220 protein-coding genes, 2 tRNA genes, 2 rRNA genes and 6 pseudogenes (2 of these 230 cut by a window edge) are annotated in these 220,801 nt (G+C 63.6%); 118 read left to right on the forward strand and 112 right to left on the reverse strand.

The features are described from left to right. The 3 genes from ACWGS8_RS03270 to ACWGS8_RS03280 form a co-directional block, all read left to right on the forward strand. Positions 1-920: ribosomal RNA gene (locus ACWGS8_RS03270) — 23S ribosomal RNA — on the forward strand (it extends 1,878 nt beyond the left edge of the window). 204 nt (positions 921-1,124) lie between these two features. Continuing rightward, positions 1,125-1,239: ribosomal RNA gene (gene rrf / locus ACWGS8_RS03275) — 5S ribosomal RNA — on the forward strand. 250 nt (positions 1,240-1,489) lie between these two features. Further along, positions 1,490-1,566 (forward strand) — tRNA-Met (locus ACWGS8_RS03280). A 266-nt stretch (positions 1,567-1,832) separates the two neighbouring features. Here ACWGS8_RS03280 and ACWGS8_RS03285 read toward each other — a convergent pair. Further along, the gene (locus ACWGS8_RS03285) at positions 1,833-2,750 is read right to left on the reverse strand and encodes a LysR family transcriptional regulator (RefSeq protein ID WP_454579573.1); all 918 of its coding nucleotides are present in this window, start codon (positions 2,748-2,750) and stop codon (positions 1,833-1,835) included. Positions 2,751-2,889: 139 nt separating this feature from the next. Between ACWGS8_RS03285 and ACWGS8_RS03290 the strand changes: the two genes are divergently transcribed. Together ACWGS8_RS03290 and ACWGS8_RS03295 are read left to right on the forward strand one after the other, a co-directional pair. Beyond that, the gene (locus ACWGS8_RS03290; protein ID WP_454579574.1) at positions 2,890-3,528 is read left to right on the forward strand and encodes a DsbA family protein; all 639 of its coding nucleotides are present in this window, start codon (positions 2,890-2,892) and stop codon (positions 3,526-3,528) included. A gap of 37 nt (positions 3,529-3,565) precedes the next feature. Then, a complete protein-coding gene (locus ACWGS8_RS03295) occupies positions 3,566-4,177 on the forward strand; it encodes an NAD(P)-dependent oxidoreductase (RefSeq protein ID WP_454579575.1) in 612 nt (203 codons plus the stop codon). On the opposite strand, the gene ACWGS8_RS03300 is transcribed toward ACWGS8_RS03295, so the two are convergent. Beyond that, positions 4,178-4,360: a hypothetical protein gene (locus ACWGS8_RS03300; protein WP_454579576.1), complete on the reverse strand. Its 183-nt coding sequence runs from the start codon at positions 4,358-4,360 to the stop codon at positions 4,178-4,180. A 45-nt stretch (positions 4,361-4,405) separates the two neighbouring features. Here ACWGS8_RS03300 and ACWGS8_RS03305 point away from each other — a divergent pair, with 45 nt between their 5' ends. Further along, entirely contained in the window at positions 4,406-5,188 is a 783-nt protein-coding gene (locus ACWGS8_RS03305) for a DeoR/GlpR family DNA-binding transcription regulator (protein ID WP_454579577.1), read from the forward strand. Positions 5,189-5,205: 17 nt separating this feature from the next. Here the strand turns inward: ACWGS8_RS03305 and ACWGS8_RS03310 are convergent, their stop codons facing one another. Continuing rightward, positions 5,206-6,642 (reverse strand): ROK family protein, encoded by a 1,437-nt coding sequence (locus ACWGS8_RS03310; RefSeq protein ID WP_454579578.1) that lies wholly within the window; start codon positions 6,640-6,642, stop codon positions 5,206-5,208. Positions 6,643-6,726: 84 nt separating this feature from the next. After that, complete coding sequence (locus tag ACWGS8_RS03315; protein WP_454579579.1) at positions 6,727-7,635, reverse strand: tagatose-bisphosphate aldolase; 909 nt, start codon at positions 7,633-7,635, stop codon at positions 6,727-6,729. A 249-nt stretch (positions 7,636-7,884) separates the two neighbouring features. Between ACWGS8_RS03315 and ACWGS8_RS03320 the strand changes: the two genes are divergently transcribed. From ACWGS8_RS03320 to ACWGS8_RS03335, 4 genes are all read left to right on the forward strand, one after another. Continuing rightward, entirely contained in the window at positions 7,885-8,784 is a 900-nt protein-coding gene (locus ACWGS8_RS03320; protein WP_454579580.1) for a sugar-binding transcriptional regulator, read from the forward strand. 411 nt (positions 8,785-9,195) lie between these two features. Continuing rightward, positions 9,196-10,173: an ABC transporter substrate-binding protein gene (locus ACWGS8_RS03325; RefSeq protein WP_454579581.1), complete on the forward strand. Its 978-nt coding sequence runs from the start codon at positions 9,196-9,198 to the stop codon at positions 10,171-10,173. 96 nt (positions 10,174-10,269) lie between these two features. Next, entirely contained in the window at positions 10,270-11,331 is a 1,062-nt protein-coding gene (locus ACWGS8_RS03330; RefSeq protein WP_454579582.1) for an ABC transporter permease subunit, read from the forward strand. Beyond that, a complete protein-coding gene (locus ACWGS8_RS03335; RefSeq protein WP_454579583.1) occupies positions 11,324-12,079 on the forward strand; it encodes an ATP-binding cassette domain-containing protein in 756 nt (251 codons plus the stop codon). Before ACWGS8_RS03330 ends, ACWGS8_RS03335 begins: the two co-directional genes overlap by 8 nt. 74 nt (positions 12,080-12,153) lie before the next feature. On the opposite strand, the gene ACWGS8_RS03340 is transcribed toward ACWGS8_RS03335, so the two are convergent. From ACWGS8_RS03340 to ACWGS8_RS03365, 6 genes are all read right to left on the reverse strand, one after another. Continuing rightward, positions 12,154-12,660 (reverse strand): L-2-amino-thiazoline-4-carboxylic acid hydrolase, encoded by a 507-nt coding sequence (locus tag ACWGS8_RS03340; RefSeq protein WP_454579584.1) that lies wholly within the window; start codon positions 12,658-12,660, stop codon positions 12,154-12,156. After that, positions 12,657-13,442 carry an ABC transporter ATP-binding protein gene (locus tag ACWGS8_RS03345; protein WP_454579585.1) on the reverse strand — a complete coding sequence of 262 codons (786 nt, stop codon included), beginning with the start codon at positions 13,440-13,442 and terminating at the stop codon, positions 12,657-12,659. Before ACWGS8_RS03345 ends, ACWGS8_RS03340 begins: the two co-directional genes overlap by 4 nt. After that, positions 13,439-14,236 carry an ABC transporter ATP-binding protein gene (locus ACWGS8_RS03350; RefSeq protein ID WP_454579586.1) on the reverse strand — a complete coding sequence of 266 codons (798 nt, stop codon included), beginning with the start codon at positions 14,234-14,236 and terminating at the stop codon, positions 13,439-13,441. The genes ACWGS8_RS03345 and ACWGS8_RS03350 overlap by 4 nt, the downstream gene beginning before the upstream one ends. Beyond that, positions 14,233-15,063 (reverse strand): ABC transporter permease, encoded by an 831-nt coding sequence (locus ACWGS8_RS03355; protein ID WP_454579587.1) that lies wholly within the window; start codon positions 15,061-15,063, stop codon positions 14,233-14,235. The genes ACWGS8_RS03350 and ACWGS8_RS03355 overlap by 4 nt, the downstream gene beginning before the upstream one ends. Further along, the gene (locus ACWGS8_RS03360) at positions 15,060-16,046 is read right to left on the reverse strand and encodes an ABC transporter permease (RefSeq protein WP_454579588.1); all 987 of its coding nucleotides are present in this window, start codon (positions 16,044-16,046) and stop codon (positions 15,060-15,062) included. The genes ACWGS8_RS03355 and ACWGS8_RS03360 overlap by 4 nt, the downstream gene beginning before the upstream one ends. 267 nt (positions 16,047-16,313) lie before the next feature. Further along, the gene (locus tag ACWGS8_RS03365; RefSeq protein WP_454579589.1) at positions 16,314-17,924 is read right to left on the reverse strand and encodes an ABC transporter substrate-binding protein; all 1,611 of its coding nucleotides are present in this window, start codon (positions 17,922-17,924) and stop codon (positions 16,314-16,316) included. 370 nt (positions 17,925-18,294) lie between these two features. Between ACWGS8_RS03365 and ACWGS8_RS03370 the strand changes: the two genes are divergently transcribed. Further along, positions 18,295-19,485: a M24 family metallopeptidase gene (locus ACWGS8_RS03370; RefSeq protein ID WP_454579590.1), complete on the forward strand. Its 1,191-nt coding sequence runs from the start codon at positions 18,295-18,297 to the stop codon at positions 19,483-19,485. Between the two features lie 171 nt (positions 19,486-19,656). Here the strand turns inward: ACWGS8_RS03370 and ACWGS8_RS03375 are convergent, their stop codons facing one another. Genes ACWGS8_RS03375 through ACWGS8_RS03385 form a run of 3 tightly spaced genes read right to left on the reverse strand, consistent with a single transcriptional unit; the run spans position 19,657 to position 22,152 of the window. Next, positions 19,657-20,073 (reverse strand): cupin domain-containing protein, encoded by a 417-nt coding sequence (locus ACWGS8_RS03375; RefSeq protein ID WP_454579591.1) that lies wholly within the window; start codon positions 20,071-20,073, stop codon positions 19,657-19,659. 4 nt (positions 20,074-20,077) lie between these two features. Next, the gene (locus ACWGS8_RS03380; protein ID WP_454579592.1) at positions 20,078-20,944 is read right to left on the reverse strand and encodes a phosphoenolpyruvate hydrolase family protein; all 867 of its coding nucleotides are present in this window, start codon (positions 20,942-20,944) and stop codon (positions 20,078-20,080) included. An 11-nt stretch (positions 20,945-20,955) separates the two neighbouring features. Next, the gene (locus tag ACWGS8_RS03385) at positions 20,956-22,152 is read right to left on the reverse strand and encodes a Tm-1-like ATP-binding domain-containing protein (protein WP_454579593.1); all 1,197 of its coding nucleotides are present in this window, start codon (positions 22,150-22,152) and stop codon (positions 20,956-20,958) included. A 52-nt stretch (positions 22,153-22,204) separates the two neighbouring features. Between ACWGS8_RS03385 and ACWGS8_RS03390 the strand changes: the two genes are divergently transcribed. The 7 genes from ACWGS8_RS03390 (at position 22,205) to ACWGS8_RS03420 (ending at position 28,901) form a co-directional block, all read left to right on the forward strand. Continuing rightward, positions 22,205-22,891, forward strand: coding sequence for a TetR/AcrR family transcriptional regulator (locus tag ACWGS8_RS03390; protein WP_454579594.1), 687 nt, complete (start codon positions 22,205-22,207; stop codon positions 22,889-22,891). A gap of 358 nt (positions 22,892-23,249) precedes the next feature. Then, positions 23,250-24,566 carry an extracellular solute-binding protein gene (locus tag ACWGS8_RS03395; RefSeq protein ID WP_454579595.1) on the forward strand — a complete coding sequence of 439 codons (1,317 nt, stop codon included), beginning with the start codon at positions 23,250-23,252 and terminating at the stop codon, positions 24,564-24,566. Between the two features lie 65 nt (positions 24,567-24,631). Next, on the forward strand, positions 24,632-25,537 hold the full coding sequence (locus tag ACWGS8_RS03400) for a carbohydrate ABC transporter permease (RefSeq protein WP_454579596.1): 906 nt from the start codon (positions 24,632-24,634) through the stop codon (positions 25,535-25,537). A gap of 1 nt (position 25,538) precedes the next feature. After that, positions 25,539-26,495: a carbohydrate ABC transporter permease gene (locus tag ACWGS8_RS03405; protein WP_454579597.1), complete on the forward strand. Its 957-nt coding sequence runs from the start codon at positions 25,539-25,541 to the stop codon at positions 26,493-26,495. Continuing rightward, positions 26,492-26,713, forward strand: coding sequence for a hypothetical protein (locus ACWGS8_RS03410; RefSeq protein WP_454579598.1), 222 nt, complete (start codon positions 26,492-26,494; stop codon positions 26,711-26,713). Before ACWGS8_RS03405 ends, ACWGS8_RS03410 begins: the two co-directional genes overlap by 4 nt. Next, a complete protein-coding gene (locus tag ACWGS8_RS03415; protein ID WP_454579599.1) occupies positions 26,710-27,816 on the forward strand; it encodes an ABC transporter ATP-binding protein in 1,107 nt (368 codons plus the stop codon). Before ACWGS8_RS03410 ends, ACWGS8_RS03415 begins: the two co-directional genes overlap by 4 nt. Further along, positions 27,816-28,901, forward strand: a complete 1,086-nt coding sequence (locus ACWGS8_RS03420; protein WP_454579600.1) for an ABC transporter ATP-binding protein — start codon at positions 27,816-27,818, stop codon at positions 28,899-28,901. Before ACWGS8_RS03415 ends, ACWGS8_RS03420 begins: the two co-directional genes overlap by 1 nt. Before the next feature lie 95 nt (positions 28,902-28,996). On the opposite strand, the pseudogene ACWGS8_RS03425 reads toward ACWGS8_RS03420, so the two are convergent. After that, a pseudogene (locus tag ACWGS8_RS03425) lies at positions 28,997-29,289 on the reverse strand (cupin domain-containing protein); the annotation flags it as partial. Positions 29,290-29,291: 2 nt separating this feature from the next. Beyond that, the gene (locus ACWGS8_RS03430; protein ID WP_454579601.1) at positions 29,292-30,278 is read right to left on the reverse strand and encodes an AraC family transcriptional regulator; all 987 of its coding nucleotides are present in this window, start codon (positions 30,276-30,278) and stop codon (positions 29,292-29,294) included. A gap of 183 nt (positions 30,279-30,461) precedes the next feature. Between ACWGS8_RS03430 and ACWGS8_RS03435 the strand changes: the two genes are divergently transcribed. Continuing rightward, positions 30,462-31,676 carry an MFS transporter gene (locus ACWGS8_RS03435; RefSeq protein WP_454579602.1) on the forward strand — a complete coding sequence of 405 codons (1,215 nt, stop codon included), beginning with the start codon at positions 30,462-30,464 and terminating at the stop codon, positions 31,674-31,676. A gap of 34 nt (positions 31,677-31,710) precedes the next feature. Here the strand turns inward: ACWGS8_RS03435 and ACWGS8_RS03440 are convergent, their stop codons facing one another. Beyond that, on the reverse strand, positions 31,711-32,289 hold the full coding sequence (locus tag ACWGS8_RS03440; protein ID WP_454579603.1) for a TetR/AcrR family transcriptional regulator: 579 nt from the start codon (positions 32,287-32,289) through the stop codon (positions 31,711-31,713). 98 nt (positions 32,290-32,387) lie between these two features. Between ACWGS8_RS03440 and ACWGS8_RS03445 the strand changes: the two genes are divergently transcribed. Beyond that, positions 32,388-33,296 carry an SDR family oxidoreductase gene (locus ACWGS8_RS03445; RefSeq protein WP_454579604.1) on the forward strand — a complete coding sequence of 303 codons (909 nt, stop codon included), beginning with the start codon at positions 32,388-32,390 and terminating at the stop codon, positions 33,294-33,296. A 17-nt stretch (positions 33,297-33,313) separates the two neighbouring features. Here the strand turns inward: ACWGS8_RS03445 and ACWGS8_RS03450 are convergent, their stop codons facing one another. Beyond that, entirely contained in the window at positions 33,314-33,661 is a 348-nt protein-coding gene (locus tag ACWGS8_RS03450; RefSeq protein ID WP_454579605.1) for a GFA family protein, read from the reverse strand. Positions 33,662-33,776: 115 nt separating this feature from the next. Here ACWGS8_RS03450 and ACWGS8_RS03455 point away from each other — a divergent pair, with 115 nt between their 5' ends. Next, entirely contained in the window at positions 33,777-35,072 is a 1,296-nt protein-coding gene (locus ACWGS8_RS03455; protein WP_454579606.1) for an amidase, read from the forward strand. 15 nt (positions 35,073-35,087) lie between these two features. Here ACWGS8_RS03455 and ACWGS8_RS03460 read toward each other — a convergent pair whose 3' ends face one another. The 5 genes from ACWGS8_RS03460 to ACWGS8_RS03480 form a co-directional block, all read right to left on the reverse strand. After that, complete coding sequence (locus tag ACWGS8_RS03460) at positions 35,088-35,477, reverse strand: hypothetical protein (protein ID WP_454579607.1); 390 nt, start codon at positions 35,475-35,477, stop codon at positions 35,088-35,090. Between the two features lie 173 nt (positions 35,478-35,650). Continuing rightward, on the reverse strand, positions 35,651-36,637 hold the full coding sequence (locus ACWGS8_RS03465; RefSeq protein ID WP_454579608.1) for a hydroxyacid dehydrogenase: 987 nt from the start codon (positions 36,635-36,637) through the stop codon (positions 35,651-35,653). A gap of 2 nt (positions 36,638-36,639) precedes the next feature. Further along, positions 36,640-37,359, reverse strand: coding sequence for a FadR/GntR family transcriptional regulator (locus tag ACWGS8_RS03470; RefSeq protein ID WP_454579609.1), 720 nt, complete (start codon positions 37,357-37,359; stop codon positions 36,640-36,642). 2 nt (positions 37,360-37,361) lie between these two features. After that, entirely contained in the window at positions 37,362-38,531 is a 1,170-nt protein-coding gene (locus tag ACWGS8_RS03475; protein ID WP_454579610.1) for a mandelate racemase/muconate lactonizing enzyme family protein, read from the reverse strand. Between the two features lie 60 nt (positions 38,532-38,591). Then, positions 38,592-39,479: a sugar phosphate isomerase/epimerase family protein gene (locus tag ACWGS8_RS03480; RefSeq protein WP_454580111.1), complete on the reverse strand. Its 888-nt coding sequence runs from the start codon at positions 39,477-39,479 to the stop codon at positions 38,592-38,594. Positions 39,480-39,881: 402 nt separating this feature from the next. Here ACWGS8_RS03480 and ACWGS8_RS03485 point away from each other — a divergent pair, with 402 nt between their 5' ends. From ACWGS8_RS03485 to ACWGS8_RS03495, 3 genes are read left to right on the forward strand one after another with little or no spacing between them, the layout of a single operon-like run. Next, a complete protein-coding gene (locus ACWGS8_RS03485; RefSeq protein ID WP_044550918.1) occupies positions 39,882-40,937 on the forward strand; it encodes a sugar phosphate isomerase/epimerase family protein in 1,056 nt (351 codons plus the stop codon). A gap of 53 nt (positions 40,938-40,990) precedes the next feature. Continuing rightward, complete coding sequence (locus tag ACWGS8_RS03490) at positions 40,991-42,178, forward strand: Gfo/Idh/MocA family protein (protein ID WP_454579611.1); 1,188 nt, start codon at positions 40,991-40,993, stop codon at positions 42,176-42,178. 42 nt (positions 42,179-42,220) lie between these two features. Beyond that, positions 42,221-43,072 carry a sugar phosphate isomerase/epimerase family protein gene (locus tag ACWGS8_RS03495; RefSeq protein WP_454579612.1) on the forward strand — a complete coding sequence of 284 codons (852 nt, stop codon included), beginning with the start codon at positions 42,221-42,223 and terminating at the stop codon, positions 43,070-43,072. A gap of 102 nt (positions 43,073-43,174) precedes the next feature. On the opposite strand, the gene phnE (ACWGS8_RS03500) is transcribed toward ACWGS8_RS03495, so the two are convergent. The 13 genes from phnE (ACWGS8_RS03500) to phnG form a co-directional block, all read right to left on the reverse strand. Next, positions 43,175-44,542: a phosphonate ABC transporter, permease protein PhnE gene (phnE, locus tag ACWGS8_RS03500; protein ID WP_454579613.1), complete on the reverse strand. Its 1,368-nt coding sequence runs from the start codon at positions 44,540-44,542 to the stop codon at positions 43,175-43,177. Positions 44,543-44,545: 3 nt separating this feature from the next. Next, positions 44,546-45,517, reverse strand: coding sequence for a phosphonate ABC transporter, permease protein PhnE (gene phnE, locus ACWGS8_RS03505; protein WP_454579614.1), 972 nt, complete (start codon positions 45,515-45,517; stop codon positions 44,546-44,548). Between the two features lie 56 nt (positions 45,518-45,573). Continuing rightward, complete coding sequence (phnD, locus tag ACWGS8_RS03510) at positions 45,574-46,482, reverse strand: phosphonate ABC transporter substrate-binding protein (protein ID WP_454579615.1); 909 nt, start codon at positions 46,480-46,482, stop codon at positions 45,574-45,576. A gap of 90 nt (positions 46,483-46,572) precedes the next feature. Continuing rightward, a complete protein-coding gene (phnC, locus tag ACWGS8_RS03515) occupies positions 46,573-47,430 on the reverse strand; it encodes a phosphonate ABC transporter ATP-binding protein (protein WP_454579616.1) in 858 nt (285 codons plus the stop codon). Between the two features lie 124 nt (positions 47,431-47,554). Continuing rightward, positions 47,555-48,265, reverse strand: coding sequence for a DUF1868 domain-containing protein (locus tag ACWGS8_RS03520; protein WP_454579617.1), 711 nt, complete (start codon positions 48,263-48,265; stop codon positions 47,555-47,557). A 118-nt stretch (positions 48,266-48,383) separates the two neighbouring features. After that, entirely contained in the window at positions 48,384-48,998 is a 615-nt protein-coding gene (locus ACWGS8_RS03525; RefSeq protein WP_454579618.1) for a DapH/DapD/GlmU-related protein, read from the reverse strand. After that, positions 48,995-49,702: a phosphonate C-P lyase system protein PhnL gene (phnL, locus tag ACWGS8_RS03530; RefSeq protein WP_454579619.1), complete on the reverse strand. Its 708-nt coding sequence runs from the start codon at positions 49,700-49,702 to the stop codon at positions 48,995-48,997. Before phnL ends, ACWGS8_RS03525 begins: the two co-directional genes overlap by 4 nt. Before the next feature lie 68 nt (positions 49,703-49,770). Continuing rightward, the gene (phnK, locus tag ACWGS8_RS03535) at positions 49,771-50,547 is read right to left on the reverse strand and encodes a phosphonate C-P lyase system protein PhnK (protein WP_013892928.1); all 777 of its coding nucleotides are present in this window, start codon (positions 50,545-50,547) and stop codon (positions 49,771-49,773) included. Then, positions 50,544-51,437 carry an alpha-D-ribose 1-methylphosphonate 5-phosphate C-P-lyase PhnJ gene (locus tag ACWGS8_RS03540; RefSeq protein ID WP_454579620.1) on the reverse strand — a complete coding sequence of 298 codons (894 nt, stop codon included), beginning with the start codon at positions 51,435-51,437 and terminating at the stop codon, positions 50,544-50,546. Before ACWGS8_RS03540 ends, phnK begins: the two co-directional genes overlap by 4 nt. Beyond that, positions 51,434-51,853: a FosX/FosE/FosI family fosfomycin resistance hydrolase gene (gene fosX, locus ACWGS8_RS03545; RefSeq protein ID WP_454579621.1), complete on the reverse strand. Its 420-nt coding sequence runs from the start codon at positions 51,851-51,853 to the stop codon at positions 51,434-51,436. Before fosX ends, ACWGS8_RS03540 begins: the two co-directional genes overlap by 4 nt. Then, on the reverse strand, positions 51,850-52,962 hold the full coding sequence (locus ACWGS8_RS03550; RefSeq protein ID WP_454579622.1) for a carbon-phosphorus lyase complex subunit PhnI: 1,113 nt from the start codon (positions 52,960-52,962) through the stop codon (positions 51,850-51,852). Before ACWGS8_RS03550 ends, fosX begins: the two co-directional genes overlap by 4 nt. A gap of 1 nt (position 52,963) precedes the next feature. Continuing rightward, a complete protein-coding gene (gene phnH / locus ACWGS8_RS03555; protein WP_454579623.1) occupies positions 52,964-53,575 on the reverse strand; it encodes a phosphonate C-P lyase system protein PhnH in 612 nt (203 codons plus the stop codon). After that, the gene (gene phnG / locus ACWGS8_RS03560) at positions 53,575-54,036 is read right to left on the reverse strand and encodes a phosphonate C-P lyase system protein PhnG (RefSeq protein WP_454579624.1); all 462 of its coding nucleotides are present in this window, start codon (positions 54,034-54,036) and stop codon (positions 53,575-53,577) included. Before phnG ends, phnH begins: the two co-directional genes overlap by 1 nt. 121 nt (positions 54,037-54,157) lie before the next feature. On the opposite strand from phnG, the gene phnF reads away from it, so the two are divergent. Further along, on the forward strand, positions 54,158-54,907 hold the full coding sequence (gene phnF / locus ACWGS8_RS03565) for a phosphonate metabolism transcriptional regulator PhnF (RefSeq protein WP_454579625.1): 750 nt from the start codon (positions 54,158-54,160) through the stop codon (positions 54,905-54,907). A gap of 15 nt (positions 54,908-54,922) precedes the next feature. Here the strand turns inward: phnF and ACWGS8_RS03570 are convergent, their stop codons facing one another. From ACWGS8_RS03570 to ACWGS8_RS03595, 6 genes are all read right to left on the reverse strand, one after another. Continuing rightward, complete coding sequence (locus tag ACWGS8_RS03570) at positions 54,923-55,939, reverse strand: zinc-binding alcohol dehydrogenase family protein (RefSeq protein ID WP_454579626.1); 1,017 nt, start codon at positions 55,937-55,939, stop codon at positions 54,923-54,925. A 64-nt stretch (positions 55,940-56,003) separates the two neighbouring features. Then, positions 56,004-56,972, reverse strand: a complete 969-nt coding sequence (locus ACWGS8_RS03575; protein WP_019861267.1) for an ABC transporter permease — start codon at positions 56,970-56,972, stop codon at positions 56,004-56,006. Beyond that, the gene (locus ACWGS8_RS03580; RefSeq protein WP_454579627.1) at positions 56,969-58,522 is read right to left on the reverse strand and encodes a sugar ABC transporter ATP-binding protein; all 1,554 of its coding nucleotides are present in this window, start codon (positions 58,520-58,522) and stop codon (positions 56,969-56,971) included. The genes ACWGS8_RS03575 and ACWGS8_RS03580 overlap by 4 nt, the downstream gene beginning before the upstream one ends. Before the next feature lie 166 nt (positions 58,523-58,688). After that, positions 58,689-59,684: an ABC transporter substrate-binding protein gene (locus tag ACWGS8_RS03585; RefSeq protein ID WP_123170143.1), complete on the reverse strand. Its 996-nt coding sequence runs from the start codon at positions 59,682-59,684 to the stop codon at positions 58,689-58,691. A 330-nt stretch (positions 59,685-60,014) separates the two neighbouring features. Then, a complete protein-coding gene (locus ACWGS8_RS03590; RefSeq protein ID WP_454579628.1) occupies positions 60,015-61,013 on the reverse strand; it encodes an aldo/keto reductase in 999 nt (332 codons plus the stop codon). A gap of 62 nt (positions 61,014-61,075) precedes the next feature. Beyond that, positions 61,076-62,581 carry a UxaA family hydrolase gene (locus ACWGS8_RS03595; protein WP_454579629.1) on the reverse strand — a complete coding sequence of 502 codons (1,506 nt, stop codon included), beginning with the start codon at positions 62,579-62,581 and terminating at the stop codon, positions 61,076-61,078. A 252-nt stretch (positions 62,582-62,833) separates the two neighbouring features. Here ACWGS8_RS03595 and ACWGS8_RS03600 point away from each other — a divergent pair, with 252 nt between their 5' ends. The 6 genes from ACWGS8_RS03600 to gndA all read left to right on the forward strand — a co-directional run bounded on the left by ACWGS8_RS03600 (position 62,834) and on the right by gndA (position 68,681). Beyond that, entirely contained in the window at positions 62,834-63,736 is a 903-nt protein-coding gene (locus ACWGS8_RS03600; RefSeq protein ID WP_454579630.1) for a GntR family transcriptional regulator, read from the forward strand. 122 nt (positions 63,737-63,858) lie between these two features. After that, the gene (locus ACWGS8_RS03605; protein ID WP_454579631.1) at positions 63,859-64,215 is read left to right on the forward strand and encodes a DUF2946 family protein; all 357 of its coding nucleotides are present in this window, start codon (positions 63,859-63,861) and stop codon (positions 64,213-64,215) included. A 97-nt stretch (positions 64,216-64,312) separates the two neighbouring features. Beyond that, a complete protein-coding gene (locus ACWGS8_RS03610) occupies positions 64,313-64,852 on the forward strand; it encodes a copper chaperone PCu(A)C (protein WP_454579632.1) in 540 nt (179 codons plus the stop codon). Positions 64,853-64,878: 26 nt separating this feature from the next. Next, positions 64,879-65,397 (forward strand): YcnI family copper-binding membrane protein, encoded by a 519-nt coding sequence (locus ACWGS8_RS03615; protein WP_454579633.1) that lies wholly within the window; start codon positions 64,879-64,881, stop codon positions 65,395-65,397. 55 nt (positions 65,398-65,452) lie between these two features. Then, positions 65,453-67,087 carry a copper resistance CopC/CopD family protein gene (locus ACWGS8_RS03620; RefSeq protein ID WP_454579634.1) on the forward strand — a complete coding sequence of 545 codons (1,635 nt, stop codon included), beginning with the start codon at positions 65,453-65,455 and terminating at the stop codon, positions 67,085-67,087. 166 nt (positions 67,088-67,253) lie between these two features. After that, complete coding sequence (gene gndA / locus ACWGS8_RS03625; protein ID WP_454579635.1) at positions 67,254-68,681, forward strand: NADP-dependent phosphogluconate dehydrogenase; 1,428 nt, start codon at positions 67,254-67,256, stop codon at positions 68,679-68,681. Here the strand turns inward: gndA and ACWGS8_RS03630 are convergent. Further along, positions 68,678-69,730, reverse strand: a complete 1,053-nt coding sequence (locus ACWGS8_RS03630; protein WP_454579636.1) for a LacI family transcriptional regulator — start codon at positions 69,728-69,730, stop codon at positions 68,678-68,680. The genes gndA and ACWGS8_RS03630 overlap by 4 nt on opposite strands. Before the next feature lie 405 nt (positions 69,731-70,135). Here ACWGS8_RS03630 and ACWGS8_RS03635 point away from each other — a divergent pair, with 405 nt between their 5' ends. The 7 genes from ACWGS8_RS03635 (at position 70,136) to mgrA (ending at position 77,513) form a co-directional block, all read left to right on the forward strand. Further along, positions 70,136-71,374 (forward strand): ABC transporter substrate-binding protein, encoded by a 1,239-nt coding sequence (locus tag ACWGS8_RS03635; RefSeq protein WP_454579637.1) that lies wholly within the window; start codon positions 70,136-70,138, stop codon positions 71,372-71,374. Between the two features lie 86 nt (positions 71,375-71,460). Then, the gene (locus ACWGS8_RS03640; RefSeq protein ID WP_454579638.1) at positions 71,461-72,354 is read left to right on the forward strand and encodes a carbohydrate ABC transporter permease; all 894 of its coding nucleotides are present in this window, start codon (positions 71,461-71,463) and stop codon (positions 72,352-72,354) included. Next, positions 72,347-73,282: a carbohydrate ABC transporter permease gene (locus tag ACWGS8_RS03645; RefSeq protein ID WP_454579639.1), complete on the forward strand. Its 936-nt coding sequence runs from the start codon at positions 72,347-72,349 to the stop codon at positions 73,280-73,282. Before ACWGS8_RS03640 ends, ACWGS8_RS03645 begins: the two co-directional genes overlap by 8 nt. Positions 73,283-73,284: 2 nt before the next feature. Next, complete coding sequence (locus ACWGS8_RS03650) at positions 73,285-74,388, forward strand: ABC transporter ATP-binding protein (protein WP_454580112.1); 1,104 nt, start codon at positions 73,285-73,287, stop codon at positions 74,386-74,388. A 48-nt stretch (positions 74,389-74,436) separates the two neighbouring features. Beyond that, the gene (locus ACWGS8_RS03655; RefSeq protein ID WP_454579640.1) at positions 74,437-75,183 is read left to right on the forward strand and encodes a sugar phosphate isomerase/epimerase family protein; all 747 of its coding nucleotides are present in this window, start codon (positions 74,437-74,439) and stop codon (positions 75,181-75,183) included. Between the two features lie 11 nt (positions 75,184-75,194). Continuing rightward, the gene (locus ACWGS8_RS03660) at positions 75,195-76,334 is read left to right on the forward strand and encodes a Gfo/Idh/MocA family protein (protein ID WP_454579641.1); all 1,140 of its coding nucleotides are present in this window, start codon (positions 75,195-75,197) and stop codon (positions 76,332-76,334) included. Positions 76,335-76,466: 132 nt separating this feature from the next. Further along, on the forward strand, positions 76,467-77,513 hold the full coding sequence (gene mgrA / locus ACWGS8_RS03665) for an L-glyceraldehyde 3-phosphate reductase (RefSeq protein ID WP_454579642.1): 1,047 nt from the start codon (positions 76,467-76,469) through the stop codon (positions 77,511-77,513). Between the two features lie 88 nt (positions 77,514-77,601). On the opposite strand, the gene ACWGS8_RS03670 is transcribed toward mgrA, so the two are convergent. Further along, the gene (locus ACWGS8_RS03670) at positions 77,602-78,699 is read right to left on the reverse strand and encodes a S1 family serine peptidase (protein WP_454579643.1); all 1,098 of its coding nucleotides are present in this window, start codon (positions 78,697-78,699) and stop codon (positions 77,602-77,604) included. A gap of 400 nt (positions 78,700-79,099) precedes the next feature. Between ACWGS8_RS03670 and ACWGS8_RS03675 the strand changes: the two genes are divergently transcribed. Next, on the forward strand, positions 79,100-80,194 hold the full coding sequence (locus ACWGS8_RS03675) for a trypsin-like serine peptidase (RefSeq protein WP_454579644.1): 1,095 nt from the start codon (positions 79,100-79,102) through the stop codon (positions 80,192-80,194). Between the two features lie 170 nt (positions 80,195-80,364). Then, entirely contained in the window at positions 80,365-82,173 is a 1,809-nt protein-coding gene (locus tag ACWGS8_RS03680; protein WP_454579645.1) for an MORN repeat-containing protein, read from the forward strand. A 163-nt stretch (positions 82,174-82,336) separates the two neighbouring features. Here ACWGS8_RS03680 and amrB read toward each other — a convergent pair whose 3' ends face one another. The 5 genes from amrB to ACWGS8_RS03705 all read right to left on the reverse strand — a co-directional run bounded on the left by amrB (position 82,337) and on the right by ACWGS8_RS03705 (position 90,545). Beyond that, positions 82,337-83,998 (reverse strand): AmmeMemoRadiSam system protein B, encoded by a 1,662-nt coding sequence (amrB, locus tag ACWGS8_RS03685; RefSeq protein ID WP_454579646.1) that lies wholly within the window; start codon positions 83,996-83,998, stop codon positions 82,337-82,339. Positions 83,999-84,105: 107 nt separating this feature from the next. Further along, positions 84,106-87,138, reverse strand: coding sequence for a caspase family protein (locus tag ACWGS8_RS03690; RefSeq protein WP_454579647.1), 3,033 nt, complete (start codon positions 87,136-87,138; stop codon positions 84,106-84,108). Positions 87,139-87,140: 2 nt separating this feature from the next. After that, complete coding sequence (locus ACWGS8_RS03695; protein WP_454579648.1) at positions 87,141-87,848, reverse strand: DUF4760 domain-containing protein; 708 nt, start codon at positions 87,846-87,848, stop codon at positions 87,141-87,143. Next, entirely contained in the window at positions 87,845-88,303 is a 459-nt protein-coding gene (locus ACWGS8_RS03700; RefSeq protein ID WP_454579649.1) for a hypothetical protein, read from the reverse strand. Before ACWGS8_RS03700 ends, ACWGS8_RS03695 begins: the two co-directional genes overlap by 4 nt. Positions 88,304-88,343: 40 nt before the next feature. Next, the gene (locus ACWGS8_RS03705; protein WP_454579650.1) at positions 88,344-90,545 is read right to left on the reverse strand and encodes a caspase family protein; all 2,202 of its coding nucleotides are present in this window, start codon (positions 90,543-90,545) and stop codon (positions 88,344-88,346) included. A gap of 246 nt (positions 90,546-90,791) precedes the next feature. Here ACWGS8_RS03705 and ACWGS8_RS03710 point away from each other — a divergent pair, with 246 nt between their 5' ends. Continuing rightward, a complete protein-coding gene (locus ACWGS8_RS03710) occupies positions 90,792-91,196 on the forward strand; it encodes a Fur family transcriptional regulator (protein WP_143977297.1) in 405 nt (134 codons plus the stop codon). Here ACWGS8_RS03710 and ACWGS8_RS03715 read toward each other — a convergent pair. Beyond that, positions 91,193-91,819 (reverse strand): LysE family translocator, encoded by a 627-nt coding sequence (locus tag ACWGS8_RS03715; protein ID WP_454579651.1) that lies wholly within the window; start codon positions 91,817-91,819, stop codon positions 91,193-91,195. The genes ACWGS8_RS03710 and ACWGS8_RS03715 overlap by 4 nt on opposite strands. A 1-nt stretch (position 91,820) precedes the next feature. Beyond that, entirely contained in the window at positions 91,821-94,784 is a 2,964-nt protein-coding gene (gene polA, locus ACWGS8_RS03720) for a DNA polymerase I (protein ID WP_454580113.1), read from the reverse strand. Positions 94,785-95,205: 421 nt separating this feature from the next. Here polA and ACWGS8_RS03725 point away from each other — a divergent pair, with 421 nt between their 5' ends. The 8 genes from ACWGS8_RS03725 to ACWGS8_RS03760 all read left to right on the forward strand — a co-directional run bounded on the left by ACWGS8_RS03725 (position 95,206) and on the right by ACWGS8_RS03760 (position 102,266). Next, complete coding sequence (locus tag ACWGS8_RS03725; RefSeq protein ID WP_454579652.1) at positions 95,206-96,591, forward strand: M20/M25/M40 family metallo-hydrolase; 1,386 nt, start codon at positions 95,206-95,208, stop codon at positions 96,589-96,591. A gap of 77 nt (positions 96,592-96,668) precedes the next feature. After that, on the forward strand, positions 96,669-97,289 hold the full coding sequence (locus tag ACWGS8_RS03730) for a ribonuclease D (RefSeq protein ID WP_454579653.1): 621 nt from the start codon (positions 96,669-96,671) through the stop codon (positions 97,287-97,289). Positions 97,290-97,375: 86 nt separating this feature from the next. Then, entirely contained in the window at positions 97,376-97,579 is a 204-nt protein-coding gene (locus ACWGS8_RS03735; RefSeq protein WP_454579654.1) for a hypothetical protein, read from the forward strand. Between the two features lie 108 nt (positions 97,580-97,687). Further along, positions 97,688-97,942 carry a GlsB/YeaQ/YmgE family stress response membrane protein gene (locus ACWGS8_RS03740; protein WP_454579655.1) on the forward strand — a complete coding sequence of 85 codons (255 nt, stop codon included), beginning with the start codon at positions 97,688-97,690 and terminating at the stop codon, positions 97,940-97,942. Positions 97,943-97,967: 25 nt separating this feature from the next. After that, the gene (locus ACWGS8_RS03745) at positions 97,968-98,114 is read left to right on the forward strand and encodes a hypothetical protein (protein WP_454579656.1); all 147 of its coding nucleotides are present in this window, start codon (positions 97,968-97,970) and stop codon (positions 98,112-98,114) included. 300 nt (positions 98,115-98,414) lie between these two features. After that, a complete protein-coding gene (locus ACWGS8_RS03750) occupies positions 98,415-98,795 on the forward strand; it encodes a hypothetical protein (protein ID WP_010911561.1) in 381 nt (126 codons plus the stop codon). Between the two features lie 357 nt (positions 98,796-99,152). Then, positions 99,153-101,423 (forward strand): transglycosylase domain-containing protein, encoded by a 2,271-nt coding sequence (locus ACWGS8_RS03755; RefSeq protein WP_454579657.1) that lies wholly within the window; start codon positions 99,153-99,155, stop codon positions 101,421-101,423. Between the two features lie 90 nt (positions 101,424-101,513). Then, complete coding sequence (locus tag ACWGS8_RS03760; protein WP_019861229.1) at positions 101,514-102,266, forward strand: SDR family NAD(P)-dependent oxidoreductase; 753 nt, start codon at positions 101,514-101,516, stop codon at positions 102,264-102,266. A 25-nt stretch (positions 102,267-102,291) separates the two neighbouring features. Here ACWGS8_RS03760 and ACWGS8_RS03765 read toward each other — a convergent pair whose 3' ends face one another. After that, positions 102,292-103,212 carry a zinc-binding dehydrogenase gene (locus ACWGS8_RS03765; protein ID WP_454579658.1) on the reverse strand — a complete coding sequence of 307 codons (921 nt, stop codon included), beginning with the start codon at positions 103,210-103,212 and terminating at the stop codon, positions 102,292-102,294. Between the two features lie 101 nt (positions 103,213-103,313). On the opposite strand from ACWGS8_RS03765, the gene ACWGS8_RS03770 reads away from it, so the two are divergent. After that, positions 103,314-104,120, forward strand: coding sequence for an AraC family transcriptional regulator (locus ACWGS8_RS03770; protein ID WP_454579659.1), 807 nt, complete (start codon positions 103,314-103,316; stop codon positions 104,118-104,120). Here ACWGS8_RS03770 and ACWGS8_RS03775 read toward each other — a convergent pair whose 3' ends face one another. Then, a complete protein-coding gene (locus tag ACWGS8_RS03775) occupies positions 104,121-105,905 on the reverse strand; it encodes a cation:proton antiporter domain-containing protein (protein WP_454579660.1) in 1,785 nt (594 codons plus the stop codon). A gap of 214 nt (positions 105,906-106,119) precedes the next feature. Next, positions 106,120-106,569 carry a baeRF12 domain-containing protein gene (locus ACWGS8_RS03780; protein ID WP_454579661.1) on the reverse strand — a complete coding sequence of 150 codons (450 nt, stop codon included), beginning with the start codon at positions 106,567-106,569 and terminating at the stop codon, positions 106,120-106,122. A 381-nt stretch (positions 106,570-106,950) separates the two neighbouring features. On the opposite strand from ACWGS8_RS03780, the gene cysG reads away from it, so the two are divergent. From cysG to ACWGS8_RS03815, 7 genes are all read left to right on the forward strand, one after another. After that, positions 106,951-108,402 carry a siroheme synthase CysG gene (gene cysG, locus ACWGS8_RS03785; RefSeq protein WP_454579662.1) on the forward strand — a complete coding sequence of 484 codons (1,452 nt, stop codon included), beginning with the start codon at positions 106,951-106,953 and terminating at the stop codon, positions 108,400-108,402. Further along, positions 108,399-108,692, forward strand: a complete 294-nt coding sequence (locus ACWGS8_RS03790) for a DUF2849 domain-containing protein (protein WP_454579663.1) — start codon at positions 108,399-108,401, stop codon at positions 108,690-108,692. The genes cysG and ACWGS8_RS03790 overlap by 4 nt, the downstream gene beginning before the upstream one ends. Positions 108,693-108,737: 45 nt before the next feature. Continuing rightward, positions 108,738-110,408: a nitrite/sulfite reductase gene (locus ACWGS8_RS03795; protein WP_454579664.1), complete on the forward strand. Its 1,671-nt coding sequence runs from the start codon at positions 108,738-108,740 to the stop codon at positions 110,406-110,408. Next, positions 110,383-111,147 (forward strand): phosphoadenylyl-sulfate reductase, encoded by a 765-nt coding sequence (locus tag ACWGS8_RS03800; protein WP_454579665.1) that lies wholly within the window; start codon positions 110,383-110,385, stop codon positions 111,145-111,147. Before ACWGS8_RS03795 ends, ACWGS8_RS03800 begins: the two co-directional genes overlap by 26 nt. 170 nt (positions 111,148-111,317) lie before the next feature. Continuing rightward, positions 111,318-111,848 carry a DUF934 domain-containing protein gene (locus ACWGS8_RS03805; protein WP_454579666.1) on the forward strand — a complete coding sequence of 177 codons (531 nt, stop codon included), beginning with the start codon at positions 111,318-111,320 and terminating at the stop codon, positions 111,846-111,848. A gap of 96 nt (positions 111,849-111,944) precedes the next feature. After that, positions 111,945-113,552, forward strand: coding sequence for a GMC family oxidoreductase (locus ACWGS8_RS03810; RefSeq protein ID WP_454579667.1), 1,608 nt, complete (start codon positions 111,945-111,947; stop codon positions 113,550-113,552). A gap of 183 nt (positions 113,553-113,735) precedes the next feature. Beyond that, positions 113,736-114,356 carry a DJ-1/PfpI family protein gene (locus ACWGS8_RS03815; protein WP_454579668.1) on the forward strand — a complete coding sequence of 207 codons (621 nt, stop codon included), beginning with the start codon at positions 113,736-113,738 and terminating at the stop codon, positions 114,354-114,356. A 48-nt stretch (positions 114,357-114,404) separates the two neighbouring features. On the opposite strand, the gene ACWGS8_RS03820 is transcribed toward ACWGS8_RS03815, so the two are convergent. Together ACWGS8_RS03820 and ACWGS8_RS03825 are read right to left on the reverse strand one after the other, a co-directional pair. Beyond that, the gene (locus ACWGS8_RS03820) at positions 114,405-115,427 is read right to left on the reverse strand and encodes a fatty acid desaturase (RefSeq protein ID WP_454579669.1); all 1,023 of its coding nucleotides are present in this window, start codon (positions 115,425-115,427) and stop codon (positions 114,405-114,407) included. A 90-nt stretch (positions 115,428-115,517) separates the two neighbouring features. After that, the gene (locus ACWGS8_RS03825) at positions 115,518-115,721 is read right to left on the reverse strand and encodes a hypothetical protein (protein WP_454579670.1); all 204 of its coding nucleotides are present in this window, start codon (positions 115,719-115,721) and stop codon (positions 115,518-115,520) included. A gap of 237 nt (positions 115,722-115,958) precedes the next feature. Between ACWGS8_RS03825 and grpE the strand changes: the two genes are divergently transcribed. Together grpE and ACWGS8_RS03835 are read left to right on the forward strand one after the other, a co-directional pair. After that, entirely contained in the window at positions 115,959-116,591 is a 633-nt protein-coding gene (gene grpE / locus ACWGS8_RS03830) for a nucleotide exchange factor GrpE (protein ID WP_010911507.1), read from the forward strand. 146 nt (positions 116,592-116,737) lie between these two features. After that, positions 116,738-117,370 (forward strand): trimeric intracellular cation channel family protein, encoded by a 633-nt coding sequence (locus tag ACWGS8_RS03835; protein WP_019861210.1) that lies wholly within the window; start codon positions 116,738-116,740, stop codon positions 117,368-117,370. 112 nt (positions 117,371-117,482) lie between these two features. Here ACWGS8_RS03835 and ACWGS8_RS03840 read toward each other — a convergent pair whose 3' ends face one another. The 6 genes from ACWGS8_RS03840 to ACWGS8_RS03865 all read right to left on the reverse strand — a co-directional run bounded on the left by ACWGS8_RS03840 (position 117,483) and on the right by ACWGS8_RS03865 (position 124,582). Beyond that, positions 117,483-118,358, reverse strand: a complete 876-nt coding sequence (locus ACWGS8_RS03840; RefSeq protein WP_010911504.1) for a GNAT family N-acetyltransferase — start codon at positions 118,356-118,358, stop codon at positions 117,483-117,485. A 288-nt stretch (positions 118,359-118,646) separates the two neighbouring features. After that, positions 118,647-120,935 carry an ATP-binding protein gene (locus ACWGS8_RS03845; protein ID WP_454579671.1) on the reverse strand — a complete coding sequence of 763 codons (2,289 nt, stop codon included), beginning with the start codon at positions 120,933-120,935 and terminating at the stop codon, positions 118,647-118,649. A gap of 142 nt (positions 120,936-121,077) precedes the next feature. Continuing rightward, the gene (gene acuI / locus ACWGS8_RS03850) at positions 121,078-122,067 is read right to left on the reverse strand and encodes an acrylyl-CoA reductase (NADPH) (protein ID WP_454579672.1); all 990 of its coding nucleotides are present in this window, start codon (positions 122,065-122,067) and stop codon (positions 121,078-121,080) included. A gap of 57 nt (positions 122,068-122,124) precedes the next feature. Then, positions 122,125-122,631: a signal peptidase II gene (gene lspA / locus ACWGS8_RS03855; protein ID WP_454579673.1), complete on the reverse strand. Its 507-nt coding sequence runs from the start codon at positions 122,629-122,631 to the stop codon at positions 122,125-122,127. A gap of 13 nt (positions 122,632-122,644) precedes the next feature. Further along, on the reverse strand, positions 122,645-123,502 hold the full coding sequence (locus ACWGS8_RS03860; RefSeq protein WP_454579674.1) for a TrmH family RNA methyltransferase: 858 nt from the start codon (positions 123,500-123,502) through the stop codon (positions 122,645-122,647). Beyond that, positions 123,503-124,582: an RsmD family RNA methyltransferase gene (locus ACWGS8_RS03865; RefSeq protein WP_454579675.1), complete on the reverse strand. Its 1,080-nt coding sequence runs from the start codon at positions 124,580-124,582 to the stop codon at positions 123,503-123,505. It abuts the gene before it with no gap. Positions 124,583-124,717: 135 nt separating this feature from the next. Here ACWGS8_RS03865 and ACWGS8_RS03870 point away from each other — a divergent pair, with 135 nt between their 5' ends. From ACWGS8_RS03870 to ACWGS8_RS03880, 3 genes and pseudogenes are all read left to right on the forward strand, one after another. After that, entirely contained in the window at positions 124,718-125,407 is a 690-nt protein-coding gene (locus ACWGS8_RS03870; protein ID WP_454579676.1) for a helix-turn-helix transcriptional regulator, read from the forward strand. A 77-nt stretch (positions 125,408-125,484) separates the two neighbouring features. Next, positions 125,485-125,879: pseudogene (locus ACWGS8_RS03875) on the forward strand (VOC family protein). After that, positions 125,876-126,313, forward strand: a complete 438-nt coding sequence (locus ACWGS8_RS03880; protein WP_454579677.1) for an EVE domain-containing protein — start codon at positions 125,876-125,878, stop codon at positions 126,311-126,313. Before ACWGS8_RS03875 ends, ACWGS8_RS03880 begins: the two are co-directional and overlap by 4 nt. On the opposite strand, the gene ACWGS8_RS03885 is transcribed toward ACWGS8_RS03880, so the two are convergent. The 4 genes from ACWGS8_RS03885 to sppA form a co-directional block, all read right to left on the reverse strand. Further along, entirely contained in the window at positions 126,310-127,275 is a 966-nt protein-coding gene (locus ACWGS8_RS03885) for an ornithine cyclodeaminase family protein (RefSeq protein ID WP_454579678.1), read from the reverse strand. The two genes, ACWGS8_RS03880 and ACWGS8_RS03885, sit on opposite strands and share 4 nt — an antisense overlap. Before the next feature lie 37 nt (positions 127,276-127,312). Next, on the reverse strand, positions 127,313-127,669 hold the full coding sequence (locus tag ACWGS8_RS03890; protein ID WP_454579679.1) for a LapA family protein: 357 nt from the start codon (positions 127,667-127,669) through the stop codon (positions 127,313-127,315). A 36-nt stretch (positions 127,670-127,705) separates the two neighbouring features. Next, positions 127,706-127,990 (reverse strand): integration host factor subunit beta, encoded by a 285-nt coding sequence (locus tag ACWGS8_RS03895; RefSeq protein ID WP_006200394.1) that lies wholly within the window; start codon positions 127,988-127,990, stop codon positions 127,706-127,708. 80 nt (positions 127,991-128,070) lie between these two features. Then, positions 128,071-129,027 carry a signal peptide peptidase SppA gene (gene sppA / locus ACWGS8_RS03900; protein WP_454579680.1) on the reverse strand — a complete coding sequence of 319 codons (957 nt, stop codon included), beginning with the start codon at positions 129,025-129,027 and terminating at the stop codon, positions 128,071-128,073. Positions 129,028-129,386: 359 nt separating this feature from the next. On the opposite strand from sppA, the gene lptC reads away from it, so the two are divergent. From lptC to ptsN, 6 genes are all read left to right on the forward strand, one after another. Further along, positions 129,387-130,100, forward strand: a complete 714-nt coding sequence (gene lptC, locus ACWGS8_RS03905) for an LPS export ABC transporter periplasmic protein LptC (RefSeq protein WP_454579681.1) — start codon at positions 129,387-129,389, stop codon at positions 130,098-130,100. Next, positions 130,087-130,683, forward strand: coding sequence for an LptA/OstA family protein (locus tag ACWGS8_RS03910; protein ID WP_454579682.1), 597 nt, complete (start codon positions 130,087-130,089; stop codon positions 130,681-130,683). The genes lptC and ACWGS8_RS03910 overlap by 14 nt, the downstream gene beginning before the upstream one ends. Then, positions 130,683-131,501 carry an LPS export ABC transporter ATP-binding protein gene (lptB, locus tag ACWGS8_RS03915; RefSeq protein WP_010911489.1) on the forward strand — a complete coding sequence of 273 codons (819 nt, stop codon included), beginning with the start codon at positions 130,683-130,685 and terminating at the stop codon, positions 131,499-131,501. The genes ACWGS8_RS03910 and lptB overlap by 1 nt, the downstream gene beginning before the upstream one ends. Before the next feature lie 253 nt (positions 131,502-131,754). Next, positions 131,755-133,281 (forward strand): RNA polymerase factor sigma-54, encoded by a 1,527-nt coding sequence (gene rpoN / locus ACWGS8_RS03920; RefSeq protein ID WP_454579683.1) that lies wholly within the window; start codon positions 131,755-131,757, stop codon positions 133,279-133,281. 267 nt (positions 133,282-133,548) lie between these two features. Beyond that, positions 133,549-134,133: a ribosome hibernation-promoting factor, HPF/YfiA family gene (hpf, locus tag ACWGS8_RS03925; protein WP_454579684.1), complete on the forward strand. Its 585-nt coding sequence runs from the start codon at positions 133,549-133,551 to the stop codon at positions 134,131-134,133. Between the two features lie 59 nt (positions 134,134-134,192). Then, positions 134,193-134,657 carry a PTS IIA-like nitrogen regulatory protein PtsN gene (gene ptsN, locus ACWGS8_RS03930; protein WP_019861194.1) on the forward strand — a complete coding sequence of 155 codons (465 nt, stop codon included), beginning with the start codon at positions 134,193-134,195 and terminating at the stop codon, positions 134,655-134,657. 71 nt (positions 134,658-134,728) lie between these two features. Here ptsN and ACWGS8_RS03935 read toward each other — a convergent pair whose 3' ends face one another. Both ACWGS8_RS03935 and ACWGS8_RS03940 read right to left on the reverse strand, forming a co-directional pair. Next, a complete protein-coding gene (locus tag ACWGS8_RS03935) occupies positions 134,729-134,983 on the reverse strand; it encodes a BQ00720 family protein (protein WP_202357881.1) in 255 nt (84 codons plus the stop codon). A 64-nt stretch (positions 134,984-135,047) separates the two neighbouring features. Further along, a complete protein-coding gene (locus tag ACWGS8_RS03940) occupies positions 135,048-135,473 on the reverse strand; it encodes an Hsp20 family protein (protein WP_013893014.1) in 426 nt (141 codons plus the stop codon). 256 nt (positions 135,474-135,729) lie between these two features. Here ACWGS8_RS03940 and ACWGS8_RS03945 point away from each other — a divergent pair, with 256 nt between their 5' ends. Continuing rightward, positions 135,730-136,671, forward strand: a complete 942-nt coding sequence (locus ACWGS8_RS03945) for a nucleoside hydrolase (RefSeq protein ID WP_454579685.1) — start codon at positions 135,730-135,732, stop codon at positions 136,669-136,671. Positions 136,672-136,821: 150 nt separating this feature from the next. Here ACWGS8_RS03945 and ACWGS8_RS03950 read toward each other — a convergent pair whose 3' ends face one another. The 8 genes from ACWGS8_RS03950 to ACWGS8_RS03985 all read right to left on the reverse strand — a co-directional run bounded on the left by ACWGS8_RS03950 (position 136,822) and on the right by ACWGS8_RS03985 (position 143,014). Further along, the gene (locus ACWGS8_RS03950; RefSeq protein ID WP_454579686.1) at positions 136,822-137,436 is read right to left on the reverse strand and encodes a LysE family translocator; all 615 of its coding nucleotides are present in this window, start codon (positions 137,434-137,436) and stop codon (positions 136,822-136,824) included. Positions 137,437-137,541: 105 nt separating this feature from the next. Beyond that, positions 137,542-138,987 (reverse strand): amidase, encoded by a 1,446-nt coding sequence (locus ACWGS8_RS03955; protein ID WP_454579687.1) that lies wholly within the window; start codon positions 138,985-138,987, stop codon positions 137,542-137,544. A 1-nt stretch (position 138,988) separates the two neighbouring features. Further along, the gene (locus ACWGS8_RS03960) at positions 138,989-139,894 is read right to left on the reverse strand and encodes a ribokinase (RefSeq protein WP_454579688.1); all 906 of its coding nucleotides are present in this window, start codon (positions 139,892-139,894) and stop codon (positions 138,989-138,991) included. A 187-nt stretch (positions 139,895-140,081) separates the two neighbouring features. Further along, positions 140,082-140,564 carry a hypothetical protein gene (locus tag ACWGS8_RS03965; protein WP_454579689.1) on the reverse strand — a complete coding sequence of 161 codons (483 nt, stop codon included), beginning with the start codon at positions 140,562-140,564 and terminating at the stop codon, positions 140,082-140,084. After that, positions 140,539-141,066, reverse strand: coding sequence for a hypothetical protein (locus ACWGS8_RS03970; RefSeq protein ID WP_454579690.1), 528 nt, complete (start codon positions 141,064-141,066; stop codon positions 140,539-140,541). The genes ACWGS8_RS03965 and ACWGS8_RS03970 overlap by 26 nt, the downstream gene beginning before the upstream one ends. Then, positions 141,033-141,425, reverse strand: coding sequence for a hypothetical protein (locus ACWGS8_RS03975; protein WP_454579691.1), 393 nt, complete (start codon positions 141,423-141,425; stop codon positions 141,033-141,035). Before ACWGS8_RS03975 ends, ACWGS8_RS03970 begins: the two co-directional genes overlap by 34 nt. A gap of 20 nt (positions 141,426-141,445) precedes the next feature. Continuing rightward, positions 141,446-141,916, reverse strand: a complete 471-nt coding sequence (locus ACWGS8_RS03980) for a hypothetical protein (protein ID WP_454579692.1) — start codon at positions 141,914-141,916, stop codon at positions 141,446-141,448. A 219-nt stretch (positions 141,917-142,135) separates the two neighbouring features. Beyond that, the gene (locus ACWGS8_RS03985) at positions 142,136-143,014 is read right to left on the reverse strand and encodes a methylated-DNA--[protein]-cysteine S-methyltransferase (protein ID WP_454579693.1); all 879 of its coding nucleotides are present in this window, start codon (positions 143,012-143,014) and stop codon (positions 142,136-142,138) included. A 114-nt stretch (positions 143,015-143,128) separates the two neighbouring features. Here ACWGS8_RS03985 and ACWGS8_RS03990 point away from each other — a divergent pair, with 114 nt between their 5' ends. After that, positions 143,129-143,944: a class I SAM-dependent methyltransferase gene (locus tag ACWGS8_RS03990; protein WP_454579694.1), complete on the forward strand. Its 816-nt coding sequence runs from the start codon at positions 143,129-143,131 to the stop codon at positions 143,942-143,944. Positions 143,945-143,946: 2 nt separating this feature from the next. On the opposite strand, the gene ACWGS8_RS03995 is transcribed toward ACWGS8_RS03990, so the two are convergent. Further along, positions 143,947-144,441, reverse strand: coding sequence for a DUF2244 domain-containing protein (locus ACWGS8_RS03995; RefSeq protein ID WP_454579695.1), 495 nt, complete (start codon positions 144,439-144,441; stop codon positions 143,947-143,949). A 22-nt stretch (positions 144,442-144,463) separates the two neighbouring features. Here ACWGS8_RS03995 and nth point away from each other — a divergent pair, with 22 nt between their 5' ends. After that, a complete protein-coding gene (nth, locus tag ACWGS8_RS04000) occupies positions 144,464-145,276 on the forward strand; it encodes an endonuclease III (protein WP_454579696.1) in 813 nt (270 codons plus the stop codon). On the opposite strand, the pseudogene ACWGS8_RS04005 reads toward nth, so the two are convergent. Next, a pseudogene (locus ACWGS8_RS04005) lies at positions 145,276-145,611 on the reverse strand (tripartite tricarboxylate transporter substrate-binding protein); the annotation flags it as partial. The gene nth and the pseudogene ACWGS8_RS04005 overlap by 1 nt on opposite strands. 253 nt (positions 145,612-145,864) lie before the next feature. Then, entirely contained in the window at positions 145,865-146,323 is a 459-nt protein-coding gene (locus ACWGS8_RS04010; RefSeq protein WP_454579697.1) for a DUF2214 family protein, read from the reverse strand. Between the two features lie 295 nt (positions 146,324-146,618). Here ACWGS8_RS04010 and ACWGS8_RS04015 point away from each other — a divergent pair, with 295 nt between their 5' ends. From ACWGS8_RS04015 to ACWGS8_RS04025, 3 genes and pseudogenes are all read left to right on the forward strand, one after another. Further along, positions 146,619-146,723 (forward strand): hypothetical protein, encoded by a 105-nt coding sequence (locus tag ACWGS8_RS04015; RefSeq protein ID WP_454580114.1) that lies wholly within the window; start codon positions 146,619-146,621, stop codon positions 146,721-146,723. 104 nt (positions 146,724-146,827) lie between these two features. Continuing rightward, positions 146,828-147,367 (forward strand): GNAT family N-acetyltransferase, encoded by a 540-nt coding sequence (locus ACWGS8_RS04020; protein ID WP_454579698.1) that lies wholly within the window; start codon positions 146,828-146,830, stop codon positions 147,365-147,367. A gap of 167 nt (positions 147,368-147,534) precedes the next feature. Continuing rightward, positions 147,535-147,708 (forward strand): annotated as a pseudogene (locus ACWGS8_RS04025) (citryl-CoA lyase); the annotation flags it as partial. Between the two features lie 3 nt (positions 147,709-147,711). On the opposite strand, the gene ACWGS8_RS04030 reads toward ACWGS8_RS04025, so the two are convergent. Beyond that, positions 147,712-148,188, reverse strand: a complete 477-nt coding sequence (locus ACWGS8_RS04030) for an NUDIX hydrolase (protein ID WP_454579699.1) — start codon at positions 148,186-148,188, stop codon at positions 147,712-147,714. A gap of 124 nt (positions 148,189-148,312) precedes the next feature. Continuing rightward, the gene (locus ACWGS8_RS04035; protein ID WP_454579700.1) at positions 148,313-148,651 is read right to left on the reverse strand and encodes a hypothetical protein; all 339 of its coding nucleotides are present in this window, start codon (positions 148,649-148,651) and stop codon (positions 148,313-148,315) included. A 290-nt stretch (positions 148,652-148,941) separates the two neighbouring features. Between ACWGS8_RS04035 and ACWGS8_RS04040 the strand changes: the two genes are divergently transcribed. Further along, positions 148,942-149,520, forward strand: a complete 579-nt coding sequence (locus ACWGS8_RS04040; RefSeq protein WP_454579701.1) for an invasion associated locus B family protein — start codon at positions 148,942-148,944, stop codon at positions 149,518-149,520. A gap of 59 nt (positions 149,521-149,579) precedes the next feature. On the opposite strand, the gene coaBC is transcribed toward ACWGS8_RS04040, so the two are convergent. From coaBC to ubiE, 3 genes are all read right to left on the reverse strand, one after another. Further along, complete coding sequence (gene coaBC / locus ACWGS8_RS04045; protein ID WP_454579702.1) at positions 149,580-151,049, reverse strand: bifunctional phosphopantothenoylcysteine decarboxylase/phosphopantothenate--cysteine ligase CoaBC; 1,470 nt, start codon at positions 151,047-151,049, stop codon at positions 149,580-149,582. A gap of 90 nt (positions 151,050-151,139) precedes the next feature. Continuing rightward, positions 151,140-152,714: a 2-polyprenylphenol 6-hydroxylase gene (gene ubiB, locus ACWGS8_RS04050; RefSeq protein WP_454579703.1), complete on the reverse strand. Its 1,575-nt coding sequence runs from the start codon at positions 152,712-152,714 to the stop codon at positions 151,140-151,142. A 67-nt stretch (positions 152,715-152,781) separates the two neighbouring features. Next, positions 152,782-153,558, reverse strand: a complete 777-nt coding sequence (gene ubiE / locus ACWGS8_RS04055) for a bifunctional demethylmenaquinone methyltransferase/2-methoxy-6-polyprenyl-1,4-benzoquinol methylase UbiE (RefSeq protein WP_454579704.1) — start codon at positions 153,556-153,558, stop codon at positions 152,782-152,784. A 134-nt stretch (positions 153,559-153,692) separates the two neighbouring features. Between ubiE and ACWGS8_RS04060 the strand changes: the two genes are divergently transcribed. The 3 genes from ACWGS8_RS04060 to ACWGS8_RS04070 all read left to right on the forward strand — a co-directional run bounded on the left by ACWGS8_RS04060 (position 153,693) and on the right by ACWGS8_RS04070 (position 156,097). Next, positions 153,693-154,667: an adenosine deaminase gene (locus tag ACWGS8_RS04060; protein WP_454579705.1), complete on the forward strand. Its 975-nt coding sequence runs from the start codon at positions 153,693-153,695 to the stop codon at positions 154,665-154,667. A gap of 126 nt (positions 154,668-154,793) precedes the next feature. After that, on the forward strand, positions 154,794-155,423 hold the full coding sequence (upp, locus tag ACWGS8_RS04065; protein ID WP_010911460.1) for a uracil phosphoribosyltransferase: 630 nt from the start codon (positions 154,794-154,796) through the stop codon (positions 155,421-155,423). A 116-nt stretch (positions 155,424-155,539) separates the two neighbouring features. Beyond that, entirely contained in the window at positions 155,540-156,097 is a 558-nt protein-coding gene (locus tag ACWGS8_RS04070) for a TIGR02281 family clan AA aspartic protease (protein WP_454579706.1), read from the forward strand. Here the strand turns inward: ACWGS8_RS04070 and deoA are convergent, their stop codons facing one another. The 6 genes from deoA to ACWGS8_RS04100 form a co-directional block, all read right to left on the reverse strand. Further along, positions 156,098-157,417 (reverse strand): thymidine phosphorylase, encoded by a 1,320-nt coding sequence (gene deoA / locus ACWGS8_RS04075; protein ID WP_454579707.1) that lies wholly within the window; start codon positions 157,415-157,417, stop codon positions 156,098-156,100. Continuing rightward, on the reverse strand, positions 157,417-158,226 hold the full coding sequence (locus tag ACWGS8_RS04080) for a purine-nucleoside phosphorylase (protein WP_454579708.1): 810 nt from the start codon (positions 158,224-158,226) through the stop codon (positions 157,417-157,419). The genes deoA and ACWGS8_RS04080 overlap by 1 nt, the downstream gene beginning before the upstream one ends. A gap of 47 nt (positions 158,227-158,273) precedes the next feature. After that, positions 158,274-158,729 carry a cytidine deaminase gene (gene cdd / locus ACWGS8_RS04085; RefSeq protein WP_454579709.1) on the reverse strand — a complete coding sequence of 152 codons (456 nt, stop codon included), beginning with the start codon at positions 158,727-158,729 and terminating at the stop codon, positions 158,274-158,276. Positions 158,730-158,833: 104 nt separating this feature from the next. Then, entirely contained in the window at positions 158,834-159,805 is a 972-nt protein-coding gene (locus tag ACWGS8_RS04090) for an ABC transporter permease (protein ID WP_454579710.1), read from the reverse strand. A gap of 1 nt (position 159,806) precedes the next feature. Further along, positions 159,807-160,946 carry an ABC transporter permease gene (locus tag ACWGS8_RS04095; protein ID WP_454579711.1) on the reverse strand — a complete coding sequence of 380 codons (1,140 nt, stop codon included), beginning with the start codon at positions 160,944-160,946 and terminating at the stop codon, positions 159,807-159,809. Further along, the gene (locus ACWGS8_RS04100) at positions 160,943-162,475 is read right to left on the reverse strand and encodes an ABC transporter ATP-binding protein (protein ID WP_454579712.1); all 1,533 of its coding nucleotides are present in this window, start codon (positions 162,473-162,475) and stop codon (positions 160,943-160,945) included. The genes ACWGS8_RS04095 and ACWGS8_RS04100 overlap by 4 nt, the downstream gene beginning before the upstream one ends. A gap of 217 nt (positions 162,476-162,692) precedes the next feature. Between ACWGS8_RS04100 and ACWGS8_RS04105 the strand changes: the two genes are divergently transcribed. Together ACWGS8_RS04105 and ACWGS8_RS04110 are read left to right on the forward strand one after the other, a co-directional pair. Beyond that, positions 162,693-162,899 carry a SlyX family protein gene (locus tag ACWGS8_RS04105; protein ID WP_454580115.1) on the forward strand — a complete coding sequence of 69 codons (207 nt, stop codon included), beginning with the start codon at positions 162,693-162,695 and terminating at the stop codon, positions 162,897-162,899. Positions 162,900-162,910: 11 nt separating this feature from the next. Next, complete coding sequence (locus ACWGS8_RS04110; protein ID WP_454579713.1) at positions 162,911-163,312, forward strand: hypothetical protein; 402 nt, start codon at positions 162,911-162,913, stop codon at positions 163,310-163,312. Positions 163,313-163,376: 64 nt separating this feature from the next. Here the strand turns inward: ACWGS8_RS04110 and ACWGS8_RS04115 are convergent, their stop codons facing one another. From ACWGS8_RS04115 to ACWGS8_RS04125, 3 genes are all read right to left on the reverse strand, one after another. Beyond that, positions 163,377-164,366 carry a BMP family lipoprotein gene (locus ACWGS8_RS04115; protein WP_454579714.1) on the reverse strand — a complete coding sequence of 330 codons (990 nt, stop codon included), beginning with the start codon at positions 164,364-164,366 and terminating at the stop codon, positions 163,377-163,379. 219 nt (positions 164,367-164,585) lie between these two features. Next, a complete protein-coding gene (locus tag ACWGS8_RS04120; RefSeq protein WP_454579715.1) occupies positions 164,586-164,909 on the reverse strand; it encodes a hypothetical protein in 324 nt (107 codons plus the stop codon). Positions 164,910-165,041: 132 nt separating this feature from the next. Next, positions 165,042-165,761 carry a hypothetical protein gene (locus ACWGS8_RS04125; protein ID WP_454579716.1) on the reverse strand — a complete coding sequence of 240 codons (720 nt, stop codon included), beginning with the start codon at positions 165,759-165,761 and terminating at the stop codon, positions 165,042-165,044. A 366-nt stretch (positions 165,762-166,127) separates the two neighbouring features. Between ACWGS8_RS04125 and ACWGS8_RS04130 the strand changes: the two genes are divergently transcribed. The 5 genes from ACWGS8_RS04130 (at position 166,128) to ACWGS8_RS04150 (ending at position 168,844) form a co-directional block, all read left to right on the forward strand. Further along, positions 166,128-166,217: transfer RNA gene (locus ACWGS8_RS04130), tRNA-Ser, on the forward strand. A gap of 115 nt (positions 166,218-166,332) precedes the next feature. Next, positions 166,333-166,584 (forward strand): hypothetical protein, encoded by a 252-nt coding sequence (locus ACWGS8_RS04135; protein WP_454579717.1) that lies wholly within the window; start codon positions 166,333-166,335, stop codon positions 166,582-166,584. 27 nt (positions 166,585-166,611) lie between these two features. After that, on the forward strand, positions 166,612-166,788 hold the full coding sequence (locus tag ACWGS8_RS04140; protein WP_454579718.1) for a hypothetical protein: 177 nt from the start codon (positions 166,612-166,614) through the stop codon (positions 166,786-166,788). A gap of 289 nt (positions 166,789-167,077) precedes the next feature. Beyond that, the gene (locus ACWGS8_RS04145) at positions 167,078-168,337 is read left to right on the forward strand and encodes an acyltransferase family protein (RefSeq protein WP_454579719.1); all 1,260 of its coding nucleotides are present in this window, start codon (positions 167,078-167,080) and stop codon (positions 168,335-168,337) included. A 204-nt stretch (positions 168,338-168,541) separates the two neighbouring features. After that, positions 168,542-168,844 (forward strand): DUF982 domain-containing protein, encoded by a 303-nt coding sequence (locus tag ACWGS8_RS04150; RefSeq protein WP_454579720.1) that lies wholly within the window; start codon positions 168,542-168,544, stop codon positions 168,842-168,844. A 504-nt stretch (positions 168,845-169,348) separates the two neighbouring features. On the opposite strand, the gene ACWGS8_RS04155 is transcribed toward ACWGS8_RS04150, so the two are convergent. After that, positions 169,349-169,630, reverse strand: a complete 282-nt coding sequence (locus ACWGS8_RS04155) for a DUF6894 family protein (RefSeq protein WP_454579721.1) — start codon at positions 169,628-169,630, stop codon at positions 169,349-169,351. 169 nt (positions 169,631-169,799) lie between these two features. On the opposite strand from ACWGS8_RS04155, the gene ACWGS8_RS04160 reads away from it, so the two are divergent. Then, positions 169,800-170,519, forward strand: a complete 720-nt coding sequence (locus tag ACWGS8_RS04160) for a Crp/Fnr family transcriptional regulator (protein ID WP_454579722.1) — start codon at positions 169,800-169,802, stop codon at positions 170,517-170,519. 40 nt (positions 170,520-170,559) lie between these two features. Here the strand turns inward: ACWGS8_RS04160 and ACWGS8_RS04165 are convergent, their stop codons facing one another. After that, positions 170,560-171,057 (reverse strand): YciE/YciF ferroxidase family protein, encoded by a 498-nt coding sequence (locus tag ACWGS8_RS04165; RefSeq protein ID WP_454579723.1) that lies wholly within the window; start codon positions 171,055-171,057, stop codon positions 170,560-170,562. Between the two features lie 430 nt (positions 171,058-171,487). On the opposite strand from ACWGS8_RS04165, the gene kdpF reads away from it, so the two are divergent. From kdpF to ACWGS8_RS04200, 7 genes are read left to right on the forward strand one after another with little or no spacing between them, the layout of a single operon-like run. Next, positions 171,488-171,577, forward strand: coding sequence for a K(+)-transporting ATPase subunit F (kdpF, locus tag ACWGS8_RS04170; RefSeq protein ID WP_454579724.1), 90 nt, complete (start codon positions 171,488-171,490; stop codon positions 171,575-171,577). A gap of 20 nt (positions 171,578-171,597) precedes the next feature. Continuing rightward, a complete protein-coding gene (gene kdpA, locus ACWGS8_RS04175) occupies positions 171,598-173,301 on the forward strand; it encodes a potassium-transporting ATPase subunit KdpA (RefSeq protein WP_454579725.1) in 1,704 nt (567 codons plus the stop codon). Then, entirely contained in the window at positions 173,285-173,518 is a 234-nt protein-coding gene (locus tag ACWGS8_RS04180) for a hypothetical protein (RefSeq protein WP_454579726.1), read from the forward strand. Before kdpA ends, ACWGS8_RS04180 begins: the two co-directional genes overlap by 17 nt. After that, positions 173,515-175,608 (forward strand): potassium-transporting ATPase subunit KdpB, encoded by a 2,094-nt coding sequence (kdpB, locus tag ACWGS8_RS04185; protein ID WP_454579727.1) that lies wholly within the window; start codon positions 173,515-173,517, stop codon positions 175,606-175,608. The genes ACWGS8_RS04180 and kdpB overlap by 4 nt, the downstream gene beginning before the upstream one ends. Before the next feature lie 11 nt (positions 175,609-175,619). After that, positions 175,620-176,183 carry a potassium-transporting ATPase subunit KdpC gene (gene kdpC / locus ACWGS8_RS04190; RefSeq protein ID WP_454579728.1) on the forward strand — a complete coding sequence of 188 codons (564 nt, stop codon included), beginning with the start codon at positions 175,620-175,622 and terminating at the stop codon, positions 176,181-176,183. 57 nt (positions 176,184-176,240) lie between these two features. Further along, on the forward strand, positions 176,241-178,964 hold the full coding sequence (locus ACWGS8_RS04195; protein ID WP_454579729.1) for a DUF4118 domain-containing protein: 2,724 nt from the start codon (positions 176,241-176,243) through the stop codon (positions 178,962-178,964). Then, positions 178,961-179,650, forward strand: a complete 690-nt coding sequence (locus ACWGS8_RS04200; protein ID WP_454579730.1) for a response regulator transcription factor — start codon at positions 178,961-178,963, stop codon at positions 179,648-179,650. The genes ACWGS8_RS04195 and ACWGS8_RS04200 overlap by 4 nt, the downstream gene beginning before the upstream one ends. A gap of 26 nt (positions 179,651-179,676) precedes the next feature. Here ACWGS8_RS04200 and ACWGS8_RS04205 read toward each other — a convergent pair whose 3' ends face one another. The 8 genes from ACWGS8_RS04205 to ACWGS8_RS04240 form a co-directional block, all read right to left on the reverse strand. Beyond that, positions 179,677-181,113 (reverse strand): MFS transporter, encoded by a 1,437-nt coding sequence (locus tag ACWGS8_RS04205; RefSeq protein ID WP_454579731.1) that lies wholly within the window; start codon positions 181,111-181,113, stop codon positions 179,677-179,679. A 426-nt stretch (positions 181,114-181,539) separates the two neighbouring features. Continuing rightward, positions 181,540-182,022, reverse strand: a complete 483-nt coding sequence (locus tag ACWGS8_RS04210; RefSeq protein ID WP_454579732.1) for a DUF992 domain-containing protein — start codon at positions 182,020-182,022, stop codon at positions 181,540-181,542. A 185-nt stretch (positions 182,023-182,207) separates the two neighbouring features. After that, a complete protein-coding gene (locus ACWGS8_RS04215) occupies positions 182,208-182,684 on the reverse strand; it encodes a DUF992 domain-containing protein (protein WP_454579733.1) in 477 nt (158 codons plus the stop codon). Between the two features lie 209 nt (positions 182,685-182,893). After that, a complete protein-coding gene (locus ACWGS8_RS04220; protein ID WP_454579734.1) occupies positions 182,894-183,736 on the reverse strand; it encodes a tetratricopeptide repeat protein in 843 nt (280 codons plus the stop codon). Between the two features lie 144 nt (positions 183,737-183,880). Further along, on the reverse strand, positions 183,881-184,147 hold the full coding sequence (rpsU, locus tag ACWGS8_RS04225) for a 30S ribosomal protein S21 (protein WP_027056687.1): 267 nt from the start codon (positions 184,145-184,147) through the stop codon (positions 183,881-183,883). Between the two features lie 176 nt (positions 184,148-184,323). After that, on the reverse strand, positions 184,324-184,710 hold the full coding sequence (locus ACWGS8_RS04230; RefSeq protein WP_454579735.1) for an SET domain-containing protein: 387 nt from the start codon (positions 184,708-184,710) through the stop codon (positions 184,324-184,326). Positions 184,711-184,819: 109 nt separating this feature from the next. Continuing rightward, the gene (locus ACWGS8_RS04235) at positions 184,820-185,578 is read right to left on the reverse strand and encodes an SDR family oxidoreductase (protein ID WP_454579736.1); all 759 of its coding nucleotides are present in this window, start codon (positions 185,576-185,578) and stop codon (positions 184,820-184,822) included. Between the two features lie 109 nt (positions 185,579-185,687). Continuing rightward, entirely contained in the window at positions 185,688-186,056 is a 369-nt protein-coding gene (locus ACWGS8_RS04240; RefSeq protein WP_454579737.1) for a YrdB family protein, read from the reverse strand. A gap of 216 nt (positions 186,057-186,272) precedes the next feature. Here ACWGS8_RS04240 and ACWGS8_RS04245 point away from each other — a divergent pair, with 216 nt between their 5' ends. The 7 genes from ACWGS8_RS04245 to ACWGS8_RS04275 all read left to right on the forward strand — a co-directional run bounded on the left by ACWGS8_RS04245 (position 186,273) and on the right by ACWGS8_RS04275 (position 193,689). After that, a complete protein-coding gene (locus tag ACWGS8_RS04245) occupies positions 186,273-187,526 on the forward strand; it encodes a sarcosine oxidase subunit beta (RefSeq protein WP_023778582.1) in 1,254 nt (417 codons plus the stop codon). Positions 187,527-187,590: 64 nt separating this feature from the next. Then, positions 187,591-187,887, forward strand: a complete 297-nt coding sequence (locus tag ACWGS8_RS04250) for a sarcosine oxidase subunit delta (RefSeq protein WP_199643718.1) — start codon at positions 187,591-187,593, stop codon at positions 187,885-187,887. Continuing rightward, positions 187,884-190,892 carry a sarcosine oxidase subunit alpha gene (locus tag ACWGS8_RS04255; protein WP_454579738.1) on the forward strand — a complete coding sequence of 1,003 codons (3,009 nt, stop codon included), beginning with the start codon at positions 187,884-187,886 and terminating at the stop codon, positions 190,890-190,892. Before ACWGS8_RS04250 ends, ACWGS8_RS04255 begins: the two co-directional genes overlap by 4 nt. Beyond that, entirely contained in the window at positions 190,885-191,469 is a 585-nt protein-coding gene (locus tag ACWGS8_RS04260; protein WP_454579739.1) for a sarcosine oxidase subunit gamma, read from the forward strand. The genes ACWGS8_RS04255 and ACWGS8_RS04260 overlap by 8 nt, the downstream gene beginning before the upstream one ends. Before the next feature lie 59 nt (positions 191,470-191,528). After that, positions 191,529-191,759, forward strand: coding sequence for a hypothetical protein (locus tag ACWGS8_RS04265; RefSeq protein WP_454579740.1), 231 nt, complete (start codon positions 191,529-191,531; stop codon positions 191,757-191,759). Positions 191,760-191,837: 78 nt separating this feature from the next. Beyond that, a complete protein-coding gene (locus ACWGS8_RS04270; protein WP_454579741.1) occupies positions 191,838-192,623 on the forward strand; it encodes a ThuA domain-containing protein in 786 nt (261 codons plus the stop codon). 16 nt (positions 192,624-192,639) lie between these two features. Next, positions 192,640-193,689 (forward strand): Gfo/Idh/MocA family protein, encoded by a 1,050-nt coding sequence (locus ACWGS8_RS04275; RefSeq protein WP_454579742.1) that lies wholly within the window; start codon positions 192,640-192,642, stop codon positions 193,687-193,689. Between the two features lie 49 nt (positions 193,690-193,738). Here the strand turns inward: ACWGS8_RS04275 and ACWGS8_RS04280 are convergent, their stop codons facing one another. From ACWGS8_RS04280 to ACWGS8_RS04305, 6 genes are all read right to left on the reverse strand, one after another. Then, positions 193,739-193,987: a DUF680 domain-containing protein gene (locus ACWGS8_RS04280; RefSeq protein ID WP_454579743.1), complete on the reverse strand. Its 249-nt coding sequence runs from the start codon at positions 193,985-193,987 to the stop codon at positions 193,739-193,741. Positions 193,988-194,277: 290 nt separating this feature from the next. After that, positions 194,278-194,922: a TetR/AcrR family transcriptional regulator gene (locus tag ACWGS8_RS04285; RefSeq protein ID WP_454579744.1), complete on the reverse strand. Its 645-nt coding sequence runs from the start codon at positions 194,920-194,922 to the stop codon at positions 194,278-194,280. Positions 194,923-195,038: 116 nt separating this feature from the next. Further along, on the reverse strand, positions 195,039-195,815 hold the full coding sequence (locus ACWGS8_RS04290) for an SDR family NAD(P)-dependent oxidoreductase (protein WP_454579745.1): 777 nt from the start codon (positions 195,813-195,815) through the stop codon (positions 195,039-195,041). 12 nt (positions 195,816-195,827) lie between these two features. Further along, on the reverse strand, positions 195,828-196,862 hold the full coding sequence (locus ACWGS8_RS04295) for a phosphotransferase (protein ID WP_454579746.1): 1,035 nt from the start codon (positions 196,860-196,862) through the stop codon (positions 195,828-195,830). Next, on the reverse strand, positions 196,859-197,344 hold the full coding sequence (locus tag ACWGS8_RS04300) for a MaoC family dehydratase (protein WP_010911413.1): 486 nt from the start codon (positions 197,342-197,344) through the stop codon (positions 196,859-196,861). Before ACWGS8_RS04300 ends, ACWGS8_RS04295 begins: the two co-directional genes overlap by 4 nt. A gap of 39 nt (positions 197,345-197,383) precedes the next feature. Then, a complete protein-coding gene (locus tag ACWGS8_RS04305; RefSeq protein ID WP_454579747.1) occupies positions 197,384-198,199 on the reverse strand; it encodes an SDR family oxidoreductase in 816 nt (271 codons plus the stop codon). Between the two features lie 113 nt (positions 198,200-198,312). Here ACWGS8_RS04305 and ACWGS8_RS04310 point away from each other — a divergent pair, with 113 nt between their 5' ends. The 6 genes from ACWGS8_RS04310 to ACWGS8_RS04335 all read left to right on the forward strand — a co-directional run bounded on the left by ACWGS8_RS04310 (position 198,313) and on the right by ACWGS8_RS04335 (position 204,263). Next, entirely contained in the window at positions 198,313-199,554 is a 1,242-nt protein-coding gene (locus tag ACWGS8_RS04310; protein WP_454579748.1) for an acyl-CoA dehydrogenase family protein, read from the forward strand. 58 nt (positions 199,555-199,612) lie between these two features. Then, positions 199,613-200,650 (forward strand): zinc-binding dehydrogenase, encoded by a 1,038-nt coding sequence (locus tag ACWGS8_RS04315; protein ID WP_454579749.1) that lies wholly within the window; start codon positions 199,613-199,615, stop codon positions 200,648-200,650. Between the two features lie 218 nt (positions 200,651-200,868). Continuing rightward, positions 200,869-202,065, forward strand: a complete 1,197-nt coding sequence (locus ACWGS8_RS04320; RefSeq protein WP_454579750.1) for a glycosyltransferase family 87 protein — start codon at positions 200,869-200,871, stop codon at positions 202,063-202,065. Continuing rightward, entirely contained in the window at positions 202,058-203,041 is a 984-nt protein-coding gene (locus ACWGS8_RS04325; protein ID WP_454579751.1) for a glycosyltransferase family 2 protein, read from the forward strand. The genes ACWGS8_RS04320 and ACWGS8_RS04325 overlap by 8 nt, the downstream gene beginning before the upstream one ends. After that, positions 203,038-203,856, forward strand: coding sequence for a ChbG/HpnK family deacetylase (locus tag ACWGS8_RS04330; RefSeq protein WP_454579752.1), 819 nt, complete (start codon positions 203,038-203,040; stop codon positions 203,854-203,856). Before ACWGS8_RS04325 ends, ACWGS8_RS04330 begins: the two co-directional genes overlap by 4 nt. Beyond that, positions 203,853-204,263 carry a GtrA family protein gene (locus tag ACWGS8_RS04335; protein ID WP_454579753.1) on the forward strand — a complete coding sequence of 137 codons (411 nt, stop codon included), beginning with the start codon at positions 203,853-203,855 and terminating at the stop codon, positions 204,261-204,263. Before ACWGS8_RS04330 ends, ACWGS8_RS04335 begins: the two co-directional genes overlap by 4 nt. Positions 204,264-204,266: 3 nt before the next feature. Here the strand turns inward: ACWGS8_RS04335 and ACWGS8_RS04340 are convergent. The 3 genes and pseudogenes from ACWGS8_RS04340 to ACWGS8_RS04350 form a co-directional block, all read right to left on the reverse strand. Next, positions 204,267-204,490: pseudogene (locus tag ACWGS8_RS04340) on the reverse strand (hypothetical protein); the annotation flags it as partial. Next, positions 204,487-204,582 (reverse strand): annotated as a pseudogene (locus ACWGS8_RS04345) (IS481 family transposase); the annotation flags it as partial. The pseudogenes ACWGS8_RS04340 and ACWGS8_RS04345, both read right to left, overlap by 4 nt. Before the next feature lie 84 nt (positions 204,583-204,666). Then, positions 204,667-205,554 (reverse strand): LysR family transcriptional regulator, encoded by an 888-nt coding sequence (locus ACWGS8_RS04350; protein WP_454579754.1) that lies wholly within the window; start codon positions 205,552-205,554, stop codon positions 204,667-204,669. A 158-nt stretch (positions 205,555-205,712) separates the two neighbouring features. Between ACWGS8_RS04350 and ACWGS8_RS04355 the strand changes: the two genes are divergently transcribed. Further along, complete coding sequence (locus tag ACWGS8_RS04355) at positions 205,713-206,483, forward strand: SDR family NAD(P)-dependent oxidoreductase (RefSeq protein ID WP_454579755.1); 771 nt, start codon at positions 205,713-205,715, stop codon at positions 206,481-206,483. 117 nt (positions 206,484-206,600) lie between these two features. Here ACWGS8_RS04355 and ACWGS8_RS04360 read toward each other — a convergent pair whose 3' ends face one another. Further along, positions 206,601-207,428 carry a MurR/RpiR family transcriptional regulator gene (locus ACWGS8_RS04360; RefSeq protein ID WP_454579756.1) on the reverse strand — a complete coding sequence of 276 codons (828 nt, stop codon included), beginning with the start codon at positions 207,426-207,428 and terminating at the stop codon, positions 206,601-206,603. Between the two features lie 136 nt (positions 207,429-207,564). Between ACWGS8_RS04360 and ACWGS8_RS04365 the strand changes: the two genes are divergently transcribed. From ACWGS8_RS04365 to ACWGS8_RS04415, 11 genes are all read left to right on the forward strand, one after another. Continuing rightward, complete coding sequence (locus tag ACWGS8_RS04365; protein ID WP_454579757.1) at positions 207,565-208,383, forward strand: N-formylglutamate amidohydrolase; 819 nt, start codon at positions 207,565-207,567, stop codon at positions 208,381-208,383. Positions 208,384-208,404: 21 nt separating this feature from the next. Then, positions 208,405-209,961 (forward strand): amino acid permease, encoded by a 1,557-nt coding sequence (locus ACWGS8_RS04370; RefSeq protein ID WP_454579758.1) that lies wholly within the window; start codon positions 208,405-208,407, stop codon positions 209,959-209,961. Between the two features lie 88 nt (positions 209,962-210,049). Next, entirely contained in the window at positions 210,050-211,420 is a 1,371-nt protein-coding gene (locus ACWGS8_RS04375; protein WP_454579759.1) for a glutamine synthetase family protein, read from the forward strand. A gap of 84 nt (positions 211,421-211,504) precedes the next feature. After that, the gene (locus ACWGS8_RS04380; protein WP_454579760.1) at positions 211,505-212,893 is read left to right on the forward strand and encodes an aldehyde dehydrogenase family protein; all 1,389 of its coding nucleotides are present in this window, start codon (positions 211,505-211,507) and stop codon (positions 212,891-212,893) included. A gap of 17 nt (positions 212,894-212,910) precedes the next feature. Beyond that, a complete protein-coding gene (locus tag ACWGS8_RS04385; protein ID WP_454579761.1) occupies positions 212,911-214,083 on the forward strand; it encodes an iron-containing alcohol dehydrogenase in 1,173 nt (390 codons plus the stop codon). A gap of 243 nt (positions 214,084-214,326) precedes the next feature. Continuing rightward, the gene (locus ACWGS8_RS04390; protein ID WP_454579762.1) at positions 214,327-215,433 is read left to right on the forward strand and encodes an ABC transporter substrate-binding protein; all 1,107 of its coding nucleotides are present in this window, start codon (positions 214,327-214,329) and stop codon (positions 215,431-215,433) included. 64 nt (positions 215,434-215,497) lie between these two features. Next, positions 215,498-216,415, forward strand: coding sequence for an ABC transporter permease (locus tag ACWGS8_RS04395; protein WP_454579763.1), 918 nt, complete (start codon positions 215,498-215,500; stop codon positions 216,413-216,415). After that, positions 216,412-217,203 (forward strand): ABC transporter permease, encoded by a 792-nt coding sequence (locus tag ACWGS8_RS04400; protein WP_454579764.1) that lies wholly within the window; start codon positions 216,412-216,414, stop codon positions 217,201-217,203. The genes ACWGS8_RS04395 and ACWGS8_RS04400 overlap by 4 nt, the downstream gene beginning before the upstream one ends. Positions 217,204-217,218: 15 nt before the next feature. After that, a complete protein-coding gene (locus ACWGS8_RS04405) occupies positions 217,219-218,283 on the forward strand; it encodes an ABC transporter ATP-binding protein (protein WP_454579765.1) in 1,065 nt (354 codons plus the stop codon). Positions 218,284-218,512: 229 nt separating this feature from the next. Further along, complete coding sequence (locus ACWGS8_RS04410) at positions 218,513-220,066, forward strand: cation:proton antiporter (RefSeq protein WP_454579766.1); 1,554 nt, start codon at positions 218,513-218,515, stop codon at positions 220,064-220,066. Positions 220,067-220,397: 331 nt separating this feature from the next. Beyond that, a protein-coding gene (locus ACWGS8_RS04415; RefSeq protein WP_454579767.1) for an endonuclease/exonuclease/phosphatase family protein crosses the window boundary here: on the forward strand, positions 220,398-220,801 show its start. It continues 505 nt past the right edge of the window; only the first 404 of its 909 coding nucleotides appear in the window; it begins with the start codon at positions 220,398-220,400; its stop codon lies beyond the right edge, outside the window.

The raw sequence follows: 220,801 nt of genomic DNA on the forward strand, positions 1-220,801 counted from the left end.
CGAATGGCGTAACGACTTCCCCGCTGTCTCCAGCATAGACTCAGTGAAATTGAATTCCCCGTGAAGATGCGGGGTTCCTGCGGTTAGACGGAAAGACCCCGTGCACCTTTACTATAGCTTTACATTGGCATTCGTAGTGGCATGTGTAGGATAGGTGGTAGGCTTTGAAACCTGGGCGCCAGCTCAGGTGGAGCCACCCTTGAAATACCACCCTTATTACTATGGATGTCTAACCGCGGCCCGTTATCCGGGTCCGGGACAATGTATGGTGGGTAGTTTGACTGGGGCGGTCGCCTCCTAAAGAGTAACGGAGGCGCGCGATGGTGGGCTCAGAACGGTCGGAAATCGTTCGCTGAGTGCAATGGCATAAGCCTGCCTGACTGCGAGACTGACAAGTCGAGCAGAGACGAAAGTCGGTCATAGTGATCCGGTGGTCCCGCGTGGAAGGGCCATCGCTCAACGGATAAAAGGTACGCCGGGGATAACAGGCTGATGACCCCCAAGAGTCCATATCGACGGGGTTGTTTGGCACCTCGATGTCGACTCATCGCATCCTGGGGCTGGAGCAGGTCCCAAGGGTATGGCTGTTCGCCATTTAAAGCGGTACGTGAGTTGGGTTCAGAACGTCGTGAGACAGTTCGGTCCCTATCTGCCGTGGGTGTAGGAATATTGAAAGGATCTGTCCCTAGTACGAGAGGACCGGGATGGACGGATCTCTGGTGGACCTGTTGTGGCGCCAGCCGCATAGCAGGGTAGCTATATCCGGACGGGATAACCGCTGAAGGCATCTAAGCGGGAAACCCACCTTAAAACGAGTATTCCCTGAGAACCGTGGAAGACGACCACGTTGATAGGCCGGGTGTGGAAGAGCGGCAACGCTTGAAGCTTACCGGTACTAATAGTTCGATCGGCTTGATCGTTCTCATTCCTTATGCCCATCTGACATAGTCAGATGGTTTGTTCTCACTCACGCTTGTTCCGCCCTGCGGGCGGCGCTACGTGGGTGCGGCGCATCAGCGCCGACGGTCGGTCGACCTTGCGAAGCTTCGCTTCGAAAGGCGCCAAGATCAAAGAACGTCCATGGCACAGAAAACAGCTTCTCGAAAAAACGTGCGTTTTGCCGACCTGGTGGTTATGGCGGAGCGGCTGCACCCGATCCCATTCCGAACTCGGCCGTGAAACGCTCCAGCGCTGATGGTACTTCGTCTCAAGACGCGGGAGAGTAGGTCGCTGCCAGGTCTGCTAAACGCACGTTTTATCTGTCACATCGTACTTTCCAAAAATCGAAGCCGATTTTTGGGTCGATCTGATGAAATCTTCTCTCTACGAACTGGCCCGCCAATCGGGAAACCACGGGCCGCGAAAGCGGCCCTTTCATTTGGTGAGCCATCTACCTATCTGTAGGCCAGCCTAGTCGTAGGCTCGTGCTTACGTCCCAAGCAAGCAAACGCTTGCTTGGATCAGCAAGCAAACGCTTGCTTAGGGTTGACGCGGGGTGGAGCAGCCCGGTAGCTCGTCAGGCTCATAACCTGAAGGTCACAGGTTCAAATCCTGTCCCCGCAACCAAATACAAAAGAGCCCGCCCTCGTGCGGGCTCTTTTGTTTTTTGCCGAGAGCGCCGGCGAGCTCAACCTCCAACAGGGGCCCCGCAACGAGGCCTTGCCGCCGCCGCACGACACAAACTCAAAGCCTCGCCCCAAAACCAACATTCAACGGCCCGCCTGGCCTCCCGCCGGCGGGCCGTTCGCATTTTGCGGCCGACGGAAGCACTGCAGGCACCGCCGAGGCGCTCCGATGTAAGTCTCCACTGACATTATGCGCCGTGTGCCGCGTCATCCCCTGGCGATGCCGCGTGCTCGCTTTCTTTCGGCCGCGGCGAGCAATTCGACGAACGCGCGCACCTTGGCGGGCCGGAAGCGGGCCGGCGGGAACACCGCGTGGATGCCACCGGTCGGTAAGGTCCACTGCGCGAATATCCGCACAAGCCGACCTCCGACGATATCCTCATCGACCGCATAGTCGGGAAATATACCCAGACCGATACCGGCGAGCACGCAGGCATAGACCGCCGGGCTTTTGTCACAGACGACGACGGGATTGAGCTCGGTCAGTACCGTCTCGCCGCCCTTGGAAAACAGCCATTGGCCGACGCTGCGCAGCTGGGCATTGCCGACCCAGGCCAGCGATCGCGCCTGGTTCGGGTTCGCATCCGCGGGCAGGCTTGCCGCGACGGCCGGACTGGCAACGACGATCTGTTGAATCGTGCCCAGTCGCCGCGCCTGGTTGGAAGAATCGGCAAGCCAGCCGACGCGGATGCCGAGATCGATCTGTTCGTCGACCAGATTGCTCACCGCGTCGTCGAAGATCGCTTCGACGCGCATCTGTGGATAGGCTTTCAGATATGCCGCCATGACCGGCGCCACCACTCTGGTGCCGTAGTCGAGCGGCGCGGTCAGCCTCAGCGTTCCGCTCGGCTCGACCGCTGCGTGCGAAATCTCGCCATAGGCCGACTCCGCCTCGCGCAGGATGATCATCGCGCGATCATAGAAGAGGCGACCGTCTTCCGTCGGGGTGACGCGCCGCGTCGTGCGCTGCAGCAGCGTGGCGCCCAGTTCCTCTTCGAGCCTGCCGACCTGATGGCTGACCACGGCCTTGGCGACGCCAAGCCGGTCCGCGGCTGATGTGAACGAGCCGGTTTCCATCACGGTGGTGAAGTAGACGAGCCGATTGAGGTTCAGAAGGTCGACCAAGGCGATTGCTTTTGTCTGATCTGATCAGACAGTTTGTATTATTGGGCGCCATTTATCGCAAGAGCTCCGCCTGCCACATACGGCCAAGACTTTTTGGCGGCTCGTCAGCCGACAGTTCGTACCAAGAAAGGCAGCGCTCGTGAGCAATTCAGACGTGACTTATCTTTTCGATCCGCTCTGCGGCTGGTGCTACGGCGCCACGCCGATGCTGGACAGGCTCTCGGGCAACGGCGTGCGCATCGAGATGCTGCCGACCGGGCTGTTCTCCGGCGCCGGTGCGCGGCCGATGGATGAAGGTTTTGCCGCCCATGCCTGGGCGAACGACCAGCGCATCGAGCGTCTGACCGGACAGAAGTTCACGCAGGCTTACCGAAACAATGTCCTCGATATTCGGGGCACCTTGCTCGACTCGCAAGCCGCCACCCTCGGCATCAGCGCCGCCGGTCTGGAAGACCCCAGCCGACGGCTCACAGCACTGAAGGCGATCCAGCGTGCACGCTATGTCGACGGCCGCGATGTCGTGACGATCGAAGGCGTGGCCGCCGTGTTCGCCGATGCCGGCATGGCCGATGCCGCCGCCATGATGAAGAAGCCGACCGAAACCGTGCTGACGGTTCATGGCGAACTGGTCGGCCGTGGCCGAGCGCTGTTCCAGCGCCTGCATGCCAACGGCGTGCCTTCGCTGGCCGTCATCCGTAACGATGCGCCGCGGCTCGTCGGTTCGAACGCGCTGTTCGGCAGCTTCGACAATCTCGTCGCCCATATTGCGGCGGCATGATTCCCCAACTGACCTCCAACAAGGACTGGAAAAGGATATGGCAAAAGTAGCTCTCATCGGCGCATCGGGCGCCGTCGGTTCGCGCCTGCTCAAGGAACTCTCCGACCGTGGCCATACGGTCACCGGTATTGCCCGCAACCCCGAAAGGATCGCCGCGCTGCCCGGCGTGGCTGCCAGGAAGGGCGATGTCTTCGACAAGGAAGGTCTCGCCAGGCTGATCCATGGCCATGATTTGGTGATCAGCGCCGTGCATTTCCTGGACAGCGACCCCGACACGCTGATCGCCGCCGTGCGTGCTTCCGGCGTCAAGCGCTACCTCATCGTCGGCGGCGCCGGCAGCCTTGAGGTCGCGCCCGGTAAAAGGCTGGTCGACACGCCCGAATTCCCTGCAATCTACAAGCCCGAGGCACAGAAGGGCGCCGACTTCCTCGACAAACTGAAGACCGTCGGCGATCTCGATTGGACCTTCCTGTCGCCCTCCGCCATGTTCGTCCCGGGCGAGCGCACCGGCAAATACCGTCTTGGCAAGGACACGCTGCTGGCCTCGGACAAGGGCAGCAGCATCTCCTTCGAGGACTACGCCATCGTCATGGTCGACGAGATCGAGAAGCCGGCCCACATCAGGCAGCGTTTTACGGTCGGCTATTGATCAGACGGCAGCGGCCGTGTCCCGATCGAGACCGGCCCACGCCAGCCGCATCAGGGCTTCGCGGACACCGACGCGCCGATAGGTTTCGGTGACGAGGCCGTCCTGTCTCAGCTCCTGGCGGCGGCGCTCGACGAAGGCGCGTTCCTCGGCGGTCAAATCGTGCCCGCGAGACTCCTTCCCCATCAACGTCGGTGTCGCTAATGTTCCAGACCTCGCGGAGGACGGATCATGGAGCAGAGCCGGCTGTCGAAGAAGGAGCGGCATGAGCTCATCCTGTCGGAAGTGCGCCGCTCGGCCTCGATCCGTGTTTCCAGGCTCGCTTTGCGCCTGGGTGTCGCCGGCGAAACGATCCGGCGCGACCTTATCGAGCTTGGCGATGCGGGGTTGCTCAACCGAACATACGGCGGCGCGACCATCTCGCTGGTGACATCCGAGCCGGTGATCGCCGAGCGCAGCCAGACCATGATCGAGGAGCGCGCCAGGATCGGGCGTGGTGCGGCCGGACTGGTCGAGAAAGGCCAGATCGTGATGATCGATGGCGGCTCGACGACCTATGAGGTGGCGCGCAGTCTCTCGCAAGTGAAACGCGAGCTGACGGTCATCACCAACGCCATCGGCGTGGCCTCGGTGGCCGGCGCCAATCCGAGCTTCCGGGTCATCCTGTGTCCAGGCACCTATGACAGCCGCGAAGCCAGCGTGGTCGGCGAGGATACGGTGGAATTCGTCAGGCGTTACAATGCCGACATCGCCATCATCGGCGCCTCGAGCCTCTCGGCGGACGGGCCTAGCGACACGATCTCGGGGGCGGCGGCGGTCAAGCGGGCGATGATCTCCCGCGCGCTGTCGACAGCGCTTGTGGTGACCAACGACAAGTTCGGCCGCAACAGCCTCGAACGCATCTGCGCGCTCGGCGCGCTTTCCGACATCGTCACGGATTGTGAACCGCAACCGGCGTTACGCGCGGTCATCGAAGCGGCCGGAACGGAACTTCACGTCTGCAGCGGTGACTGAACGGGCCTTCCGACTGTCTATGCGCCGCTGGCTATCGTCGCTCGCAACCAGGCCGTGATGGCATCGAAGTCGATCGGCATCGTCGTGTCGACGTCGAAGAGCGGTCCGCGCCGCAGCGGCTCGACGCGTTTGGCGAGTTCGATCAGTTCGGGAATATAGGCGGCACCGGGATGGCCAGCGGGGCGCTGGTCGAGGCGGGCGCCATAGCGCTCGGCCAGCACTTCGCCGGGCGCGTGGCACCAGATTTCGAAAGTCTGCTCGACGCCGGCTTTTCGCAGATGGTCCTCTAGAACCTCGCGCGGCTGGAAGCCGAACCAGGCATCGACGATGAAGGTTGTCCCGGCGGGGGCTTCGCCGACGGCCGACCAGATCGCCTGGTAGCTGGCGCGGCCGAGCGTGCGGTTGAACAGGCGGTCGCCGCCGCCGAGCACTTCGAGAAAGGGGTTCTTGATCGTGTCGAGCGCCAGCAGCGGCCAGCCCATGCGATCGGCGATGCCGCGCGAGACGGTGCTCTTGCCGCTGGCGGGGATGCCGTTGACGAGCACAGCGCGCCGCGGGCGGCTGGACTGGGTCGAGGGCGAAGTGTGCAGTTCCCCCGCCAATGCCTGGAGGCCGGCGCCGATCACCCCGGCGTCGTCGCCGAGTTGTGCTGCTTCGACCTGGCATTGGTACCAGGGTGCCAGCGCCGGCGCGCGGCCGAGTGCTGAATGGGCCGCCCGGCCAAGGCCGCCGCCAAGCAGCACGAGATCGGGAGCAAGCATGGCAACGGCGGTGTCGATCGCGGCACGCAATGGTTTTGCCCAGGCATCCAGTATGCCGCGCGCCTGGATGTCTCCCGCCGCATCGCGGGCAAAGAGCTGGTCGACCGAAATGTCGGCGCCGAGCCCGGCGCGCGCAACGTGACGGCCGAGCGCCGTGCCCGAACTGGTGGTCTCCACGCAGCCGCGGCGGCCGCAGGCGCAGACCTCGCCATTGACGTCGACGGTGATGTGGCCGAGCTGGCCCGCCGTTGCCGAACCACGCGTGATCCGCCCATCCTGGGCGACGGCGCCGCCAATGCCGGTGCCGATGGTGAACATGACGATGTTGCCATGACCACGCCCGGCGCCGAGCGCCATCTCGGCGGCCAGCGCCATGTTGCAGTCATTGTCGATGACGACGGGCTTGCCTGTCATGTCTTCCAGGCGGTGCGCCAGCGCAACCGAGGCGAGGTTGACATAGCCGCCCGATAGCACCGCGCCGCGCCTCGCATCGACGCGGCCCGGAACGCCGACGCCGATGGCCTTCACGTCCGGCGTGTCGAGAAGGCGCACCATGTCGGCGATGCGGCCGAGCACCAGCTCCGGGTCGGGCGCGCTTTTTTCGGAAACGCGCTTGAGGATTTCACCGGTGTCGGAAATGCGAGCGGCACGCAGATTGGTGCCGCCGATATCTATTCCTATGCTCTGAGGCATGGCGTCCTGCATCTGTTTTCGCGCAATTCCGGACGCAAAGCCGCTTCACACTCTTGCTGGAACAGCTCTCGTCCAACGCAACTGTCAGGCAGCGGCTTTCTGCCGGTAGTGCCCGATCACGGCCTGGATTTCATGCAATCGCGGCACTGCGATGGTCTTAAGCCTATCGCGCTGGATGTCACGATCGAGCGAGATGCAATCCTTCCACAGCGAGCGGCCGGCGATGACGCCCGAGGCGCCATTCTGCATGGCGATCTCGACCTGGCCGAGAAACGTCGCGTGGTTGACGCCAGCCGAAAGCACCGCCCAAGGCACGTCGCCGGCGATTTTGGTGATATTGGCGCAGGCTTCCGGCGTTCCCGGATAAGGGAGCTTCAGAACCTTGGCGCCGCACTCGAGCGAAATCCTGGTGCCTTGCTCGACAAGCCATGGTGTCTTGGCCGCGTAGTCCTCGGGGCTTTCCCCGTCGAGCTGATAGGTCAGGAACTCGACGACCAGCAGCAGGTCTTCCTGCCCGAAATCGGCGATGCACCGGCGCAGGATGGCGATGTTGTGTTCGTTGGCCTCAGGCTTGTCGGCTCTGAGATAGACCATGATCTTGCCGCCGGTGCCGCCGAGTGCGCGGACGCGGCGCGCGTCGATGCCGGGGACGAGGCGCGACAGGCGGTAACCGTCGGGCGAAACGTCGAAACCGGAAGCGTCGAGGCCGATGAGAAGTGCTGTGTCGCGGTTCAAGACGCCCTCGTCGACAATGCGCGGCACCGCGCAGAGCGGGTCGAGCAACACGCAGGACGCCGCACTGGCGAGGTAGCGGGTGATGTCGGCCTTGGTGTCGCCGAGCATGTCGTTGGTGATCTTGGCCTGTTCTGCAGGGTCCGACGCCAGCAAGGTCCGCATGCCGCCGCGCTGGTCGCAGGCGATGGCCACCATGGCCCCGTCCTTGCCACATATCTGCTGGTAGCCGCGCAGTTCCGCGGTGGTCATCTTGGTCATGGTCTCAATCCGATGTTGGCGCTCTCTGGACGAAGAGCGCGGATCCCGTGGAAACAACGATGTTCAGTTCTACCCGCCTGCCTTCGAAGAATGCGCCTCGCCGGGCTCGCGGCCCGGGAGCCGCCGCACGTTGCGAGTTGGCTGGATTTGCGCGATAACTCCCGTCGGCGTATGTGTTTGTAACACGTTGCTGAAAGGAATTGCAAGCTGTCTATCCCTCCTATCCAGGATGCGACCGCATCGCGGACGATGCTGCACACGGTGGCCAAGCTGCATTATGTGGCGGAGATGTCGCAGGTCGATATCGCCCGCCAACTCGGCGTCTCTACCGCCACGATTTCGCGCTTGCTGCAGCGGGCGCGGGCTGAGGGCATTGTCCGCATCGAGGTTCTCGACCTGGCGACGCCGGAGGATATCACCCGACAGCTGATCGATGGCTTGAAATTGCGCGATGCCGCGGTGGTCGAGACGCCGGCGGCGGGCACGCTGGCGGCGCTCGCGGCGCCGCTAGGGGGGCTTCTCAGGCAGGCGCAGCTGGTGGCGGGCTCTGTCGTCGCCATCGGCTGGGGCCGCGCTGTGCGCGAGGTGATCAGGGCCGGCCTGCCGCGCATGCCTGGCGTGCTGACCGTGGCCGCCACCGGCGGCATGCAGCAGCAGGCGGCGCATTTTCAGGTTAACGAATTCGTGCGGCTTGCCGCCGAGGAGTTCGGCGGCACACCGCATTTCATCCACGCGCCCTATCTGCCGTCCAGCGAATTGCGAGAGGTCTTCCTGCGCGACACCGCCATCCGCGATGCCGTCGCTTTGTGGGAGAGGACCGATGTCGCGATCGTCGGCATCGGCCTGCCGCATGCCATCAATGCCCCCGAGGCAAGTGCCGCCACGCCGAGCGAACAGGCGCTGGTTCATGCCGCCGGTGACGTGCTCCGCCACTACTTCGATGCCGAGGGCACGCTGATTGCCTGGGAAGGGGAGAGCCGGATGATCGCCATGTCGCCGGCGCAGCTGCGCGCCGTGCCGCTGGCCATCGGCCTTGCCGCGTCGCCGGAAAAGGCGACGGCGATCATCGCCGCCGTTCGCGCCGGGCTCATCAACACGCTGGTGACGGATACCAAGACGGCGCAGGCCATCCTCGCAGCGCTCTCGTAACGATAGTCCAGGCGGGACGCCGCCACGAAAACCAGTTGTGCCGCCGAAGGGGCCGGGTGATAGTCGACCGGGGCTCGGCGGAGCAATCGGAATGTCGTACGGTGTGAAAAGCCCCGGCGCTGCCGGCTCGGAAAATCGAGTTGCAATTTATTTCTGCAAAGTGTTACAAGTTCGAACGCCCGCCGACAAGGCGAGGCGTGGGCACAGTTTGCCGGACCTCGCGGAGGCTGAGGAACGGGCTGTGGGCCAGGTGCGCCGGCGACTGACCGGCCGACTTATCGACTGGAGGGCGCTTGGGAGGAGCTGCCCGCGAAAGGCAAACAGGCGTTCCCGGCCGTCGGCATCCGGACGGATGACGGCTATTCCAATGTCACTTGCAACGGCAGAACTGCCAACAATGAGGAGGATGTCATGAAGAAGATCGTTGCCGCGCTCGCGGCGCTCGCCGTCAGTGCCACGGTGCTGATCGCGCCCGCGCAGGCGCAGGACAAGAAATACACCATTGCGCTCGTTCCGGGCCTGACCACCGACGGCTTCTACATCACCATGCGCAAGGGCGCCCAGGCGGCGGCCGACGCGCTTGGCGTCAACCTGGTTTTCCAGGGGGCGCCGGACTTCAACCCGGTCACCCAGGTGCCGGTGCTCGACGCGGTCATCGCCAAGAAGCCCGATGCGATCCTGATCGCGCCGACCGACAAGGTCCAGCTGGTCGAGCCGCTGCGCAAGGCCAATGACGCCGGCATTCCGGTCATCACCGTCGATACTTTCATCGGCAGCGGCGTCTACCAGACCGGCGCCGGCGATGCCGATTTCCCGCTGGCCTATATCGCGTCGGATAACGTCCTGGGCGGCGAGATCGCGGCGCGGGCTCTGGCCACGTCCATCGGCGACAAGGGCAAGGTTTACGTCTCGAACGTCAAGCCCGGCATCTCGACCACCGACCAGCGTGAAGAGGGCTTCAAGAAGGAGATGGCCAAGCATCCGGGCATCACCGTGCTGGAAACCCAGTTCAATGACGACGACGCCAACAAGGCGGCCTCTCAACTGCAGGCGGTGTTCGCGCGCAATCCCGACCTGGTCGGCGTGTTCGGCGCCAATCTGTTCTCGGCGCTGGGTGCCGCCAACGGCGTCAAGCAGGCTGGGCAGACGGGCACGGTCAAGGTCGTCGCCTTCGACGCTCCGACCAGCATCGTCGACAACATCAACACCGGCCTGGTCGATGTGGCCATCGCCCAGCATCCGGCCGAAATCGGCTACTACGGCGTCGTCTCGGCCTATGCCCACCTGACCGGCCATTCGATCCCGGTCACCATCGGCACCGGCTTCACGATCATGGACAAGTCCAACATCGCGGACCCGAACATCTCGAAGTATCTCTACTCCGAGTAAGTCCAGCACAGCTTGGCTCCTCACGGTCCGCCGGGAGGAGCCCGCACCGGGTCACTCGCCAATCGAGACCTGTTTTGAAGGCGCCGCGGAGTATCCATGACCTCGACATCATCAGCCCAGCCTGCCGAGAAGCATGTCGCCCCTCAGGCCGATCATGGCGATCCGGCCAGGAGCCTGGTCGCACATATCGCCGAAGGGCGCGCCTGGCTGTTCCTGGCCGGACTGCTCATCTGTTTCGAGGTCTGGTCGCGGCTTGCCTTCGGCGCGACCTTCGTGCTCAATCCGTTCAACCTGCAGTCCATCGCCATCTTCGCCGTGGCGCCGCTGCTGCTTGCGACCGGCCAAACCTTCGTCATCATTTCGGGCGGCATCGATCTCTCGCTCGGCTTCATCATGGGGCTGGCGGCCGTCATCGCCGCGCATGCCACCAACATGGCGGGTGCCGCCATTCCCCTGCCGCTGGCCATGCTGGCCGGCATCCTCGCCTCGGTGATCATTGCCGGCGTGCCGGGCGTCATCAACGGCCTGCTGATCTCGCGGCTCAAGGTGCCGCCTTTCATCGGCACGCTCGGCATGTTCGGCGTCGCGCGCGGCGCCGCCTTCCTGCTTGCCGGCGGCACCACCGTGCCGGTGCAGAATTCGTGGTTCGCGCTGCTCGGCAACGGCAAGTTCTATGGCGTGCCCTATCTGGTGCTGATCACCGCGGTCTTCGTTATCGTCATGCACTATTTGCTCAGCCAGACCCGGTTCGGCCAGCACAACTATGCCATCGGCGCCAATGTGCAGGCGGCGCGGCGGGCCGGCATCGACATCAGGGGCCACATATTGCGGCTCTATGTGCTGTCGGCGATGTGCGCCGGCCTCGGCGGCGCGCTCTATGCCGCGCGCTTCACGGCGGGCGCGGCGCAGGCGGGCGAGCCCCTGCTGCTCGACAGCGTCGCGGCGGTGGTGATCGGTGGCGCCAGCCTGTTCGGCGGCTCCGGCACCATCTTCGGCACGGTGGCCGGCGCGCTGGTGATTGCGGTCATCCAGTACGGGCTGGTCTTCGTCAATGTCGAGCCGTTCTGGCAGTTCATCGCCGTCGGCGTCGTCATCATCATTTCCGTCCTTATCGACCAGGCGCAGCGCCGGTTCAGTGGAGCCCGTCAGGATGAATAGCACCAACCAGAACGCGCCCCTGCTGGAAGTCCGGAATCTCTCAAAGCATTTCGGCGCCGTGCGTGCGCTCAACGACTTCTCCATGGCCGTGCGGCCGGGCGAAGTGGTGGCGCTGGCCGGTGACAACGGCGCCGGCAAGACGACGCTGATCAAGGCAATATCGGGCGTGTTCCAGCCGACGGGTGGCGAGATCCTGCTGCGGGGCCAGCCGGTGACATTCGCGACGCCGCAGGAGGCGCGCGAAAAGGGCATCGAGACGATCTACCAGGATCTGGCGCTCGCCGACAATCTGTCGATCGGCGCCAACATCTTCCTTGGCCGCGAACCGATGCGCAAGGCGTTCGGCTTCCTGCCGGTGCTCGACCGGAAGGCAATGGCGGAGGCCGCCAAAGCGACGATGGGGCGGCTGGACTTCCATGTCAGCCGGCTCGACGCTCCGGTCAGCAATTTCTCCGGCGGCCAGCGCCAAGCCGTCGCCATCGGCCGCGCCGTCTACTGGGATGCGCAAATCCTGATCATGGACGAGCCGACCGCCGCCCTTGGCGTGCCGGAGCAGCGCAAGGTGATTTCGCTGATCCATCAACTCAAGGCGCAGGGACGCGGCGTGATCTTCATCTCGCACAATCTGCAGGACATCTTTGCAGTGTCCGATCGCATCGTCGTGCTGCGGCGCGGCGTCCAAGCCGGCGAGCGCAAGATCTCCGAAACAAATCATGATGAGGTCGTCAAGCTGATGGTCGGCGGCTAAGCTGCGTTGATATTCAGCCGGCCTGCAGACGCTCGGCCTGACCTGAATCTCAACACGCCTTTGATCGTCAATGCTTAGCCGGCATCGCGATTGGTCAATGCGATGTGGCAGCAGCCGGAACCGTGGCCAGGCGTCCAGGTGACATTGTCGAAGCGCACGCCGGTTGCCTCGAACAGGCCACGGTCGAAGGCGCCGGCAATGCGGCAGAGCGTGGCGAGCCTTTCGTCGCTAACGCCTGCCTCGACCCAGGCGTCTTTCAACGGGCAGCGCTTGACCTTGAAGGCGATGCGGTCATCGCCGCGTTCGACATCGGTCGGATACATCAGGCCGTCATCCGGGCTGACGGCCAGGAAGGCCTCGCCGATCGCACGCGCATCGTTGGCGCCGAAGCTGGCGAAGGCGGCTGCCGCAACTTCCTTGCCGCGCTGTTCGATGGCGCGGATCATGATCGCCTCTGCCTTGTCAGAACCCAGCTCTCCGGTCAGTTCTTCGAGGAACAGGCGGTAGAGATCGGCGCGGTTGCGGAAGGCGGAATCGAGTTCACGCGACAGCTTTTCGGCTCTGGCTTCGGGGTCGGTCATGATGGGTCCTGTGTGGTTCTATTGAGCCTTGGTGCTGCCGCCACCAACGCCTTGCCGATGGCCGATTGCGGGGCGTCGATGACGGCGCGGGCATCGCCGCTCTCGGCGATCCGTCCCGCATCGAGAAGGATGACGCGGTGGGCAACAGCGCGCACGACGCCGAGATCATGTGAAATAAGGAAATAGGCGATCCGTTCCTGCCTTTGCAGGTCGAGCAAAAGCTCGAGGATCTGTCCCCGCACCGAGACGTCGAGTGCCGAGACCGCCTCGTCGAGCACGATCAGCGATGGTTTTGTGGCGATAGCGCGGGCAATGGCGACGCGCTGCCGCTGGCCGCCGGAGATTTCATGGATGGCGCGGGGCGCAAGGTCGGCCGCCAGCCCGACACGCTCGAGCAAGGTGGCGATGCGGCGCGGTCGCTCTGCGCGGGAGGCGATGCCGTGGATGCGCAAGGGATCGTCGAGGACACGCGCCACCGTGGCGCGCGGGTTGAACGCGGCCAACGGATCCTGGAACACCATTTGCAGGCGAGCGCGACGTGCTCTGAGCGCAGCACCACTCAAGGCGAGGAAATCATCGCCTTCGAATTCGATGCGACCAGCGTTCGGCTCGATCAGGCGCAGCACCAGCCGCGCGATCGTCGACTTGCCGCTGCCGGAAGGGCCGGCCAGCGCCAGTGTTTCGCCGGGCTCGATGTGAAAAGAGACGTCGTCGACGGCGATGACGGTCTTGCCGCCGCGACGGTAGCGTTTGGTGAGGTTGGATACTGCGAGCAGGCTCATGCGGGCAGCCCGGCTCGGTTCAGCAATGGCGCGGCGTCGAGGCCGATATGGGCGTCGAGCAAGGTGCGGGTGTAGGCTTGAGTTGGGGCGTCGACAATCCGCGTCGTCGTGCCAAGTTCGACGAGTTGGCCATGGCGGAACACGGCGATACGCTCGGCGAGCTCGGCCGCCAGCGCGATGTCGTGGCTGATGAACAGCAGCGTCATGCCGTCCTCGGCTACCAGCTGGCGGATCAAGGCGACGATCTCTGCCTGCACGATGGTGTCGAGCGCGCTGGTCACTTCGTCGGCGATCAGCAGTTTCGACCCGGCCGCAATGGCCGCTGCAATCGCCACGCGCTGCTTCTGACCGCCGGAGAGCTGGTGCGGGAAGGCATGCAGGGCCGAGTCCGGGTCGGGCAGGCGGACGCGTTCGAGCAAGGTTTTGGCCTTGGTGTATGCCTGGGACCAGGTGAGGCCGAGATGGGTGCGGGCGACTTCGGCGATCTGTTTGCCGATGGTCATGACGGGATCGAGGCTGGCGGATGGGTCCTGGAAGACGAAGCCGATGTCGCTGCCAAGGAGGGGAGTGCGACCAAGGCCGGACCATACAATTCCTCCGCCAACCGCTGAAGAAGCCGGCAGCAATCCTGCAATCGCCAGCGCCAGCGTGCTCTTGCCGGAGCCGCTTTCGCCGATGATGGCCAGACGCTCGCCAGCCACGATGTCGAGGCTGATGTTCCTCAGCGCCGCCACCGCGTTGCCGTTGCGGCGATAGGTCACCGTCAGGTCGCGGATCGAAGCGAACGCGCTCACGACAGACCTCTCCTGATCGCAGTCGTCTCGACAATACCTTCACCGGCGAGATAGACGCCGAGCACGGTCAGCACCAGCGCAATGCCTGGCACGATCGACAGGAAGGGCGCGGTGCGCAGCACGGCACGGCCTTCCGCGATCATCCCGCCCCAAGTGACACGGTTGGGGTCGCCGAGGCCAAGGAAGGACAGCGCCGCCTCGGTGAGGATGGCGGCGGCGACGATCACCGAGGACATCGCCAGCACCGGCGGCAAGGCGTTGGGCAGCACTTCGCGAAAGGCGATTTCGAGCGGATGCATGCCGATGGCATGCGCGCTGGCGACATAATCGCGTTCGCGGATGGAGAGGACTTCCGCGCGGGCCACACGGGCAGGCCCCGTCCATGTGCCGAGCGCGATGGCAACCACGACGATGCCGAGCGACGGTCCGACGACGCTGACGAAGGCCAGCGCCAGCAGGAAGCTCGGCACGGTCTGGAAGGCATCGGTGATGCGCATCAGCACCTCGTCGACGAGACCGCCGGCAAAGCCGGCAAGCGTGCCGACCACGGAGCCGATGGCAAGTGCCGCCGCCGCTGCGGCAAGGCCGACAGCCAGCGAGGTGCGGGCACCGTGAAAGAGTTCGGCCAGCACGTCGCGGCCGAGCCTATCGGTGCCGAGCGGCAGTGCCCAGTCCTTGAAAGGCAGCAGCAGCGCCGGGCCGGCGATGGCTTGCGGATCGCCTGGAAACAGCAGCGGCGCGATGAGCGCCATCGCGATCAGTGCGGCCAGCAGGATCGCACCGGCGACCGCCTCGGGCGTGTCCAGGAAACGGCGGATCAGGCTCATGCGCCGGCCTCGCCGGCGCCGACGCGCGGATCGAGGAAAGCATAGGCAATATCGACGAGAAGATTGATGACGACGACCAGGACGGCGCTGACAACGATGATGCCAAGCAGCAAGGGCGTGTCGCGCGAAGCCACCGCTTCCTGCGCCAGCCGGCCGAGACCCGGCACGGAAAAGACACTCTCGATGACGACGCTGCCGCCAAGCATCTGCGCCGACTGCAGGCCGAGCATGGTGACCAGCGGCAGCAGTGCGTTGCGGGCGACGTGGGCGAGCACGACGCGGCGGCGCGACAGCCCTCTGGCGCGGGCAGCGAGGACAAAATCCTGCCGCCAGGCCTCGGCCATGCCGGCGCGCATCATGCGCAGGTAGAGCGCGAGATAGATGAAGCCGAGGGCGGCCACCGGCAGGATGAGATGGACGGCGATGTCGGCGGCGCGGTCGAGGCCGGTCTTATCCGAGGCCAGCGTTTCGATGCCGCCGATCGGCAGCCAGCGCAGGTCGACGGCAAAGATCACGATCAGCACCAGGCCGAGCCAGAAACCCGGTACGGCATAAAGCGCCAGCGAGCCGATCGACAGGAAGCGGTCGCGGACGCTGCCGGGCCTGGCGCCGGCATAGATGCCGAGGGCGGAACCCAGCCCGAAGGACAGCGCGGTGGCGCTGACCATCAGCAGCAGCGTGTTGGGCAGCCGTTCGAGGATCACGTCGCGGATCGGCCTGGAGAAGGTCACCGACTGGCCAAGATCGAGATGCAGCAGCGCCCAGAGATAATTGGCCAGCCGTGTCAGTTCCGACTGGTCGAGACCCCAGCGATGGCGCAGCAATTCGATCATGCCGGCGTCGCCGCCAGTCGAGACGATATAGGCGTCAACCGCGTCGCCGGGGGCGGCTTCGAGCAGCATGAAGGTGCCGATGACAACGATCAGCAGCACGAAGACGCTGCCGACGAGACGGCGGCGGAGAAGGATGAGGGCGCGGGTCATGGCGAAGCCGCACTAGGGCTAAGCCACAAGCGCCGAGTTCTACGGCGCCCCCCTCTGTCCTGCCGGACATCTCCCCTACTTGGGGGGAGATTAGCCGTTTTCGCTGCCTTCGCCAATTTCCAACGCTGCAGGATTGAGCGAGGCGCAAGAACTGCCAATCTCCCCCCTTGTGGGGGAGATGTCCGGCAGGACAGAGGGGGGCGCGAAGGAACTCTCACTGTGGAAGCTGAGCACCCGACTACACGATGCGCAAGCCTTGAGACTACACTAGCCCGCCAGATACGTGTCCGCCCAGTTCGACACCGCCCAGCGCGGATTGTTGGCGATATTGCCGACCGTATCGCGCGCGACGCTGATGAAACTCCATTCGGCGACGTTGATCAGCGGCAGGTCGGCGGCCACCTCCTTTTGGAACTCCTTGTAGAGGTCGGTGCGGGCCTTCGTGTCGAGCGTCTCGGACGCCTTGGCGATCAGCGCGTCGAGAGCGTCGTTCTTGTAGCCGCCCTGGTTGGAGAACGGCACGCCGTCGGGAATGCCGCTCTGCACCAGGATGGTGGTCGAGATCGCCGGGTCGCCGCGGAACACCGGCGGACCGACGGCGAGGTCGAAGGCGTGGTCGGTGTAGACCGCCTTTATATGCGCGGCGGAGTCGTTGTTGACCAGCTGCGCGTCGATGCCGATGGCCGCGAGCGCCTGGCGCAGATAGTCGCCGAACTGCTTGGTCTCGTTGAAATAGGGCGCCGGCAAGAGTTTGAGCGAGAAGCGCTTGCCGTCACCGCCTTTCTTGTAGCCGGCCTCGTCGAGCAGCGCGTTGGCCTTGCCGACGTCGAAGGCATAGGTCGGCACATCGGCGGTGTAGAATTGCGGATCGTTCTTCGGCACAGGGCCGGTAGCGGTCGCGGCATAGCCGAGGAATACCGTCTTGACGACGAAGTCCTTGTCGATGGCGTGCGCGATCGCCTGGCGCACTTTCAAATCGGCCAGTTCCTTGCGGCGGTGGTTGATCTCGACGACGAGCTGGTAGGTCAGCCCCTCATAGCCCTTCGTGATCACCTTAAGGCCGGGTACCTTGGAGATGCGGTCGAGGTCGGCCAGCGGCACGGCGGAGAAGGCGGCGAGCTGGATCTCCTCGGCTTCAAGCGCGCTGGCTGCGGACGTGCGGTCGGGCAGCACCTGGTAGATGATCTCGTCGAGATAGGGTTCGTCCTTGCCCCAATAGTCGGTGTTCTTCGTCAGCCGGTAATACTGGCCGGCCTTGTACTCGCCGAACTTGAACGGGCCGGTGCCGATCGGCGCGGTGTTGGCCGGGTTGTCCTCGATCTTGCCGACCTCGTAGACGTGCTTCGGCACGACGCTGCTCAGCGCCGGCAGGGCGTTGCGGATCAGCTGGAACGGCGTCGGCTTGGCGAATTTGAACACCGCGGTGAGATCGTCGGGCGTGTCGACGCTGGCCAGATCCTTGAACACGGTGCGGCCGAGATTCTGCAGCGGTTTCCAGATCTGCAGCGCCGAGAAGGCGACGTCCGCCGAGGTGAACGGCTTGCCGTCATGCCATTTGACGCCGTCGCGCAGCTTGAACGTCGCCGACAACCCGTCGGCGGCACCTTCCCAGCTCAGCGCCAGGCGTGGTGCGAGCCCGTCCTTGCCGTCGAAGGAGGCTTCGGCCAGCGTCTCGACGATCTTGCTGGAGATGAAGAAGACGCCGTTGGAGGCGACGATTGCCGGGTTGAGGTTGCGCGGCTCGGAATCGGCGGCGAGCACCAGCCGGCCGCCCTTCTTCGGCGTCTGCGCCCAGCCCAAGGTCGGCATGGCCGTGGAGACCAGCAGCATCGCCGAGCCGGCAAGCATCTTGCGTCTGGAAATCGTGTAACCTGACATGATCGAACTCCGTCCTCTGCGCGACCCGATCGGCGCGACAACACCCCTCGGATGCCGGCATCGGCATCCTTGCGGCGGCGATTATGGGCCTTGTCATGGGTTTCGCCAGAGACGGAATTGGCGCATCCTGGCTTGGCTTTGAAATTTTCGTCCGCTGGACCAGTTCAAGAGAGCGGGTTCAATTCCATCTATCTGGTAGGACCAGATTTGACGGATATGCGACAGAAGACGCGTTGGTGACCCGCTAAGCCGCGCCATTGGCACATTTCTGGCTAGACCAGAGCGGGAAAAATGGTGCAGATTTGATCCATAGCCAAGGGATTGGGAGCGCAAACAGCATCGATCCCAGGCAAATTCAGGGAGAGAGAAGATGAACATCGCGCCGGGCAAGAATGCCGTCAGCAATATCCCGTTCGACCAGGCAAGGGTCGACCGGCTGATGGAGGAGGCCGGCATCGATGTGCTGCTCGCGACCTCCAAGCATAACACGCAGTATCTGCTGGGCGGCTACAAGTTCATCTTCTTCGCCGCCATGGACGCGATTGGCCACAGCCGCTACCTGCCCATCGTCGTGTACGAAAAAGGTGGACCGGATCACGCGGCCTATATCGGCAACCGCATGGAAGGCGGCGAGCATCAGAACAACCCGTTCTGGACGCCGACTCTGCATGCCGCCTGCTGGGGCACGCTCGATGCCGCCAACCTTGCCGTCGAACATCTGCAAAAGATCGGCAAGGCGGGTGCGCGCATCGGCATCGAGCCGGGCTTCCTGCCGTCGGACGCCTACACGCTGATCCGCAAGGCGTTGCCGGACGCCAGGCTGATCGACGCGACCGACATGCTGGAGCGCATGCGCGCCATCAAGACCGACGCCGAGCTGGAGAAGCTGCGCACCGCCTCCGAGCTGATCACCGATTCCATGCTGGCAACCATTGCCTGGGCGCGCGAAGGAACGACCAAGGCCGAGATGATCGAGCAACTGCGGCGCGAGGAGACCAATCGTGGCGCGCATTTCGAATATTGTCTGCTGACGCTGGGCTCCAGCCACAACCGCGCCGCCTCGCCGCAGGCGTGGCAGAAGGGTGAGGTGCTGTCGATCGATTCCGGCGGCAACTATCACGGCTATATCGGCGACCTCTGCCGCATGGGCATTCTGGGCGAGCCAGATGCCGAACTCGAGGACCTGCTGGCCGAGGTCGAGACGGTGCAGCAGGCAGCGTTCTCCAAGGTGAAAGCCGGCACGCTGGGCGGCGACATGATTTCGTACGCCGAGGGTGCGCTAAAGACTTCGAAGGTTGCGTCCTATACGGATTTCTTCGCGCACGGCATGGGCTTGATTACGCATGAGGCGCCTTTCCTGATGACCAACCACCCGGTGGCCTATGAAGGCACCTATGCGGCAAAGCCATTGGAAAAGAACATGGTGCTGTCGGTCGAGACGACCATGCTTCATCCGACGCGCGGCTTCATCAAGCTGGAGGACACGCTTGCAGTGACCGACACCGGCTATGTGATGTTTGGCGATCGCGGCCGCGGATGGAACAGGGGCGGGGTGGCTTAGCGCGAACGGCGCTCCCCCTCACCCGGATTGCCAACCGAATTGCAAGCGCAATTCGGGGCAATCCGACCTCTCCCCGAGGGGAGAGGAGGTGCCAGCGCTGGCGCTCTCTTCTTCTCCCCCACGGGAGAAGGTGGACGAGGGGCCTCCCCAACCGAAGGGACGGGAGGAAGATCACTGCCCCGCCGGCAGCAGCCTGAAATCCGGCAGATCCCGTAACGCCAGTTCCGGGCCGGCGGGCGAGTAGACGACGAAGAGCTGCATCGGCCCGTCGCCCGTATTCAGCGTCGAATGGAAGCGGCTCTCCGGCACATAGATGGTGCAGCCGGGGCCGACCTTCGCGACCACCGGATTGCCCTTCTCGTCCTCGACCATCTGCTCGCCATGGCCGGAGATGACGAAGATGATTTCCTCGGCGCCCGGATGGTTGTGGCGGGTGTGGCCCTGGCCTGAAGGCAGGTCGACGACACCGCCGGAAAAGCGGGTGGCGCCGTTAACTTCCGGAGCGACCGTCAGAGCCAGTCGGCCCCAATCGAAGCCGAAGGCGCTGACGTCCTTCGGATAGACGAACACCTTGCTCTTGTCGGTCATGGTCTTATCCCTTCTTTTTCTTCGGCCTGGTCTTCTCACCATCGAGCGGCACCGCCTTGAAATCGGCCGTCTGCCTGGCGATCGCCGCTTCCGCCGGCAGCCGCTCCATCGAGCTCGCGCCATAGAAGCCATGCAGGCCCTTGGCGCGAGACAGAATGTAACGGGCATCGTCCGGCATCGAGATCGGGCCGCCATGGCAGAGCAGGACGACGTCCTTGCGCACCGAGCGTGCGGCATCAGCGATGGCGTCGATCGCAACGACGCAATCGTCGAGCGACTTGGCCGAGGTGGCGCCGATCGAGCCGCCTGTCGTCACGCCCATATGGGCAACGACGATGTCGGCGCCGGCTTTGGTCATGGCGCGCGCCTCGTCGGGGTTGAAGACATAGGGCGTGGTCAAGAGGTCGAGCTTGTTCGCCTCGGCGATCATGTCGACCTCGAGCCCGAAGCCCATGCCGGTTTCCTCGAAACTCTGGCGCATGAAGCCGTCGAACAGGCCTATGGTCGGAAAATTCTGCACGCCGGAAAAGCCCATCGTCTTCAGTTCGGAAAGCAGCAGTGGCATGATGACGAACGGATCCGTGCCGTTGACGCCGGCCAGCACCGGCGTGTGCCTGACCACCGGCAGCACCTCATAGGCCATTTCCTTGACGATCTCGTTGGCATTGCCATAGGCGAGCAGGCCGGCGGCCGAACCGCGCCCGGCCATGCGGTAGCGACCGGAATTGTAGATGATTATCAGGTCGATGCCGCCGGCCTCCTCGGCCTTGGCCGACAGACCGGTACCGGCACCACCGCCGACGATCGGCACGCCCTTGTCGATCATTCCCCGGAATTTCTTCAATATGTCCTTGCGCGGTATGGCGGGCATATATTTGGACCTCAGTGTCTGGCGATGTCGAGAAAAGCCGCGACCGCGACCTTGGCGAATTCGGGGTCGTTGATATGCAGGGGCAAGCGCGTGACGCGACGATTGGCATTCGGCTTGATCGTGCGCTCGATGGCTTCGAAAAGGACGGCGTCGGCCTCTCGATCGAAGAAGGCGCCGCCCTCGATGTCGAGCGCCGAGACGCCTTTCTCCGGGATCAGGAAGTGCACCGGCCCCTCGCAGAGGGCGAGCCTGGTGCCGATCCACTCGCCGATCGCGCGGCATTCGTCTGCGCTTGTGCGCAGCAGCGTGACGTTGGGATTGTGCTCGTAAAACAGCCGTCCGCGATAGCGTTCCGGAATGGTCGAAGGCGCCCAGAAATTGACCATGTCAAGCGCGCCGACCGAGCCGATATAGGGCAGGCCGGTGCGGGCGATCGCGCCGAAGCGATCCTGCGTTGCCGGCAGCACGCCGCCGAACAACAGGTCGCAGACCTCTGTCGTGGTGATGTCGACGACGCCGGACAGCAGGCCGCTGTCGGCCAGCTTTTCCATGCTGCGGCCGCCGGTGCCGGTGGCGTGGAAGACCATGCAGTCATACGCGGTGCGAAGCTGGTCGGCGATTGCCGTCACGCAGGGTGTGGTGACACCGAACATGGTCAATCCGATGGACGGCTTGCCGTCGGGCGGCGGCGCCGGCCTTGCCGCCATGCCCGCTATCGCCTGGGCGGCATTGTGCAGGACGACGCGGGAGAGCCGGTTCAGTCCGGCCATGTCGGTCACCGATGGCATCATGATGATGTCGGAGACATCGACATAGGGAGCCGTGTCACCGGAGGCGAGCGTCGAGACCATGATTTTCGGCAGGCCGAGCGGCAATGCGCGCATCCCCGCCGTGATGATCGACGTGCCGCCGCCGCCGCCAATGCCGATCATGGCGGCGATGTCGTTTCGCGACTGAACGAAGCGGGTGAAAGCGACGCCCATGGCGGCCACCGCGGCGCCACGGTCATCGCCGCGGAGCACCGCTGTGTGGCCGCGCGGATGGTGGCCGGCGATTTCCTTCGCGGCAATATCGACCGGGATCGTTGCGTCGCGCGTTCCGACATCGACGCGGCAAACATTGGCGCCCGTGGCGGCAATCGCATCGGCCAGGAAAGCGAGCTCCTCACCCTTGGTGTCCGCAGTGCCCACCACATAGATGCGCTTCATTGGCGCCTTCCAAGGTCATTGCAAATTTTTGAGACGCGCGTATCATATTGACATGGATGTCTCACGTCAACGATCCACTGCAAGCGGTCACACCGACCGGGGAAGCGGCCAGGCCGCCGAACGTGGACCCAGGGCGCGCACGAAACGGCTGATGCTGGAGACGGCGACTCGGCTGATGCAGGCGGGCGTCACGCCATCGGTCAGCGAGGTGGCGGAAGCGGCGGAAGTTTCCCGCGCCACCGCCTATCGCTATTTCCCCAGCCAGGCGGCACTGGTGCAGGCTGTCGTAGACGAGGGTCTTGGTCCGATCCTGACCTGGCAATCGACCTCGGCGGACGCCGAACGCCGGGTGGCGGAACTGTTCGACACGGCCATGCCGCGCATCGAGGCTTTTGAGGCAACGTTCAAGGCGGCGCTGAAACTCTCGCTCGATCAATGGGCGCAACGCCAGGCCGGCACGCTGGGCGGTGAGCCGGCCTTTAGGCGCGGTCATCGCGTCGATTTGCTGCAGCAGGCGATCGCGCCGCTCAAGGGCCATTTGCCGCCGCGCGACTTCAAGCGCCTGGTGCAGGCGCTGTCGTTGATCTTCGGCGTCGAGGTGCTGATCGTGCTCAAGGATATATGGGGCCTGGACAGCCGCGGGACGCGGTCTGTCGCGCAATGGGCGGCAGGCGCCCTGGTGCGCGCGGCGGTGGCGGAATCGGCGGTCGGTGGAGAGATGACGCCAAGTGCAGGATGACATTATCTGGTTCGACCAGATAGTTGAGTCAGATGCTGATCTTAATGGCGATGCGGAGCCGGAAACAAGGTCACTTCATATCAAGGAGTAGGAAAAACAAGGGAAAACAGACAGATGCTGCGCCGGGCGGCTTGTCGTGCCACCCTTGATCGCTCAAGAAAGAACTTGACGTCTATCTAGAATTGGTAATACCAGATTACGAGCGATAAAGCGGATCGAAAGTGAGGGCTGCGATCCATTTTCCGGCAGGGCGAGGAGGCCCTAAACCGGGAAATTGCCGTCATCGGAGGAGCTACCAGGGCCGACCAAGCTGCCGGCTCGCATGACAAGGGTAGAATGCGCACCAGGGAGGAACATTATGCGCAAGATAATGACCAGCGTGCTTGCTGGTATCGGCCTGACGCTTGCCTACGGAACATCCGTCCACGCGCAGGACAAGGAACTCACCATTTTCTGGGCGGAATGGGATCCTGCTAACTATCTGCAGGAACTCGTCAACGACTACACGGCCGAGACCGGTGTGAAGGTCACGGTGCAGACCACGCCATGGCCCGATTTCCAGACCAAGGCCTTCACCGAGTTCAACGCGCATGGCGACGCTTACGATCTGGTCGTCGGTGACTCACAATGGCTGGGCGCCGGTTCGACGCAGGGCCATTATGTCGACCTGACCGACTTCTTCAACCAGCACAAGCTCACCGACGTGATGGCGCCCGCGACCATCAAGTATTACGCCGAATACCCTGGCGGTTCCGGCAAATACTGGGCGATTCCGCTGGAAGGGGATGCGATCGGCTGGTCCTATCGTAAGGACTGGTTCGAGGACCCGAAGGAGAAGGAAGCGTTCAAGGCGAAGTACGGTTACGACCTCGATGTGCCGAAAACCTATGCGCAGTTGCGCGACATCGCCGAGTTCTTCTATCGTCCGGACCAGAAGCGATACGGCGTCGCCATCTACACCGACAATTCCTATGACGCGATGGCGATGGGCGTCGAAAGCGCCATCTTCAGCTACGGCGGCGATCTCGGCGACTATGCAAGTTACAAGGTCGACGGCATCACCAATTCGAAACAGGCCGCCGCCGGCCTCGAAATGTACAAGGATCTCTACAAGTTCACGCCTCCCGGCTGGGGAAAGACCTTCTTCGTGGAGGACAACCAGGCAATCACCGGCGGCCTCGCCGCGATGAGCATGAACTTCTTCGCCTTCTTCCCGCCGTTGGTGAACAAGGCCACCAACCCCTACGCCGATGTGACGGGCTTCTTCGCCAACCCGGCCGGCCCGGACGGAAAGCGCTTCGCCGCTCTCGGCGGCCAGGGCGTTTCGGTCGTCTCGTATTCGAAGAACAAGGACGAGGCGATGAAGTTCCTCGAGTGGTTCATCAAGGACGAGACCCAGAAGAAGTGGGCACAACTCGGCGGCTACACCTGCAGCCAGGCCGTGCTGAAGTCGGATGCCTTTCAGAAGGCCACGCCTTACAACAAGGCGTTCTACGACACGATGTTCATGGTCAAGGACTTCTGGGCGACGCCTGAATACGCCGAAGTGCTCGATCAGCTGAACCAGAACATCTATCCGTTCGTGGTCGGCGGAAAGGGTACCGCCCAGGAAGCGCTCGACAAAACCGCCGCCGACTGGAAGGCGACGTTCACCAAGTACAATCGTTACAAGTAAGCATCACAGCCAGAATGCCGGAGGAGGATTTCCCTCCGGCATTTCTGTTTTCAGGGAGACACTCGTTGGCTTCGGTTGCCCTCACCCATCTCGATCCTGCTTCCAGGGCCGCCGCGCGCGGCTGGTCGGATCTGACCATCCGCAACATGTTCATCATCCCAACGCTGGCGTTCCTGATCGTTTTCAACATCTTTCCGTTGATCTATTCGCTGGGCTATTCATTCACGAACTTTGCAGCAAACCGGAGCGAACCCTGGCAGTTCGTCGGGTTGCAGAACTACCGCGAGTTGCTCAGCGACGATCATATCTGGTCGAATTTCGTCATCACGGCGAAATACGTCATCGTCTCCGTGGCCGGCCAGATGATCGTCGGCTTCGGCCTCGCCCTTCTGCTCAACCGCAGCTTTCCGATGAAGGGCTTGATCACCACGCTCTTGCTGTTGCCGATGATGATGTCGGCGGCCGTTGTCGGCCTGTTCTGGCAGCTGCTCTACAGTCCGTCCTGGGGTCCGATCAACTATGTCTTCGGCCTTGGCGACTTTGCATGGCTGTCCAATCCCGACAGCGCTCTTTACGCCGTCGCGATCACCGACATCTGGATGTGGTCGCCGTTCGTCATGCTGCTCTCGCTTGCTGGCCTCTCTGCCGTGCCGCCGCATCTCTACGAGGCCGCCGCGATCGACCGCGCCGGTTGGTGGTACACCTTCACCCGCATCACCTTGCCGCTGGTCTCGCCAATCCTTTTGATCGCGCTGATCTTCCGCACCATGGAAGCCTTCAAGACCTTCGACATCGCCTACACGATGACGACCCAGCCGACCGCCGAACTCATTGCGATCCGGCTCTACAAGCAGGCCTTCCAGCAGTGGGACACCGGCAAGTCCTGCGCACTGGCCTATATCGTGCTGATCATGGTGCTGGCCATCACCAACCTTTACGTCAAGTACCTCAACAAGGTGAAGGAGCGTTGAGATGGCGGCAGTTCGTACAGGCAGCGAAATCGCGCTCAACCGTGTCGCCATCGTCTCGGTGCTGATCGCGACGCTGATCTTCCTGGCGCCGATCTACTGGATCGCCTCGACGGCGTTCAAGCCGAAGGAACTGGCAATCACCGTGCCGCCCACCGTGCTGTTCCAGCCGGAGGTCACGCCGTTCATCCGTCTGTTCACCAAGCGTGTGCAGATGCAGAAGGCCGTCGACCCGCAAGTCTACGAAGCCGCGCCTTGGTGGGAGAAGCGCATCTATGATGGCGGCGAGCGGGTGCTGAAGGTCGGCAAGGACGTGCAGCTTTCGCAGTATCCCAACCGGTTTATGAACAGCCTGATCGTGGCGATCATCAGCACGGTACTCGCCGTCGGTATGGGGACCTTCACCGCCTACGGCTTCTCGCGTTTCAAGATCGCCGGTGAGGCGGACCTGCTGTTCTTCATCCTATCGACACGCATGCTGCCGCCGGTGGTTGTGGCGATCCCGATGTTCCTGATGTACCGGCTGGTCGGCCTCAACGATTCGCATATCGGGCTGATCATTCTCTACGTCGCCTTCAACCTGTCCTTCTCGGTCTGGCTGATGAAGGGCTTCATGGACGAGATCCCGAAGGAATATGAGGAGGCGGCGCTGGTCGACGGCTACACGCGGATGCAGGCCTTCTTCAAGATCGTGCTGCCGGAGGCTGCCACCGGCATCGCCGCCACCGCCGTCTTCTGCTTCATCACCGCCTGGAACGAGTATGCCTTCGCGCTGATCATGACCAACCGGCGTGCGCAAACCGCGCCGCCCTTCATCCCCAGCCAGATCGGTTCCGGTCTACCGGACTGGACCACGATCGCGGCGGGCACCTTCCTGTTCCTGTTACCGGTCGCCATCTTCACCTTCCTGCTGCGCAACCATCTGCTTCGCGGCGTGACCTTCGGAGCGATCCGCAAATGAGTTTTCGCGTGGTCAATGAGAAGTATCTTTTGCCGGCTTCACAGGTACTCATGGTGCTGGGCATCGTCGCGCTCTGCCAACCATGGAGCCTTGGCCTGCATTCCTATGGCGTGACGATCGTCCTGATCGGGCTGATCGGCTTCAACATCACCTCCAAAATTGCGCCGGAGCGCGCGGAGGAAACCGGCGCCACGGTGCATGGGGGGAGCCAGCAGTGACGCAGATCGAACTTCGCGGGATCGAGAAATTCTTCGGCGCCGTTCAGGTCATCCACAATCTGAACCTTGCTATCGCCGACAACGAGTTCATCGTGCTGCTCGGCCAGTCCGGCTGCGGCAAGACGACGACGCTGCGCGCGATTGCGGGGCTCGAGACGATCGACCAGGGCGACATCCTGATCGATGGCAAGCCGGTGCAGCACCTCAAGGCCGCCGACCGCGACATCGCAATGGTGTTCCAGTCGTTCTCGCTCTACCCACACATGACGGTGTTCGAGAACATCGCCTTTCCGTTGCGCGCAACGCGCATGGGCAGCGACGAGGTCGATAAGTCGGTTCGCGAGGTAGCCCGGGTCCTGCGCATCACCGACCTGCTCGGCAAGAAGCCGTCGGCGCTCTCCGGCGGCGACATGCAGCGCGTCGCGATCGGCCGCGCGCTGGTGCGGCGTCCGAAGGCGATGCTGATGGATGAGCCGATCGGTGCGCTCGACGCCAAGCTGCGCGAGGAGATGCGGGCCGAGATCAAGCGGCTGCACATCAAGCAGGGATCGACCACGATCTACGTCACCCACGATCAGATCGAGGCAATGAGTCTCGCCGACCGCATCGTCATCATGCATGAGGGCTTCATCCAGCAGGTCGGCACGCCGGACGAGGTCTATTCGCACCCCGCCAATCTGTTCGTGGCCCAATTCGTCGGCAGTCCGGTGATGAACGTCGCCGACGCGAGCGTTGCCGAAGCGGCCAGCGCCGCCACTGTCACGATCGGCGATGCGCCTGCGGGTTTCGAGTTCCCGCGTGAGCTCTTGTCCAAGCTCAACGGCCACGCCGCCAATGGCGGGCTGACGCTGGGTGTCCGGCCCGAGGGCGTGCTCGTCCGGCGCGATGCCGCGCCCGGCTACATGCCGGTTGAGGCGCATATCATCGAGCCGCTCGGCTCCTTCGACGTTGTCGACCTCAAGGTCGGCTCCAAGATGCTGCGCGCCCGCACCAAGGCCGGCTATGTCGCCGGTCCCGGCGAGGGGGTCCATGTCCGCATCGATCCAGAGCAGGCACATTTCTTCGATACGGCAAGCGGCAAGTCATTGGGGGTGAGGCTGTAATGGCCCATATCGAACTGAAGAACATCACCAAGAAGTTCGGTGGCCACACCGCGCTGACAAGCCTCAACCTCGACATCGCCGATGGCGAGTTCTTCGTGCTGCTGGGCGAGACGGGTGCCGGCAAGACGACGACGCTGCGGCTGATCGCAGGCCTCGAGAAACCCAGCGAAGGCCAGGTCCTCATCGACGGCGTCGACGTTGCCGATTGGAGCGCGGCCGAGCGCGACGTGGCGTTGGTGCTGCAGCAATACTCGCTCTATCCGCGCTACACGGTGCGCGAGAATCTCGAGTTTCCGCTCAAGCCGAAGATCCGCAGGCTGCCCGACGCCGAGATCAAGGACCGCGTCGACCGTGCGGCCCGTACGCTGCGGATCGAGCATCTGCTCGACCGCAAGACGGACCGACTGTCTGGCGGCGAAATGCAGCGCGTCTCGATCGGCCGCGCCATCGTGCGCAAGCCGCGCGTATTCCTGATGGACGAGCCGCTGTCGGCGCTCGACGCCAAGCTGCGCGAGGCGCTGCGCACGGAACTGAAGAACCTGCAGATTCAGCTCGGCGCGACCTTCCTGTTCGTTACCCACGACCAGATCGAGGCGATGTCGATGGGCGACAAGGTCGGCGTCTTGAACCACGGTCGCATCGTCCAGACCGGCACGCCGCACGAGATCTACAACAATCCGCGCGACACCTATGTGGCGAGTTTCGTCGGCTCGCCGCCGATGAACCTCATAGACGGCAAGCTGCTGAACGGCCGCGCGGTGATGGCGCCGTTGAATTTCGAACTGCCTTTTTCAGGGGGAGCCAAGGCGAGTGGAGCGTCCGACGGTCGGCCGCTCGTCTTCGGCATCCGTCCGGAAGACGTCTATCTCGAGAGCGGCGCGCCGGTCGAAGCGCGCGTCCATGATGTCGAGAACCATGGCGTCGAAAAAATCCTGACGCTGCGTGTCGGCGACACGACGCTGCGCGCCACGGTGCCGGCAAGGACCGATGTCGCTATCGAGCAGCCCGTGCGCTTTGCCTGGAACCCGGACAAGGTGGTGCTGTTCGACAAGGGCAGCGGTGTCAGCTTGCGGCACGCCGGATAGAGCGCCCGGTTACTTCGCCAAGTAGGTCTCTTAGGGCGTGTCGTTGATCAGCAAGATCACGCACTCCGTGTCGGACAGGCAGGCATCGTCATGCATCCACGCGGCAACAGAAGCGCATCGCCGGCTTTCAGCTCCAACCATTGCCGGGACGGCGAAAACAGCCAGCATCGGTGCCGGCCGATGAAGTGGAACCGCGCCGCCTCCTGGACTGGAAAGAGCACGGCCCAAGGCTCGCCAAGTTCGCAGCGGCCATAATCGACGCCATCAAGCCGCAATCCTCGCAGCATGTCGGTCAGCGGACCGCCTGAAGCCGGCGAGACACCCTCGGATGATGTGAAATCCATGCCCGGGTTCTAGCGTGGAATCGCCAGTCCGTCACGACCGAGATGGCTACCCGGCCCGGCGGATGTCGGCCTGCTCCTCGGCGCGCAGATGGCTGGGCGCCGAACCGATGACGCGCTTGAAGGCACGGCTGAAGGCGGCGTCCGATTCATAGCCGAGGCGTGCGGCGACGACCGAGATCTTCATGCGGTCGCGGACCAGCCATTGCCGAGCCTGATGCATCCTGACCTGGGTGACATATCTTGCCGGCGTTTCGCCGACGATCGTGGCGAAACGCTCGGCAAAGCCCGAGCGCGAGGCGCCCATCATCCGGGCCAGTGACTCGACCGTCCACTCATGGTCGGGTTCGAGATGGATGGCGGCCAATACGCGGCCGATGTCGCGGTCCCGGACCGCGGCGATCCATCCGGAGGAATCTCCGCAGCCGCGTTCGACCCATGAGCGGATGACGGTGGCGGCAAGAACATCGGCCAGCCGCGCCAGAATGCCGCCGGAGCCGACGCGCTCCATCGTAACTTCGCGCGCCATGGATTCCAGCAGATGCGGAATGCCCGGCTCATAGGCTTCCAGCTCATGCGAGCGCATCACGTCCGGCATCATGCCGAGCAGCGGATGCAAGCCGTCGAGGTTAAAGTACATCGCAGCGCAAAACAGCAGCGTTCCCGGCTGACAATGCTTGTCGCACATCGCCGCGTTCGACGTGCAATAGACATCCTTGCAGACTTCCTCGAGCTCGTAGCCATGGATCGGCCAGGCCTTCGCACCGGGTTCGCTGGCCAGCACATGGGCCTCTCCGCGCGGCAGCAGCACCGCATCGCCGGCATTGAGTTCAACCCATTCGCCGGACGGCTGCTTCAGCCAGCAGCCCTTGCGGCCGATGAAGTGAAACCGTGCCCCTGGTTGAGCCGGAAACTGGATGCCCCAGGGCTCTTTCATCTCGCAGCGGCCATACTCGACACCATCGAGGCGCAGGCCGCGCAATATGTCCGTCAGCGGGTCGCCGGTGATTGGAATTTTGGACGAATGGTCAAGCATAATGGTGTTTCTAGCATGGAAACTCCAGGGCGTCACTCCCTATGTTGCACTGCAGCCAAATGTTGCGCCGCAAACAAATCGCAGACCGGCCCCACAGCCAAGTCGTGACGCAAGGCATGGAACGGGTGCAATCCCAGGACGGTCATTCCCCATGTGGCGCTGCAAACAGATCGGAGACTGACCATGGCCGAACCCTCAACTGATGTCATCGACGCCGCACTTCTGAACCCCGCAGACACCGATGAACGAACCGAGCCGGCCTGGGGCGCCGTGGTTTCGCTGGCACTTGGCGTTTTCGGTCTCGTCACCGCCGAATTCCTGCCCGCCAGCCTGCTGACGCCGATGGCGCACGACCTCGGCGTTACCGAGGGTGTCGCGGGTCAGGCGGTGACCGCAACCGCCATCATCGGCGCCATTGCCGCACCCACCATGGCGATCATCACAAGGCGCATGGACCGCAGGCTGGTGATGTGGATGCTGACCTCGTTCCTCATCCTGTCCAATCTTCTCGCCACTTTTGCCGCGTCGCTGCCCATGCTTCTGTTGGCCCGTGTCGCGCTCGGCGTGGCGCTGGGCGGCTTCTGGGCAATGTCGGCGGCCATGGCGCTGCGGCTGGTGCCGATGCGGCTGATGCCACGCGCCATGTCGATCATCCTGACCGGCGTTTCGCTGGCCACGGTCACCGCCGCCCCTGTCGGCGCCTATGTCGGCGACATCTGGGGCTGGCGCACGGCGTTCATGATCGCGACCATCGTCGGTGCGCTGGCGCTGCTGGTGCAACTGGCCACCATTCCGAAGCTGCCGCCGGTGGGTGTCGCGAGTTTCCGCACCTTGCTCGACGTGCTGGAGCGGCCGTCGATTCGCGTGGCCTTGCTGGTCGTGCTGCTGGTTGCGTCGGGGCACTTTGCTGGCTTCACCTATGTGCGCCCCTTCCTCGAAAAAGTGCCGGTGCTCCCCATCGAGACGATCTCATTGGTGCTTCTGGCCTATGGCATTGGCGGTTTCTTCGGCAATATCGCTGGCGGCTTCCTGGCCGAACGCAACCTCAAGATAGCTGTGGCGCTGGCACCCCTGCTGATCGCCCTGGCGGCCGCCTCCATGCTGATCTTCGGCGCCTCGCCGACGATCGCGGCGGCTGCAGTCGCCGCCTGGGGCTTTGCCTTCGGCGCGGTGCCGGTCGGGCTGCAGAGCTGGCTGGTGCGGGCGGCGCCCGACCAGGCTGAAAGCGCCGGCGGCTTGATGGTGGCGACCTTCCAGGTGGCGATTGCGCTGGGCGCCGTCTTCGGCGGCCTGCTGGTCGATCATGCCGGCGTGGCCAGCGCCTTCGCCTATTGCGGCATCGCAACGCTGCTGGCGGCCATCGTGGTGTTCATGCGCGGCCCGAAGCAGGCCGAATAGGCTCATCTCCGCCCATCCGGCGGCTCGGGAACCATCATGGTTTTCGGGCCGCTGCCGTCGTCATGGCGGCAACGAAGCGGTTGAGGCTGTCCTCGACGTAGATGGCGACTTCGATCGTCGGATCGAAACTCCACCACAGCAACGATCCCTGCCAATGCGACGCGATCAGCAGGCCGATATCCTGCGGTGGGCTAGGCGTTCCGGCAAAACAAGCCGCGAGCGCATTGCACAGGGCTGTCTTCCAGGCGGCGCCGCGCGTCCTGAGCATGGGGTCACGCAGATCCTCGCGCAGGACGAGCAGGCCCTCGGCATAGGATTCGATCCCGCCATAGCCTTGCGACAGCGCCACCAGCAATTCGATCGCGCCGGCCGACGTTCTTGGAACAGCGGCCGCCAGCGTCCTGGTCTTGTCGTCAAGAGCATCCCAGGCATGCAGCAAGGTGCGCTGCTTCAACCGCGCCTTGTTCCCGAAGCGCTGCACCAGGGTTGCGCCCGAGAGGCCACAGGCTTTTGCGAGGCGCTCGAACGTGAGCGCTTCCGGGCCATGCTCGTGGATCAATCGCAATGCAGCTTCCAGCACCTGTTCGTCGGTCTGGGTTTTGGGTCGGGTCATCTTGACATCCTGACATAACCGAATGATCATTTATATATGATACGCGCGGCGTAAGCCAGCTCGGATTTCATCGATGGTGCCGTTCCTGGGAGAGTTCAATGACGTTGCAAGGAAAAGTTGCCCTGGTCGCCGGTGGCACACGGGGTGCCGGACGCGGCATAGCGGTCGAGCTCGGCGCTGCCGGCGCAACGGTCTATGTCACGGGGCGAAGCATACGTGCCCAGCAATCCGAATATTCCCGGCCCGAAACAATCGAGGAGACGGCGGAGTTGGTCACGGCGAACGGTGGCAGCGGCATCGCCGTCCAGGTCGATCATCTCGTGGCCGATGACGTGCGCGGGCTCATCGAGCGCATCCGCAAAGAACAGGGCCGCCTCGACATACTGGTCAACGACATCTGGGGCGGTGAAAAGCTGTTCGAATGGGACAAGCCGGTCTGGGAGCACAATCTGGACAACGGCTTGCGTATGCTGCGTCTGGCCATCGACACCCATTTGATCACCGCCCACCATGCGCTACCGCTCTTGATCGAGCAGCCGGGCGGACTGCTGGTGGAAGTCACCGACGGCACGGCCGAATACAATGCCGAGCACTACCGCCTGTCGCCCTTCTACGACCTTGCCAAGGTCGCGGTGAACCGCATGGCGTGGGCTCACGCCAAGGACCTTGCAAAGCACGGTGCCACCTCCGTCTCTTTGACGCCAGGCTGGCTGCGGTCGGAGATGATGCTGGAGGCCTTTGGGGTGCGCGAGGAGAATTGGCGCGATGCCACGGTGAAGGTGCCGCATTTCGTCATTTCGGAGACGCCGCGTTTCGTTGGGCGCGCGGTTGCTGCGTTGGCGGCGGACACGGACCGCTCGCGCTGGAACGGGCAGTCGTTGTCCAGCGGCGGGCTGGCGCAGGTCTACGGCTTTACCGATCTCGACGGCTCGCGGCCCGATGCCTGGCGCTATGTGCCGGAGGTTCAGGACGCCGGCAAGCCCGCCGATGCAACGGGGTATCGGTAGAGCAATCGGGAATCGCCTCAGGCCGAACGCCCGTCGAAGTCGAAGATCGACAAGGTGGACGGGTCGATGTCGGCGACGCAGTTGAGGTTGATATAGGCGCTACGCTCACCGCCTTCCCTGACATCCTCGGCGAAAGGATGGATGCCGCAGGTGCGGCAGAAGCGGTGCGCCATGGCATGGTTTCCGAATGTATAAGTGCCCAGATCGTCGCCCCAGGCCAGGACCGTCAGGTCCCCATGCGGGATGGCGCACAAGAGCGCGCCCTTGCGCGAGCAGATCGAACAATTGCACCGCACGGCGCCCGTCAGTTCCGCCTTGAATTGGAAGGCGACCTTGCCGCAGTGGCAACTGCCTTTGTACAGCATCAGTATCTTCCCATCGCTGGCAGGTGCAAAGGCACGCTGGCCGGGTTATCCCTTCCGCAAGCCCATCGACCGCTTGCCTAAAAGACGTTGCATCCTTGCGGAGTCCGACATCGACATGCAATCCATCCGCGACCGTCTCGAAATCATCCTGTCACGTCTTGCCAGCCGTGCGGCCGATGAAAAGGTCTTCACCAAGCTCTATGCCGAGGCCGCGCGGGCTGCCGCTGACGCCAGCGATGCCCGCGGCCGAGCCGGCGTGACGCTCGGGCCGCTCGACGGCGTCATCGTCTCGATCAAGGATCTGTTCGATGTTGCCGGCGAACCAACCACGGCTGGCTCGCTGATGCGCGCGACCGCAGCACCTGCGCTCCGCGATGCCGCTATTGTCAACCGGCTTCGGCAAGCCGGCGCTGTTATCATCGGTAAGACCAATATGACAGAATTCGCCTTCACGGCGATCGGCGACAACATGCACTACGGTACGCCAGGCAACGCCGTCGACGCCAGCCGTATTCCCGGTGGTTCGTCCTCCGGCGCCGGTGTTTCCGTCGGTGAGGGGACGAGCGACATCTCGATCGGATCCGATACCGGCGGGTCAATCCGCATTCCGGCATCGCTGAATGGCGTCATCGGTTTCAAGCCTACAGCGCGGCGGGTGCCGCTGACCGGCGCCTTTCCGCTGTCGGGCACTCTGGACTCGATCGGGCCGCTTGCCCGAACCGTGGCGCAATGTGCCGCCACAGACGCGGTGATGGCTAGCGAGGCGCCGACCGAGCTGGCGGCCATATCGCTCGCGGGACTTCGGGTTGGTGTGCCGCGCGGCGTTCTTTTTGGCGACACGGAAGGTGAAGTTGCCGCGGCGTTCGAGCGTTGTCTCGGCAGGATCGAGCAGGCCGGCGCGCGCGTTGCCGATCTGGTGATCGACGACATGATCGCGGAGTTCAGGACCGCCACCAAGCGTGGCTCGATCGCTGCCATGGAAGGGGCCGAAGTGCATGCCGACTGGCTGGCGACAGGTGCATCGGTGCCGGTCGACCCGCAAGTCAGCGGGCCTTTGTCGCGGGCGGCGGCGCTGCCCGCGCCCGTCTATATCAGGGCCCTGCGCCGCCGCAGCGCGCTCGTTGCCGCCATGGACGAGCGGCTGGCATCGGTCGATGTGCTGGCCTTGCCAACCACGCCGGTGATGGCGCCGACCATCGTTTCCCTGGCGGGGGATGCCGAGCTGCGCGACCGCGTCGAAGGCCTGCTGCTGCGCAACACGCAGGTGGCGAACCAGTTCGACCTCTGCGCGATATCGCTGCCGATGCCCGGCATGGCGCTGCCGGCAGGACTGATGCTGGTCGCGCGCAACGGCCATGACCGGCATCTGCTGCGGATTGCCGCTGAAGTGGAGAGGCTGCTGCGCGGCTGATCGGCAATTGGCCGATCAGGGCGATGAACAGCGCTTGCGTTCACTGTCCTTGGCGGTGCGGACGATGCGGGTCGCGACCTGCCATGGCAGGCTGTAGTCCTTGCCTGTGATGGTCTGGGTACGCTGCTCGATCGAGCCCCTGACGACAATCTTGCCGCTGTAAAGCACGTCGGACTGATCCGTTATCGCCTTGTCGGCCTGCGGCAATCCCCTGGCGTCGATCGACACACCCTTGATGGTCTTGCCGGTGGCAAGGTCGAGCGCGCTGTTCGACGGGCAGGGCGCCTGGAAGCAGCGCAACCCGTTGTCGCAATAAACATAGCTGCTCTGGGCCGCGGCGAATGCCGGCAGGGCGCAGATGGACGAGGCTGCGGCAATCAGAAATGCGTGGCGAAGACCGGACATGGCTGCACCGTCGCGGAGAATTGGGGCGAAACAGCGGTTGCTATAGCTCAAGCAGTTCACCGTTTCATGGAAACGGCGAGCTGCTCTAACTCTTTTGTTTTGACGCAATTCCCTCGGGAAAGCGCTACGCGCTTTTCCCGGGAAAACCGCTTCGCACTTTTCCTGGGATTGCTCTAGGCCGGAAAGCGCTGCCGGTAGTGATCGACCACTTCCGAATTGCGCAGATTGACCGGCAGCTTGCCCGCTAGCACCAGCAAGGCTTCGCCCGCCGCGCCGACGCCCATGCGCATCATCGATTCCTCGGTAATTCCTGCCATATGCGGGGTGATGATGACGTTGTCGAAGCCGAAAAAGGGATGATTGGACGGCAGCGGCTGCGTCGAAAACACGTCGAGTGCCGCACCGCCGATGCGGCGTTCCCGCAAGGCCTCGATCAGGGCGTCGTCATCGACGACCGGACCACGCGAAACGTTGATCAAAAGAGCATTGGGTTTCATGCGGGCGATACGCTCGCGGCTGATCAGGCCACGCGTTTCCGGCGTCAGCGGACAGCAGAGCACGATGATGTCGCTCTGCTCGACCAGCGCGTCGATCGACAGAAAGCCGACTTTTTCGGGCGCCGGCTGCATGCTGCGCGTCGTTGCCACCACCTTCAGGTCGAAACCGTGCGCAGCGACATGGCCGACGGCCTGGCCGACGGCGCCGAGGCCGACAATGCCGATGGTCTTGCCGGCAAGTTCAGTGTTGGAATTGGCGTGCTCGCGTCCGGCGAGCCAGCCCTTGGCGCGCAAGTCGCGGTCGACCCGGCGGAATTGCCGCAGCAGCGCAAGTGCGGTGAACATCACATGTTCCGCCACCGAGCGGGCATTGACCGCCGGCACATTGGCCACCAGCACGCCCGCGGCGGTTGCCGCCTCCATCGGGATCATGTCGAGCCCGGCCCCATGGCGGATCGCAGCCCTCAGCTTCCAGGCACCCTCGAACAAAGCCGGCGGCAGGGGCGCGCGGACGATGACGATGTCGGCGTCCTTGGCCTCCCGGGTCAAGGTGGCAGGATCGAGCGCCGATGCGATGACGAGCTGGCCGGCGCCGGCGAGCCTGGCCGAGGCGCGCGGATGCAGCGGATGGGTCGACAGAATCTTTGGCACGGTCTGGGCCATTGTCAGGCCTTTTCGAGCGCCTGGCTCGCGGGCACAGCCGCATTGCCGCCCTCGATCAGGCCCTTCCAGTAGCTCTCCGCCCCTTGCAGATGGGCGCTCATCAGCGCCTGGGCGAGATTGCCGTCGCGGCGCAGCAGTGCCTCGTAGATCTGTACGTGCTCGGCATGCGAACGCACGCTGCGTTCGGGATCGTTGAAATAGATCGGCAGGCGCTGTTCGCCCATCAGATAGTAGACACTGCAGATGTTGTGGAAGACGCTGTTCTTGGTGGCGCGCACAATCTCGAGGTGGAACTCGCGGTCCTCCTTGGCGAGGCCCTCGCCGGCGGCGATGCGTTCCTCGGAAGCCTTGAGTATCTCGCGCAGCCGCTCGAAATTCTCCTCGGTGGCGCGCGAGCAGGCTAGTTCGGCGGCCTTGATCTCGTGGATCTTGCGCAATTCGACCGTCTCGTAAATCTGCAAGGGATCGAGCGGCAGGCCGGCGCGCGCGAACAGCGCCAGCGCCTCGACGCTAGCCTGCTTGGTGTCGATGTAGATGCCGGATTTGGCGCGCCGCTCGACGATGCGCATGGCTTCAAGGATCGCCAGCGCCTCGCGGATCTGGCCGCGGCTGACGGCGAAATACTCCGCCAGCTCACGTTCGGATGGGGTGCGGCCGCTCTCCTTGTCCGAGTGGGAGAACAGATAGGCTGCGAGTTCCGCGAGAAGGTTCTTTTCTTTCATCGTCAATTGCTTTGCGCGTGCGCCTCCAGGAATCGCTCAGAAACGGTGAATCCCAATCCGGGCTTTTCCGGGATCGCTATCATACCGTCCTGTGCTTCGACAGCCTCTTCGATCAGATCGTGGATCATCGGGTTGGCGCCGAGCGAATATTCGACCGTGAAACTCGACGGCGAGGCGGCGCAGATATGCAGCCCGGCGAAGAAGCAGGGCGCGCCGGCCCACAGATGCGGCGCAAAGCGCAGATTGAAGGCGCTGGCGATGGTGCCGATCTTCATCGCCTCGCTGATGCCACCGCAAAAGGCGGGATCGGGCTGGAAGATGTCGGCGGCCTTGAGCACGGCGAGGTCGCGGAAGGCATAGCGCGTCGCCTCGCTTTCGCCGGTGGCGATCGGCACGGCGCCGGAGGCGCGCACTTCCGCCATGCCCGACTTGTCGTCGGCGATCACCGGTTCCTCGAACCAGGCAAGATCGAGGTCGCTGACAAGGTGGATGAAGCGCTTGGCCTCCGCCACCGTATAGGTGCCGTGGGCGTCGACCATCAGCTCGACATCGGGGCCGAGCGCGTGGCGCGCGGCGCGGACCCGGGCCGCCGACAGGTGCGCCGCGCCGTCCATGGCGCCGACCCGCATCTTCAGCGCCTTGAAGCCGCCCCGGGCAATGTAGGATTTCAACTGTTCGCCGATGGCATCGGCGGAGGCCCAGCCGCCCGAGGCATAGGCCTGCATGCGGTCGATCTTGCGGCCACCGAGCAGCCGCCAGACCGGCTGGCCGAGCGACTTGCCAAGGATATCCCAAAGCGCGATGTCGACGGCGCTGATGGCAGCGATGCTCATGCCGCGCCGCGCCAGTTGCGGCATGGCGTGGCCGGCGCGGGCGGCACTTTCATGGCGCACGCCATTGTAGAGCATTTCCCAGATGATGCCGATGTCGGCCGGATCGCGGCCGATCAGCTGCGGCCCGACCTCCTGGTTCAGCATGTGGACAAGGGCGCCGTAGCTGCCGGCGCTGCCTGCTGCGTTCTTGCCTTCGCCCCAGCCGACCAGTCCGTCATCGGTTTCGATGCGCAAGATGGCGGCGTCGAAGGTCGTCACCTGGCCGAAGTCGCTGCGGTGCTGCCGAGCGGCTTCGATCGGAATGCGGACCCACCAGGCTTGGACGGTCTTGATGCGCATGTCGTTCCCCAGCCCTGCCGCCGGTCAGGGCGAAAGGGCAAATTTCCCAACAGTCGTCGACTACTTGATCAGCGGCAGCAGCGTTTCGGCGGTGATGCGCATCTGGTCGGTGTAGAATTTCTCGGTCAGCACGCTGGAGCCGTGATCCTGGATGAACTTCAGCTGCTCAGGCGAGATATCGACCGGGTGGCGCTCGACCATTTCGGGATAGGGCGCTGCCGGCGTGCGGTCGACCGGCGCGACGAATTCATTGGTCAGCGCGCCGTCGTAGCCGACTTCCTTCAAGGTGGCGACGATCTTTGGCCAGTCGATCTGGCCGAGGCCGGCTGCGAAGCGGTTGTTGTCGGCGACGTGGAAGTCGAACAGGCGCTTTCCGACCTTACGGATGGCGTCGTAGACGTTAAATTCCTCCATATGGATGTGGTAGGCGTCGAGGCAGACGCCGCATTCGGGGCTGACCGCGTCGGCCAGCGCCAGCGCCTGGGCGCCGCGATTGAACAGATAGGTTTCGAAACGGTTGAGTGGCTCGACGGCGATCTTGACGCCGACCTTCTTGGCATGGGTGAAGCATTCGCGGGTCGCGTCGACCACCCATTTCCATTCCTCTTCCTCGTTGCCGTCCGGCACCACCTTACCGACCGTCGCGGGGACGAGCGTGATGATTTCGCCATCGAGCTCGCTGACCATGGTCAGTACGTCCTTGACGTACTGCACCGAGCGCTCGCGCTGGCCCTGGTTCTTGGCGGCAAGGTTGCGTTCGCCCAGCATCAGGGTCACCGCGCCCCAGCAGCGAATGCCATGCTCCTTCAACAGCGCCCGCGTCTCCTTCGTCTTGTACTGCTCGGGCTCGCCGGAAATCTCGATCGACTCATAGCCGAACTTCTTGATGCGCTTGAGCGTCGTCTCCAATGGTTCCGCCCGCATCCAGTTGTGCGTCGAAAGATGCATGGTCTGTCCTTCCCAAAATCGTCCGTAGCGTTTGCCTGCGACATGCGTCGCCGAAAGACGACGCATGGGTTCCTCCCCAAGGCATCCCCAGCCTTTTTTCCTGCAAACTGGTTCGACCAATTGGGCCTTAAGCGAGGTCTACAGCAAATTGCCTGGAACGGCAAGAAGCGCGGATGCGCAACTTGCCGTTCGAATTATTCCGTTGATTATATTGTGATATATGCCGATAGTTCGGACATTCGCAGAGCTCGGCCGATGCATTGTCAGGCTTGACCAAATTCCGCTATTTGGTAATACCAGAATGGCAGTGCCTGCAAAGCGCCCAATGCAAAAAGACCAAAATGGCTGGCCCTGCTTCCAATCGGCGCTATGCTTGGTCGCGACACAATGAGGGAGGAGCCGATGCCGACGACAATGAAGGGCCCTGGACTGTTTCTGGCGCAGTTCGCGGGTGACGCAGCGCCATTCAATTCGCTGGCCGCGATCACCAAATGGGCCGCCGGTCTCGGCTATAAGGGCGTGCAGATCCCGACCTGGGACGCGCGCCTGTTCGACCTCGAGAAAGCAGCGTCTTCCAAGACCTATTGCGACGAGGTGAAGGGCATTTGCGCCGATGCCGGCGTGGAGATCACTGAATTGTCGACGCATCTGCAGGGACAGTTGGTGGCGGTGCATCCAGCCTATGACGCGCAGTTCGACGGCTTCGCGCCGGCCTCGGTCCACAACAATCCCAAGGCGCGGCAGAAATGGGCGGTCGAACAGATGAAGTTCGGCGCCAAGGCTTCGAAGAATCTCGGCCTCAAGGCTTCGGTGTCCTTCTCCGGTGCGCTGGCTTTCCCCTACCTCTACCCCTGGCCGCAGCGGCCGGCCGGTCTGATCGAGGAGGCCTTCGCCGAACTCGGCAAGCGCTGGAAGCCGATCCTCGACGTCTATGAGGACAATGGCGTCGATGTCGGCTACGAAATCCATCCCGGCGAGGACGTGTTCGACGGCGCCACCTTCGAGATGTTCCTCGACGCGGTCGGTGGCCACAAGCGCTGCAACATCAACTACGATCCGTCGCACTTCCTGCTGCAGCAGCTCGACTATCTCGAATTCATCGACATCTACCACGAGCGCATCAAGGCCTTCCACGTCAAGGACGCCGAGTTCAACCCGACCGGCCGGCAAGGCGTCTATTCCGGCTATCAGAGCTGGACCAACCGCGCAGGACGCTTCCGCTCGCTCGGTGACGGGCAGGTGGATTTCGGCGGCATCTTCTCCAAGTTGACGCAGTACAATTATGATTCCTGGGCGGTGCTGGAATGGGAGTGCTGCCTCAAGCACCCCGAGGATGGAGCGGCCGAAGGGGCGCCTTTCATCCAGCATCACATCATCCGCGTGACGGAGAAGGCATTCGACGACTTTGCCGGCGGCGCGACGGACAAGAAAGTGCTGCGCGCGATGATGGGAATTTGACACGGCTTCCCTCCCCGTGAGGGGAGGAGCATCCAAGACACGAGGGAGAAAACATGGTCGGCGCATCGAAATCGGAAACGGGAGGCGGCCCGATCCGCTATGGCATGGTCGGCGGCGGGCAAGGCGCCTTCATCGGCGCGGTGCACCGCATCGCGGCGCGCCTGGACAATGAGTTCGTGCTGGTGGCTGGCGCGCTATCGGCGAACCCCGAGCGCGCCAAGGCTTCGGCCGCCGAACTCGGGCTCGATCCGGACCGCAGCTACGCTTCCTATGCCGAGATGGCCAAGGCCGAGGCCAAGCGCCCCGACGGCATCGAGGCGGTGGCCATCGTCACCCCCAACAATGTGCACGTACCGGCTGCCAAGGCCTTCCTCGAGGCCGGCATCCACGTCATCTGCGACAAGCCGCTGGCAACGACACTGGCCGAGGCGAAAAAGCTTGCCGCGGTCGTCGAGAAGACCGGCAAGGTGTTCGTGCTCACCCATAATTACACAGCCTATCCGATGGTGCGGCAGGCGCGCGAAATGGTGGCCAAGGGTGTACTTGGCGACATTCGCGTCGTGCAGTCGGAATATCCGCAGGACTGGCTGACCGAGGATCTAGCCGCCACCGGCCAGAAGCAGGCGTCATGGCGCGGCGATCCCAAGCAGGCGGGCGCCGGCGGCGCGCTGGGCGACATCGGCACCCATGCCTACAATCTGGCGCGCTTCGTCTCGGGACTGGAGCTGGACTCCCTGTCGGCCGATCTCGATGCCTTCGTGCCTGGGCGGCTGCTCGACGACAATGTCAATGTCATGCTGCGCTTCAAGCCCACCGGCAAGACGCATCCGGCCAAGGGCATGATCTGGGCCAGCCAGGTGGCGCCGGGCCATGAAAACGGGCTGAAGCTGCGCATCTATGGCTCGAAGGGCGGGCTGGAATGGGTGCAGGCCGATCCCAACTATCTCTGGTACACGCCGTTCGGCCAGCCAAAGCAGCTGATCACCCGCAACGGCGCTGGCGCGCTGCCGGTGGCGGGCCGCGTCAGCCGCGTGCCGTCAGGCCATCCCGAGGGCTATCTCGAAGGCTTCGCCAACATCTACCAGGAGGCGGCGCGCGCCATCCGCGCGGCGCGCAAGAAGGGTGGCAAGCCCGCAAAGGACGTCGTCTTCCCGACCGTCCAGGATGGCGTCGAGGGCATGGCCTTCATCGAGGCCTGTGTGAAATCGTCGAAGAAGAATGGAGCGTGGACCAAACTCTAAAACAAAAATGATCCGGGGGGATCAAACGGGGGAGGGCTGTCGATGAAAATCGGCATGTGCATGTTTTTGTGGACGACGGCGGTGTCGAAGAAGCATGAGCCATTGCTTCGCGACATCAAGGCGACAGGCTTCGACGGCGTCGAAATACCGATCTTCGCCGGCATGCCGGACGACTATAAAAAGCTCGGCGACCTGCTCGATCGCATCGGGCTGGAGCGGACCGCGGTCTCGGCGATGGGCGATCCCTCGATGAACCTGATCTCGGCCGATGCGGCAACGCGCAAGGCCGGTATCGCTTACATGAAATGGGCTGTTGATTGCGCCGATGCACTTGGCGCCAGGACGCTCAGCGGACCGCTGCATTCGACGCTCGGCGCCTTTTCCGGCAGCGGGCCGACACCCGCCGAGAAGAACCGGTCCATCGCCTCGCAGCGTGCCATCGGCGACCATGCCGGCACGCGGAACGTCACCATCGGGCTGGAGGCGCTGAACCGCTTCGAATGTTATCTCTTCAACACGATGGCGGACCTGTCGGAGCACATCGATGCCGTCGGCCGCCCGCACATCAAGGCGATGTACGACACCTTTCATGCCAATATCGAGGAGGCCGACCCGATCGGCGCCTATACGAAGCATCGCCGGAATGTCGTGCACATCCACATATCGGAGAACGATCGCGGCGTGCCGGGGCGCGGCAACATTCCGTGGAAAGAGACGTTCGCGGCGATCCGCAAGAGCGGCTATGACGACTGGCTGACGATAGAGGCGTTCGGGCGGTCGCTGAAGGATCTGGCGGCGGCGACAAAGGTGTGGCGCGATTTTTCCGAAACCCCGGAAGCGGTGTATCGCGAGGGGTATAAGCATATCAGGAATGGTTGGAAGAAGGCGGCTTAGGCTCCTCCGTTCGTCATCCTCGGGTCTGCGCCGTTTCGCTTCGCTCCTTGCTTCGCCCGTGGATGACGAAGGAGGAGGGGATGGCTGCTGGCTTTGCGCTTGCTACCCCTGCTCGGCCTGGATCCTGTTGTAGTCGTGAATCGTCCGGCTCAGTCGGCGGCGCAGGAAGTTCGAGATGTTGTCGAAGATGAAGACGACCAGCAGGATCAACAGCACCATGTAGAAGACGTTGGCCCAGTTGGAGTTGGTGCGCATCGCTTCCCATAGCTTCAGGCCGATGCCGCCCGCACCGACGGCGCCGATGATGGTGGCGCCGCGGGTGTTGGACTCCCACTGATAGAGCGTCTGGCTGATGAAGACCGGGATGACTTCCGGCATCACGCCGTAGCGCTGCACCAGAAGGCCGTTGGCGCCGGTCGACAGCACGCCTTCGCGCGGCTTGTCGTCGATGTTCTCCAGCGCCTCCGAATAGGTTTTGCCGAGCGTGCCGATCTCGGTGAAGAAGATCGCGGCACTGCCCGCAAGCGGGCCGGGGCCGAACGCACGGGTGAAGAACAGCGCCCAGATCAGCATGTCGACCGAGCGCATGAAGTCGAAGAAGCGCTTCAGGACCTGGCTAAGCATGCGGCTCGGCGTGATGTTGCGGGCGGCGAAGAAGGCAAGCGGGAAGGCGACGATGCCACCGAGCAGCGTGCCCAGGAACGCCATGACGATGGTCTGCAGCAGCTTCGTCCAGACGTCGCCGTGCTGCCACTGGGCGTTGTTCCAGATGTTGTCGCCGGCCAGCGCCAGGTTCGAGGTGCCCGGCTTCAATTCAGGCCCGGACATGATCAGCGAAATCACCTCTCCGGCTGGTTTGCCGAAGAAGGGCGAGCGTGTGTCGAAGACAAAATTCGCCCAGCCGAGGAAACGCTTGCGCACCTTGACGCGGTCGACGGTAACGCGCACCTCGCCGACGAAGCCCATCTTGGCGACCACCTCGTCGTCATGCGCGGTGATCCAGCCCGGCACCGGGCCTGATATCACCGGCTTGCCGCTGGTCAGCGAAACCGGCACGGTCTGGCCGTTGGCTGTAATCGTCGCCTGAGCCTTGTCGAAAGTCACGGATTTCGCCGGACCATCGATCAGCACGGTGAAGGTGCCATCCGGGTTCTTGATCACCCAGTCGGGGTTCGGGTTCTCGCCAAGCGCGGAAAAGCGCGGGTATTTTGGCGTGATCTCAGCCTGGTCGAGGCGGAATTCCGGCTGCAGGTCGTAGCTGATCCATTGTGACAGGAACAGCGGCAGACGCTCCCAGTGCGATTCCCGCAGCACTTGCGGCAGGCTGAAGAACCACAGGACATAGATGAGATAGGTCAGGATGCCGACGAACAGGAACAGCGGTGCGAAGCGTTTGTACAGCGGCCGCCGGAACACCTGCGGATAGCGCTCCTCGATCGACAGTATCTCCTCGGCGGTCATAGTCGCCATGGTCTAGGCCCCCATCATAAAGGCCTGTTCGCCGACCAGCTTGCGGCGCAGCCAGGCGGAGAACTGGTCGATGATGAAGATGGTCGTGAACAACAGCAGCACCAGCGCCAGCGTCTTGGCGCCGAAGCCGCGCGAGATGGAGAGCTTCAACTCCTCGCCGATGCCGCCGCCGCCGACGGCGCCGATGATGGTCGAGGCGCGGACATTGATCTCGACGCGCAGCAGTGTGTAGGACATGAAATTGGGCAGCACCTGCGGCAGGTCGGCAAAGCGCACGCGCTCGAACCAGTTAGCCCCGACCGCACGCAGGCCTTCCTCGGCCCGCATGTCGATGTTCTCGTTGATCTCGTAGAACAGCTTGCCGAGTGCGCCGATCGAATGCAGGCCGATGGCGATGATGGCGGCGATCGGGCCGATGGAGACGATGGCCGCGAACAGGCCGGCAATGACGATCTCCGGAAAGGCGCGCAGCAGCTCCATGAAGCGCTTGACGATCAGCCGCAGGACGGGATGGGGCGTCAGGTTGCGTGCGGCGATGAAGGAAAACGGTACGGCGAAGATGAAACCGACGAAGGTCGAGACCAGGGCCACATTGACCGTCGTGATCATCAGCTCGAAATATTCGGGGATGTAGAAACCGCCCCAGACATAGATCCGGCCAAGCGGGAAATTGTATTCCTGGGTGCCGCTGTCATGCGGCGAGGCAATGTCGAACAGTGCCCGCCAGACGTCGTTCCAGTCCTTGGGGAGCAGCCAGCTCAAAAAATCCAGAATATGCGGCAGCCGGTCGAAGAAGTGTCCGGCATTGGCCTCATCGGCGAACCACATGCTGGCGAGCATCGCGGCGAGCAGCAGGCCGACGCCAAGCACTGTATAGAACCGGCGCAGCGACGTCTGGCGTCGCCAGGCATCGGCCATCGGGTGGGGGGCGCCAGACGAGGCTGTCAATGAGGGGGCTGTCACGGAAAGGGTCATGATCGGAGATGCAAAAAGGGCGGCGCTTTTGAGCACCGCCCTTTCCGATTTCGCCGTTAGCCGCCGATGGCTGCCTTACGGGCTTCGACGATGACTTTGTAGAAGTCCGGCTTCACCGGAACGTAGCCGGTGAAATCGCCGCCTTCGACGCCCTCGAAGCAGGCCTTGTCCTTCTTCGGGAGCTCGGTGAAGAAGGCGGCGAGCTTAGCGGTCATCCCGTCGCCGAGCGCGGTGCGCACGACCAGCGGGCCGTTCGGGATCAGACCCGAGCGCCAGACTTCGACGAAGTCGTTGGGGTCGACAGCGCCCTTGGCGACTTCCTTGTGGAAGGTGCCGGAGGTGTAGCCGTTCTTGAAGTCGCCGATGCCGGAAGAGTCGTCGACCGCGACATCGACCTTGCCATCGCGCACGGCCAGGACGTTGTTCTCATGGCCGCCATTGAACTGGGTCGAGGCGAAGAAGCTCTCGTTCGACTGGCCGGTGGTCTTCGGAATCTGGGTCAGCGGGATCAGGTAGCCGGAGGTCGAATCCGGGTCGGCATAGCCGAGCTTCTTGCCCTTGGCCGACTTGATGTCGGTGATGCCCGAGGTCTTCAGAGCCAGGCCGATCGAATAATAGCCGGTGGAACCGTCGGTCTGCTTGGTGGTGAGGAACGGGGTCACCGCCTTGGGATCCTTGAGATAGACGCTGGCGTAGCCGGAAGCGCCGAGTTCGGCGAAGTCGAGCGTGCCGCCGAGCAGGCCCTGGATGACGCCGTCATAATCGGCAGCGGGGAACAGCGACACCTTCTCGAAGCCGAATTCGGCCTTCAGATGGTCGGCCAGGCACTGATAGTTGCGCAGCCGGTCGGTTTCGTTTTCTCCGCCCAGAATGCCGACGCGGAATTCCTTCATGTCGGCTGCGTGGGCCATGCTGGTCGCCATGGCGAGGACCGAAACGGCGCTGAAAACCATCTTCCTGAACATTTGATGTCTCTCCTGTAAGTTCCGGCCCCGCGCCGGCAGCGTTCTTGATCTTGACAAGTGCCCTTGACGCGGGCGGACGATCCAGTGCGCTCAGTAACCCGGGAATGCGGGTTCGAGCGGTCCGGCGGATGCGGCAATCTTCTGCTTGAAGGCAACGCTGGTGGAGGTGATGGCCTCCGATATCTCTGCACCACTGCTGTCGGCGCCATAGACGAGGCGCACGGCCTCACGGTTGAGTTCTTCGGGCGGGCCGTCGAAGACGACCTTGCCGGCGGCCATGCCGATGATGCGGTTGCAATAGGCGCGCGCTGTGTCGAGCGTATGCAGATTGGTGACGACGGTGATGCCCTCGCGCAGATTGATGTCCTGCAGCGAATCCATCACCACCTTGGCGTTGAGCGGGTCGAGCGAGGCGATCGGCTCGTCGGCGAGGATCACTTTGGGCTGCTGCATCATGGCACGGGCGATAGCGACACGCTGCTGCTGTCCACCAGACAAGGTGCCGGCCGGCTGAAGCGCGGTGCGGGCTATGTCGAGCCGCTCGAGCGCGGCGACTGCCTCGGCGCATTCGGCGCGCGAGAACATGCCGAGAAGGTTGGATAGGGTCGAACGGTGGTTCAACTTGCCAAGCAGGACGTTGGTCAGCACGTCGAGGCGAGGCACCAGGTTGAACTGCTGGAAGATCATGGCGCAATCGCGCTGCCAGCGCCGCAGCGGCGAGCCGCGCAACTGGGAGACCTCGGCGCCGTCAAAAAAAATCGACCCCTGGCTGGGGTCGACAAGACGGTTGATCATGCGAAGAAGGGTCGATTTGCCAGCGCCCGAACGGCCGATGACGCCAACCATCTGGCCCTGCGGGATCGAGATGTTGACGTCGCTGACGGCGGTGTTCTTACCAAATCGTCGGCTGACACCGCGGATTTCGAGCGTGGCAGAGCTTGCTGACATGAGCAGGTTCCAGTCCGGACCTTATTGATCGTCAGGCATTCGCCTAGCGCAGCCACATGAACCTGCCGTGTCGCCAGCATGTCAGTTTTGTTACGCTCCACAGGCGCGACCGTTACCTTGGCAATCAGCCGAGCACCAGCAATTCCTCGAAATGCTTCATGTCGCGGAAAGCACAGAAGGCTGGCGCCTTGATCTCGATCACCGGAGCCTGCCTTGCGAAGAGAGCCAGGCAATCGTCGAACAGCGCCTGCCACGCTGCCGCACGGTCGTCGGCAAGACGCTGGATCTGATAGGCGAAGGTGATGTGGAAGACATAAGCGTCATGATCGGGGTGCCGGTAGCCGAACGGCACCGCCAGGGCATCGCGCCATCGACGCATGATCCGCACGTCCTCGTCGGTCGCGCCGGCCACGGTGAGGCCGGTCGGCACGACCTCGACCACCTTGATGTTGAACGGGCCGAAGCCCTCGAAGCCCTTCAGGCGCTCCAGATAGAGGCGGGTCATGGCGTCGATGCTGGTGTCGAGCGGCGCGTCCTGCGGCCAGAAGGGCAAGCGACGGCGATATTCGATGATGCCCTGGAACAGCGTCATATGCAGGCTGGAGACAGGCGTGAAGGCCAGACGGTCGGCATCGGGCATGGCGAGCATCCGCTCGCGGACCTCCAGAACCACCGCTTCGGAGGGTGAGCCGCTGACGAGATGGCTGACGATCGTGTTGCCGGGCTCAGTCAGGAACTTGCCCGAGGTGTCGTAGCGGGTGCCGAGATGCGCCGGCGGGATCGGATTGGAGCCGGCAAAGAATCCGGAAAGCGAGGGTCTGACGGTGTCAAGCATGGCAATCTCCTTGGGGGAGATGGCGTCCTGTCCGAGTCCTGTGTCAGGGATATGAACAGGCTCCCTTATGACGATGATGTGAGGAAAACCGGTTCCCAATTTTCCTGGAATTGCTCTATCACTCGTATTTCTCCAGGAACGCTTCGGCAGAAAGTTCACGAAAATCCTCAAGCGACGCGCGCAGCCTGGCATGATCCCAGTCCCACCAGGCGAGCGCCTGGTAGCGCTCGGCGGTGCGGCGGTCGAAGCGCTCGCGGATCGGCTTGGCCGGCACTCCGGCGACGATGGTGTAAGGCGCGACATCCTTCGAGACGACGGCGCCGGCGCCAACCGCCGCGCCATTGCCGACAGTGACACCGGGCAGGACGGTCGAGCCATGGCCGAGCCAGGTGTCGTGACCGATGGTGACGCGCTTGGCGCGGCGCTGGGCGAAGAATTCGCTCTCGTGCTCGGCGTCGTCCCAATAGTCCGAGGCGCGGTAGGTGAAATGATGCAGCGTCGGTCGCCAGGTCGGGTGGTTGGTGGCATTGAGGCGCACGCTCGCCGCGATGTTGGCGAACTTGCCGATCGTCGCGCACCAGACAGCGCAATCCTGCATCATGTAGGAATAGTCGCCGAGTTCGCTCTCCGAAACCCGGCTGCGGTCGGCGATCTCGGTCCAGCGGCCGAGGGTCGAATTGTGCACCTCGGCCGTCGGGTGAACCAGCGGCGTCTCCGACAATTTCCTGGTCATGCCGCGAGTTTTCCTGGAGCAAAAGCGGTGACGTCGATGATGCGGTCGGCTACCGCCTCGCGCACGTCATGATCGTGGAAGATGCCGAGCAGGGCGACACCCGCCGCCTTCTTGGCGGCGATGAGTTCGATCACCACGTCGCGGTTGGTGGCGTCGAGCGAGGCGGTTGGCTCGTCGAGCAGCAGGACAGGGTGCTCGGTGATGAAGCCGCGCGCGATGTTGACGCGCTGCTGCTCGCCGCCGGAGAAGGTCGCCGGCGGCAGCGCCCAGAGTTTTTCCGGCAGGTTGAGCTGCGCCAGCAGGGCGCGTGCCTTGCCTCTGGCCGCCTCGCGTTCCCCGCCGCGCTCGACCAGCGGCTCGGCGACGACGTCGAGCGCCGAGACACGGGGCACGGTGCGCAGGAACTGGCTGACATAGCCTATCGTTTGCCGGCGAACGGAAAGCACGGTGCGCGGGCTGGCGTTGGCAAGATCGATCAGTCCGTCCTCGTGGCTGACGATGATCTGGCCCTCGTCGACGGCATAGTTGCCGTAAAGCATCTTCAGGATCGAGCTCTTGCCGGCGCCCGACGGGCCGCCGAGCACGGTGCATTCGCCCGCCTTGATCGAGAACGAGACACCGGCGACGACAGGCAGCTTGATGCCATCGCGCAGATGCATGGTAAAGCTCTTGGCGACGTCGGAAACAACGAGCGGGGTCGGCATGATCAGTGTCCTTTTTTTGCCGCATGGTCCGGTCCGAAAACCGGTTTCCCCTTTTCGGGATCATGCGGCTACACCTGCAAAATGGAAGAAACGAGAAGCTGCGTGTAGGGGGCGCGCGGGTCGTCGAGCACGCGGTCGGTGAGGCCGCTTTCGACGACGCGGCCGTCCTTCATCACCATCATGCGCTGCGACAGCAGGCGCGCCACGGCGAGATCGTGGGTGACGACGATGGCCGCGAGGCCGAGATCGGTGACCAGCCCGCGCAACAGGTCGAGCAGGCGTGCCTGCACCGAGACGTCGAGGCCGCCGGTCGGCTCGTCCATGAACACCAGCCGTGGTCCGGTGACGAGGTTGCGGGCGATCTGCAGGCGCTGGCGCATGCCGCCCGAAAAGGCGCGCGGCTCGTCGTCGATGCGGTCCTGCTCGATCTCGACGCGCGACAGCCAGTCGACGGCCGTGGCGCGGATCTTGCCGTAGTGACGGTCGCCGACCGCCATCAGCCGTTCGCCGACATTGGCGCCGGCCGACACCGTCATGCGCAGGCCGTCGGCCGGGTTCTGGTGGACAAAGCCCCAGTCGGTGCGCATCAGGAAGCGGCGCTCGGCCTCGCTCATGCGGTAGAGCTCGCGGAACTGGCCGTCGCGCATGCGGTAGCTGGCGGTGCCGGAAGACGGCAAGAGCCGCGTCGACAGGCAGTTGAGCAGCGTCGTCTTGCCGGAACCGGATTCGCCGACGACCGCCAGGACTTCGCCCGGCCACAGGTCGAAGGAGACGTTGTCGCAGCCGACGCGCGAACCGTAGAATTTGGAGAGCGCCGAGACGCGCAGCAGCGGTTCGTCGGTCATTGCGCCGGCTCCATTTTTTCAAGATGGGTTTCTTGAGCAAGATGGCCGCGATGGCCCTCTTCACGCCGCTTCTCGCAATGGTCGGTGTCGGAGCAGACGAACATGTGGCCGCCATGGTCGTCGAGAATGACCTCGTCGAGATAGACGTTCTCGGCCGCGCACAGCGCGCAGGGCTGGTCGAAAGTCTGCACCTCGAACGGATGATCCTCGAAATCGAGGCTGACGACATCGGTGAAGGGCGGCACCGCGTAGATGCGCTTTTCACGGCCGGCGCCGAACAGCTGCAGCGCCGGCGAGCGGTGCATCTTGGGATTGTCGAATTTCGGCGTTGGCGAGGGGTCCATCACATAGCGGCCCTCGACCTTGACCGGATAGGCATAGGTGGTGGCGATGCGGCCGTGCTTGGCGATGTCCTCATAGAGCTTCACATGCATGAGGCCATACTCCTCCAGCGCATGCATCTTGCGCGTTTCGGTCTCGCGCGGCTCGAGAAAGCGCAGCGGCTCGGGGATCGGCACCTGATAGACCAGCACCTGGCCTGCCGTCAGCGGATGCTCGGGGATGCGGTGGCGGGTCTGGATGATGGTGGCGCTGGCCGTATCGGTGGTGACAGCGACATTGGCGACCTTCTTGAAGAAGGCGCGGATCGACACCGCATTGGTGGTGTCGTCGGCACCCTGGTCGATGACCTTCAGCACGTCGTCGGGGCCGATGATCGAGGCGGTGACCTGGACGCCGCCGGTGCCCCAGCCATAGGGCATCGGCATTTCGCGCGAGGCGAAGGGCACCTGATAGCCTGGAATGGCGATGCCCTTGAGGATCGCACGGCGGATCATCCGCTTGGTCTGTTCGTCGAGATAGGCGAAGTTGTAGGTGGCGATGTCGGTCATGATGCGACCTCAAGTCCTTTGGCGTAGCACGTCAGCCGCTCATTGAGCGTCCCGGTGTGCAGTTCGAACATGTGATTGTCGTCGTCGTAGAAATAGATCGAGCGGCCTTCGCCCTCGACGCGCGGACGTGGCGGGCGCATGTCGAGGCCTAGCCTGCCGACGCGCTCGGCGTAGCGGTCGAAATCGGCGTCATCGATCTTGAAGGCGATGTGGTTGTAGCTGCGTTCGGACAGCTTCTCGCCTTGCATGATGGCGATCCAGATGTCGCCGATCAGGAAGAATTTTTCGCGCGACAGCGAGAACTGCTTGGCATCGCTGGCATAGACCTCGCGGGCGTCGAAAATTCCGGTCAGGATTTCAGTCATCCGGTCGAGATCCCTGACGATGAAAGTCATGTGGGAGAGGCCCTCGATCATTCCGCGGCCTCCCGCTTCTCTTCCACCTTGGCCGGGTTCTCCCGGGCCTCGTACTCGGCGCGCATGCGGCGCACGAGGTCGAGCTCGGCCTGGAAGTCGACATAATGCGGCAGCTTCAGATGCTCGACGAAACCGGTCGCCTGGACATTGTCGGAATGCGAGATGACGAACTCTTCGTCCTGGGCGGCGGCGACAATGTCCTCGCCGAGCTCGGAGGCGCGCAGCGCCCGGTCGCAGAGCGCCATGGCCATCGCCTTGCGCTCGCTCTGGCCGAAGACCAGGCCGTAGCCGCGGGTGAATTGCGGCGGCGCCTTGGCCGAGCCCTTGAACTGGTTGACCATCTGGCATTCGGTGACCCGCACAGTGCCGAGCGGGGCTGCGAAGGGCAGTTCGGGAACATCGAGTTCCAGCTCGACCTCGCCGATGCGGATTTCGCCGACAAAGGGATGGTTGCGGGCGTAGCCACGCTGGGTGGAATAGCCGAGCGCCAGGAGAAAACCCTCGTCGCCGCGCGACAACGCCTGCAGGCGGATGTCGCGCGCCATCGGGAATTCCAGCGGCTCGCGGGTGATGTCGCCGGGGACGTGGTCCTGCGGCATCTCGCCATCCGGTTCGATCAGGCCTTCTCGGGCGAGGATCGCCGAGACGCGCGGCATGGCCTGCGCTTCCGTCTCGCGCCGCAAGGGTGCGGCGACATCGGAGCCAGCGGCAAGTTCGGGGTCGAGGAGCCGGTGCGTGTAGTCGAAGGTCGGGCCGAGCAGCTGACCGCCGGGCAGGTCCTTGTAGGTTGCCGAGACGCGCCGCTCGACCAGCATGGCGCCGGTGTCGATCGGCTTGCTGTAGCCGAAGCGCGGCAGCGTCGTGCGATAGGCGCGCACCAGGAAGATTGCCTCGATCATGTCGCCGCGCGCCTGGACGATGGCGAGTGCGGCGAGCTCCCGGTCATAGAGCGAGCCTTCGCTCATCACCCGGTCGACGCCGAGCGCCAGCTGCTCGACGATCTGGTCGAGGCGCAGTGCCGGTACCGAACGGTCGCCGCGCCGGCGATCGGCGAGCAGGCTGTGGGCGTTACGAATAGCGGCTTCGCCGCCCTTTACCGCGACATACATCTTACGCCTCCATCGTCTTGATGCGCGTCGTGCGCGGCAGGCAGGCTATGCCTTCAGCGGTGGCGAGGATGATGTCGACGCCGCGCGGAAAGCGCTTGTTGTTCTGCTTCCACTGCTCGATGAAATGACGCGGCATCATCGCCGGCGCGATCGTGGTGCTGGTTTCGATGCCTGGGCCTTCGAGCAACAGCGGAGCGCCCGAGGTGAGATCGCTGACCTGCAGGATCAGGGTGGTCGACCGGTCGGGATAGTCCTGCGTTCCCTGTGAAAAGCCGTCGAGCGCCATCATCTCGGCCGGCGTGGCGACAAAGGCGAAATGCGCGTCGGCAGGCGTGTTGGCCAGCGGCGCGCCGGTATGGAAACCAAGCCAGGAGCCGATCGCGGCGGAGGTGTGCAGGGCCGGGTCGAGCCAGAGCGGCGTGTCGTTGTCGCAGAGCGCCAGTGCCACGGCGCCAGCGGTCGCCGAGAGCGGCGCCGGCGGACGGGCCAAGGCCGGCAGAGACTGCACGCGGCCCGGCCGCGCCATCGCGTCCATAACCGCGCGAAACACCGTCTGGGCGTCGAACACCGGATCGGCGAAGCCGCCCTCGATCGATTGCGCTGCGATATCCATCAGTCTTCTCCGCGAACCATGGTGAAGAAATCCACTTTCGTTGCCGCCGTCTCGGCCCGGCGTTTTTCCTGGACAGTGGCGAGCGCCGACCGCAAAGGCGCGATCAGCCTGGTCTCGACCTCAGCGCGGTGGGCAGGGTCCTGCCAGAGCGCGTCGGCGATCGCCGCCAGCTTCGCCTTCTGCTTGTCGCGACCAAGCGCATAGCAATGACCGACCTGTCCGGATGGCAGCCGGACGGTGGCGCGGGTGACGGTCGCCTCGCCGACATTGAACGGTGCGCCGCCGCCGCCGATGCGACCGCGCAACGTCACGAGCCCGGTTTCGGGACCGCGCAGCAGTTCGGCTTGCGAAGGCAGGCCGGCCTCGTTCCAGAGCCGGACGATGTCGTCGCCGCTCGATTGCGCCAGCGTCGCCATGGCGGCCTTGCGTTCGGCCTGGTCGCGGGCTTCCTGTCCTCGCATCGGCAGCATTCCTCTTTGCTAAATTTGTCTATTGATATAGACAACTATACAAATTATACATATTACCTAACGCGAGTCCATGACGGGTGGATGACAGGGGATAGATGGCCGGGGGCAATTCGTGATCGGGCGACAGGAAGCCGACAGCATCGAACGGCGCAGCGGCGTCTCGCTGTGGCGGCAGATCGCCGACAGGATCCTGCAGGCGATCGCCACCGGCGATTTCGCCGAGAATGCCGCGCTGCCGCCGGAGGTGGCGCTGGCCGAGCGCTATGGCGTCAATCGCCACACGGTGCGTAGCGCCATATCGGCGCTTGTGCAGGAAGGAGTGCTGCGGGCCGAGCAGGGGCGTGGCACGTTCGTGCTGTCACGCAAGCGGCTGTCCTACCCAATCGGCGCACGCACACGTTTTTCGGCCGGCCTGCAAGGGCAGACTTCGGAACGGCACATCGTGCTGCTCTCCTCATCGGTCGAGCTGGCCAGCCCGCGCGTCGCCGAAGGCCTGGGCCTTGCCAGGGGCGCCGAGGTGATCCGGCTGGAGACACGCGGTGAAGCCGATGGACGGCCGGTGTCGCGCGCAGCCGGCTGGTTTGATGCCAGGCGCTTTGCCGGCATCGACAAGGCGATGGCAGAGACTGGCTCGATCACCGCGTCGCTGGCCCGCTTCGGCATAGACGATTATCTCCGGCAATCGACCGTGCTGTCGGCGCGCCATGCCGATGCGGCCGATCTCGCCGACCTCGACCTGCAGCCAGGCGCCATCGTGCTGGTCACGGTGGCCGTCAACATCACGCCGGACGGCCAGCCGATCCAGTTTTCCGAGTCGCGCTTTCCGGCGGAGCGGGTGGAGCTGAAGCTCTCGGCGCTGTGAGGCGAATTCTGCCGACTAACCGATCTCGATCACGGCCTTGATCAGGCCGGATTTTTCATGCGCCCAGCGGGCGAGATCGCTCGGCGTATCGGCCAGCGTCGTGCGGTGGGTGACGAGCGTGGCCAGGGGCACGGAGCCGTTGCGGATCGAGGCTGCGACATGATCGAAATCGGCATGCAGTGCATTGCGGCTGCCAACCAGCGTCATTTCGCGTTTGTGGAATTCCGGATCGGAAAAGACGATGTCGTCCTTGACGACGCTGACCAGAACCAGTGTGCCGCCATGCGCGACATGAGCGAAGGCCGACTGCACCGACCGGGTGTTGCCGGTGGCGTCGAAGACCACGTCGAAGCCCTCGCCAGATGTCGCTTCCCTGACCAGGTCCGGCACCGCTGCGCGCGAGCCGTCGAGGATGCTGAAACCAAGTTCATTTTCGGCGAAAGCGAGGCGTTCACTGCTCATGTCGAGCAGCGTTACGTCGAGCCCGGCGATGCGGGCGAAGATGGCGTTGCCGAGTCCGATCGGGCCGGCACCGATGACCAGCGCGCGGGCGCCGGGATCGGCGCGGGCGCGACGTACCGCATGCGCGCCGATGGCCAGGAATTCGACAGCGGCGGCGTCGGCCAGCGACAGGCCATTGGCCGGATAGAGATTCTGCGCCGGGACAAGAATGCGTTCGCACATGGCGCCGTCGCGATGGACGCCCAGCACCTCGATCTTGACGCAGCAATTCGGTTTGCCGTGCCGGCAAGCGATGCACTTGCCGCAGGAGAGGTAGGGGTTGATGACGACCGGTTCGCCAATGGCAAGGTCGATGCCCTCGCCAGTCTCGATGACGGTGCCGGAGACTTCATGGCCCATGATACGGGGGTAGGCGACGAACGGGTGCTTGCCCTCGAAAATATGGTAGTCGGTGCCGCAGATGCCGACATGGCTGACGGCGACCAGCGCCCAGCCGGCAGGAGGCGCGCCGGGCGCAGGGCGGTCTTCCAGGACGAGTTCGCCGGGCGAGCGGCAGACAACGGCTTTCATGTTTCAGTCCAGTTGGGTTTCCGACTCGCCTTCACGTCGGGCCGGAGATCGATTTCAGCAGTGGTCACTTGCCGCCGCGGCGGCGCAGACCGTCGAAATAGACGATGACGATGATCAGCACGCCAGTGATGATGCGCTGCCAGAAGGCGTTGACGTTGAGCAGGTTGGCGCCGTTGTTGATGGTGGCGAGGATGAAGGCGCCGAGCAGCGGGCCATGCACGGAGCCGACCGCACCGAACAGCGAGGTGCCGCCGATGACCGAGGACGCGATCGCCTGCAGTTCCCAGCCCTCGGCCTGGGTCGGGTTGCCAATGCCAATGCGCGAGGCCAGGAGCACGCCGACAAAAGCCGCGCACAGGCCCGACAGCGTGTAGGCCATGTAGATGGTACGCTGGACATTGACACCGGAGAGGCGCGAGGCCTCGGCGTTGGAGCCGACGGAGAACAGGTAGCGGCCCCAGCGGCTGTGATGCAGGAAGATGTAGGCGGGGATACCAACCAGGATGACCATCCAGAACAGATTGGGCACGCCGAGGAAGGAGTTGCGCGAGAATTCCTGGAAGGCATCATTGTTGATGGAGATCGAGTTGCCGTTGGTCATCAGAAGGCCGATTCCGCGCAGCGAGGTCAGCGTCGCCAGCGTTATGATGAAGGGCGGCAGGCCCATCTTGACGATGCCGAAGCCGTGGAACAGGCCGATGGCAACGCCGACCAGCAGCGTGATCAGGATGGCAAGGAAGACGGGTATGCCGGCATTGATCAGCATCGCCGCAATGACGGTGGCGAAGCCAACCACCGCACCGACGGACAGATCGATGCCGCCGGTGATGATGACGAAAGTCTGGCCGACCGCCAGGATGGCGATCATCGAACCCTGACGCAAAAGGTTCGAGATGTTGTTGGCTGAGGCGAAGCTCGATGTCGACAGCGACAGGATGACCCAGAGCAGCACCAGCAGCGCCAGCAGCGTCAGCCCGAACAGGGCGTTGTAATTGCGCTTGGGTTTTTCGGCAGGAATCGCCTCGGTGCTCATATCTTTCCTCCCAGCTTTTCTTGTTTCTCGGCGAGCGCCTGTGTGAGAATTTCCTCGTGATCGGCGGTGCGGAAGCCGTGTGTCGCCACCAGCTTGCCGCGGCGGAACACATGCAGCGTGTCGGCCAGCTCATAGACTTCCGGCAGATAGGACGAGATCAGGATGATGCCGGCGCCCTTCGACAAGAGCGCGCCGAACAGGCGGTAGATCTCGGCCTTGGTGCCGACATCGACGCCGACCGTGGGTTCGTCGAAAATGAACAGCTTGGCGCCATGCGCCAGCCATTTGCCGATGACGATCTTCTGCTGATTGCCGCCCGACAGGCTGGAGGCCAGCGCGTGGCGTGTCGGCGTCTTGATGCGGAGATCGGCGATCTGGCGGTCGGCCTGGGTCTTCTCCTGCGCGCCGGAGATCAACATGTTCTTGGAGATGCGCTTGTAGATCGGCAGGTTGAGGTTGAGGCCAACCGGCAAATTGAGGCAAAGACCCTGGTCGCGGCGGCTTTCCGGCGCCAGCGCCATGCCGAGCTTGATCGCGTCATGTTCGGAATTGATCTGGACCGGCTTGCCTTCCCACAGGATCTGGCCAGCCGATTTGCGATGGCGGCCGTAGAGCGTGGTGACGAATTCGCTGCGCCCCGCGCCGATCAGCCCGTAGAGCCCGACAATCTCGCCGGCACGGACCGTCATCGAGACATTTTCAAAGCCCTTGCCCGACAGGTTCTTCGTCTCGACGATCGCGGCGCCCGGCGTGAAATGCTCCTTGTGATAGACCTGCTCGATCGAGCGGTTGATCATCAGCTTGACCAGTTCGGCATCGTTGGTCTCGGCAATGTTTCTGGTGCCGACCAGCGTGCCGTCGCGCAACACGGAGACGCGATCGGCGAGCTCGAAGACTTCCTCCATGCGGTGGCTGATGTAGATGATGGTCACGCCTTCGGACTTCAGACGGCGGATCAGGGTGAAGAGCTGGTCGGCCTCCTTGCGGGTGAGGTAGGCGGTCGGCTCGTCGAAGATCAGGAATTTGGTGCCGCGCACTGTGGCGCGGGCGGCGGCGATCAGCTGCTGCTGGCCGATGGTGAGATCGCCAAGCGTGACGTGCGCCGGCAGGTCGAAGCCGAGATCGTCGATGATCTTCTGCGCTTCCTTGACCATGGCGCGCTGCTGCAGGATGCCGAAGCGGGAATTCTCCTCGCCGAGGAACATGTTGGCGGCGACCGTCAAATGACGGCAGAGCACGACTTCCTGGTGCACGGCGTTGATGCCGAGCGCCATCGCCTCATGCGGGGTCGCCAGCGCCGCCGGCTTGCCTTCCCAGATGACCTCGCCGGAGGTGCGCGGCATGACGCCGGTCAGAAGCTTGATCAGAGTGGACTTGCCGGCACCGTTCTCGCCGACGATAGCGTGGATTTCGGCTGCCTTGAAGGCCAGCGTCACCGGCTTCAGCGCATGGGTGCCGGGATATTTCTTCTCGAGGCCGCGCAGTTCGAGGATCGTCCTGCCGGGCTCCAGCACGGGGGCAGGGTGCAGGTCTTGCGCCGTCGATGTCATGACAATCCTCCCTGATTGGCTTCCCAGATTGGCCTCACGATCTGGCACGCAGCAGGCATTCGAAATGCCTGCCAGACCAACCTAGCCCAGGCTGCCGGATTTCCAAGCGATATCGCTGTCGTTTCCGGGGCGCGAGGCCCCGGAAACTGTGCGTCTCTACCGTTGCTTACTTGAGCTTCGGATTGAGCAGCGCGTCGATCTTGGGATCCTTCATATTCGCCTTGGTGACGAGGTTGGCTCCGGTGTCGACATTGGCCTCGACCTTCTCGCCCTTCGAAGCGGCGAGCGCGGTCTTGATGCCGTCATAGCCCATCCGGTAGGGGTCCTGGACGACGAGGCCGGAAATGACGCCGTCATTCAGGAACTTGATCAGCTTCTCGTCGCTGTCGAAGCCGATCAGGCCGACCTTGCCGGCAAGCTTGTTCTCGGCGATCGCCTGGCCAACGCCCTGCGCCATGATCAGATTGGAGGCGAAGATGCCCTTCAGGTCCGGATTGGCGGTGATCAGGTCGGTCGCGATGTTAAGGCCGGTGGTGGCCTGGCCGTCGGCATATTTGTCGGCGATCAGTTCGAGGCCGGGATACTTGGCCTTGAGCTGTTCCTTGAAGCCCTGGGCGCGCTGCTCGAGCGAGCCGGCGCCAGGCAGTGCGGTGATCAGGGCAACCTTGCCTTCGACCTTGCCGCCATTAGCCGCGCCGATGGCTGCTGCAAGACCGTCCGCGGCGACGCGGCCGCCCTGGACGTTGTCGGTGGTCAGGAACGAGGTGAAGGCCTTGGAGTCGGCGCCAGAGTCGATGCCGATGACCTTGACCTTGGCCGCTGCCTCGTCGATCGGCTTGCCGAGCGCCTTGGCTTCCGTCGGCGCGATGACGACGGCGGCCGGGTTGCCGGCGACGGCGTTCTCGAGGATGGAGATCTGGCCGTTGACATCGGTTTCAGCCTGGGCGCCGAGTTCCGGCACGTTGACGCCGAGATCCTTGCCGGCCTTGCGGGCGCCGGCGAGCACGATTTGCCAGTAGAAGGACGTGGTGTCCTTGACGATGATCGGAATGGTCACGTCCGCCGCCGAAACCGGCGCTGAATGCATGACGCCGGCGAGCATCGACGCTGCTGCCAGGGCCATGACGGCGCGGCGGTTGAGAATGCTGGTCACGAATTTCATAGGATACCTCCCTAAGTCGCCCGGTGAACGTTACGGGAGCTCCGTTCGGATAGGCGTGGCCCAAACAGAACTTTATCAATAAAAAACAGTTACGCTGTTTTGATAGTGCATCGATCTGGACGATGCAAGCGGTGTTTCGCACCTGATCCCCATGTCAGGCACAGACACATTCACGCGCCGCTCCTCCCTGGACGCAGCCGAACGCTCCCGTTTCGTGAATGCATGGAATATTAATTCCATGCATTAGTCAATATGGAACATTCATTCTTTCTGCGGAGTCGCGCATTTGTGAAGGTCGAGCTCTCCTGTCAAGGCTGGCGGACGCCGGCTTCACGCCAGGCTCTGCACCACCGTGTAGGGACGGTATTTGGCGTAGTCCGTCCCCGGCACGGTGGTGTCGAGCAGTTCAAGGTTACGCGTCAGGTTCGCCAGTTTGGCGGTGCCGGTCAGCACGGTGGCGACCGTCGGTTCGTGCAGGGGAAACTGAAACGCGGCAGCGGCCAGCGGGTAACCGCCTTCGCCGGCTATCCTTTCCATAGCGTCAACCCGATCGAGTATATCGCGGCTGGCGGGCTGGTAGTCGAAATGCGCGCCTTGCACCGGCCCGGTCGCCAAAATGCCGGAGTTGAAGACGCCGCCGATCACAAGCGATGTCTGCTGCTCCCGGCACAGCGGCAGCAGTTCGGCTTCGGCGCTACGGTCGAGCAAGGAATAGCGGCTGGCGAGCAGGATGCAGTCGAGCGGCGCCCGGCGCATCACGTCGAGGCAGATCTGGACTTCGTTGACGCCGAGGCCGTAGGCGGAAATCGTGCCGGCCCGCTTCAGCTCCTCGAGCGCCTTGAGCCCGCCATCCATCAACTGGCGAAAGTGCAGCTTGTTCTTCTCGACGCCATGCGTGTAGGCGCCGATGTCGTGCACATACAGGATATCGATCTTGTTCAGCCCAAGCCGCGCATAGCTGAAGTCGACCGACCGCATGATGCCGTCATAGGAATAGTCGTAGTCGAGCGCGAAGGGCAGCGGATCGACATAGGAATGGTCGGGCACCTGGTCTTCAGGCACCGGGCGGAACAGGCGGCCGACCTTGGTGGAGAGCACGTAGGAATCGCGCGGCTTGTAGCGCAGGAAATCGCCAAAACGCCGTTCCGACAGGCCGAAACCATAGAAGGGCGCGGTGTCGAAATAGCGCAACCCCGCCTCCCAGGCACCTTGCAGCGTCTCCATTGCCGCCTCGCGTGGACAGGCGCGGTACAAGCCGCCGATCGCGGCGCCGCCGAAGCTGACCTCGGTGACCTCGAGCGCCGTCCGGCCGATGCGGCGTTTTTCCATGCAAACCCTCCCCGTTGCCGGCCGCTGTCCAGCCCGGCAGTTCTACCACATTTCCGTTGAATTCAGAGCGTCGCGCCGAGATGCCAGGGCACGAACTCGTTGTCGCCATAGCCGAAATCCTCGCTCTTGGTCTTGCGGCCGGAAGCCGTCTCGACGATGAGTTCGAAGATCTCGCGGCCCATGCCGGCGATGGTCTTTTCGCCCGAGGCGATGACGCCGCAATTGACGTCCATGTCCTCTTCCATCTGGTGATACATGGTCGAGTTGGTGGCGATCTTGATCGACGGTGTCGGCCGGCAGCCGAAGCAGGAACCGCGCCCGGTGGTGAAGACGATGACATTGGCGCCGCCCGCGACCTGGCCGGTGGCCGAGACCGGGTCGTAGCCGGGCGTGTCCATGAACACCAGTCCGTTGCCGGTGACCTTCTCGGCATAGCCGAAGACACCATTGAGCGGCGTCTGGCCGCCCTTGGCGACCGCGCCCAGCGACTTTTCCAGGATGGTGGTGAGGCCGCCGCGCTTGTTGCCGGGCGAGGGGTTGTTGTCGATCGAGGCGCCATGCTTGGCGACGTGATCTTCCCACCATTTCACATAGCCATCTAGCTTCTTGGCGATCTCGGGTGTCGCGGCGCGGTAGGCGAGCAGATGCTCGGCGCCGTAGATTTCCGTGGTCTCGGAGAGGATGCCGATGCCACCGACGCCGGCCAAAATATCGACGGCCGCCCCCAGCGCCGGATTGGCGGTGATGCCCGACATGCCGTCGGAGCCGCCGCATTGCAGGCCGACGACGATCTCGCTGACCGGGATCGGCTCGCGCTTCAACTGGCCGACTTCCTCGGCGATCTCGGCCAGCACGCCCATCGCCTTCTCCACCGATTTGCGCGACCCGCCGGCATCCTGGATGTTGAAATGGCGTTTGCCGGCCGCGGCGCCCTTCTGGCCATAGAGGGTGAGCTGGTTGACCTCGCATCCCAGGCCGACCATCAGCACGCCGCCGAAATTCGGGTGGCGGGCATAGCCGGCAAGGGTGCGGTGCAGGACCATCATGCCGTCGCCAGTGCCGCTCATGCCGCAGCCCTGACCGTGGACGATCGGCACGAAACCGTCGATGCCGGGATATTTCGGCAGCAAGGTCCGGTTGGCGGTGTCGGCGATGGAATGGCAGACCGTGGCCGAGCAATTGACGCTGGCGATGATGCCGATGAAGTTGCGCGTGCCGGCGCGGCCATCGGCGCGGCGATAGCCCATGAAGGTGCGGGCGCGGTCGGCCGCTGTCGCATGCTCGGCCTCGCTCGGCGGCACCACCGGCAGGCGGCCGGCCTCGAACACCAGATTGTGCGAATGGACATGTTCGCCCGGTGCGATGTCCTGCGTCGCGCGGCCGATCGCCTGGGCGTATTTGACCACGGCTTCACCGGCGGCAATCGGCTTGATCGCCACCTTGTGGCCGGGCTCGATAACAGCGGTGGCAAGCGCGCCGCCCGGCAGAGCCGTGCCGATCTCGATGCGGCCATTGGCAACGGCGACATTGTCGGCGGGAGACAGAAGAATGGTGTTCGAGGCGTTCACGGGCGGTTTCCTGGGTGATCCTGGGATGCGCGGATTGACACGCGCCTGTTAAGAGTTAATGTCTTTTATCGTGAAAAAACAGTTTTGCGTCAATTGTTTTTTCGCAGGCGTTCCGCACGCCTCTGGCTGGCGGTGGCGCTGCAAACAATGGTCCATGCCCGGCGAAAGCGATTCCTGCTTTTCAGGGTCATGGGAACGTCATATTGCGCTTCAAGCCGGCCGCCGCAAGCGCCGGCATGAATGGGTCAGGGGATGTCCAAGAGCAACAACGTCTACAAGGACGCCTATAACAGGTGCCTCAGGCTGCTCGACGAAACGCGCAGCCTGCCGTCGGAACCGGAACTGGGCACGCTGCTCGGCGTCAGCCGCACGACCGTGCGCAGCATCTTGGCGCGCATGGAGGAAACCGGGCTTATCGCCTGGAACAAGCGTGCCAAGACGGTGCTTCGCGACCCGCGTCCCGACGATTTCTTTCCCGAGGAAGAGACCGACACACTGGCCGAGATCATCGAGCGGTCGTTCATGCGGCGGCTGCTCGCCGGCGGCGCCGAGGCCGGCATGCAGATCAACGAGCTCGAACTGGCGCGCGAGATCGGGGTCGGCACCACCAGCGTGCGCGAATTCCTGATCCGCTTCTCGCGCTTCGGCCTGATCGAGAAGCGCCGCAACAGCCACTGGGTACTGAAGGGTTTTACCCGGGCTTTCGCGCTCGAATTGACCGAGATCCGCGAGATGTTCGAACTGCGCTCGGCGGCTGCCTTCGCCGTTCTGCCGCAGGACAGCCCGGTCTGGGCCGATCTCGACCGCCTGGAGGACGAACATCGCCTGCTGGCACGAGAGATCGCCACGCGCTTCAATGCGTTTTCCGAGCTGGACGAGCGCTTCCACCGGCTCATCCACCGCGCCTCGCGCAACCGCTTCATCGTCGATTTCTACGACGTCATCGCCATGATCTTCCATTACCACTACCAGTGGAACAAGGCGCAGGAGCGCGAACGCAACGAAGTCGCGGTGGGCGAGCACCTTGCCTATATCGAGGCGCTCAAATCGCGCGACCTCGGTAAGGTCGACGCGGCCTGCCGCAAGCATCTGAAATCTGCGCGCCAGACGCTTTTGACCTCCATCCCCGAAAGCCGGTCCCTGCAGAAATCCTGATCGCGCCGCGTTGCCGCAGCATCGAATTGGCGATTTTCGACCTGCCGCCGCCATGATAGGTATCCTTTCAGGAATTGCTTGAAGAGGCAGATGGCTTGAACCGCCGGGGGAGACGCTGGAGCATGCCGACCGCGCTTGTCGCGGCCTGCCTGTTGCTGCTTCAGTCGACGCTCGGTGCGTTCGCCTTCGCTACCGGGCCGAATGCCGCGCAGTTCGACGCTTTCGGCAATGTCATCTGCACCCACGACGGCGCCACCCAGCTTCCCGGCGGTGACCAGCACCCGTCCCATCTGCCGGCCTGCTGCACGCTTGGCTGCAGCATGTTTTCATCCGCCTTTGCGCCGCCGCCCGACGCCGGGCCGGCCCTGGCCAGCCTTTCCTTTGAAGCGGTCGCGTTCGTTTTTCCGGCGAGCATTCATCTCGACTTCGCGCGCGAACGCTGGCCGTCGAATCCGCGCGCGCCGCCTCTGGCTGCCTGAGCTTGCTCGCCCGGCGGAACTTTTCGCGGGCGCACCCATCCAAGGACCAAACAGCTCGCGACCGGCGACGGCGCGATCATCACTTCATGGAGCAACCATGTCCTATTCTTCCCCCATAGCGGCAGCCACGCTGTTCAGCCGCATTCTGTCCCACGTCCAGGAGCGTCTCGGCACTGCCGTGCTGGCCTTGGCGGTCATGCTCGCCGGCGCTCAATCCGTCCTGGCGCATGAGTTCAAGGTCGGCGATATCGAGATCGGCCATCCCTGGTCACGCGCCACGCCGGCCGGCGCCAAGGTGGCCGGCGGCTATTTTACCATTACAAACAACGGCAGCGCGCCGGACCGTCTGCTGTCGATTTCGTCCGACATCTCGGACAAGGCTGAACTGCATGAGATGGGCGTCAAGGATGGCGTGATGACGATGCGGCCCGTTGTCGGCGGCCTGGAGATTCCGGCCGGCGGCAAGGTCGTTTTGGGTCCCGGCAGCTATCACGTGATGTTCATCGATTTGAAGCAGCCACCCAAGCAAGGCGAGATGTTCGCCGCCACGCTGACCTTTGAAAAGGCCGGGACGGTGACGATCAAATTCGCCGTGCAGGCCATGGGCAGCGCCGCGCCTCAAGAAGAGAACGACTGAAGCGGCCATCGTACCGAGGGACAATCATGAACAAGTATCTTTTGTCGGCGGTAGCACTTCTGGTGCTGGGGACAAATGCCGCCTTCGCGCATATCACGCTCGAAACCCAGGAGGCGGCGGTCGGCTCGACTTACAAGGCAGTGCTACGGGTACCGCATGGTTGCGACGGCAAGGCGACGACCGCCGTGCGCGTGCAGATTCCGGAAGGGGTGATCGCAGTGAAACCGATGCCGAAACCCGGCTGGACGCTGCAGACCAAGAAGGGCAAATACGAAAAATCCTACCAGCTCTATGGCCAGGCGGTGACCGACGGCGTCAAGGAAGTCGACTGGAGCGGCGGCAATCTGCCGGATGAATTCTACGACGAGTTCGTCTTCCGCGCTACGCTGACGGCGGACCTGCCCGTCGGCCAGCAGCTCTATTTCCCTGTGGTGCAGGAATGCGGCGATGCCGTCGACCGCTGGATCGAGATCCCGGCGGCGGGGCAGGATGAAGACGCGCTGGAGACCCCGGCGCCCGGCATCAAGCTCACACCGAAGAAATAGTTTCTCCCCTGGCGCGCTCTGCTAACCGGAGCGCGCCGCACCCTCGTGGCATGGCATGACCGCAATACCCTCCCGGATGCTCGATACCAACAGCAAGCGCGTCGGCCGGATTGCCGGCGGGCTGCTGGCCGTGCTCATGGCGCTTATGGTCATGGCCTCGACCGGTCAGGCCTTTGCCCATGCCGCGCTGATCAAGACCGACCCGGCCGACGGTGTCGTTCTGGCGCAGGCTCCGGCGCAGTTCTCACTGACCTTCAGCGAACCGGTTTCGCCCTTGGTGCTGACGCTGGTGAAGCCAGACGGCACGCCGGTTGCGCTGACATCCTTCCGGCTCACCGACCAGACGCTCGAGATCGACAATCCGCAGGCGCTCAAATCCGGCACGCATGTGCTGAGCTGGCGCGTCATTTCCGCCGACGGCCATCCGGTCGGGGGCTCGCTGCTGTTTTCCATCGGTGCGCCGACCGAGCCGCCCGCCGTGTCCGAAGCCGTCGACTGGCCGCTGCGATTGTCGATCTGGATCGGCAAGGTCTTCCTCTACATTGGCCTCTTCCTCGGTGTCGGCGGCGCCTTCGCCCTTGCCTGGCTGGCGGGTGAGGGACGCGACGGTCAGCGGTTTGTCACGGCCGGGATCCTGTGCGGCCTGGTGGCGGCACCCTTGTCGCTCGGCTTTCAGGGTCTCGATGCGCTTGGAGCGCCGCTCTCCCATCTGGCACAGCCGGTGATCTGGCGGACCGGGCTCGGCACCTCCTTCGGCTGGGCGGTGCTGGTCGCCCTGACCGCGCTGGGCCTCGGTTTGCTGTCGCTGGCCGGACCGCGTGTACTCGCCGGCCCATTGGCGCTTGTCGGCCTGGCTGGCGTCGGCGTTGCGCTTGCCGCCAGCGGCCACGCCAGCGCGGCCGAACCGCAATGGCTGACGCGGCCGCTGGTGTTCGTGCACGGTATCGGCATAGCCTTCTGGGCCGGCGCGCTGGTGCCGCTCGGTCTCGCGCTGAAGCACCAGACGGCTGGCGCCATCGCTTTCCTGCGCCGCTTCTCCTCGGCGATCCTGCCTGTCGTGGCCGTGCTTGCCGCGGCCGGCGTCGCAATCGCCGTCATCCAGGTGCAGACGCCCTCGGCGCTGGTCGGCACCGCCTATGGGCTGCTGCTGCTGGTCAAGCTGGCGCTGCTGGTCTTCCTGTTCACGCTGGCCGCGGTCAATCGCTGGAAACTCACCGCTTCCGCCGAGGCGGGCGCCACGGAGGTGCAGCGCAGGCTCACCCGTTCGATCGGCGTCGAAATTCTGATCGTGCTGGCGATCTTCGGCGTTGCCGCGGGATGGCGCTTCACGCCGCCGCCACGGGCTCTGGCGATCGCGGCGGCGCAGCCGGTCTCGGTCCATATCCACGCGCTGGAGGCGATGGCCGATCTCAGCATCACGCCGGGCCATGCCGGGCCTGTCGCCGCCTCGATGATCATCATGACCGGTGATTTCGGGCCACTCGACGCCAAGGAGGTGACGCTGGTGCTGTCCAAGCCCGATTCAGGCATCGAGCCGCTGAAGCGCGCGGCGACCAAGCCCGGCGACGGCAGCTGGCGTGTCGACAACCTCGTCATTCCGGTTCCCGGGCGCTGGACGGTGCGCATCGACATCCTGGTCTCGGATTTCAAGATGGTGAAGATCGAAGCGCCGGTAGACATCCGGCCGTAGCCGACAAATGTGATCGTCGCCGAACGGTGGCATGGTGCAACTGCAACACAATTCGGCGAGGCGGTTGACGCGGCCCGAAAGGCCCGTCAATCATCCCGGGAAGAATGGGCATCCCGGCAAAAATCGCGGGCTGCAACCAATAAGATCCGAAAGCAGGGAAGAAACGATGGAAAAAGCCGAAATCGGCCTGATCGGCCTTGGTACGATGGGTTCCAACCTGGCGCTGAACATCGCCGAACACGGGCACCGCATCGCCGTCTTCAACCGCACCCGGGCACGTACCGACGCCTTTGTCGAGAATGCCGGCGCGCTGAAGGACATGGTGCTGCCCTGCTACAGTCTGGAAGAACTTGCCGCCGCGATCCGGCCGCCGCGCCCGATCATCATCATGGTGCTGGCCGGCAAGCCGGTGGATGAGCAGATCGACGCCTTGCGCGGTGTGCTTTCCGGCAACGACATCGTCATCGATGCCGGCAACGCCAATTTCCGCGATACGATGCGGCGCTTCTCCGAACTGTCCGGCTCGAGCCTGACCTTCATCGGCATGGGCGTGTCCGGCGGCGAGGAGGGCGCGCGCCATGGCCCGTCGATCATGGTCGGCGGCACGGAAGATTCGTGGAAGCGGGTCGAGAAGGTGCTGACCGCCATCTCCGCCAAGTTCAAGGACGAGCCCTGTGCCGCCTGGCTCGGCACCGATGGCGCCGGGCATTTCGTCAAGACCATCCACAACGGCATCGAATATGCCGACATGCAGATGATCGCCGAAATCTACGGCATCCTGCGTGATGGGCTCGGCATGGGGCCGAAGGACATCGGCACGGTGTTCTCCAACTGGAACAAGGGCCGGCTCAACTCCTACCTGATCGAGATCACCGCCAAGGTGCTCGCCGCCGACGATCCCAAGACCGGCAAGCCGGTGGTCGACATCATCCTCGACCGGGCCGGCCAGAAGGGCACCGGCAAATGGTCGGTCATCGAGGCGCAGCAACTCGGCATTCCGGCGACCGCGATCGAGGCGGCGGTGGCGGCGCGCGTGCTGTCGTCGATCAAGGACGAGCGGCTGGCAGCCGAGAAAGCCTACGGCAACATCGGGGTATCGAAGATTTCCGGCGACAAGGATGCGCTGCTGAAAGATCTCGAACTGGCGCTGTTCGCCGGCAAGATCGCGGCCTATGCGCAGGGTTTTGCGGTGATGAGCGGTGCCTCGAAGGAGTTCAACTGGAACCTGCCGATGCCGACCATCGCCAGGATCTGGCGCGCCGGCTGCATCATCCGCTCGCAGATGCTGGATACGATGGCCGACGCCTTCAGCAGCGGCGGGGCTTCGACCAATCTTTTGATGGCGCCGGCTTTCATCAGCTTGATGCAGGAAGCGCATCCGTCGCTGCGGCGCATCGTGGCGAGGGCTTGCGAGGCCGGCGCGCCGGTGCCGGCGCTGTCTTCGGCCCTTGCCTATTTCGACAGCTACCGCCAGGGCCGCGGCACCTCGAACCTGATCCAGGCGCAGCGCGACTTCTTCGGCGCGCATGGCTTCGAACGCATCGGCGAGCAGGGTGCCTTCCACGGTCCGTGGGGCAGCGGCGCTGCGAGTTAGTCCGTGGAGCGCTGGTAGGCCAGAACCTCGCCCGGCACGCTGAGACTTTGCAGCGAGCCGGGTGCGGCGCCGCCGATCCAGCCGAGCACGGAGCGGGCGAGTTCCGAGCCCGCCAGCCGGAAGTTCTCGTTGACGATCAGCAGTTCCGGCCGGAACAGGTGCAAAAGGTCCGATGATTGCTTGGAGACGATGTCGACGTCGCGGCCAAGCTTGAGGCCGGCATCCTCAATGCCGGCAACGAGCGCAAGGGTGGCGGCGGCGGCGCTGCTGACAAAGCCGTCCGGCCTGATGTCGCGGCGCATCAACTGCGCGGTCCTCGTCCGGATCTGTTCGATCGAATGGTCGATCGATACGGTGCTGAACGGGATCTCGCTGGCGCCGACCTCGCTCAGCGCATCGGCAAAGCCGTTGACCGTATGGCTGTAATAGGTCAGCCCAGCGGGTGGCGTCAGCAAAGCGAGCTTGCGGCGTCCCAGGCTCGCAAGGCGCCGTACGGCTTCGACAGCGAAGGCGTGATTGTCAAAATCATGATAGGGGTGGACCAGCCCCATCTCGGTGCGGCCATGCGTGGCAAAGGGAATGCCGCGCTCCAGCATGTAGCGGGCCCGGGGATCGTTCGGCTGCGTGCGTGAAATGATGACGCCGTCGGCCGAGCCTGTCTCGACCAAGTAGCGTATCGGGTCGAGCGGATCCTGCGAGCGCGAATAGGGCGTGACGATCAGATGGTAGGGCGTGTCGGCAATGACCTCCGAGACACCGTAGATGATGTCGGAGACGAAACTCATGATCTCCTGCTCGGTGTTGAGCACGAGGCTGATGACATTGGTCTTGCCGGTTCTGAGCCTGACGCCGGCGCGGTTCGGACGGTAGCCGATCTGCTTGGCGACGAGCTGGACGCGGCGCCTGGTTTCGGCGCCGATCTCGGGCGCATCCTTCAAGGCGCGCGATACGGTGGTGACGCCGAGCCCGGTCATGAAGGCAAGCGTCTTCAGCGTTGGCCGCTCTTGCGCCGACGCTTCCGCGTTCTTTTCCGTATGCCGTCTGTCCATTCGTCCCGCCCGTCAGGCGCATAGCAGCCGCAGGCCGGGTCGGCAATCGCCGTGATTGGCGGCGTGGCGTGATTTCAAGCCCGGCAATCCGTCAATATACTGAAACGTTACAGATTGCCAATCGCGCTGCGTTGGCAGGCGAATTCGCTGCACGACATTGAGCCGCGAATTCCCCTGAGAATCCAGGGCGAAACGCCGTTCTGGCGACGCTCTTGCCGGCTTTCATGGATCGTTTCCTATTTTGCGCTGCAGTTGCTCATATTGCGGCGCACAACAACATGGTCGGTCGTAGATTTTATTCGCGGCTCGAAAAAATATCGAACGGTCTACACGCCTGGGGTTGCGCCATCCGCGCAATTGCCGTATCGAAAATCTGTAACGTTTCAGATTCTGGGAGGAACCGAAATGCGATACAAACTTTTGACCGCTGCCCTGGCGGCCACGGCCGCACTGCAGTTCGTCGGCCCGGCTGCCGCGACGGACCTGGAAGTCACTCATTGGTGGACTTCCGGCGGCGAGGCGGCGGCGGTCGCGGAACTCGCCAAGGCTTTCGACGCCACGGGCAACCACTGGGTGGACGGCGCCATTGCCGGCTCCGGCGGCACGGCACGGCCGATCATGATCAGCCGGATCACCGGCGGCGACCCGATGGGCGCCACCCAGTTCAATCACGGCCGGCAAGCGGAAGAGCTGGTGCAGGCCGGCCTGATGCGCGACCTGACCGATGTCGCCACCAAGGGCAAGTGGACAGAGGTCGTGCGGCCCAAGAGCCTGCTCGACAGCTGCACCATCGGCGGCAAGATTTACTGCGTACCCGTCAACATCCACTCCTGGCAGTGGCTGTGGCTCTCGAACGACGCCTTCAAGAAGGCTGGCGTGCCGGTGCCGAAGGACTGGAACGAATATGTGGCCGCCGCCCCGGCGCTCGAGAAAGCAGGCATCGTCCCGCTGGCGGTGGGCGGGCAGGCCTGGCAGTCGTCCGGCGCCTTCGACGTGCTGCTTGCGGCGGTCGGCGGTACCGACACCTTCCTCAAGGTCTACAAGGACAAGGACGCCAAGTTCGCCGCCGGTCCCGAAGTCGCCAAGGTGTTCAAGGCGGCCGACGATGCGCGCAAGATGGCCAAGAACACCAATGTGCAGGACTGGAACCAGGCGACCAACATGGTCATCACCGGCAAGGCCGGCGGCCAGATCATGGGTGACTGGGCGCAGGGCGAGTTCCAGGTTGCCGGCAAGACCGCCGGCAAGGACTATACTTGTCTTCCCGGCCTTGGCCTGAACGAGGTCATCGCCACGGGTGGTGATGCCTTCTATTTCCCGGTGCTCAAGGATGCCGACAAGTCCAAGGCGCAGGAAGTCCTGGCCGAAACCTTGCTCGATCCCAAGACCCAGGTCGCCTTCAATCTCAAGAAGGGCTCGCTGCCGGTGCGTGGCGACGTCGACCTCAACGCCGCCAATGATTGCATGAAGAAGGGTCTCGCCATCCTGGCCAAGGGCGCCGTCATCCCATGGACCGACCAGCTGCTTTCGCAAGACAGCCAGAAGCAGAAGGAGGATCTGTTCTCCGAGTTCTTCGCCAAGCCCGAGATGACCGTGGAAGAGGCGCAGAAGCGCTTCGCCGACATCATCGCCACGGCTGACTGATACCGCCGGCAAAAGTCCTTCCTCCCGGTCTGGTGAACTCCAGGCCGGGAGGGCGCGCCCTTACCCGATCCAGCATGGCTGCACCGATGAGCAAGAGCGAACGCCCGAGCCGACTGTTTCGCAATCTCAATGCGAAGGTCGCGTCGATCCCTATGATTCTTACCGCGCTGGTGGTTTTCGTCGGCGGCACGGCGTGGACGGTGCTCTATTCCTTCACCAATTCGAAGCTGTTGCCGCGACTGAATTTCGTCGGCCTCGACCAGTATTACCGGTTGTGGGCGACCCCGCGCTGGCTGGTTTCGATCGAGAACCTGCTGATCTATGGCCTGATCTCGCTGGTTTTCTCGCTGGTGATCGGTTTCATCCTCGCTGCCCTGCTCGATCAGAAGATCCGTTTCGAGGACACGTTCCGCACCATCTTTCTCTATCCCTTCGCGCTCTCCTTCATCGTCACCGGTCTTGTCTGGCAATGGCTGCTCAATCCCGATTTCGGCATCCAGGGCGTGATACGAAACCTCGGCTGGACGAGCTTCGCTTTCGATCCGCTCTACAATTCCAGCATCGTCATCTACGGCATATCGATCGCCGCGCTCTGGCAGGGCACCGGGCTGATCATGTGCCTGATGCTGGCCGGCCTGCGCGGCATAGACGAGGATATCTGGAAGGCCGCGCGGGTGGACGGCATTCCGATGTGGAAGACCTATCTGTTCATCATCATCCCGATGATGCGCCCGGTCTTCATCACCACGCTCGTCATCATCGCGTCCGGCATCGTCAAGGTCTACGACCTTGTCGTCGCCCAGACCAGCGGCGGGCCGGGCATCGCTTCCGAAGTGCCGGCAAAGTATGTCTACGACTACATGTTCTTCGCCCAGAATCTCGGCCAGGGTTTCGCAGCCTCGACCATGATGTTGCTCTCGGTGATGATTGTCATCGTGCCGTGGGCCTATCTCGAATTCGGAGGCAGGAAGCGTGTCTGACCAAGCTGTCTCCCTGTCCGCGCCGTCCGGCGCCGGCCATGCGGATGCCTCGGGACCGAGCGGACCGAAGCCGCGTCACATGTTCTCGCGCCGCAACATCTTCCTCTATGGCACGCTCATCTTGGCGGCGCTCTACTATCTTCTGCCGCTCTATGTGATGATCGTTACCTCGCTCAAGGGCATGCCGGAGATCCGCCTCGGCAACATCTTCTCGCCGCCGCTCGAGATCACGTTCGAGCCCTGGGTCAAGGCGTGGTCGACGGCCTGCACCGGCCTCAATTGCGACGGACTTTCGCGCGGCTTCTGGAACTCCGTTCGTATCACCGTACCTTCGGTGATCCTGTCGATCGCGATCGCGTCCGTAAACGGCTACGCGTTGGCCAACTGGCGCTTCAAGGGCGCCGACACATTCTTCATCATCCTGATCGTCGGTGCCTTCATCCCCTATCAGGTAATGATCTATCCGATTGTCATCATCCTGCGCGAGATCGGCCTCTATGGCAGCCTGACCGGTCTGGTGATCGTCCATTCCATTTTCGGCATGCCGATCCTGACGCTTTTGTTCCGCAACTATTTCACCTCCATGCCGGAGGAATTGTTCCGGGCGGCGCGTGTCGACGGCGCGGGCTTCTGGGGCATCTATCTGCGCATCATGCTGCCGATGTCGCTGCCGATCTTCGTCGTCGCCGTCATCCTGCAGGTGACGGGCATCTGGAACGACTTCCTGTTCGGCGTCGTCTACACGCGCCCCGACACCTATCCGATGACGGTGCAGCTCAACAACATCGTCAACTCCGTGCAGGGCGTGAAGGAATACAACGTCAATATGGCGGCCACCATCCTGACCGGGCTGGTTCCGCTCGTTATCTATTTCATTTCCGGCAGGCTTTTTGTGCGTGGCATTGCTGCCGGCGCGGTGAAAGGGTGATGATGGCAGAAATCTCGAAGCCCAGCGTATCGATCCAGAACCTGTCGCTGAACTATGGCGCGGTGTCGGTTCTGCAGACGCTCAATCTCGATATCGCCGAGGGCGAGTTTATCGTGCTCCTGGGGCCCTCCGGCTGTGGCAAGTCGACCTTGCTCAACTGCATTGCAGGGCTGCTCGACATTTCGAAGGGCCGCATCTTCATCAAGGGCAAGAACGTCACCTGGGAAGAACCCAAGGATCGCGGCATCGGCATGGTATTCCAGTCCTATGCGCTCTATCCGCAAATGACGGTGGAGAAGAACCTGTCCTTCGGCCTGCGTGTCGCCGGCGTGCCCGCGGCCGAGATCGCCAAACGCATCGCGCGCGCGGCGGAGATCCTGCAGATCGAACCGCTGCTGCAGCGCAAACCGTCCGCACTTTCCGGCGGCCAGCGCCAGCGCGTGGCGATCGGGCGGGCGCTGGTGCGCGATGTCGACGTGTTCCTGTTCGACGAACCGCTATCCAACCTCGACGCCAAGCTGCGATCTGAACTGCGCGTCGAGATCAAGCTGCTGCATCGCAGATTGCAGAACACCATGATCTACGTCACCCACGACCAGATCGAGGCGATGACGCTCGCCGACAGGATCGCGGTGATGAAGGGCGGCGTCATCCAACAGCTCGACGCCCCGCAAACCATCTACAACCGTCCGGTCAACCGCTTTGTCGCCGGATTCCTCGGTTCGCCGGCGATGAATTTCATCGAGGGTCAACTGGAAGCCGGCGATGCCGCGGCGTTCACCGCCGACGGGGTTTCGATACCGCTCGACCGCTATGAGTTCGACAAGGATCGTGGCAGCGCCGGCAAGCCGTGTGTGTTCGGCATCAGGCCCGAGCACGTCGCCTTTGGCGATGCGGCCAAGGCCATGCCGTTCACCGCCGAGTCGGCCGTCGAGATCGTCGAGCCGATGGGCTCCGACACGCTGGTGTGGACCAAGCTAGGCGGCCGCAATTTTTCCTTCCGCGTCGAGGCGGAAAAGACGCTGCGTACCGGCGATCCGATCCGGATCGGCTTTGACCCAGCCCGCGCCTCGCTGTTCGATACCCCATCCGGCAACCGCCTGTAGCTCCCAAGCCTCCCAAGAACCACCCTACCAAGCAGAACGGACAGAACGATGAACTGGTCATTCCAACTCTACAGCGCCCGCAATTTTCAACCCTGGGAGGGCGTGCTCGCCACTCTCGGCAAGCTCGGCTACACGCAAGTTGAAGGTTTCGGTGGCGTCTACGAAAATCCCAGGGCCTTCCGCGCGGAACTCGACAAGAACGGGCTTTCCATGCCGACCGGGCATTTCTCCATCGATGCGCTGGAGAAGGATTTCGACGGCGTGCGCAAAACCGCCGACGCGCTTGGCATCCAGCTCTTGATCTGTCCCTATCTGATGGCCGAGGACAGGCCGTCCGACGCCGCCGGCTGGCGCGGCTTTGGCGAGCGCCTGGCCAAGGTCGGCGAGGTCGCCTCGAAGGCCGGCTATGGCTTTGCCTGGCACAACCATGATTTCGAGTTCAAGGCCCTCGCCGACGGTTCGGTGCCGCAGGATCACATCCTGTCTTCCGCCCCCGATATCGGCTGGGAGATGGACCTTGCCTGGGTGGTGCGCGGCGGCGCCGATCCGCTGCCCTGGATCGAAAAGCACGGCAAACGCATCGTCGCCGTCCACGTCAAGGACATCGCCAGGCCGGGCGAAGGGCTGGACGAGGATGGCTGGTCGGATGTCGGCCACGGCACGATCGACTGGGCCAACCTGATCAAGGTGTTGCGGGCCAAGAGCGCGGCAAAATACTTTGTCATGGAACAGGACAACCCCAACGACGTCGAGCGCTTCGCCCGTCGCTCGATCGCATCCGTCAAGGCTTACTAGGAACAATCATCATGGCAAAGAAATTGGGTATTGGCGTCATCGGCTGCGGCAACATCTCGAGGGCGTATTTCTCGCTGGCGCCGCTGTTTCGCGGCATCGAGATGCGCGCCTGCGCCGACATCAACATGGACGCGGCCAAAGCGCGGGCGAAGGAGTTCAATCTGCGCGCCGAGACCGTCGAGGACCTGCTCCAGGCCGACGACATCGACATCATCGTCAATCTGACGATACCGGCGGTGCATTACGAGGTATCGAAACGGGTGCTCGACGCGGGCAAGCACGTCTATTCGGAAAAGCCCTTCGTCCTCTCGCTCGAAGAGGGCCAGGACCTCAAGGCTCGGGCTGCAAAGAACGGGTTGCGCATCGGCTCGGCGCCCGACACCTTCCTCGGCGGCGCGCACCAGCTGGTGCGTGACCTGATCGACGAGGGGAAACTCGGCAAGATCACCAGCGGCACCTGCCATGTCATGGGGCACGGCATGGAGCATTGGCATCCCAATCCGGATTTCTTCTTCCAGCCGGGCGCCGGACCGGTGCTCGACATCGGGCCGTATTACATCACAAATCTGATCCAGCTGATCGGGCCGGTAAAACAGGTGGCGGCCTTTGCGACAACCCCGGCCAAGGAGCGGACGATTTCGTCGAAACCGCGCGCGGGCGAGAAAATCCCTGTCAACACGCCGACGACCATCCATGGCCTGCTGGAATTCGAGAACGGCGCCGTGGTGACGTTGAACACCAGCTGGGATGTCTGGGCTCACGGCCACGCGCCGATGGAACTCTATGGCGAAGCGGGCACGGTGTTCGTGCCGGATCCGAACTTCTTCGGCGGCGACGTGCGCTTCACCGAAGAGGGCAAGCCGGTCAAGAAGCTGCCGAAATGGAAGCACCCGCTTGGCGTGCCCAATGAAATGCACGGCCAAGGCATGATGGCCAACTACCGCACGGCAGGCCTCGCCGACATGGCATTGGCGATAGTCGAGGGGCGGCCGCATCGTTGCTCGATGGAACTGGCGCTGCATGCCGTCGATGTCATGACCGGCATCCTGCGTTCCGGCGAAACCGGCAAGTTCGTCGCCATGCAGACCACTTGCGAGCGGCCGGCGGCACTTGGCGTCAAGGCGGCCAAGGAACTTCTGGCGAAGAAGTAGGCGCAAAGATTATCGATAATTTTGTTTTGTCCTCTCCCCGTTCGGCCGGGGAGAGGGTAAAAGGGCGCCGGGCCGGTTCACCGCTTTTGCGATGAAGCTGCCCGGTCTGTTCAGATTCGAGGATCTTTTCCCATGCCCTATGTCGCCGCCGAAAATCGCTACGAAAAAATGATCTACAACCGCTGTGGGCGCTCCGGCCTCAAGCTGCCGGCGATCTCGCTCGGCCTGTGGCACAATTTCGGCAATGACACGCCGCACAAGACCAAGCAGGCCATCGTGCGCAAGGCGTTCGATCTCGGCATCACCCATTTCGACCTCGCCAACAATTACGGACCGCCGCCCGGCTCGGCCGAAACCGCCTTCGGCGAAATCCTGCGCACCGATTTTTCCGCCTATCGCGACGAGCTGATCATTTCGACCAAGGCCGGCTATGAAATGTGGGCCGGTCCTTACGGTGAATGGGGCGGGCGCAAATACATGTTGGCCAGCTTGGACCAGAGCCTGAACCGGATGGGGCTCGACTATGTCGACATCTTCTACTCGCACCGCTTCGACCCGGACACGCCGCTGGAAGAAACCATGGGCGCGCTCGACCATGCGGTGCGCTCGGGCAAGGCGCTCTATGCCGGCATTTCGTCCTACAACTCGCAGCGCACCCGCGAGGCCGCCGACATATTGCGGCAGCTCGGCACGCCCTGCATCATCCACCAGCCGAGCTATTCGATGCTGAACCGCTGGGTCGAGGAAGACGGCCTGCTCGACACGCTGGAGGGGCTCGGCGTCGGATCGATCGTGTTCTCGCCGCTGGCCCAGGGCATGCTGACCGACAAATATCTCGGTGGCATCCCCGAAGGCAGCCGAGCCTCGCAGGGCAAGTCGCTGAAGTCGGCCTTCATCAACGACCGCACCATCGCCAATATCAAGGCGCTCAACGCCATCGCCGGCAAGCGCGGCCAGACGCTGGCGCAGATGGCGCTGGCCTGGGTGCTGCGCAAGGGCAAGGTGACGTCGGCGCTGATCGGCGCCAGCCGGCCGGAGCAGGTCGAGGACTGCGTCGGCGCCCTGAGGGTGCTCGACTTCAGCGATGCCGAATTGGCCGAGATCGACAGCTACGCGCGCGAATCCGACATCAATCTGTGGGCGGCCTCAGCCGAGCGCAAAGGCCCGCCGAGGAAATAAAGCTATCGGACAAGCCGGCAAATGAAAACGGCGGGAATCTCTCCCACCGTTTTCATGACAAGCAAAATGTCGGGCAAAATGGCCGGCCTCAGGGCGTCTTCGGCTTCTGCGCGGTGCCCAGTCCGGCTTTCGGCTTTTCCGGCGCCGGAGCAGGGGTCTTCATCTTCGCCTCGATCCAGCCGCCGTAGTTGGCCAGCCGCGTGTAGATGCCATAAGCGTCCTTGTGGCCGCAGGCTGCGCTGCCGTCGGCGGGGCCTTCGCCCCAGCTGACGACGCCGACCTGGACCGGGCCGTCGGCGCCGGTCATGAACAGCGGGCCGCCGCTGTCGCCATTGCAGGCATCGCGCACACCGCTGGTGGTGCCGGCGCAGATCATGTTGCCGGTCAGCGGATCGGTCATGTCTGCGGCAATCGCATTGGCGGCGGCATCGATGCCCTTTTCCGAATAGCGCATGCGGTGTGACAGATCGCCGAGCGCGGCCTTGAGGTCATGCGCATAGATGGCCTTGATGCCGCTGTTGCAGGCGCTGTTCGGCTGCAGATCGAGGTCCGCGACCATCAGCGTGGTCGGAAACGTCCCGTCCTGCATCTTGCCCCAGCCGGTTACGGTGGTCTTGCCGGTGTCGGGGGTCGCCTCGCGGGTAAGCTTGATGGTCGGCGCATCGGCCGGCTCGGCAAGCCGGAGCAGGCCGAGGTCGTTGTCGAGCGTCTGCTCGCTGTAGCCCTCGTTGACGATGACCTCCAAGACCTTGTGGCGTTTGCCTTCGCTGAGGTCGGTGGCGCCGGTCAGCACGGTGACTGCATCCGGCGATATCGGCCTGCCCTTGTCGTGGAGGCAGTGTGCCGCCGTCAGCACCCATTGCGGGGCGATCAGGCTGCCGCCGCAGAATTGCGCATTGGCTTGCGAGGCCGGGTTTTCGTCCAGCCTGGCGGTGGTGAGCAGCGCGACCTGGAACGGATAGGCGCCCTTTTCGGCCTGGTTGCCGCCATAGACCCGGTCGGCGCCGTCAGGGTTCTCCGCTGCTGCCTTGGCCCTGGCCTCGGTCACCCGCTGCATCGGTGAGACCGCCGCTTCGGGCCTTGCGGTGCTTTCATCCGCCCGGCCGTGGTTGATCGATACAAAAGCGGTGGCCATGCCAAGCAGCGATGCGGCAACGATTGGCCCGAACCGATTTTTGATGTGCACCTGAACCTCCTCAGACAATTCTCCCGCGCGGATCGACGCCGGGCATTGTGCAAGGAGATGTCGCCGGTTCAGCGATCCGCACACGTGCCGTATCGAAAACGGCGCGCGATCGGTCACAAAACCGAATCCCATTTTTGCTAACCGTGCCCGCGAGCAAACCCGCACAAAATCCTATAGCCCCCCACGGGCTAGGTGGAAGCGATTTATCATTGCCAATCTTGGATTATTTTAGGCAGTATACCGTTGCAGAGTTTTTTTGGCGGGGGCCTTGAAAATGACAGCCTAGAACAACGCTCGCGGGGAATGCCGGCGAGCAGACTCATTTTTCAGCGTCACCACGATCTCGACAATATTTCTGTATTTTGATCCAGTCCTTGCTGACTTTTGGGAGAGTCTCACCATGACAAAACTGACAAACGCACTCATTGCGTCCGCATTGCTTTCCAGCGCAATGTGGACCGTCCCGGTTTTCGCCGCAGACCCTGGTTCCGCCAGTGCCGGCAATGGCGAAAGCATGCGGGACGTTACTTCAGGCGACTTCAAGGCCGGTCGGGCAAAGCCGATCACGACACCAAAGCTTACTGATGAAGACAGCCGCGCCGCGCCGCTCACCGACGAGAAGGCGGCTGTCAAATCCTATGGCATCGTCGGGCGTTCCGCCGATGGCAAGGAGATCAAGATCGAGCCAAGCGAAGCGCTGCGCGAGCTCATCATCAAGGAGCTGAACGCGCCGGCCAATGGCGCGGACGGGGCTGAGCGCAAGACCGAGGACCCTGGCCTCGGCGAGGGCGAAGCCGGTCGTCAGGTTTTCGGCCCCGATGATCGCGAGCAGGTCAAGAACACCAAGACCTATCCGTTCTCGGCCATCGGCTATCTGGAGGCCAAATCGACGAAGACCGGCAGTTATGGCAGCTGCTCGGCAACGCTGATCGGCCCGCGCACGGTGCTCACCGCGGCGCACTGCCTCTACAGCCATGAGGACAAGGACTGGCTCTCGGAATATCTGTTCGTGCCAGGCCTCAACGGCAGCACCGCCGATGACGCACCGTTCGGCGCCTTCACCTATGAAAGCGCCTATGTGCTGCAGGGCTTCATCGACAACTACCAGGGCTATTACGGCTCGGTGATCCCGTGGGATCTCGGCATCATCACGCTGAAGCAGGATGTCGGCACCAACCTCGGCTGGCTGGGCTACGCCAATTATGACGATCTCGGCGACTTCACCGCCAACCTCGTCGGCTATCCCGGCGACAAGCCGATGGGCACGATGTGGAAGGCGAGCTGCGAAGTGCATGCCGAGAACATCGCCCCGGAATATTTCCAGTATGACTGCGACACGTTCCCTGGGTCGAGCGGCAGCTCGGTCTATGCCTATGACACCAAGTCCAAGCAGCGCATCATTACCGGCGTCAACGTGGCGGAAAGCCCAGAGGCGAACACCGCCGTGCGCCTGAACGCCGCCAACGTCCAGTGGATCAACAGCCTGTACAAATAGGCGCTGCGCGTTCGCTGTGCAGACAAAGGCGGCGGGTCGATCCTGCCGCCTTTTTCGTGCCGATCCTTCCCCCATGGCTTCCCTTGCGCGAGGCCGGCGCCCCGACTACGCTTGGCTTGCCAAGGGGCGAGGCGTCCAGGGGGCTCAAGGGGATGGGGCGGACAAGGGCAATGTTGGGGGTTGCGGCCGCAGCGATGCTGGGCGCGATGATGCTTTCACCGGCTTTTGCCGATCCCGCCCCTGTCGGCGGCGCCTGGGCGGAGCGCGTGCAGATCCTCTATCGGGCCGACACACGCTCGGTGCTGCGCAGGACCGTGCGTGTGTGGGATTTCCATCCGGAGAGGAACCTCGACTTCGTCTGGGAGCCGGCGGCGGGCCAGTCGCCCGACAGGACGATCGCCGAGGACGGCACCATCAACGGCAAGGGCAGGCTGGTGTGGCGGGTGCGCGGCTCTGCGAGCTATGATCCGAAGACCATCTACTCCAGCTATTTCGGCGATGTCAGGAACGGCCGGCCCGACGGGCAAGGCAGGCTCGAACTGCGCTCGGGCGAGGTTTTCGACGGGCATTGGCTTGGCGGAGAACTCAACGGCAAAGGCATTCATGTCGATGCCGACGGCAACCGCTATGAGGGGCAGTTCGTCGGCGGCGTCCCGAATGGCGAGGGCCGGTTGCTTTTGAAGACAGGCGAGATCTTTGCTGGGTCTTTTGTCGGCGGATTGAAGAACGGCAAGGGCACCACGCGGCTCGCCGGCGGCACGGTCTATGAATCGCAATGGGTGATGGGCAAGGAGGTCGGCGGTTCGCGTCCGGACGTTCTGGCCGATGCCAGGGTCGGCGGCCTGCTCAAGGCTCAGGCTGGCGGCGGCGATGCCGACAAGGTCGAGATCGGCGTCATCGTCGACCAGCGCATGACCGAGCAGGCCGACATGAAATACCAGCACCTGGTGCGCGACGAGGACATCGCGATCTATCCCGAAGACACCCTCTACAACGACGCCTGGAACGGCACCGGAACGGTCAACAACTCAAATGTCTATGACGGTCCGGATTGGGAAAACACGCCGGCTTTTGCTGAGGTCGACCTGAAGACGACGGACGAGTCCCGGGTCAAGCTCGACAGCCTGGAAATGAAGGTCGCTTCCAGCGACGCCTACCGCAAACCCATGCTGTCGATCTCGGAGCATTTCGGCTGCATCGGCTTCCGGCCCGATTTCTCCATCGTCAACAATGGCTGGGGCGACGCCAAGGACATGAAGATGTCGATCCAGTTCACCACGCTGGACGAGGAGGGCAATCCGACCGGCCAGCCAAGCCGCATGTTCACCAAGGACATCGGCGGCTTCGGCGATGGCGTCGACGTGTCGATCAAGAGCGTCCTGGACGAGGCCGGCGTCGATACGGCGAGCCTGGAAACGGGGCGTTTCCCCTGTCCCTCGGTCGACAGCCTCAATGTCTGCCGCAGCCAGTTCTCCAACAAGATCAAGTTCGGCGAGCTCGGCGACTATCTCGCCAATTTGAACCAGGCGATGATGCTGAACGCGATCGGCAAGTTGGACTATTCCTGGGCGGACGATCAGGGCAACGTCTACCAGCAGAGCGAGCCCTTCCGCGCCCAGGTAACCATGGCGGTCTTCGAGACTCCCGAATCGATGGCCGAATGCGGCGATGGCGGTGGCGGCAGCCCGGAAGCGATGCGCTACCAGAACATCGAATTCCCGATCGGCAAGCACGACTACACGATCGCCATGCCGGTGCGCGGCAACAAGACTGTCAGCACCTATACGGCACGGCTGAAGATGTGGTCGGCAATGTCGTCGATCCACAGTTTCAGCATCGCCGCGCATTTTGCCGACGGCAGCGTGCGCGAGAGCAAGCCGGTGACCTTCTTCTATTTCCGGCCGAAGCAATCGCTGTTCGAGACCAAGACCGAGCCGGCGGCGTGCTATCTGCCGCGCCAGATGATCGGCTGCGGCTGAGGTATGTCGATATTCCGGTGAGGCCGGTCTGCAAACGGCTGATACCTGCGCTCACGTACGAAAAGTACGCTCCGCTCCGGTTCTCGGTATCAGCCGTTTTCGACTCGGCCTGACCTGAATCTCAACACACCTTCACGTTCTTCACATCGAAAACGGCAGTCGCCTACTTCCGACCCATCTCGAAATAGTTGGGCAATGGGATGAGCCTGGCAAAGATCGTGCCTTGGGCAAAGACACGCAGTTCCAGCATCGAACCCGAGGAGCGTTGCGCACTCTGGTCGAACAGGAAATTGCCGAGCGAATAGACCTCCGCCACATCGCCGCCGGCAAGCGGGACGATCGCTTCGCTCGAGACATGCGGATGGCCGCCGACAATGGCCGAAGCGCCGCGCAGCCGCATCTCATCGGCAAGCATGTCTTCGCGCGCCGACGGTTCGGTCTTGTACTCGCGGCCCCAATGGACGAAGGCGACGACCGGCCGCTCGGCATTCTCGTGCAGCAGCCGGTCGAGCAAGGGAGGGGTCAAGAGGTCGGTGTTCTTCGAACCGTTGGTGTCGATGTCGGTCAGGCCGACAAGGTCGAGGTCGGCCAGTGCCAGCGTCTCGCCCTGGCCGAAATGCGGGATGCCGGCCACGTCCAGGGCGCGCAGCGTCTCGGTGTAGCCGGAGGGGCCGAGATCATAGGCGTGATTGTTGGCGAGGCTGACGCCGGCGACGTGCAGTCGCTTCAGCATGCTGGCGGCGAGGTCTTCGGGCATGGCCAGCGTCATGTCGTCGATTGCTTCCGGTACGTTGGGCAGGATGACGCCTTCGAGATTGACGATCAGCGGCCGCGCTCCGGTCAGCGAAAGGATGCTGTCGACGATCTTGTCGGCCACGCCGTCGCGGACCAGGATCTTCTTCATGGCACGGCCGAAATTCACGTCACCGGCGAGATAATAGATCCTGTCCTTTGGCCGTGCCGGGTTGTTGAAGCCGGGACCGAAGGCGCCGAACAGCGCCACGACATAGCTGGTGGTGCGCTCGACATAGTCGGACGTGTGTTCCTGCGAGTTTTCGTTGGCGACCACCAGAGGCTGGGCGCCGAACAATTCGCGCTGCAGCCTTGTCTGGATGTAGAGCGCGCCGACGGAATCGGCATGATCGGGCTGGCGAAGCGCCGCGATGCCGTCGAGCGATCCGGCGGCCAGCATGTTCAGCGTCTGCTGGTCGAAACGCCTGGAATCATGCTGCGGCAGATAGTGCGAGAAGTCGGTGGATTCGACGATCAGCGTATCCTGATTGACGATCGGTTTCAGCGCCTCGGCCAGCCTGTCCCAGTCACCGCGCTTCGCCTTCACCGACATCGCCACCGGCACGATCTTCGCCTCGGGGAAATAGTGATGCAGGAAGGGCAGCATGGCGCGCACGCCATGTTCCTTATCGAACAGGCAGGATTCCTCGACCATGTCCCTGTGCGCCTCCAAAAGGCGCACGGCATCGCGGTCGGCGGCCACCGGACCAAGCACGGTGTCGAAGCCGCGCGCCGTGGTGGCATAGAGCTCGTGCGTCTTGTGGAAATGGTCCGGCGACAGGATGACGATTCGCTTGTAGCGGAAGCCGGACGCGGCGTGAAGACCCAGCGCCACGAGGTCGGCAGCCAAGAGATGATGCGGCACGGTGATGCCGGTAAGCCGCTGGCTGGATGGCTGGACAGTGGCGACGCTGGCGATGGCGTCCTTGAACTGCGTGGCGTCGTCGTAGAAGGGCGGAAAGTTTTCGGTACCGGGCGGACAGACGACCGGGGCGGCGAAGGCGGGGAGGGGCAGGATAAAGAGGAAGAACAATGCTGCTGCGATAATGGGCCACGATCGCGCGCGACGACCCCCCTCTGTCCTGCCGGACAGATGTCCGGCAGGACACAGGGGGGTGCCTTGGCGCAGACCTCGCCCCATCACGGCTCGGCCAACACGATGTTCTCCACGCCGCCGACATAGTAGAACGGCTTCTGCTTCGACGCGGTCAGCCGCACCACTTCGCGCGAAATGAAATCGGCGAGCCCGAACAGCGTGACGCCGCCATCCGAGGTCTTTGCCTTGCCGCGCAGGCCTTCGAGGATCGAATAGGTGAAGACCCCGTGGCCGAGCTCCGGCAATTCGGCGGCGGTGTTGTTGGCCGCGGTCGCTGAAAACACGACGATGCGCGCGTCCTGCGCGTCCTTTTCCAGGCGCGGATTGAAGGCGTTGGCGGCATGGCAGGTGTCGAGCAGCATGAAGCGCATGCCCTTGGCCCGCTCGACCGATTTCTGGATGTCACCCCAGTCGACAAGCGAGGAGCGCTTCCAGCGGTCGGCATCCTGCTTGCGGCCATCGGTCGGGATGAAATAGTAATCCTCGTCGATGTTGATGCCATGGCCGGCGACGAAGACGATGGTCGTGTCGTGTTCGCCAGGCCTGTCGAGGAAATCGGCGAGCTGGTCGTCGATCGTGTGCGAGTCCGGCTCCATGATGTTGTCGGCGCTGGCGACGGTGTAGGTCTGCTTGGCCTTGTCGGGGCTCTCGTCGAGCGCCTGGCGGTTGACCAGAACCAGCGTCTCCATCGACGAGAACAAAGGCGCCGACTTCTGCGCAACCACCTCGAGGAATTCGGTGGCGTCGTCGACCGGGTAGCGCAAATCGCAGGCGTGGCCGGAACAGGCGTCGGTCAGGAACGGATATTTGTCGACGCCGATGACCGCGACATAGAGCTTGCCCTTGGCTTCGGCCTTTTCGGTCTTCCTTGCCAGCGCCGTCACGCTGCGTTCGGTCAGATAGCCATATTCGTTGGTGCCGGTGATGCGGATGGTGTTTTGACCATCCTCGACCGGCACTTCGACCGTTGTCTTGTTGCCGTCGGCCGAACGCGTCGCGATGTCGCCGACATTGCGGCTGTTGGACAGGATCGAGAAGCCGGCGACATCGGCTCCGGCTTCCTTGGCGCCTGTGATCTCGACGGCGACATATCCGTCGCGGACCTTGCTTTGGTCATCGGCGAGGCGGATGCCGAATTCCGGTGGCTTGCGTTGCAGGAGCTTCTGCAACTCGTTGTCGACGCCCGGCCGCATCTCCTTGACCGCCTGTTTGGCGCTGCGCAGGATGATGGCGCGGCGCACCATTTCCGGGCTCCAGAGGTATTTCTTCAACTGGCCGGCGCGAATGAAGCGGCCTTCATGGTCGCGGCCCTGGTTGACGTGCCAGCCGATCAGCTTGTCGCCCTCATCGGAGGAATAATAGTAGCCCTGCGGCATCCAGGCGATCCATTGCGGGCCGGCAAAGAACATAGACACGATCAGCTCGTGCGTCTTCAGATTCCACAACCTCACCGTCTGGTCGGCGCTACCGGTGACCAGCAGGCCGGCTTTCTCCGAGGCGGCCATGGCGTTGATTTCGCCGGTATGGCCGGTGAATTCGCCGGAGACCCTGGCGGTCGCGGCCTTGTATTCCAGCAGCGTGCCGTCATTGCCGCCGGTGATCAGGCCAAGCCCGTTGTCGATCAGCGTGAAAGCCGAATGGACAAAGCCGTTGGTGGCATCGTTCTCGATCGAGCGCACCACCTTGCCGCCATTGGCGATCTCCAGCACCGCGTTTTCAAGCGCGTCCTTGCCGCCCGCCGTGGCGTGCAGCGACCACTCGCCATCGCTCAGCGCGGCGCGGGCAAACGAGCCCGGCTCCGTCAGCGGCTCCGGGTCATCGAAGAACCGATCCGTTGTGGGCAGTTCCAGCCTCTTGTCCAGCGCGCCCAGCTGTTCGGGGCAAGCCACGCGCTCGGGGCAGGGATTGGCGTTTCCCCAGGCGATGACGCCGTTTGCCGGATCGATGCCGATCGCGGTCACCGGTTCGCCCACGCCTTGGAGCAAGGCCTTGTGTTCGCCGGTCGCCGGGTCCCAGACCTGGATGGCGTTGCGGGTGCCGCCGGCCGTCGCCACCAGCGAGCCGTCGGCATTGGCGGTGCTGGCATAGACCGTGCCATCATGGCCGCTGTAGTCGAGGAGCTTCTCGCCGCTGTCTGTGTTCCAGACGACGGAGCGGTGCTTGTCGGCGCAGCGATAGCCGCAGGAAGCGACCAGCCGCGATCCCTTGGCGAAGGTCAGCGAGCCGATGAGAAAATCCTGCGTCGGCATGGCGCGCGCCAGCGTGCCGTCGGCGGCGCGCCAGATCTGGACCTGGCCGTCCTTGCTGCCGGTGGCGAACAGGCTGCCGTCCTGCGAGGCAGCCAGAGCTAGGACGCTGAGGTCCCGCAATGACTCGGCCTCTGCCGGCAAGGTGATCTCCTCGCCCTTGGCGACATCCCAGAGCCGGATGCCGTTGTCGGTGGTGGTCGCCGCCAGCCGGGTTCCCGCGGCGACGAAAGCCAGCTTGTCGATGTGCCAGGAATCGGCGTCGAGCTTCTTGTCCAGCGTCCAGCCCGTCGCCGATTTGTCATCGAGCCGCCAGAGATAGACCATGCCGTCGCCACCACCGGTAGCCAGCATCTTGCCATCGGGGGAGAAAGCCAGATCATAGGTCGCGTAGTCGGCGGCCTTGAGCACGGCCTTCATCTTGCCGGTGGCGAAGTCGAACAGCCTGATGTCGCCATAGGGCGGCTTGTCGCCGAGGCCGGCGCCGAAATAACCGCCGGCGGCGATCGTCTTGCCATCCGGCGAGACCGCGACCGCGAAGATCTTGCCGTCGCTGCCATTGCCGAGATAGCCGCGAATGGTGCGCAGCGTCACGCCGCTCTGCCAGTCCCAGATGCGGATGGTCTTGTCATCGGATGCCGAGACAACGTCCTCGCCATCGGGGGTGAAGGCAAGATCGGCAATCCGTGCGGTATGGCCTCCGGTGTCGAGGTCGAGATGGAAATCCGGGGCGTCCTCGGCGCGGGCGGCAGAGGCCGCGATCAAGGCTCCAGCGACGGCCAGCCAGCGGCAGGCACGCATGAGGCCGAAGGTGGTTCCGGGTTTCCCCATCGCTATTTGGCTTCGCCGCCTGGTTGCCCGTTGCGAACATAGGCCTCGATCGCCGTGGCAAAAGTCGGCGAACCCGCCTTGCGCTGCTTGTCGACATAGCCGGCAAAATAACTCCAGAACGAGACGGCGTAGTCGCGGAAATAGGCATCGGTCACCTTGCGCGAGCACAGCTTGCCATCGACGCAGAAGGACAGCCGGTTGAGGAAATAGACGATGCGGTCGAAATTCTCACTGAAGTCGGCGAGCGGCATGTCGCCGCCGGAGGCGCTCATCGCCTCGATGCCGATGCGCTGCCGGAACACCTGTTCCTCGGTCGGCGAAGGGTTGGCGCTGAGCAGTTTGTCGTATTTGGCGTTGAGGGCGGCAAGACGATCCTTCAACGCCCGTTGTGCCTGCTGGTAGTCCTTGGTTTCCCAGAGCTCGACCAGGGACATGGTCTGCTCGACGCGCTTCTGCTCCTGGTTGGCCAGGAACTGGTAGACCGAGAATGCCAAGGTGAAGATGATGGCGAAACGCACCAGCAAGCCCGACCAGGCATAGACCAGCATGCGCCAGTCGCGATCGGTGAAGGGATTGCTCTCCTTCTTGATCTCATGGCTGCTCGGCCAGGGAAAACCTTCTGTGGTTTCCGGCAGCGTCTCCTTCGCCGCCGGCGCCTTTGCGGGCGCGGTCACCGGTGTCTGCTTTGTCGTGCCCCCCGGCTTCTTCATTTGCAGCTGTCCAGTTCGATGGTGGCGGAGGGATCGAGCACTACGCCCGGCGCTTCAAGCTGTTTTTTCAGGCATGCCAGCTGCGGGCGCGAAACAATGAACTGCATGTCCGGCTCCGCTGGGGCCTTGTTCGGCGACGGTAAGGCTTCGACCACGCCGCGCGAGGCGCAGCTCGAGAGATCGACCACCACCGCGTCACTGCTGGTCTTGGCGAACCGGTCGTACTGATCGAGGAAGCACGTCGCCAGTTCTGAATTGATGACCACCTGCTTGGCGCAAAGGCCGCATGTGTCCTGCGCCGAGGCATTGGCGATCAGCAACAGGCCGCCGGCAAGTCCGGCAACCGTTGCGCGCCAGAAGAGAAAAGACTTCTTCACAATCGATCCTATCTGCTTCGTCAGCCGCTGAGCCCCTGGGCTGCGGCGGGATGTTCTCATATCGCGCCGATCGCGCAAGAGCCGGCGATACCAAGCCATGCGGCCCTAGGGCCGGAACTCAGGCGCGCGGCACCGTCTCCATCGGGAAGATCATCACCGCCCCCTTCGGACCGCTCTTGTCGGCAAGCCGCATCACCGAGCGGGTCGGCGGCGCCATGCCGATATCGGCGAGCATGTCGGAGAAGCTGGCGGGGCCGAGGCCGCGCGTCATCGACGCGACGCCGTCCTGGGCCAGGAAGCTCAGATCTTCCTTCTCGCTTTCCGGCGGCGCCTCGGTCAGCACCGCGATCATCCGTTCCATGCCGAAGCTGGTGTCGGTGAAGGCGAGCAGCCCTTCCTCCAGCGTGGCCTGCGGTGCCAGGCGTTCGGCAACGATGTGGGTGATCGAATAGTCGCTGCCGACATAGAGCACGTTGATGTCGACCAGCTGGTCCGAGCTGTTCTTGGCCAGCACATGCACCTCGTCGCCCGGCGAGACTCGCGGCACCGCCGAGGCTTGCAACGCTTCGAGCCCATCCTTGTCGCGGCGCTTGACCTGGAACTGGACCTCGACATCCTCGGGCTTGTAGTCGGAGGCCGCCGCCAGCCGCGACAGCCCGGTGGCGCGGAAGATGGTGCGCAAATTCCTGGTCGTGGCGTCGACCAGCTTCTGGCGGTCATCCGGGTGGATGATGATCAGCGGCGGCTTGCTGCCGTCCTTCAGCGTCACGTCGCCCGACGCCGGCAGGAACCACAGTGCCGGCTTGTCGCTGGCGTCCTTGCCGGCGCCCGCAATGGCATTCTCACGCATCACCGCGAAGCGGAGCTCGGCGCTCTTGCCCGGGTCGACCAGTTCGATGTTGAAGCCGGTTTCCTTGGCCGTGGCCAGTTCGTCGAGAACCGAATTGACCAGTTCGGTTTCTTTCTCGAGTCCCTTCGCCGCGGCCGGCCGAGCGACCATGAGTCTGTAGTCGACGGCGATCTCAGCCACCCGCGCGTAGGCGTTGGCAGGAATGTCGGCCAGTTTGAGTGCCGGCTTCTTCTCGAACTCGACCGGCCCGACGCGGCTTTCCAGGTTCTTGGCCGACTGCACCTCGAGGTAGCCAATCGCGTCGGACAGCGATGACAGCGCCGACGGCACGATGGCGAGCTTGCTGCCGGGCGTGAGGCGATGCAGCAGGCCGGCGCCGATCGTCGCCTCGCCGTCCTTGACGACAATGGGCCACTGCATGACGGCGTCGGTCTTGTCGGTCCCGAAGACGCGCGCGTCGAGCTCGCCCTCGAACAGCGGCGTCGGCCGGGTGCGGCTGTCGGCTGAATATTGCTGCAGCACGGCCTGGCCAAGCTGGCGATAGGTAACGTTGGGGTTTTCGGCGAGCTTCGACAGGATGGTGAAGGTGAACAGGCCAAAGCGCGGCGCATCCGCCGTACCCTTGGGCAGCGGCATCTCCGGCGTCGTCTCCACCGTCTGGGCCGCATAGAAGGCGACCAGCTTGCCCTTGATGATCGCTTCGCCGCCGGTCGGCGCCAGGTTGAAGGCGGGCTTTCGCGCGCCATTCTCGTCCAGGCCGCGCGAGGCGCTTGCGACAGTGTCCTCGTAAGTCTTGATGGCCGCCGCCCTTGCAGCCTCATCGCCGCCGACCAGATCGGCGAATTCGACCTTGCGCTCCAGTTCGTCATCGACTTCGACAGCGCGCGTCGCGGTGCCCGAGTGGCAGCAGTCGAAGACAGCCCAGACGAAGGCGCCTTTGTTGCGGATGGCATCGAGCGCATCGCCGATCTCATTGTCGACCAGCGCATTCGGCACGCCGGCATCGCGGTTTATCCATTTCTCGATGTCGACGGGCAGGAAAATCTCGTCGAGCCCGTCGGTCTCGTCGCCCTTGACCCTTTCGGGCTGCTGGGCGCCGTGGCCGGACAGATGCAGATAGACGAAATCGTCGCGCTGAACCTTGGCGGCAAGGTCGGCGAGTGCCGCCTTGATCGCCGCATGGGTCGGCAGGCCTTTGGCGCCGGGCACGTCCTTGGCGAGCAGCGTGACGTTTTCGGGCGCGAAGCGCACCGGGTCGGGTACGTTCTTCAGCAGATATTCGTGCACCAGGCCGGCATCGTTCTTCGGCCCGATCAGCCAGTTCCTTTGCGGCAGGGCAGGATATTCAGTGCAGGCGACCAACAGCGCGTGATAGGTGCGCGATGCCGCCAGCGCCCGGAACGATAGCGTACCGGCCGCCATCAGCGCGGACGTGCCGACAAGCAGCGTCCGGCGTGTCAATTTGATCATATTGCTTCCCCAAGCCCGATCGAATTTCCCAAGCGAAACCACCCTCGTCGAGGATTTTGTCAGTATTTTGAAATGTCGCTGCGCCATCAAGCCTGTCGTCATCAAATGCGCCGGCACGTCATCGATCGGTCTGGGACAACAACAGAGGAGTAGCAAAGACGACGGTTCGTCGCTATCTGAATGGGATCAGGCGGTTTGCACAGGCAAACAGGCTGGGGATGGCGCAGGACAAGTTGGAACCGGACCATGGCGGCAAGGGATGTGCTGACGAAAAACCAGTTGTGCGTGCTCGAGAAGCTCGAGACCGCCAGCGGACCGCTCAGCGCCTACACCTTGCTTGACCAGCTGCGCGAGCGCGGCTTTCGCGCGCCTCTGCAGGTCTATCGCGCGCTCGACACGCTGGTGAAGTCCGGCTTCGTGCACCGGCTGGAAAGCATCAACTCCTTCGTCGCTTGCGCCGAGCCGCATGATCACAGCCATTCGATGACCGCCTTCGCCATCTGCGACACCTGCGGGCAGGTGACCGAGATGTCGGACCACGATGTCGACCACCGGCTGAACGAATGGGTCCATTCGACCGGCTTCGCCGCCAAGAAGGCGGTGATCGAGTTTCGCGGTGTGTGTGCGAAGTGCAGGGCTGAAGCGGCTTAACGCGCGGTCGACCAGGCGAACCAGAGCGCGACGAGCGCCAGTAAGGCCGAAAGCACCCGTCGGCTCGCCCGTTCCTGTCGCGGATCGTTGAGGAATGGCTGCAGGGTTCCCGCCAATGCCACGATCATTCCATGTATGGCTGTCGCGACAGCTACGTATGTCACCGTGAGCAGGACAGTCTGGGCAAGTATTGGTCGTGAGGCCTCGACGAAGGTCGGCAGCACGGCCACGTAGAAGATCGCCGCCTTCGGGTTAAGGATATTGGTGACCAATCCGCGCAAAAAGTATCCGCCCCGATCGCCCTTGTCTGAAACCACATCGGTCCCCGAGCTCCAGCCCTCCCAGGCGAGATAAAGCAGGAACAATATGCCTGCCCAGCGGAGGCCCTCATACAGGAAGGACGACTCCTGGATGAGCTCGGCGACGCCCAGCGCTGCGATGCCGCCGATGGCCGCGAGGCCCAAAGCAATGCCTGCCACGGTGGCAAAGCCGGCGCGTCGACCATGGCTGGCCGAAACCAGCGCCAGGTAGGTCATGTTGGGGCCCGGAGTCAGTTCGATCAGCAAGGATGCCAGTGCGAATGAGAGGAATGTGGCCGTCGAAAACGGCAGCACGTCGCTCACTTCAATGCGCCTCGTCCCAATTGTTGGCCGCTCTGGCATCAACGTGCAGCGGCACCGACATCGATACAGCCGGCATCGCCGCGTTTTCCATGACATGACGCACGACGGGAATCGTCGCTTCGACTTCGGCCTCGACCGTCTCGAAGATCAGCTCGTCGTGCACCTGCAGCAGCATGCGGGCCGACAGTTTCGCCTTGTCCAGCGCTTCCTCCATGCGCACCATGGCGCGGCGGATGATGTCGGCGGCGGTGCCTTGCAGGCGGGCGTTGATCGAGGCGCGCTCGTTGAACGCGCGCAGCGACGGGTTCGAGGAGCGGATATCGGGGTAGTGGATGCGGCGGCCGAAGATGGTTTCGACAAAGCCATGCTCGCGGGCATAGGCCTTGGTCTCCTCGATGTAGTCGCGGATGCCAGGGAAGCGCTCGAAATATTTCTTGATGTAGTTGCTGGCTTCCTCGCGCGGGATGGACAGCTGGTTGGCGAGGCCGAAGGCCGAAATGCCGTAGATGATGCCGAAATTGATCGCCTTGGCGCGGCGGCGGATCTCGGAAGGCATGCCCTCGACCGGAACGTTGAACATTTCCGACGCGGTTATGGCATGGATGTCGGCGCCGTCGGCGAAAGCCTGCCGCAATTGCGGAATCTCGGCGACATGGGCGAGCACGCGCAGTTCGATCTGGCTGTAGTCGGCCGAGACCAGCCGGTTGCCCTTGTCGGCGATGAAAGCGGTCCTGATCTTGCGGCCTTCGGCGGTGCGCACCGGAATGTTCTGCAGGTTCGGGTCGGAGGACGACAGCCGGCCCGTCGTCGTCGCGGCGAGTGCATAGGAGGTGTGGACGCGCCTGGTGTCCGGGTGGATGAAGCCGGGCAGCGCATCGGTATAGGTCGACTTCAACTTGGTCAGCTGGCGCCAGTCGACGATCTTGCGCGGCAATTCGTGGCCTTCGGCGGCGAGGTCTTCCAGAAGCTGCGCCGAGGTCGACCATTGCCCGGTCTTGGTTTTCGAACCGCCGGGCAGGCCCATGCGGCCGAAGAGGATGTCGCCCAGCTGCTTGGGCGAGCCGATGTTGATGCGTTCGCCGATGAGCTGGTAGATTTCCTCTTCAAGCCGGGCGGCACCCTGCGCCAGTTCGCCTGACAGCCTGGACAGGATCTGCCGGTCGACCGAAATGCCGCGCTGCTCCATGCGCGCCAGCACCGGCACCAGCGGCCGTTCCAGCCGCTCGTAGACCGAGACCAGGCCCTTGGCGGCAAGCCTGGGCTTCAGCACCAGCCAGAGCCGCAACGTGACATCGGCGTCCTCGGCGGCGTGCGCCGTCGCCTTGTCGATATCGACCTGGTCGAAACCGACGGAACTCTTGCCGGAGCCGGTGACATCCTTGAGCTGGAGCGGGGTGTGGCCAAGCCATTTCTCGGCAAGCTGGTCCATGCCGTGGCCATGCGGCGTGCCGGCATCGAGCACGTAGGAGATCAGCATCGTGTCGTCGAACGGCGCGACATCGATGCCATAGCGGCTCATGATGACGAGATCATATTTCAGGTTCTGCGCGATCTTGAGGACCGATCTGTCCTCGAGCAGCGGTTTCAACACCGCCAGCGCCTCGCGCAGAGGTATCTGGTTTTCGAGCGCGCCGCCGCCGAGCAGGTCGCCATTGCCGCTCTTGTGGGCGAAGGGAATGTAGCCGGCGCGGCCGGGCGCCGTGGCTATGGCCATGCCGATCAGTTCGGCCTGCATCGGATCGGCTGATGTCGCCCTGACGTCGAAGGCGGCAACGCCAGCCTCCCGCGCCTCGGCGACCCAAGCTTTCAGGGTCGCGATATCGCGAATGCAGGGATAGGCCGCCGTATCGATCTTGCCGGTCGCCGCGCGCTCCAGCCGCAAGGCCGACAGCAGGGAAGGGGTATCGCCTTGCCTGGCGGTGTCCGCTGTCGGCGTGGCGGTTGCCTCGCCATTGGCCTGGCCCGTCTCGGCACCGCTACGGGCCAAAACCGGCGCTCCGGCGCCGACATCGGGGCCGTGCGCGTTGTCGGCGCGCTCGACGGTCACCGCGACGGCCTGGACGTCGCCGGCCTCGGTGCTGGTCGCTTCCGCCACGCGGCGGGTCAGCGAGGTGAATTCCATGGTCTTGAGGAAACCGATCAGCTTCGGACCGTCCGGGGCATGCAGGACGAAGTCGTCCAGCCCCTCGGCCACCGGCACGTCGTTCTTCAGCGTTACCAACTGGCGCGAAATCAGCGCCTTGTCGGTGTTGGCAATGATCGATTCGCGCCTCTTGTCCTGCTTGATCTCGCCGGCGCGGGCGAGCAGTCCGTCGAGGTCGCCGAACTGCTCCAGCAGTTGCGCCGCCGTCTTAGGCCCGATGCCGGGCACGCCGGGCACATTGTCGACCGAGTCGCCGGTCAGCGCCTGCAGGTCGACCATCTTCTCCGGCGGCACGCCCCATTTCTCGATGACTTCGGGAATGCCGATGTGGCGGTCCTTCATCGGGTCGTACATGCCGACCGTATCGCCGACCAGCTGCATCAGATCCTTGTCGGAGGAGATGATGGTGGTGTCGCCGCCGGCTTCGCAGGCCAGCCGGCAATAGGTGGCGATGAGATCGTCGGCCTCGAAACCCTCCATCTCGATGCAAGGCAGGTTGAAGGCCTTGGTCGCCTGGCGGATCAGGCCGAATTGCGGGATGAGGTCTTCAGGCGGCGCCGAACGGTTGGCCTTGTATTCGGGGTAGAGGTCGTTGCGGAAGGTTTTCGAGGAATAATCGAAGATAACCGCGAAATGCGTCGGCACGATGCCTACATCGGTGTTGCGGGCATCCTGCATCAGCTTCCACAGCATGTTGCAGAAACCGGAAACGGCACCGACCGGCAGGCCGTCGGACTTGCGCGTCAGCGGCGGCAGCGCGTGATAGGCCCGGAAGATGTAGCCGGAGCCGTCGATGAGGAAAAGATGATCGCCTTTTTTCATGCCGGCAGGGATAGCGCGGCGCGGTGGCTTGGTCCATGCCAAAGACATCGCCAGGTGTCGGTTCCGTCAACACCCTGACAGATCGGGGTATGCGGGCCTGATCACGGGCACGTTACAAAAGTGTAACGTTGGTGCCCTTGAATCGCCACGTTCAGAGACCCAAATACACACCATCGGCAGTTTTCGCCGAAGTCCGGAGCAAGGCCCGTCCCCCGCCTATCCCGGACACCTGCGGCAGCCTATCCCCCCTCTCCGGGCTGCCGCATCGTTTCGAGTATGAGGCCGCCGTGGTTCCCCCTCCACCACGGCGGTCTTTTTTTGGGCCGAGGCAGGGGACTCGCGCCGTGGTCCAACGATCCCGGGCTTTTCGTTTCACCGCTCTGCCTTTACGGTTCCGGCACTGAATCGAAAGGCTTCACAAATGTCCGCAGTTTCCCCCGTCCTCGACCGCCTCGACCAGAATCTCGACCAGAGCCTCGACCGCCTGTTCGGCCTGCTCAGGATCAAGTCGATCTCCACCGATCCGGCCTATGTCGCCGACTGCCGCAAGGCGGCGGAATGGCTTGTCGCGGAGCTCAAGCTCATCGGCTTCGACGCCAGCGTGCGCGACACGCCGGGACACCCGATGGTGGTTGCGCATCATGAGGGGCCGGCGGGCGCCCCCCATGTGCTGTTCTATGGCCATTACGACGTGCAGCCGGTCGACCCGATCGAATTGTGGGAAAACGATCCGTTCGCACCAGCGGTGAAGGAGGTTGGGCCTGATCACAAGGTGATAACAGGGCGTGGCTCGGCCGACGATAAGGGCCAGCTGATGACCTTCGTTGAGGCTTGCCGCGCCTGGAAGCAGGTGCATGGCAATTTGCCATGCCGCGTCACGATCCTGTTCGAAGGCGAGGAGGAGTCAGGCTCGCCGTCACTGAAGCCGTTCCTCGAGGCCAATGCCGCCGAGCTCAGTACCGATTTCGCGCTTGTCTGCGATACCGGCATGTGGGACCGCGAGACGCCGTCCATCTGCGTTTCGCTGCGCGGGATGGTTGGCGAAGAGGTGACGGTCAAGGCGGCTGACCGCGACCTGCATTCGGGGCTTTATGGCGGTGCTGCCGCCAATCCGATCCGTATTTTGGCCAAGGTGCTGGCCGACATCCACGACAAGGATGGCCACATCACCATCCCCGGCTTTTATGACGGCGTCGAGGAAACACCAACACAGGTGCTGAAGGCTTGGGAAAGTCTCGGCGAGACGGCCGAGACTTTTCTCGGCCCTGTCGGCCTGTCGATCCCTTCGGGCGAAAAAGGCCGCTCGGTGCTGGAACTGACCTGGGCGCGGCCGACCGCCGAGTTCAACGGCATCATCGGCGGCTACACAGGCAAAGGCTTCAAGACAGTGATCGCGGCGGAAGCCTCGGCCAAGGTGTCGTTCCGCCTGGTCCACAAGCAGGATCCGAAGGCAATCCGTGCCGCGTTCCAGGCCTTCGTGCGGGAACGTATCCCAGCCGATTGCTCGGTCGAATTCCACCCACATGGCGGCTCGCCCGCGATCCAGCTTTCCTATGACTCGCCGTTTCTGGCCAAGGCAAAGGACGCGCTATCGGACGAATGGGAGAAACAGGCGGTCACGACCGGCAGTGGCGGATCAATCCCGGTTGTCGGCGATTTCCAGACCTATCTCGGTATCGAGTCCCTGCTGGTCGGCTTCGGCCTCGACGACGACCGCATCCACTCTCCCAACGAGAAATACGAGCTGTCCTCCTTCCACAAGGGCCAGCGTTCCTGGGCGCGCATTCTCGATGCGCTGACGCGCTGAGCGGCGGAAAGACGTTTTTCTGTTGATTTTTCACCGGATCGCGGCGAGGACGGGGAACGCCGCGACCGGAGAAGACCATGGCCGACATCCGTTTCCACAAACATGATTTGCCCGACCTTTCGCGTTACAATGTCGGGGCAGTGGCCATCGACACCGAGACGCTGGGTCTGAACCCGCATCGCGACCGATTGTGCGTCGTGCAGATATCGCCCGGCGACGGCAGCGCCGACGTCATCCAGATCGCACCCGGACAGAAGAAGGCGCCGAACCTCGTCAGCCTGCTGAAGAACCGCAGCGTGGCGAAGCTGTTCCATTTCGGACGCTTCGACCTTGCCGTGCTCTACAACGCTTTCGGGGTGATGCCCGAACCGGTGTTCTGCACCAAGATCGCCTCGCGGCTGACCCGCACCTATACCGACCGGCATGGGTTGAAGGACATCTGCTTCGAGCTTCTCGGCGTCGGCCTGTCCAAGGCGCAGCAATCGTCGGACTGGGCGGCCGAAACGCTGTCGCCCGAGCAGCTCGAATATGCCGCCTCGGACGTGCTCTATCTGCACCGGCTGCGCGATGTGCTGGCCGGGCGGCTGGCGCGCGAGGGGCGGACCAAGGAGGCAGATGCCTGCTTCCGCTTCCTGCCGACGCGAGCCAAGCTTGACCTGATGGGCTGGGACGAAGAGGATATCTTCGCGCACAGCTGACCGCCTTCGCGACAATCCGCGCCCGACGGTCGGTTGGGAACCAGATGCCAGTCGTCGCGTTCCGTGGGCTGTAAAAGGGGGATGACATGGCTGACAGAAAGCCGATCGCAACCGCGCCGACCGACGGCTCCAAGGTCTCCATCACGTGGAAGGATGGTGACGGCGTCATCAACGAATCCATCGGGCAATATCGCGATGACGGCTGGTGGGTCTACACCGACAGCCACACGCAAAAGAAGGTCGAGCCGATCAGCTGGCGGCCCACTTCCAGAGACGACGACGATCAATGAGCGCCGCTGGCGGGGCCAATTGCTTTCGAATAGCCTGAAGCCGTTGATATCGGGGCCGATTCGGAGCCTTCCGCTCCGCGCTCGCCCTCTTCTCGGAGGAAAATCGCTATGGGTGTCGAAAGCCTTCTCGTCTTCATCATCATCGGTGCCATCGCCGGCTGGCTAGCCGGTCTCATCGTCTCGGGTTTCGGCTTCGGCCTGATCGGCAACATCATCGTCGGCATCGTCGGCGCGTTCATCGCCGGCTGGCTGTTTCCGCGGATCGGCTTCTCCATTGGCGGCGGCGTCATTGCTGCCATCATCCACGCCACGATAGGCGCCATCATCCTTCTGGTGCTGGTCAAGGTGCTGAAACGAGCCTGAGGCTCGAAACGACAAAGGGCGCGCCATGAAGCAGAACACGCTCTATCTCATCATTGGCGCGCTCGTGGTCGTGGTCATCGCGCTTGTCGTCTATGTCTACCGCGAGCAGACCAAACCGAAAGGCGTCGAACTCAAGATCGACGACAAGGGCATTTCAATCCAGCAGAACTGAGCTTCCCATCGGCCGGGAGGCGCGGCGCCAGGCCCGCCGGCGTCCTGCGGCACGCCTTGAGGTCGACGGGTCGAACAGCGTCGTGGCGGTGATCTGTGAGGCGCAGGCGCTGGCCTTTTTCGCGCTGTCGTCGATACGCGGCGGAGTTGAGAATTGCCGACAAGACGGGGCCATTGCATCGGCATAATGCCGGAAGCGCGATTACCCCGGCATGGAATTAGAATGACGGATCGATGCTTCGGCGCTATGATGTCAATACAGGGCGTTTGGGGTCAACCAACCTATTACTAGGAGGTTGCCATGAAACACCAAACACTAGACCAGCTGCATGCAGTGGCTGAGGTCAACACACAGCCGGTAATGAGCCGAACCCAACGTCTCATACGTTGGGCCGAGCTTCTTGAACGTGAGCCCAGCCGGCTCCTGACCGCGCTCGCCGGGACTGAATACCGTGCGCCGGCGGAACGCGATGTCATGCGAGGCGATGGCTCGCCGATAGCGGTTGCCTTCACGGACCCCATACTGCATGACGAGGGTCTGAAAGACGATAGCTATGGCGAAGCCAAGCGCTTCTTCGAGCTGACCGACCACCAACTGCACGAGATCGTCTGCTACTGCCATGTCGGCGAGGTTATGCAATCGTCCAGGGCAGCGCTCTCGGTTCGTGCGGCGATCGGCTGACGCATGTCCACCAGGTGATCGCCTGGTGACGAGTGATTTGGGGCGCGGTCGAACGCGAAGCCGCGAGCATTTGCGATCGCGCCCCAACACGGAACATGTCCGCGACTGCCTGGGTCGCGGCTGAGAATGGTTCGGGCCTTGGCGCCCGGACAAAATGCCAGGGCGAGGATTGTTCCATCGCGGCCGGCGCGACCGTTTGCCAGCGCCAAATCAGCGGCTCGAACAACGCGATCACCGCCGGACCCCAGGCATTTGATTATCAATCGCCTCGAATTTTTCCGACTTAACCCGCCCTTAAATCGCCGCATCTACTCTGCAACCGGAGCGCCGTAGGCACCGGGGACAGCAAGCGCAGGCATGGCGAACCGCAGAGACAGCCGCATCGAGCCCAGTTTCGAGGGACCGCCACAGGCGCGATCCCAGCCGGGTCTTTCGGTGAGCGAGGAGGACCGCGTCGTGCCAAGCAACCGCAAAGCCTCCGCAAAACGCAAATCGTCGAAGGCGAAATCGTCGCGCGGCGGGCGCGGCAGGAGCCGGCGCGGCCTGTTCGGCGTGCTCGGCCGGCTGTTCTACTGGTGCTTCGTGCTCGCCATCTGGGGCGGCATCGCGGTGGCCGGCGTCGTTATCTATTACGGCGCCAAGATGCCGGCGGCCACCACCTGGTCGATCCCCGATCGCGCCCCCAACATCAAGATCGTCTCGGCCGATGGCCAGTTGCTCGCCAACAGGGGCATGAGCGGCGGCGAAGCCGTCGGCCTGCACGAAATGTCGCCTTACATTCCCGAAGCCGTCATCGCCATCGAGGACCGCCGGTTCTACTCGCATTTCGGCGTCGACCCGATCGGCCTGTCACGCGCCATGGTGACCAACCTGCTCGGCGGGCATTTCTCGCAAGGCGGTTCGACGCTGACGCAACAATTGGCCAAGAATCTGTTCCTGAAGCCCGACCGCACGCTGGAGCGCAAGGTGCAGGAGGTGCTGCTGGCGCTGTGGCTGGAGCACAAGCACACCAAGGACCAGATCCTCGAAATGTACCTCAACCGGGTCTATTTCGGCTCCGGCGCCTTTGGCGTCGAGGCGGCTTCGCGGCGTTATTTCGGCAAGAGCGCGCGCGATGTCACGCTCTCGGAGGCGGCGCTGCTTGCGGGTTTGCTGAAAGCGCCGTCGCGGCTGTCGCCGGCGCGCGATCCCAAGGCGGCGGAGGAGCGTTCGCAGCTCGTGCTCGCGGCCATGCGTGAAGAGGGCAAGATCAGCGACAAGGAGCTGAAGACGGCGCTCAGCGCGCCGGCGACGCGTGCGCCGTCCTACTGGACCGGCTCGGAAAACTATGTCGCCGACACCATCATGGAAGAACTGCCCGACCTGATAGGCGACGTGCGCGGCGACATCATCATCGACTCCACCGTCGACCTGAACCTGCAGAAGCTCGCCGAGCAGTCGATCCGCCGGCTGATCGACGAAAGCGGCAAGAAGCTCAACGTCACCCAGGGCGCGCTGGTGTCGATCGACGATTCCGGCGCGGTGCGCGCCATGGTTGGCGGCTATGATTATTCGACCAGCCAGTTCGACCGCGCCTCGGAAGCGCGCCGGCAGCCAGGCTCGGCGTTCAAGCCGTTCGTCTATATGGCCGCCTTGGAGGCCGGCCGCACGCCCGACAGCATCCGCAACGACGCGCCGATCAAGATCGGCAACTGGACGCCCGACAATTACGGCGGCAAGTATTTTGGCAAGGTCACGCTGGCGACGGCACTGGCCAAGTCGCTGAACTCGGTCGCCGCGCAGCTGGCCATGGAGGTGGGGCCGAACGCGGTGGTGGAAGCGGCGCACCGCATGGGCATCCAGTCCGAGCTACAGGCCAACACCTCGATCGCGCTCGGCACCTCGGAAGTGACGCCGCTGGAACTGACCTCGGCCTATGTGCCGTTCGCCAATGGCGGCTACAAGCCCGACATCCACTTCATCCGCCGCATCACGACCGCCGAGGGCAAGGTGCTCTACGACAGCGGTGGTGGCAGCGCGCCGCGCGTGGTGAAACCCGAGATCGTCGGCATGATGAATTCGATGATGACCGGCACCGTCGAGGTAGGCACGGCCAAGAAGGCGGCCTTCGCCTGGCCGTCGGCCGGCAAGACCGGCACCAGCCAGAATTCGCGCGATGCCTGGTTCGTCGGCTACACCGCCAATCTCACCACCGGCGTGTGGTTCGGCAATGATGACGGCACGGGGATGAAAAAGGTCACCGGTGGGGCGCTGCCGGCGCAGGCCTGGCACGAATTCATGGTCGCAGCACACGAGGGCGTACCGGTGCGGCCGCTGCCCGGCACCTGGAAATCGACGCCGGCCGACACGATCGTGCCCGACGACATACCTTCGGCCGACAACAATCAGCCAGCGCCGGTCCCGTCCGCATCGGTTGGCCAGCAGGCGCCGTCGGCACAGCAGACCCAGGCGGCAGCGCCAGCCCGCGTGGCGCGGCCTGCCCAGACCGTCGATGCCGATGGCTTCAACATGCCGGCGGACGACGGCACCACCGCTTCGGTCGGCCATCCGGTGCCGCCGGGCAATGTTGGCGGTCCGCTGAAGAAGAAGAAACAGACCTCTATCCTGGATATTCTGGGCGGCGGCTGAGCGCGGACGCCCCGGCGGCTCACAGCGGCGTCAATCCGCCTCTCGCCAGCGCCACGGTGTTCGGCTACACCTCCGGCCGGAGACCGCGACATGGCTGAACTCGACACCAGAAAAACCATCGTGCTGACCGGCGCCAGCCGCGGCATCGGCCATGCCACGGTCAAGCGCTTTTCACGCGAGGGCTGGCGCGTCATCACCTGTTCGCGCCAGGCCTTTGCCGAGGATTGCCCATGGCCGGCCGGCCCGGAAGATCACATCAAGGTCGACCTTGCCGATCAGGAAGATGTCGGCATCGCCGTCTCGGAAATCCGCCATCGGCTCGAAGCGCATGGTGGCCAGCTCAATGCGCTGGTCAACAATGCCGGCATTTCGCCCAAGCTCAAGGACGGCAACAGCCGCATGAACTCGATCGACACGCCGATGCATGTGTGGCGCGACGTGTTCCAGGTCAATTTCTTCGCGCCGATCATGCTGGCGCGCGGCCTGTTCAAGGAGCTGGCGACGGCCAAGGGCTCGATCGTCAACGTCACCTCGATCGCCGGCACCCGCGTGCATCCCTTCGCCGGCACCGCCTATGCGACATCGAAGGCGGCTCTCGGCTCGCTGACCCGCGAGATGGCGCATGACTTCGGTCCGCATGGCATCCGGGTCAACGCCATTGCGCCGGGCGAGATCGACACGGCGATCCTGTCGCCGGGCACGGAAAAGATCGTCGAGACGATCCCGCTCAGGCGCCTCGGCACCACGGCGGAGGTCGCCGACATCATCTTCTTCCTGTGCTCGCAGCAGGCCTCCTATGTGACCGGCTCGGAAATCCACATCAATGGCGGCCAGCACGTGTGAGTCAGCCGACTTCGGCCAGGATTACTCATCCGGCCATGGTGAGAACAGCCTTGCCGCTGAAGCTGCGCTGTCGCAGGGCGTCCAGAGCCTGGGCGATATCCATCCACGGCACGGTCAAGGCGATGCGGGTCTCCAGCCGGCCGGCCGCGACCAGCGCGAGCAACGCGCCAATATCGGCGCCAATGCCGGAGCCGGATGTGTAGTAGGCGAAGGTCTGAAGCCTCGCTCCCTCATGGCCCGGAACGAACTGGCGGAAGCCAATGGGCGTGAACTCGCCACTGCTTGAACCGAACATGACGATGGTCCCGCCGGGCGCGACACGTTCGATCGCGCGGGCGAGGCTTTCGCCGCCGACCGACTCAGTGATCAGCGAAAATGGTCCCTCGGCCAGCTCGATCGCCTCGACGACCTGCTCGGCTCCGAGATCGCGCAGATCCCCCGCATGCCGGGCGGCGGCGACCGCGGTCACTGAGGCCCCTTGTCCGCAGGCGATCTGGATCTGGAAACGGCCGACCGCGCCGCTTGCGCCGGTGATCAGCACCTTTTGGCCGGCGAGGTCACCGCCATGGCGCAATGTCCTCAGCGCCGTCGTGCCCGCAACCGGGAGCGTGGCGGCGGAAGCGAAGCTGACCTCATCGGGCAGGGCGGCGAGACGATCGGCCGGAACGGCGACGCGTTCGGCCCAGCCAGCCTCGTCGACCAAAGCCACGACCCTGGCGCCCACGGCTGGCCCGGAGCCGTCCGCTGCTGCCCGTTCGACGATCCCGACGATGTCCTGGCCAGGTATCCAGCCGTCCGGGCGTATGGCGAGCAGGCGCAGTTCGCCGCGGTTCAACGAGGTTGCGCGGACGGCGACAAGAGCCTGGTTCGCGCAAGGCTGTGGCTCGTCCACTTCGGCGAGTTTCAATCTGGCTGCATTGTCGGAAGAGATGGTGAGGGCGAGCATGGGGTACACCTTGGCCAATTGGCGAGAACGACCGAACCTACCGATTTACGCTGACGAATAATCTAGATATAAAAGCAATTGATCGCTAAAAGCCGTCAGTCATGAGACAGCCGCTCCGCTACCCATGGCTCGATTTCGACGTCGATGACGTCCTTGCTCCGGCGATCGCCGTGCGCGTCGATGTCACCGAGACCAAGGCCGAGGTGTCACAGCACTGGCACCGCAAAGGGCAACTCGTCTTCGCGCTTGGTGGCGGCGTCACCTGCCGCGTTCCCAGCGGCCTCTGGATGGTGCCGCCGCATTGCGGCGTGTGGGTGCCGAGCGGCATGCAGCACAGCAACATCGCGACCGCCAATGCGCGGATTTTCTTCGTCTATATCGAGCCGGGCGCGGCTGAGCTGCCAGGCCGGTGCTGCACGTTTTCGATCTCGCCACTGCTGCGCGAGCTGATCATCGAATTGTCGGACTGCGCGCCTGATGACGCGCGGTGCGCCTTCCTGGGAAGCGTCCTGCTTGCCGAACTGCCTGATATGCCTGTCCAGCAACTGCATCTGCCGATATCCTCCGAGCCGCGCCTGAAGCGGATCGCGGAAGCGCTGGCGAACGATCCTGCCGACCGCAGCACGCTGGCCGAATGGGGAAAACGCGTCGCGCTCAGCGAGAGCAGTCTTGCTCGTCTCGTCGTGAAAGAGACCGGCTTGAGCTTCGGCCGCTGGCGCCAGCAATTGCACTTGATCGTTGCGATAAGGGAACTGGCTTCGGGCGCAAGCGTTCAGCGGGTTTCGGGCGATCTCGGCTATGAGTCCGTCACGGCCTTCATCACCATGTTCAAGAAGGCGCTCGGCAAGCCGCCCGCGCAGTACCTCAGCAGCATCGCACGTAATGGCGGTTCCGCCTTCGTGGCGTGATCAGGCTGCGGACGGTTCAGTCGCGGATAGCTTGTGACCGAGCACCTCTTCGACGATGCCGCGCGCGATTTCGCGTTCGCCCATGATCACCGTGTCGGCGCCGAGCCCCTTGAGATGCTCTACCTCGGCATCGGAATGGGCGCGGGCGACGACGTTGATGCCGGGGTTGGCGGCGCGTGCGCGCAGCACGATCTGGCCTGCCTCGAACGCGTTGGGGATGGCCAGGATCAACCGGCCGGCGCCTTCGGGATTGGCGGCGGCGAATACTTCGGCGTTGGCGGCATTGCCGGCGACGGCTTCGATGCCGTCCGCCTTCAGCTTGGCCAGCGTCTTGTCGGCGTCCTCGATGACGAGGAAGGGCAGGGCTGCTCCTTTCAGCGCCGCACCGACGAGGCCGCCGACGCGGCCATAGCCGATCAGGATGGCATGGCCGGTGAGCGCCGTCTTTGGCGGCGGGCCGTCTTCCTTTTTTGCTGCCGCCGCGACCGAGGCCACCTGGCCCGGCTCGGTCGCCGGACCGACCGGCTTGGCACCGGCCGGCGGCGCCGTCCTGGCGGCGCGGGCCTCCAGCCACGGCTTCATCCAGTCGACGACCAGGAACATCAGCGGGTTGAGCATGATCGACAGGATGGCGCCGGCCAGGATCAGGTCTCGGCCCTGTTCGGGCAAAAGTTTCAGCCCGACGCCGAGTTCGGCCAGGATGAAGGAGAATTCGCCGATCTGGGCAAGGCTGGCCGAAATCATCAAAGCGGTCGCCAGGGGATAGCCGAAGGCGACGACGATGACGAACGCGGCCAGCGACTTGCCGATGACGATGATGGCCAGTGTCGCCAGGATCGGCAGGCCGTTGCTGACTAGGCTGAACGGGTCGAACAGCATGCCGACCGAGACGAAGAACAGCACAGAGAAGGCGTCGCGTAGCGGAAGCGATTCTTCGGCCGCGCGGTGGCTGAGCTCGGATTCGCTCATGATCATGCCGGCGAAGAAGGCGCCAAGCGCCAGCGAGACACCGAACAGTTTCGCCGCGCCGAAGGCGACGCCGAGCGCAATGGCGAGCACCGAGAGACGAAACAGCTCGCGTGACCCGGTGTGGGCGACATAGTGCAGGATCCACGGAATGACCCGGCGGCCGACCACCAGCATGACGACGACGAAGGCGGCGACCTTGGCGAGCGTGATGCCGACGACGCCCCAGATGCCGTAGCTGGCGGGCAGCGACAGCAGGCCGCTCAGCTGCACATCGGCCTGTTCCTGGCCGCCGAGCACGCCGGCAAGGGCGGGCAGCAGCACCAGCGCCAGCACCATCGCCAGATCCTCTACGATCAGCCAGCCGACGGCGATGCGGCCGCGTTCGGTCTCGATCAGGCGGCGTTCCTGAAGCGCGCGCAGCAGCACCACGGTCGAGGCGACCGACAGCGCCAGGCCGAACACCACCCCTGCGCCCATCGACCAGCCGAGCATCCAGGACAGTCCGGCGCCGAGTGCCGTGGCAAAGCCGATCTGGACAATGGCGCCCGGCACGGCGATGGCGCGCACCGACAGCAGGTCCTTCAGCGAGAAATGCAGGCCGACGCCGAACATCAAGAGGATGACGCCGATCTCGGCCAGTTCATTGGCAAGGCCGGCATCGGCGACGAAGCCGGGCGTATTTGGCCCGACCAGCACGCCGGCTACGAGATAGCCGACCAGCGGCGGAATGCGGAAACGGTTGGCGAGAGCCCCGAAGACGAAAGCCAGCCCCAGACCGGCGACGATGGTGGCGATAAGGGGCGTGTCATGCGGCATTGTCTATGGAGCGCCTTTCAAGCTGGGGATGTCGGATGTGCGCCGCCCGAAGCCGCCGCCTGTTGCAATATGGTGGAAGGGGCGACGGTGATGCAACCCGCAGGCTGCGAAAATCGGCGCTGCGGCGGCAAAATGCGCGACCGGCGGCCGAGATGCCGCCGGTCCGGTTTGCGCCCACCGTGGCCTTCGCCTCGATGGGGGACCCCTCGCGGGGTCAGGCTGCTTGCAGCATGGCCTCGATCTCGGAGATGGCGTGGTTGGTCATGGTTTTCGGAATTTCAGCCGTCACCTTGTCACCGACCGCCTTATGCAGCTTCTTGCGCATGGCGCCGAGCACCACCGGCGGGGCGACAAGCACGATGCTGTCGAACTCACCGCCATGGGCGAGCTTGTAGAGGCGGGCCGCGATCTCTTCCGCGAAGCGCTCCTTGCCGATCCGATGCCAGTCGGTATCCTCGACGGCGCTGCGATGCACGGACGGGCCATCATTGTATCGGCCGGGGCTGTCGCTTCCCTGTTCACGGGTGGGTGGGTTCTCCTGTTCCATCACTTGCACGACTTCGAGATTCGGAAACTTGTTATCGCCGGCATTCTTGAGCAAGAGCGCCTTTTCACCGTCGGCCACCAGGACCCAGATGCCGTGCCTCAGTTTGATTGTGTCCATGAAAGCGCTCCTTTTGATAAATGGCTACGCTTCGGAACGCATTTCAACCCGGCAACGTTCCACCCCCTACGGCGAAGCGACGGCGGTGCCGCCAGCGGCTGAATACGCAATCAGTGAGTGGACGACTTTAATCTACTAAATTGGTAGAAATTAGAAAAAACTGTTTTGCTAGATCAAGGCCAGATGGCTAAAAAGACCTGAAATCAAGGCTCGCTTCAGCGGCTTGAATCCGTCCGCACGCTGGACGTGGAATATTTTTCTCCTGCCTTTCGCAGTTGCGAAAAAGCGATTGCCTGCCATCACAGGATGCGCGAGTGCTTTGCTTCTGGTTTTTCGCGCACGGGCGTAAAACTGCGATCCTGTTCCCGGATTGCTTTTCTCATGCCGCAGACCAATGCCAAGCTCAATGCCTTCCCCGTCTTCGTGCGGGTCGAGGGCGAAGCCGTGGCCATTGTCGGCGGTGGCGATGAAGCCCTGGCCAAGGCGCGGCTGATCGGACAATCGAGCGCGGTGCTGCGCATCATCGCCGAAAATGCCGGGCCGGAGCTGCTTGCCTTCATTGCTCAGTCCGGCGCCAGCCATGAAGCGGCAGCTTATGACGCCTCGCAACTGGAAGGCGCGGTCATGGTGTTTGCCGCCAGCGGCGATGAGGCGCTCGACCGCCGCGTCGCAGCGGACGCGCGCCGCTTGAGCATTCCGGTCAATGCCGTCGACCGGCCGGAGCTCTGCGACTTCTTCACCCCGGCGCTGGTCAACCGCGCGCCGGTCGCCATCGCCATCGGAACCGAAGGCGCCGGCCCGGTGCTGGCCCAGATGCTGCGCGGCCGCATCGATCAGATGCTGTCGCCATCGCTCGGTTCGCTGGCGACGCTCGCCGCTTCACTGCGTGGGGCAGCCGAGAAATTGCTGCCGAAAGGCAATGCCCGCCGCCGCTTCTGGAACAGTTTTTTCCAAGGTGCGCCTGCCCATGCCGTGGAAGCCGGCCAGCTGTCGCAGGCGCATGACGTCGCCGTCGATCTGCTGCTGTCGAACGCGCTGGCTTCGGGCCACATAGCCCTGGTCGGCGCCGGTCCGGGCGCCGAGGATCTGCTGACGTTGCGGGCGCACCGCCTGCTGATGGAGGCCGATGTCATCGTCCATGACGCGCTGGTGCCGGAGGCGGTCGTTGCCATGGGCCGCCGCGATGCCGAGCGCCTGCCGGTCGGCAAACGCAAGGGCTGCCACAGCAAGAGCCAGGCGGAGATCAACGCGCTGCTGGTCGAGCTCGGCCGCCAGGGCAAGCGCGTGGTGCGGCTGAAGTCGGGCGATCCGCTGGTGTTCGGCCGCGCCGGCGAGGAAATGGCGGCACTGCGCGATGCCGGCATCGCCTATGAGGTGGTTCCGGGCGTCACCGCGGCCTTTGCCGCCGCCGCCGATTTCGAACTGCCGCTGACCTTGCGCGGCGTCTCCTCGTCGATGGTGTTCACCACCGGCCACGACCTCAAGGGCAATTCACTGCCCGACTGGGCCAAGCTGGCGATTTCCGGCGCCACCGTCGCCGTCTATATGGGCCGCTCTGTCGCTGCCGAGGTTGCCGGCCGGCTGATCGAAGCCGGCCTGTCGCCGGACACGGCGGTGGCTGTGGTCGAGAATGCCAGCCTTGCCAACCGGCGCCGCTTCCACGGCACGCTGGCCGACCTGCCGTCGCTGGAAGCGCGTGGCGATCTTTCCGGGCCGGTCATGACCATTATCGGCGATGCTGTCGCCGGCGCCAATTTTGAACGGTCCAAGCCGCTTGCGGCACATAGGAATGAAGGCGCGGCCAAAGCCGCCGCAGAGAGAGTTCAGCCATGAAGATACTGACCGCCAACCGCCTGACGGACGGCATCGCCGTCTGGTACGCCGATGGCGGCTGGGCCGAGACGGTGGGTCAGGCCGACCTTGCCCACGACAAGGCGGCCGAGGATCGCCTGGAGGCGATCGGCGCCAAGGCCTATGCCGGCAATGAAGTGGTCGACGTCAATCTGATCGACGCGGAAGTCATCGACGGCCTCGTCGAGCCGGTGCGGCTGCGTGAAAAGATCCGCGCCGCCGGCCCGACCGTCCGCGGCGATCTCGGCAAGCAGGCCGAGCGGGTGGCGTAGCCAGTTTTTGAGTGAAACGGGCGGACGCGCCCTGAAAGACGAAGCATGTACCGTTACGATGAGTTCGACCACGATTTTGTCCAGGCCCGCGTCGCCGAGTTCAGCGACCAGGTCCAGCGCCGGCTGTCCGGCGAGATATCAGAGGACCAGTTCCGGCCGCTGAGGCTGATGAACGGCGTCTATTTGCAACTGCACGCCTATATGCTGCGTATCGCGGTGCCGTATGGCACGCTGAACGGCAAGCAGCTGCGCATGCTCGGCCACATCGCCCGCAAATACGACAAGGGCTACGGCCATTTCACCACGCGCCAGAACATCCAGTTCAACTGGCCGGCGCTGTCGGACATTCCGGCGATCCTGGCCGATCTGGCAAGTGTGGAGATGCACGCCATCCAGACCAGCGGCAACTGCATCCGCAACGTCACCGCCGACCACTTTGCCGGTGCCGCCGCCGACGAGGTCGCCGATCCGCGTCCCTATGCGGAGATCCTGCGGCAATGGTCTTCGGTGCATCCGGAATTCTCGTTCCTGCCCAGGAAATTCAAGATCGCGGTGACCGGCGCCGAGCGCGACCGCGCTGCCATCCAGACGCATGACATCGGCCTGCACCTGAAGAAGAACGCCGCCGGCGAGCTCGGCTTTGCCGTCTATGTCGGTGGCGGCCAGGGCCGCACGCCGATGGTGGCAAGGAAGATCCGCGACTTCCTGCCGGAAGCCGACCTTCTGTCCTACTGCACGGCGATCCTGCGCGTTTACAACCTCTATGGCCGCCGTGACAACAAGTACAAGGCGCGCATCAAGATCCTCGTGCACGAGACCGGCGTCGAGGAGATCACCCGCCAGGTCGAGGCCGAATGGCAGGATTTGAAGGACGCCGAGCTGAAGCTGCCGGATGCCGATATCCGCGCCATCCAAGCCTATTTCGCGCCGCCGGAGCTGGCTGACCGGCCGGAAGGCGACCAAGCCGTCAAGCTGGCGCGTCTCGATTCCAGAGGCTTCTCGGAGTGGCTCGACCAGAATGTGGTGACGCACCGCCATCCCGACTATGCGGCGGTGACGATTTCGCTCAAGGGCATCGGCGAGGTGCCGGGCGACGCCTCCGACAGTCAGATGGAAGCGGTTGCCGACATCGCCGAAAAATACGCCTTCGACGAGTTGCGCGTCAGCCATGAGCAGAACCTGATCCTGCCGCATGTGGCGCGCGCCGATCTCAAGGCGGTCTATGACGCGCTGGTCGATATCGGGCTGGCGACGGCCAATTCCAATTTGATATCGGACATCATCTCGTGCCCCGGTCTCGACTATTGCGCGCTGGCCACCGCACGCTCGATCCCGATCGCGCAGGAAATCTCGCAACGCTTTGCCTCGCTGGAGCGGCAGCGCGAGATCGGCGAGCTGAAGCTGAAGATTTCCGGCTGCATCAATGCCTGCGGCCATCATCATGTCGGCCATATCGGCATCCTCGGCGTCGAGAAGAAGGGCTCCGAGCTCTATCAGGTGACGCTGGGCGGCTCGGCCGACGAGAACACGTCGGTGGGAGAGATCATCGGCCGCGGCTTCTCGTCGGAAGAGATCACCGACGCCATCGAGCAGATCGTCGAGACCTATCTCGGCCTCCGGCTCAATCCACAGGAAAAATTCATCGACGCCTACCGCCGTGTCGGTCCCGCGCCGTTCAAGGAGGCGCTCTATGCTGGCGAAACCAAGGCCGCTTGACCATGTCGCGGATGCCGATGACGGCGTCGCCGCCAAGGCGGCGGGGCTCGACGCGCTCTACGGCCATCTGAAGCCGCTCGAGATCATCGAACGCTCGGCGCGCGAACTGTTTCATGATGAGATCGCCGCGGTGTCGTCTTTCGGGGCGGATTCGGCGGTGCTGCTGCACATGATCGCCGAGATCGACCGCACGCTGCCGGTCATCTTCCTCGACACCGGCAAGCATTTCGAGGAGACGCTCGGCTATCGCGACGCGCTTGTCGCCGATTTCGGCTTGACCAACATCCAGGTCATCAAGCCCGAGGAAGCGGCGCTCGCGCGGATCGACCCGACGGGCAATCTGCACCAGAGCAACACCGATGCTTGCTGCGACGTGCGCAAGGTCGAGCCGCTGGCGCGTGGCGTGGCACCCTTCCGCGCCTGGTTCACCGGCCGCAAGCGCTTCCAGGCCTCGACGCGGGCAGCGCTGCCGGTGTTCGAGGCGGTCGGCGCGCGCATCCGCATCAATCCGCTGGCGCACTGGACGACATCGGACCAGGCCGACTACATGCGGGCGCATGCGCTGCGCGAGAATCCGCTGGTCGCCTATGGCTATCTGTCGATCGGGTGTTTCCCGTGCACGCAACCGGTGCAGCCGGGCGAGGATGCGCGCAGCGGCCGCTGGGCCGGTCATGCCAAGACCGAGTGCGGCATTCATCTGTCGGGGCTGGAAGTGTCGCTGACCGATGCGTCCCTATAGGATGTGCTGAGATTCAGGTGAGGCTGGCCTGCAAATGGCAGCTTCCTGCGCTTCCGGTGCTCACGTACTTCAAGTACGCTCCGCTCCGGTTCTCGGAAGCCGCCATTTTCGGCGCAGCCTGACCTGAATCTCAGCACATCCTTGGCTCGTTTGAATATTTAGGAATTTTGATGATCGAAACGACGACATCGGAGACCCGGCTCTGGACCCCGCAGGGTTTTCGCGAGGATGAGTGGGCTCATGCCGAAAGTGCCGACGCTCTGTCCGGCAATGGCCGCTTCATCCTGCCGCTGCTGGCGTTCCTCGACCTTGATCCCGAGGTGCGCCGGTCCGCCAAGGAGCGGCTCGGCGTGGTGCTGCAGCCCGGCGATCAGCTCGAGAAGATAGCCGACCTGCTTGACCAGCTGTCGCTGGTGGCGCTGGTCTTCCCGGCCTTCAGCGATGGGCGCTCCTTCTCCAAGGCCGAACTGCTGCGCAGCCGCTACCAATTCCAAGGCGCCGTTCGCGCCACCGGCCAGGTGCTGGTCGACCAGTTGCCGCATATGCTGCGTCTCGGCTTCGACGAGTTCGAGATTTCCAACCCGGTGCTGCTGAAGCGCCTGAAGGAAGACCGCACCGGCGGCTTGGGGCTTTACTACCAGCCAGCCGCCGTGCCGGAGCCCAAGGGCCCGAAATATTCCTGGCGGCGCGTTCGCAGCTGACGTTGGGGTAATTCCACCCATCTTTACATAGGCCGTAATCGAGCCTTCTCTTGGTCATCCGGACGGAAACATCCGCCGGGTGCCAGGGAGGAAGTCATGGATTTCGACTATGTCGTCGCCGGCGGTGGGTCCGCCGGCTGCACGCTTGCCGCGCGGCTATCCGAAGATCCGTCGAAAACGGTCTGCCTGATCGAAGCCGGCGGCGCGGGCAGCAACCTGCTTATCCGCGCGCCGGCAGGCATCATCGCACTGTTGCCGGGCCGGCCGAAGATCAACAACTGGGCGTTCGAGACAGTGCCGCAGCAGGGCCTTGGCGGCCGCAAGGGCTACCAGCCGCGCGGCAAGGCGCTGGGTGGATCCAGCGCCATCAATGCCATGCTCTATACGCGCGGGCACCGCGGCGACTATGACGAATGGGCTGATCTCGGCTGCGACGGCTGGTCATGGGACGAGGTGCTGCCCTATTTCAGGCGGGCGGAAGGCAATCAACGCGGCGCTGATGCCTTGCATGGCGATGACGGGCCGCTACGGGTTGCCGAGCAGCAAGAGCCACGTCCACTCTCCCGGGCCTTTGTCGAGGCCTGCGGCGAAAACCAGATCCGCCGCAACGATGATTTCAACGGCCTCGAACAGGAAGGTGCAGGCCTCTATCAGGTGACGCAATTCTGGGGCGAACGCCGCAATGGCGAGCGCTGCTCGGCGGCCGCTGCCTATCTGCAACCGGCGATGAACAGGTCGAACCTTACCGTCATTACCGGAGCGCATGCCACGGCGATCATCCTCAATGGCAAGCGCGCCACCGGCGTGCGGTATCGCGCGGGAAAGGGCGAAGCCGTCGCGAAAGCCAGGCGCGAGGTGATCGTCTGCGGCGGCGCCTTCGGTTCGCCTCAGCTCCTGTTGCTGTCGGGCATTGGCCCGGCTGCCGAGCTTGCCATGCATGGCATTCCGGTCATTCATGAACTGCCCGGTGTTGGCAAGAACCTGCAAGACCACCTCGATTTCATCATGGGCTGGACGTCCAGGGATGCCGACATGATGGGCATCGGCCTGCGCGGCCTACCTGGCCTGCTGCGGCACGTGCTGCGCTGGCGCAAAGACGGCAGCGGCATGATCGCCACGCCCTATGCCGAAGGCGGTGCCTTCCTCAAATCCGATCCGGCGGTAGAACGGCCCGACCTGCAACTGCATTTCTGCATCGCGATCGTGGATGATCATGGCCGCAAGCTGCATATGGGATATGGCTTCTCCTGCCATGTCTGCGTGCTGCGGCCGCATTCGCGCGGCGAGGTCGGGCTGTCGACTCATGATCCCCTGGCGCCGCCGCGCATCGATCCGCGCTTTCTTTCGGACGAACGCGACGCCGAGCTTTTGCTCAAGGGGGTCAGGATGATGCGCGGTATCCTGGAGGCGCCGGCGCTGGCCAGATATCGCCACAAGGAAATCTACACCGCCGGAGTTTCGAGCGACGCGGATTTGATGTCCCACATCCGTGCTCGCGCCGACACGATCTATCACCCGGCCGGCACCTGCAAGATGGGTATCGACGAGCTGGCGGTGGTCGATCCGCAATTGCGGGTCCACGGGCTTGAAGCCTTGCGGGTCGTCGATGCCTCGGTGATGCCGACGCTGATCGGCGGCAACACCAACGCCCCGACCATCATGATCGCCGAGAAGGCGGCGGACATGATCAAGGCGGCGGCCTGACTGCGCTCTGGTCGAACCAGCGAGGCTGTTTTCTTCTGCCGAGAAGCGCCTTCGGCCGAGAAGGCGGAAAGCTGGTCATACCAATTTGGCGATTTGCGCTTTCCCTTTGACCCTCCTGCCCTTAGGATAGGGAACATTATTTCGCGACCCGAAATAAATATGGCCACAAGGGAGGAACCGGGAATGGCTGGCAAGAAAATATTGATGCTCGTTGGCGAGTTCAGCGAGGAGTACGAGATTTTCGTCTTTGAACAGGCCATGCATGCCGTCGGCCACACCGTGCATGTCGTCTGCCCGGACAAGAAGGCAGGCGATGTCCTCAAGACCTCGCTGCACGACTTCGAAGGCCATCAGACCTATACGGAAAAGCTCGGCCACGACTACATCCTCAACAAGACGTTTTCCGAGGTGGATCCGGCCCAGTATGACGCCGTCTACGCGGCGGGCGGGCGCGGTCCCGAATACATCCGCATCGACAAGCGTGTGCAGGCGCTGGTGCGGCATTTCCACGAGGCCGGCAAGCCGATCTTCACCATCTGCCATGGCGTGCAGATCCTGATCGCGGTCGACGGCGTGGTGCGGGGCAGGGAAGTGGCCGCACTGCACTATTGCGAGCCGGAAGTGACGCTTGCCGGCGGCATCTACATCGACGTCGCGCCGACCGGCGCTCATGTCGACGGCAATCTGGTGTCGGCCAAGGGTTGGCCGGGCCTGTCCAGCTTCATCCGCGAGTGCCTGAAGGTGCTCGGCACGGAGATCCGCCATGGCGAGATCCTGATGCGCGAAGAGCGCCAGGCCGCCTGAACAAGGCGTTTGCTTCCGCCGCCGCGCCAAGGCGCGGCGGTCGTCGTTCTACATCGTCGCCCGTGCCTCCCGGAACGACACCAGCTTGCGGCGGTTCTCGTCCCACAATGCCAGTTTGACGCAGCGCAGGCTGTCGAGCAGCGTGACGCGACCGATGCCGCGCAGTTCCGGGTAATCGCGCAGCACTTCCTGCAGCCGGTAGCCCGGCACCTTTGCGGAGAGGTGGTGGACGTGATGGACGCCGATATTGCCGGTAAACCAGTTCAGCACCGGCGGCAGGTCGTAATAGGACGACCCATGCAAGGCGGCGCGCTGGAACTCCCAGTCGTCATCCTTAGCCCATTCCGTCTCCTCGAACTGATGCTGGACGTAGAACAGCCAGATACCGGCCGAGCCGGCGAGAATGACGATCGGCAGATGGACGACCAGAAACGCACCGGGGCCGACGGCCCAGATAAGCAGGGCCGCCGCCAGCGCGATGGCGAGATTGGTAGTCATCGATGATACCCAGGGCGTCAGGCCGCCGCGCATCATGCCGATGGGCAGTCTTTGCGAGAAGATGAACAGCCAGATCGGTCCAAGCCCGAACATCACCAGGGGATGGCGATAGAGGCGGTAGGCGAGGCGCCCGCGCCAGGACAATTGCCGGTATTCGGCAACGGTCAGCGTCCTGATGTCACCCATGCCGCGCTCGTCGAGATTGCCGGCGCTGGCATGATGCGTCGCGTGAGCGCGCCGCCAGCAATCGTAGGGCGTCAGTGTCAGCACACCAAGCGCGCGGCCGATCCAGTCGTCGGCGTAGCGGTTGGCGAAGAAGGAGCCATGGCCGCAATCGTGCTGGATCATGAAGATGCGGACCAGGAACCCGGCCGCTGGCAGGATCAGGACCAGCCCCCACCAATGGCCATAGGCATAGGCGGCCGAGGAGAGCGCCCAGAGCGTGGCGAACGGAATGAGGGTGATGGCGAGTTCGACGACGCTGCGTCGCCGGTCCGGCTTCTTGTAGCGCGCCAGGATCTTCAACCAGGCACGCTTGCTGTTGGCGGCCGCATCGGGGGAAATCATGTTCATCAGGAAGCATAGGCACGGCATGTGGTCGCCGCAAGACAGCCATCACGCAAAATTACTGTGCGTAATTGTCGCGTAAGCGCTCGACGGGAATTACTGCCGCCGCAATCTGGCGTCGCCATCCTCGACCCGGTCGAGGCGGTCGAGCAGTCGCCTGAAGCGGTCGTGAGTGTCGGCTTCGATACGGAAAGCCGGCAAGGTACGCAGAAAACGCGTCATCGCCTCGGCACCGAACTGGCGCCTGACTTCGGCGGCGAGCCTTTCTGCCTTTTTTTCAGCCTTGTCGCGGGTCATCATTTCAAAATCCTGTGTCGGCTCCGAAACTCCTCCGGCAAGGGAATGGTTCCCACATCACGCTTCCGTAGCAAGCCAAGCCGGCAGTCACGGTAAAATTTGAATTAAAATCGAAGGAGCGCTGTTGATCGCCGCCAGGTCGGGCCATAGGCCCAATGGCGGCTTACCCCTTGATTTTTGGCCGCCAAACCTCGATATCGGGCACAAAATCCATACCATTCGAGATGACGGGAAACGGCGATGAGCGACCAGGCAAAAGACGAACGCGCGCCCAGTGAAGCCGAGGCGGCAGAGGCCAATGCCGAGCGCACGGAAGGCAGCATTGACGGCGACTATGAAGCGCTTGTGCGACTGCTGAAGGAAAATGAAGAGCTGAAGGACCGCGCGCTGCGCGTCGCGGCCGAGATGGAAAACCTGCGCCGCCGCACCGCGCGCGACGTGCACGACGCGCGCACCTATGCGGTTGCGAATTTCGCCCGCGACATGCTGTCGGTGTCGGACAACCTGCGCCGCGCGCTGGACGCCATTCCGGCGGAGGCCAAGGCCTCGGGCGACGCCGGCTTCAAGGCGCTGATCGAAGGCGTCGACCTGACCGAGCGCGCCATGCTGTCGGCGCTGGAACGGCATGGGGTCAAGAAGCTAGCGCCGGAAGGCGAGAAGTTCGATCCCAATTTCCACCAGGCTATGTTCGAAGTGCCCAATCCCGATGTCCCGGCCAACACCGTGGTCCAGGTCGTGCAGCCGGGCTATTCGATCGGCGAGCGCGTACTGCGTCCGGCCATGGTCGGCGTCGCCAAGGGCGGCCCGAAGATTGCCGCCGAGGCGCCGGTCGAGCCGGGGCCGGTGAATGAGCAGGCGGAGAAGGATGCGTAGTAAGGGGTTAGGCAGTAGGCAGTAGGCAGTAGGCAGTAGGCAGTAGGCAGTAGGGAACAAGGCAGTCGTATCAATCGCGCGGCTTCGTGCTATTCATACACCCCAATTCCCAATCCCTACTGCCTAATCCCTACTGCCTCATGCCCTTGAACCCCATCGCCCTTCTCGACTATGCCGGCGTCGCCGTTTTTGCGGCGACCGGGGCGTTGGCTGCCTCGCGCAAGCAACTCGACATTATCGGTTTCCTGTTCCTGGCCAGCGTCACCGGCATTGGCGGCGGCACGTTTCGCGATCTCATCCTCAATGTGCCGGTCTTCTGGGTGGGAAACCGCGACTATGTGCTGATCTGCGCCGTGGTCGCGGTCCTGGTCTTCTTCACCGCGCATCGCGTCGAATCCCGATACAAGTTGCTGCTATGGCTCGACGCCATCGGGCTCGCCGCCTTTTCGGTGATGGGCGCGGCCAAGGGCCTGGCAATCACCGGTTCGCCGGTGGTTTCGATCATCACAGGCATGCTGACCGCGACATTTGGCGGCATATTGCGCGATCTGCTGGCCGGCGAACCATCGGTGCTGCTGAGGCCGGAAATCTACGTCACGGCCGCCCTGGCGGGCGCCGCTATCTTCACATTGGGTGACGTCGCCGGATTGCCGCAGATTGTCTCGGGGTTGGCCGGCTTCGTCGTGGCGCTGGCCGTGCGCGGCGGCGCGCTGCGTTTCGGCTGGTCGTTTCCGTCATACAGGAGCCGGCCCGGCCGGCGGCCGGAGGATATTCCGTGAGAGAGGGAGTAGGCGGTAGGGATTAGTCGGTAGTCAAAAAAGCACGAATCGCAACGTCTTCACTACTGCCTACTGCCTACTGCCTACTGCCTACTGCCTACTGCCTACTGCCTCACGCTGCGAAGCGCTGGGCTTCCCCGCCGTAATAATTGACGTAGCGGGCGCCGATTTCCTTGACCGGCATGACGACGAACACATCGACCGTCGAGAATTCGCGGTCGATGACGCAGCCGTCGCCGATGCGGGCGCCGACCCTCAGATAGCCTTTGACCAGAGGCGGCATTGCCGCGATCGCCGCCTTGGTGTTGACCGCCTCGATCGGCATCAGGTCCATGGAGCAATAGCGCCCCGACACCGCGCGCACATCCCAGGCCGAGTTCGTACGGCAGTGATGGGCGAGATAGGTGAGCGCCTCGGCATGCGCCGCCGGCACGGTGCCGTGGAAGGAAGCGCAGCCGGTCATCACACCGATTTCGTAGTGATTGATGTAGGCCCAGATGCCTTGCCACAGCGCCTCGATGGTGCGCTTCGAGCGGTATTCCGGCAAAACGCAGGAGCGGCCGAGTTCGAGGAAACGCTGGCCGGGATGGCGGGCGATGAGCTTGGTCAGCTCGAATTCGCCTTCGGAATAGAAGCCCCCGGCGGCGGCGGCGATCTCTTGCCGCAGCAGCCGGTAAGTGCCGACGATGCGGCGGTGTTCGGGGCCGGAAATCGAATTGTCGAAGACGAGCAGATGATCGCAGAGCGGATCGAACCGGTCGGCGTCGCGGCGGTCCTGCACCTGGAACAGGTCCTTGCGGGCGCCAAGCTCGTCGTAAAATACGCGGTAACGCACTTCCTGCGCGGCCGCGATCTCGGCCTCGTTACGGGCAAGCCGCACTTCGAGATTGCCGATACGGCCGAGCGCTGCGCCTTTTATGACGGAATCGACATTACGTCCGGCGAGCAAGGCGCTGCTGGCGTTCGGCCGAGTGTCACATTCCGGCATAACTGTATGCACGAGTGATTCTCCTTCGAGCCATCCCTCTTGGCACGGGGATACGGTGTAGGTGCAACAGGATTGTGACAGTACCGTGATAAGGCGTCGCGGGCAATACTTCGTCGGCTGGCGAAAACGGTCAACCGGCTACGTTAGGTGGGGAGGGGCGAGCCGCGTCTCGTCTGCACGGATAGAGCCACCGTGCTTCAACCCCTTGTTTTCATGGATGTCACCCTGGGCGAACCGGGGTCACTTTGGGTCGGCATGCATCACCCGCGCAGCTAGAAAAAAAGCAGATCAAGCCGCAACCTGGCCCTCGACGGCGTTGACAAGCGCATCCGGGTCGAGCGGCTTGGTGACGAAGCCGCTGGCGCCGTGGGCAAGCACCGCATGGCGCGTCTTTTCCTGGCTATCGGCCGACAGCACCATGATCGGCACGGGCGGCACCGATGTTTCCTCCTCATGGCGGCGGATCGCGGCAATGGCGTCCAGCCCGTCCATGACCGGCATATGCAGGTCCATCAGCACCACGTCGAAGCGGTGCTTGTGCCCGGCGCTGGTGACGGCCTCGACGGCGGCCTTGCCATTGCCGACGACCTTGACGCGGTGCCCCGCCTTCAACAGCGTGGCGCGGGCCAGCATGGCATTGATGTCGTTGTCTTCGGCGATCAGCACGGACAGGCCCTGCTGGCGGTCGCTTGAGGCGCGAAGCGCCGGGGTGCGGCGCTTTTCCTGCTGCGGCTGGGCTAGGGCCGGCGCATGGCTGGTCAAAAGAACACGCAAAAGTGTTCCACCGCGCACCGGCCGGGCAAGGAAGGTCGCGTAGCCGCTGGCGCGGAACTCGCCAAGCATGCCGCGGTCGGTCGGCGCGATCAGCGTGATGGCTTCGCAATCGGTGAAACCACTCTGGCGCAATCGCTTGAGCACTCTCCCGTCGCTCTCCTCCATGGCTGCGTCGACCAGAAGCACGTCGCAGCCCTCGGCCAGCGGCGCGGCCTGCGCCACTGTGGTGGCAATGCCGGCCGTGCCGCCATTGGCGCGGATGGTGCGGGCGATGGCGTCGGCCTCGACGGCGTTCCGAGACAGGATCACCGCCCGCCTGCCGGCAAGCACGTTCTGCCGGCCCTGAGGCGCCTCGGTGGCCTCCGTGGCCGGGATTTCGAAGACGAATTCCGACCCTTGGCCAAGCCGGCTGGAGACCGAAATCGTGCCGCCCATGGCAGCCACCAGGCGCTTGGAGATGGCAAGTCCGAGCCCCGCCCCGCCATGTGTGCGCGTCGAGGTGCCGTCAGCCTGTTCGAACTCCTCGAAGATGCGCTCCATGTCCTCTTCGCGAAGGCCGGGACCGGTGTCGGTGATGGTGAAGCAGATGCGGTCGCTGGTCTCGGTGCGGGCGCGCGCGATGCTGACCAGTACGCCGCCGCCATCGGTGAACTTGATGGCGTTGCCGATGAGATTGAGCAGCACCTGCCTGACCCGGCCAGGATCGGCTGTGATCAATTGCGGTACATCCGGTTCGACGTGGCAGCCGAGACCGATATCCTTGGCGAAGGCGCGTGCGGCGAGCAATTCGATGATGTTGTCGGCGATCTCTCGCACCGACATGGGCTGCGGTTCCGGATCGAAGCGACCGGCCTCGATCTTGGAATAGTCGAGCAGGTCCTCGATCAGGGCGAGCAGGGCGCTGGCCGAGGTCGAGATGGCTCCGACATAGGTCTGCTGTTCAGGCGACAGGCTGGTATCGGCGAGCAGCCGGGCCATGCCCATGATGCCGTTCATCGGCGTGCGGATTTCATGGCTGACCGTGGCGAGGAAGCGCGATTTGGCCTGGCTTGCGTACTCGGCCCGCTCGCGCGCGGTAATCAGCGAGGATTCGGCGCGCTTGCGGGCGGTGATGTCGCGGGCGATGGCGCGATGCGATGCCGCGCCGCTGTCCTTGTCGCGCACCGACAGTTCGATCCAGGAGAACCAGCGCGGGCCGCCCGGCGTGCGGATGGCGACATCGGTGGAACTCAGGCACTCGTGGTCGGAAAAGGCGGCGTCGGGGACGATGCCGACCTCGATGCCGAGTTCGGCCAGGGTCTTGCCGGCAAGATCGCGCTGATCGGTTTCGACCAGATCGGCGAACACCTTGTTGGCATAGACGATGTAGCCGTCGCGATCGCGATGGATGACGAGATCGCCCAGCGCATCGATGAGGCCGCGAAAGCGCTCCTCGCTCTCCTGCATCTCCCACATGCGGTCGGCCAGCGTCTCGATCTCGGCGCGGCTGCGGGCGGTGGTCTCGTCCAGCAGCACCACGGTGCGGTGAACGCTGCGGCTGGCATGGAGATGCAAGGCAAGACCGGCGAGGCCGGTTGCCAGCAAGGCGAGGCTGATGAAGATCGGCGCCCCGGTCAGATGCGCGAGGCCCGCCAGGACCATGATGGCAACGAAGGTGAGCAGTGGCAGGCCTTCCCGCCTGGCCAATGGCTGCTCGGGTACCAGCGGCGGCGCAGCGATGAACCGCCGCGCCGCCGCAGGCGCGGCAACCGCATCGACGTCGTCGCCCTTGTTTGCCTGCTGGCTGTCGGATTCCGCGATCATGCGAAACCCTTGCCAGAGGAAGATTATGGAAAATTGCGGCGGATCGTTCGAATTTTAGCGGATAGGACGTTTTTGTTCCGGCGGCGGCGGATTCGCCACCGGATCTGGCTATCCGTCCGCCGCCTGCAACCCGCGATGCGGATCACATGTCGACGACGACGCGACCGCGGATCTTGCCGTCGACGATGTCGCGCGCGGCATCGATGATGCCGTCGAAGCCGATGGTCGTGGACAGGCTGGCGAGCTTTTGCAGGTCGAGATCGGCGCCGATGCGCCGCCAGGCCTCGAGGCGCACGGCCTTCGGCGCCATCACCGAATCGATGCCGAGCAGCGAGACACCGCGCAGGATGAAAGGGGCGACGCTCGATGGCAGGTCCATGCCGCCGGCCAGGCCGCAAGCCGCGACCGCGCCGCCATAGGAGGTCATCGACAGCACATTGGCCAGCGTGTGGCTGCCGACCGAATCGACGCCGCCGGCCCAACGCTCCTTGGCCAGTGGCTTGGCGGGCTGGCTGAGCTCGTCGCGCGAGATCACCTCGGCGGCGCCGAGATTGATCAGATAGGGGCTTTCGGCATTGCGGCCGGTCGACGCAATGACGTGGTACCCGAGGCTGGACAGGATGGAGACCGCGACCGAACCGACGCCACCGGCAGCACCGGTCACCACCACCGGGCCGCGATCGGGCAGGATGCCGTGCCGCTCCAGCGCCATGACGCAGAGCATGGCGGTATAACCGGCGGTGCCGACCGCCATCGCGTCATGGGCGCTGATGCCTTCCGGCAGCGGCACCAGCCAATCGCCCTTGACGCGGGCGCGCCCGGCATAGGCGCCGAAATGCGTCTCGCCGACGCCCCAGCCATTCAGGATGACCTTGTCGCCCTTGCGCCAGTCGGGATTGGAGGACGAGATGACCGTGCCGGCGAAGTCGATGCCCGGCACCAGCGGCCAGCGGCGGACCACCGGCGCCTTGCCGGTAATCGCCAGTCCATCCTTGTAGTTCACCGTCGTCGCCTCGACCGCGACGGTGACGTCACCCTCCATCAGGTCGGCTTCGGTGAGGTCGGTCACGGCGACCGACTGTTTCTTGTCGGCGTCGCGCGAGACGAGGATGGCTTTAAAGGTTTCGGACATCTTTTTCTCCGCGCGCTTGCTTGGCATCCTGGACTGTGCGGCGACGGCCGCGTGGGGTCAATCCTTGGAAGGCTTGGCTTTGGAAGACTTGGCGTTCGAAGGCTCGCGGCGCCAGCCGATGAGTTCGTCGAAGACGACCAGGGCCGCGCCCACGGAAATGAAGGCGTCGGCGAGGTTGAAGACGGCGAAGGACCAGACCGGCGTGTGGAACAGGATGTAGTCGATGACGTGGCCATAGACGGCGCGGTCGATCAGATTGCCCAGCGCGCCGCCGATGATCAGGGCAAAGCCGGTGCGGGCGATGACTTGGCCCGATGGCGTGCGTGTGGCGAGGTAGAGCACGAAGGCCACGACCAGAACGGCGATGACCACCAGGCCGGTGTCGCCGAAGGAGGAGAACATCGAGAAGGCAATACCGGTATTGTAGGTGCGAAAGAGCGCCAGGAACGGCACCAGATCGAGCTTTTCCTGGAAGGGCAGGCCGGTCTCGACCAGATGTTTTATCCACTGATCGAGCGCGATGGCCGCGACGACGAGCAGCGCGTAGGGGGACCATGATCTCACGGGCGGGCAACCTTCATTGCTGGTCGGCGATTGGCTCGAGCTTCAGCGCGCCGCGCCGGATCTCGAACAGCATGATGCCGGTGGCGACGGCGAGATTGAGCGAATCGGCGCGGCCCGCTTGCGGAATCCTGAGCAGCCGGTCGCAACTCGCCGCCAGGCTTTCAGGCAGGCCCTGCTGCTCATTGCCCATCATCAGCAGCACCGGCCCACGGGAAAAATCGACCGAGCGGTAGTCGACCGCACCTTTCAGATGCGTGCCGGCGACAAGGCCCGAAAAGCCGCCGCGCCAGGCAAGGAAGGCCTCGGTCGTTGCCTTGGCCACCGGCACGGCGAAGATCGAACCCATGGTGGCGCGCACCGTCTCCACGGAGAATGGATCCGTGGTGTCGCCGACCAGGATGAGGCCCTTGGCGCCGACGGCATCGACGGTGCGGATGACGGTGCCGAGATTGCCGGGATCGCGCACCCGGTCGAGCGCCACCCAGACATCGCCATTGTCGGCGCGGATATCCTTCAGGGCGAGGAATCTCTGCGAAAAAACGCCGACCACCATTTGCGGATTGTCACGGCGGGTGATGGCGACAAGCACTTTTTCCGAGACTTCGAGCACAGTGCCGCCGGCGGCAACCGTTCGCGCCGCGACCTTCTCCACCGCCGGGTTGCCGCGCCCGGCCTTGGCGAACACCAGCGTCCTGATCTGCCAGCCCAAATCGAGCGCATCGATGACCAGCTTCAGACCCTCGGCCATGAAGGCGTTCTGCTGGTCGCGAAATTTCTTCAGGGCGAGTGCCTTGATGTCCTTGATCAGTGGATTGGCGAGGCTGGTGACTTCCTTAACCTGGCCGGGTGCGCCCACATGCCGTTCGTTCATTCAGGCCACCCAACGCGAAAACAATGAGGTCGAAAGCGCCCTGCCGGCGGACTTTTCGCGGATGATCAGCTCACCCGATTCGACTCTGCCGCCCATGCCGGCAAAAGTGTCGCGCATCAAAGCGTGGATTGCGAAGAAGGAGGCGCGGATCGAATAGGCGGTCAGCACCACGGCAAGAGGCTTGGGGGTCAGGATCGCGCGGCATAGATCGGTCAGGGCAGGCAGATCCTCGAACAATTGCCAGACCTCGCCCTTGGGACCGCGGCCATAGGCCGGCGGATCGAACAGGATGATGTCGTAGCGGCTGCCGCGGCGTTCCTCGCGCTCGGCGAATTTCACCGCATCGTCGACGATCCAGCGGATCGGCTTGCCGCCGAGCCCTGCCATCTCCTGGTTTTCTCGGGCCCAGCCGATCGCCTTCTTCGAGGCGTCGACATGGGTGACCTCGGCGCCGGCGCGGGCCGCCGCCAGCGAGGCGAGACCGGTATAGCCGAACAGATTCAATACTTTGACCGGCCGTTTGGCGGCCGCGATCAGTCCGGCCATGTGGTCCCAGTGCGAGGCCTGCTCGGGAAAGACGCCGACATGGCGAAACGAGGTGAAACGGCCGAGATAATCGATGCCGTCATGCTTCATCGGCCAGGTCTCGCCGAGCGGCATTTTCGGAAAACGCCAGCGGCCGATGCCTTCCTCGTCGGTGTCGCCGGTGAAGATGGCGTCGGCACGCTCCCAGTCCTTCGCCGGCAAGGCTTTCTGCCAGATCGCCTGGCCCTCTGGCCGCACGATGCGATAGGGGCCGTATTGTTCGAGTTTCTGGCCGGCGCCGCTGTCGAGCAACGCGTAATCGGCGTTGGGCGCGACTTCGAGGATCAGCGGAAGCTGCTCGGCCGGCAGGGCGCCGTCACGGCGGGTAAGGATGCGTCGCGTGGATTTCAGCGGAGGCTGGCTGTCCGGTTTCACGTCAAGCGGTTCGCGCGGCCTTGTGTCCGGCCGTCCATGCGTCTCGTGCGGACGCACCTCTCCGGTTCCGCTTTTCGCGGTCGGGCGGTTGTCGCGGCGTTTGTCGCGAAAAGACTTCAAGCGGGAGCATCTCCGAGCGGCGTGCCGCTTTTGGCATGAGGACAGCGGCGGTGCAACCAAGTCTGCCACAGCCAACGCTCCTGTTGATGTCGGCCAGCGATGGACCAATGTCAAAGAAACAGGCAAATCTGCCCCATGTCCCGCTCCGAACGCCTGCTCGACCTCATCCAGTCCCTGCGCCGGCACCGCCGGCCGGTGAGCGGACAGGTGCTGGCCGGTGAACTCGGGGTTTCGATCCGCACGCTCTACCGCGACATTGCCGCGCTGCAAGGGCAGGGCGCGCCGATCGACGGCGAGGCAGGGCTGGGTTATGTGCTCAAGCCCGGCTTCATGCTGCCGCCGCTGATGTTCACGGACGAGGAGATCGAGGCCATCGTGCTCGGTTCGCGATGGGTTACCAAGCAGCCGGACCAGCGCCTGTCGGCGGCTGCCGCAAATGCGCTGGCCAAGATCGCGGCGGTGCTGCCGGACGATCTGCGCGAGGATCTCGATGCCTCGACCCTGCTGGTCGGTCCTGCCATGACGGCCGTTGAAGGCATCGATCTTGGCGTCGTGCGGCAGGCCATCCGCAACGAACGCAAGCTCGGCTTTCTTTATCGCGATGCCGGGGGTGCTGCCTCGCAACGCATCGTCTGGCCGTTCGCGCTCGGCTTCTTCGACAAGGTGCGGGTGGTGGTGGCGTGGTGCGAGATGCGGCAGGACTTCCGGCATTTTCGCGCCGATCGCATATCCGGCCTCGACGCCATCGATGCGCGCTATCCGCGTCGCCGCCAGGCGCTGCTCAAGGAGTGGCGGGCGACGCTCGACAAGCCACGCGGCTCATAAAGGCTACTGCCAGAAACTGACAGTAGGGTATCTTAGGTTCACCAAGTCGAAACGTTGAAACAGCTTGGAGAGCAGATATGGCCACCCCGAATTTCGTCATCCTCTATGTCGACCAGCCGCTCAAGAGCGCGCCTTCTACAGCGCCTTGCTGGGTCGCGAGCCGGTCGAGAGCGCGCCGACCTTCGTGCTGTTCGTGCTCGACAACGGCTTCAAGCTCGGCCTCTGCTCGCGCCATACGGTCGAGCCGGCGGCGGCCGCGGCCGGTGGCGGCGGCGAGATCGTGTTTGCGCTGGAGACGCCGGCCGCGGTCGACGCTACCCATGCCGACTGGTCAGGGCGCGGCTTGAAGATCCTGCAGACGCCGACCGACCTGGATTTCGGCCGCACTTTCGTTGCGCTCGATCCCGACAATCACCGCCTGCGCGTCTACTGGCTGTCCGACGGGCAACAGGCCAATGGGGAACAGAAATGAGCGCGTATTGGATCGCGGTCGCGTCGGCGCAGCATGTGCGGGGCGGCCGGAAAGACGGTTTCATGCAGGTCAATCACGGCAAGGCGGCGCCGCTGCGTCGCGTCAAGCCCGGCGACGGCATCGTCTACTACTCGCCGACCACAATTTTGGGCGAAAAAGACGGCCTGCAGGCTTTCACGGCAATCGGCACGGTGCGGGAGGGCGAACCGTATCAGGGCGAGATGGGCGGCGGCCTCACGCCGTTCCGGCGCGATGTCGAATGGGCGACGGCTGAAGAAGCGCCGATCAAGCCACTGCTCGACCGGCTGGACTTCACCGCCGGCAAGCCGAACTGGGGGTATCAGTTGCGCTTCGGCCTGTTCGAAATCACCGATCACGATTTTCGTCTGATCGCAGAGGCGATGGGTGCCGACACGAAGGGAGCGGTGAGCTAGGCCTTTAGCGCGTTGTAAACGGCAATGCCCGCGGCGAGGTCCTCGAGTGCCGCGCCAACCGACTTGAACAGCGTGATCTCATCAGCGCTTCGGCGACCTTTGCCCTGGCCGCGTGCCAGTTCGTGCAGGTCGGCGACGATGGCGTCCGGCTTCAGCGCGCCGGAGGCCAGCGGCTGGACGATGTCGCCGGCTTCCTTGGTGGCGCCGGCGCGCGTGTCGACATAGACGCGGGCGCGGACGATGGCGTCGTCGTCACTTTCACGCATCGTCGGGGTGAAGCCGCCGACCAGGTCGACATGGGTTCCCGGCCGCAACAGCGCGCCCCTGATCAGCGGCGTGGTGGTGATCGTCGCCGAGGAGACGATATCGGCCTCGCCAAGCTCGGCATCGAGGTCGGTCGCGGCGCTGGCCGCGAAGCCGTCGGCGCGCAAATCAGCCGCGACTTTCTCGGCGTTGGCCGGGGTGCGGTTCCAGATGCGGATGGTTTTGATCGGCCGTACGGCCGAATGGGCCTTGGCCAGGAACGGCGACAGGGCGCCCGCGCCGACCACAAGCAGCCGCGAGGCGTCGTCGCGGGCAAGATAGGACGCCGCCAGCGCCGAGGCGCAGGCGGTGCGCCACTGCGTCAGCCGCTGGCCGTCGATCAGGGCTTCCGGTTCGCCGGTTGCGCCATTGAGCAGGAGATAGAGCCCCATTACGGCGGGCTTGCCGATGGCGTTGTTGTCGGGCGAGACGGTGACGATCTTGACGCCGATATGGCCACCGGAAGACGGGCCGGCGGCGTTGAAATCGGTCCATGCCGGCATCAGCAGCAAGGTCGAGGCCGCACCATCGGGCCGTTCGACCGCGTGATGATGCCTGACCGGCTGCACCGCACCCTCGCGGAATGCCGTGCGCAACGTCTCGACCAGTCCTGGAAAGGTCAGTGCACGGTCGACCTCGGCGGCCGAAATGGTCAGCATGAAAGGCTCCGTGGAACGAAAGGCACCGGCGGTCGGCTCAATTGGTCGGCTTTGGCAATGCCGATCCTTGGGCCGGTCCCTGGGCTGATCCTTGCGGCGCCGACGACGCGCGGCTGATCGCCTGGCGCAAGTTTTCCGCCTCGACGCCGCGCTGGCGCGCCAGTTTGCGGTAGCGGCCCTGCTTGACCCAGGTCGCCAGGCCGCCGACGATCATGCCGATGGCAAGCGCCAGGAACAGGAAGATGAACAGCGGCAAGGTGAGCGTCAGCTTCGGATTGCCAGGATTGAATGGGTCCAGCGTAAAGGCGACGAGTTCGCGGTTGGCGACGGCCAGCGCGATCAGGATGATCGCCAGGGGCACGAAGACCACGATGAGCATGAAACGATTGAGCATTATGTTTTCCGTCGGAAGCTGGCGCTGAAGCCGCGCCTACTTGCCGCCGTTCAGCCTTTCGCGCAGTTCCTTGCCGGTCTTGAAGAACGGCACCCATTTCTCCTCGACCTCGACGGATTCGCCGGTGCGCGGGTTGCGGCCGGTGCGGGCGGGGCGGTTTTTCACCGAAAAAGCACCGAAGCCGCGCAACTCGACCCGGTTGCCTTCGGCAAGGGCATCGGTGATCTCGTCGAAGATCGCGCCGACGATGTTTTCGACGTCGCGCAGGAAAAGATGCGGATTGCGCGTGGCAATTATCTGCACAAGTTCGGACTTGATCATCAGATAGGTCCCCGTGAAAGCAGTTTGGTCGAAATTATGAGGATGATTTTATTGGCTTTTTCAGCTGTACCAAACCGCGCTCAAGGGTGCCAGACTGAAGCGAGGCCGTCAAGAAACAAGCGGTCGGCGCCGAGTTCGCGGATGACATCACTGCTGTAGTCCGGCAGGCCGAGCGCGCTGCCGACCGTTTTCACCATGGCTTTTGACCACAGGAAGCTGCCGCGCCGCTCCGTGTCCTTCCATTCAACCACCTTGAGCTTGGCGTCGACGCCCTTCGTCGCCAGCCAGTCGATCGCCTCGGTTTCGCCTCCGACAGCGTCGATCAGCCCGTTGGCGACACCCTGGCGGCCGGTGAAGATCGATCCGTCGGCAAGCGCCAGCGCCTGTTCGTGGGTCATCTTGCGGCGTTCGGCGACGATGCCGACAAACCAGTCGTAGCTGTCGAGGATGAGCTTGCGGACCATGGCGCGCTCGTCATCATTGGTCGGCTTGAAAGGTGAGGGCGAAGCCTTGAGCGGCGAGGATTTCACCTCCTCCAGCTTGATGCCGAGCTTGTCCATCAGGCCGCTGACGTCAGGATACTGGATCAGCACGCCGATCGAACCGACGATCGAGGTCTTGCGCGCGACAATGTGGTCGGCCGCGCTTGCGATCATATAGCCCGCCGATGCGGCGAGCGTGCCGACTTCGGCCACGACCGGCTTGTCGGCGGCCACCTTGCGTACTTCCTCGTAGATGGATTCACCGCCAACGGTGGTGCCGCCGGGTGAATCGATCGCCAGGATCACGCCCTTCACCTTCGACGACTTGCGGACGTCTTCCAGACGCTTGATTAGTTCCTCGTCTTCGGTGATCGTGCCTTCGATCCGGACCTTGGCGATATGGTCGACAGTCGAGCCGCCGAGATCGTCGCGATAGAACCAGGCCGACAGCGCGATTACTCCGAGGGCGACGATGCCGATGGCCGCGACACGCCAGAAGGTCAGCTTGCGCCGCAAACGGCGGCGGTCGATCAGGTCGTCGGCTCTCAATGCCATGGTCAGCCTCACACTCGGCGGGAAGAGACGCTTTTAGACCATGATGTCTTCATCGGGAAGCAGTTCCGTCTTGCCCATGGCGCGGCAATCCGCCCGCGGCGATCCCGACCACTGTCAGTTTTGTGACTGGCCTGCGCAAGGGACGCGAGGTAAAGGGGAGGAACAGCGGTGATGAAAAAAGGCGCAGGCGCGCCCATTTCTGCTATGAAGTACCGGCTGTTGTGCCGACCTCGTTTTCGTTTGTACAACCACAGTTGTCACATTTTTGCGGTTTTCGTGGGCTTGTGCTTGCTTGAGAGTGCCGGCCCCCCACCTATAGGCGGTGTTCCCTGACGGGCAGGGTCTAGAAGAAAGCAGTCATGTTAGCGCGATCGAATGAACCAACCAGCCCCGAGACGGAGTTGGCTCCCCCGGCGGATGGCTGGACGCGGGGCGAAGCGTTCGACCGCGCCCAGCGTCATTCACGCCGCGTGCGCGTGCTCAAATTCGCCGTGCCCGTGGCCGCGGCGCTGATCGCCGTCGCCTTCCCGGTCTATTCCTATCTGGCCGCACCCGTCTCCGTCGCGGTGCAGTCAGAAGGCGCGGCCTTTTCCAATGGCAAGCTGGTGATGGCCAATCCCAAGCTCAACGGGTTCACCAAGCAGAAGCAGCCTTATTCGATGACAGCCCTGCGGGCGATCCAGGATGTCAACACGCAAGGCATTATCGAGCTCGAAGGCATAGACGCCAAGGTGCCGGTCGGGCCGGACAATGTCGCCGCGATCAAAGCCTCGCACGGTATCTACGATCGCGACGGCAACACGATGAAAATGACCAGCGACGTCATGATCACCACGACCGACGGCATGCAAGCCAAGTTCAAATCGGTCTTCCTCGACATGGGCAAAGGCACTATGAAGACGGACGATCCCGTCGACGTCAGCAGTGGCGGGTCGCAGATCACAGCGGATTCCCTGTCGGTCCAGGACAATGGCAAGATCCTGGTGTTCGAGAAGAGGGTGCGCGTCAACATCGATCCCGCCAGCGTGAAGGCGGCTGAGGCAAAGGGCGAAGAAGCGAATGTGGCACAATAGTTCGACACGGCTTGCGGCCGCAACTTCGGCGCTGCTCCTGCTGGGCCTTGTGCCGTCGTTGGCGCAGTCGGGTGCCAGCAGCCAGTCCGGGCTCAAATTGTCCGGCGACAAACCAATCCAGATCGAAAGCGACAAGCTGGAGGTGCGGCAGGCTGAGAACGTCGCCGTGTTCACCGGCAACGTCACCGTCGTCCAGGGGCCAACCCTGCTCAAGGCCGGCAAGATGACGGTCTATTACGTCAAGGATCCCAACGCGGCCGCCAAGGGTACCGAAGCGGCGGGTGCCGCGATGACCGGCTCCGCCAACATCGATCACCTCGAAGTCAGCAGCAAGGTCTACATCAAGTCGGATGACCAGGTTGCGACCGGCGATAATGGTACCTTCGACATGAAGACGCAGGTGCTGGTCCTGTCCGGCAAGGAAGTGGTGCTGTCGCAAGGTCCCAACGTGCTCAAGGGCTGCAAGCTGACCGTGCAAATGAAGACTGGCCTGGCGAACGTCGATGGTTGCGGCGGACGTGTCATCATGTCGATGACTCCGCCGAAATCGGATACGCCAAAGTCGGGAGCGACGAACCCCTGATGGCCAGCCTGTCATCGCTGACGGCGCGTCTTCCGGGGCGCGCTGCAGCCAAGGTTTCGGCTCCGGCCACGATCACCGTCGACAAGACGAAGTTCAAGGGAACCTTGATCGCCAAGGGCCTGACCAAGAGCTACAAGGGCCGCAAGGTGGTCAGCGGCGTCACGCTTGGCGTGCGTGCCGGCGAAGCCGTCGGGCTGCTCGGGCCCAACGGCGCCGGCAAGACGACCTGTTTCTACATGGTCACCGGCCTGGTGCCGGTGGATGAAGGCACGATCGAGATCGACGGCTTCGACGTCACCTCGATGCCGATGTATCGTCGCGCGCGCCTCGGCATCGGCTATCTGCCGCAGGAGGCGTCGATCTTCCGCGGCCTCAATGTCGAACAGAACATCCGCGCCGTGCTCGAAGTGGTCGAAAAGGACCGCAAGGTGCGCGAGCGCAATCTCGATGAGCTGCTCGAGGAATTCCACATCAGCCATTTGCGCAAGGCGCCATCGATGTCGCTCTCCGGCGGCGAGCGGCGGCGCCTGGAGATCGCACGCGCGCTGGCCACGCGCCCGGCCTACATGCTGCTCGACGAGCCCTTTGCCGGCATCGACCCGATCGCCGTCGCCGATATCCAGCAACTGGTGCGCCATTTGACGGCACGCGGCATCGGCGTGCTCATCACCGACCACAATGTGCGCGAGACGCTCGGGCTGATCGACCGCGCCTACATCATCCATGCCGGCCAGGTGCTGACCCATGGCCGCGCCGACGAAGTGGTGGCGAACCCGGATGTGCGGCGGCTTTACCTCGGCGAGGGTTTTACGCTCTGATCTTTTTCCCGTGCAATTCCGGGCGGAGTACCGTTTCCGGAAATTTGCCTTAGGCGTGAAATTTGTTTCCTGACACGATTTTTTGCGTGTGACGGGCCGATTTTCGGCGATTTTGCTCCGGAATAACGCTCCGGTAAGCGGCTTTTGCTAGGCTTTGCCTTGACAAGCAAAAGCCGGGCCAGTTTTTATGGCCGGCCGCGAAATTCATTTCCGGCACGTCCGGACGCGTAGAGGAGGCGTTTGAAACCGAACCATGGCGTTGGCGGCGAAACTACAGCTCAGACAGTCGCAGTCGCTGGTGATGACGCCGCAGCTGATGCAGTCGATTCGGCTGCTGCAGTTCACCCATGTCGAGCTTGAGCACTTCATCGACGAGGAGATCGAGCGCAACCCGCTTCTGGAGCGCGCCGAGCCGCAAGATGACGCCGCGAGCGACCAGGTGCAGAAGATCGAGGCGGAGCCGCAAGCAGCCGCCGAGGGCGACTGGTTCGAGAACGAGGCGGGATGGAGCGCCGAGGCGATCTCGGAAAAACTCGATACGTCGCTGGAGAACCTGTTTCCCGACGATCCCGGCGCCAGCGAGCGGCTCGGACCCGACCTAACGGCGCAATGGAAATCGGCTTCCGGCAATGGCGGCGGCTCCTCGTCCGAGGGGCTCGACGCCGGCGACATGGCTGCGAGCGCCATCACCTTGCGCGACCATGTCGGCGAGCAGATCGCGCTCGCCTTCGCCGATCCCGCGGCGCGGCTGATCGCAGGTGACCTCGCCGATGGCCTCGACGAGACCGGCTATGTCAGGGCCGATCTCGCGGAGATCGCCACGCGTCTGGGCACTGACGAAGCGAGTGTGGCCAAGGTGCTGGCGGTGTGCCAGACTTTCGAACCGACCGGCCTGTTCGCCCGCGACCTTGCCGAATGTCTTTCGCTGCAGCTTGCGGCGCGCGACCGCCTCGACCCGGCGATGAAGGCCCTGGTCGCCAATCTCGAGCTTTTGGCGCGGCGTGATTTCCAGACGCTAAAGCGGATCTGCGGCGTCGACGAGGAGGATTTGCTCGACATGCTGGCGGAGATCCGGGCACTCGATCCGCGCCCGGGCATGGCGTTTTCGGGCGGCGCCAGCGACGCCATCGTTGCCGATGTCGAGGTGCGCGCGGCCAATGACGGCAGCTGGAGCGTCGAACTCAATGCCGAAACGCTGCCGCGCGTGCTGGTCGACCATATCTATTTCGCCCAGGTGTCGCCGCAGGCGAAGAACCAGGCGGAAAAGGATTTCCTGGCCGAATGTCTGCAGAACGCCAACTGGCTGACGCGCAGCCTCGACCAGCGGGCAAAGACGATCCTCAAAGTGGCTTCGGAAATCGTGCGCCAGCAGGATGCGTTCCTGGTCCATGGCGTGCGACAGCTGAAGCCGCTCAATTTGCGCACGGTGGCCGACGCCATCGGCATGCACGAATCGACCGTCAGCCGCGTCACCGCCAACAAATACATGCTGACCCCGCGCGGCGTGTTCGAACTGCGCTATTTCTTCACCGCCTCGATCGCCGCGTCGGGCGGCGGCGACGCGCATTCCTCGGAAGCGGTGCGTGACCGCATCAAGCAGCTGATCGACGAGGAGAAACCCGTCGATGTACTTTCGGATGACGCGATCGTCGACATGCTCAAGGAAAGCGGCGTCGATATCGCCCGGCGCACGGTCGCCAAGTACCGGGAAGGCATGAATATTCCGTCTTCGGTACAGCGCCGGCGCGAGAAGCGGGCACTCGCCAGCGCCGGGCGCTGAGGCCCCTGCGATTTTCCACAGCTTGCGAGCTTCATTGACAAGCCGCGGGGAAGTGGCTAGAAGCCCGCCCGCATGAGACGGGCCCGATGCCCGCTAGCGGATGGTCCGTCACGACAATGGCCTCGGGACGGTCAAAAAGGCGGCTTGTGATCAACCGGAAAGTTCAGATTTAAATCGGCGCGAGTGACGCCGCAAAGCTTGTGCGCACGGATCACGAGTATAAACTCGGGCCAGTTTGAAGCCTGAGCAAGGAAGGTCAGTTTTCAGATGAATCTGCGCATATCGGGAAAACACATGGATATCGGCGATGCGTTCCGCACACGCATCAACGATCGTGTCGGCGAAGCGATCGGCAAGTATTTCGATCGCGGATTTGCGGGACACGTCACCGTCATCAAATCGGGCTCGCGCTATTCGGCGGATTGCATGATCCGACTGGATTCCGGCGCCTCGCTGCAGGCCACGGGCGATGCCCAGGATCCGACGCTCGCCTTCGAGGCCGCGGCCGATCGGCTGGAGACCCGGCTTCGGCGCTACAAGCGCCGTCTCAAATCGCACAATTCAAGCAATGGCAATGGCGATTTGACCGACATCGCCTATACGGTGATGGCGCCGCTCGCCGATGACGACGAGGAGATCCCGGAGGATTTCGCGCCGGCCATCGTCGCCGAATCGACCATGACGCTGAAGACCATGTCGGTGGCCTCCGCGGTCATCGAGCTCGATACCAAGGACAGTCCGGTGTTCGTTTTCCGCAACGCCGGAACCGATCATCTCAATATCGTCTATCGCCGGCCCGACGGAAACATTGGCTGGATCGACCCGTCCACGACCAAGGTCGCACAGGGATAAAAGCCAGCCGCACGAGGGGTGGGGACTGGCCACGGCAGGCGAACAAGGGATTTTCAAGCATGGATCTGAGCGATCTTATCAGCGTTCCGGCGATTTTGCCGGCGTTGAAGGCGAACTCCAAGAAGCAGCTTCTACAATTGCTTTCCGAACGGGCGGCGGCGATTTCGGGCATTCCGGAGAGGGAAGTGTTCGACACCATCCTGCAGCGTGAGCGGCTGGGCTCGACGGGCGTCGGCAATGGCATCGCCATTCCGCATGGCAAGCTCGCCGGCGTGAAGCGCATCGCCGGTGTTTTCGCCCGGCTGGAAACGCCGGTCGATTTCGAGTCGCTGGACGACCAGCCTGTCGATCTGGTGTTTCTGCTGCTGGCGCCGGAAGGGGCCGGCGCCGATCATCTGAAGGCCTTGTCGCGCATCGCACGCGTGCTGCGCGACGCCGACACGGTGGCCAAGATCAGGGGGACGCGCGACGCCGCGGCGATTCATGCGCTGTTGTCGGACACGCAGGCCTCGCACGCCGCCTGAAGCCGGATTTTGGGAAAGACTACCAAGGGCCGCCGCGAGCGGCCCTTTTCGTTTCAGCCAACCGGTCGCTTTTAGTGAATGGCGACGGTGGTCAGGTCGTTTTCCATGGCGCCAGCCAGTGCGCGGTCACGCGCATCGGAAAGCAGGATCGGCTGGCCGTTGGCAGCAAACAGCGCCCACAGCTCCATGCCGGGCGCAATTTCGCCGATGTTCGGGAAGCGGCCGAGCAGTTCGTCGCTCGAGACCTTGCGCAGATAAGCGACCGAGCCCTCGCCCAGATGGGCGAATTCGCCATTGGTCATGGTGACAGTTTCAGTTCTGGTCATTTCAAGCCTCCTTGGCGCGAGGACGCCGCTCAAGGCCATCCCGCATGAGAGCCATCGGTAAAGATCAGTCTTTCACCGATATGTTTATTTTCCGTACCAGCCGTTCGGACTCCGGCCGATCGAGGTCGATCGACAAAAGGCCGTTCTTCAGCTCCGCCGCGATCACCCGCATGCCGTCGGCCAGCACGAAACAGCGCTGGAACTGGCGCGCGGCAATGCCGCGATGAAGGAATTCGCGCTCGGTGTCGTCGGTCTGACGGCCGCGCACGACCAACTGGTTTTCCTCCGTTGTCACATCGAGATCGCTTTCGGCGAAACCGGCGACGGCGAGCGTGATGCGCAGCCTTTCAGCTTTGCCGTCGGCGCCGCTGAGGCGCTCGATGTTGTAGGGAGGGTAGCTGTCACCGGACTTCGCCAGGCGCTCCAAGGTCTTTTCCATGGCGTCGAAACCAAGGAGAAGCGGGCTGGAGAAAGGCGTCATTCGGCTCATGTTACAGTGTCCTCTCAAGAGCGACATAAACTGGAAAAACCCAGATGGCATTTTTCCCGATGCTCTTGATATGGTCCGCCCCGCGACCAAGTTCAAGCCACCACAAGACCCGCCCAAAAAGACCAGGCCTTGGACTCACAGGAATAATCGACATGGCGCTTGAAACGATGCGCGGATGCAAGGAGAAGCGCTGCGATCGTCCTTCAGGCGTGCGATCGATCCGGTGAGTTCACGGCCTCCCAAACAAGGAATTGAAATGCCCCAACCACGCAAGATCATCATCGACACCGATCCCGGCCAGGACGATGCCGTCGCCATTCTTCTGGCGCTTGGCAGCAGGGAACTGGAGATCGTCGGCATCACTGCCGTTGCCGGCAACGTGCCGCTGAAGCTTACCGAAAAGAATGCCCGCAAGATCTGCGAACTGGCCGGCCGCCCGGAGATCAAGGTCTATGCTGGTGCCATCCGCCCCCTCGCGCGCACACTGGTCACCGCCGAGGAAGTGCATGGCAAGACTGGCCTCAACGGCCCGCAATTGCCCGAACCGACGATGAAACTGCAGGAGCAGTATGCCGTCGACTTCATCGTCGAGACGCTGATGAAGGAAGAGAGCGGCACCATCACGCTCTGCCCGCTCGGGCCGCTGACCAATATCGCGCTGGCGCTGATCCGCGAACCACGAATCGCGCCGCGCATCAAGGAAATCGTGCTGATGGGCGGCGGCTTCTTCGAGGGCGGCAACGTCACGCCCGCGGCCGAATTCAACATCTATGTCGATCCGCAGGCCGCCGATCTGGTGTTCAAGTCCGGCATCCCGATCGTGATGATGCCGCTCGACGTCACCCACAAGGCGCTGACGACCACCAAGCGCACGCAGGCTTTCCGCGCACTCGGCACCAAGGTCGGCATCGCGACCGCCGAGATGCTGGAATTCTTCGAGCGCTACGACGAGGGCAAATACGGCACCGATGGCGGCCCGCTGCACGACCCCTGCGTCATCGCCTATCTGTTGAAGCCGGAACTGTTCAAGGGCCGCAACTGCAACGTCAGCGTAGAGACCGCCTCGGAACTGACCATGGGCATGACCGTGATCGACTGGTGGGGCGTCACCAAGCGGGAAAAGAACGCCATGGTGATGCGCGACATCGACCATGACGGCTTCTTCGCGCTGCTAGTCGAGCGGCTGGGGCGGCTCTGAAAACCCCCTTCTCCCCGTTCACGGGAGAAGGTCCCGGAAGGGGGATGAGGGGCGGCGCAGACGTTGATATCTTGTCCGCAGCCTTGGCGCTGCCGTCTGTCTCGCACGTCCTTGGGGACCCCCGTGAACGGGAAGAGGGAAGGGTAGTTTCTACTTCGACCTTGAAAACGCCAGCCACAGGCCGCCGCCGACCAGAAAGCTGCCGCTAATCCTGGACATGAGCTTGATGCGGCTGGCCGACAGCAGGCGCCCGGCGCGGCCGGCTGCGAGTGCGTAGGTCGAATCCGACATGGCGGCGAAGATCATGGCGGTCAGGCCCATCACGACGATCTGCAGCGAGTAGTTGCCTTGCGGCGCGATGAACTGCGGAAAGAAGGCGCCGAAGAACACCAGGGTCTTGGGATTGCTCAGCGCCACAAGCAGGCCCTGCAGGAAGAAGCCGCCGCGCGGCTTCCTGGCGGTTCCGTCGGCGTTCAGCGCGCCTTTGGAGCGAAACATCTGCACGCCCATCCAGATCAGGTAGGCGGCGCCGATCAGCCTGACCCATTCGAACCAGTGGCCCATGCCCGCGATCAGCGTGTTGAGGCCGATGCCGACAATGGCGATCATGATGGCAAGCCCTGCCTGCGTGCCGGCGACATTGGCCAGGCCGGCGCGGGTTCCGTGCCGGATGCTGTTGGCGATGATCAGCGTGACCGTCGGTCCCGGCACCAGGATGATGACGATGCAAGCGAGAACATAGGCGGCGTAGAGTTCCAGCGACATGATTTTCCCCAAAATGCCGCAAATGCGGCGTGGCAGGCGACAATCAATGCATGGTGGTAGCCTCTGCGCAAGCCTGACGCGAAACGCCGGACCGTTGCACGTGCGTCAGGCGCCGGCCTGCCAGGGCAGCGTCGCCTCATAGGCGGCGGCGGCCCTCAGCACCGCGAGGTCGCCACGCGGGCGGCCGATCAGCTGCATGCCCATTGGCCGGCCCCTGCCGTCGAAGCCGACCGGCACGTTGACCGCCGGGCAGCCGCCCAGCGTGGCGAAGGCTGAAACCTGCATCCAGCGGTGATAGCTGTCCATCGGCCGTCCCGCGACCTCACTTGGCCAGTGCATGCCGACTTCGAAGGGGAAGACCTGCGCGGTGGGCAGGGCGATGAGATCGAAGCGCTCGAAGATCGACAGCAGCATGCGATGCCAGGAGGTGCGCACGACCGAGGCCGCGCGGATCTGCGGCGCCGTCAGCCGCATGGCATTCTCGATTTCCCATACGGCTTCCGGCTTCAGCAAGCCGCGTTTGGAAGGATCGTCGTAGTGGACCTTGAGGGCGCAGCCACTGCTGGCCTGGCGCAGCGTCACGAAGGCCTGCCACAGCGCTTCGAAGTCGAAATCCGGGAGCAAGGGTTGAGCGGCGAAGGATTGGTCCGCGAAGCGGCCGTGTGCCGCCTGGCACAGATCGAGAATGCCCGCTTCGATCGGCAGATGACCGCCGAGGTCGCCGAGCCAGGCGATGCGGCCGCCGGTCGCGGGCGGTGCAAGCCCTTCGAGGAACGAGCCCGGCTTCTCATAGGACAGGGGGGCCTGCGGATGGTAGCCCGCCTGCACGTCGAGCAGCAGCGCCATGTCGGCGACATTGCGGCCCATTGGGCCCTCGACGCCCATCTGCGCATGGAAGACCTCAAGATCGGGTCCGGCGGGAACAAGCCCTTGCGACGGTCGGAAACCGTAGACATTGTTCCAGGCCGCCGGATTGCGCAGCGAGCCGCCGAAGTCGCTGCCGTCGGCGACGGGCACCATGTCGAGCGCCAGCGCCACCGCCGCGCCGCCGCTCGAGCCGCCGGCGGTGAGCGCCGGATCGAAGGCGTTCAGCGTCGGCCCGAAGACGTTGTTGTAAGTGTTGGATCCCAGCCCGAATTCGGGGACATTGGTCTTGCCGATGATGATGGCTCCGGCGTTGCGGATGCGCTCGACGAAGAAATCGTCTTCCTGCGGCACGAAATCGGCGAAGATCGGCGAGCCGAAGGAGGTCCTGAGGCCAGTCGTCGAGGCGAGGTCCTTGATGGCGATCGGCAGCCCGAAGAGTGTCCCGGTTTCGCTCGCTTGCCTGGCATCGGCGGCATCCGCCTCGCGCAGGATATCGCCGCGATCGCGCAACGAGACGATGGCGTTGACCAGCGGGTTGACCGTTTCGATGCGGTCGAGGAAGGCCGTCACCACCTCGCGTACCGACAGTTTCTTGCGGCGGATCGCGCCGGCAAGCTCGACGGCGGACAGGCGGCAGATATCGCCGGCCGGCGGAACGGCGTGTTTCGTCCTAGGGTGCATCATTTCAGCTGACTTTCTGCAGGGCTTGATCGACGTCCCTGGCAAGCGGGATCGCCGGCTGGGCGCCAGGTTTCAGGCATGCCAGCGAGCCGGCCGCTCCGGCGCGCGCCAGCGCCTTGTCGAGCGCAAGGCCGGACGACAGGCCGGCAGCGAGGTAGCCGCAGAAGGTGTCGCCGGCGCCGACCGTATCGACAGGCGTGATCTTCATGGCCGCAACGGTGAGGAAATCGCTCGGCGTCGCTGCCATGACGCCGTCGCCGCCAAGGGTGACGACGATGGTGCGGCCGGTTTTCGCGGCGAAGTCGCGCATGCGTGCCGCACGGTCGCGGCCGTTCAGCGCCAGCGCCTCGCCATAGAGGTCGAACTCGGTCTCGTTGGCGACGGCATAATCGGCCTTGCCGAGGAAAGCCGCCGCATCGCCCTGGAAAGGAGCGGTGTTGAGCACGGTGATCGCGCCGGCCGCCCGTGCCTGGTCGAGTGCCGCATCGACCGTCGCCAGCGGGATCTCGTGCTGGAGCAAAACGACATCGCCCTTTTTCAGGAAGGCCTTGGAGAGGTCGCCGGGCACCACGGAAGCGTTGGCGCCGGGAACCACGGCGATGATGTTCTCGCCGTCGTCACCGACCATGATCAGCGCCGTGCCGGTCGAGGCAAAGGTTTCTCCCACGCCCGACAGGTCGACCTTGGCCTCGCGCAGCAATGCCAGCGCCTCGCCGGCGAAATTGTCCTTGCCGACAGCGCCGACCATACGCACCGGGACACCGGCGCGCGCGGCGGCCAGCGCCTGGTTGGCGCCCTTGCCGCCGGGCGCCGTGGCGAAACCGGAGCCGCTCACCGTTTCGCCGGGGCTCGGCAAGCGGTCGACTTTGGCGATAAGGTCGAGATTGATCGAGCCGATGACGACTATCAAGAAAGTGCCTCCCTGCCAGCGCTGGCCGGAAATCAGGATCGACTTTCGGAAAGCACGATGCGGATCGAAGATGGTGAGGTGCGCCGGTGCATCCGTATCGATGCGCCGTCACCCCGATTGCGCGGGAAGCTAGCGCGTCATGCGATGAGTTGCCAGACCATGAGATATCAAAAGCTGATTTGTCGCTTCACTCGCAGCGCACGGTGACAGTGCCCTGATAGCTGCCTGCGGGAAACACGCCTGATGATTTGGTGGCGGTGAGATCGATCTGCATGGGATGGGTACCGTTGATGACCCTTTGCGGCACGCTTCCGGAGGTGTCGATGCCGGTGCCGTCGAGGCGGTAGACGGTGCTGAAGTTGACATTGGTGCCGCCGCCGCTTGGCGCCGATGAGAACGATGCGGGCGCCGGTGCGGAAACGGAATAGCAGTCGAGCAGGTCGAGCAAGGTGCAAAGCAACGAATTGGCGGTGATGGTGGCGCCCGCGCTCGACCCGCCCGCCTGCTTGGAGCCGAACACGTTGAGGCCGGGATTTGCCTTCATCGTTCCCGACGCCCCGACCGTGATGGTGCAAGTGCCGATGATCGCCGCTTGCGCCGGAAAGCAGAAGCCGGCAAGCGCTGCCATCGTAAGCAGCGCGCGGCTATTTCCTCTTCTTTTTCTTGCCATCGCTGTTTCCGGTCCTGATGCTCCAGCCTTCGTTGGCCCATCCCGGTGATGCGGTCGTGGCGGCGGGAGCGGCGGCGCTGGCGGCCACGCTTCCCGTCGGGCCGTCGCCGCCGAGGCCCATTTTCAGCAGTTTCAGCTCCATCTGCAGGCGCTGAACCTCCAGTTCATACAGCCGGCTGCAGTCGAGACGTTTCGGCGTACGCCCTATCGGGATCACCACCCGGCCGTAGGTGGCGACGCCATTGTCCGTCTGGTTGTTGCCTCTGATAACGCCGAGATCGACATAGGCACCGGAACCGGAAACGGCGGAGCGGCAAGTGGTGCCGTCCGCGGCATGGACCTCGTCCTGGCCCTGGGGCAAGGTGACACCGGGCAAATTAAAGCCGTTCTCATTCTGGTTTAGATTGTAGATCTGGTCCTGGGCCTGGGTTGGAACGGTGCTTGTCACAGCCGCCGCGAGCGCCAGCGTCAGGATTTGCGATGTCCAAAGAACTTTCCGCATATCTGCGCCCTTATCTGCGTCTGCTGGTTGGGAAAGGGGATGCTTTCGGTACAGATACGCACTTTACGGTCGGCGGCGCCGCCGAAGGGCACGACCACAAGGACAGGACGAGAGGCTTGGGCACCGAGCTGAAAGACAGCCGGCGATATCCTGGCGTCCACCGGCTGAAAATCCTGATCGTAGACATGGATTTCGACCTTGATCTTCTGGTCGTATGGGTTGGCCGGGAAGACGCGAACCGCGAAGACGTCGGTGAAGCTGTTGACCTCGCCCCGCATCGGCGACATCGACTGGGCCGCCGCGGCGGCAGGGATCAGGCCGACGGCCAGCGCCGTCGCCAGGGTTCCAAAAAGTGTCAAGGATGCCTCCTTCCCGGGCGCTACTCGCAGCGCAGCGTTACCGTTGCCTGATAGTTTCCGTTGGCGAAGCGGTTGCTGCCGCCCTTGGTGCCGGCGAGATGGACCGAGACAAGATCGGCGCCGGGTGTGCTGATGGCGGTCGCCGAGCCGGTCTCGACGATGGAATGCGCGCCCGCGGAAGAGTAGGTCGGGGTCCAGGTGGTCGATGTCGTGTCGGCCGACGGCACCGTCGTGGTGGTCACCGGATCGACGCTCAGTGATACGCCGCCTGTCGTCGTCAGCGTGACAGTTCCGGCCGAGCCGCCGCTGTTGTGGGAGCTGAGGGTCTGGAGGTCGGGACTGGCCGTCATCGTGCCATTGCTGGCAATGACAAGCGTGCAGGTCGGGCTGATGGTGCCATTGAAAATGACATTTTGCGTCGTAGCCAATGCAGGCCGACCCAGACATGCGACCAGCAAGGTTGCTCCGAAGGCGGAGCGAAACAACTTCATTGAGACCTCCTATTAAGTCGGATCGCCCGAATTAACAGGAGTCATGATCGCTTTATCGTGGTTAATTTAGTGTAAACTTAAATAATTCGCGAAAATAACATCTTATAAAAAACCGAAGGTTGTCCTCGGTTGTATCGTGAATTTCTGGCAGAATCCAAGTAATACTTTACGCCGCTCAAGATCTGTAAATTTCTTCGCCGGAAACTGGAAAAACGATATTTACGACGACACTTGGCCTGCCTCCCAGCCAAGGATGGCGCGCTTGCGAGTCAGGCCCCAGTGGTAGCCGGTGAGGTCGCCGGACTTGCCGATGGCGCGATGGCAAGGCACCACGAAGGAGAGCGGGTTGGCGCCATTGGCGGCGCCGACCGCGCGGCTGGCGCTTGGCGCGCCGATGCTGGCGGCGATCGAGGAATAGGTGCGGGCCTTGCCCATCGGGATCTGCAGCAGCGCCTCCCAGACGCGAACCTGGAAGTCGGTGCCGATCATGACGACATGCAGCGGCTGGTCGGGGCGCCACAGCGTCGGGTCGAAGATGCGTGCGGCGTAAGGACCGGTCGCGGCGAGGTCCTCGACATAGATGGCGTTTGGCCAGCGGCTGGACATATCGGCGAAGGCGGCGCGCTCTTCGCCGGGGTCGCTGAAGGCGAGGCCGGCAAGGCCACGGTCGGTGGCCATGATCAGGGCGGTGCCGAAAGGTGAGGCATGGTAGCCGTAGCGGATGGTGAGGCCGGCGCCGCGCGTCTTGTAGTCGCCCGGCGACATTGCCTCATGGGTGACGAACAGGTCATGCAGCCGACCGGGACCGGACATGCCCAGTTCGAACGAGGTTTCGAGCAGCGGCATGCCGGAATCGAGCAGCCGGCGCGCATGGTCGAGCGTCACCGCCTGCAGGAAGGCTTTCGGCGACAGGCCGGCCCAGCGGGTGAAGAGTTTTTGCAGGCCGGTCGGCGTCTCGCCGACCTCCTCGGCAAGCTCCTCGAGCGAAGGCTGATCGCGATAGTCGAGGCTGATCTTCTCGATGGCGCGGCGCACGACCTCATAGTCGCTGCCTTGCGGCGTGATGTCCTTCTTGAGGACGGCTGTCTGTGTGCTCATCGAACTGTCTCCTTGGCCAGGAATATCGCCCCTTGGGGCGGCGATCGCCACCCGAAACTTGCCTTCTTGCCGCGCATACCCAGATAGACTCGGGGTTCGTGCCAGGAGTCGCTCATGGCCGGCGAGAAAGTGCATCTGACCGGGGCAAAGGAAACCTTGCTGATGACGCTCTACGGCAAGGCGCTGGAGAGCCGGCTGTCGCATTCGCTGCTTGGGGATCATTTCGCCGACGAGGCGGTGCGCAAGATCGACTATGATTTCTCCAGGCTCAAGGTCGACGAGAATCTCGGCATCGGCCTGGCGATCCGGGCCAAGACACTGGACGTTCATGTCGAGGATTTTCTGGCCAGAAATCCCGGTGCCATCGTGCTGCATCTGGGTTGCGGGCTCGATACGCGCATTTTCCGTGTTGATCCGCCGCCAGGCGTGGACTGGTTCGATGTCGACTATCCCCAGGTCATCGAACTCAGGCGCAAGCTTTACCCGCTCCGCGACCGCTATCATCTCATCGCTTCGTCGGTGACCGATCCCGGCTGGCTGGCCGAAGTGCCCCGCAACCGCCCGGCCATCGTGGTGGCGGAAGGGCTGACGCCCTATCTTCCCGCCGATGATGGGCTGCGTCTGGTTTCGCGGCTTGTCTCGCATCTTGCCGGCGGCGAGCTGATGTTCGACGCCTACAGCCGTTTCGGCCTGACGCTGCTTCGTCTCAGTCCGACCATCAAGGCGACAGGCGCCGAGGTTCATTGGGCAATCGACGATCCGCACGAGCTGGAACTGGCGGTGCCGAAGCTGCGGTTCGTCGAGGATATTTCCGCCTACAAGCCCGAACACGCCGCCCGCATGGGCTGGTCCGCCAAACTGTTCGTTCGCCTCTGGAAACACATTCCGGCGCTGCGCAAGGTCGGCAGGCTTCTGCGCTATCGGTTCTAGATTCAGCGCGCCTTGGCGGTCGCAAGCGCGCGCGAAAAGGCCGTGGCAAAGCTCTCGCGGGACTCGGGGTCGAGAAAGCCGCCGATCGGCACATTCTGGCCTTGGCCTTCGACCGTCATTCTGGTGATGCCGATCTCGGCGTGACGGGCGACCGAAAACCGCGCCCAGAACGGGTTGAAGCGGTGGGCTTCCGATTTTCCCGAAGGGGCCGTCTTGCGGATGTCGAGGGTGGTACGCGAGACCGATACCTCTTCGCGGGCGCGGGCGGCGCGGTAGTTCACGCGAAAGGCGATGTAGACGGCAACCACATCGAGACCGAAGAAGCCGAACACCGGCCATGCGCCGCGCGACAGGAAAAACGCACCTGTCGCGAGCCAGCCGAACGACAGCGCGCCCATCAGGACCAGGAAGCCCGTCCTGCCCAGCGACCGGTGTGGGGTCAGCAATGCGTGAAAGAAGGGCTCGTCTGCCTGGAACGAGGCGTTTGTGTCGCTCATGACAGGATATTATAGGAGGGAAATGGCGAGCCCCAAGTCCAAAGATTCTTCCATGCCCGAAAAAGACCTGCCGGCCGGACGACGTAACGGCTCGAACGCCAAGCCGCGTCCACGGCCGGTACGGCGGACTTCGCGTTACAGTCCGGCGGAAGTGCACGAGATCTTCCGCCGTTTTTCAGTCCAGCGGCCGGAGCCGAAGGGTGAGCTCGAACACGTCAATGCCTTCACGCTGCTGGTGGCGGTGGTGCTTTCCGCGCAGGCGACGGATGCCGGCGTCAACAAGGCGACGCGGGCGCTGTTCAAGGTCGCCGATACGCCGCGGAAGATGCTGGCGCTGGGCGAGGCCAGGGTCGGCGACCATATCAGGACCATCGGTCTGTGGCGCAACAAGGCCAAGAACGTCATCGCGCTGTCGGAAGCGCTGATCCGCGACCATGGCGGCACGGTGCCCGACGACCGCGACGAACTGGTCAAGCTGCCGGGGGTCGGGCGCAAGACCGCCAATGTCGTGCTCAACATGGCCTTCGGCCAGCATACGATGGCGGTAGACACGCATATTTTCCGGATCGGCAACCGGCTTGGCCTAGCGCCCGGCAAGACGCCTGAACAGGTCGAGCAAGGGCTGCTGAAAATCATCCCGGACGAATATATGCGCCACGCGCATCACTGGTTGATCCTGCATGGCCGCTATGTCTGCAAGGCGCGCAAGCCGGATTGCCCGGCCTGCGTCATCGCTGATATCTGCAAGGCTGAGGAGAAGACGACCAGCATTCCGGCACCGCTGGTGCCGATCGCTCCGCTCGATCCGGTGGACGAAATCCAGGCCCAAGGCTGACCAGCCTGGACGTAGGCGAGTTTTCTGTAGAGCGTCGCACTTGTCGCCGTGCCGATGTGATGGAGCAGCAGCGTGTAGCCGTCGGGATCGGCATTGGCGACGCGGCCCGCGCCGAGCGTGCCGCCGGCGCCGCCGACATTCTCGACGATGACCTGCCGGCCGAGATCCTTCGACATGGCTTCGGCGACGAGGCGGGTGACGGTGTCGGTCGGGCCACCGGCCGCAAACGGCACGACAATGGTGATGGTGCGTTCGGGTTAGGACTATGCGTCGGCGCTGAATGAATAAAGTGTGACGGCTGCGGCGGCGACCAGAGCGGCAACAAACTTTCGCATCGTAATTCTCCTCCCGGGAATAAATAAACCGCTGCGCGGAACTCCTCTCAATGCCGGCCGCGGATGAAACAACAACCAGCGCAGGCCAATAGATTGCAATCGGACTCAAATGGCAAACCGAGATTATCCGCGGCAGCCGGCGTTCAACGGGTAGATGTTTGAGCCAGAAGTTGGGCTCCGAAACGGTCGAAAGTCGACCGGTATCGGCAAATGCCGATTGCAGACCTCTGCTCGCTCTCGTTGTATTCCAGGTCTATTGGTAGCCGTAACCGCGCGCCATCGCCGCCGCGAAGACCGGGATCAGCAGGAAGACGAAGGCCTCGGCGCGGAGATAGGTCTTCACCGAGGCCAGTTCGCCTGCTGGCACGGCGAAGGAGGGATTGGCACTGGCCTGCCGGTTCCAGGAAATGAAGCGCACGGTCGGGATGATCGACAGGAGGCCGACAATGCCGAATGCCGCCATCTTGGCCCAGAACATCCAGTTGTAGACGTAGAACTCCCAACCCTTGAGGCCCCAGAAGACACGGCCGATGCCGACGATGATGATGAGTGAGGCGATGATGCCATAGTGGCGGTCGATGCCGGCGAGCCGCTTGAGAGTTACGGCGGGCAGATCGCCGCGGATCAGCACGAATTCGGCGCCGATGATCCCTGCCAGGGAAAACACTAGCAGATGATGGACGACGGCAAGCACAAGGTCGGTCGTGTCCATGCTTTTTCCCTTGGGTTTGAGCACCAGCCCGAGTCTGAAAAGGTCGCGCCGCAAATGTGCTGAATCAGCCTGCCGGGAAAATAACACCATAGGGCAAAAATCCCATAGCAGAGCTAGCCCACGGCCAAAGGTTGCGTTGACGCCCGGTCCGGGTACGTTGGTTTCGCAAGCATGACCGGACTGAAACGCCCCCCCTAAATCCGATGCCTGATCTGATCCACGCCGCCCTGGCGGAGCGTGGCCTGATAACTGCCTATGAGGCCCGGCCGAACTACCAGAAGAACGACTCGGCTGGATTGCCCGCGCCGAGCGCCCGGACACCCGGCAGAAGCGGCTCGACCAGATGCTGAACCAATTGCAACGTGGCGGTGTCTACATGAACATGGCCTGGCGCGGTTGAAGATCTGCTTCAGGCCGCTGTCTGGATGATGGCGCACCTTCCGCTGGCCCTTGCACCGTAGGGGCGATTTGCTAAGCGCGGACAAGATCAGCGAGGCAAATCCGATGAACAACCGCAAAGTGACCGTCGCTCCCGTCATCGAGACGCAGCGAACCATTCTGCGGCCACACCGGCTGGCGGATTTCGACGCCTATACCACGATGTGGGCCGACCCGGTTGTCACCCGTTTCATCGGCGGCAAGCCGCGCACGCGCGAGGAAAGCTGGATGCGCTTCCTGCGTCATGCCGGCCTGTGGTCGCTGCTGGGTTACGGCTTCTGGGCGATCGAGGAGAAGGCGACGGGCCGCTTCGTCGGCGAGGCCGGGTTTCACGACCTGAAGCGCGATATGGAGCCGTCGATCGAAGGCGTTCCCGAGGCCGGATGGGCGCTGGCGCCGGCCGTGCATGGGGCTGGCCTCGCCACTGAAGTGGTCGGCCGTGTGCTGGCATGGGGTGAAGAAACATTTGGACGGGTCAAAACCGTCTGCATCATCGATCCCGAGAATACCGCCTCGTTGAATGTCGCTGGCAAGGTCGGCTACCGCGAGGTGTTGCGGACCACCTATCATGACGCGCCGACCGTGCTGCTGGAGCGGCTGTCCTGAGCGACGTCATCGATCGGAACGATCGGTGCATGTATTGCTTCGACCCGCCCGGGTCGCCACGGCTGGCCTCGAGGCGGCTCCAGGACACAGCCTCCGCCGCGAGACTTGCCTGTTCGAGCATCGAGGCATCCTCGCCAAAGGCGCGGGTGGCGCGGGCCGCCGCCTCGCCGCTGACGCGCGGGCTCTTCGTGTTGTCGCGCTCGGTCGGCATCCTGGCGCATGACTGGGAGTAGCCGCAGCAGGGCGAGCGCAACAGGGGGCCGCTGCCGCGCGAATGGCTGTGGGCCTATACCGGCACGCCGGGGCGGCCGTTTCCGGGAGAGGATGAGGCTGGCGAGTGAGGCCTATGCCTCGCCGGGCGGCGCAGGCTGGGGGAGCGTCAAGGTCTCAACCAGCGTCGAAAGATCCGGTTCGTCGATCAACATCGCCGCGTCGGCCGGCGCCAGCCAGGCCCGCTGCCGTCGCTTGGCTTCCTGCCAGTTGGCCAATTCCTCGGTCACCTCAAGCAGATAGACGATGACATCGACACGGATAAAGCGGTTGGTCAGCCGCTTCCAGTAGGAATAGGTGCCGGCCGGCTGCTTCAGGGTCTTGCCAAGCACGCCGGCTTCTTCCATCGCCTCGATGGTGGCTGCCTTGCGTCCGCTCTTGCCTTTCATCGGCCATCCCTTGGGGACGATGAAGCGTCGCGTCGTCCTCGACGTGACCAGCATAACCTCGAAATTCCCATCCGCGGTCAACCGAATGGGGATCGCCGCCACCTGGCGGATTCTTTCCCCTTTCTTGGCCCGGCGTACGGCCTTTTTCTTCGTGGCTGTCATTCGCAATGGTCCAGTCGGTCAGTGCCCCATAGCGTGATGCGGCGCCTTTGCAAACCCAAACTGCCGCAAGGGCACCCGCAAGGTCCCTATCATGTAAGTCGGCTAAATAAAAGAAGCCCGCTTCTCAGCGGCAGTTGCTTACGGCGGTGGTGCCGATTATCTGCGTCTGGCAGCCCGACCTGACTTGCGGCACGACCGGCGGCTGCTGCTGGACGATCACGCGATCCTGGTCGCGGTACTGCTGTTGCTGCTGCTGGAATTGCTGCCGCTGAATGCGGCTCTGCAAGGCCTGCAGATCGTTCTGCTGGATCAGCGTGTTGCTGTTGATCGCGGGATTGGCCACCTGCGCGGAAGCGGGCAGCGCGAAGCCGGCCAGAAGAGTCGTGGCCAGCGCCGCCGATGCGAGTTTCATCGATAGTCGACGCGGCGACATTGGCGCATGCCTGCGAAAAATCCTGTTCATTCCCGCAATATAGGGTGTTTGTCCGGCGATGCTATGGCTGGTCCATCGGTCACCGCTTCGCGGCGGCAGAGAATCTGCCCGGCAACCTCGCATTGTACTTGACGGAAGCGATCGATTCGCCGCTCTATCGGGTCGGCGCTGGCCTCGAGGTGAATGGCGTCAATGGCGCCGGCATGTCCGTCAGGTACAATGGCGCCTTCGGGGAAACGGTCAAACAGAATGCGGTCAGCGCGTCTCTCAAGGTCAGTTTCCAGGCTGGCTCGAGACGGAGCCGGGCGGGAGAGGTCTTGATGAGGAAATACGCGTATTTGGTTGCGATGCTGGGGGTGGCCTGTATCGCCGGTGTGCCGGCGATGGCCGCGCAGACCAAGGGCGACAAGGTGGCGGCGCCGCCCGCCGCGGCTGATGCGCCGCAACTGCCCGGCGGGGCATCGGCCTTGTCCGAAACCCATGGCGACTGGACGGTGAGTTGCCAGATATCGGGCACGAACAAGGTCTGCAGCCTGTCGCACCAGCAGTTTAACAAGCAGAGCAACCAGCGGCTGCTGGCGATCGAGCTGTCGAGCAAGACCGGTGACGATGCCACCGGAACCCTTGCCTTGCCGTTCGGACTGGCGCTCGCCAAGGGCGTCACCCTGACCATCGACGACCAGAAACTCGACGGCAACCTGGCGTTCAACACCTGCCAGGTGGTCGGCTGCCTGGTGCCGGTGGCGTTCGACGCCAATGTCACGCCACTGCTCAAGAACGGCACGACGCTGAAGATCGACGCCTTAGCGGCCGATACCGGGCAAGCGGTGAGCTTTTCCATTCCGCTCAACGGTTTCGGCGGGGCGCTCGCCCGCACGGCGGAGCTTTTGTCCAACTGACGGCCGAGTCGGAAATCTGATGCGCGGCGTCTAAACTGGCGCCGGGTGTCCAATGGGCATCAGACGACGATCGTTTTCAGCCGCTCGGCAATCAAGGTGGCGAGCCGCGCCGCCACCTCGTCCTTGGTCATCTCAGGCCATTCCTCGACGCCGGCCTTCGACACCATCCGCACCCGGTTGCGATCGCCGCCCATGACGCCTGAAGGGCCGATGCCGCTTTCGTGCGACACATCGTTGGCGACGATCAGATCGGCGCCTTTCTTCGCCAGCTTTGCCAGTGCGTTGCGCAGAAGATCCTGCGTTTCGGCGGCGAAGCCGACGACCAAACCGGGCCGCTGGCTGTGATGGCCGACGCCGGCAAGGATGTCGGGGTTCTCGACCATGCGCAGCACCGGCGGTCCTTCACCCGCCACCTTCTTGATCTTTTCGCCGGCTGAATTCTCGCTGCGCCAGTCGGCGACTGCGGCGACGAACACCGCGGCATCGGCGGGCAGAAGCTGTTCGACCGCATCGCGCATCTCTTGCGCGCGCTCGACATGGATGGTTTTCACACCAGCCGGGTCGGCGATGCTCACGGGACCGGAGACAAGGCGCACATCGGCGCCAAGCTTCGCCAATGCCGCGGCGATGGCGTGGCCCTGCTTGCCGGAGGAACGGTTGGCGATATAGCGCACCGGGTCGATCGGCTCATGCGTCGGGCCGGAAGTGACGATGATCTTGCGACCTGCCAGGGACCTGGGGCCGGCATCGAGCCGCGCCTCGACCGCGGCGACGATCTCCAGCGGCTCGGCCATGCGGCCTTCGCCGGCTTCATTGCTTTCGGCCATCTCGCCCCTGGCCGGGCCGACGAAAGTGACGCCGTCCTTGCCCAAGGTCGCATGGTTTCGGCGGGTCGCGGCATGCGACCACATTTTCGGATTCATCGCCGGCGCCATCAGCACCGGCTTGTCGGTGGCCAGCAGCACGGTGGAGGCGAGATCATTGGCATGGCCGTTAGCCAGCTTGGCCATCAGATCGGCGGTGGCGGGCGCCACGACCAGAAGATCAGCCTCGCGCGACAGCCTGATGTGGCCGACATCATGCTCGTCATTGCGATCGAACAGTTCGGTGAAGACGTGATCGGCCGACAGCGCGCCTGCCGACAGGGTGGTGACGAATTCCTGTGCAGCCGCTGTCATCACCACCCGAACCGCCGCTCCGCGCTCACGCAACCGGCGGATCAGGTCGAGCGCCTTGTAGGCGGCGATGCCGCCGCCGATGATGAGCAGGATGCGCTTGCCGGAAAGCGTACCTCGCGGAAGGATCTTGCCTGCAGGGGCCGCGACCGGGGTCGCCGCACTGGGCGTGCTGGTCAGTTCGCGCAAGGTCTTTTCGATCTGGTCGATGCGGCCGGACCCGATCTGACCGTCGACAGCGGCCCGGATCATCACCCGCGCCTGTTCTTCCATGGAGCGGTTGTTTTCCGCTGCCAATCGGCGCAGCAACTCCTTGACGTCATCGTCAAGGTTGCGGATCGTGATGCTTGCCATGTGATTGCACTCTGACCATCTTGCGCGATGGCAATGATAGCAATGCAATCAATTCGCCGCAAGTTGCGGCTTGAGCTTCGCTTTTCAGCTCTAAAGAATCTTCCAGGCGATATAGACCAGCGTCACCGCGATCACCCACAGCGCGACGCGGCCGGAGCGGCTGTAGCGCGCCTCGGCCTTGCCGATGGCACGCGCCGTGGTCTCGTCGAAGCGCAGGCCGTGCTCGGCCATCAGGTCGATTTCACGCGACAGCCGGTCGGTACGCGCGGCAAGTTCCGGCGCCTGGCGGGCGAGCGTCAGCAGCGCCTTGGCGCCGTCGCGCGCATCGATCATCATGCCGCGCGGGCCAAGGTTGCCGGCGATCCAGCCGCCGACCACCGGTTCGGCCGTCTTCCACATGTTGAAAGCCGGATCGAGCGTGCGCGCCACGCCTTCGACCACCACCATGGTCTTTTGCAGCAGGATCAGTTCCGGCCGTGTCGCCATGTCGAAGAGTTCGGTCACCTCGAACAGCAGCGTCAGGAGCTTGGCCATGGAAATGGTCTCGGCCGGCTGGCCGTGGATCGGCTCGCCAATGGCGCGGATCGCCTGCGCGAAGGCCGCGACATTGTGCTGGCGCGGTACATAGCCGGCCTCGAAATGCACTTCGGCAACGCGCAGATAGTCGCGTGTGATGAAGCCGTAGAGGATTTCGGCGAGGAAGCGGCGCTCCTTCTTGCCGAGACGTCCGGCTATGCCGAGATCGACCGCGACGATGGTGCCGTTGGCCTCGACGAACAGGTTTCCCGGATGCATGTCGGCGTGGAAGAAACCGTCGCGTAGCGTATGGCGCAGGAACGACTGGATGAGATTGGCGGCGATCGCCTTCAGATCATGGCCGGCCTCCTCCAGGCCTGCGATGTTGTTCATCTTGACGCCGTCGACCCATTCCATGGTCAGCACGTCGCGGCCGGTGCGCTCCCAGTCGACGGATGGCACGCGGAAGCCCGGATCGTCCTTGGTGTTCTCACCAAGTTCGGAGAGTGCCGCCGCCTCGAGGCGCAAATCCATCTCGATCTTGGTGGTCTGCGCCAGCGTCTCGGTCACCTCGACTGGCCGCAGCCGGCGCGAGGACGGGATGTATTTCTCCTGCAGGCGGGCGGCGAGGAAATAGCTTTCGAGATCGTGGAAGAAGCGGCGGCGCACGCCGGGCCGGATGACCTTCACCGCGACCTTGGTGGCTGCGCCTTCGTGGATGGCTTCGGCGGCATGGACCTGGGCGATGGAAGCGGCGGCGACGGGGTCGCCGAACTCGGCGTAGAGATCGCGCACCTTGCGCCCGAGCGAGGCTTCGATGGCCGCGACCGCCTCGGCCCTCGGGAAGGTGTGCATCTTGTCCTGCAACATGGCGAGATCGAGCGCCATGTCGTTGCCGACGACGTCGGGCCGTGTTGCCAGGAACTGGCCGAGCTTGACATAAGACGGGCCGAGCCGGACCACCGCCTTGGCCAGCCGGTCGCTGCGCTGATAGGCGAGCGCTCGGCGGCGGGTGAACAGCCGCGCCAGCTGCCAGCCAAATTTCGGCAGGCCGGACAGTTCCTCGCCTGGCAGGGCGGCGATGACGCCCTCGCGCACCAGCACCCAACCGGCCCGCGCGAGCCTGAAACCGGCGCCGACGCTGCTCATGGCCGCACCGCGGCCGGTCCTAGCGACCAGCACGAGCCATATCGGGGATAGGAAATGCGGGCCAGCCTCAAAGCTTCCAGCCCGAATGAAGCGCGGCAATACCGCCGGAATAGTTGCGGAAGGAAACGCGGTCGAAACCGGCGCGGGAAATCATCGCCGCGAAGTTCTGCTGGTTGGGGAATTTCGCGATCGATTCAACCAGATAGGAATAGGGCTCGCCGTCGCCGGTAACCATCTTGCCGATCCTGGGAATGGCGTTGAACGACCAGGCTTCGTAGGCCTTGTCGAGCAGCGGCATCTCGACCTCGGAAAATTCCAGGCACAGGAACCGGCCGCCCGGCTTCAGCACGCGGAACGCTTCTGCGAGCGCAACATCGATGCGTGGCACGTTGCGGATGCCGAAAGCGACGGTGTAGGCGTCGAATGTGGCGTCGGCGAAGGGCAGTTCCTCGGCATTGGCCTCGACGAAATCGGTGTTGCCGGACAGGCCCTTCTTCTGCGCCCTGTCGCGGCCGACACCGAGCATCGAGCCGTTGATGTCGAGCACTGTGGCATGCGCGTTGCCATGGCTGGCATCGACGATGCGGAAGGCGATGTCGCCGGTGCCGCCGGCCACGTCCAGGACCTTCCAGCCCGGCCGCTTCGGCGGATTGAGCCAAGTGACCATGGCGTCCTTCCACAGCCGGTGCAGGCCAGCCGACATCAGGTCGTTCATCAGGTCGTAGCGGTTGGCGACCTTGTGGAAAACATCGTTGACCAGGGACTGCTTCTCGCCTTCCCCCACACGCTTGAAACCATAGGAGGTTTCCATGCCGCCCGCGGCCGTGGTTCTCTCAACTGACATTTTTTTGATCCGTCATAAAACCGGCGGGACCATAGCCGATCGATGCTGTGGGCGCTATTGTTTAAGGCGCGGTGTTCAACCGCGCTTCCAGGTGGTGGGTTTTCAAGACCTGGACTGACCGACGGGATGTTTGAATGCCTTTGAAAGCGGAACTGCACTGCCACATTGAAGGGGCAGCGGCGCCCGAACTCGTCATCCGCCAGGCGCAGAAATACGGGAAGGATACCGCGCCCTATATCCAGAACGGTTCGTTCGTCTGGCACGATTTTACGTCCTTCCTCGCGGCGTACGATTTTTCCGCCGATCTGTTCCGCACCGAAGAGGATTACGCCCGGCTGGCCGATCACTATCTGACCAGTCTTGCCCGTGATGGCGCCATCTATTCCGAAGTGTTCACCTCGCCGGACCATGCGACGAAGGCCGGGCTCTCGCCCAAGGCCTATACCGACGCGCTGGGCGAAGGCATGCTGCGCGCCAAGGCCAAGACCGGCATTGAGGGCCGCATGATCGTAACCGGCGTGCGCCATGTCGGCGTCGAGTCGATCGAACGGGCGGCGCGCTTCGCGGCGCGCTGCGGCAATCCGCTGGTCACTGGCTTCGGCGTTGCCGGCGACGAGCGCATGGGCGAGATTGAGGACTATGTCAGGGCTTTCGAGATCGCGCGCGAGGCCGGGCTCGGCATCACCATCCATGCCGGCGAACTGACGGGCTGGGAGACTGTCCAGGCGGCGCTTGACCATATCCGCCCCTCACGCATCGGCCACGGCGTGCGCGCCATCGAGAACCCGGACCTTGTCCGCCGCATCGCCGACGAAGGCATCGTCCTGGAGTGCTGCCCCGGCTCCAACATCGCGCTCAAGGTGTTCGACAGTTTTGCCGACCATCCGTTTCCCACCTTGCAGGCCGCCGGCTGCAAGGTGACGCTCAACTCCGACGACCCGCCCTATTTCTGGACCTCGCTGAAGCGCGAATACGATATCGCGGCAGAGCATTTTGCGATGAACGAAAAGGCGCTTGCCGCCGTCACCCGAACCGCCATCGAAGCCGCCTTCGTCGACAGGAAGACCAAGGCGGCACTTCTTGCCCGGCTGAACGGCGCGGCGCGCTGATTTTCTTCGGACAAAGCTGTGGTCGATGGCGGCCAAGCGGTTCCTTGGCCGGTGCATTGTCGCTAGGGTCGTTCCAGCTGCCTGAAGCGCGTCCGCGCGCCGGGCGACACGCATCAGGAGAACATCATGAAGGGCGTCACCGTCGTCGACCATCCGCTTGTCCAGCACAAGCTGACCATCATGCGCAAGAAGGAGACGTCCACGGCCGGTTTCAGGCGGCTGTTGCGCGAGATATCGCTGCTGCTCGGCTACGAGGTCACGCGCAATCTCGAACTGACGACGACAACCATCGAAACGCCGATCGAGACCATGGAAGCGCCGACACTTGAGGGCAAGAAGCTGGTGTTCGCTTCGGTGCTGCGCGCCGGCAACGGTCTGCTGGAAGGCCTGCTCGACCTGGTGCCGGCGGCGCGCGTCGCCCATATCGGCCTCTATCGCGACCACGAGACGCTGGAGGCGGTCGAATATTTCTTCAAGGCGCCAAGCGATCTCGCCGACCGGCTGGTGATCGTCGTCGACCCGATGCTGGCGACGGCCAATTCGGCGATCGCGGCGATCGACAAGCTGAAGGGGCGCGGCGCCACCAACATCCGGTTCCTCTGCCTTTTGGCGGCGCCCGAAGGCATCGAGCGCTTCACCAAGGCACATCCAGACGTTCCGGTCTTCACGGCGTCGATCGACCGCCAGCTCAACGAGAAGGGCTACATTATGCCCGGCCTTGGTGACGCTGGCGACCGCATGTACGGGACGAAATAGCACCAGGTTGACTGGTGCGATTTACCGAATGTTTACGCAACGGTGCGGTTTCGGCGCCTGTTAAAGCGGCGAACACCATCCGGCGCTAATGAATCGGTTCTCACTAAGGCCGATCCATGCTGCGCAAGCTTCTCATCCTCAGCGTCTTTGCCGGGACATCGGCATCGATCCCGGTCGTCTACCAGTCGAATCCGCAGATATTCGAAAACCTGCTGAAATCGACGGTGACAGCCAAGCCCGAGGCACAACCCCAGGTCAGCCTGGCGTCGGTTCCCGACAAGCCGGCGGCGCCGCTGCCGACCGGCCGCAAGGTCATCGTTGCAGCGGACGGACGCGGACACTTCTCGTCGACCTTCAAGCTCAACGGCCGTCAGGTCGACGGCATGATCGATACCGGCGCCACGCTGGTTGCGGTCAACACGTCGACGGCACGCAGGATCGGGCTGTCGCTCAATCCGTCCGATTTCAGCCATGAGGTCAACACCGCCAACGGCTCGATCAAGGCGGCGCTAGTGACGATCGACCGCCTGCAGATCGGCAGCATCAGCGTCGACGGCGTGCAAGCCATCGTACTCGACGACAGGGCGCTGAGCACCAACCTGATCGGCATGAGCTTCCTCAACCGGCTCGGCAAATATCAGGCCGAAAACGGTACGCTGCTGCTTGTTCAATAATCAACCGCGCGGCAGGATCCGCCGCATGACGGTTTTGTCCGCCGGTGGTTTCGAGGCGCCGATCGCATAGGCCGAAATCACGGCGGCGGCGGCGGCTTCGGCATCGGCTGGCGAGCGGGCGTGGACCAGTGCCAGCGCGTCTCCGGCATTGACTTCCGCGCCTATGGGCAGCAGCCTGGTGATGCCGACGCTGGGGTCGATCTTGTCGTCAGGCCTCGTGCGCCCGCCGCCCAGACCGACCACGGCAAGGCCGATGTCGCGCGTGGCGATGCCGGTGACGAAACCATCCATCGTCGCCTTGACCGCGAATTCGGTTGCCGCGTCGGGCAGATATTTTTCCGGCTTCTCGATGAAATCCGCCGGGCCGCCGAGCACCGCCACCATGCGGGCGAAGGTGGCCGCGGCGCGGCCGCTGGTGAGAGTCTCGGTGGCGCGCCGCAAGCCGTCCTGGTTGGACGACACCAGTCCCGCCGACTGCAGCATTTCGGCGGCCAACGCCAGCGTCACATCCTCCAGCCGCCGGTCGCGCAGGCGGCCGGTGAGGAAATCGACGGCGTTGCGCATCTCGACGGCATTGCCGGCGGCCGAGGCCAGTGGTTCATTCATGCCGGTGATCAACGCCGAGACCTTCAGTCCGGCGCCGCTGGCGACCTCGACGAGGCTGTTGGCGAGCGCGGTCGCGTCGCGCGACTTCTCCATGAAGGCGCCATTGCCGACCTTGACGTCGAGCACCAGCGAGCCCAGGCCGGCGGCCAGCTTCTTCGACAGGATCGAGGCAGTGATCAGCGGCACCGATTCCACGGTGCCGGTGACATCGCGGATGGCATAGAGACGGCGGTCGGCGGGCGCCAGATCGGCGGTCTGGCCGATGATGGCGCAGCCGGTTTCCAACACCGCCTGGCGAAACAATGCGATATCGGGCTGGCTGATGTAGCCGGGGATCGCATCCATCTTGTCCAGCGTGCCGCCGGTATGGCCAAGGCCACGGCCAGAGATCATCGGCACATAGGCGCCGCAGGCGGCGACGATCGGCGCCAGCATCAGCGAGACATTGTCGCCGACGCCGCCGGTCGAATGCTTGTCGGTGACCGGACCAGGCAGGTCCGACCAGTCGAGCACGTCGCCGGAATCGCGCATGGCCAGCGTCAACGCCACGGCCTCATCGCGGTTCATGCCGTTGAAGAACACCGCCATGGCGAAGGCCGCGGCCTGGCCATCGGTGACGGCGCCCGAGGTCACGCCGCCGATGAAGGCAGCAATTTCACCGGCCGAGAGCCTGTGGCCGTCTCGCTTGTGGCGGATGATTTCCTGGGGAAGCATCAGCTCTCCAGCAGTCCGTCGCGGAACACCCTGTGCAGGACCGTTGCCAGCCGCGACCCGCCGACCGGCGCCATGTCCTTGGTCTCCTGATGCGAAAGTTCGGCTCCGGTCATGCCGGCCGCCAGATTGGTGATGACCGAGCAGGCGGCGACACGCAGGCCAAGGAAGCGGGCGAGAATGACTTCCGGCACGGTCGACATGCCGACGGCGTTGGCGCCCATGACGCGCGCCATGCGGATTTCGGCCGGCGTTTCGAAGCACGGGCCGGAAAACCACATATAGACGCCCCTGTGCAGCACGGTGCCGGTCGTCTTGGCGGCGCGTTCGATGGCCTTGCGGATGCCGGCATCATAGGCTTCGGTCAGGCCGACGAAGCGGCGGTCGCTGGGCTCGCCGATCAGCGGATTGCTGCCGGAAAAATTGATGTGGTCGGTGAGCAGCATCACCGAGCCCGGCGGCATGTCCGAGTCGACCGAACCGGCGGCATTGGTAAGGATCAGTTTGGTGATGCCGATGCCGGCGAGCACTTCCAGCACCGGCCGCATCGCCGCGGCGTTGCCATGCTCATAGTAATGGGCGCGGCCGGACAGCATCAGCACCGGCGTGCCGGCAAACAGCCCCGCCACCACTTCGCCGGCATGGCCGCTGACGCCGCTCCTGGGGAAGCCGGGCAGGTCGGCATAGGGGACGCGGATCGGTTGCTCGATCCGGTCGACAAGGACGCCGAGGCCAGATCCCAGCACCAGCGCCGTCGTTGGCGCGAGGCCGTCCAGCCTTTCGATCAGATGGTCCACCGCCTTTTCGGTCATTGCCGCCATCCCCTCATTTGAGCCAACCCGTCATTTCAGCCAATTCTTCACTTGAGAATGTCGCCGCGAAAACCGTAGGGCAGCATGTCGCCCATGGTCACGGTCTCGGCCACGCCCGTATTGTCGCAGAGGTACAGTTTTGTATCCGGCTGGCAGAATTCGGCCAGCCGCTGGCGGCAGCCGCCGCAAGGCGAGCATTTGGCCATGCGTTCGGCAAGGACCGCGATCTCGACGATCTTGCCGCCGCCGCCCATGATGTAGTGGCCAAGCGCGGTGGTCTCGGCGCACCAGCCTTCGGGATAGGAGGCGACTTCGATGTTGGCGCCGGTGAAGACGCGTCCGTCCTCGGTGCGCAAGGCGGCGCCCACCGGAAATTTCGAATAGGGCGCATAGGCCTTGGCCATGGCGGTCCTGGCCGCTTCGAACAGATCATGCGACATTTCAGTTGTTCTCTCCGATGATCGTGTCCAAAACCCGGCTCGTGCCCCGCGCCGGGCCGTCAACCCTTTAAGCGCGTCGCGCCGAAACGGATTCAGGCGAAGCGCTTTAACTCTTTGTTTTGTGCATGTGTTATCCCAAAACCGAGGTCACTTTTGGGCGATATGCATTAGCGTTCCTTGACGTAAGGCACGCCGCCGGCGCGCGGCGGGATGGCCTTGCCGATGAAGCCGGCGAGCAGGATGACGGTGAGGATATAGGGCAAGGCCTGCATGAACTGCACCGGCACCTTGCCGATGATCGGCAGCGGCGAGCCCTGCAGGCGGATCGCCGCCGCATCGAGGAAGCCGAACAGCAGGCAGGCGAACATGGCGTTGACCGGCTTCCACTTGGCGAAGATGAGTGCCGCCAGCGCGATGTAGCCCTTGCCGGCGGTCATGTCCTTCACGAAGCCGCCATTCTGCACCATCGACAGATAGGCGCCGGCGACGCCGGTGAGGATGCCGGTGCAGATCAGGGCCCGGTAGCGCAGCCAGGCGACCGAAATGCCGGCGGTGTCGACGGCGGCCGGGTTCTCGCCGACGGCGCGCAATCTGAGGCCGAAGCGGGTGCGAAACAGCACCCACCAGGTGAACGGCACCATCAGGAAGGCGACGTAGACCAGCAGCGAATGGCCCGAGATCAGTTCCGCATAGATCGGCCCGATGATCGGCACGTCCCTGACCGCCTCGGCGCCGGGCCAGACAATCGCGTCGAACCGCTCGCCCGGCTGCAGCGCCGGCGTGCGCCCGCCCTGCTGGAACCAGGCCTGACCGAGGATGATGGTCGATCCGGCGGCGACGAAATTGATCGCCACGCCGGAAACGATCTGGTTGCCGCGGTGGGTGATCGAGGCGAAGCCGTGCACCATGGCGAAGGCGACCGAGATCAGGATCGCCATGCCGAGGCCGATAAAGGCCGAATGGAACACGGAAGCAGCGGCGGCGCCGGCGAAGGCGCCGACCAGCATCTTGCCTTCCAGCCCGATGTCGAAGATGCCGGAACGTTCGGAAAAGAGGCCGGCGAGGCAGGCGAGCAGCAATGGCACCGACAGGCGGATGGTCGAGTCCAGTATCTGCACGATGGCGATAAAGACATCCATCTCAGGCGCCCTTTCCCTTGACCGCTTCCATACCGACCGACCTCGGACTGAACGAGGCGAACAGCGCCTGGATGTAAGGCCTGAACATGTGTTCGAGCGCGCCGGCGAACAGGATCACCAGGCCCTGGATGATGACGATCATGTCGCGGCTGATCGCCGGCATTTCGAAGGCGAGTTCGGCGCCGCCCTGATAGAGCATGCCGAACAGGACCGCGGCCAGCACGATGCCGACCGGATGCAGGCGCCCCATCAGCGCCACGGCGATGCCGACGAAGCCGGCGCCGGAGACGAAGTCGATCGCGACATTGTGCTGGTCGCCCATCACCGGATTGAGCGCCATCATGCCGGCGAGCGCGCCCGAGATCATCATCGCGGTGATGATGATGCGGGTTTCCGAAATGCCGGCATAGCGCGCCGCCTTGGGGCTATGGCCATAGGTGCGCATCTCATAGCCGAGCTTGGTGCGCCAGATCAGCAGCCAGACCAGGAAGGCCATGAGCAGCGCCAGCAGGAAGGTGACGTTGAGTGGCGCCGAGCGGATCTTGGCGCCGAACAGCTCGATGATCCAGTTGAGTTTCGGTAGTTCCGCGCCGGCGAAGAAGTTGCGGGTCTGCGGTGCTTGCGATCCCGCCGGCTTCAATGGTCCGACCAGCAGATAGACCATGATCGAGGCGGCGATGAAGTTGAACATGATCGTTGTGATGACGATGTGCGAGCCGCGCCTGGCCTGCAGATAGGCGGGGATGAGCGCCCACAAGGCGCCCACAAGCGCCGAAGCGACGATGGCCATGGGAAATGTTAGCCACCAGGGCAGCACGCTGTCGAAGGACAGGCAGACGATGGCGATGCCCAGGCCCGCAATGTAGGCCTGTCCCTCGGTGCCGATGTTGAACAGGCCGCAATGCGCCGCCACCGCCACCGAAAGCCCGGTGAAGATGAAGGTGGTGGCGTAGAAGAGAGTGAAGGCGATGCCTGTTCCCTTGCCGAAGGCGCCCTCGACCAGGATGACGGCGGCGCGGAACGGATTCTCGCCGACCAAGAGCACGACGAAGCCGGCGACGATGAAGGCCACCGCCAGGTTGATCAGCGGGATCAGCCCATAATCGGCCCAGGCCGGCAGTTTGGCGTATGGCGTGCTCAAAGTGCTGCCTCCTGGCGCTCGACGCCGGCCATCAGCAGGCCAAGCTCGCCCTCGGTCGCTTCCGGACCGCGCTCACCGACGATGCGGCCGGCAAACATCACCAGGATGCGGTCGGAGAGCGAGCGGATCTCGTCGAGCTCGACCGAGACCACCAGCACGGCCTTGCCCTGGTCGCGCATGGCGATCAAGCGCTTGTGGATGAATTCGATGGCACCGACATCGACGCCGCGCGTCGGCTGGCCGACGATGAGAACACCCGGGTCTTGTTCCATTTCCCGCGCGAGCACGATCTTCTGCTGGTTACCGCCGGAGAAGTTCGCCGTCTTCAGGCGCGGATTGCCGGGACGGATGTCGTATTTCTCGATCTTGTCCTTGGCGTCGGCCATGATGGCATCGACGTTGAGGAACGGCCCTTTGAGATAGCGGGGGTCGTCGTGATAGCCGAGGATGGAATTCTCGTTCTCCTCGAAGGCCAGCACCAGCCCGACATGGTGGCGATCCTCCGGCACGTGCGCCAGCCCTCGGTCGCGCAATTCGCCGGGATCGGCCGCACCCGTCAGGTCGATCGGCTTGCCGTCGAGCATGACCGAGCCTGAAACGGCATGCCTGATGCCGGAAATCGCCTCGAGCAGTTCGGATTGGCCGTTGCCGGCAACGCCGGCAATGCCGACGATCTCGCCGGCGCGCAGGTCGAAGGAGATATCATCGACCATGGTGACGCCACGCGAATCCTTCACCGTCAGGTTCTTGACCGCGAGCTTGACGGCCCCGGCTTCCGCTTCGCCCTTTTCGACCCTCAAAAGAACGCGCCGTCCGACCATCAGTTCGGCCAGTTCGCCCACCGTCGTCTTATTGGTTTCGCGCGTCGCCACCATCGTGCCCTGGCGCATGACCGAGACATTGTCGGTGATGGCCATGATCTCGCGCAGCTTGTGGGTGATCAGCACCACCGTCTTTCCCTGTTCCTTCAATTGCTTGAGGATGCGGAAGAGGTGGTCGGCCTCGGCCGGCGTCAACACGCCCGTTGGCTCGTCGAGGATCAGGATTTCGGCGCCGCGATAGAGCGCCTTCAGGATTTCGACGCGCTGCTGCAGGCCGACCGGCAGCTCCTCGATGATGGCGTCGGGGTCGACTTCGAGCCCGTATTCGCGCTCCAGCCGCTCGAGTTCCGAGCGCGCCTTGGCGATGCTGCTCTTCAAGAGGGCATCGCTTTCGGCGCCGAGAATGATGTTTTCCAGCACAGAGAAATTGTCGACCAGCATGAAATGCTGGTGCACCATGCCGATGCCGAGCGCGATCGCGTCATTGGGGGTCTTGATCGATGCCGGCTTGCCGCCGACGCGGATTTCGCCGCTGTCGGCCTGGTAGAAGCCGTAAAGGATCGACATCAGCGTCGATTTGCCGGCGCCGTTCTCGCCGACGATGCCGTGGATGGTGCCGCGCGCGATCTCCAGATTGATGTCGCGGTTGGCGCGCACGGCGCCAAAACTCTTGTTGATGCCGATCAGTTCGATTGCGGCTTGCGCCATGCAGCCATTCCCACTCTTATTTTTTATCGCTTGGTCAAAATGCCTAGCATGACGTCCCGCCCGTGCCAATTGGCCGAAGCAGCATCCACTCTCGGCAAATCCCGGTGCGCTTGTCAATTTCCAACGTGTCCGCAGGCTTCATATTCGCTAATATGACGGCGTCGTAATTCGCATCACGATGCAAGGCATTGTGGTGCAACATCAGGGACTGCAAATGATCATGCCCGCCGACCGGCTGACGACGCTGGAAATCCGCGCCGCCGAGCACGAAAAGACCATCGAGGAGCTGTCGGGGCAGATCGCCGAGCAATGGACGGTGATCGAGCGCATCCAGCGCAAGCTTGACGCGCTGACCGATCGCTTTCTTGCGCTTGAGGAGCAGGCGGCGCCCGACGTGCCCGTGACCAAGCCGCCGCATTGGTAGGGAAGGGGGCCATGGCCAGTGAAAGCGATCGCATCGCACGGGCCGGCGACTATGTGCTCGGCCTGATGAACGATGCCGAGCGCGAACGGGCCGAGCGTGATCTCGAGATCGATCCTGCCTTCCGCGACGCTGTGGTGCGGCTTGCCGAACGCATGCATGTATTCGACCGGGTCGAAAAACCTGCCTTGCCCGCCAATCATTGGGCGCTGGTGACGCAACGCCTTGCCGAGTTGCCGCAGATGCGCAGCATTGGCCTGGGCAGCAGCGACGCCAAACCGCGGACGGTGATCCGAAACCTGTCCCCGCCGCCATACGGCGTCGGCGTGCATTCACTTGGCGGCCCGCGCGGATTTGTCGTCGCAGCCGTGCTGATCGCGGTCTTCGCGCTCGGCTATCTCGTCGGAAAACTATAGGCCGTCGCAAAACCGCCGGGCTTGCGCCCGGCGGTTGCAGGTCATGGCCCTGTGGTGCTGCCGATCAATAGGGGCAGGCGTTGTCGGTCGTGTAGTCGTGCACCTGGATCTTGCCGGCGATGATGTCGGCCTTGGCCTTTTCCACGGCAGCCTTCATCTCGGCGGTCACCAGCGCCTTGTTGTTGTCGTCCATGGCGTAGTCGACGCCGCCTTCCTTGAGGCCGAGATTCTCGACGCCACCCTTGAAGGTGCCGTTCTTGCCATCCATGAAGGCGGTGTAGACGGCAACGTCGACGCGCTTCATCATCGAGGTCAGCACCTTGCCGGGCTGCAGGCCATTCTGGTTGGAATCGACACCGATGCCGAGCTTGCCGGCATCAGCCGCCGCCTGCAGCACGCCGACGCCGGTGCCGCCGGCCGCGGCGTAGACCACGTCGGAGCCCTGGTCGATCTGCGTCTTGGCGATTTCGCCGCCCTTGGCCGGATCGTTCCAGGCAGCCGGCGTGTCGCCGGTCATGTTCTGGATGACGTCGGTCGCGCCAGCCGCCTTGGCGCCGCCGACATAGCCGCATTCGAACTTGCGGATCAGCGGGATATCCATGCCGCCGATGAAGGAGACCTTCTTCGACTTCGATGCCATCGCCGCCATGATGCCGACGAGGTAGGAGCCTTCATTCTCCTTGAACACCAGCGAGCGGACATTGGGCAGGTCGACGGCATCGTCGATGATGGCGAATTTGAGGTCGGGATATTCGGCCGCGACCTTCTTCAGCGCGTCTTCCCAGGCGAAGCCGGCCATGACGATCGGGTTGTGGCCGTCCTCGGCGAAGCGGCGCAGCGCCTGCTCACGCTGCGAGGCGTTGGACACTTCGAACTCGACATAGGGCGTGCCGGTCTCGGTCTTGAACTTCTCGGCGCCATGGAAGGCAGCCTCGTTGAAGGATTTGTCGAACTTGCCGCCCAGATCATAGAGGATGGCCGGCTGGACATCCGCGGCGAAAGCCGGAAGAACCATTGCGGTTGCGGCCAGGAGGCCGAGAACGATACGTTTCATGTGATCCACACCCTGTCGGTTATTTTTTCCGTTACGCCCCGCCTGCCTGCCCGGTTCTGCGGCAGGCACGCGACGTCAGCCAGGAGTGTATTCCCCTCCCGCTCGGCGGCAATCTGGCACGGCCCGAAACAAAATTCACGCGGAATTTTGACCTTTTGGAAAAGCGTGCCACGGGCAGACCGCGCCGCAGCTCGATGTTTGCCTGTCGACCTTCGCCGATCAGTTGGCGGCGAATTGGCCGGTGCGCCGCTGGCGCCTGTGGCCGACGGCGTAGAGCAGGAAGGCCAGCACCGCAAACACGGCAAAGCCTGGCTGGTTAAGCACCCAGGCGATGGCGCCATCCCACAAAAGCGGACTGGCCTTGGCGCGGACGAAGGTTTCAAAGGCCGCCCGCGTTTCCGGCGAGACCGCCAGCCAGCTGGCATTGAGCGGGGTTATCACAAGCGCCGAAGCCGCCACCGTGCGCGTCGTGTCGATCACCGCCATGATGACGGAGACCGACAGCGCGACCATCGCGGCAAGGCGGAAAATGAAGCGAAACATCCAGGTTCTCCCCCGGCCGATCCTGGCTTTCCCAAGGGGATCTCCGGCACGTGTCCCGAAACGAGAAATAGAATTTGTCAGGCCTGCCCGCAACCGCGATACGCGAATTTGAAGGCTCGCGCTTTTCTGTCCCTATGCCACAGGCTTGCGCCTGCGCCGGTGGACGAGCCAGACGGCGAGAATGCCGCCGCCAATGGCGCCGACCACCAGCCCGGCCAGGCCGATGAAGGCGGCGAAATAGCCGCAGCCGCCTTCGAAGCAGCTCACCTTTGCGACATCGGCGATCACCGAGCCGGCGAAGAAGCCGACCAGGGCGCCGATAACGGCGCCGAGAATGATGCCGAGCAAGGCGGCGATGATGGAGATGAAGACCGGCGGCGCTTCGGTTTGCGGCCTGGCGTAGACGGTCCCGGCGCCGGAGCCGGGGCGCAACAGGTAGATGCAAAGCAGGCCGATGCCGATCTCGATGGCGGTAATGCCGAGGCCCCTGGCGGAGAAGACGAATTGCGGCACGGTCAGCACATAGGCCTGTCTCGCCAGCACCCAGACGATGGTGGCGATCTGCCAGACGGTGAAATGGCGGGGGAAACGCCCTGAACGGCCAAAGGCGAGGCCGAGCAGGTAAAGCCCCCACAGGATGGTGATGACATTGGCGACGAGCCCGCCAAGAAGGAAATAGAAGATCTTGTCCGGCAGGCCGGAATTGCCGACCAGCCACCATGCCGACGCCAGGCCATAGACCGACCACGCCATGACGAAGATGAGCCAGCCCACCGGGACGTAAAAAAGGTCACCACCCGGGCGGCCGGCCGGCGCCTGCCCATTATCCGGTTGTTCGTTGCTCGATGTCATGGCCGGACGATGCCCCCGCAAAGCCTCTGCCTCACTCGACAGGCGGCCGGTGGCGAAGTCAAGCGCGGCGGGTCTTGCGGCCTTGCCTGTGCACATCATTTCGGCGCTGGCGCCCTGCAAACGGTTGCGACGGCGGCCTCGCGAACCGCCATGTGGCCGGCAAAGCGAATAGACTGCGCTTATGGCTTGGCATTCGGCGCGGGATCGACTAGATGAGCCCCGCGCCTGTTGCTTCGACGGCTCAGGTGCCGGGGAAGGATGTCCGCTGGTTGGGCGGCATCCATGGCGGACATTCCGAGCCGTAGCCCCGAGGAGATGCATCTCCCCAACCCGCGCGGCGAAACCGGCCGGCGCGAAGGCAAGGACGGAGAGGTGGCCGAGTGGTTGAAGGCGCACGCCTGGAAAGTGTGTTTACGGGAGACCGTAACGCGGGTTCGAATCCCGCTCTCTCCGCCAGCGTTCCCAATCGCTGATTGATCTCGGTGTCAGCCACAAGGTCCAAGAGGGTAGCCCCAGACCTCAGGGACCAGACCTCAGGGGAACGATCCGCTCCGTTATGAGTTAGCACTTCATGATGTACACCCTGGAGTACAATGGACGCGGTGCGATGGCCGATCTTATGATGTTGGAACTGGCCAAGGCCAGACAGCGAGTCAAGCGGGCGGAGGTCACCCTCAGGCGCGCCAAGGAAATGCTGGACGAAGATTGCGGGGTGGGAATCAATATCGCGCTCTGCAGCAGGATAAGGGCCGCCCAGCGGCGTGTGATCGAGGCCAGAGAGCGCCTGACGAAGATCGATCCGGCAGCTCCCAGCGAATTCTAGCGCACCATAGTTTTGGGATTGTTGGCCATGATGATCGCGACCTTCGACATTGAAACTGCGAGACACGGCGACGTCTATCGCGCTGCAAGACTTGCGATGCTGACGCAGCAAATGATGCGGCATATCGAGCGCACAGAAGCCTCGGGGCGGAAAGTCGAGCAGATGCTGGCCGCGCTGGCTGAAGCAAACGCGCCCGTGCGGTAAGCCGCGCGCCACGGCTGACGGCGCGGCTGGCTGAAATCCTCCCTATCTTGGATCATCGTTGCGGCCTTCCTGCCAAGGCGTCCACAATTTCAGCTTCCGCATCAAGACAACCTGCCCGGGACGGTGGACGCGGCGCACCGTGCGCGTTGTCTTAGGCTAGCGATTGTTTGGCTAGCTGCCGCGGGAAAGCATCGGGCGGATCGCGAGCGGCGCTTGTGCCGGCTCTGGGCAAGGTTGCATAGTCCAACAAGGCGACTCAGCGTGCCGTGCGCATCGGCTCGGAGCAATCGTGATTGGACTTTATGACATCTGGCCCGCGTTTGTGGTCGTCGCGCTGCTTTGGCCGCTGGCGGGCATGCCGCTGTTTCAGCGCGTCGGTTTCGAAACGAACTCCGCCAGGGTGCGGTCAATAGACGGAATGCGAGGCTATCTGGCGCTTGCCGTCGCGCTTCACCACGCCGTCATCTACCATGAAATGCTGGCGACCGGCGCATGGAAGTATCCGCCTTCGGATTTCTATGGGCCACTGGGACAGGTGGGAGTGTCTCTGTTCTTCATCATCTCCGCCTATCTGTTCTGGGGGAAACTGCTGGCGGCAAAGTTCTCCGTGGATTTTCCGACCCTGTTGCTCAAGCGGGCTTTCAGGATCGGGCCGCTTTATGTTGTGGCCGTCGGCACGGCGATGGCTTTGGAGGTCGCCGACGGCGGGATCGACTATTCGGCCTTCGCGACTTACGAGCGGGCATTTTTCAATCTGCTGTTCGGTGTCTTCGGCTACGTGCCGCTTTCGAGTTCCCACGTTTGTGTATTGGCCTGCGTAACCTGGACCTTGCCCTATGAATGGCTGTTGTATTTCAGCCTGCCGATAGCGGCGATATTCAGCCGGCATCCGGTGGCCCGCATAGGCTTGCCAGCCGTTCTCCTGGCTTTTTCAATTCTCATGTCAGTGAGCGGAGGCAGCACCGCCTACGGATATCTGGGACTTTTCGCGGGCGGAATGTTGTGCGCGACGCTTGAGGCAAACGGCCTGCTGGTGAAGTGGCACCGGCATGCACTGTCCGCTGCCGCTCTGGCGATGCTGGTGTGTATCTTTGCCATCTACAAGACTGCCTACGCGCCGGGGCCGATGCTGCTGTGCATTGCCGCCTTCTTCCTGGTCGTGACGGGCGCTGATTTCTTTGGTCTCCTGACGGCCTCCCGCTCCGTGCGGTTGGGCGAGATCAGCTTTGGCATCTATCTCTTGCAGGGGCTTGCCTTCGTCTCGATATTCTCCATCGCGCCCCTGCGGACCTTCGCCATGAACAACGCCGGCCAATATTGGCTTGTGATAGCGATTGCGATGGTGCTTCTGGTCTTCATGGCACTGGTCGCGCACCTTGTTGTCGAAAAGCCCGGCGTCTCGATGGGAAACCGTCTCGCGGCAGTTCTTCGCCTGTCGGCGCAGCGCGAGGTGCGCGAGACGACAGCCGCTGACCCAGCGCAGCCCTGGCGCATCCGGGATGTTTCACAAGACAGTCTGCAGGCCGCGCACAACGCCCAGGAGCGATGATTTCCGGGCCATTCGAACGCTGATTGGCTTGGGCTGGCGCGAACGATGGATTGTGCGGGCATCGCGATCAGGGCACGACCGCCGCATTTCATATAAAAGCTCCCGGCCGGGAACCTCTTGGCGCGCAGCGCGTTTCACGGCGTCCCGTCCGTGGACCAGCCAGGATATCTCTCCCAGCGCTGCGATAGATCAGGAGCCCGTTTCATGCACGACAAGCTGTTTCATTCACCGGTCGCACTGACCGTTGGCCTCGGCGTCAAACGCGAGATTGCCTCGCTGACCGACATGCACGATTTCCTGACCGATTGGACGACCTCGCGCCGTGGCCCCCTCCATCGCAATGCCGTCGAGGCGTGTGGCCTTGCGCTGGAAGGCTGTATCACCAGGGACGAGGCGCGCCATGCGCTCGTCGAGTTCGCACAAGCAACCGGCATCCTCTGGCCCGAGATCGAGCCGGTGATCGTGGCGCGCGCCGTCGCGCGCGGCTATGGCGGCTACGCCGCCTGAATTTGAAGCCACCCGCCGTCATGGTGGCCAACTCTGCGTCCGCCTCCCTAGCAAGCCCGGCTTGGCCCTCCCGAGCCGGGCTTTCGCTTTGTTGCAAGAAGATCGAAAAGATCGCGGTCGGCCAGCGATGATGTTTGCAGCGGTTGTGAGCAGTCAACCTTTCGAAGGCGCGCGCCGGCGTGTCGGCTTAGGTTTCGTTGGATCAGGTTCGCGCGATGACTGCGCTGCGAGACGCAGTTCTCTCAGCCTGGCAGTCTTTTCTTCGCGAGCCGCTCGCTCTGCATCGATCACGATCTGCGATTCACGCTTGGCGCGCTCGTCACGATGAGTGTCGACCTTGGCACGGACCATGTGCTGCTAACTCCATTCCGAAGCGGCGCTGGTTCGGAACAAACCGCCACCTCCGTCATCTTCCGGCCCCGCATGGTGCAGCGTTGCCGCGTGGGCCGCGATTACAAATGATGGTGGGGAAACTTTTGTCATCGGGCTCGCGATAGAGAGATGTCAGTCACACCAGCCTGACGAGACGACAAGCGACGCCTCGAAGATCTGGCGTCCGCCTTCGTCGCGTACCTTGACGGTGATCGCGGTGTGATCGCCCTGAAGCATCTCGTCGCGAACAATGTCGGGGAGTATGCGCATCGCCTCGCTTCTAAGGCGTTCGCGCGTTTCGAAGACCTGGCCGTCATCGTCGACCGTCAAGCCATCGCCATTGTAGAGGTCGAAATAATATCTGGGCATGATGCTATGGGTCTCGGGATTGATGTTGGCGAGATGGTCAACCATCAATTCCCGGGCCAAGCCGTTGTTCCATCAGGGTGAGGTTTGCCGTGGAACAAGCGCGGCTAACAAATGTTAATGTCCGTGAGCTTCCAAAGGCCTAGTGCATCCGAAGCCGCCTTTGCTTCCGACAAAACACTTGGCGATGGCTTCTCGATCCTTGCTGGAGATTGCGGTGCTTGAAGCCCTCTATCTGAACCTTGGCCAGCACGACGCGCTGTCCGACGCCGAGAAGGCGCTGCTGGCAGGCGCCATGACCTTCGAGCGGCATTTCGCGACGGGCAAGGACATCGTCGCTTCCGGGTCACGGCCGACCTATTCGACGTTGATCCTCGACGGCCTGGCGGCGCGCTACAAGGTTCTGGAGAATGGTGGCCGGCAGTTCACCTCCTTGCAGGTGCCCGGCGACTTCGTCGATCTCCATGCCTTCCTGCTGAAGACCATGGATCACGGCATCGTCGCTCTCTCGCCCTGTCACGTGGTGTTCGCCGATCACAGCCGGCTTCGCGCCATCACCGAGAAGGCGCCGCATCTGACCCGGCTGCTGTGGCTCGACACGCTCGTCGACGGCGCCATCCACCGCGAATGGATCGTCGCCATGGGGCGACGCTCCAAGACCTCGCATCTGGCCCATCTGGTCTGTGAACTCTTCGTGCGGCTGCAGGTGGTACAGCGCACCAGCGGCATGAGCTTTCACCTGCCGCTCTCCCAAGCAGAGATGGCCGACGTGCTCGGCCTGTCTGTGGTGCACATGAACCGGGTTATTGGCGCCTTGCGCAAGGTCGGGGTCGTCAGCTGGGCAAACCACACAGTGACCATTCTGGACTGGCACCGGCTGCAGGAAATCGCCGAGTTCGATCCGACCTATCTCAGCTTGATGCGGGAGCCGCGTTAGTCTATTCCAGACGCGGCCCCTGATCCTGTGAGCGAGAAGTTCAAGCCGCTTCGGCGGCGACGTTGACCGCCGACTCTGCGATCTTGGTCAGCGCTTCGTCGGTCGCCTTCTCTTCCTTCAGCGTTGCTTCGAGAAGCGTCACGGCGTCGTTGAGGCGAAGTTCGCCGGCCCACGTCCGCAGCGTGCCGTAGCGCGAAATCTCATAGTGTTCGACCGCTTGCGCGGCCGCCAGCAGGCCAGCATCGAGCGCAGGAGATTCCTTGTATTCCTCCATGATCTCGGCGCCTTCCTCGGTGATGCCCATGATGGCGGCGCAGGTCTTGCCCACCGGCTTCTTGCCAATCACGCCGAAGACCTTCTCCAGCCTGGCGACATGGCCCTCGGTCTCGGTGCGGTGCTTTTCGAAGGCGGCTTTCAGGTCAGCGCTTTGCGCGGCCTTGGCCATTTTCGGCAGCGTCGCGAGTATCTTCTTTTCGGCGAAATAGATGTCCTTCAGCGTGTCGTGGAACAGTTCGTCGAGCATTTTCTGCTTTGCCATTGCCATATCCTCTGATGCGTGAACCCTCAGGCCGACAATCTCCGGCTGGAGAATTCGTTCCATTCACTCGGCAAGGCGCGGTTGCTCGGCGCGACCCGGTGAATCCGCATCGAGCGCAACCGGCTCGGCGACGGTAGCGGGCGCCGGAAACCTTTATAGAATTCCTATTTCTTTCCGCCCCGCGCCGTCTCGAACCTTTATGGCGATCGGGTCCATATTCCGCATGGGAAAAACGTCGGACGCCGCCAATCGGAATGCGGCGCGCCGTTTTCACGCAGTTGCCGACCTGACTTCGGCAGGTGTCGCTTAGAAAATCAAAGTAAGGAAAGCACAATGGACCTCATTGTTCTCGGGATATGGTTTTTGTTTTTTACCTTGTCCTTGGCCTACGTCAAAGCCTGCGACAGAATTTGAACGGAAGGATCAAGCCATGCTTTTCGATTACTTCCTCGGCGGCGGCGTGACCTTGTTCCTGCTCGCCTACCTCACATACGCCCTCGTTCGTCCAGAACGCTTCTGAAGGCACGGAAAGCCACAGCCATGACACTGAACGGTTGGATACAGATCCTTGTCTTCTGCGGGATTATCGTTTTGCTGACGAAGCCGCTTGGCTTCTACATGCACCGCGTCTTCAACGGCGATCGCACGCTGCTTTCACCGATCTTCGGCCCGCTCGAGCGCGGGCTCTACCGCATTTGCGGCACCAGCGAACGCGAGGAACAGCACTGGACCGCCTATGCTGTGGCTTTGCTATTGTTCAACCTTGCCGGATTCCTGGTGCTTTATGTCCTGCAGCGCCTGCAGGGCAGTCTGCCCTACAATCCCGCCGGCATGGGCGCGGTCGACCCGGCGCTCGCCTTCAACACCGCCGCCAGTTTCGTGACCAACACGAACTGGCAGAACTACGGTGGCGAGAGCACGATGTCGTATCTCCTGCAGATGGCCGGGCTGACGGTGCAGAATTTCGTTTCGGCGGCCACCGGCATTGCCATCGCCATCGCACTGATCCGCGGTTTTGCCCGCGCCTCCGGCAAATCGATCGGCAATTTCTGGGTCGATATGACCCGCTGCACGCTCTACGTGCTGCTGCCGCTCTGTATCGTGCTCACCCTGGTCTATGTCTGGCTCGGCATGCCGCAGACGCTTGGGCCTTACGTCGACGCCACCACGCTGGAGGGCGCCAAGCAGACCATCGCACTCGGCCCGGTCGCCTCGCAGGTCGCCATCAAGATGCTCGGCACCAATGGCGGCGGCTTCTTCAACGCCAATGCGGCGCATCCGTTCGAAAATCCCGACGCCATCTCCAACCTGATCCAGATGGTGACGATCTTCGCGCTGGGTGCTGCGCTGACCAACGTCTTCGGCCGCATGGTCGGCAACCAGCGCCAGGGCTGGGCGATCCTGGCATCCATGGGCGTGCTGTTCATCGCCGGCGTCGCCGTCTGCTACTGGGCGGAAGCCGCGGGCAATCCGCTGGTCCATGCGCTGGGCATCGGCGGCGGCAATATGGAAGGCAAGGAAACCCGCTTCGGCATCGCTCTGTCGGCGCTGTTCGCCGTGATCACGACGGCCGCTTCCTGCGGTGCGGTCAACGCCATGCATGACAGCTTCACCGCGCTCGGCGGCATGATCCCGCTCATCAACATGCAGCTTGGCGAGGTCATCGTCGGCGGCGTCGGCGCCGGCTTCTACGGCATCCTGATGTTCATCGTCGTCGCCGTCTTCGTTGCCGGCCTGATGGTCGGACGCACGCCCGAATATCTCGGCAAGAAGATCGAGGCCAAGGAGGTCAAGATGGCGATGCTGGCCATCCTGTGCCTGCCGCTCGCCATGCTGATCTTCACGGCGATCGCCGTCGTCCTGCCGAGCGCCGTAGCCTCGATGGCCAATGGCGGACCGCACGGCTTCTCCGAGGTGCTCTATGCCTACACTTCGGCGGCGGCGAACAACGGTTCGGCCTTTGGCGGCCTCAGCGGCAACACGCCCTGGTACAACATCACCATCGGCATCGGCATGTTGATGGGCCGCTTCCTGGTCATCATCCCGGCGCTCGCTATCGCCGGCTCGCTGGCGGCCAAGAAGACCGTGCCGGCCTCGGCAGGCACCTTCCCGACCGACGGGCCGCTGTTCGTGGGACTGCTGATCGGCGTCATCGTCATCGTCGGTGGCCTGACCTTCTTCCCGGCGCTTGCCGTCGGGCCGATCATCGAGCACCTGGCGATGATCCATGGGCAAACCTTCTGAGGCGGCCATGCCCTTGTTCAGCAGCAAGCGTCGTAAGGCCCGGCCGCCGGCCGGCGACGAAGGCGAGGCAAAGCCTCCTCCCTTCCCGACCGTGTCCACATTCCTGGGCATTGCGGCAGTCATGATCGTGATCTGGCTGCTGGTCTACGGCCCACCCTTTTCGGCATCCAATCACCGGGTGCCGCCCACCAACTCTGAAGCCGGAGCTTCAAAATGAGCCAGTTAAAATCAACCGCCATCATGGATGCCCGCATCCTGTGGCCCGCCATTGGCGGTGCCTTCCGTAAACTCGACCCGCGCACGCTGGCCCGCAACCCGGTGATGTTCGTCGTCGCCATCGTCTCGGCGCTGACGACTGTGCTGTTCGTCAGGGACCTCATGGCCGGCGGCGGCGACCTGCGCTTCACACTGCAGATCATCATCTGGCTGTGGTTCACGGTGCTGTTCGCCAATTTCGCCGAGGCCGTCGCCGAGGGGCGAGGCAAGGCGCAGGCGGATTCGCTGCGCAAGGCGCGCACCGAGACCCAGGCCAAGTTCCTGGCCGGCGAGGACAGGAGCAAGTTCAAGCTCGTGCCCGGCACCAGTCTGAAGGTCGGCGACATCGTCCTGGTCGAAGCCGGCGACATCATCCCGTCCGACGGCGAGGTGGTGGAAGGCGTTGCCTCGGTTAACGAAGCGGCCATAACAGGCGAATCCGCGCCGGTGATCCGCGAATCCGGCGGCGACCGCTCGGCGGTCACTGGCGGCACGCAGGTGCTGTCCGACTGGATCCGTGTGCGCATCACAGCCGCCGCCGGCCATACTTTCCTCGACCGCATGATTTCCCTAGTCGAAGGCGCCGAGCGCCAGAAGACGCCGAACGAGATCGCGCTCAACATCCTGCTCGTCGGCATGACGCTGATCTTTGTGCTGGCCACGGCCACTATCCCGAGCTTTGCGTCCTATTCCGGCGGCTACATATCGGTGACCGTGCTCGTCGCGCTGTTCGTCACCCTGATCCCGACCACCATCGGCGCGCTGCTGTCGGCCATCGGCATCGCCGGCATGGACCGCCTGGTGCGCTTCAATGTGCTGGCCATGTCGGGCCGTGCCGTCGAGGCCGCCGGCGACGTCGACACGCTGCTGCTCGACAAGACAGGCACCATTACGCTCGGCAACCGCCAGGCGACCGAGTTTCGCCCGGTCAAGGGCGTCACCGAACAGGAACTGGCCGATGCGGCGCAACTCGCCTCGCTTGCCGACGAAACGCCGGAGGGCCGTTCGATCGTCGTGCTGGCCAAGGAGAAATACGGCATCCGCGCCCGCGACATGGCGACATTGCACGCCGCCTTCGTGCCCTTCACCGCGCAGACCCGCATGAGCGGCGTCGACATTGACGGATCCTCGGTGCGCAAGGGCGCGGTCGATTCCGTGCTCGCCCATGTCAACCAGTCGACAGTGGCCAGCCACGCGGCGCGGCCGAACAGCGATACGACCAGGGATCTACAAGCGATCGCCGACGAGGTCGCCAAGTCCGGCGGCACGCCGCTGGCGGTGGAGCGCGACGGCCGGCTGCTCGGCATTGTCCACCTCAAGGATATCGTCAAGGGCGGCATCCGCGAGCGCTTCGCCGAGCTGCGCAAGATGGGCATCCGCACAGTGATGATTACCGGCGACAATCCGATGACAGCGGCCGCCATCGCGGCCGAAGCCGGAGTGGATGACTTCCTGGCCCAGGCCACGCCCGAGGACAAGCTGAAGCTGATCCGCGACGAGCAGGCCAAGGGCAAACTGGTCGCCATGTGCGGCGACGGCACCAACGATGCGCCGGCGCTCGCCCAGGCCGATGTCGGCGTCGCCATGAACACCGGCACGGTTGCCGCGCGCGAAGCCGGCAACATGGTCGATCTCGACAGCGACCCGACCAAGCTCATCGAGATCGTCGAGATCGGCAAGGCGCTGCTGATGACGCGCGGCTCGCTGACCACCTTCTCGATCGCCAATGACGTGGCCAAGTATTTCGCCATCATCCCGGCCATGTTCGCCGTCTTCTACGTCGCGCCGGGCCAGACCACCGGTCCGCTGCAGGCGCTCAACATCATGCATCTGGCGACGCCGCAGAGCGCCATCCTGGCGGCCATCATCTTCAACGCGCTGATCATCATCGCGCTGATCCCGCTGTCGCTGCGCGGCGTCAAATACCGGGCGATCGGTGCCGGTGCGCTGCTCAGCCGCAACCTTCTCGTCTACGGCCTGGGCGGCATCATCGTGCCGTTCGTCGGCATCAAGATAATCGACATGGCCGTCACGGCCCTTGGCCTTGCATAAGGATCATTCCGATGCTCAAGCAAATCAGACCCGCGATCATCATGATCGTCTTCTTCACGGTGCTGACCGGCCTGGTCTATCCCCTGGGCATGACCGGCATAGCGCAGGCGCTGTTCCCGCGTCAGGCCAATGGCAGCCTGATCGAGAAGGACGGCAAGGTCATCGGCTCCGAACTGATCGGCCAGGCCTTCGCCAGCGACAGATATTTCCACGGCAGGCCTTCGGCCGCCGGCAATGGCTATGACGCCGGCGCCTCCGGCGGTTCCAATCTCGGCCCGACCAACCCCAAGCTGATCGAGCGCATCAAGGGCGATGCCGAGAAGCTGAAGGCGGAGAACCCGAACCAGCCTGTGCCGATGGACCTGGTGACGACGTCGGGCAGCGGCCTCGATCCGCAGATCAGCCCGGAGGCCGCCTATTTCCAGGTTCCGCGCGTCGCCAAGGCCAGGGGCATCGACGAAGCCAAGGTCAAGGCGCTTGTTGATGGTCATGTCGAAAGCAGCGACCTGGGCTTCATGGGAGAGCCCGTCGTCAACGTGTTGGCGCTCAACCTGGCGCTGGACGCAGCCAAATAGGCGATGGCGAGGTCCGGGGATCGACAGCATCCCCGGACCTCTCCATGATCGATCCTGATGCCGGACGACAGAAGCAACGAAAACCGACCTTCCCCCGACGCGCTGCTCGAGCATGCCGAACGGGAGGGACGCGGGCGTCTGCGGATTTTCCTCGGTGCCGCACCGGGCGTCGGCAAGACCTATGAAATGCTGATGTCGGGCCGTGCCAGGCTGGCCGACGGCATCGATGTGGTGATCGGCGTCGTCGAAACGCATGGCCGCCGGGAAACCCAGGCGCTGGTCGAGGGCTATGAGGTCATCCCGCGCCGCAAGGTCGACTACAAGGGGCGCGTCCTCGACGAGATGGATATCGACGCTATCCTCGCCCGGCGCCCTGCACTGGTTCTAGTCGACGAGCTTGCCCACACCAACGCGCCGGGCAGCCGCCACCCCAAGCGCTATCTCGACGTCCAGGAGATCCTGGCGCGGGGCATCGACGTCTACACGACGCTCAACATCCAGCATGTCGAAAGCCTGAACGATGTCGTCGCGCAGATCACGCGGGTCAGGGTGCGCGAGACGGTTCCCGATTCCATCATCGACCAGGCCGACGATGTCGAAATCATCGACCTGACGCCCGACGACCTGATCAAGCGGCTGGAAGAGGGAAAGGTCTATTTCCCCAACACGGCGCAGCGCGCCATCGAGAATTATTTCTCGTCGGGCAATCTGACGGCGCTGCGCGAACTGGCGCTGCGCCGCACCGCCCAGCGCGTCGACGAGCAATTGCTCAATCACATGCAGTCCCACGCCATCCAGGGTCCATGGGCCGCGGGCGAGAGGGTGCTCGTCTGCGTCGACGCGCGTCCGGGCGGTGCGGCCCGGATCCGCTACGCACGCAGGCTGGCCGACCGGCTTCGCGCGCCATGGACGGCGCTGCATGTCGATACGCCGCGCTCGGCCGGCATGTCCGAGGAAGACAAGGACCGGCTCGCCACGCTGATGCGCCTTGCCGAGCAGCTCGGCGCCGAGGTGACCACCATTCCCGGCCAGAGCGTCGCGCAGGACATTGTGCGCCATGCGACGGCGAACAATTTCACCCATATCGTGGTCGGCAGGCCGACCCGGTCGCGCTGGCGCGAACTGATCGAGGGCTCGCTCACCTATGATCTGATCCGCAATGCCGGCGACATCAGCGTCCACGTTATTTCGGGGACCGAGCGGGATGCCGAAGCGGCCTCGAGAAGGGTCAAGGCGGCGGCCGAGCAGAAGCAGTTCCAGGTCTGGCCCTATCTCAAGGCCACTGGTTTTGTCGCCGGCTCGCTCGCCTTTGCCGTCCTGCTCGACCAGTTTCTCGACGTTCGAAACCTCGCGATCATCTTCCTCATCGGTGTGCTGACGTCAGCGGTCACCGGTGGTCTCTGGCCGGCTCTGTATGCCTGCGTCGTCAGTGCCCTGGCCTTCAACTATTTCTTCCTGGAGCCGCGCTATACGCTGACGATCCGGGATCCGGAGAGCATTGTCGCGCTTGGTGTGTTCCTGGTCGTTGCCGTCATCGCTTCCAACCTGACGGCGCGCATGCAGCGCCAGGCCGTCGCCGCCCGCTCGCGGGCGCGGGCCACCGAGGACATCTACCTCTTCTCCAAGAAGCTCGCCGGCGCCGGCACGCTCGACGATGTGCTGTGGGCCACCGCCTTCCAGATCGCCTCGATGCTGAAGCTGCGCGTGGTGCTGCTTCTGCCCGAAGACGGCACCATCACCGTCAAGGCAGGCTATCCGCCGGACGATACGCTGGCCGAGGCCGACATCGCCGCTGCCCGCTGGGCCTGGGAGCACAACCGCGCCGCCGGGCGCGGCGCCGACACGCTGCCAGGCGCCAAGCGTCTTTATCTGCCGTTACGGACAGGGCGCACGGCGATCGGTGTGGTCGGCCTCGACAATGACAGGCAGGGCCCGCTGCTGACGCCCGAGCAGCAGCGCCTGCTCGACGCGCTGGCCGACCAGGCGGCGGTGGCGATCGAACGCATCCAATTGGTCGCCGACGTCGATCGCGCCAAGCTCGCGGCCGAAGCCGACCGGCTGCGCTCGGCCCTGCTGACCTCGATTTCGCATGATCTGAAAACGCCACTCTCGGCCATCATGGGAGCGGCCGGCACGCTCAAGGAATTCGCGCCGGATCTGCCGGAACAGGACCGGGTGGAGCTGCTGTCGACGGTGATCGACGAATCGGAACGGCTGAACCGCTTCATCGCCAATCTGCTCGACATGACCAAGATCGAGTCCGGGGCAATGGAGCCGAACTATGCCCTGCATTATGTCGGCGATATTGTCGGCACGGCGCTCAACCGCGCCCGCAAGATCACCAGCGAACACAAGATCGAGGTCGATATTCCGCCTGACCTGCCGATGCTGAAGCTCGATCCCGTGCTGTTCGAGCAGGTTCTGTTCAACCTTCTTGACAATGCGTCGAAATATTCGCCGCCCGGCTCGACGATCCGCGTGCAGGGATGGGCCGACAATGGGTCCGTCATCGTGCAGATCATGGATGAGGGGCCGGGCATTCCGGCGCATGATCTGGAACGCGTGTTCGACACGTTTTATCGGGTGCGCAAGGGCGATCAGGTGCGCGCCGGCACCGGCCTTGGCCTGTCGATCTGCCGCGGCTTTGTCGAATCGATGGGCGGCACCATCTCGGCCGCCAACCGGACCGACCGCCAAGGCGCCGCGTTCACCATCAGGATGCCGGTGCTGACTGAAGCGCCCGATATCGGCGAAGAGACCAGTGTGGATCGGCCTTCATGACAAATTCGAATGTCAGGATACTGGTTGTCGATGACGAGCCGCCGATCCGCAAGCTGCTTCGGGTCGGCCTTGGCAGCCAGGGCTATGCGGTCAGCGAGGCGCCGAACGCCAAGGTGGCGATCGAGCTGATGGAACAGGAAAAGCCGGATCTGGTGCTGCTCGACCTTGGCCTGCCGGGCATGGGCGGCCATGAGCTCCTGCGCAAATGGCGGGACGAGGGCCTCGACATTCCCGTCGTCATCCTCTCCAGCCGTACCGACGAGGCCGGCATCGTCAATGCGCTCGAACTCGGCGCCGACGATTATGTCACCAAGCCGTTCGGTATGAACGAACTGGTGGCGCGCATCCGTGTGGCGTTGCGGCACAAGTTCCAGCAACAGGGCGAGAAGCCGGTTTTCCAGAGCGGCGATCTCAGCGTCGACCTGGTCAAGCGCATCGTCAAGGTTGAGGGCAAGGAGATAAAACTCTCGCCAAAGGAATATGACATATTGCGCATCCTGGTGCAGCATGCCGGCAAGGTGCTGACCCACCATTTCATCCTGAAGCAGATCTGGGATGATTCGACCGACGTCCAGTATCTCCGGGTCTATGTCAGGCAGCTCCGGCAGAAGATCGAGAAGACCCCCGACCAGCCGCGCTACATCACCACCGAGACCGGTGTCGGCTATAGGCTGCGCGTCGACTGAGACAGCGCTCTCGAATTGAACCTGCGTCAGCCGACGGCTTCCAGCGGCCGGTTTGCGGCTGCCGACGTTCGCAAGGCGGCGAGACAGCCGAGGATGCCGAGCGGCACGAAGGCAAGAAACAGCCAGCTCGCGACATTGGCCGCCGCGTCGTGGTTCAAGCCTTGCGAGAAACCGCTGGCATTGGCGACGATGCCGGCAAGGGCTGCACCCACGGCATAGCCGATGCGCTGCATGGTTGGCACCGCGGCGGAAGCAATGGTCTGCTCGTCGTCCGGGGCGGAGGCGACGATGACGCGGTTCAGGAACGGCCAGGCAATGCCGAAGCCGCCGCCCTGCAACAAGGCGCATGCAAGGATCAGCGGGATGGAGCCCAGGGGTATCGTATAGGCAAAGCCGCCGATGCCCGCCGCGATCATCAGCGCACCGGTGACAATGATCAGCCGTTCACGCCGCGGCGGCGCGTTGGCGACGAGGATCGACAGGATCGACCAGGCAATCGATTCGGCGGCGATGATGTAGCCGGTGGTCAAGAGCGGAATGTCGTGCAGGCTGGTCAAAAGCAGCGGCCCGTAGACGCCGAAGGAACAGGTCGCGACGGAAAAGGCCGCGACCATGGTCATTCCGGCGCCGACCGGCGTGCGCCACGAAAACAGCCGCGCCGGGAATAGTCGCGAGCGCGGCCTTTGCGCGTCGATATAGAAGAACAGCGCCAGGCCAACCAAACCGAGAACGATCAGCAGTGAAGAGCGCAGCAGGGCGATGTCGACACCGGCCGAGGCGATCAGCACCACTGCGACGGCAAGGCAGGCAAGGGCGGCGAAGGGGAAGGGCGGGGTCTTGCCGGCGCTTGCGCTGGGTTTCTTCACCTCCGGCGTGTTCAGCACGAGGAAGCTTGCCAGCGCCATGGTGGTGCCGCCGAGGGTGAAGACGCCGAAGGCCCAGCGCCACGACAGGAATTCGGTCATGAGCGCGCCCAGCAACGGGCCGCTGAACGCCGCGACGCCCCAAATCGCCGACATGATGCCGAAGAGCTGCGGCCAGATGGCCCGCGAAAACAGCCGCTCGACCGAAACGAAGGCCAGCGACACCAGCGCGCCGCCGCCCAGTCCCTCGATCAGCCGGCCGGCGAGGAACAGCTGCATGGAAGGCGAGGTGGCGCAGATCAGTGCTCCGGCCGCGTAGAGCAGGGCCGCGACCACCATATTGGTGCGCAGTGCCACATAGCTCACCAGCCGCCCGGCGGCAGCACCGGCAACGATGGCGCCGAGCTCGTAGATCGCCAATGACCAGCCGACGAGCTGCACGCCGGCCAGTTCGCCGACCATGGCCGGCATGACGGTCGCCACCATCGTCTCGTTGGTGGCGTGCAGCAGGATGCCGAGGCTGATGAAGCAGAAGCGCGCGAGGTCGCCGCTCGCCCACAATGCGCGCCAGTCGACCCTGTTTGTGCTGATTTCAGTCATGTCCACCCTATGCTTCTGCATATCTCGATGCCGGCGCACGGCACCAGAAGCCAGCGAGGCTTTCCGGCAGGACCATGCGCGGCAGGACTGCGCTTCTCATCGACGCGCTGTCCCGTCGGGGCAGGCTTGTAGAACCTCAACCGCGGTTGAGCTCAAGCGGTTCGTTTCGGTGGACCATCGCAACGTTCGAGATTGGCCGAAGCACCTGAACTTCGTCATCCCTGGGCGAAGCAGGAGCGAAGCTCCGTCGCGGAGACCCTGGGATCCATGCCGCGACCTTGGCCGTGGAGTTCAGCGGAGCAGAATTCTGCACCGTGGCGGCGCTTCCGAGTCCCGGCATGGATCCTGAGGTCTGCGCCGCGTCGCTTCGCTCCTTGCTACGCCCCAGGATGATGAAGCGGTGAATGGCCGGCCCTGGTCTTGCGATCAGTTCTCGGTGCTGCGCAGCTGGAACTGGCTGACGCCGATGGCGAGATTGATGCCGGTCTGCGTCTGCAGGCTGAGCGGCTGGAGGGTGAAGGCCTGCGAGGAGCCGCCGACCAGGAGATTGGCGCCGGCACCGACTGCCGCCGTCACCTCGGCGCTGGCGCCGATATAGTCGCCCGCCAACGCACCCGGCGCGTAGATGTTCTTCAGCGGCGTCAGCACCAGCCAGCGCATCACCGCCTGCTTGGTCGTGCCGATGTCGAGGCCGTATTTGTTGACGGCGCCGAAATAGGCTTCCGGCGCGAAGGTCTTGTCGGTCGGGGTGAAGGTGCAGCTCAGATCCTTGGTCGAGCCGAAGATGAAGCCGGTGCCGCCGCCTATGGCACATTCCAGCGTGCCGAGTTCGACGCCATGGTCCTGCGCCTGCGCCGCGCCGGCAAGTAGGGTTGCAATCACGGCAGCGGCGGTGGCTGTCTTCGGCATATCGTTCCGAGCGGTTTGGAACCGCTCTATCTTTTTTGACGCGATTCCTAGGGAAAGCGCTGCGCGCTTTGCCCGGGAAAACCGTTTCACACTTTTCCTGGAATTGCTCGAAAAATCAAACGGCGCGGAACCATCCTATATGGTTCCGCGCCGCAAGGTAGAGAGGAGCGCGTGGCTCCGTTCGATCACTTGAGCGAGTGGATCAGCTGAAGCGAGGTCACGGCCACCGCGAGATTGACGCCGGTCTGCGCCTGGACGCTGAGCGGCTGCAGCACGAAGGCGCTGTCGAGGCCGCCGACCAGCACGTTGGCGCCGCCGCCGGTGACGACGCTCGCCTCGGCGTTGACGCCGTAATAGCTGCCGGCAAGGTCGCCCGCGTCGCGGTCACGGGTCGCGGCAAGAACCGCCCAGACGAGCTGGCCCTGATGCGTCTGGCCGAGATCGACACCGATCTTGGAGATGACGCCGGTGTAAATCTCCGATGGGCCGTGGTGGTAGGGACGGAAGACGCAGGACACGCCCTTGTTGGAGGCGACGATGTAAGCGGTGCCGCCGTCGATGGTGCAGTCGAGCGTGCCGAGCTGCAGCTTGCCGGCGCTGGCCGGGGCGGCAGCGAACACGGTCGTGGCAAGGGCAGCGGCGCAGACGAGTTTCTTGATCATGGGAGGGTCCTTTCGCAAATCGCCTGGAAACAACGGCTTGAATGGCCAGACCGTTCCGCTGAAAACTTGGCGCGAACAAGGCAAGGGTCAACGGCTTGCTGCAGGGGTTAACGCGCGGTTGCCGGATCGGCGGCGATGTTCAGCGCCGCGTGTCCTTTCGGACACGCCAACGTCACCATAAGGCTTAGCCGGATCCGCTAAAGCCGATATCAGCTGACGCGGGCGAGGCCGTCCTTGGCAGGCTGGTAATTGGGGTTGAGGCGGACGGCTTCCTTATAGGATTTCGCAGCCTTGGCCTTGTCGCCGCGCTTTTCGTAGATCAGCGCCTGGTTGGCCCATGCCTCGGCGTTCTTGCCGTCGAGCTTGATGGCCATGTTGAAGTCGGAGAAGGCGTTGTCCTCGTCGCCCGTCGCCAGATAGGAAAGGCCGCGGCCGTTGTAGGGCTCGGCGGCATCCGGCGCCAGCGATATGGCGGTCGAGAAATCCTCGATGGCGAATTTGTGCTGGCCCTGGCTCTGATAGATCAGGCCGCGATTGTGGTACGCGCGGGCGTCCGTCGTATCGAGCTGGATCGCCTTCTGGAAATCGTTGAAGGCGTCCTGGGTGCGGCCCGCCTTGCGGTAAAGATTGCCGCGGCCGATATAGGCGGCGTCATAATTGCCGTTGATCTGGATCGAGCGGTTGTAGTCCGCGAGAGCGGCTTCCTGGTTGCCGAGGAAGCGCTGGATGAGCGCGCGGTTGGAATAGGCCTGGTAGAAATTCGCATTGAGCTGGATGGCCTGGTTGAAGTCCTTGAGCGCTGCCTGGTACTGGCCGCCGCGGCCATAGGCCGAGCCGCGCACATTGTAGCCTTCGGGATCCTGCGGATTGCGCTGGATGACCGCCGAAAGCGAGGAAATGTTCTCGCTCGATCCCTGCGCCTTGTCGATGTTGTTGAACTCGCCGGTCGGGCCCGATGTCTGGCAGCCGGCCAGCACCAATCCGGAAAACAGGGCTGCCGTCAGGGCGAAACCACGCAATGCGGTCCCACGCTCCACGCTCATTGCGTTCATGTCTGCCCTGTCCTCACTTCAAGCCGCGTCGCTCAGGTCCGGATCCCCTCTCCGGACCGGGTCACAATCAAAATAAAAAGGTGGCGGCGATTCCGCATCGCGCCACCTTGGTATCCTTCGAAAAGGACGAAATATTGGCGATAATCAGCGCGGCGGACGCGCTGCGCCGGCAGCACCACCGGCAGGCACCGGACGCGGGGTCATCGGCAGCAGGCCTTCGCGCTGGGCGCGCTTGCGGGCCAGCTTGCGGGCGCGGCGCACGGCCTCGGCCTTTTCACGGGCGCGCTTCTCGGACGGCTTCTCGTAGTGACCGCGCATCTTCATTTCGCGGAAAATGCCTTCGCGCTGCATCTTCTTCTTGAGCGCGCGAAGCGCCTGATCAACGTTATTGTCGCGGACGAGTACCTGCACGGGCAATCCTGTCTTTCGGGTTTGATATCAACAGGCAAGTAGCCATAGCCACTAGCCTCCGCGGCGGTCGACACCACGAATTGTGGCGGCTGATAGCAGAATCGGGCCGCGCTGTCCACAGTCGAAATGCAGGACGTCTGCCAAATTGCCAGGGTCGCCCCGAGATAGGGCGCCAACTAGGCCGTGGCCAGGTGCAGCCGCTCGAAATCCTCGAAGAATTCGCCGTAGTCACAAGTGATCTCTTCGCCGGCGGCAATGTCGCGGGTCGCGGTGGCGCCGCCATACTGCGAAAAATCGGTGTTCGGCGTCGCCGAATGGTTCATGAAGCGGCCATTGTCGACCTCATAGACCATGAAGCCCGGCCGATCCGGGCTCGGATAGGCATAGCGGTCGAGCAATTCCTTCAGAGGCTGGGGTGCGGCCTCGTATTTGTCCATCGGGATCAGCCGGTCGAAATCCGGATCAAGCCGCCAGATCGAGGCGCCGTTCCGGATCGGCTCGGCGGCGAACATGCCGACGCCCTCGATCGCGCTCGCGGCCACATAGGTTCGGATCAGCATCATGGTTTAGGGACCCGTTTCGACAGAAACGGAATCGCCAAATCGCAAGGAAAAAGCAAGACCGGCTGCCTGCGTCAAAGCGGCGAACCGACCCTTTCGCCGCAAAAAACCTTCACGTCCGGTTGATCGAGACGCCGCCGTCGGCGAACAGCGCGGTTCCCGTGGTGAAGCTCGAGGCGTCGGAGGCGAGGTAAAGCGCCGAACGGGCAATCTCCCGCGGCTGCGCCATTCGCTTCAGCGCATGGATACCCTCAACGAAAGCGCGGGCTTCGGGCGTCGTTGTCGTTGCGCCCGGAGTGTCGGTGCCGCCCGGCAGCAATGCGTTGACGCGCAGGCCTTTCGGCCCGTATTCGGCGGCCAGAACCTGGGTCAAGCCGATCAGGCCGGCCTTGGCGGCGGCGTAGGCGGCCATGCCCGGCATGCCGGCAGTGTAGCCGACAAAACTCGAGGTGAAGATCAGCGAGCCGCCGCCGCGCTCCAGCATGGCCGGTATCTGGTATTTTGCGCCAAGAAAGGCGCTGGTCAGATTGATGTCCATCGTCTCGTGCCATGCCGCCGGCATCATGTCGGGCAGGGGTGCCATCAAGCCGACGGCGCCAGCATTGTTGAAGGCGATGTCGAGGCCGCCGAAGCTTTCGACCGCCAGATCGACAAGTGCCTTCGCATAGGCTTCGTCCCTGACGTCGCCGGCAAGCGCGATGGCCGTGCCTCCCGCGTCCGATATTTCGGCGACAAGCGTATCGAGCTCGGCCTGGCGGCGGGCTGCGACAACGAGCTTCGCGCCCTCCTCGGCGAAGAGTTTTGCCGTGGCGCGGCCGATGCCGGAACTGGCGCCTGTGACGATGGCGATCTTGTTGGCAAGTGCGAGCATCTTTTGCATCCCTGTTTTTCGCGCCGGTCTCGGCGGCAATCGGGATGTCTGGTCGCAGATGGGGTCGGTCGGAGCCACCCGATACCTGCGAAGGCCGCGTCGTCCTGAACTATTGCTTCAGCAGCCAGCCGAGCCGGTCGAGCGAAAATGCGTAGCTGATGGCGATGAGGAGCGCGATGACGATTCCCGTGGTCGTGTGACCCGCGGCATAGAAGCCGGCAGCGCCGCCGAACAGGATGACCAGTTCGAGGGCCAGCCGCACCGTGCCCGGAACCGGCACCGGTGCGCGGCCCGACCGGCTTGGGTCGTTGAGCACCGCGAAAGTACCCCACAGCACTGCCGCAACGAGCGGCGAGGCCAAAGCGAGGACCCAGCGCCACCATCCGTCGGAGAAGTGCCAGCCGGCAATGCCGAGACCGAGCAGGGCGGCGAGCTCCAGCAGGAAGCGCAATGTCAGATTCCACCAGGCATTGCCCATATTCGTCCTCCAGAATCGCACGACAGATAATGTGGCTGAACGCGACCAGGGCAGCCAGCCCGCACCAGGTCTTTTTCGTCGTGGCGCAAAACGGCAAGCGCCGTCGCAAACAGCGCAAGGGTGGAAGCGCTGTTTCGCTAGTGATACACCTCGCGCGCCGGGCCGAACAAACGCCCGGCTGCAATCCGCGAGATCCGTTGGCGCGAGGCTGGGACGTTGAAAAAATATTCGGTATTCGCCATCGCCCGCGAGGCCATGCGCGGCCACAAGGGCTGGGAGGAACAATGGTCCTCGCCCGAGCCCAAGAAGGAATACGACGTCATCATCGTCGGTGCGGGCGGCCATGGGCTGGCCACCGCCTATTATCTTGCCACGGTGCACGGCATCACCAATGTCGCGGTGCTGGAAAAGGGCTGGCTCGGCGGTGGCAACACCGGCCGCAACACCACCATCATCCGCTCCAACTATCTCTATGACGAGAGCGCCGGCATTTACGACCATGCGCTGAAGCTGTGGGACGGGCTCAGTCAGGAGCTCAACTACAACGTCATGTATTCGGCGCGCGGCGTCATGATGCTCGCCCACAATGTGCACGACATCCAGGTGCTGAAGCGCCATGTCCACGCCAACCGGCTGAACGGCATCGACAATGAATGGCTGTCGCCGGAGCAGGCGAAGGAATTCTGCCCGCCGCTCAACATCTCCAGGGATGCGCGCTATCCTGTCGTCGGCGCGGCGCTGCAGCGGCGCGGCGGCACGGCGCGCCATGACGCGGTCGCTTGGGGCTATGCGCGCGGCGCTTCGGCGCGCGGCGTCCACATCATCCAGAATTGCGAGGTCACCGGCGTCAAGCGCGCCGCCAATGGCGCGGTCATGGGTGTCGACACGACGCGCGGCTTCATCGGCGCCAAGAAGGTCGGCGTGGTTGCCGCCGGCCATTCCTCGGTCATCATGAACATGGCCGGCGTGCGCATGCCGCTGGAAAGCTATCCGCTGCAGGCGCTGGTGTCGGAGCCGGTCAAGCCGGTGGTGCCATGCGTGGTCATGTCCAACACGGTGCACGCCTATATCTCGCAGTCCGACAAGGGCGAGCTGGTGATCGGCGCCGGCACCGACCAGTATGTCTCCTATTCGCAGACCGGTGGCCTGCACATCTTGCAGCATACGCTGGACGCCATTTGCGAGATGTTCCCGATCTTCACGCGCATGAAGATGCTGCGCTCCTGGGGCGGCATCGTCGACGTGACGCCCGACCGCTCGCCGATCCTGGCCAAGACGCCGGTGCCCGGCCTCTATGTCAATTGCGGCTGGGGCACGGGCGGCTTCAAGGCGACGCCCGGTTCGGGCCATGTCTTTGCCCACACCATCGCCAAGGACGATCCGCATCCGATCAACGCGCCCTTCACCATCGAGCGCTTCCGCACCGGCCGGCTCATCGACGAGGCGGCGGCGGCGGCAGTGGCGCACTGATGGCTGTCGAGAGGCTTTGCGAGCAACCGGCCTTCGGCCACGGCGAATTGTAGGAACAAACAGAATGCTTCTCATCCGCTGCCCCTATTGCGAGGAAGAGCGCCCGGAGCTCGAATTCCGCAACGCCGGCGAGGCGCACATTGCGCGCTCGGCGAATATATCAGGCGAGAGCGACGACGATTTCGAAAAGTTCTTCTTCATCCGTTCCAACCCCAAGGGCATCATCTATGAGCGCTGGCGGCACATGCATGGCTGCGCGCGCTTCTTCAACGCGGTGCGCGACACCGTCACCGACAAGTTCGTCATGACCTACAAGGCCGGCGAACCAAAACCCGCCAAGTTGCCGGGAGTTGCCAAATGAGCGGCGCGTTCCGCATCCCGAGAGCCGGTCGCCTCAGCCAGGCCAAGACCGCGCGGTTCAGCTTCGACGGCCAGTCCTATACCGGCATCGAGGGCGACACGCTGGCGTCCGCACTGCTGGCCAATGGCGTGCATCTGGTCGGCCGCTCGTTCAAGTACCACCGTCCGCGCGGCTTCCTGTCGGCGGGCGCGGAAGAACCCAATGCGCTGGTGCAGATCGTACGCGACGACGCGCGCAAGACGCCGAATGTGCGTGCCACCGTGCAGGAGCTCTATGACGGGCTCGCCGCCAACTCGCAGAACCGCTGGCCGTCGCTGTCGTTCGACGTCGGCGCGGTCAACGACCTGGCATCGCCGATGTTCTCGGCCGGCTTCTACTACAAGACCTTCATGTGGCCGAAGGCGGCCTGGAAAAGCCTCTACGAACCGAAAATCCGCGAAGCCGCCGGCCTTGGCGTTTCGCCCGACAAGCCCGATCCCGACCATTATTCCTCGCGCTACGCCCATTGCGACGTGCTGGTGCTGGGCGGCGGTGCGGCCGGCCTCGCGGCGGCCTTGGCGGCGGCCGAGACCGGCGTGCGCGTTATCCTCGTCGACGAGCAGGCCGAATTCGGCGGCAGCCTGCGTTTCGAGACGGGTGCGAAAATCGACGGCCAGGACGGTTTCGTCTGGGCGCAAGCGGCGATCGCGAAGCTCGCAGCCCTGGATAATGTCCGTGTGCTTTCGCGCACCACGGCCTTCGGTTACTACGCGCAGAATTTCGTTGGCCTGGTCGAGCGCGTCAGCGACCATTTGAAGGCTCCCGGCCACGACCTGCCACGCGAGCGGCTTTGGCAAGTGCGCGCCAAGCGCGTCGTGCTGGCCTCCGGCGCCATCGAGCGCCACATGGTGTTCGCCAACAACGATCGGCCGGGCATCATGCTGGCGGGCGCGGCGCGCACCTTCCTCAACCACTATGGCGTGGCGGTCGGCAGGAATGTCGGCGTCTACACAGCCAATGATTCAGCCTATGCGGCGGCGATCGACCTGAAGAAGGCCGGCGTCAACATCGCGGCGATCGTCGATCTGCGCGACAACCCGACCGGTCCCGTGATCGACGAGGCGCGGGCACTCGGCATCGAGATCAATTTCGGCCGCGCGGTGATCCGCGCCGGCGGCAAATTGCGGGTTTCGTCGATGACCGTGCAGCCGAAGAATGGCGGCGGCGAGCGCACCATTCCAGTCGATGCGATCCTGATGTCGGCCGGCTGGACACCATCGGTGCATCTGTTCTCGCAGTCGCGCGGCAAGGTCGCCTTCAACGACGAGACCAAGCGCTTCGTGCCGGGCACCTACGCGCAGGACTGCGTTTCCGTCGGCGCCTGCAACGGCACGGACGGCTTGTCGGCCACGGTGGACGAGGCCTATACGGCTGGCGCCAAGGCAGCCAAGGATGCCAATGCCAGGGACTATGGCGCGAAGACCGCCAAGGGATCGAAGCCGAAGGTCGACGCCTCGGAAAGCTGGTCGCGCGGAATGCTGGGCGCCGGGCCCGGCGCCGGCCCGGACACGACGGTGAAGGCCTTCGTCGACTTCCAGAACGACGTCACCGCCAAGGACATCCGCCAGGCGGTGCATGAAGGCATGCGCTCGATCGAGCACGTCAAGCGCTTCACCACCAACGGCATGGCGACCGACCAGGGCAAGACCTCCAACATGCACGGCCTGGCGATCGCCGCGGAGACGCTGGGCAAGCCGATCCCCGAGGTCGGCCTGACGACCTTCCGCGCGCCCTACACGCCGGTCACCTTCGGGGCGATCGTCAGCCATGCGCGCGGGCCGCTGTTCGACCCGACGCGCAAGACGGCGATGCATCCCTGGGCCGAAGCGCAAGGCGCGGTCTTCGAGGATGTCGGCCAGTGGAAGCGCGCCTGGTATTTCCCGAAACCCGGCGAAGACATGCATGCGGCGGTCGACCGCGAATGCGTCGCGGTCCGCACCACGGCCGGCCTGTTCGATGCCTCGACGCTCGGCAAGATCGAGGTGGTCGGGCCGGATGCGGCCAAGTTCATGGAGCTGCTCTACACCAATCCATGGGAGAAGCTGGAGCCGGGCCGCTGCCGCTACGGCATCATGCTGCGCGAGGACGGCTTCATCTATGATGACGGCGTCGTCGGCCGGCTGGCGCCGGACCGCTTCCATGTGACGACGACGACGGGCGGCGCGCCGCGCGTCATGAACCACATGGAAGACTATCTCCAGACCGAGTTCCCGCATCTCAATGTCTGGCTGACCTCGATCACCGAACAGTGGGCGGTCATCGCGGTGCAGGGGCCGAAGTCCCGCGACATCATCGCACCGCTGGTCGAAGGCATAGACATGTCCGACGAGGCGCTGCCGCACATGTCGGTGCGCGAAGGCAAGATCTGCGGCGTGCCGACAAGGCTGTTCCGCATGTCGTTCACCGGCGAGCGCGGCTTCGAGGTCAACGTGCCGGCCGATTACGGCCAGGCCGTCTGGGAAGCGCTGTGGGCCGAGGGTCAGAAGCATGGCGCCACCGCCTATGGCACTGAAACCATGCACGTGCTGCGCGCCGAGAAGGGCTACATCATCGTCGGCCAGGACACGGACGGCACGGTGACGCCGAACGACGCCGGTCTCGACTGGGCGGTCGGCAAGAAGAAGACCGACTTCGTCGGCATCCGCGGCATGGTAAGGCCCGACCTGGTCGCCAAGGGCCGCAAGCAACTGGTCGGCCTCAAGACCAAGGACCCGAAGGTGGTGCTGGAAGAGGGCGCGCAGATCGTCGCCGATCCGAAGCAGGCAATCCCGATGAAGATGATCGGCCACGTGACGTCCAGCTACTGGTCGCAGAATTGCGGCCGTTCCATCGCGCTGGCGCTGGTCGCCGGCGGCCGCGACCGGATGGGCGAGACGCTCTATGTGCCGATGCCGAACGGGGTGATCGAAGTGGAGGTTACCGGCATGGTGTTCTTCGACGAGACGGGAGGCCGCCTCAATGGCTAAGGCTGCTGCAAAGAAGACGGCTGCGGCCGCATCGCCTTCGGTCGACCGCCGTCCGGCATTGGCTGGACGCAGTACGACAGCGACCGGCGTGAAGGTTGAAGTGCTGCCGCCGGCTGAGCGCATCTCCCTGCGCGCCCCGGAAGCTTCGGTCGCGGCGCTTTCCAAGGCGCTTGGCCTGACCTTGCCGAAGAAGCCGAAGACATCCGCGTCGAAGGGCGGGCGCACCGCTCTGTGGCTCGGCCCCGACGAGTGGCTTGTCATCGACGAGGGCGGAAATGATCCGCTCGCCGATTGTGCAGGGGTTACCGCGCTGCATTCGGCCGTCGGCATCTCACACCGGAACATCGCGATCTCCGTCATCGGTCCGGCGGCCGAAGCCGCGATCAATTCGGGCTGCCCGCAGGACCTGTCGCTCGACGCCTTCCCGGCGGGCGCGGCTTCGCGCACCATCCTCGGCAAAGCCGAGATCGTGCTGTTGCGCACATCGGACGACGCCTTCCGGGTCGAGTGCTGGCGTTCGTTCTCGGACTATGTCTTTACTTTCCTGTCCGAGGGAGCCCGCGACGCGGCTGGCTGACCCGGAACGTTTTGCCGCCCGCGTTCGTTGTGCGGCAACAGGTCGAGGGAGAAGTGTCGATGCCGTCGAAGTCCGCGCCGAACTTGCCACTCAAAAAGACGTCGGCCGTCCGCTCGCTTGAGCACGAGCAACACGAAGCGTCGAGCGCCGAAGAGGAACTCGAGGAAGGCCTCGAGGACACGTTCCCTGCCAGCGATCCGGTGTCCATCACCAGTTCGGCGATCCCCGGCGCGCCCGCCAAGCCCGGCAAGGCCAAGACAGTCCCCGGACGAAAAACCCGCAAGCCCTGATTTTCCGCAATTATGGTCGAAAGGCATCTTTCCAAGGCATCGCCAGTTGGGATATTCAAAGCGCTTTGGAGGAGAAAAATGCCGATAAAAGTTGTTGTCTGGGGCGAGAACGTCCATGAACAGACCAATGCCGCCGTGCGCGACCTCTATCCCTTGACCATGCATGGCACGATCGCGGCCGCGCTCAACCAGGACAAGGGCATCGTGGCGACCACCGCGACCTTGCAGGAGCCAGAGCACGGCCTGAGCGAGAAGCGCCTGGCCGCCACCGAGGTGCTTTTGTGGTGGGGCCATGCCGCGCATGGCGAGGTCAAGGACGAGATCGTCGAGCGCGTGCAGAAGCGGGTCTGGGAAGGCATGGGGCTGATCGTGCTGCATTCCGGCCACTACTCGAAGATCTTCAAGCGGCTGATGGGCACGCCCTGTTCGCTGAAATGGCGCGAGGCGGGCGAGCGCGAGCGTGTCTGGGCGATCAACCGCAGCCACCCGATCGCGCAAGGCGTCGGCGAATGCCTGGAGATCGGCGAGACGGAAATGTATGGCGAGCCCTTCGCGGTGCCCGAGCCGATGGAGACGGTGTTCGTCTCCTGGTACGAGGGCGGCGAGGTGTTTCGTTCCGGGCTGACCTACCAGCGCGGCGCGGGCCGCATCTTCTATTTCTCACCCGGCCACGAGACCTATCCGATCTACCACAATGAGGGCGTGCAGCAGGTGCTGCGCAATGCCGTGCACTGGGCGCACAATCCGGCGCCCGCCTGGTCCGGCATCACCAATGCGCCGAACGTGCCGACGGACAAGGCCAAGGAGAAGATCGTGCAGAAGGGCCTGCGCCTGCATGCCGACGGCGACAAGGGGTTGAGTTGATGGGGGACCTGATCTGATGCATCGCCTGCTCTTGCTCGGCACCGGCTGGATCGCCGGACACCATATCGAAGAGTTCGCCAAGGTTCCCGGCTGCAGCATTGTCGCCTGTGTCGATCAACTGCCCGGCCGCGCCGCGGCGTTTGCCGCTGCCAACGAGATCGGCGCTTCTTTCGAGAGCCTGGAAGCGGCGATCGCCTGGGGCGATTTCGACGCCGCCATCAACGCCACTCCGGACGGCGTGCACAAGGCGACGACGCTGGCGCTGCTTGCCGCGGGAAAACATGTCTTTTGCGAAAAGCCGCTGGCGCCGGACCATGCCGATGCGCTTGCCATGACGGAAGCGGCCGAGGCCGCCGGCCTCGTCAATATGGTCAATCTCACCTACCGCAATTCGCCGGCGATCCAGGAAGCTCGGCGTTTGGTGTTGGCGGGGGCGATCGGCGAATTGCGCCATGTCGAGGCGGGCTACAAGCAGAGCTGGCTGGTCAGCAAATCCTGGGGTGACTGGCGCGTCGAGGACAAATGGCTGTGGCGCCTGTCCAGCCGGCACGGTTCGACCGGGGTTCTGGGCGATGTCGGCATCCACATCCTCGACTTCGCGACCTATGGCGCGGCCCAGGATATTGTCAGCCTGCACGCCGATCTGGTGACGTTTCCGAAGGCCGAGGGCAACCGGATCGGCGACTATTTGCTGGACGCCAATGACAGCGTGGCGATGACGGCGCGGCTGGCGTCCGGCGCGCTGGCGACGATCATGGCGAGCCGCTACACAACCGGCCATGGCAACGACCTGTCGCTGGCGCTGCATGGCACCAAAGGAGCGCTCAAGGTCGAGACCGATGGCAAGGCAGCGCGGCTGTCGGCGTGCCTGGGAGAGGACGTCGATGTTCAGCTCTGGCGCGAGCTGGCCCTGCCGGATGTCAAGCGCAACGCCCGGCGTTTTGTCGACGCACTGGATGCCGGGCACAATGGCGATCCGTCCTTCCGGCGCGCCGCCGACATGCAGAAGCTGATCGACGCTGCCTTCGAGAGTTCGGCGAGCAGGCTGCCGATCTCAATCGGCTGACATCTCACCTGGCCGGCTGCTGCCGGCCAGAACTGGCTTTCTGAATTTCTTAGAACGCGCTCGGCACGATCCACGGGTTGATGCTAATGCCAAGGCGCGGGCCTTGGCCTTCGGCGGTGTTTTCCGTGGCGGCCTTCTTCTCGACCGAGCCTGTCGAGGCGCAATCCAGCTTCACATGGGTCTTGGTGTCGACGCAGGTCGCGGCCGACTGATGCTTGACTGGCTGGGTGGCGCTTGCGGCGAAGGCCGAACCGGAAAGTGCCAGCACGGCGGCGAGAGTGAGGAGTGTCTTTTTCATCGTCAGTCTCCGTTTTTCGACGGTCGAATTTTTTCCGTACATGTACGGTATTGCGTACAGATACGTCCGCCGATCGCGAAGTTCAAGCCGAAATCGTACGCGTACGGTAAATTTTTGTTAACCAAGAAATTCGCCCCAGTTTTGGCCGGGGAAGGCAGCTAGAGCGTTTCACCGTTTCATGGAAACGGCCAACCGCTCCAACCCTTTGTTTGGACGCAATTCCGGACGGAAAACCGTTCACACTTTTCCAGGAATTGCTCCAGGAGCATGTGAACGAAAGGAGTTGGCGTTCAGCAGTTGACCGGTGTTTCGGTCAGCGGCTGCACGGTCTGCGTGCTGAGCGTGGCAAGCGTAAAATCGCACATGCGTTTCACGAAAGCATTCGGGTCGCCGAAGGGGTAGAACGGAAACGTGATCAGCAGCGAGATCGTGCCGTGGCCGACCGCCCACAGCATAGTGGCGATGGCGCGCGGATCGCCCTGCAATTTTCCTGCGGCGACGCAGGCTTCGACCCGCGTGATCAGCACCTTCATCGCCGGGTTGGCCTCGTGCATTTCTTGAAAACTCCGACCTTCCGGCGGCTTGGTCTTTTCGGTCATGAAGACGGTGCGGTACTCGTTGGGATTGCCGAGGCCGAAGGCGGCATATTCGGTCATCACCGCCTGCAGGGCCTCGATCGGATCGTCGGACGGATGCTCTTCGATGCGGCGGGCAAGCATTTCGAAAGCGTCTTCGGCGAGCGCGAACAGGATGTCCTGCTTGTCGGCGAAATAGGAATAGACCGACATCGGCGCATAGCCGACCCGCTTGGCCAGCTTGCGGATGGTCAGGCCTTCATAGCCCTCTTCCTGGACAAGCTTGTGCGCGGCCGCGACCAATTCGGAACGCAGTTCGGCCTTCTGTTTCTCGCGGCGTTTCTGGACGCTCAGCGGCAAGTCGGTGCCTTTCGGTGGCGTCTGGGGTTGGTGGTGTCCGGCTAAATTATATACGCTGTACGGAAACGGACAAGGGCACGTGAAGTTCCCAAACGGCATCGTTAAGATCACGGGGGTCAGATGGCGCCGACGCCGCCGTCTATGGCCAGCGCATGGCCAGTCATGAAGGAGTTGGCCGGGTCGGCGGCGAACAGGATGGCGGCGGTGATTTCGTCGACTTCGGCCACGCGTTTCATCGGCACGCCGCGTGTCAGTTCGGCCAACGCCTCTGCCTCCGGCGCACCGGAGGCGCGCACGAAACTATCCACCATTGCCGTCCTGGTGTGGGCCGGGCAGATGGCGTTGATGCGCACACCCTTGGTTGCATATTCGGCGGCCGCCGATTTGGTCAGCCCGACGACGCCATGCTTGGCGGCGGCATAGACCGAGAGTTTCGGCGCGCCGACCAATCCGGCAACCGAGGCGATGTTGACGATGGCGCCGCCCCTGGCCGTCGCCTTGAACTGCCGCTCCATCCGCGGAATCTGGTGCTTCATGGCATAGAAGACGCCGAGCAGGTCGATCTCAAGCACGCGTCGGGCCTCGTCCGATGCGACCTGCGGCAGCCGTACGAAACTCTGGACGATGCCGGCATTGTTGACGGCGACATCCAGCCGGCCGAATCTTTCGACCGCCAGCCTGACCAGATCCTCGGACAGTTTTTCGTCGGCTATGTTGCCGGCCAGGATCGCCGTTTCGGCCGGCAGCGTCGCGGCAAGATCGGCGAGTGCCTTTCCGTCGATGTCCGACAGCACCAGCCGCGCGCCTTCGCCGGCAAAGCCTTTCACGGCACCCCGGCCGAGCCCGCCGGCGGCACCTGTGATCAGCACCGTTGCTCCGTCAAAGCGGCCCATAATGGCTCCCCGTCATGTCTGCGTGTCGATCAGTCTGGCGGCGAGATGCGACAGCAGCTTCACCGCCTCGCCATAGGTCCTGGCCTTTTCGGGATTGGATGCATTGCCGTCCAGCGCGCGCTTGTAGACGCCCTGGCAGATCGCCGCCAATCGGAAGAAGGAGAAGGCGAGGAAGAAGGTCCAGTTGCCAATGCCGCCGAGCCCACGCCGCCGGCAATAGGCGGCGACATAGTCTTCCTCGTAAGGCAGGCCGAGCGCGGCGCGGTCGATGCCGCCGAGGCCGCGAAAGCCGGAAGCGTGCGGCAGGCGCCATTGCATGCATTGATAGGCGATGTCGGCGAAGGGATGGCCCGATGTCGACAATTCCCAGTCGAGCACCGCGATGACCCTTGGCTGGTCTGGCGCGAAGATCAGATTGTCCAGCCGGTAGTCGCCATGCACGAGGGATATCCGGCCGTCATCCGCGGGCAGGTGCGTTTCCAGCCAGGCGATCAGTCGATCCATGTCGGCGATGGGGCCGGTTTCGGAGGCGCGGTACTGGCTGGTCCAGCGTGCCAGCTGGCGTTCGAAATAATTGCCTGGCCGGCCGAAATCGGAAAGCCCCACCGCTTCGACGTCGACATCGTGCAGGGTCGCGAGCGTGCCGTTCATGGCGTCGTAGATCGCGGTGCGTTCATCATTGTCACGGGCCTCGGGCAATGCCGGATCCCAGAAGATGCGGCCATCGAGGAAATCCATGACATAGAACATGCGGCCGATCGGCGAGTCCTCGGCGGACAGATGCAGCATTTCAGGCACCGGAACGGCGGTGCCGGCAAGCGCCTTCATCACACGGAACTCGCGGTCGACCTGATGCGCCGATTTCAGCAACTGTCCCGGCGGCTTGGCGCGCAGCACATAGCGGCCGCTGGCCGCCGTGATGAGATAGGTCGGGTTGGACTGGCCGGATTTGAATTTTTCGATTGAAGCAAGCCCGGAAAAGCCGGGGATTTCCGCCTCGAGGTAAGGCGCAAGCGCTGCCTGGTCGAGCGCGTTGGGGTCGTTCATGCGGTCTCGGGCTGGCGTTCGATCAGCGTCAGCGTCAGCCAGCGGGCGGTCAACGCCGGTTTCTTCGAGCCCTCGATCTCGATCGTCACGTCGTGCGCCGTCTGCACCCAGCCCGAGGGTCTCACCTTGACATCGGCCAGCACGAAACGGGTGCGGATGCGCGCGCCGGTCTTCACCGGGGCCAGGAAGCGCAGCGAATCGAAGCCGTGATTGACGCCCATCTTGCTGTTTTCCAGCGGCGGCATGGTCTCGAACGTCATTGCCGACAGCAGCGACAGCGACAGGAAGCCATGCGCGATGGTGCCGCCGAACGGCGTCTCGCGCTTGGCCCGCTCGGGGTCGCAGTGGATGAACTGGTGGTCGTCGGTGGCGTCGGCGAACTGGTCGATCATGCGCTGCGTCACCACCCGCCATGGCGAAACGCCAACCTCCTTGCCGACACTGGCCAGAAGCACATCGAGACTGATCGGTTCCACGCTCATGTCCTCCAGTTCATCTCCGGCTTCTACGGCCGGAAAATGTCATTCCTTGAACAAGGTCAAGCCATGCTGCACCGACTGCCCGCCGTCGATGGGCAGGATGGCGCCGGTGACATAGCTGCCTGCACGGCTGCACAAATAGAGCGTTGCGCCGGCAATGTCATCCGGTGCGCCAATACGGCCGATCGGAACATGGCCGCCGACATGTCTGGCCTGCTCATCGGTGCCGGTGGCAAAGGCCGTCATGCGGCTCTGGAAAGGGCCGGGGGCAAAGGCGTTGACAGTGATGCGGCGGGCGGCGAATTCGAGCGCGAGCGTCCGCGTCAGATGATGCACCGCGGCCTTGGACGCCGTGTAGGAATAGGCGTCGTCGGCCAGCGGCTGCGTCCCCATCACCGAACCCAGATTGATCACCCGAGCCGGATCGGCATCGCTGGCGGCGGCTTCGAGCAGCGGCAGCAATTCGCGGGTCAGGTGGAAGACGGCGGTGACATTGACGCCAAGCACCTTGGCCCATGCCGAATAGGGAAAACTCTCCAGCGGCGCGCCCCAGGAAACGCCGGCATTGTTGATCAGGATATCGAGTTTGGTGGTCCGCGCCTTGACCTCGGCGACGAGTGCGGCGATGCCGGCCTCGCTGGAGACGTCGCCGGCGAAGCCCTCGGCCCGGCCAGGGGCACCAAGCCCGTTCAGCGCATTGGCAACCCTGATGCAATCCTCGCCCTTGCGCGAAGCGATCATGACGCTGGCGCCGGCCTTGACCAGCGCGGTCGCCGCCATGCGGCCGATACCGGTCGCCGCGCCTGTCACCAGCGCGGTCTTGCCGGCCACCGAAAACAGCTCGTCCAGATAGGCCATTCCAATCCTCCGCGCTTTGCCCTGGGCAAAGAGTTCGCGTTGACAAGGCTATCCGAAGTACGGTCATCCTTGCCACGGGTAAATTGCCGGGCCTCTATGAAGGGTTAGCAGCGATGACGGAGATGAATCTCGGCATGACCGAGCGGCTGAAGCCGATCCACGCGCGCGTTGCGGCCATGGTACGGGACGAGATCATGCCGCTCGACAAGGAATTCCTGGGCGAGGTGGGCAAGGCAGGCGACCGCTGGGTCTACAGCCCACGCCAGAGCGAAATCCTCGAAGGGCTGAAGAGGACCGCCAGGGAGCGCGGCCTGTGGAACTTCTGGCTGACCGGCTCCGAACGTGGTTATGGCCTGTCCACCGTCGAATACGCCTATCTGGCGGAGGAGATGGGCAAGGCGCATCTCGGCGCCGAAACCTTCAATTGCTCGGCGCCGGATACCGGCAATATGGAGGTGCTGGAGCGCTACGGCTCGGCCGACCACAAGAAGGAGTGGCTGGAACCACTCTTGGATGGAAAAATCCGCTCGGCCTATCTGATGACCGAGCCTGATGTCGCCTCGTCCGACGCCACCAACATTGCGATGCGCTGCGAGCGCCAGGGCGACGATTATGTGCTCAATGGCGAGAAATGGTGGGCCTCGGGCGCCGGCGATCCACGCTGTGCCATCTACATCGTCATGGTGCGGACCGGCGGCGACGGCGAGCCGCAGCACCGCCGCCATTCGATGATCCTGGTGCCTTCCGCCACGAAAGGCGTGACCAAGGTCCGCGCCATGCAGGTTTACGGCGACGACGACGCGCCGCATGGCCATATGCACCTGCGCTTCGACAATGTCAGGGTACCGGCAGCGAACCTGATCCTCGGCGAGGGCAGGGGGTTCGAGATCGCGCAAGGGCGGCTCGGTCCCGGCCGCATCCATCACTGCATGCGCGCCATCGGCCAGGCCGAGATGGCGCTGGAGTTGCTGTGCCAGCGCTCCGTGCGCCGCGAGGCTTTCGGCCAGCCCTTGGCGAAACTCGGCGCCAATTTCGACATCATCGCCGAGTGCCGCATGGAGATCGAGATGGCTCGGCTGCTCTGCCTCAAGGCGGCTTGGATGATCGATCAGGGCGATGCGCGCGCCGCTGCCCCGTGGATCAGCCAGATCAAGGTCATCGCGCCGCGCGTCGCGCTGAGGATCACCGACGAGGCGGTGCAGATGTTCGGCGCGCAAGGCATCAGCCAGGACACGCCGCTGGCACGGTCGTGGACGCATCTGAGGACATTGCGCCTCGCCGACGGGCCTGACGCCGTGCATCGCCGGCAGGTGGCCCGGATGGAGCTGAAGAAGTACACGCAGGAGAAGCTCTGAGCAGCAGCTCGGTCCGCTGCGGTTTGGGTCTTCCGCCAACCACCAAGGAGTGTCACCGATGACCATTCCCTCCGAAATGAAGGCATTGCTCTTGGTCGGCGACGGCTACACCAAGACGCCGAGCGGCAGTGCGCTCGAGGCGATGGAGCCCTATCTCGAGCCGGGCAGCATCGCGGTGCCGGCGCCCGGACCCAGCCAGGTGCTGATCAAGGTCAGCCTGGCTTCGATCAATCCCTCCGATGTTGCCTTCATCAAGGGTCAGTACGGCCAGCCGCGCCTTAAGGGCCGGCCGGCCGGCTTCGAGGGTGTCGGCACGGTCGTCGCCGGCGGTGAAGAGCCCTATGCAAAAAGCCTCGTCGGCAAGCGCGTCGCCTTTGCCACCGGCCTCAGCAATTGGGGCTCGTGGGCCGAATATGCCGTCGCCGAAGCGGCGGCCTGCATTCCGCTGCTCGACACCGTGCGCGACGAAGACGGCGCGGCGATGATCGTCAATCCGCTCACCGCCATCGCCATGTTCGACATCGTCAAGCAGGAGGGGGAAAAGGCCTTCGTCATGACCGCCGGCGCCAGCCAGCTTTGCAAGCTGATCATCGGCCTGGCCAAGGAGGAAGGGTTTCGGCCTATCGTCACCGTGCGCCGCGATGAGCAGATCGCGCTGCTGAAGGAGATCGGCGCTGCCCATGTGCTCAACGAGAAGGCGCCGGATTTCGAGGCCACGCTGCGCGAGGTGATGAAGGCGGAACAACCGCGCATCTTCCTCGATGCGGTCACCGGGCCGCTGGCCTCGGCCATCTTCAATGCGATGCCGAAACGGGCGCGCTGGATCATCTACGGCCGGCTCGACCCGGATGCCACCATCATCCGCGAACCCGGCCAACTGATCTTCCAGCACAAGCATATAGAGGGTTTCTGGCTGAGCGAATGGATGCGGCAATTCAAAGAGCGGCGCGGTCCGGCGATCGTGGAGGCGCAGAAGCGTTTTTCCGACGGGCGCTGGTCGACCGACGTGACGGCCGTCGTGCCGCTCGCCGAGGCTATCGCGCGGGTGCCGGTGGAACTCGCCAAGCCCAACGGCAAGGTGTTCATACGACCTTGATGCTGTTCGAAGCGGCGCCGGAAGCCCGAATGCGAGGCTTTCGGAGCCTCTTTCCGGCTAGGATGCTTGAGCGTCCAGCCATCCGCAGCTGCCCGCCGAGATCACAACCGCGTCCTTCAGCCCCCTATGCCTCGCTGCTTTGTCCGTGATATGCCGCCGCCATCGTATGCCGGGACAGGGTTGGACTGAGCCTGTTCCGGGTGTCGCGGGGTGTCTTGATGACGATGTCCAAGCCGGTTTTCGACCGTTTGGGATTTGGCCTTTGGATCGGGGCGTTCCTGATCGTGCTTGTCATGGTCTTGTGGTCTCCCCACACGCGGACGGTCTGGCAAGCCTATGTAGACGGGAGCGAGGCGCTGCTGGCCCGCCAGCCGCTCTACAATACCCAGTCCGAGATGGGGTATCTCTACGCGCCGGCCTTTGCTGCGCTCTATGTTCCGTTTGTGAAGCTCGGTCCGCATCTGGGCGGCCTGGTGTGGCATATTATCGGCTTCGCGGTGCTTACCTTTGCCGCGATGCGGCAGGTGCGCAAGCTCGGCGGCGAGGAATTGCCATGGCTGCTTTCCTTCGGGCTGTTCCTGGCCCTGCCCATGGCGCTGGGGGCGATCCGCAACGGCCAGGCGACGATCCTGCTGACCGGCGCCTGCTGGCTTCTCACCTTGTCGGCGCTTGAAGGACGGCGTGCCGAAACCTTCTTCTGGGCCTCGGTCGCGATCATCGCCAAGCCGACCGCGATCATCATGCTGTTGTTGGTCGGCGCCCTGCGCCTGCGGCTGATTCCGGTGCTGGTGCTGGCGGTGCTGTTCGTGCTCGCCTTGCCCTACGCCTTCGCTCCCGCGAGCTATCTCAACGACCAGTATCGTGTTTTTGGCGGGATGTTGACCTCGATGGCTGTCGACAACACCAGCCATTTTGTTCCCACCGACTTCACGGCGCCCTTCACCAAAATCGGGCTGCCGATCCCGGAATTCAGCGCCACGATCGTTCGCATCGTCATGGCCCTGTTCACACTTTCAGCCGTCATCTGGTTCGACCGCACGCTGGAACGCGGAAGAGCTGGTCTCGCCATCTTCCTGACGGCCACCTTCTATATGTGCGTCTTCAACCCGCGCGTCGAGCCCAACACCTATGCCATGATCGCCGTGCCGGCCGGTCTCGCTATCGCCTTGTTGTGGCGCGAGGAACGAGGCGGTGTCCTGGCTTCGGTGCTGTCCGTGATGCTGTTCCTGACCGGATTGACGGGCGTCGAACGTCACATCCATGATTTCCTCTACCCCTGGTTCCGGCCGATCGCAGTCACCCTCATTGCCGGTTCCCTGATCTGGTGGTTCTGGGCGAGATCAGGCGATAAGGGGGCGCGAGACAAGGTGGCGCGAAACAAGGTGATGAATGAAAGGCCTGTCGCAAATGGCTGAGTCGCGGCCCGTGCTCGATATCGTCGCGCCGTTCTTGAACGAGGCGCAATCGGCATCGGCCTTTGCCGCATTGCTCGACAAGCTCGAAGCCGAGGTGGCGCAGCGTTTCGGCATGCAAGTCCACAAGATCCTGGTGGACGATGGCAGCCGCGACGACGGCGCCGAGCGATTTTCTCAGGCGCTGTCGGGTTCCTGGGAGATCGTGCGGCTCAGCCGCAATTTCGGCAAGGAGGTCGCGGTGCTCGCCGGTCTCGACCAGTCGCGCGGCGACATGGCGCTGGTCATGGACGCCGATCTGCAGCATTCCATGGACACCAGCCTGAAGATGATCGCCGAGCTGGTGGAAAATCCCGATATTGACGTCGTCTTCGCGCAGAACGACCGCCGCGAGGCCAGTTGGCGGCGCAGCCAGCTGGCGAAGCTGTTCTACGGCCTGATCAACAGCAGCCAGCGTTTCGACATTCCAGAAAATGCTGGCGACTTCCGCGTCATGCGCGGCGCCGTGGTGCGCGCGCTGACCAGCCTGCGCGACAAAAGGCGCTTCAACAAGGGCCTGTTCGCCTGGGCCGGCTTCCGCCAGAAAGCCATAGCCTATTCGCCGGAGAACCGTGTCACCGGCACATCGAAATGGAGCCGGCTCAACCTGATCGCCTTCTCGCTGGAAGGGTTTACGTCCTTTTCCGTCATCCCGCTGCGCATCATAAGCCTGAGCGGGATGCTGGCGGCGCTGGCGGGCATGATCTACGGAGCCAAGGTGTTCTTCGAGGTGCTGTTCTACGGCATCGCCGTCCCCGGCTACCCCAGCCTCATGGTCGCCGTCGTCCTGCTCGGCGGCCTCAACCTCACCTTGCTCGGCCTGATCGGCGAATATGTCTGGGTCACGCTTTCGGAAAGCAAGGACCGGCCGGTGTATATCGTGCGCGATGTCGTGCGCGCCGACGGTTCGGACAGGCCGCCAGGCGCGTCCGGCGCATGACGCGGCGCATCCGCCTGATCGCCGACGACTACGGCCTGGCGCCCGGCGTTTCCGCCGGAATTCTCGACCTGCTCGATCGCGGCCGGCTGACCGGCACCAGCTGCATGACCGGCTTTCCGGAGTGGCTTGATGCGGCTGCGCGCATAAAGCCGCTGTGCGGCCGCGCGGCGGTCGGGCTGCACCTGACCCTGACGGACCAACCGGCTGTCACCGGGCGGTCGAGCCTGGCGCCGGAAGGCCGGCTGCCGCCGCTGCGTTCGCTGGCGCTGCCGGTGCTGCGCGGCAAAATTGACGAGCGCGATGTCCATGCCGAGCTCGACGCGCAGTACAGCCGCTTCGTCGAGGCGCTCGGCCGCCAGCCTGACTTCATCGACGGGCACCAGCACGTGCATTTCCTGCCTGTCATGCGCACATGGCTGCGGGCGCGTTTTCCTGAAGCTGGCGGCAGGCCGGCGCTGCGCGGCGCGCCTGCCTTAGGCAATGCCGTTGTGGCGCCGAAGGTCGCGGCAATCGCTGCCGTGGCCGCCGGCTTCGACCGCTCGATGACGCGCGCCGGCTTCATCCTTTTCGCGCCGCTGACCGGCATCTATGACTGGCGGCAACCCGAACGGTTCGCGCCGGCTCTGCAGGCCGCTGTCGAGACACTGCCGGAACGAGGCCTGTTCATGTGCCATCCCGGCCATGTCGACGAGATGCTGCGGGGGCGCGACCCGATGCAAGGCGCGCGCGAGGTGGAATACGCGACGCTGGCTTCGGACGCGTTCGGTGCGAGCCTCGCCCGCGCCGGCGTCGAAATCATGGGCGGCAAGGGATGAGCGGCGCCGACCAGCCCAGGCGTTCGACCGGCAGCAAGATCATGCGTTTTGCCATTGTCGGGTTGGCGAACACGGCCATCGACCTTGCCGGCTTTTTCCTGCTGCTCAAACTGCATGTCCCGCCGCTGCCGGCCAATGTCGTCTCATGGTCGATCGCCGTCATGTTCTCTTTCGTGGCGAATGGCTTCTGGTCGTTCGAGCGCAACCAGGCCATTCGGCTGCATGACGCCTTCCTGCGTTTCGTCTCGCTTGGGGCATTGATTTCGCTCGGCGTCTCCAGCCTGTCGATCGCGCTGTTCGCCGGCATTGCCGGCGTGTGGCCGGCGAAGATCGGAGGTGTCATCGTGGCGGCGGTGCTGAATTTCCTTGCCGCGCGCTGGTCGATCGAAGGCCGGCTGCTGAAATAGCAGCTACTGCGCCGGCTCCACACCGACATAAGCGGCTTGCTCGAGCCCACGCTTGAGGCGTGTTTCCTCATGGGTCTTCGGCGTGACGAAGCGGCCAAGCAGGAGATAGGCGACCAGCGTCAGGAACAGTGTCTAGATGGTGGCCAGCCCCAGCCCGCCGACGATGACCAGCCGAGCGCCACGCGTGCCTCGGCTCCCGCGCCCGCCGCCAGCACCAGTAGCACGCCGCATGGGCTTTGGAAAAAGCGCCTTCTATCACCGACCGCGCCATCTCCTCTCGACGCAGCGGCGTGAGACGGGCATTCTTGTGGATGTTCATTCGGACCCTCCGATGAGTGCTGAAGCCTGGTAACTCCAGTCTCCTCGGGCTGGTCCGAATGGACAACCTCCTGAAAGCTTACAGCTAGCCGGTCTTGAGCATGTCGATCACGGCGCGCAGGCCGGCGGAGAGATACCGCCGGCTGGGGTAGTAGAGAAACAAGCCATCGTCAGGGGCACACCAATCGTCGAGGCAGCGGATTAGCGCACCGCTTGCCAAGTGACGCATCACCCGGTTGTCCCAGACATAGGCGAGGCCACAGCCTTGTAACGCTGCCTCGACCATGAGTTCCTGGTCATCGAGAGTGATGGGACCATTGACTTCAACATCAACAGCCTCGCCATTCTTCTCAAACTGCCAGTTGTAGATGGCGCCGCTGGGATAGCGATACCGGATGCAAGCGTGTTCGCGCAGGTCGGCGGGCATGACTGGTGTCTTGCGCCCGGCAAGGTAATCGGGGGAGCCGACGACCGAGAAGCGCAGGGTGGGCTTGATATGAACGGCGATCATGTCCTGCATCAGCCGCTCGCCAAAGCGGATACCGGCGTCGAAGCCGCCCTCGACGATGTCGACCAGCCTGTCCGTTGCCACAATGTCGAGGTGAAGGCCCGGATTCTGCTTGAGCAAGGGTCCCATCACGTCATGCAGGACAAAGGGCGCGATCGAGTTGGGGACGTTGATCCGAACCGTGCCGAACGGCGTACCCCGGAAGGAATTGAGGCTGTCGAGCGCTTTTTCGATCTGGCCAAAGGCGGGATGCAGCTCTGAGAGAAATCGTGCGCCCGCTTCGGTCAGCGATACGCTGCGTGTGGTGCGGTGGAACAGCCGCACTCCCACGCGTTCCTCCAGGCTACGGATCGTGTGGCTGATCGCCGAAGCCGCCACGCGCCGCTCGACCGCGGCCTGCTTGAAGCTCCTGTGGCGGGCGACGGCCAAGAAGGTCGACAACTCGGCAAGCTCGGTTCCGTGCATGACGTGGCGTCTCTAATTAATATCCTACATTCACTACTCTAGTCAAAATTCATCGACTAATCATCACTATTTGGACCGCTTAGATAACGAGCACCGGCGGATTGGCCCCATCAAATTGGCGCCCGGCCGGGCGAGGCATTCAACAGATGGAGGTCATCATGACCAAGACGCCGTTCAAGACACTTGAAGGTAAGGTCGCACTCATTACAGGAGCAAGTTCCGGCATCGGCCGCGCCACCGCCGTTGAACTTGCGCGCCGTGGGGCAAAGGTGATTGCGAGCGCTCGGCGCGCTTCTGAAATTGAAACTCTCGTCGCCAACATCGAGAATGAAGGCTTTGAAGCGACCGCTGTGGTTGCCGACGTCAATGTCGAGGAGAGCGTGATCGACCTGGTCGCCAAAACGATCTCGACCTACGGCCGGATCGACATCGCCTTCAACAATGCCGGCACGGAGGGCATGTTTTCGCCATTCGTCGACCAAACCAACGAAACCTATGACACCATCTTCAACGCCAATGTCCGCGGTGTCTTCTGGTCGATGAAGCACGAGGTGAAGGCGATGCTGGCCCAGGGGGGCGGCACCATCATCAACAACGCCTCCATGGGGGGCGTGATCGGCTTCGCCAACGCAGGCCTCTACATCGCCAGCAAGCACGCCGTACTCGGCTTGACGAAAACCGCGTCGATCGAGCTGTTCAAGCAAGGCGTCCGCGTCAACGCTATCAATCCCGGTATAATCGACACGCCATTCCAGGATCGCATCTGGCCGAGCACCGAGGCAAAGGACGCCTTTGCGGCATCGACCGTGCCAGGCCGGGCGGGGTCACCCGAAGAGATGGCGGCAGTCGTGGCCTTCCTCGCCTCGGATGACGCCTCGTTCGTCTCCGGCCATGGCCTGCTTGCCGATGGCGGCTATTCGATCGCCTGATCGTGCCGACCGCAACTTGGGCCGGCCGTTGTCCGAGGGTGGCCTGCGCGTCGTCCAGGACCTCGATCCGCCGTCGCGCACCGCCCCGGTGGCCACCAATCCCGACAGAACGAGAACCTAGCGCAGGCCTTCCATCTCGCGGATGCGCCGGGCGCCGTCGGCTTCCAGTTGCCTTGTGACGGCGCCGATCAGCGTTTCGGCGACGACGAAAAGCGCTGCCGAGGAATCCCACGCGGAAGGCACCGCGGTTCGTCCGGCGATGACATGACGGGCGAACCGGGCGATCGGCGACAGCCACTGGTCGGTGAACAGCACGATCTGGACGCCGCGTTGATGCGCCTTCTCGGCGAAGCGGACGAGGCTGTCCTGGTAGCGCCTGATGTCGAAGATCACCAACACGTCGCGCTTGCCCATGTCGATCAGCCGGTCGCGCCACATGCTCTCCTGGCCGGCGAGGTGAAAGACATCGGGCTGGATGACGGCGAGGTGGGCGGCCATATAGCGCGCCAGCGGATCGGTGAAGCGCCCGCCGATGAGAAATGTCTTGCCGCGTCGCTCGGCAAGCCGTGCGGCGATGTCCGCCAGCTGCTTGTCGGAGAGGTGGCGGAAGGTCTCGCGCATATTGTCGAGCGTCGCTTCCAGCATCGGCGAGACCGTGCCGCCGCCGGGCGAGGGCGGGTTGAGCGTGCGTATCGCCGGCGACTGCAGCTGCGCCGCCAATTCGTCCTGCAGGCTCGACTGGAACTCCGGATAATTCTGGAAGCCGAGCCGGGCCACAAAACGCAGGATCGTCGGCGAGGAGACGCCGGCCGCGGCTGAGAATTCGGCGACCGTCTTCAGGCCGATCATCGGATAGCTGGCGATCAGCGTCTGGGCCGCGCGCCGTTCGCCGGCCGGCATCGTGCCGATGCGGTCGGCGATCAGTTCGGCAATGCTGGAAATCATCTTTTTCCCCACCCCTTGGCCTGGCCCATGAGATCGCATTTGACAAAGCCGGGTAAACTGTATGAAATCATTCATAGGGGCGCAATGAGGCAAAATACGTAACATACGATACAGCGCTCCCCGGGGACGGCAGATTATGGAGAAAGCACGGCCCGCCAGCCTTGCATCGTCCGATACCGTGAGGGTGACGAACCCGGGCGGATCGAGCCCTTTCGTGCTGACCTGCGACCACGCCTCCAATTTCCTGCCCGCCGAATTCGGTGCGCTCGGTCTTGCCGCCGAAGACCTGTCCCGCCACATCGCCTGGGATCCCGGCGCGTTGCCGGTGGCAACGCGCATGGCGCAAGCGCTCGATGCGACGCTGGTCGAAACCCGCATTTCGCGCCTCGTCATCGACTGCAACCGGCCGCTCGACGCGCCGGACCTCGTGCCGCAGGTCAGTGAGACGACAGTCATACCTGGCAATGCCGGCCTGTCGGAAAAGCAGCGCGCGGCGCGGGTCGCCCTGTCATGGCAGCCATTTCACAGCACCATCGAACGCATCGTCGAGGAGCGGCTGGCGCGCGGCCAGGAGACCCGGCTGGTTTCCGTGCATTCCTTCACGCCCATCTACAAGGGCCACGACCGGCCCTGGCATATAGGCATCATCCATGACGAGGATCGCCGGCTGGCGTCGCCGCTGATATCGGCGCTCAGGCGACTTGCCGGCATCACCGTCGGCGTCAACGAACCGTATTCACCGGCCGATCGCGTCTATTTCACGCTGGAACGGCATGCGCGCTCGCGCGGGTTGCCCTGCGCGATGATCGAAATCCGCAACGATGAAATCTCCGGTGAGACCGGGCAGCGGAAATGGGCGGATCTGCTCACAGGCATTTTTTCGGATCTGGAACCAGAGGAGGCCACGCGGCCCAGATCGCATTCAGTCAGAAAGTCAGTCCAATCGGCCAGCTGAGAAACAAACAGGGGACTTCCAATGGCAGCACCGGGTTATACAGACGTTGACAAGGCGGAGGACGTAAAGGCCCTCCACAGCATGGGCTACGCCCAGGAACTGGAGCGGCGTCTCAGCCGCTTTTCGAATTTCGCGGTTTCCTTCTCTATCATCTGCATCCTGTCGGGCGGCATCAATTCGCTGGCGCAAGCCACCTCCGGCGCCGGCGGCATCGGCATCGGCATCGGCTGGCTTGTCGGCTGCTTCGTGTCGCTGACTTTCGCGGTGGCCATGTCGCAGATCAGCTCGGCCTATCCGACGGCCGGCGGCCTCTATCACTGGGGGTCGATCCTCGGCAACCGCGGCACTGGCTGGGTGACGGCCTGGCTCAACCTGCTTGGCCTGATCACCGTGCTCGGCGCCATCAATGTCGGCACCTGGACGTTCTTCATCGGCGCTTTCGGACCTGCGCTGGGAATTGACGGTTCGCTGACCAACCAGATGATCTTCCTGGTCGTGGTCACCGGTCTCCAGGCGCTGATCAACCATCTCGGTATCAAGCTGACGGCAAAGCTGACCGACTTCTCGGGCTATCTGATCTTCTTCGGCGCCATCCTGATCGCGGTCGTCTGCCTGATCTTCGCCGAGCATTGGGATGTCAGCCGTCTCTTCACCTTCCACAATTATTCCGGTGACGCTGGCGGCGGTGTCTGGCCGTCGGTTTCGAATGCCTGGGTGTTCGCGCTCGGCCTGTTGCTGCCGATCTATACGATCACGGGCTACGACGCTTCCGCGCACACATCGGAAGAAACCATCAAGGCGGCCTCTTCCGTGCCGCGCGCCATGGTCATGTCGGTCGTCTGGTCGGCCCTCTTCGGCTACCTGTTCCTGGCCGCCTTCGTGCTGATGATCCCGAACATGGACGATGCCGCCAAGCAGGGCTGGAACGTGTTCTTCTGGGCCTTCGACCAGCGCGTTCCCTCCGGCATCAAGGAGTTCGTCTATCTCGTCGTGTTCGTATCGCAGTTGCTGTGCGGTCTCGCCACGGTGACGTCGGCCTCGCGCATGATCTTCGCCTTCTCGCGTGACGGCGGCTTGCCGGGTTCCTCGGCTCTGGCCAAGGTCAGCCCGACCTATCGCACGCCGGTGGCGGCGATCTGGACGGCGTCGATCCTGTCGGTGTTGTTCGTCTGGGGCTCGACACTGGTTTCGGTCGCCGGCACCTCGGCCTACACCATCGTGGTGTCGTGCACCGTCATCTTCCTGTTCCTGTCCTTCACCGTGCCGATCGTGCTCGGCATGTTGGCCTGGGGCACGCCGAAATGGGACAAGATGGGTCCGTGGAACATGGGGCGCGGCGTGTTCATGCTGTTTGCCTTCCTGTCGATCGTGTCGATGATCCTGATCTTCGTCATCGGCATCCAGCCGCCGAACGACTGGGCGCTCTACATCACGGTCGGCTTCTTCATCCTGACGGCGATCGTCTGGTACGCCTTCGAGCGCAACCGCTTCCAGGGCCCGCCGCTCGGCGACATCATCGCGGCGCGCCAGGCGGCGATCAAGGCAGCCGAACAGGCGGTCGGCGAAACCGGCCACTGACATCTCCCATCAAGGCCATGGCCGGCATCGTGCCGGCCATGGTTTCGTTTATCCCCTTTCAATGACCAAGCGCTGGAGTGCCAAAGGAATGGCCGGAAATTTCTCGTTCGATCAGTTGAAGAAAGCGGTCTCCAGCGGCGAGATCGACACCGTGCTGGCCTGCATCGTCGACATGCAGGGGCGGCTGGCGGGAAAGCGGTTCCTGGCGCAGTACTTCGTCGATTCCGCGCATGACGAGACGCACGGCTGCAACTATCTCCTGGCCGCCGACATCGATATGGAGCCGGTGCCCGGCTACAAGGCGGCGAGCTGGTCGAAGGGCTATGGCGATTTCGTCATGAAGCCGGATCTGGCGACGCTGCGGCGCATTCCGTGGCTGGAAAAGACCGCGCTGGTGATCTGCGACGTGCTCGATCACCACACCCATGACGACCTGCCGCATTCGCCGCGCGCCATCCTGAAGAAGCAGGTCAAACGGCTGACGGAGCGCGGCTATATCGGCTATTTCGCTTCCGAGCTGGAATTCTACCTGTTCAACGAGACCTATGATTCCGCCCGCAAGAAGCACTGGCAGGGCCTCGACACCGCCTCGCCCTACATCGGCGACTACCAGATCGGCATCACCACCAAGGAAGAAGGCGTCATGCGCCGGCTTCGTAACGAGATGGAAGCGGCCGGCATCCCGATCGAGAATTCCAAGGGCGAATGGGGTCCGGGCCAGGAGGAGATCAATGTGCGCTACGCCGAAGCGCTCGACATGGCCGACCGCCACGTCATCCTGAAGAATGGCGCCAAGGAGATCGCCGAGTCCGAAGGCAAGGCAATCTCCTTCATGTCCAAGTACAATTACGGACTCGCCGGCAATTCCAGCCACATCCACAATTCGCTGTGGAGCGCGGACGGCAAGACGCCTTTGTTCTTCGACAAGAAGGCGGACTGGACGCTGTCGACACTCGGCCAGCAATGGGCGGCCGGTCAGCTCAAATACGCCAAGGAATTCACCTGGTTCCTGGCGCCCTACATCAACTCCTACAAGCGCTTCCAGGCCGGCACCTTCGCACCGACCAAGATCATGTGGAGCGAGGACAACCGCACCGCCGGCTTCCGCCTGTGCGGCGAGGGCACCAAGGGCATCCGCATGGAATGCCGCATCGGCGGCGCCGACCTCAACCCCTATCTCGCATTCGCGGCGCTGATCGCCGCCGGCCTCGCCGGCATCGACGAGAAGCTCGAACTGCAGAAACCTTTCGTCGGCGATGCCTATCAGGCTTCGCGCCTGCCCGAGATCCCGAAGACGTTGCGCGACGCGACCGAGACGCTGACCAAGTCGAAGATGCTGAGACAGGCGCTCGGCGAGGACGTGCTCGAACATTACGTCCACACCGCCAAGTGGGAGCAGTTCGAATACGACCGCCGGATTACGGATTGGGAACTGCACAGGGGGTTCGAGCGATACTAAACTATGTCGGCGCCGCCCTTGGCCATCGCAGGAATGGCGGGCGGCGTCAAAATCAAGATTTCATGAAGTGCGAGGACTGAAGGAATGACCGAAACGGTCAAGTTGAAATCCCCCATCGATGGCTCGATCTATGCCGAGCGGCCCGTGGCAACGGACCAGGCGGTCAACGCCGCGGTCGAACGCGCCAAGGCGGCGCAGGAGAAGTGGGCGCAGGTACCGATCGTCGAGCGCGGCAAGTACATGCTGGCGATGCTCGAAGCGCTGGTGGCCATGACCGACGAGATCGTGCCGGAAATCGCCTGGCAGATGGGGCGTCCGGTGCGCTATGGCGGCGAGTTCGGCGGCGTCAAGGAACGCACCAATTACATGGTCGAGATCGCCGAACAGGCGCTCAGATCCGTACCGGCCTCCAATCCGAAGGACGGCTTCCGCCGCTACGTGAAGAAGGATCCGCTCGGCGTGGTGATGGTGATCGCGCCGTGGAATTACCCCTATCTGACCGCCGTCAACACCATCGTGCCGGCGCTGATGGCCGGCAACGCCGTCATCCTGAAGCATGCGGCGCAGACGCTGCTGGTCGGCGAGCGTTTTCAACAGGCCTTCGACAAAGCCGACCTGCCAAAGGGCGTATTCCAGAATGTCGTGCTCAACCATGCGCAGACCGAAAAGCTGCTCGGCTCCGGCAAGATCGACCATGTGAACTTTACCGGTTCGGTCGGCGGCGGCCGCGCCATCGAAAAGGCGGCGGCAGGCACCTTCATGACGCTTGGCCTCGAGCTTGGCGGCAAGGACCCGGCCTATGTTCTGCCCGACGCCAAGATGGACCATGCGGTCGCCAATCTGGTCGACGGCGCCTTCTACAATTCCGGCCAGTGCTGCTGCGGCATCGAGCGCGTCTATGTGCACGAGAAGGTCTATGACGAATTCGTCGAGGGCTTCATCGCCGAGACGAAGAACTATGTCGTCGGCAATCCGCTGGAACAGGCGACGACGCTGGGGCCGATGGCGCAGGCGCGTTTCGCCGACCTGATCCGCGAGCAGAAGGCCGAAGCGCTGCGCAAGGGCGCCAAGGCGCACATCAACATGAAGGTGGCTGACGACAAGGCCGGTTCGCCCTATCTGGCGCCGGAAGTGCTGACGCAAGTCGACCACCAGATGAGCGTCATGCGCGAGGAAAGCTTTGGCCCGATCGTCGGCATCATGAAGGTGCGCAACGACGAGGAGGCGATCGCGCTGATGAACGACAGCGCCTATGGCCTGACGGCCTCGATCTGGACGCGCGATACCGAACACGCGGTGGCGATCGGCAACCGCGTCGAGACCGGCACGGTGTTCATGAACCGCTGCGACTATCTCGACCCGGCGCTGGTCTGGACCGGCGTCAAGGATACGGGCAAGGGCGCGGGACTGTCGGCCATCGGCTATGACAACCTGACCCGGCCGAAATCCTTCCACCTGCGCGAAGCCATCTGATTTATCGAAAGACAAAAATGTCCAAGCTCGTCTCCAAATGGAACTACCCCACCACCGTCCGCTTTGGCGCCGGGCGTATCCAGGAATTGCCTGAGGTGCTCGCGGCCACCGGTATCAAGCGGCCGCTCTTCGTCACCGATCCGGGCCTGGCGAAACTGCCGGTCGTCGCTTCGACGCTGAAGATCCTCGACGATGCCAAGGTGCCTTACGGCGTGTTTTCCGAGGTGAAGCCGAACCCGGTCGATTCCAACCTCACCGCCGGCATCGCTGTATTCAAGAAGGGCAAGCATGACGGCGTCATCGCCTTTGGCGGCGGCTCGGCGCTCGATCTCGGCAAGCTGATCGCCTTCCAGGCCGGACAGACGCGGCCGGTGTGGGATTTCGAGGATGTCGGCGACTGGTGGACGCGCGCCAATTCGGATGCGATCGCACCGATCATCGCCGTGCCGACCACGGCCGGCACCGGCTCGGAAGTCGGCCGCGCCGGCGTCATCACCAATGAGGAGACGCACACCAAGAAGGTCATCTTCCATCCGAAGCTTTTGCCGGCGATCGTCATTGCCGATCCGGAACTGTCGGTCGGCATGCCCGCTTTCATCACCGCCGGGACCGGCATGGACGCGCTTGCCCACTGCCTCGAAGCCTATTGCGCGCCGGGTTACCATCCGATGGCCGACGGCATCGCGGTGGAAGGCGTCCGGCTGGTGTTCGAGAACCTGCCGAAGGCCTATGCCAACGGCAAGGACCTCGTCGCGCGCGCCCATATGATGAGCGCGGCCGCCATGGGCGCCGCCGCCTTCCAGAAGGGGCTGGGCGCCATCCACTCGCTGTCGCACCCGATCGGCGCGCTCTACGACACCCATCACGGCATGACCAATGCGGTGTTCATGCCCTATGTGCTGGCCTTCAACCGTGACTCCATCGAGGAGCGCATCGCCCGGCTCGCCGCCTATTGCGGCATCAAGGGCGGCTTCGACGGCTTCGCCAAGGCGATCATCAAGCTGCGCAAGGAGTTGAAGGTGCCGCACGCGCTGCCGGGCCTGATCAAGGGGCTCGACATGGACAAGAAGCGCAAGGCGCTGATCGCCGACATGGCGGTGGTCGATCCGACCGCCGGCGGCAACCCGGTCAAGCTGACCAAGAAGGCGGCGCTGACACTGCTGGAAAACGCGATCGCCGGCACGATCTGACGGCACCAGCACCGCCGAAAATTGATCTGGAAAATCAGGGCAAACGAAGGGGGAAAGGATGAAATGCAAGGCGCAAAGTGATTAGCCGGAAAAATAAGCGACGGCTAATTGCTACAGCCCGTTAAAAAGAGTTAACTTTTTCTGCTGCCGGCCAATGGTTTCATAAAGCTTTCATCTGGCTGTCACATGAAAACGATACCGCATCGCAGGCGTCCAACGGCGTCAGTTCAACGGAGAGAACACATGTTGAAATTCACGGGGAAAGTGCTTTCCCTCTCGGCCGCGACCCTGATGGTGTCGTCGGTGATTTCGTCCGCGGCTTCGCTGGACGATCTCGTCAAGGCCGCGAAGGCTGAAGGCCAGCTCACCACCATCGCGCTGCCGCATGACTGGTGCGGTTACGGCGACGTCATCGCCGGCTTCAAGGCGAAGTATCCGGAAATCACCATCAACGAGCTCAACCCCGATGCCGGCTCCGGCGACGAGGTCGAGGCGATCAAGGCCAACAAGGACAACAAGGGCCCGCAAGCTCCCGACGTCATCGACGTCGGCCTGTCCTTCGGCCCGACCGCCAAGGCCGCCGGCCTGCTGATGCCTTACAAGGTGTCGACCTGGGATTCGATCCCGGACAGCGCCAAGGATGCCGATGGCGCCTGGTACGGCGACTATTACGGCGTTCTGTCGTTCATGGTGAACAAGGACCTGATCAAGGAATCGCCGAAGGACTGGGCCGATCTCCTGAAGCCGGAATTCGCTAACGCCGTCGCCGTCGCCGGTGATCCGCGCGCTTCGAACCAGGCTATCCAGGCGGTGTACGCCTCCGGCCTGTCGACGGGCGCCGCTGCCGGTGAAGCCGCCGGCAAGGCAGGCCTCGACTTCTTCAAGAAGCTCAACGCCGCCGGTAACTTCGTCCCGGTCGTCGGCAAGCCGGCAACGCTCGCCCAGGGCCAGACGCCGATCCTGATCAACTGGGATTACAACGCGCTTGCTGGCCGCGACACGCTGAAGGGCAACCCGCCCGTCGACGTGATCGTACCGAAGACCGGCGTCGTCGCCGGCGTCTACGTGCAGGCGATCAGCGCCTTTGCGCCGCATCCGAACGCTGCCAAGCTGTGGATGGAATATCTCTATTCCGACGAGGGCCAGGTCGGCTGGCTGAAGGGCTATTGCCACCCGATCCGCTTCAACGATCTCGCCAAGAACGGCAAGATCCCGGCTGACGTGCTGGCCAAGCTGCCGCCGGCGGAATCCTACGCCGCGGCCGCGTTCCCGACGCTCGACGAGCAGGGCAAGGCCAAGGAAGCCATCAGCAAGAACTGGGACGCTGTTGTCGGCGCCAACGTCAAGTAAGACTTGAAATCCACCGGGCGGTCGCGAGGCCGCCCGGCCTTTCCTCGAAGACGGTAGCCGGCGCATGACCGATCTCTCGCTCTCAAATCAAACGATTGCCACCAAGCCCGCGCCGCCCAACGAGGCGACCGCATTCCGCCTGCCGACGCAATGGATCGGCGTGGCGCCCTTCTTCATCTTCGCGCTGATGTTCCTGATCCTGCCCACGATCTATCTCGTGATCGGGGCTTTCCAGAACAGTGATGGTCAGCTTACGCTGGACAACATCCTGCAATTGGTCAGCGATCCGTCGATCAGCAGTTCCTACTGGGTTTCGATCAAGATCAGTTTCTGGTCGGCCATCATCGGCGCGTTTGCCGGGCTGGCAATAGCCATCGCCATCGTGCGCGGCGGACTTCCAGGCTGGACGCGCTCCGCGACCCTGACCTTCTCCGGAGTCGCCTCGAATTTCGCCGGCTTGCCGCTCGCCTTCGCCTTCCTGGCCACGCTTGGCCGCGTCGGCATCGTCACGACGCTTCTGCGTGATGTCCTGAACATCAACATCTACGCGATGGGCTTCAATTTCCTCACCACATCGGGTCTGATCGCAGTCTACCTGTTCTTCCAGATCCCGCTGATGGTGGTCATCATCGTGCCGGCCATCGACGGTTTGAAAAAGGAATGGGGCGAGGCGGCCGCCACGCTCGGCGCCACGCAGGCGCAGTATTGGCGCATGGTGGTCATCCCGGTGATATGGCCGAGCTTTCTCGGCACCGTCATCCTTCTGTTCGCCAATGCCTTCGGCGCCATCGCCACGGCCTACGCGTTTGCCGGCCCGGCGCTCAACATCGTTCCCATCAAGCTCTACTCGCAGATCAATGGCGACGTGCTGCACAACCCGCAGCTCGGTTATGCCATCGCCTTCGGCATGATCGTCATCACGGGCTTGGCCAACGTCTTCTACATCTGGTTCCGGACCCGCTCCGAAAGGTGGCTGAAATGAAGTCGGGAAAATTCTGGGCCTGGGTCGTCTTCATCGTCGGCGCCGCCTATTTCTTCATTCCGCTGATGGCGACGGTCGAGTTCTCGCTGCGCATGCGCCGCGGCGTTCATTCCTTCGACGCCTATCAGATCGTACTGGGCGACCCGCGCTTCCAGTCGACCTTCCTGTATTCGGTGGTCGCGGCCATCTTCACCATCATTCTGGGGGTGCTGATCGTGGTGCCGGCGGCCTACTGGATCCGCCTGCGCCTGCCGCAGCTCAGGCCGATCGTCGAGTTCATCACGCTCTTGCCGCTGGTCATTCCCGCCATCGTCATCGTCTTCGGCTACATCAGGATGTACGGCTCGAATTCGCCGCTGCCGTTCCTGGCCAGCAACATGGGTGCCAATGCCTTGCTGGTCATCGGCTACGCAACGCTGGCGCTGCCCTACATGTATCGTGCCGTCGACACCGGGCTGCGCACCATCGACGTGCGGACGTTGACGGAAGCAGCGCAGATCCTGGGCGCCGGCTGGGGCACCATCATCGGCCGGGTCATCCTGCCCAATGTACTGATCGCCGTGCTGTCGGGCGCCTTCCTGACCTTCGCCATCGTCATTGGCGAGTTCACCATGGCCAGCCTGCTCAACCGCCCGGCCTTTGGGCCGTACCTGCAGAACATCGGTGCGAACCGCGCCTATGAACCGGCAGCCCTTGCCATCATCGCCTTCGCCATTACCTGGGGCTGTATGTCGCTCATCCAGATCCTGTCCCGGTTCGCGCCGAAGTCGTCGAACCGCCCGAATTGACCTGAGAGAAAAGCCATGGCCGAGCCATTCCTGTCCATCCAGCACGTGCGAAAGTCCTACGGTTCCAACACCGTGGTCCAGGACTTCAGCCTCGATGTCGAACCGGGCGAGTTCGTCTCGTTCCTCGGACCGTCCGGTTGCGGCAAGACCACGGTCCTGCGCATGGTTGCCGGCTTCGAGGAGCCGTCGGCCGGCAAGATCGTCGTCGCCGGCAAGGACATTACGCGGCTGAAGCCCAACCAGCGCAATGTCGGCATGGTCTTCCAGGCCTATGCGCTGTTTCCCAACCTGACCGTGGCGCAGAACATCGCTTTCGGGCTGAAGGTTGCCGGCATGAACAAGGCCGATGCCGACAAGCGTGTCGCCGAGATGCTCGACATGATCAAGCTGCCGCAGATGGCCGACCGTTATCCCTACCAGCTCTCGGGCGGCCAGCAGCAGCGCATCGCGCTGGCGCGCGCCATCGCGCCGAAGCCGAAGCTTTTGCTGCTCGACGAGCCTCTGTCGGCGCTCGACGCCAAGGTACGCGTGTCGCTGCGTGAGGAAATCCGTTCGATCCAGAAGAAGCTCGACATCACCACCATCTTCGTCACGCATGACCAGGAAGAGGCGCTGTCGATCTCCGACCGCATTGCCGTCATGTATGGCGGCAAGGCCGAGCAGGTCGCTACGCCGTTCGAGATCTACAACCGGCCGGCGACCAAATTTGTCGCCAATTTCGTTGGCACGCTGAACGTGCTCGAAGGCAAGGTCACCGATGCCGCGGCCGGCACGGTGCGGGTCAACACGCAGGAAGTCTCGCTCAAGGGCAAGCTCAACGGCTCGAAGTCCGGCGACACGTTGTCGTTGGCGCTGCGGCCGGAAGCAATCTCGCTTGGCCGCCAGCCTGGCCGTGACTCCAGCCTGACCGGAGAGATATCCGAAGTGCATTTCCTCGGCTCGGTGATCCGGGTCCGCGTCGGCATCGGCGGCAATACGGTGTCGCTCGACACATTCAACAACTCGGCCACCCCGCCGCCCGCCGTCGGCGAGAAGGCCGAGATTTCGTTCTCGTCGGGCGACATGTTGGTACTGCATTAGCGGAGCGAACATCATTGCGCAGCGGTCTCTGATGCGCCGAACAGCGAATCTTGGTCGGCGACGCTCGCAAACCCTCGATGTCGTGGATTCGATGTCTGTAGTGACCAATCGTCGCCGCCGCCCCTCAGTTGGTCGCTTTTGAATCCCAGGGCAGGCCAAGGCTTCGACAATCAGCAATATCCTGCCTCGGGGTACTGCCAACCGTCGCTCTTCGCCGCTACGGTGAGCCATGGCGCTTTTTGAACTCACCCTTGCCCTGCTTTTGACGGCTGTCGCGCTGACCGCGCTGTCGCGGCGGCTGGAGATCCCCTATCCGTCGCTGCTGGCCCTGGCCGGGGTTGGCATCGCCTTCGTGCCTGGCGCGCCGATGATCGAGATCGATCCGGAACTGGCGCTCGCCCTGTTCATCGCGCCGGTGCTTCTTGATGCCGCCTATGACACGTCGCTGCGCGATTTGAAGCGCTACCGGCTGTCGCTGCTGCTGCTGGCGCTTGGCGCCGTCGTCTTCACCACTGTCGTGGTTGCTTTCGTCGGCTGGAAGATGGCCGGCCTGCCGATCGCCGCGGCGATCGCACTCGGCGCCATTGTCGCACCGCCGGATGCAGTGGCGGCCAGTGCCGTTCTCGGGCAATTCAAGGTGCCGCACCGCATCACCGCCATCCTGCAGGGCGAAAGCCTGCTCAACGATGCCACCGCGCTTTTGATCTACCGGCTGGCGGTTTCGGCGGCACTCGGCTCGATCATGCTGAGCAACGCCATTCCGGTGATCCTGTTGTCAACCATAGGCAGCCTGATCGCAGGCTACCTGCTTGGCCGTTTCTCGCTGCTGACGCTTACCCGGATCGAGGATGCGGCGAGCAGCACCGTGGTGCAGTTCGCCGGGACATTCGGCGTGTGGATCCTGGCCGACAAGCTCGGTCTTTCCGCCATCATCACCATCGTCGTCTATGCCATCACGATCGCGCGCAGGGCGCCGCGCCGCATGTCGGCGCGACGCCGCGTCAGCACCTATTCGGTCTGGGAGTCGGCTGTCTTCGTTCTCAACGTGCTCGCCTTCGTGCTGATGGGCTTGCAGGCACGGTCGATCGTCAGCCGGCTTTCCGGCGAAGGGCAAGGCGAGGCCTTTCTGTTTGCGGCGACAGTGCTGCTCGTCGTCATCGTGGCACGCCTCGCGTGGGTGGCGAGTTATGTTGCGATCATACGGTGGTTTGCCAGTTTCGGCAGCAAAGACAAAAAGCGGGACTTGCCGACGTTTGGCGGCGCCGTGCTGGTCGGCTGGTGCGGTATGCGGGGGCTGGTGACGCTGGTCGTGGCCATTGCCCTGCCGGCCGGCTTTCCCGGACGCGACCCGATCGTGCTTGCCGCCTTCGCGGTGGTTCTGGGCACGCTGGTGCTGCAGGGGATGACGCTGAAGCCTCTGCTACGGATACTCAACTTCGACCCGGACAGAACGGTCGACAATGAGGTGGCGCAGGCGCGTGTCGCTGTCATGCAGGCGGCACTCGACGTGCTGAGCCGCAAGACCTCGGCCGCGGCGGCTGTCGTGCGCGAGCAGTACGAGGCCCAGCGCGTGATTGCGGAAAACCCGGAGGACGCACAGGCGGCAACCGAATATGACCGGTTGCGCCTCTACGCCATCAACCGCCAGCGCGACACGCTGGAGGAATTGCGCAGCAACGGCACGATCGGCGATGAAGCCTATCACCGGCTTGAGGAAGAAATCGACTGGGCGGAACTGGCGGCGTCACCGGCAGGCCGGTTCCAGCCGCTGACGACGGATTAGGGCGGATCAACGACAAAGCTGAACCGGCCGCGTTCGTCGGATCAGTTCACCGTTTCACGGAGAACGGCTCAAACTTTTTGTTTTGACGCAATTCCCAAGGGAAAGCGCTACGCGCTTTTCCCGGGAAAACCGCCCACACTTTTGGAATTGCCCCGAGTGCCTCGCGGCGTTTTCCAGCGCTCGGAGGATACCGGGGCGATCCGGAATCGGTGCATGATCGCGCAGCAGGGGCAGGGGGACGCTTCTGGCACAAGCCGCTTGCATTCTCCTGCACATTGCAAGCAATCCACTGAGCCGCTACTGCCATCACCGAAGGTGAGCCGGATAAGCAATGAAGCTGGTCAGCTACAACATCCAATATGGGTTCGGCAGCGACGGCCGCTACGACCTTTCGCGTGCGGCGCGGATCGTCGACGGCGCCGACATCATTGCCTTGCAGGAGGTCGAGCGGCACTGGCAGCGCAGCCATTTCGACGACCAGCCGGAGCTGCTGTCGCGCCTGCTGCCCGGGTATCACTGGGTCTACGGCCCGGCCTTCGACATGGATGCCAGCGAGCGGCGCGACGGTCGTCTGGTCAATCGGCGCCGGCAGTTCGGCACCATGGTTTTGTCGAAGCTGCCGATCGTCTGGTCGCGCCTGCATGCGCTGCCGATGCGCCGCACGCTTAGGCCGCTCAACACACGCAACGCGGCGCTCGAATGCATGATCCGCACGCCGGCTGGTCCGGTGCGGGT

It is taken from the genome of Mesorhizobium sp. 43Arga (assembly GCF_053714255.1).

What these genes read in the sequence shown, in the direction of transcription:
- ACWGS8_RS03295 (WP_454579575.1), top strand. Translation starts at nt 3,566, where the DNA reads ATGGCAAAAGTAGCTCTCATCGGCGCATCGGGCGCCGTCGGTTCGCGC.
- ACWGS8_RS03300 (WP_454579576.1), bottom strand. Translation starts at nt 4,360, where the DNA reads ATGGGGAAGGAGTCTCGCGGGCACGATTTGACCGCCGAGGAACGCGCC.
- ACWGS8_RS03305 (WP_454579577.1), top strand. Translation starts at nt 4,406, where the DNA reads ATGGAGCAGAGCCGGCTGTCGAAGAAGGAGCGGCATGAGCTCATCCTG.
- ACWGS8_RS03310 (WP_454579578.1), bottom strand. Translation starts at nt 6,642, where the DNA reads ATGCCTCAGAGCATAGGAATAGATATCGGCGGCACCAATCTGCGTGCC.
- ACWGS8_RS03315 (WP_454579579.1), bottom strand. Translation starts at nt 7,635, where the DNA reads ATGACCAAGATGACCACCGCGGAACTGCGCGGCTACCAGCAGATATGT.
- ACWGS8_RS03320 (WP_454579580.1), top strand. Translation starts at nt 7,885, where the DNA reads ATGCTGCACACGGTGGCCAAGCTGCATTATGTGGCGGAGATGTCGCAG.
- ACWGS8_RS03325 (WP_454579581.1), top strand. Translation starts at nt 9,196, where the DNA reads ATGAAGAAGATCGTTGCCGCGCTCGCGGCGCTCGCCGTCAGTGCCACG.
- ACWGS8_RS03330 (WP_454579582.1), top strand. Translation starts at nt 10,270, where the DNA reads ATGACCTCGACATCATCAGCCCAGCCTGCCGAGAAGCATGTCGCCCCT.
- ACWGS8_RS03335 (WP_454579583.1), top strand. Translation starts at nt 11,324, where the DNA reads ATGAATAGCACCAACCAGAACGCGCCCCTGCTGGAAGTCCGGAATCTC.
- ACWGS8_RS03340 (WP_454579584.1), bottom strand. Translation starts at nt 12,660, where the DNA reads ATGACCGACCCCGAAGCCAGAGCCGAAAAGCTGTCGCGTGAACTCGAT.
- ACWGS8_RS03345 (WP_454579585.1), bottom strand. Translation starts at nt 13,442, where the DNA reads ATGAGCCTGCTCGCAGTATCCAACCTCACCAAACGCTACCGTCGCGGC.
- ACWGS8_RS03355 (WP_454579587.1), bottom strand. Translation starts at nt 15,063, where the DNA reads ATGAGCCTGATCCGCCGTTTCCTGGACACGCCCGAGGCGGTCGCCGGT.
- ACWGS8_RS03360 (WP_454579588.1), bottom strand. Translation starts at nt 16,046, where the DNA reads ATGACCCGCGCCCTCATCCTTCTCCGCCGCCGTCTCGTCGGCAGCGTC.
- ACWGS8_RS03365 (WP_454579589.1), bottom strand. Translation starts at nt 17,924, where the DNA reads ATGTCAGGTTACACGATTTCCAGACGCAAGATGCTTGCCGGCTCGGCG.
- ACWGS8_RS03370 (WP_454579590.1), top strand. Translation starts at nt 18,295, where the DNA reads ATGAACATCGCGCCGGGCAAGAATGCCGTCAGCAATATCCCGTTCGAC.
- ACWGS8_RS03375 (WP_454579591.1), bottom strand. Translation starts at nt 20,073, where the DNA reads ATGACCGACAAGAGCAAGGTGTTCGTCTATCCGAAGGACGTCAGCGCC.
- ACWGS8_RS03380 (WP_454579592.1), bottom strand. Translation starts at nt 20,944, where the DNA reads ATGCCCGCCATACCGCGCAAGGACATATTGAAGAAATTCCGGGGAATG.
- ACWGS8_RS03385 (WP_454579593.1), bottom strand. Translation starts at nt 22,152, where the DNA reads ATGAAGCGCATCTATGTGGTGGGCACTGCGGACACCAAGGGTGAGGAG.
- ACWGS8_RS03390 (WP_454579594.1), top strand. Translation starts at nt 22,205, where the DNA reads ATGGATGTCTCACGTCAACGATCCACTGCAAGCGGTCACACCGACCGG.
- ACWGS8_RS03395 (WP_454579595.1), top strand. Translation starts at nt 23,250, where the DNA reads ATGCGCAAGATAATGACCAGCGTGCTTGCTGGTATCGGCCTGACGCTT.
- ACWGS8_RS03405 (WP_454579597.1), top strand. Translation starts at nt 25,539, where the DNA reads ATGGCGGCAGTTCGTACAGGCAGCGAAATCGCGCTCAACCGTGTCGCC.
- ACWGS8_RS03410 (WP_454579598.1), top strand. Translation starts at nt 26,492, where the DNA reads ATGAGTTTTCGCGTGGTCAATGAGAAGTATCTTTTGCCGGCTTCACAG.
- ACWGS8_RS03420 (WP_454579600.1), top strand. Translation starts at nt 27,816, where the DNA reads ATGGCCCATATCGAACTGAAGAACATCACCAAGAAGTTCGGTGGCCAC.
- ACWGS8_RS03430 (WP_454579601.1), bottom strand. Translation starts at nt 30,278, where the DNA reads ATGCTTGACCATTCGTCCAAAATTCCAATCACCGGCGACCCGCTGACG.
- ACWGS8_RS03435 (WP_454579602.1), top strand. Translation starts at nt 30,462, where the DNA reads ATGGCCGAACCCTCAACTGATGTCATCGACGCCGCACTTCTGAACCCC.
- ACWGS8_RS03440 (WP_454579603.1), bottom strand. Translation starts at nt 32,289, where the DNA reads ATGACCCGACCCAAAACCCAGACCGACGAACAGGTGCTGGAAGCTGCA.
- ACWGS8_RS03445 (WP_454579604.1), top strand. Translation starts at nt 32,388, where the DNA reads ATGACGTTGCAAGGAAAAGTTGCCCTGGTCGCCGGTGGCACACGGGGT.
- ACWGS8_RS03450 (WP_454579605.1), bottom strand. Translation starts at nt 33,661, where the DNA reads ATGCTGTACAAAGGCAGTTGCCACTGCGGCAAGGTCGCCTTCCAATTC.
- ACWGS8_RS03455 (WP_454579606.1), top strand. Translation starts at nt 33,777, where the DNA reads ATGCAATCCATCCGCGACCGTCTCGAAATCATCCTGTCACGTCTTGCC.
- ACWGS8_RS03460 (WP_454579607.1), bottom strand. Translation starts at nt 35,477, where the DNA reads ATGTCCGGTCTTCGCCACGCATTTCTGATTGCCGCAGCCTCGTCCATC.
- ACWGS8_RS03465 (WP_454579608.1), bottom strand. Translation starts at nt 36,637, where the DNA reads ATGGCCCAGACCGTGCCAAAGATTCTGTCGACCCATCCGCTGCATCCG.
- ACWGS8_RS03470 (WP_454579609.1), bottom strand. Translation starts at nt 37,359, where the DNA reads ATGAAAGAAAAGAACCTTCTCGCGGAACTCGCAGCCTATCTGTTCTCC.
- ACWGS8_RS03475 (WP_454579610.1), bottom strand. Translation starts at nt 38,531, where the DNA reads ATGCGCATCAAGACCGTCCAAGCCTGGTGGGTCCGCATTCCGATCGAA.
- ACWGS8_RS03480 (WP_454580111.1), bottom strand. Translation starts at nt 39,479, where the DNA reads ATGCATCTTTCGACGCACAACTGGATGCGGGCGGAACCATTGGAGACG.
- ACWGS8_RS03485 (WP_044550918.1), top strand. Translation starts at nt 39,882, where the DNA reads ATGCCGACGACAATGAAGGGCCCTGGACTGTTTCTGGCGCAGTTCGCG.
- ACWGS8_RS03490 (WP_454579611.1), top strand. Translation starts at nt 40,991, where the DNA reads ATGGTCGGCGCATCGAAATCGGAAACGGGAGGCGGCCCGATCCGCTAT.
- ACWGS8_RS03495 (WP_454579612.1), top strand. Translation starts at nt 42,221, where the DNA reads ATGAAAATCGGCATGTGCATGTTTTTGTGGACGACGGCGGTGTCGAAG.
- phnE (WP_454579613.1), bottom strand. Translation starts at nt 44,542, where the DNA reads ATGGCGACTATGACCGCCGAGGAGATACTGTCGATCGAGGAGCGCTAT.
- phnE (WP_454579614.1), bottom strand. Translation starts at nt 45,517, where the DNA reads ATGACCCTTTCCGTGACAGCCCCCTCATTGACAGCCTCGTCTGGCGCC.
- phnD (WP_454579615.1), bottom strand. Translation starts at nt 46,482, where the DNA reads ATGTTCAGGAAGATGGTTTTCAGCGCCGTTTCGGTCCTCGCCATGGCG.
- phnC (WP_454579616.1), bottom strand. Translation starts at nt 47,430, where the DNA reads ATGTCAGCAAGCTCTGCCACGCTCGAAATCCGCGGTGTCAGCCGACGA.
- ACWGS8_RS03520 (WP_454579617.1), bottom strand. Translation starts at nt 48,265, where the DNA reads ATGCTTGACACCGTCAGACCCTCGCTTTCCGGATTCTTTGCCGGCTCC.
- ACWGS8_RS03525 (WP_454579618.1), bottom strand. Translation starts at nt 48,998, where the DNA reads ATGACCAGGAAATTGTCGGAGACGCCGCTGGTTCACCCGACGGCCGAG.
- phnL (WP_454579619.1), bottom strand. Translation starts at nt 49,702, where the DNA reads ATGCCGACCCCGCTCGTTGTTTCCGACGTCGCCAAGAGCTTTACCATG.
- phnK (WP_013892928.1), bottom strand. Translation starts at nt 50,547, where the DNA reads ATGACCGACGAACCGCTGCTGCGCGTCTCGGCGCTCTCCAAATTCTAC.
- ACWGS8_RS03540 (WP_454579620.1), bottom strand. Translation starts at nt 51,437, where the DNA reads ATGACCGACATCGCCACCTACAACTTCGCCTATCTCGACGAACAGACC.
- fosX (WP_454579621.1), bottom strand. Translation starts at nt 51,853, where the DNA reads ATGATCGAGGGCCTCTCCCACATGACTTTCATCGTCAGGGATCTCGAC.
- ACWGS8_RS03550 (WP_454579622.1), bottom strand. Translation starts at nt 52,962, where the DNA reads ATGTATGTCGCGGTAAAGGGCGGCGAAGCCGCTATTCGTAACGCCCAC.
- phnH (WP_454579623.1), bottom strand. Translation starts at nt 53,575, where the DNA reads ATGGATATCGCAGCGCAATCGATCGAGGGCGGCTTCGCCGATCCGGTG.
- phnG (WP_454579624.1), bottom strand. Translation starts at nt 54,036, where the DNA reads ATGCGAGGACAGGAAGCCCGCGACCAGGCCGAACGCAAGGCCGCCATG.
- ACWGS8_RS03570 (WP_454579626.1), bottom strand. Translation starts at nt 55,939, where the DNA reads ATGAAAGCCGTTGTCTGCCGCTCGCCCGGCGAACTCGTCCTGGAAGAC.
- ACWGS8_RS03575 (WP_019861267.1), bottom strand. Translation starts at nt 56,972, where the DNA reads ATGAGCACCGAGGCGATTCCTGCCGAAAAACCCAAGCGCAATTACAAC.
- ACWGS8_RS03580 (WP_454579627.1), bottom strand. Translation starts at nt 58,522, where the DNA reads ATGACATCGACGGCGCAAGACCTGCACCCTGCCCCCGTGCTGGAGCCC.
- ACWGS8_RS03585 (WP_123170143.1), bottom strand. Translation starts at nt 59,684, where the DNA reads ATGAAATTCGTGACCAGCATTCTCAACCGCCGCGCCGTCATGGCCCTG.
- ACWGS8_RS03590 (WP_454579628.1), bottom strand. Translation starts at nt 61,013, where the DNA reads ATGGAAAAACGCCGCATCGGCCGGACGGCGCTCGAGGTCACCGAGGTC.
- ACWGS8_RS03600 (WP_454579630.1), top strand. Translation starts at nt 62,834, where the DNA reads ATGTCCAAGAGCAACAACGTCTACAAGGACGCCTATAACAGGTGCCTC.
- ACWGS8_RS03605 (WP_454579631.1), top strand. Translation starts at nt 63,859, where the DNA reads ATGCCGACCGCGCTTGTCGCGGCCTGCCTGTTGCTGCTTCAGTCGACG.
- ACWGS8_RS03610 (WP_454579632.1), top strand. Translation starts at nt 64,313, where the DNA reads ATGTCCTATTCTTCCCCCATAGCGGCAGCCACGCTGTTCAGCCGCATT.
- ACWGS8_RS03615 (WP_454579633.1), top strand. Translation starts at nt 64,879, where the DNA reads ATGAACAAGTATCTTTTGTCGGCGGTAGCACTTCTGGTGCTGGGGACA.
- ACWGS8_RS03620 (WP_454579634.1), top strand. Translation starts at nt 65,453, where the DNA reads ATGACCGCAATACCCTCCCGGATGCTCGATACCAACAGCAAGCGCGTC.
- gndA (WP_454579635.1), top strand. Translation starts at nt 67,254, where the DNA reads ATGGAAAAAGCCGAAATCGGCCTGATCGGCCTTGGTACGATGGGTTCC.
- ACWGS8_RS03630 (WP_454579636.1), bottom strand. Translation starts at nt 69,730, where the DNA reads ATGGACAGACGGCATACGGAAAAGAACGCGGAAGCGTCGGCGCAAGAG.
- ACWGS8_RS03635 (WP_454579637.1), top strand. Translation starts at nt 70,136, where the DNA reads ATGCGATACAAACTTTTGACCGCTGCCCTGGCGGCCACGGCCGCACTG.
- ACWGS8_RS03640 (WP_454579638.1), top strand. Translation starts at nt 71,461, where the DNA reads ATGAGCAAGAGCGAACGCCCGAGCCGACTGTTTCGCAATCTCAATGCG.
- ACWGS8_RS03650 (WP_454580112.1), top strand. Translation starts at nt 73,285, where the DNA reads ATGGCAGAAATCTCGAAGCCCAGCGTATCGATCCAGAACCTGTCGCTG.
- ACWGS8_RS03655 (WP_454579640.1), top strand. Translation starts at nt 74,437, where the DNA reads ATGAACTGGTCATTCCAACTCTACAGCGCCCGCAATTTTCAACCCTGG.
- ACWGS8_RS03660 (WP_454579641.1), top strand. Translation starts at nt 75,195, where the DNA reads ATGGCAAAGAAATTGGGTATTGGCGTCATCGGCTGCGGCAACATCTCG.
- mgrA (WP_454579642.1), top strand. Translation starts at nt 76,467, where the DNA reads ATGCCCTATGTCGCCGCCGAAAATCGCTACGAAAAAATGATCTACAAC.
- ACWGS8_RS03675 (WP_454579644.1), top strand. Translation starts at nt 79,100, where the DNA reads ATGACAAAACTGACAAACGCACTCATTGCGTCCGCATTGCTTTCCAGC.
- ACWGS8_RS03680 (WP_454579645.1), top strand. Translation starts at nt 80,365, where the DNA reads ATGTTGGGGGTTGCGGCCGCAGCGATGCTGGGCGCGATGATGCTTTCA.
- ACWGS8_RS03690 (WP_454579647.1), bottom strand. Translation starts at nt 87,138, where the DNA reads ATGGGGAAACCCGGAACCACCTTCGGCCTCATGCGTGCCTGCCGCTGG.
- ACWGS8_RS03695 (WP_454579648.1), bottom strand. Translation starts at nt 87,848, where the DNA reads ATGAAGAAGCCGGGGGGCACGACAAAGCAGACACCGGTGACCGCGCCC.
- ACWGS8_RS03705 (WP_454579650.1), bottom strand. Translation starts at nt 90,545, where the DNA reads ATGATCAAATTGACACGCCGGACGCTGCTTGTCGGCACGTCCGCGCTG.
- ACWGS8_RS03710 (WP_143977297.1), top strand. Translation starts at nt 90,792, where the DNA reads ATGGCGGCAAGGGATGTGCTGACGAAAAACCAGTTGTGCGTGCTCGAG.
- polA (WP_454580113.1), bottom strand. Translation starts at nt 94,784, where the DNA reads ATGAAAAAAGGCGATCATCTTTTCCTCATCGACGGCTCCGGCTACATC.
- ACWGS8_RS03725 (WP_454579652.1), top strand. Translation starts at nt 95,206, where the DNA reads ATGTCCGCAGTTTCCCCCGTCCTCGACCGCCTCGACCAGAATCTCGAC.
- ACWGS8_RS03730 (WP_454579653.1), top strand. Translation starts at nt 96,669, where the DNA reads ATGGCCGACATCCGTTTCCACAAACATGATTTGCCCGACCTTTCGCGT.
- ACWGS8_RS03735 (WP_454579654.1), top strand. Translation starts at nt 97,376, where the DNA reads ATGGCTGACAGAAAGCCGATCGCAACCGCGCCGACCGACGGCTCCAAG.
- ACWGS8_RS03740 (WP_454579655.1), top strand. Translation starts at nt 97,688, where the DNA reads ATGGGTGTCGAAAGCCTTCTCGTCTTCATCATCATCGGTGCCATCGCC.
- ACWGS8_RS03745 (WP_454579656.1), top strand. Translation starts at nt 97,968, where the DNA reads ATGAAGCAGAACACGCTCTATCTCATCATTGGCGCGCTCGTGGTCGTG.
- ACWGS8_RS03750 (WP_010911561.1), top strand. Translation starts at nt 98,415, where the DNA reads ATGAAACACCAAACACTAGACCAGCTGCATGCAGTGGCTGAGGTCAAC.
- ACWGS8_RS03755 (WP_454579657.1), top strand. Translation starts at nt 99,153, where the DNA reads ATGGCGAACCGCAGAGACAGCCGCATCGAGCCCAGTTTCGAGGGACCG.
- ACWGS8_RS03760 (WP_019861229.1), top strand. Translation starts at nt 101,514, where the DNA reads ATGGCTGAACTCGACACCAGAAAAACCATCGTGCTGACCGGCGCCAGC.
- ACWGS8_RS03765 (WP_454579658.1), bottom strand. Translation starts at nt 103,212, where the DNA reads ATGCTCGCCCTCACCATCTCTTCCGACAATGCAGCCAGATTGAAACTC.
- ACWGS8_RS03770 (WP_454579659.1), top strand. Translation starts at nt 103,314, where the DNA reads ATGAGACAGCCGCTCCGCTACCCATGGCTCGATTTCGACGTCGATGAC.
- ACWGS8_RS03775 (WP_454579660.1), bottom strand. Translation starts at nt 105,905, where the DNA reads ATGCCGCATGACACGCCCCTTATCGCCACCATCGTCGCCGGTCTGGGG.
- ACWGS8_RS03780 (WP_454579661.1), bottom strand. Translation starts at nt 106,569, where the DNA reads ATGGACACAATCAAACTGAGGCACGGCATCTGGGTCCTGGTGGCCGAC.
- cysG (WP_454579662.1), top strand. Translation starts at nt 106,951, where the DNA reads ATGCCGCAGACCAATGCCAAGCTCAATGCCTTCCCCGTCTTCGTGCGG.
- ACWGS8_RS03790 (WP_454579663.1), top strand. Translation starts at nt 108,399, where the DNA reads ATGAAGATACTGACCGCCAACCGCCTGACGGACGGCATCGCCGTCTGG.
- ACWGS8_RS03795 (WP_454579664.1), top strand. Translation starts at nt 108,738, where the DNA reads ATGTACCGTTACGATGAGTTCGACCACGATTTTGTCCAGGCCCGCGTC.
- ACWGS8_RS03800 (WP_454579665.1), top strand. Translation starts at nt 110,383, where the DNA reads ATGCTGGCGAAACCAAGGCCGCTTGACCATGTCGCGGATGCCGATGAC.
- ACWGS8_RS03805 (WP_454579666.1), top strand. Translation starts at nt 111,318, where the DNA reads ATGATCGAAACGACGACATCGGAGACCCGGCTCTGGACCCCGCAGGGT.
- ACWGS8_RS03810 (WP_454579667.1), top strand. Translation starts at nt 111,945, where the DNA reads ATGGATTTCGACTATGTCGTCGCCGGCGGTGGGTCCGCCGGCTGCACG.
- ACWGS8_RS03815 (WP_454579668.1), top strand. Translation starts at nt 113,736, where the DNA reads ATGGCTGGCAAGAAAATATTGATGCTCGTTGGCGAGTTCAGCGAGGAG.
- ACWGS8_RS03820 (WP_454579669.1), bottom strand. Translation starts at nt 115,427, where the DNA reads ATGAACATGATTTCCCCCGATGCGGCCGCCAACAGCAAGCGTGCCTGG.
- ACWGS8_RS03825 (WP_454579670.1), bottom strand. Translation starts at nt 115,721, where the DNA reads ATGATGACCCGCGACAAGGCTGAAAAAAAGGCAGAAAGGCTCGCCGCC.
- grpE (WP_010911507.1), top strand. Translation starts at nt 115,959, where the DNA reads ATGAGCGACCAGGCAAAAGACGAACGCGCGCCCAGTGAAGCCGAGGCG.
- ACWGS8_RS03840 (WP_010911504.1), bottom strand. Translation starts at nt 118,358, where the DNA reads ATGCCGGAATGTGACACTCGGCCGAACGCCAGCAGCGCCTTGCTCGCC.
- ACWGS8_RS03845 (WP_454579671.1), bottom strand. Translation starts at nt 120,935, where the DNA reads ATGATCGCGGAATCCGACAGCCAGCAGGCAAACAAGGGCGACGACGTC.
- acuI (WP_454579672.1), bottom strand. Translation starts at nt 122,067, where the DNA reads ATGTCCGAAACCTTTAAAGCCATCCTCGTCTCGCGCGACGCCGACAAG.
- ACWGS8_RS03860 (WP_454579674.1), bottom strand. Translation starts at nt 123,502, where the DNA reads ATGAACGAACGGCATGTGGGCGCACCCGGCCAGGTTAAGGAAGTCACC.
- ACWGS8_RS03870 (WP_454579676.1), top strand. Translation starts at nt 124,718, where the DNA reads ATGTCCCGCTCCGAACGCCTGCTCGACCTCATCCAGTCCCTGCGCCGG.
- ACWGS8_RS03880 (WP_454579677.1), top strand. Translation starts at nt 125,876, where the DNA reads ATGAGCGCGTATTGGATCGCGGTCGCGTCGGCGCAGCATGTGCGGGGC.
- ACWGS8_RS03885 (WP_454579678.1), bottom strand. Translation starts at nt 127,275, where the DNA reads ATGCTGACCATTTCGGCCGCCGAGGTCGACCGTGCACTGACCTTTCCA.
- ACWGS8_RS03890 (WP_454579679.1), bottom strand. Translation starts at nt 127,669, where the DNA reads ATGCTCAATCGTTTCATGCTCATCGTGGTCTTCGTGCCCCTGGCGATC.
- ACWGS8_RS03895 (WP_006200394.1), bottom strand. Translation starts at nt 127,990, where the DNA reads ATGATCAAGTCCGAACTTGTGCAGATAATTGCCACGCGCAATCCGCAT.
- sppA (WP_454579680.1), bottom strand. Translation starts at nt 129,027, where the DNA reads ATGGCATTGAGAGCCGACGACCTGATCGACCGCCGCCGTTTGCGGCGC.
- lptC (WP_454579681.1), top strand. Translation starts at nt 129,387, where the DNA reads ATGTTAGCGCGATCGAATGAACCAACCAGCCCCGAGACGGAGTTGGCT.
- ACWGS8_RS03910 (WP_454579682.1), top strand. Translation starts at nt 130,087, where the DNA reads ATGTGGCACAATAGTTCGACACGGCTTGCGGCCGCAACTTCGGCGCTG.
- lptB (WP_010911489.1), top strand. Translation starts at nt 130,683, where the DNA reads ATGGCCAGCCTGTCATCGCTGACGGCGCGTCTTCCGGGGCGCGCTGCA.
- rpoN (WP_454579683.1), top strand. Translation starts at nt 131,755, where the DNA reads ATGGCGTTGGCGGCGAAACTACAGCTCAGACAGTCGCAGTCGCTGGTG.
- hpf (WP_454579684.1), top strand. Translation starts at nt 133,549, where the DNA reads ATGAATCTGCGCATATCGGGAAAACACATGGATATCGGCGATGCGTTC.
- ptsN (WP_019861194.1), top strand. Translation starts at nt 134,193, where the DNA reads ATGGATCTGAGCGATCTTATCAGCGTTCCGGCGATTTTGCCGGCGTTG.
- ACWGS8_RS03935 (WP_202357881.1), bottom strand. Translation starts at nt 134,983, where the DNA reads ATGACCAGAACTGAAACTGTCACCATGACCAATGGCGAATTCGCCCAT.
- ACWGS8_RS03940 (WP_013893014.1), bottom strand. Translation starts at nt 135,473, where the DNA reads ATGAGCCGAATGACGCCTTTCTCCAGCCCGCTTCTCCTTGGTTTCGAC.
- ACWGS8_RS03945 (WP_454579685.1), top strand. Translation starts at nt 135,730, where the DNA reads ATGCCCCAACCACGCAAGATCATCATCGACACCGATCCCGGCCAGGAC.
- ACWGS8_RS03950 (WP_454579686.1), bottom strand. Translation starts at nt 137,436, where the DNA reads ATGTCGCTGGAACTCTACGCCGCCTATGTTCTCGCTTGCATCGTCATC.
- ACWGS8_RS03955 (WP_454579687.1), bottom strand. Translation starts at nt 138,987, where the DNA reads ATGATGCACCCTAGGACGAAACACGCCGTTCCGCCGGCCGGCGATATC.
- ACWGS8_RS03965 (WP_454579689.1), bottom strand. Translation starts at nt 140,564, where the DNA reads ATGGCAAGAAAAAGAAGAGGAAATAGCCGCGCGCTGCTTACGATGGCA.
- ACWGS8_RS03970 (WP_454579690.1), bottom strand. Translation starts at nt 141,066, where the DNA reads ATGCGGAAAGTTCTTTGGACATCGCAAATCCTGACGCTGGCGCTCGCG.
- ACWGS8_RS03980 (WP_454579692.1), bottom strand. Translation starts at nt 141,916, where the DNA reads ATGAAGTTGTTTCGCTCCGCCTTCGGAGCAACCTTGCTGGTCGCATGT.
- ACWGS8_RS03985 (WP_454579693.1), bottom strand. Translation starts at nt 143,014, where the DNA reads ATGAGCACACAGACAGCCGTCCTCAAGAAGGACATCACGCCGCAAGGC.
- ACWGS8_RS03990 (WP_454579694.1), top strand. Translation starts at nt 143,129, where the DNA reads ATGGCCGGCGAGAAAGTGCATCTGACCGGGGCAAAGGAAACCTTGCTG.
- ACWGS8_RS03995 (WP_454579695.1), bottom strand. Translation starts at nt 144,441, where the DNA reads ATGAGCGACACAAACGCCTCGTTCCAGGCAGACGAGCCCTTCTTTCAC.
- nth (WP_454579696.1), top strand. Translation starts at nt 144,464, where the DNA reads ATGGCGAGCCCCAAGTCCAAAGATTCTTCCATGCCCGAAAAAGACCTG.
- ACWGS8_RS04010 (WP_454579697.1), bottom strand. Translation starts at nt 146,323, where the DNA reads ATGGACACGACCGACCTTGTGCTTGCCGTCGTCCATCATCTGCTAGTG.
- ACWGS8_RS04020 (WP_454579698.1), top strand. Translation starts at nt 146,828, where the DNA reads ATGAACAACCGCAAAGTGACCGTCGCTCCCGTCATCGAGACGCAGCGA.
- ACWGS8_RS04030 (WP_454579699.1), bottom strand. Translation starts at nt 148,188, where the DNA reads ATGACAGCCACGAAGAAAAAGGCCGTACGCCGGGCCAAGAAAGGGGAA.
- ACWGS8_RS04035 (WP_454579700.1), bottom strand. Translation starts at nt 148,651, where the DNA reads ATGAACAGGATTTTTCGCAGGCATGCGCCAATGTCGCCGCGTCGACTA.
- ACWGS8_RS04040 (WP_454579701.1), top strand. Translation starts at nt 148,942, where the DNA reads ATGAGGAAATACGCGTATTTGGTTGCGATGCTGGGGGTGGCCTGTATC.
- coaBC (WP_454579702.1), bottom strand. Translation starts at nt 151,049, where the DNA reads ATGGCAAGCATCACGATCCGCAACCTTGACGATGACGTCAAGGAGTTG.
- ubiB (WP_454579703.1), bottom strand. Translation starts at nt 152,714, where the DNA reads ATGAGCAGCGTCGGCGCCGGTTTCAGGCTCGCGCGGGCCGGTTGGGTG.
- ubiE (WP_454579704.1), bottom strand. Translation starts at nt 153,558, where the DNA reads ATGTCAGTTGAGAGAACCACGGCCGCGGGCGGCATGGAAACCTCCTAT.
- ACWGS8_RS04060 (WP_454579705.1), top strand. Translation starts at nt 153,693, where the DNA reads ATGCCTTTGAAAGCGGAACTGCACTGCCACATTGAAGGGGCAGCGGCG.
- upp (WP_010911460.1), top strand. Translation starts at nt 154,794, where the DNA reads ATGAAGGGCGTCACCGTCGTCGACCATCCGCTTGTCCAGCACAAGCTG.
- ACWGS8_RS04070 (WP_454579706.1), top strand. Translation starts at nt 155,540, where the DNA reads ATGCTGCGCAAGCTTCTCATCCTCAGCGTCTTTGCCGGGACATCGGCA.
- deoA (WP_454579707.1), bottom strand. Translation starts at nt 157,417, where the DNA reads ATGCTTCCCCAGGAAATCATCCGCCACAAGCGAGACGGCCACAGGCTC.
- ACWGS8_RS04080 (WP_454579708.1), bottom strand. Translation starts at nt 158,226, where the DNA reads ATGACCGAAAAGGCGGTGGACCATCTGATCGAAAGGCTGGACGGCCTC.
- ACWGS8_RS04090 (WP_454579710.1), bottom strand. Translation starts at nt 159,805, where the DNA reads ATGGATGTCTTTATCGCCATCGTGCAGATACTGGACTCGACCATCCGC.
- ACWGS8_RS04100 (WP_454579712.1), bottom strand. Translation starts at nt 162,475, where the DNA reads ATGGCGCAAGCCGCAATCGAACTGATCGGCATCAACAAGAGTTTTGGC.
- ACWGS8_RS04110 (WP_454579713.1), top strand. Translation starts at nt 162,911, where the DNA reads ATGGCCAGTGAAAGCGATCGCATCGCACGGGCCGGCGACTATGTGCTC.
- ACWGS8_RS04115 (WP_454579714.1), bottom strand. Translation starts at nt 164,366, where the DNA reads ATGAAACGTATCGTTCTCGGCCTCCTGGCCGCAACCGCAATGGTTCTT.
- ACWGS8_RS04120 (WP_454579715.1), bottom strand. Translation starts at nt 164,909, where the DNA reads ATGTTTCGCTTCATTTTCCGCCTTGCCGCGATGGTCGCGCTGTCGGTC.
- ACWGS8_RS04125 (WP_454579716.1), bottom strand. Translation starts at nt 165,761, where the DNA reads ATGACATCGAGCAACGAACAACCGGATAATGGGCAGGCGCCGGCCGGC.
- ACWGS8_RS04135 (WP_454579717.1), top strand. Translation starts at nt 166,333, where the DNA reads ATGATGTACACCCTGGAGTACAATGGACGCGGTGCGATGGCCGATCTT.
- ACWGS8_RS04140 (WP_454579718.1), top strand. Translation starts at nt 166,612, where the DNA reads ATGATGATCGCGACCTTCGACATTGAAACTGCGAGACACGGCGACGTC.
- ACWGS8_RS04150 (WP_454579720.1), top strand. Translation starts at nt 168,542, where the DNA reads ATGCACGACAAGCTGTTTCATTCACCGGTCGCACTGACCGTTGGCCTC.
- ACWGS8_RS04155 (WP_454579721.1), bottom strand. Translation starts at nt 169,630, where the DNA reads ATGGTTGACCATCTCGCCAACATCAATCCCGAGACCCATAGCATCATG.
- ACWGS8_RS04165 (WP_454579723.1), bottom strand. Translation starts at nt 171,057, where the DNA reads ATGGCAAAGCAGAAAATGCTCGACGAACTGTTCCACGACACGCTGAAG.
- kdpF (WP_454579724.1), top strand. Translation starts at nt 171,488, where the DNA reads ATGCTTTTCGATTACTTCCTCGGCGGCGGCGTGACCTTGTTCCTGCTC.
- kdpA (WP_454579725.1), top strand. Translation starts at nt 171,598, where the DNA reads ATGACACTGAACGGTTGGATACAGATCCTTGTCTTCTGCGGGATTATC.
- ACWGS8_RS04180 (WP_454579726.1), top strand. Translation starts at nt 173,285, where the DNA reads ATGGGCAAACCTTCTGAGGCGGCCATGCCCTTGTTCAGCAGCAAGCGT.
- kdpB (WP_454579727.1), top strand. Translation starts at nt 173,515, where the DNA reads ATGAGCCAGTTAAAATCAACCGCCATCATGGATGCCCGCATCCTGTGG.
- kdpC (WP_454579728.1), top strand. Translation starts at nt 175,620, where the DNA reads ATGCTCAAGCAAATCAGACCCGCGATCATCATGATCGTCTTCTTCACG.
- ACWGS8_RS04195 (WP_454579729.1), top strand. Translation starts at nt 176,241, where the DNA reads ATGCCGGACGACAGAAGCAACGAAAACCGACCTTCCCCCGACGCGCTG.
- ACWGS8_RS04200 (WP_454579730.1), top strand. Translation starts at nt 178,961, where the DNA reads ATGACAAATTCGAATGTCAGGATACTGGTTGTCGATGACGAGCCGCCG.
- ACWGS8_RS04205 (WP_454579731.1), bottom strand. Translation starts at nt 181,113, where the DNA reads ATGACTGAAATCAGCACAAACAGGGTCGACTGGCGCGCATTGTGGGCG.
- ACWGS8_RS04210 (WP_454579732.1), bottom strand. Translation starts at nt 182,022, where the DNA reads ATGCCGAAGACAGCCACCGCCGCTGCCGTGATTGCAACCCTACTTGCC.
- ACWGS8_RS04215 (WP_454579733.1), bottom strand. Translation starts at nt 182,684, where the DNA reads ATGATCAAGAAACTCGTCTGCGCCGCTGCCCTTGCCACGACCGTGTTC.
- ACWGS8_RS04220 (WP_454579734.1), bottom strand. Translation starts at nt 183,736, where the DNA reads ATGAACGCAATGAGCGTGGAGCGTGGGACCGCATTGCGTGGTTTCGCC.
- ACWGS8_RS04230 (WP_454579735.1), bottom strand. Translation starts at nt 184,710, where the DNA reads ATGATGCTGATCCGAACCTATGTGGCCGCGAGCGCGATCGAGGGCGTC.
- ACWGS8_RS04235 (WP_454579736.1), bottom strand. Translation starts at nt 185,578, where the DNA reads ATGCTCGCACTTGCCAACAAGATCGCCATCGTCACAGGCGCCAGTTCC.
- ACWGS8_RS04240 (WP_454579737.1), bottom strand. Translation starts at nt 186,056, where the DNA reads ATGGGCAATGCCTGGTGGAATCTGACATTGCGCTTCCTGCTGGAGCTC.
- ACWGS8_RS04250 (WP_199643718.1), top strand. Translation starts at nt 187,591, where the DNA reads ATGCTTCTCATCCGCTGCCCCTATTGCGAGGAAGAGCGCCCGGAGCTC.
- ACWGS8_RS04255 (WP_454579738.1), top strand. Translation starts at nt 187,884, where the DNA reads ATGAGCGGCGCGTTCCGCATCCCGAGAGCCGGTCGCCTCAGCCAGGCC.
- ACWGS8_RS04260 (WP_454579739.1), top strand. Translation starts at nt 190,885, where the DNA reads ATGGCTAAGGCTGCTGCAAAGAAGACGGCTGCGGCCGCATCGCCTTCG.
- ACWGS8_RS04265 (WP_454579740.1), top strand. Translation starts at nt 191,529, where the DNA reads ATGCCGTCGAAGTCCGCGCCGAACTTGCCACTCAAAAAGACGTCGGCC.
- ACWGS8_RS04270 (WP_454579741.1), top strand. Translation starts at nt 191,838, where the DNA reads ATGCCGATAAAAGTTGTTGTCTGGGGCGAGAACGTCCATGAACAGACC.
- ACWGS8_RS04275 (WP_454579742.1), top strand. Translation starts at nt 192,640, where the DNA reads ATGCATCGCCTGCTCTTGCTCGGCACCGGCTGGATCGCCGGACACCAT.
- ACWGS8_RS04280 (WP_454579743.1), bottom strand. Translation starts at nt 193,987, where the DNA reads ATGAAAAAGACACTCCTCACTCTCGCCGCCGTGCTGGCACTTTCCGGT.
- ACWGS8_RS04290 (WP_454579745.1), bottom strand. Translation starts at nt 195,815, where the DNA reads ATGGGCCGCTTTGACGGAGCAACGGTGCTGATCACAGGTGCCGCCGGC.
- ACWGS8_RS04295 (WP_454579746.1), bottom strand. Translation starts at nt 196,862, where the DNA reads ATGAACGACCCCAACGCGCTCGACCAGGCAGCGCTTGCGCCTTACCTC.
- ACWGS8_RS04300 (WP_010911413.1), bottom strand. Translation starts at nt 197,344, where the DNA reads ATGAGCGTGGAACCGATCAGTCTCGATGTGCTTCTGGCCAGTGTCGGC.
- ACWGS8_RS04305 (WP_454579747.1), bottom strand. Translation starts at nt 198,199, where the DNA reads ATGGCCTATCTGGACGAGCTGTTTTCGGTGGCCGGCAAGACCGCGCTG.
- ACWGS8_RS04310 (WP_454579748.1), top strand. Translation starts at nt 198,313, where the DNA reads ATGACGGAGATGAATCTCGGCATGACCGAGCGGCTGAAGCCGATCCAC.
- ACWGS8_RS04315 (WP_454579749.1), top strand. Translation starts at nt 199,613, where the DNA reads ATGACCATTCCCTCCGAAATGAAGGCATTGCTCTTGGTCGGCGACGGC.
- ACWGS8_RS04320 (WP_454579750.1), top strand. Translation starts at nt 200,869, where the DNA reads ATGACGATGTCCAAGCCGGTTTTCGACCGTTTGGGATTTGGCCTTTGG.
- ACWGS8_RS04325 (WP_454579751.1), top strand. Translation starts at nt 202,058, where the DNA reads ATGGCTGAGTCGCGGCCCGTGCTCGATATCGTCGCGCCGTTCTTGAAC.
- ACWGS8_RS04330 (WP_454579752.1), top strand. Translation starts at nt 203,038, where the DNA reads ATGACGCGGCGCATCCGCCTGATCGCCGACGACTACGGCCTGGCGCCC.
- ACWGS8_RS04335 (WP_454579753.1), top strand. Translation starts at nt 203,853, where the DNA reads ATGAGCGGCGCCGACCAGCCCAGGCGTTCGACCGGCAGCAAGATCATG.
- ACWGS8_RS04350 (WP_454579754.1), bottom strand. Translation starts at nt 205,554, where the DNA reads ATGCACGGAACCGAGCTTGCCGAGTTGTCGACCTTCTTGGCCGTCGCC.
- ACWGS8_RS04355 (WP_454579755.1), top strand. Translation starts at nt 205,713, where the DNA reads ATGACCAAGACGCCGTTCAAGACACTTGAAGGTAAGGTCGCACTCATT.
- ACWGS8_RS04360 (WP_454579756.1), bottom strand. Translation starts at nt 207,428, where the DNA reads ATGATTTCCAGCATTGCCGAACTGATCGCCGACCGCATCGGCACGATG.
- ACWGS8_RS04365 (WP_454579757.1), top strand. Translation starts at nt 207,565, where the DNA reads ATGGAGAAAGCACGGCCCGCCAGCCTTGCATCGTCCGATACCGTGAGG.
- ACWGS8_RS04370 (WP_454579758.1), top strand. Translation starts at nt 208,405, where the DNA reads ATGGCAGCACCGGGTTATACAGACGTTGACAAGGCGGAGGACGTAAAG.
- ACWGS8_RS04375 (WP_454579759.1), top strand. Translation starts at nt 210,050, where the DNA reads ATGGCCGGAAATTTCTCGTTCGATCAGTTGAAGAAAGCGGTCTCCAGC.
- ACWGS8_RS04380 (WP_454579760.1), top strand. Translation starts at nt 211,505, where the DNA reads ATGACCGAAACGGTCAAGTTGAAATCCCCCATCGATGGCTCGATCTAT.
- ACWGS8_RS04385 (WP_454579761.1), top strand. Translation starts at nt 212,911, where the DNA reads ATGTCCAAGCTCGTCTCCAAATGGAACTACCCCACCACCGTCCGCTTT.
- ACWGS8_RS04390 (WP_454579762.1), top strand. Translation starts at nt 214,327, where the DNA reads ATGTTGAAATTCACGGGGAAAGTGCTTTCCCTCTCGGCCGCGACCCTG.
- ACWGS8_RS04395 (WP_454579763.1), top strand. Translation starts at nt 215,498, where the DNA reads ATGACCGATCTCTCGCTCTCAAATCAAACGATTGCCACCAAGCCCGCG.
- ACWGS8_RS04400 (WP_454579764.1), top strand. Translation starts at nt 216,412, where the DNA reads ATGAAGTCGGGAAAATTCTGGGCCTGGGTCGTCTTCATCGTCGGCGCC.
- ACWGS8_RS04405 (WP_454579765.1), top strand. Translation starts at nt 217,219, where the DNA reads ATGGCCGAGCCATTCCTGTCCATCCAGCACGTGCGAAAGTCCTACGGT.
- ACWGS8_RS04410 (WP_454579766.1), top strand. Translation starts at nt 218,513, where the DNA reads ATGGCGCTTTTTGAACTCACCCTTGCCCTGCTTTTGACGGCTGTCGCG.